This window comes from Bradyrhizobium sp. AZCC 1721 (assembly GCF_036924715.1).
Lineage (GTDB): Bacteria > Pseudomonadota > Alphaproteobacteria > Rhizobiales > Xanthobacteraceae > Bradyrhizobium.
On record NZ_JAZHSB010000001.1, the window covers coordinates 3,537,990 to 3,762,453 of the forward strand.

A 224,464-nucleotide genomic window follows, 5' to 3' on the forward strand; every position below is an offset into this window, starting at 1 on the left:
GGAGGTCGATCTTGTCATCCTTTGCCTGCCTGACGATGCGGCGAAAGAGACGGTCGCCCTGATCGACAGCATGGGCGCTTCGGCGCCCAAGGTGCTCGACGCCTCGACGGCGTTCCGGGTCGCCGGCGACTGGACCTATGGCTTTCCGGAGCTCGCGCCTGACCAGGCCGACAAGATCCGCGCTGCTCGGAAGGTTTCCAATCCGGGCTGCTACCCGACCGGCGGCATTGCGCTACTGCGACCGCTGGTCGATGCCGGCCTGTTGGCGCCGGACTATCCCGTCACCATCAACGCGGTCAGCGGCTATTCGGGTGGCGGCAAGTCGATGATCGCAAGTTTTGAGGACGGCAGCGCGCCGTCGTTCGAACTCTACGGCCTCGGCTTTGAGCACAAGCATCTGCCGGAGACGCAGCTTTACTCAAAGCTGACGCGGCGGCCGATCTTCGTGCCGTCGGTCGGCAATTTCCGGCAGGGCATGCTGGTCTCGGTGCCGCTGCATCTCGACACACTGAATGGCAGACCCAGCGGCGCTGACCTGCACGCCGCGCTGGCGAAGCGCTATGCCGGCAGCACCTATGTCTCGGTCATGCCGCTGGAGAATGCGGCAACCAAGGCTGGGCGGCTGGAGCCGGAAGCGCTCAACGAAACCAACAAGCTCGAGCTTTACGTCTTTGCCAGCGACAAGCATCGGCAAGCCGTCTTGGTCGCGCGGCTCGACAATCTCGGCAAGGGCGCGTCGGGCGCAGCGGTGCAGAACCTGCGGCTGATGCTGGGCTTGGTGGACAAATAACAGGAACGCGTGATGAGCTCGAAAAAGAAGATCGGCATTCTCGGTGCCTCCGGTTACACCGGAGCCGACGCGGTGCGCCTGTTGGCGCGGCATCCGAACGCCGAGATCACCGCGCTCACCGCCAACACCCACGCCGGCAAGTCGATGGGCGACGTGTTCCCGCATTTCTTCATGCTCGATCTGCCGAAGCTGGTCGAGTGGGAGAAGGTCGACTGGACCAGCCTCGACGCGGTATTCTGCGGGCTGCCGCACGGCACCACGCAGGAGATCATCGCCGCCGTCCTCAGGGCCAACCCCAACATCAAGGTGCTCGACATGTCCGCCGATTTCCGGCTGCGCGACAAGGACGCCTATGCGCAATGGTACGGCCATGAGCACCGGGCGCTCGAACTGCAGGGCGAGGCCGTCTACGGTCTCACCGAATTCTACCGCGAGAAGATCGCGGCCGCGCGGCTGGTCGCATGTCCCGGCTGTTACCCGACCGCGGCGCTGCTCGCGCTGGTGCCGCTAGCCAAGGCAAAGCTGATCGACGTCGACGACATCGTCATCGACGCCAAGTCGGGCGTTACCGGCGCCGGGCGCGGCTTGAAGCAGAACACGCTGTTCAGCGAGGCGGGCGAGGGGCTGTCGCCCTATTCGGTCGGCACCCACCGGCACGCGCCGGAGATCGAGCAGGAGATCGGCGTTGCCGCGGGCGCTGCGGTGACGGTGAATTTCACGCCGCATCTGATCCCGATGGCGCGCGGCGAACTCTGCACGTCCTATGTCAGGCTGAGCGGCGGAGCGACGCCGGACGATTTGCGGGGTGCGCTGGAGAAGGCTTACGCCAAGGAGCCCTTCGTGCATGTCGCCAAGAAGGGCGTACTGCCGCAGACCCAGAACGTGCGCGGCTCCAACTATGTGCAGATCGGCGTCGTCGCCGACCGCATCAAAAACCGGGCGATCGTGATTTCCACGCTCGACAACCTGGTGAAGGGCTCGGCCGGGCAGGCGATCCAGAACATGAACCTGATGTTCGATCTGCCCGAAACGGCCGGGCTGGAGCAGATTGCGCTGTTTCCGTGATGTGAGGTGCTGCGGTGGACGAGCAAACCCTGCAATTCTACCGCGGCAACGCGGAAGCCTATGCCAAGCGCACGTTCACCTCGCGCCAGGCGCGGCTGATGGCGTTTCTGGCGCAGTTTCCGCCGGGTGCTTGCATCCTCGAACTCGGCTGCGGCGCCGGCGGCGACACAGCGGAAATGCTGGCGCGTGGGTTCGATGTCCGTCCGACCGACGGGTCGCCAGAAATGGCGGCCATCGCCTCAAAGCATCTCAACCGCAGCGTCGAGACGCTGCTGTTTCATGATCTCGACGCGGTCGAGGCGTACGATGGCGTCTGGGCCAATGCCTGCCTGCTACACGTTCCGCGCAACCAGCTTGCCGACGTTCTGAGATTGATCTGGCGCGCGCTGAAACCCGCCGGCTATTTCTTCGCGAGTTTCAAGGAAGGCGATGGCGACGGCCGCGACACGCTCGACCGCTACTACAACTATCCCTCGCCGGACTGGCTGCGCGCGGCTTACGCCGAGGCGGGCAAATGGGATTCGCTGTCGATCGAGAGCGGCGAAGTCAGAGGCTTTGACGACAAGATGGCGTCGATGCTGTTCGTTGTTGCCAAAAAAGCGACTTACGGCTCGCAAGGCATCGTAACGTAGTTCCACCAGTTGAGCGGGCAATTCGTGGAACCTGTGGCGGCCTAGCTACAGAATCGGGGACAAGAAACCAGTAAAGATGCGTTCGAAGCGCCGGCGGCACGCCTGCCGGGAATGCCGGACTGGGAATGCCGTAAATGAAAATGAAGAAGTACCTCTTGGCCACCGCTCTCGTTGGCCTGGGATGCGCTCCGACGTTCGCCGCAGACCTGGCCGCCCGGCGTTACACCAAAGCTCCCGCACTGGCAGCCGTCTACGATTGGACTGGCTTCTATGTCGGCGTCAACGCGGGTGGAGGGGTCGGGCGCGACCGCACCCGACATCAGCCGTTTCCGGGGCAAGACTATTCGCTTTACCTGCAGCCTCAAGGCGCGCTCGGTGGCGGGCAGATCGGATACAACTGGCAGACGAATTCCGTACTCGGGCCGATCGTCTTTGGTGTTGAAGCGGATATCCAGGGAGCTGGCCTCAGCGACGACCGCACCAATTTGAATTTCGGCGGCGGCTTGCTTACGAACTACAGCCAGAAGCTCGACTGGTTTGGAACCGTTCGCGGACGTGTCGGCCTGGCCAAGGGACCGGTGTTGAGCTACGTCACGGCCGGATTTGCCTATGGCGACGTCAACACCACGATAACTCAGTCGGGACCGGGTCCGGTTCCGGTGACGTTTTCAACCGATCGTACCCAGGGTGGATGGGTGGTGGGCAGTGGTGTGGAGGCTGCGCTGGGCGGCAATTGGACCGGAAAGATTGAACATCTCTATCTGAACCTCGGCAACCGGACCGACTTCGCCGCACCGTTGTTCTTCCCAAGCAACGTGAATACCGAGATCCGCCAAAATATTTTCCGCGCCGGCTTGAACTACCGGATCGGCGGCAACTCGAACTACCAGCCGGTGGCTGCGGCCAATTGGAGCGGTTTCTATCTCGGCGGCAATTTCGGGTCCGGATACGGCCGTGACCGGAGTTCGCTGAGCGTGCCGATTGGTCCGTTCGTGGACACCTTCAACCTGGCCCCCGATGGTTTCATTGGTGGCGTGCAGGCGGGCTACAACTGGCAGGCCGCTAACTGGGTGTTCGGCTTTGAGGCGGATATTCAGGGGGCGACCCTGCAAGACGACAAGACTTGCGTATTGAGCTGCGGGTTCGCCGGAGTGAGCGCGGCTTACGATGCCACCCTGCCATGGTTCGGCACGGTTCGCGGGCGGCTGGGTTATTCGGTCGGGTCGACGTTGTTCTATGCGACCGGCGGTCTTGCTTACGGCAGCATCAAGACGAAGATCAACACGACCTCCTTCGTCGGCCCGGTGACGCAATCGTTCTCGCATACCAATATCGGCTGGACCGCGGGTGCGGGCATCGAAACGCCGTTTACGCTGCTGGGATTGCTGGGTCCGAATTGGACGACCAAGACCGAGTATCTCTACGTCGACCTCGGTTCGACGTCGGACAGCTTTGTCTTCGGCGCTGTTCCGGCGACGACAACCCGTTCGGCTACCGAACACGTCTTCCGCACCGGCATCAACTACCACTTCAATTCGCCGGTCGTTGCGAAGTACTGAGCGCCATTTCAGGACGCACTAACGAAAACCCCCGGGGCGAAGCCTCGGGGGTTTTTCATTGACATTCGAGATGCGAAAGGGAGCCTCAAATCACCGCATGACCGCAGGCGGGATCACATACGGACTTTATGTGACGATCCATTCGAGCAGGGCGTTTTGCGCGTGTAGAAGATAAGCCTTTGCAGCGGCACTCTGGCAAGCTGGATGATGCATTGCATCAGCAGTGACTTCCTTTTCCCTGGAAACGGGTGGGCAGGGAAGGAAAATGACATCGGGTCGGCATTTCGCCAGAACAGACGCCGAAATCCGGTATTCCCGCATCTGTTCTTCATGTGCCTCACTTGGCCATGAGTCGGTAACGATCACGTCCGCATTCAACAGCTCTGCGAGATCGGTGCTCGCAGCGAGGTTTGGGCCCAATAGTGAGACGTCTTTGACGTGCCAGTTTTCCGGATAGACCTGTCTCACCTGGATGGGCATCGAGATGGAAGCTTCTACCCACGACCGAAAAACGTTGGCGTCCGGAGCAACGCCGACGACTTTCATCCCCTCAAGAGTTCCTCTCTTGCTGTAGATATAGGCGAGATCGCCAAGTGTTTCGCACGGATGATTGGACCTCGTTCTCGCATTTACCACGGCAGCTTTGGCAATTGATGCGAGTTCTTTCAGAGCAGATAGCTCTTTGGTGCGGATCACCAAAATGTCGAACCAGTTGTCGAGGTATCTCGCTAGATCCGCCGTGGCTTCACGGACATTGAACCTGATTTGCGATTGGACACAGATGCCACCCATGGCCTGTATGCCCAGATCAAACGCAGTCGTATTCCTCCATCCACTGTCGTCGGCAATGAGAGCAACACGCTTGCCGGACAAGCTCTGAGGCATGGTGCGATCGTTCCAGGCTGTCGCCAACGACTGAGCGCGATCGATGAGGGAAAAGATGATTTCTTTTGGCAACCCGTGAAATTCAAGAAAGTCCTTGCTGGATGCCATGCGCATTCTCGCCTCAAGTGGGCACTGTATCCAGACCCGGAAGCCCAAGATTCCGGATGCGCACTTCAGCGCCCCGGATGACGATGCAAGGAGATAGATGCCCGAGGGCTGGTCGCCTCAGACCACCCTGAAGATCGCCAGCGCCAGCACGGCTTGCGCCAAGAAGCCGACGGTGAAGGCCAGCGTGCGGAATACCGGCAGGCCCAGCGTGTAGACGATCAGATGGGCGACGCGGGCCCAGAAATACACGGCGCAGGCCAGTACGGTCCATCTGTCGGAATAGTCGATGGCGTTGAGGATCAGCACCAGCGGCGCGAAGATGATCAAATTCTCGACCGCATTGTCATGTGCGAACATCATCCGATTGGCCCAATCCGCATGCGGCTTGTCGTTGCGCGAAGGGTTGGCCATGGCGCCGGAGAGGCCGCGCACCTGACAGCGATTGATGAAGTAGGGGACGCACATGAGCCCGGTCAAAATCACGGTCAGAGTCAGCCAGAACAATTCACGCGTTATTGGTTGCGTCATTGGTTTCCCCTCAAACGATTTCGATTCCCGGCACGGGATGGCCAAATATACTCAACAACGCGCTTCCGTGCTACGCGCGCACCTTGACGTAGCTGCCGGGCGCGTCCTCGATCGGCGGCATCTCCTCGGACCCGACGGCGCGCGCGGGCACGCGTTCGGCGTCGAGGCCCTCGAGCCATTGCAGCCAGTCGGGCCACCACGATCCCTTGTGCTCGGTGGCGTTCTTCATCCAGTCGGCGAGCGTGACATCCTTGATGTTGTCGTTGGTCCAGTACTGGTACTTGCCCGCGTCCGGCGGGTTGACCACGCCTGCGATGTGGCCCGAGCCGGACAGCACATATTTGACCGGGCCACCGAAGAACTGCGAACCGTAGAGCACCGAGTCCGCCGGTGCGATGTGGTCCTCGCGCGTCGCCAGATTGTAGACGGGCACCTTGACCTTCGACAGGTCGAGCAGGGTGTTATCGAGCACCATGCTGCCGGAGGAGAGCCGGTTCTCCAGGTAGCAGTTGCGCAGGTAATAGGAATGGTTGGCCGCCGGCATCCGCGTGGCGTCGGAGTTCCAGTGCAGCAAGTCGAAGGAGGAGGGCGGCTGTCCTTTCAGGTAGTTGCTGACGACATAGGACCAGATCAGGTCGTTGGAGCGCAGCATGTTGAAGGCCATCGCCATCTTGCTGCCTTCGAGAACGCCCCGTGCTTCCATCTCGCGCTCCAGCGTCGCGATCTGGTCTTCGTCGACGAACACGAGCAGATCGCCGGCATGGGTGAAGTCGACCTGGGCCGCAAAGAACGTCGCAGAGGTGACGCGCTGGCGCCGCTTCTCGGCGAGCCAAGCCAGCGTCGACGCCAGCAGGGTACCGCCGACGCAGTATCCGGCGGTATGGACCTTCATCTCGCCCGTGACCTTTTCGATGACGTCCATCGCGGTCAGCGGGCCTTCCTTCATGTAGTCGTCGAAGGTTTTCTTGCCGAGCTCCTTGTCCGGATTGACCCAGGAAATCACGAACACGGTGATGCCCTGATCGACGCACCATTTGATATAGGATTTTTCCGGCTTGAGATCGAGTATGTAGAACTTGTTGATCCAGGGCGGCACGATCAGGAGCGGCGTGCGCAACACCGTCTCCGTGGTCGGCGTGTACTGGATGAGCTGCATCAGCTCGTTCTGGTAGATCACCTTGCCCGGCGTCGTCGCCATGTTGACGCCGACTTCGAGATTCGACGGATCGGACTGACGGATGCGCAGCATGCCGCGCCCGGCCTCGATGTCCTCGGCCAGCATCTTCATGCCGCGAACGAGGTTGTCGCCGTTCGAGGCCAGCGTCTCGCGCAGTACTTCCGGATTGGTAAGCACGAAATTCGACGGAGCGATCGCGTTGGTGATCTGCTGAACGTAGAACTCGGCCTTCTTGCGCGTGTGCGGATCGACGCCTTCGGCGTTCTTCACCAGTTCTTGCGCCCATTGCGCGGTGAGCAGATAGAGCTGCAGCACGAAATCGAAGAACAGATTCGATTTCCACTCCGGATCCTTGAAGCGCTTATCGCGCGGCGACGGCTCGATCGCAGGCTTGGCCTGTTCGCCGGCCATGCGGCGCGCCGCCGAGCCCCAGAGATCGAGATAGGCTTTGCCCATCCTGGCCTGCAGAGCTTCGGCGCGTTGCTGGTCGGTCAGCCAGTATTCAGCCACTTTGGTGAACGTCTTGATGACTTCACCGATTTCGCTGGGCGGCTTGTCCTTCGGTTCCCCGTCCTCGCGCGGTTTGAGATAGGCCGCGAGCGCTTGGCCGCTCGTCTCCATCGCCTTGGCGATGTTCATGGCGAAGGCTTCGGCGTTGAAGGTCTTCGGAGCCTGGGTTTCGGTGTTGACGTCGCTCATATCAAGCACACTATAGCTTCGTTTCGCGTTCGTCACCGCGTGGATTGATGGCGGCGGCGTTGGGGTTAACCCTGTTGCACTGCGATAAAGTTTGCGTGTTCAGACACAATGCACACATTGCAGCCGCACCTGTCACATTTGCTGTTTGGGCTTTAATCGTTTCGGGCGACAATGGTTTGAACGGTTCTAGCGAAATCAACGCCGCGGACGATTTGGCGATGCAAGGCTCGTACCAGCGCATAGATGTCGTCGCGATGTGCGTGCACTGCATCAGGTAGTGTTGGGGATTTCCGGACGGATGCCGGTAAGCCGAATGATAAGGCTGTGGTCGATTGCCGCGCTGTTCGCGTCAGCGTTCGCGCTCGGCGGCTGCTCGACCCAGATCGCGGATATGCCGGGCCTCGGCCTGCCGGCCGGCGCGCCCGAGCGTCCGAAGGAAGCCGGTGGCTATCTGCCGGTTCATGACCTGCCGCCGGACCGCAACGAGGAGGCGATGAAGCCGGCCGAGTTGGCTAAAATCCAGGCAGAATTGACCGCCGCTCGCGACCGTCAGGCGGCCGCCGCTACCCCGCCAAAACCGGCCAAGAAGTGAGATAGCCTTAGTCTGGACGCGTTTTCTTCACGCGAACCGGTCACCATTTCGCTTGAAAACGCTATAAAAACTGGCGCTGCCGGGCTCCCATGGTAAAAGAACCCAATTCAACCGCATTGCGGGTCCAGAGCCTAGAGACCTCGCGCCTGAATTCGCTCCAAATCCTTGATTGGACGCGATTTTTGGACGAAGCCGATCGGGTTTCGTAGCGCGCGCAGGTTCCGTCCGATTCTGTCCTGCCGGTTGCCGGAGCAAGGGTCCCATGGAAGATTTTTATCGCATTCGCCGTCTGCCGCCTTACGTGTTCGAGAAGGTCAACCAGGCCAAGGCGGCCGCGCGCAATGCCGGGGCCGACATCATCGACATGGGCATGGGCAATCCGGACCTGCCGACGCCGCCTCATGTGCTCGAGAAGTTGAAGGAGACGCTGGGCAAGCCGCGGACCGATCGCTACTCGGCCTCGCGCGGCATCAATGGCCTGCGCAAGGCGCAAGCCGCCTACTACGGACGGCGGTTCGGCGTAAAACTCAATCCGGACACCCAGGTTGTTGCGACGCTGGGTTCGAAGGAAGGCTTTGCCAATGTGGCGCAGGCGATTACCGCGCCCGGCGACGTGGTGCTGTGCCCCAATCCGAGCTACCCGATTCACGCCTTCGGCTTTCTGATGGCGGGCGGCGTGATTCGCTCGGTACCCTCGGAACCGACGCCGCAGTTTTTCGAGGCGGTGGAGCGCGCGATCATTCATTCGATCCCGAAGCCGATCGCGCTGATCGTCTGCTATCCCTCCAATCCGACCGCCTATGTCGCCGAGCTCGATTTCTATAAGGATCTGGTGGCGTTCGCGAAGAAGCACGAGATCTTCATCCTGTCGGATCTGGCCTACGCCGAGGTCTATTTCGACGACCGGAATCCGCCGCCCTCGGTGTTGCAGGTTCCCGGCGCAATCGACGTCACCGTCGAATTCACCTCGATGTCGAAGACGTTCTCGATGGCTGGCTGGCGCATGGGCTTTGCGGTCGGCAACGAGCGGATCATTGCCGCGCTGGCGCGGGTGAAATCCTACCTCGACTACGGCGCGTTCACGCCCATTCAAGTCGCGGCCACCGCCGCGCTGAACGGACCGGACGATTGCATCAAGGAGATGCGCGACACCTATCGCAGGCGCCGCGACGCGCTGGTCGAATCGTTCGGCCGGGCCGGCTGGGAGATTCCGCCGCCGCAGGCCTCGATGTTCGCCTGGGCGCCGCTGCCCAAGGCATTTGAAGGCGTCGGGAGCATGCAGTTCGCGACCCTGATGGTGGAGAAGTCAGGCGTGGTGGTTTCGCCCGGCGTCGCCTTCGGCGAGCATGGCGAAGGCTATGTCCGCATCGCCATGGTGGAAAACGAACAGCGCATCCGTCAGGCCGCGCGCGGGGTGCGCCGCTTCCTTGAAAGCGGCATTGAAACGTTGCACAACGTGGTTCCTCTCGCCAACCGGCGCTAATTCCTTTTATTGCAGGTTCTCTCATTCATGGTCGCACCCCTGAGAGTGGGTATCGCGGGGCTCGGCACTGTTGGCGCCGAAGTCGTCCGCCTCATCGAAGAGCAGTCGCGGATGCTTGCCGAGCGCAGCGGGCGCGGGGTGCGGGTCGTTGCCGTCACAGCGCGCTCGAAAACAAAGAAGCGTTCGCTCGATCTACGCGGCATCGACTGGGCGAAAAGCCCGCTTGATCTGGCAAGCGACGCCAACGTCGATTGCTTCGTCGAACTGATGGGCGGCTCCGGCGAGCCGGCGCTGTCGGCGATCGAGGCCGCGCTGAAGTCCGGTAAGTCGGTGGTAACCGCCAACAAGGCCCTGATTGCCAAGCACGGATTGCGGCTGGCGAAGGCCGCCGAGAAGCACGGCGGCGCCCTGAACTTCGAGGCGGCGGTCGGCGCCGCCATTCCCGTCATCAAAACCCTGCGCGAGGGGCTTTCCGGCACCGGCGTCAACCGCGTCTACGGCATCCTCAACGGCACCTGCAATTACATCCTGAGTCGGATGGAGCATGAGGGCCTGTCGTTTGCCGAATGCCTGAAGGATGCACAGCGGCTCGGCTATGCCGAAGCCAATCCGTCCTTCGATGTCGATGGCCATGATACCGCGCAGAAGCTTGCGATCCTGGCGAGCCTCGCCTTCGGCACCAAGGTGGCGCAGAGCGCGGTCTATGTTGAAGGCATCTCCTCGATCACGCCGGAAGATCTGCGCGCCGCCGAAGAGCTCGGTTATCGCGTCAAACTGCTCGGGGTTGCGGTGCGGACCGCCAAGGGCATCGAGCAGCGCGTGCACCCGACCATGGTGCCGAAATCGTCCTCGATCGCGCAGGTGATGGGCGTCACCAACGCGGTGACCATCGACGGCGAGGGCATTCCCGCGATCACGCTGGTAGGGCCCGGCGCCGGCGGTGCTGCGACGGCGTCCGCCGTCGTGGCCGATATCGCCGACGTGGCGCGCGGCATTCGCGCAAAACCGTTCGGCCGCCCGGTGGAGCGGCTGCGCGACACCACCAAGGCGCCGATGGAGCGGCATGAGGGCGGCTACTACATCCGCCTGATGGCGCGTGACCTCGCCGGCACCGCCGCCACCATCGCCACCCGCCTTGCCGAACAGAAGATTTCGCTGGAATCGATCGTGCAGCGCCATCCGGAAGGCGTGGATGCGAACGGTGCTGCGAAGAAGCCGTCACCGGTTCCGGTGATTCTGATTACCTACGCCACCTCCGAGGATGCGGTGTATCGTGCGCTCGAAGCCGTTCAGCGCGACAAGGTGATCAGCGGCCGGCCGCAGGTGATACGGATCGAGAAGAACTGACGTGGGATCGAAACGGATCGCGCGCCAAAAGGTTTGATTTGCGGGCCGAGCTGCCTGTGCAGGTTTAAAGGAGTGAGCCGATGACGACCCATATTTCCGTTCCGCCGCAATTGCTGCTTGAGCGCATCCTGACGCTCGAAATCGTGCGGGTGACGGAACGTGCCGCGGTTTCGGCCGCGCGTCTGCGCGGCCACGGCCAGGAGAAGGCGGCGGACCAGGCCGCAGTGGACGCGATGCGCCGCGAACTCAACAAGCTGCCGATCGAAGGCACCATCGTGATCGGCGAGGGCGAGCGCGACGAGGCGCCGATGCTGTTCATCGGCGAGAAGGTCGGGCTGAATGCCGGTCCGCAGGTCGATATTGCCGTCGATCCGCTGGAAGGCACCACGCTCTGCGCCAAGAACATGCCGGGCGCGATCGCGACCATGGCGATGGCCGATGGCGGCACGCTGCTACATGCGCCCGACGTCTACATGGAGAAGATTGCCATCGGCCCAGGCTACGCCAAGGGCGTGATCGAGCTCGATGCTTCGCCCGCCGACAATGTCCTGCGGCTCGCGAAGGCCAAGGGCGTCGAGCCTGGCGCAATCACGGTGCTGGTGCTCGATCGCCCGCGCCACGCCGATATCATCGCCAGCATCCGCTCAACCGGTGCGGCGGTGCGGCTGATCACCGACGGTGACGTGGCGGGCGTGATCCATTGCGCCGATCCCGATAACACCGGCGTCGACATGTATATCGGCACCGGCGGCGCGCCCGAGGGCGTGCTGGCGGCGGCGGCGCTGCGCTGCATCGGCGGCCAGATGCAGTGCCGGCTGATCCTCGACAGCGAGGAGAAGCGTGAGCGTGCGCACAAGATGGGCGTGACCGATCCAAAGATGATCTACGGCATCGAGGACATGGTGCGGGGCGACTGCCTGTTCGCGGCCACCGGCGTCACCACGGGCTCTCTGCTGACGGGCGTCAAATTCCGCAAGGATGGCGTGATCGAGACCGAAACGGTGGTGATGCGCTCGGTGACCGGCACGGTGCGCTACATCAAGGCGGAGCACCGGCAGTTGGACAAGTTTCATCTGGATTGAGGGATGTCATTCCGGGACGCGCCTCTTGGCGCGGGCCCGGAATCCATTCATCCGCGGAGCCAGAGGCCAAATGGATTCCGGGTTCGCGCTGCGCGCCCCGGAATGACAACAAGAAAACGGGAGGCTCGCATGTCCGACATTTCCGCGGTGAAGGCGCTGGTGTTCGACGTGTTCGGCACGGTGGTCGACTGGCGCACCAGCCTCATCAACGATTTCACCAAATGGTCGGAAACCTCAGGCATCGAGGCCGACTGGACCGCCTTGGTCGACGGCTGGCGCGGCGTTTACATGGCCTCGATGGACGAGGTGCGCAAACATCCCGAACGCGGCTACCAGATACTGGATACGCTGCACCGGCGGTCGCTGGAAAAACTGGTGGCGCAGTTTTCGATACAAGGCTTGAGCGAAGCCGACCTGCATTACCTGACGCTGGGCTGGCACCGGCTGCATCCGTGGCCCGACAGCGTGCCGGGCCTGACGCGGCTGAAGAAGAAATACATCATCTCGCCGCTCTCCAACGGCAACGTCGCGCTGCTGACCAACATGGCGAAGTTCGCCGGCCTGCCGTGGGACCTCATCATGTCGGCGGAATTGTTCGAGCACTACAAGCCCGATCCGGAAACCTATCTCGGCGCGGCGAAGCTGCTCTGCCTGCCGCCGGAGCAGGTCATGATGGTCGCCGCCCACAATGGCGATCTGAAAGCAGCACAGCAGAACGGCCTCAAGACCGCGTTCGTCGCGCGTCCCACCGAATACGGCCCGCACCAGAAACATGATTTCGAGGCCAAAGGCGATTGGGACATCGTCGCCAAGGATTTTGGCGGCATCGCCGACCGGCTGGGGTGCTAGCGGCGAAGCCGAGTCAGCACTTCGGTATCGTCTTCCTGGCACGTGGAGTGGATCTTGACTGCATTTCCAGTGCCCGCGCCAAACGCTCGACCGCCGGAACAATCGTCTGACGTGAGTGTCCGCTGAAGCCAAGCACAAGGGCAGAGCGAGGCGCCGCCGCAAGATACAGGCGGCTCATGGGCCGGACGATGACGCCGTGCTCGCGTCCGGTGCGTTCGATGGCGATGTCCGAGAGTCCTCGCCGCGCAAAGGCCACCAGATGCATCCCCTGATCGGGCGCATCGACCGTCAAGTCGGCGTCGAGCCGCCTTTTGAGAGCGGCAACCAGCTCGTCGCGCTGATCCCTGTACAGCACGCGCATTCGACGAATATGCGCCGCGAAGTGCCCTTCTTCCATGAAAGCCGCAACCACGGCCTGGCTTAAGGTCGAGGGCTGTCGATCCATCAGATAGCGCGCGGCAACGAACGATCGCAACAGCGCATGCGGGATGACGGCGTAACCGATCCGCAATCCTGGAAAGAGCGCCTTGTTAAGCGTGCCTATATAGATGACACGCTCACCTTCATCGAGACCCTGAAGGGAGGCGAGTGGCCGGCCGCCATATCGGAATTCGCTGGCATAGTCGTCCTCCACAATCCACGCATCCTTCTTCCGCGCCCAGGCGAGGAGTTCAAGGCGACGGGCCATCGAGAGCACAACGCCCATGGGGAATTGGTGGGAAGGCGTCACGAACACGGCGCAGGCGTTCGGCGCCGACTTGACGCCAGCACCGACGTCGATGCCCTGCCGATCGACGGGAATCGGATGGACCGTCGCGCCCGCAGCCAGTAGCGCCTGTCGCGTCAGCGGATAGCCGGGATCTTCAACCCAAACCTCCCTGTTCCGGTTTGGAAGGATGCGGATTATGATGTCGATTGCCTGCTGTGTTCCCGCCGTTACGACGATCTGTTCGGGACCGCATTTCACCGCCCGAGCCGCTTCCAGATAATCGCAGATCGCTTTTCGAAGTTCGACCGTTCCGCGCGGGTCGGAATATCCAAAATGGCTCGGAGCCAGCGAACGGAAGGTACGCGCACTCAGCTTGCGCCACAGTTCGAGCGTTCTGTCGTCTATGAGCGTACGCCCCAGGTTGAACGGTCGCTCATCGCTCTGCACCGTGACATCGATGAAATCGCCAAGGGGCTGCAGTTGCCTGGCCTTTAACGCGACCGTCGCGATGGGCTTCTTCCGTCCAGTTGCGTGTTCCGCGATCGGTTCGGGAAGATCGGGCGAGATATAGGTGCCGGAGCCGTGCCGGCCGGACGTATACCCTTCGGCGAGAAGCTGCTCATATGCCGCGACCGCGGCAGCGCGTGCAACGCCGAGCTGCGAAGCAAGTTGCCTTGTGGATGGCAGTTTCGTTCCCGGACGCAAGCGCCGTGACAGGATCGCCGCGCGAAGCTGAAGATAGAGCTGGCGGAATAGCGGCGTCTCGCTCCCGCGAACGATCTCGAACGCATAAAGGTCCGCCCAGCTTTGTCGGCTTTTCATGTCGCCATCCGGTCTTGTGTCTGTGCCGAAGTGGTATCGAAATTTGCGAGAAGTGGGCCTTTTCGACAAACCACTTGTCAGGCTATGCCGGCATCGAGAGCGGTTCAAGTCGACGCCATCGCCAGGTGCGCGCCTTCAACCCGATCTCATGGAGGTTAGGATGAGTTCGCCGCAACTACGTCGCACCGATCGCGCGATGTCCGAACAAGGGGCGCACGCCATGCTGAAGCGCAGCTTCAGCGGACAGCTCGCGACCATCGGCGCGGATGGTTATCCCTATTGTATCCCGCTGCTCTATGTCTGGATGGACGAGGAAATATACGTTCACACCGGCAGCGCGAGGGGCCATTTGCGGGCGAATGTCGAACGTGATCCGCGCATCTGCTTTGCGATCGACGAGCCGGATCAGGTGTTCGACTACGGCCGTTTCGAGTGCGATTCGGGTTTGGCGTACCAAAGCGTGGTGCTGTTCGGAAAAATTCGAATTGCCGAGGAGAGGGCGGTCAAGCAACGCTTCTGCGAGGCGCTGATGGCAAAATACGGCAAGCCAGATACCACGCGGCCCAAGGGATTCTTTCCGCGCATCGACATGATTACGGTCTACGCCATTTCGGTCGAGCGAATGACAGGCAAGGAAATGGCCCTGCCGCCGCTCTCCGAGCAGTGGCCGGCGCAAGACAGGACCAAAACACCGAACGCGCGTGCATAACGCATGGAGTGCGCTGTTGCCGCGCTTATTCGTCGCGCGCTTCAGCGTTACGTCGCGCCGGCCTGGATCACGCCGAACCAACCAAGGCCCTTATAGGTCTCGTAGCCGGGCGTGGCGTGGAACGCTACAAGTCCACCGGAGCGGTCCTGATGGAAGCCGGAGCGTCGCCCTTCCAATGGAAGCGAGATGCGTTCGGTGAGCAGGCCCTGGCCGTCGGACGCCGCGATCACCCGGAAATTCGAATCGACCAGCAGCACGCGCGCCTTGTCGGCCGCGCCGACGCGTACGCCCTGGACGATGGCGCGGGCTTGGGGTTCCCAGTCGAAATGAATGGCCAGCACGCCGGTCGGTCTGCCGTGCGCCTTGCCGCCTTCGCGGACGCTGGCGCAGTAGGTCACGACCTGAGCGTTGCCGAGCAGGGGCTGGCATTCGACGTCGCCGACGGCGTAATCGTCGCCGGAGCGCAAGGCGCGCGCGGCGCGAAACCACTTGGTCTGCGCCACGTTCTGGCCGATTACGTTGAAACGATCCGCGCGGCCATTGGCCAGCACATTGCCGTTGAGATCGCAGAGCCAGAGATCGAGATAGACGGTATAGGCGCCGAGGATCACCGCCATCCGTTCCGACACGTGGCTGACGGCGGCAGCCTGCGGCGCGGCCGCGCAATCGACCACGGCGGAATCGGTTGCCCACCAGCGCACGTCGCAGGTGCGCTCATAGAGGTTGCGGTCGATCAGCTCAATGGCGTTGAGCGACAAATCGACCATGCGCTCGCCGCGCGAGCGGTTGGCCATCTGCGCGATCGAATTCATCAGATTGCCGGTCCGGTTGGTGAGCTGGCTTTCGAGCTCGCGGGCAATCGTCTCGACCTGCTGGCCGACATTGCGGACTTCCTGCGCCACCACCGCAAAGCCCGCACCTTGCGCGCCGGCGCGCGAACTCTCGATCAGCGCGTTCAGCGCCAGCATCTTCATCTGGTTGGTGATCTTCTGGATCGACTTGGTCTTCTCGCAGGCGACCTGGTTGACCTCGGCGGTCAATCTCGCGATCAGCGCGGAAACGTCGGATTCGTCCTCGGCGCCCGCTGATTTTGCCGGCTGTTTTGCAGTCGTTGCGGTTTGGGAGCGAAGCGCGACGGACATTGGCGGGAATTCCTCAGTCTTTGTGCGGATGTCGATCTTCTGCGGATCGGCGGGACTCAAGCGAGAGCGTATTCGTCTCCTTTGTCGGGGATCATGGCTAACGATTGGTTTAAGTTCCGGCGGCTTGCGGGTAGTTTTACCTGATGAAGTTGCATCTTCTTTGTGCAAGTCGCATTTGTCGGCATAGCCCAGGGCCCGCGACGCCCCGAGGCTGTGCCGGCGTTGCCGCATACGATTCGTTTGCCTGCCATCGTCGCCGTTTGCGTTTGCCGACAGCCCGCTTAGCCCCTATCTCTCGAAGGCATCATGATCCTTCCCGCATCCGCACTTCCCGTTGAACTGCCGCCGGCGTTTCTCGGCGTGGCGCGTTCGGCGACGGGCAAATTGTGGCGCGACCGGCTCGACGTCAGGGGAGCTGCGCGGGCGCTGGCGATCACCCAGCGCTATCAGTTGCCCGAAATGCTGGCCCGCGTGCTGGCGGGCCGCGATGTCGGAATTGACGAGGTTCAGGATTTTCTCGATCCGACCATCCGCAAACTGATGCCCGATCCGCACACCGTGACGCAGATGGAACTGGCGGCCAAACGCATCGCCGATGCCGCGATGCGCGGGGAAAAGGTTGCGATCTTCGGCGACTACGACGTGGATGGTGCCACGTCCGCGGCGCTGCTGGCCTGGCACCTGCGCCATTGCGGGCTCGATCCGCTGATTCACATCCCGGACCGGATCTTTGAAGGTTATGGCCCTAATGTCGAGGCGGTGCGGGCGCTGGCCGCCAAGGGCGCAACGCTGCTGGTGACCGTCGATTGCGGCACTACCAGCATCGAGCCGCTGGCGGAAGCGCGAAAGCTCGGCCTATCCGTCGTCGTCATCGACCATCACCAGACCGGCGACGAATTGCCGGAGATCGACGCGCTGGTGAATCCGAACCGACCGGACGATCTCTCCGGCCTCGGCCATCTCGCCGCTGTCGGTCTCGTGCTGATCACGCTGGTCGCCGTGAACCGCGAATTGCGCGGCCGCAGCTTCTGGAGCGCGGAGCGGCCGGAGCCGGATCTTTTGGGCATGCTGCATCACGTGGCGCTCGGCACCGTGGCCGACGTCGCGCCGCTGATCGGGCTCAACCGCGCCTTTGTCGCCAAGGGCCTGATCGCGATGCGCCGCCGCGACCATGTCGGGCATACCGCGCTGATGGATGTGGCGCGGCTTAACGGCCCGCCGGAAGCCTGGCATCTCGGCTTCATGCTGGGGCCGCGCATCAATGCGGGCGGCCGGATCGGTCGCGCCGATCTCGGCGTGCGGCTCTTGCTGGAGGGCGATGTCTCGGAGGCCGCGCGGATCGCGGCCGAACTCGACCGTCTCAACAGCGAGCGCCGCGTCATCGAGCAGGCAGCCGAAGCGCAGGCCGAAGCCGAGGCGCTGGCCTCGCTCGGGCTCGAAGACAAGGGTGCGGTGATCGTGACCGCCGCCGAAGGCTGGCATCCCGGCATTGTCGGTCTCGTCGCCTCGCGGTTGAAAGAGAAGTTTGCGCGTCCCGCCTTTGCCATTGCGCTCGAGCCGGGCGGCATCGGCACCGGCTCGGGCCGCTCGATCTCGGGCGTCGATCTCGGGAGGGCGGTGCGGCAGGCGGTAAAGGAGCGGCTTTTGATGAAGGGCGGCGGCCATGCCATGGCTGCCGGCGTGACGCTGCGCAAAGAGAAGCTCGCGGAGTTTCGCGCCTTCATGGAAAGCGCGCTGGCCGAGGACGTCGCCAATTCCCGTCATGAGAACGAGCTGTTCATCGATGGCGCGGTTAGCGCGCGCAGCGTGACCGTGGAATTCGCCAATACGCTGAACCGCGCCGGGCCGTTCGGCGCGGCCAATCCGGAGCCGGTGATCGCGCTGCCGGCGCATCAGCTCGTCTATGCCGACGAAGTGGGGCAGGCGCATCTGCGCGTGCGCTTCAAGTCGGGCGACGGCGCCATTGTCAATGGCATTGCGTTCCGCGCGGTCGGACAGAAGCTCGGAGACGCGCTGACGCAGAACCGCGGCCAGCTCCTGCATGTCGCTGGCTCGCTCGCGGTCGATCGTTTTCAAGGATCGGAACGGGTGCAGTTTCGCGTGCTCGACGTCGCGGTGCCGGATCCGGGACCGGCGGTGATCAGGTAAGTGGAGGTTTTCGATGTCCGATCAAGAGGAACATCCGTGGGAAGGGCAATGCCTCAAGGCTGCCTATAACTTCGCGTCGAGATGTGCCGAACTATATTTCAAGCAATCCATAGTCCGAAGCTCCTCTCGAAAGCATCATCAACACTCTCATGACGGAGTTGCGGGCCAGGGGATTTAGTCAGTCAGAGATACGAAGTGCCTTTGAGAAGGCTATTTCTGACATGCCTCGTTATGCCGCGGGAGAAGAACGACGAGGCTAGCAAATCGAACGCATGCAGTTGCGAAGTCGCGGTCCCGGGTGCGGGCCGGCGGTGATCATCGTGAAGGTGAGCTTTTGACGAATTGCGCGCGCAACCAGGCTTGCGTTGCTTCGATCGGTTCGGTCAGGGGTCTGCGGGAGCCGCGCACAAGATGCAGGGTGAAGCCTTCGATTTCCGGGCCGAACGGCACGACCAGCGTTTTGGTCGCGAGCTCCTCCGACACCAGCAGCAGACTGTGCAACGCAACCCCGGTGCCGGCGACGGCGGCCTGGATCGCATGGGTCTCATCGCTGAAGCGGAGCCCGGCCCGAGCATCGATACCGTCGATACCTGCGATCTTCAGCCAGCGTCGCCAGGTCGGATTGCCGCTATCGCTGCGGCGCCAGTCGAAATGCAGCAAGGTCGCTGAGTGCAGATCGGCCGGCTTCTTCAGACCAAGACGCGGGCTTGCCACTGGCGCAAAACGATCGATGGCCAACGGTTCGGCGCTCAGATCGGGATAAGGGCCAGGGCCATAGCGCAATGCGAGGTCCGCGACACCCGAATTAAGGTCCACGACCTCCAGGGTCGCCAGCAGCGTGAGATCGATGTCAGGTCTTGCGTTGTGAAAGCCCGCGATGCGCGGCACCAGCCACTTGGCAGTGAACGCGGGAGTGGCCGACAGTGTCACCGTCGCGCGGCGCTGCCTGCGGCTCAATCCTTCGATGACACGTGCGAAGGAATCGAATCCATCGCGCAGAACTGGCAGCAAGACTTGCCCTTCCGCGGTCAGCAGGACCTGACGCGTCCGCCGCTCGAACAGGTTCACGCCAAGCACCTCTTCCAATTGCCGAACCTGGTGGCTGATGGCGGTCGGCGTCACGTGCAGCTCCTGCGCCGCACGCTTGAAACTCAGATGCCGCGCGGCGGCTTCGAACGCCCGCAGTCCGGACAGCGGTGGAAGACGTCTCATCGGCAGGCCCAACAGATGAATGTAGTTCATCCATGTGATGAGCAATTTGCTTTTGTCAATGCATCCTTCCCGATCCATCTAGTCGAACAAGGATGAAAGGAGATATGCCATGAACTTGCTACGGATTGACGCCAGTGCACGGCCTGACCGATCGGATCGGTTCCCTCGCGGGTCGCACACGCGCCGCCTCACGGAACGCTTCGTGCAGCGTTGGCTGCAATACCGGCCGAATGACCTCGTGACCGATCGGGATGTCGGCCAATCACCTCCGCATCACGTCACCGAGAAATGGATCGGTGCGGCCTTCACCAAACACGAGCTGCGCGAGCCGTGGATGAATGATGTGCTGGCGGAAAGCGACGCATTGGTCGATGAACTCATCGCCGCAGATTTGATCGTGGCCGGCGTGCCGATGTACAATTTTGGAATGCCGGCGCAGTTCAAGGCGTATGTCGACAATGTCGTGCGGGTCGGTCGCACTTTCGGCTTTGACCGTTCCCGGCCAGACGATCCTTATTCGCAGCTACTGGCTGGTAAGGGTAAACGTCTCATCATGCTCAGTTCGCGGGGTGATTACGGCTACGATCCGGGCGGACGGATCGCGCACATCAACCATGTCGAAGGGGCGGTGCGCGACGTGTTCGGCTTCCTCGGCGTCACCGACTTCCACAGCATCGCCATCGAATATGACGAGTTCGGGGGTGAACGCTTGAAGGCGTCGATCGCTGCGGCCGAACGCGCAGTGGATCATCTTGTGGATCGGCTGGCGAAGGAAGTCGAACCGCTGGAAGCGGCTTGACTGCAGGATCGATGGAGAGGACGTGGCCGAGCCGCGCGAGGTTGAAGCTGCGTCGCTATCCGCCCTGCCTCAACCGCGCCAGCACCTTCAGTCCGCCGTACCCATCGGCGGGCAGAAGCCCCATCTTGGTCTGATAATCCTTCACAGCCTTCATCGTGTCGTTGCCGACACGGCCGTCGGTGCCGCCGGTATCGAAGCCCGCTTTGGTCAGCCGGGTCTGCAGCTCCTGCACTTCGGCGAGCGTCAGGGCGCGCTCCGAGCCGGGAAAAGGTTGGATGAAGGGCGGCGCGCCCAAGATGCGATCGCCGAGATGGCAGATCGCGAGCGCGTAGTTCATCGACGGGTTGTAGCTTTTCACCGAATAAAAATTCGGACCCAGCAGGAACGAAGGTCCGCCGGCGACGGGCACCCACATCTGCGCCGACGCGTTCGGCTGCGGGAACGGCTTGCCATCGGCGCGCGTGACTCCGGCGCCGGCCCATGCCGCATAGGTCCGGCTGCCGCTCGAAGCCCCTCCTGTGCTACGGACCTCATAGCCCCAGTGCTCGCCGCGGTGATACTTGCCGCGGTTGAGCAAATAGCGCGCGCTGGAGCCGAGCGCGTCATCGGGCTTGCCGAACGGCGAGACGCGGCCGTCCTTGTCGTAGTCCATGCCGACATTGAGCCAGACTTCCGGCATCCACTGCGTGTGCCCCATCGCGCCGGCCCAGGATCCCCGCATTTCCTCCGGCGTGCCCCAGCCGCGATCGACGATCTTCAAGGCGTTGAGCAGCTCGGTTTCCCAATAGCTGCGGCGGCGCGGCTCGTTCCAGGCGAGTGCCGCGAGCGCGGGAAAGATCGGGCGGATATGATTCTGCTGCACCAAAGGGTCGCCATAGGCTGACTCGACGCCCCACAGTGCGAGCAGCGTGCCGCGCTCGACGCCAAAATCCTGCTCGATCCGCGCGAACAGCGGCTCGTGCTTCTTCAAGGCTTCGCGGCCGTTGATGATGCGCCAGTCCGAGACGCGGCGGTTGATGTATTGCCAGATCTGCTCGTGGAATTCCGGCTGTTTCTGCATCTGCCGGAACACGCTCATGTCGGGCTCGACGCGCCCCATGACCCGCGTCCAGGTCGCATCCGAAATGCCTTTTGCCAAGGCGCGTGCGCGAAAGTTATCGCGCCACTGGTCGAAGCCGGCCGGCGCGGCAAATGTAGGAAGCCCGGTCGCGAGCAAGGCGCCGGCGCCGAGGCTGCCTCGCAGCAGGGCGCGGCGGGTCGGCGCAGTCTTGGAATCAGGCTGTTTCATGCGCTCAGTCTAGCGGCGTTGCGTGCCTGCGCCAAAAGCAATGACGCCGCGGGAACCGGCTTTTTCCGGAGAATCCGCGGCAGTTTTGCCGGTGCGGTTAGCCATGGACGGGGTGCGGGGTCTCTTATAATCAAGCGGAGTACTGACAACAGAAGGCAGGAAGAATGTCGCACGCCCGCAAGGAATACAAAGACTTCATGTCGCTGACGCCGGACGCCTACGAGGCGGTGCTGGCGCTTGGCCAGGTCGCGGGCAAGGCGGGCATGGACAAGCAACTGCTCGAGCTGATCAAGCTGCGTGCCTCGCAGATCAACGGCTGTGCCTTCTGCGTGCAGTACCACATCCTGGAGGGCGAGAAGCTCGGTGTGCCCACCGACAAGCTCAACCTCGTGGTGGTCTGGCGCGAGGCGCCGCAGTTTTCCGCGCGCGAGCGTGCCGCGCTGGCTTGGACGGAGGCACTGACGCTGCTCGCAGACGGCGTCAATGACGAGGTCTACGCCCAGGCGAGCGCGGAATTCTCCGAGAAGGAGCTCGCCTATCTCACCTCCGCCGTCGCCTCGATCAATGTCTGGAACAGATTCGGCGCGGCGTTTCGCTGGACGCCGCCGGCGCGGAAGACGGCCGCCTGAGCGTCGAGGGCGCTAGATACCGGTTTAGGCGAGAGGATCGCGTCCGAACCGAACCGGTTTGCGATTAGTTAGCGCGACCTTCCGCTCGCCTCGCGACGTGCCGCAGCACGCCCTTCGACAACGCATGCGCGACGGCGGCTGGCGGCTCCGTCCCGATTTCGTGGCCGCGGCTGCGGATCAGCCGTTCGTAGGAGACGATCAGGGTGGTGTAGGGGTTGACCCAGATCCAGCCGTCGCGCGTGAAGACCTGCACGTCGAAGTGGAGGTGGTACGACGTGCCGTTCGGGAAATCGAGATAGTTGGAGACCACGCCGATCTTCTCGCCCTCGGCGACCCGGCGCCCGTTGAGGATGCCGTCCGCATCCATGGCTGACGGGTTCATGTGCATGTAACGGAAACGGATGTGCTCGTTGCCTGTGTTGATCTGCAGCGTTGCCGCCTGTTGTTTCAGCGAACGGATGACGACGCCGTCGCGGACCGCGACGACCGCCTGTTTCTTCGGATGGCAGGCGTTGTCGGCGCTGCTGTTCGGCGGGCAGGGCGCGGGGCGGATGTCCTGGCCCTGGTGACCGAAGCCGGCCGCACATTGGCCGACCTGGAAACTGCGGGCTTCGCAAAAATTGTCCCGCCACGGATAGACGCCGCCGGATTTGCGCTTGGTGAACTGCTGCGAGCTGACCCGGGCCGGAGCTTTCTCCAGCGGAAAGCGGATCTGCGAATAGGCGATCAGGTCGGCGCGGCCGCCGCGCCTGCGCGCGCCGCTGTTGGCAATGATGTCGCCGCTCGGGCGATAGGTGAAGTCGGACGAAAGGGTGACCGGCCGTTCAGCAACCTCGGAGGGCACGTCGAAGCGCGGTCGCGCCGGCTGGCCTCCGGAGATGCGCAGCGCCTTCAGGAAGCGCTCGGCAATCGGGTAAGCCTCGCGGCAGGCCAGCCGCCGCGCCCGCGGCGCCGAATCGAGGCACTGGATCGACACCACGTAGGGCACGCCGAAACGGGTGAAGGCGTAGCGCACGTAACCTTCGCGAATGAAACGGCGCATGTCCGGAAATTGCGACACCAGCGCCTTGACCGGCTCGCCCTTGCCGCTGAGCGGATCGGCGAGATCATAGACCAGGATTGAGCCCGTAATCTGCACCTCGACCGGACGGGCGAAAGTTCGAGACGGCAGGCCGTCACCGGCGCCGGGGTCCAGCGAAAACACCGCGTCGTAGCCGGAGGGGCCGGCGTGAAACAGATCGACGGGGCGGAAGCCGGCCTGGTGGCGTGACACCGCCGGGTGGCGCGTGCCACCGGCCTCGGCCTCGAGATAGGCCGCGGTATCAAAGGGCAGCAGCACCGGCACCGGACTGCGGCCGATTCCGGCGAACATCGCCGAATTGATCGCGTTCAACTGCACCAGCGCGGGCGTCGCGCGCGGATCCCATGCCGGCACCCGCCGCTGGCCTGCGAAGGTGAAGCGCTGTGCGATCGCCGGCCGGGAATTGATCTCGCTGCGAAGCTGATCCAGAACGGCGCGCCATTCGACGCGAACGGCCGACATCGACGGCGTTCTGAACTCATTGGCGGAAGCGCCTGATATCCCGGCGGGGAGCAAACAAAAGGCTGCCCGCCAACGCGAGAGCAAGCGGACAGCCTTTGTACCCAATGCATCGCCCCCCGGCGTATGCTCCGTAGCCTATGGCGCGGTCTTAGTCCTTTGCGCGCTCGACGTAGGAGCCGTCCTCGGTCATGACCACGATCCGTGTTCCCGTTCCAATGTGCGGCGGCACAGAGGTGCGTACGCCGTTAGAGAGGATAGCAGGCTTGTAGGAGGAAGACGCGGTCTGCCCCTTGGTGACCGGCTCGGTCTCCACAACTTCGAGGGTTGCGCGCTGCGGCAACTGGATGGCGACCGGATTCAGGTCGTGCATCGACAGCTTCACGGTCATGTTCTCCTGCAGGTAGGGCGCGGCCGAGCCCACGATCTCCTTCGAGACCTGGACCTGGTCATAGGTCTCGGCGTTCATGAAGTGGAAGCCGTCTCCATCCTCGTAGAGGTAGTTGAAATTGCGGTCCTCGACGGTGGCCTTCTCGACCTGGTCAGTGGTCTTGTAGCGTTCCGACACCTTCACGCCGTCGCCAATGCGGCGCATTTCGATCTGGCTGACCGGGGTTCCCTTGCCGGGATGGATGTTTTCGGCCGACAGGACGACATAGAGCTTGCCGTCTTGCTCGATGACGTTGCCCTTGCGAATAGAACTGGCGATGACTTTCAAAGCTATTTTCCCGAATTTCTGGCCTTCGGCCGAACCGGACATTTGTGTCCGCAGGGCCAATCAGGCGGTTTCGGGCTGCAACATACTGATTTTGCCCGTCGATGCCAGCGTTTTACGGCCAGCCCGGCAAGCTGCTTGAAGCCGCAAATGGCTGGATTTTGCCGTGTTATGTGACGCGTCTGGCAAGCAATTGAACGATGGGCCGACCGTTGCTGATGGGCTTGAAAGCAATGGTTTAAGCGGTTCGCGAAGATTTGCAGCTTTGGCTGATAGCGGCGACATCGATCGGGCGAATGGACAAGGAGGGCGTCTTTCGACATGAAATGACGGAGCTGGAGCTGGATCTTGCCGCTTCCTCCGGCTCGCCCTGTCGAACGCAAAGAAAGTCGAATAATATCAATGATGTTTGCCGATCCCCTGATCGCCTTGATTGGTTCCGCGGAGGATGCTCGGTGGATTCGGAACCGCCTGTGATGGTTGATATCGACCAGCCCTCGCCTTGGTGGTCGGCTACCCGGCATGCCGATCGAAAGCCGTTCCTGATGGCGCGTGCCGCGATCACGAGGGCAGTGCGAGGCTGGTTCGACGAGCAGGGTTTTACAGAGGTGGAAACCGGCGTCCTGCAGGTCTCGCCGGGCAACGAGACGCATCTGCATGCCCCACGCACCGAAATCATCAGCCACGATGGCACGCGCGCGACGCGCTATTTGCGAACATCGCCGGAGTTTGCCGCCAAGAAATTGCTCGCCGCCGGCGAAGCCAAAATCTTCGAATTGGCGCGCGTGTTCCGCGACCGCGAGCGCGGCGATCTGCATCTGCCCGAATTCACGATGCTGGAATGGTATCGTGCCAACGCAGGCTATGATGCCGTTATGGCCGACACCATCGCCGTGATCGCACATGCGGCGCAGGCGACCGCGATCGGGCAGTTTTCGTTCCGGGGCAGAACGGCCGATCCCTTCGTCGAGCCGGAACTGCTGACGGTGGCATCCGCGTTCGACCGCTTTGCCGGGATCGATCTGTTGGCCACAATCAGCAATGGAGAGGGCGATTGCGCGGCGCTTGCGGCGGCAGCAAGGCCGCGGGTGCGGATCACCGATGACGACACCTGGTCGGATATTTTCAGCAAAGTGCTGGTCGAGCATGTCGAACCGAATCTGGGGCAGGGGCGTTTGACTGTCTTATTCGAATATCCGGCGCGGGAGGCAGCCCTTGCTCGGGCGAAAGCGTCCGATCCGCGCGTCGCCGAACGTTTTGAGGTCTATGCCTGCGGCGTCGAACTCGCCAACGGATTTGGCGAATTGACCGATGCCGGCGAGCAGCGCCGCCGTTTCGCCGCTGCTATGGACGAGAAGGAGCGGCGCTACAGCGAGCGCTATCCGCTGGATGAGGATTTTCTCGCAGCGGTTGCCGCGATGCCGCCGTCGAGCGGCGTCGCGCTCGGTTTCGACCGGCTGGTGATGCTGGCAAGCGGCGCGCTGCGGGTGGACCAGGTGGTGTGGACGCCACCGGCAGGAGAGACATGAACAAGATCGACCCGAAACTTTTGGCAACGCTGCGGCAGCCCGCCGATCTCATCGAGCGGGGGTTGGCGAAGACGGCCGATCTCGCCGACCTTGAGCGGGTCGCCGCGCGCTACGCCATTGCGGTGACGCCTGATATCGCGAACCTGATCGACACGGAAAATCCTGACGATCCGATCGCGCGGCAATTCATTCCGAGCGCGCTCGAACTAATGAATGCGCCCGGTGAAAATGCCGACCCGATCGGCGACGACGCGCATTCGCCGGTCGCCGGCATCGTCCATCGCTATCCCGATCGCGTGCTGCTCAAGCTGGTGCATGTCTGCGCGGTGTATTGCCGCTTCTGCTTCCGCCGCGAGATGGTCGGGCCCGGCAAGGCAACGGCGCTGTCCGAGGCCGCCTATCGCGACGCGCTGGACTATATCCGCAACAACAACGAAATCTGGGAAGTCATCCTGACCGGTGGTGATCCGCTGATGCTGTCGCCACGGCGGCTGGCTGAGATCATGACGGACCTCGCCGCCATCGATCACGTCAGGATCGTTCGCATCCACACCCGCGTGCCGGTGGCTGCGCCTGCGCGCATCGATGGCGACATGATCAGGGCGCTGAAAGCTGACGGCGCAACGACCTGGATCGCCGTTCACGCCAATCATCCGCGCGAATTGTCGGGCGAGGCCCGCGCCGCCTGCGCGCGGCTGGCCGACGCCGGTGTTCCGCTGGTGAGCCAGACGGTGCTGCTTCGCGGCGTCAATGACGATGCCGCGACGCTGGAAGCGTTGATGCGGGCCTTTGTTGAAAACCGAATCAAGCCCTATTACCTGCATCATGGCGATCTGGCGCCGGGGACCGGGCATCTGCGCACTACCATAGCAGAGGGACGGGAACTGATGCGCAACTTGCGCGGCCGCGTTTCGGGCCTGTGCCAGCCGGATTACGTGCTCGACATTCCCGGCGGCCATGGAAAGGCGCCGATTGGGCCGAATTATTTGTCGCATGCAAGTTCCGGGGAATGTGAACTATCCTCGGAAGCGCAGTATCGTATCGTCGACTATTGCGGAGACGTTCACCTCTATCCGCCAAAGCCGTGATCGGGCGATGACGGAGGACGGCGAGGAGAAACAGGAGCCGCCGGAAGACGAGGGCCATCGCAGAATCGAAAATGCCGTTCTGCTCGGCTTCTTCGTCCTGCTGGTGGCCGCCGGAATCTGGTTGCTAGGCACCATGGCCGATGTACGAAAGGCGCAGGACTGTGCTGCCCAGGGACGGCGAAACTGCGCAACGATCGACGTGCCCGAACGGACACGATAAAGGAATCTAAAAGGCGGAGAATCAGGATGCAGAGAACAATCTTGTCAGTCGCGCTGATGGTCCTGATCGGCATGCCTGCTGCGTTCGCGCAGGGCGGGACGTCGACAATGCCAAAGAGCAACCCGAGTGCCGGAGGGATTCCGGAGGCGCCGATCGGACACCGGCAGCCCCGCCGCAGCGACGTGCCCAGCGAAAAGAACCTGAACGATCCGAACGATCCGCTGAGCAAGGAAAACGCAGCGCTCGACCGCAAGATCAAGAGCATCTGCCGCGGCTGCTAGGCATGATGAAGCAAGCCTGACACAATGGATCCGTCACCTCTGAGGCGGCCGTGCGTAGCGCGGCCCTCGAAGGGCGACGGCCACCAGCCGGGTCATTGATCCTTCAAGGCTCGCTTCGCTCGCTAGTTCACGGACCGGCTCACAGGTCGGAAGTCCGCGAAGATGACTGAACCGGCTATCGCCGGGAGAAAACCGGCCGTCCGGCTTTTCGCCTCGCCTTTGGCGAGCTTACCACCGACGAGGAAAACCGCTTCCAGCCGCGCTGGAGGTAGCGTACCGGCATCGCTACTGTCGTTCGGCCAGTTGTTCGGCCAATTCCTCGACCATGTTTTGACGTTCGGGCGGACCAGGCTGCGACGCGTCCGGCTTTTTATTCGAGTCGATGTCAGGCATTCGTATGCGAATGTTGCGCGGCAGATTAAGCGCAAGATCTCAGGTAAATAACCCAAACAAGCTCGTGCTAAATTTCGGGCTTGACTTGCCCTAGATCGCACTTGCCCTAGATCGCGCATGTGGAGCCACTGCCCGCACGCCCGGGAATTTCATGTGGTGGTCGGCCTTTGTCCTAGCGATGCCGTTGACGTCCCGACCCGGTTTCGTCATCTGCAACGCCTATGACCTCGTACTCGAAGACGATGCCTTCTGGATCGTTCACCACGAACCACTCATCGGCGAGGTCCGAGTTTGCAAACACCTTGAGATGGTCACGGTCGCCGACCTTTTTCTTTGTATCGACGTAAATCCAGACCGTTTTCATCGATCTCGCGCCAGCTTGCGGCGTCCCCAGTGAGGGTCCTTGCGAGATAGGTTAAACTCCCGAACGTGGCTCCGGTTCAATGCTTTCATGACACCGACGCGCGAACATCGTCGGGCCGCCGAGTCCGCCAACAGCATTAGCGCCTCGATCGCGGCCTGCCATTCCGAGAACGGCCACGGCCACGGCTATCACCCGTTGATGGGAACTAATCGATCATTGTCGGCTTAATAGCCAAATGGTGAGTGACTTCACGCCCAAGAATCGCATCAACAGCGAGCCAGGACGACCGCGCCGCATACTACCGTGGGTTTTACTTATTCTCCTCGCGGTTGCCATTGCGGCAGTGCTTTGGGCCAGCAATCGAATCGGATCCGAGTCCTCGCCATTAGCGGCTGTTCACCCCAATGTTGAGCCGTCTCTGGCTGCCGAAATCGCTGACAAGACGGCTAGACATGCTGTGGCCAATCTCCAGCAAACGATCCAAGAGCTCCAGGCAGCACAGGAACGTGCCGCGGAGCAGATCAGCGGTCTACAGCGGCAGATATCGGCTGAGCAGGGCCAACGTAAGTTGCTTTCGGAACAGTTGGGTGGGCTTTCCGCTCGCGTGGATAGTCTCCAAGGATCGAATGCAGCAGCGCCACCCGGCCCGCCGCCACCTGCCAAGAAAGGGCGCGGGCAATGAGTGAGGGCTCAGCTTCCCCGCGGCTGCTGGACCTTCGGCAGGTTACGGCCGGTCAGGATCGTCATGAAGCTGCGCGGCATACCTAGTAAGTCAAGACCAGCAGTCGTTGCACAATCGCGCCTAAGCAGACGAGCACAACCAGTAATTTTAGAAGGTTTGCTAGTTTCCTATCGGGGGCAAACTTTTCGATAGCCCAAAAACAAATTGCCCCCACGACAACAATGACCAGAACCCCAATCAGAACTGAAATGATCGCCATGTCGGCATCCCCCGAGCACTGCCTCTAGCGGGGCGAGCATCCTAGTGCTGTGGTCCCACGTCAAGAGCTGGCTGGCTCATGCCATCGATTAGGGAGCCGATAAGCTTCAGCAGCGCTTGGTGTTCTGGGCCGTTGGCACCGTCTCGGAGAAATTTACCAATGTCCGTGTGGGAGATTTGTCCACCGGAACTCACGTTCGGCTGATGTTTCACGGCGGGCATCCTCGACACCGGGTCGCGCGTCAACAACCAAAATCGCCGTTGCTGCTCTCGTAGAGAACTCGTTCAATCATAGGCATCTAATCGAGCCCGCGATGTTCGGTTCTGACTGATTTCCGGGGGAGTGCGCGCCTTGAGCAGTTCGGCCGCGACTTGGAACCCGACCGAGCGTCAGTGGCTGTACAGCTAATCCCCGCGCCTTGCTGCCGACTTCCACAAGGTCTAGAGACAACAGCCACCAAGTATGAGCATGAATCGTCAGCCGCAGATCACAAGCTGACACGAGGAACGACTGCGTCAGGTCGTTTATCTGCAACCCCGGTCGCGATCTTGTCATCCTGAATTGTCAGTAATCGAGATCTGACAGGAATGTAGTGTTCACGATTTCAAACTCGGACTCCAACCAACCTTTCATCAACTGCGCACGCGCCAGACGATGCGTTTCGGAATCTGAGGTAGTGCATTTCACCGCGTGATGATCGATGCCCGAAATCTCGAGCAGCGTGTCGAAGCTTGCCTGGCGATCTTCGCGATTCCCGACTTCGGCAAAGTAGATCGTATGGTCGAACTTTCCCATCGCCCAGCAAAATTGAACGGGGGTTTGCGCAACGTCGGCAACTGCCAAGTTCGGAACAATCAAAGCTGCAATCATGATCAATCGAATGACTAATCTAATCATCACACCATTCCAAAAAATGTCGTTTGAGTTGCTGGTCTGAGGCCGCTACCGCTTGGTGACAGGCTTGGCCGTTGTCGGAATATCGATTGATGCTGGCCCATCTTTCAGGCGTGCCATCTGAGTTTCGCTCGACGCTCTGAGGTCGCGCGCAGGTCCATTTGCAAGAACGAGACCGACCGCGACGATGATCGCGGCCAAATAGGTGAGGTACAAGCCGCCAGTCCACCGACGGTAGGTGCGCAGGTCGTCCGCACTCAGTTTGCTGGGAAATTGCTGGTTGTTCGGAAATTGCTTCATCGAAACCTCGTTCGAAATAGAAGTCCCGGCAAAGCAGTATTCCGAACTGCGATTTCGTAAGTGTGAAGTATGCCACAGGCCCGCCAATTTTTTGCTGCTAGCGCAGCTTTGACGGCGTCGCGCGGGTGCGTACGCTTCGTAGTGCAGCTTCAATAGAAGCTGGGCAGGGCGCACCGATCGCGCCCTACTTCGCCATCATTCGACCCGGGTGGCTACGCCGAGCGCTCCTCCCGGAAACTGCGCGATGGCACGTTCCGGCGTGTTACCACGGCATCAGCCAGCATGTTCAGCGCCGACACCGTCGTCTCCCAGTCGATGCAGCCGTCGGTGATGCTCTGCCCATAGGCGAGCTGTTTGCCCGGCACGACGTCCTGGCGGCCGGCGACCAGATTGCTCTCGATCATGACGCCGGTGATGCGCTGCTCGCCATCCGATATCTGGCGCGCGATGTCGGCGACCACCAGCGGCTGGTTCTCCGGCTTCTTGTTGCTGTTGGCGTGGCTGGTGTCGATCATGATCCGCGGGGCGACGCCGGCGCGGACAAGCTCGACGCAAGCGGCATCGACGCTTTCCCGGTCGTAGTTCGGCTTGTTGCCGCCGCGCAGGATGATGTGGCAGTCCTCGTTGCCCGTGGTTGCCGCAATCGCCGAGCGCCCGCCTTTGGTGACAGCCATGAAATGATGCGGATGCGAGGCCGACTTCACCGCATCGGCTGCAATGCGGATATTGCCGTCGGTACCGTTCTTGAAGCCGACCGGGCAGGATAGACCGGAAGCGAGCTCGCGATGGATCTGGCTCTCGGTCGTGCGAGCCCCGATCGCCGCCCATGCCATCAGGTCGGCAATGTATTGCGGCGTCGTCATGTCGAGGAATTCGGTCCCGGCCGGCAGGCCGAGATTGTTCACGGCGGAAAGCACGTTGCGGGCGAGCCGCAGGCCCCTGTTGATGTCGAAGGAGCCGTCGAGATTGGGGTCGTTGATCAGTCCCTTCCATCCGACCGTGGTGCGCGGCTTTTCGAAATAGACACGCATCACGATTTCGAGGCGGTCGGCGAGTTTTTCGCGCAAGGCGGCGAGCCGCTCGGCGTAATCAACGGCCGCGGCGGGATCGTGGACGGAGCAGGGGCCGACGACCACCAGCAGGCGGTCGTCGGTGCCGTGCAGGATGGCGTGGATGGCATTGCGCGCCGCCATCACGACGCGCGTCGCGGTCAAGGTGCGCGGTATCTCGCCCATCACCTCCTGCGGCGTACTCAGCTCTTTCAGTTCGCTAATTCGAAGGTCGTCGGTGGTGCTCAACACGGCTATGGCTCCTGTTTCTAGGAAACCTGCCGGCCAACAAAAAAAGCCGCCAGGTTTGGCGGCTGTTCGGACTTCTTGGCTTCAATTCGTCAGATTGAGCGCGATCCTCCCACCGCCAGCGAGCTGTCGTAGCTAAAATACCAAAAGTTGCTGGCGGCGATCATGATCATGGCGGGCTCTATAGCGCACCAAGGCGGGTCTTGTCATCCCATAATCGGCGGCATCAGGACTTGCGCGCGGCGAGCGCTATGCCGACCAGTGACGCGCCGCCGAGCACGAGATTGATCCCGACCAGGAGGCCGATCGCCCATTCCGCCGAACCCGGCAGGCCGGCGATGATGATGAATGCGATCAGGAGGTCCATCACGCCTGAAATCAGCAGCCAGGACCAGCGCTCCGACAATTCGCGGCGGTGGTTCAGTGCGTACATGATGCTGACGACGCCCTCGGCCAGAAAATACGCGCCGACCACGATGGTGAGCGTGAGAACGCCTTGCGCGGGCCGCGCCAGCAAAATCCCGCCGGCTAGAACGGCGAGCGCCGCCGAAAACAGCGACCACCAGAAGCCCGGCATCTGCCGCGCCCAGTAAGTGACGAACAGCCCGGCAATGCCGCTGATCAGAAACATCCAACCGAGGAAGATGGTGACGGCGAGGCTTGCCAGCGGCGGCACGATCATCGCAGCCAGGCCGAGCAGGGCGAGCACGATGCCTTCGAACAGGAAGGCCTTCCAGTGCGCTTTCACCGCGGCATTCATTTCGGACTGCAGCTTGCCGATGTCCGGGGGAATATCTTGGGTCATTGGAAACTCCCGATACCTGCCGCGCCGAATATCCAATACCCGGTACGCCGGCTGCGGGTAATATTGTTGGCTGGCTTTTTAAGCGAGATCAACGACTGAGGGATGACGTTCAGCCCGGCTCGGGCGCGGACGAAAATCCGTCCGAGGACTTTCTGATGCGATTGCGGCCAAACACATAGACAGCCGACGTGGCCAGCAACAACGCCAAGCCTACCAAGATGGAGGTCATGCCGAGCGGAATGAGAAGCAGCGACGCATTGCGCTCCGGATTGACGAACCAGTGATGAAGCGAGGTCAGGACGAAAGCCGCGCCGGCGAAGCCCGCACCGCTGCCCGCGAGCAGCAGGGCCCACATTCGCCGCAACTGGCTCAGCCGCTCACGCGCGATTTCGGTGCGCGGCGCATGATGGCGGCCGACGCGCCGTATCAGCCGTATGGCAAACCCGATCGAACTGAAACCGATGAGCAGGCTCGCCGCCCCCAGCAGCATTCGCGCGTCGGGGCCGAGATCTTGATGTTTCTGTAGCGTGAGCAGCGGAAAATCGAATGCCGCATGCAGCGCGACCGGCGCGAACAGCGCCAGCGCCCAGCTCGAGATCCGCGCCCAGTCGCGATGATGGCGATGCGCACCCAGCGCGGTGCCGGCGCGCGCGATCGCGATATACGCGCCTGCGATGATGCCGAGTGCGCCGTGAAACGGCACCGTCAATACGCTGCGCAAGGCGGCCAGCGACCGCCACATGTCGGCGTGCTGCACGAGATAGGCGAGATTTTCGTAGGCCGCGAAGCCGAGGCCCGCGGCCGCACCGTAGACCACCGTGTCCATTGGGTCGGCAAACGCGCGGCGGCGCACCGGCAATGACACTAGAATGATCACGAGGACCTTCACGATTTCTTCGGGCGCGGCCACCCCGAAGATCGAACGCAGGCCTTGTGTCATCCAGGGGTTTCCAGGCACCGCAAGGATCGCGGCAAACGGGGCGCGCGCGATTCCCAACAGCGAAATGCTGGCCGCGCCGAGGATGAAAGCGAGCCACACCCGCACCGGCGGGCCTGGGCGCTCATCGGCGGCGATAACAAGCCATAGCACCAGCAACGCCGGCGCGATCGCGGCAACGCCGATCGATGTGGGGAGGGCCTGAAGCAACAACATCTGCGGAAATTTACCTCATGTGAGCGTAAATGGCCGCAAATCCAGCCGTTTGCAAGAAAGTCAGACGCGACTCCTTGTCACCAAGGAACCTGGCCGAATCCGGCATCGCTCAGGCGGCGGCCTGTTGGCCGATCTTGCCCTGTACCACCAGCAATCCTGCCAGCGCGACCAGCGCGAAGCCGGCGCCGGCCAGGAACGTGCCCTGCGGCCCTGCGATATCCCAGAGTGCGCCGGCAATGACGCTGGCCGCGAGCATCGCTACGCCGCCGAGCAGGTTGAAGAATCCGTAAGCCGTGCCGCGCAACTCGGCCGGCGCGGTATCCGCAACGAGCGCGGCCAGCAGTCCCTGCGTCAGCCCCATGTGCAGGCCCCACAGAATGACGCCCAGCGCAACACCGCCCACCGACGGCAGCAACGCCAACACGATGTCGGCGGCAACCAGCACCAGTATGCCGCTCGCCAGCACGGCCGTGCGGTTCATGCGATCCGAGATGACGCCGGCGGGGTAGGCTGCGAGGGCATAGACGATATTCATGGCCACCAGCACGGCGGGCACGAGCGCGATCGGCACTCCGACATTCTGGGCGCGGAGAACGAGGAAGGCCTCGCTGAAGCGCGCCAGCGTAAACACACTCGCGACCGCCACCACCCACCAATAGGCCGACCCCAGGTTTTTGATCTCGGCCAGGCTGATCGGATTGCGCACGGTGCGCAGCGCCCGCGGCCGCTCCGGCTCACGCACGGCGAAGACGATCAGCGCCAGCGCCAGGAAGGCGGGAACTACGGCAACCCAGAACACCGCCTTGAAGTTGTCCGATGTCCACCACATCAGGGCGATGGCGAGCAGGGGACCGACGAAGGCGCCGACCGTGTCGAGCGATTGGCGCAGCCCAAAGCTCGCGCCGCGCAGATCGGCCGGCGAAAGATCGGCCACCAACGCATCACGCGGGGCGCCGCGAATGCCTTTGCCGATCCGGTCGACGAAACGCGCGGCCACCAGCCAGCCGACGGTTGGCGCCAGCGGAAACACCGGCTTGGTGAAGGCCGCGAGGCCGTAACCGATGGCAGCCAACCATTTGCGTTTGCCGAGCCAGTCCGAAAGCGCGCCGGAGAATATTTTTGTGATGGCGGCGGTCGCCTCGGCGATGCCTTCGATGACGCCGACCGTCACCATCGATGCGCCGAGGACCGAGACCAGGTAGATCGGCAGCAGGGCGTGGATCATCTCCGACGAGATGTCCATCAGCATCGAGACGAAGCCCAGCACCCATACGCTGGCCGGAATGTCCCTGATCGAATAGGCCGGCTTGGTTTCAGCAACCATGTCGCATCTCGCGTCGCCTCATTGCGCCAACAGCCGCCGGCAGGCGTCAACAAAGACCTCTGCTCCGGTGATGATGTCGGCGTCGGCGGTGTTCTCGGTCCAGTGATGCGAAATGCCGCCGATCGAGGGCACGAACAGCATGCCGGCCGGAACAACGGTTGAGAGAATCTGGGCGTCATGACCGGCGCCGCTCGGCATGCGGAGCGACTTGCCATCGGCAAAAGCTGAGCTGGCAGCCTCGATGGCCTGCTGGAACGAGCCATCCATCCGCGCGGGCGTCCCGGTGCGGATGCGCTCCACCGCGACGGCGCAGCGGCCTTGGGCGTTGACCTCTGCGGCCATGCTGTGGAGCAGCTCCTCCAGCCGCGCAATCACGGCAGGATCATCGTCGCGAATCTGGAACAGCATTTCCGCCGCTCCCGGGATGATGCTGGGCGCACCGGGGTCGAGCGCGATGCGGCCGGTGGTCCACACCGTGCGCGGGCCGCAGGCGGCGGGGAAACGATTGTCGATATCGACGCAAAATCTGGCGAGTGCGAGGCCGGCGTCCCGGCGAATGGCCATCCGCGTGGTGCCGGCGTGGTTTTGTTCGCCCGTAAAGGTGATGCGGTATTGCCATATCCCGACGATGGACGTGACGATACCGATCTTGAGGCCGCTGCTTTCCAGTGCTTCGCCCTGCTCGATATGGGCTTCCAGATAGCCGGTATGCCGCCCTTGTTCGCACCGCGCGCGGGCGCGGCCGGCAAGGCCCGCGTCGCGTAGCGCGTCACGCATGCTCCTGCCATTGTTGCGATCGCGCGCGGCGTCGATATCGGCTTCGGTGACGCCACCGACATAGGACCGGCTGCCGAGGAAGTGTCCGAAATGGCCTTCCTCGTCGCACCACGCCGCCACTTCGACGGCACCCTCTATATTCGGGTCGGGATTGATGACGCGCGCGGCTTCGAGCGCATAGACCACGCCGAGCGGTCCATCGAGCCAGCCCGCGTGGTTTTGGCTTTCCAGATGCGATCCCGCCAGCAGCTTCGGCCCGCTTTTCGTGCTGGTGCCGAGCACGTTGCCGATTCCGTCGATCTCGCCCGTGAGGCCGGCCTCAGGAAGCTGTTGCACCAGCCACGCCAGCGAGCGCAGATGGGGTTCAGAGAAAGTCGGCTTGTGAACGCCGGTCTTGTAGGCGCCGATGGCGCGCAGCGCGTTGAGATCGGCGAGGACGCGGTCGCCATCGACGCGCGCGAAAATGTCAGCCATGCTTCCCGTAGTTCTCCGGAGTAGAACAAAGTTCCGTTACCGTTCTCGGAGTAGAACAAAGTTCCGTGAACGCCGCCAGCAGCTCTACTTATCTTCCGGAAAGCAACGCCAATGCAATGATTGCTAGCCATGCCACGATCACGAGCGCCGTCACCTTCCGGTCTTCTCCTTAAGCGTGTAGTCACGCATTCTTTTCGCATAAGCTGTGGAGTGACCAGACGCTTTACGTCCGAGAGTCGCCGAATATGATTATCCGAATATGATTTATAATGGCTGTAGCAGTTATCGCGACGGCCGTTTCGACCTGTCCGGTCCGGGAAAACTTGACAGCCTGGTTCGAGGCGAATCGAAAGGCGTCAGGCGTCGAAAGTCGCGTCGGCGGGCTAGGAGAGACCAGCTGTCTGCCGAACATGGCGTGGTTTTCGCTCATGCGGTTTTATGGCGACGGCGACGATGCGTTTCGCGTTTTTTCCCCCACAGGATGATCCCAGAAACTCGCGCCGACCGTCCGTCAGGTATCCGGCGGAAAGTAGCACTGCAACGTAAAGCGGAGTGCGACGTAAGGCGCGACGCAAGTTGTGATTGCGATAGCGGCCGTATCCATTTCCCTGTCCCTCATTACATACGTGCCACGGTCCGTTTGCCGGAACCTGCGGACGACGGGGAACCTGAGCTCTGAAAATGGTTGCCTCAAGCCTTGAACGCGGTCGGCTTGGGCTTTGAAAGTGGTGGCAACGTGATGGGCGCCATTCAGAATAAAACTACGAACTCTTATGCTGTTGAAATCGCGATATGATTTTGAGCAAAGCTCAATCGTGGTGCCGCACCCATGTTCATAATTTCCACTTCTCCGGGTCGGAGGCAGCGCTGGACTGAAGGTTCGGGGCCTAGTGGCCGGTGGAGCGTCGGTTCATTTCCTCCAGAAGCTCGCGCATTGCATCGAACTGCGTGCCGAAACCTTTCCAATCTCCGGACTTCAATCGCTCCACTGCTTGATTGTAGCGATCAAGCGCCTCCCGTGCCCGACTTGCCGCCGGGCCTGTGACGGGCCTCTCCTCTGTCGTGGTTGAAACTGCCGGTGCAGCGCCGGACTCTATGAACAGCGCTGACAAGGCCTCGGCGAGCGTCTCTTTCATTACCACATGTTCGCCGTAGGCTGCGATCACGCGCTTCAGCTCCGGCAGGTGTCCGTGCTCCGCTCGCAAATAGAGCGGCGTTACATAAAGGATCGAGTTCTCGATCGGGATCACAAGCAAGTTCGCACCGCGTATCACCCGCGAGCCCATCTGATTCCATAGCGTGATTTGTTGCGATATCTCGGTACTCTGATTGATCCGCGCTTCGATCTGGAATGGTCCATAGACGAGCTTCTCCTTGGGAAACTCGTAGACGATCAGCTTGCCGTAGTCGGGCGCGTCGCAGCGCGCGGCGAGCCACGCGATCATGTTGTCGCGACGGCTAGGCACCATCGGAAGCATGAGGAAGAACTCGGCCTGCGGCTCGCCGGGCAGCCGCATGATGATGTAGTAAGGGGCCATCGTTGCAATGCCGCCACCGCCCGGCTGGCGCGGAAACTGCCAGAGATCCTCGCGGTTATAGAAAACGTCGGCCGCCTCCATGTGGTAGGTCTGATACAGCCGCGCCTGAATCAGGAACAGGTCCTCCGGATAGCGAATGTGTTTCTGCAGGTCCGGCGGCATAACCGAGAACGGCTTGAACAAGCCCGGAAAGATGCGCTGGAAGGTTGCGGCGACCGGGTCGCGGGTGTCGATCAGATAGAAGTCGACGGTTCCGTTATAGGCATCGACGATAACCTTCACTGAATTGCGGATGTAGTTGAGGTCCAGCTCTTGCGCCGGCTGTGCATAGGGGAAATAGGAACTCACCGTATAGGCGTCCTGCATCCAGAACATCCGCCCATCGCTGATGACCAGATAAGGATCGTGATCGAGCCTGAGGAACGGAGCGATCGTCCGTACCCGCTGCTGGATATTGCGGCGGATCATGATCCGGCTGTCGGCGGTGATGTAGCCTGAGAGCACCAGGTTAGGGTCGTTGAAGTAATAAGCAAACAGGCCTCTCCACACCATCGCTCCGATCGGAACGCCACCGGTGCCGTCATAGGCCGCATAGACATTGTCCTTTCCCTTCGGATAGTCGAACTCAGGAGTACTCCCCTTGACGATGACGTAGCTGTCGCGTTCTTCGCCGTAGTAGATGCGCGGTTCACGGATCTGGGGGCCTCCATCCGCAACAGGAGGTATGTCGCGCAAATAAAAGAATGGCAGCCCTTCGGTGCTCTTGCGAGTGACCGGGCTCATCACCGCGCCGGTGCCGTGGGTAAACAGCACGTGGCGGTTGACCCATGTCTGTGCATTCGGCGGCAGCAAGGAGGGCCGCAGTTCGCGGGCCGAGATCATTACGCTTTGGTACGAGCCATCGAGCCAGTAGCGATCAACGTCAAGATGGTGGAATTTGTAGTAAGTGCGGATCTCCTGCAACTGCGCGTAGGTGTCCGACAAGGGCTGCCAGTCCCACAGCCTGATATTCTCGATGGTCGCCTTATTGGCGTCGAGCGTCTTAAAGGTAAGCTCCTGTTCGGCAGTAAACGGCTTGGCTGCGATCTGATCGAGATTGTATGCCTGCCGGGTGAGTGCGATGTTGCGTTCGACGTAGGGCTTCTCCAGTTCCAACTCGCTTGGTTTGACGAAGAACTGCCGGAACAGCACGGGAGCGACGCCGGACAGGACGAAAGAGCCGATGACGACAAGCAGGACCGCGGCGGCAGGGAGCCGGTAGGTCCTCACCCGCAAGTTTGCCAACGCAGCAAACGCCGCAATGATCGACAGCCCGATCATTAGCCACAGGCCCGGTAGCCCCACATGCACATCGGTGTAGCTGGCGCCGACGACGACGCCGTTGTCGCCATACAGTAGAAGGTAACGGTCGAGAACGTACGACCAGGCCTTCACGACCAAGAGGAGAGCAAGCAACGCCGAGCCGTGAGCGATTGCTGTCGGCGACATCGATCGACGATGAATGCCGTACTCGATGTCGCCGTGCACCCAGTAGATCGCTGCAGCGAAGAGCGCGCTCAGAACGAGTGTGAGCAGCATCCAGTTTTTGACGAGGATATAGGCTGGTAGCACGAAGAGATAGAAACTGATGTCCTTGTTGAAGAGCGGATCGTCTGCGCCGTAGGGAACGTGATAGAAAAATGGCAGGATGATGCCCCAATTGCCGGCTTCTGCCGCGGCAACCAGCAGAGCGAGCAATCCTGCACCGCCCGCGATGACGCGAGGCCACGGCAGCCGATCGCGCATGACCGCGAACAGGTCGGGCGGCACATTGCCCGCGAGATTCTGCACGAAGGCCGCGACAGATTGCGTCGGCTGCCGTCGGGCAAAGTGCACCGCGAGCCATCCGTTCAACCAAAGGACGACCGCAGTTCCGGTCCAGACTGCAAAAAAGACGACGGCCTTGGCGCCGATTGTCGTCCAAAAAACCTGCGGATAACCGATCGCGGAAAACCACAGCCAGTCAACTAGGAAGTCGCTCGTGAGCCAGAGCAGGATCAGGCAAATCGCGACGAAGGCGGCCGCAATGATGGACCTGACCACGGCGCTTTGCCTTGGTACCTTCCGTTCGGGTCCGGTAATCCCGATCGTCATGGTTTTATTATAGCGGGAATGAGGGCCGCCGGCCGCTTGATTCGTGGTCGGGATTGCGGGTCTACTAGGCGGGGGACCCGGACGCTCGAACCTCTGTCGCCGGAACCGCGGAACGATCGAAGCTGTTTCGAACGTTTTGGGGGCCGGATCAGCCGATGGCTTTCCGCCAGCACGCGTTTCTATGCCAACTTCCGCACCGCCAGATACCGCGGCATTTAAGTTGATGCCTTGGGCCATGGCGAAACCCACCGGCATGGATGGCATCCGTGCCGTCATGGGTTCGCAATTTTGTTCGGAGTGGTGGCAATTTGGCGCTCCCTAGCGGAATCGAACCGCTCTCTCCACCGTGAAAGGGTGGCGTCCTAACCGATAGACGAAGGGAGCAAGAACAACAGGAAAATCAAGGTGTTAGCGCTTGATGGGCCGTGTTGGCCGCCGGCCGTCCATGTTTGATGGGGGCGGCGACGGGCGAACGTATAGTGGCGTTTGAGCGGGTGGGCAAGCCGCTCGGAAAGACGTTTCTGCGGCCGCTTTGCGTCTCTCCGTCAGCGTCCGGCCGAATGACGGAGGCATGCCCACGCGCTGAGCAACGGATTTTAAAGCCGCATCGTGTAGGGCTGTCTCGGGGGAGCTTTCGACATGGCTTTGCTATCAAGCAAGAAGCGCGACGCGCGCAAATCATTGAGTCAACCCGGGTGGATCACGCTCGAAGGCGGTTTTGCCGCGCGCCAATGCGTGGTCCAGGATATGTCCGCAACGGGGGCGAAGGTCACGATCGACGATCCCAACACGTTGCCGGCGAAATTGCGGTTGGCGTTTTCGCGCGACGCCAGGACCGGGCGCCGCTGCGAAGTGGTCTGGCGCCGCGGCAAATCGGTCGGCATCAAGTTCACCCGCTAATCTGGCACCGATCCGCGAGAGACGATAAAAGGCGGGATGCGAAAATCCCTCCTGGTAATGATCGCCATAATGATCGCCTTGGCGCTGTCTTCGGTTGCCTCGGTCGCGGAACAAACCCGTCCTCAGAAGCTCGACAAGGCTCCCGCGTCGGGCAAGTCGCTGCCACTCAAGCGCCCAAGTTCGGCCAATGCATGCGCGGAATACGGCGCGGGCTTCGTCAGAATCGAAGGCAGCAACACCTGCATGAAAATCGGCGGCGCGGTAAGCGTCGGAGCGGGGGTGTCCGGCGGCTCGCGTTGAGAAGATTCGCGCTTACGTCATCGGCGGCGCGACGAACTGTGTGAAGCCGGGGCGGACGGCGAGCTGCGAAAACCAGCGTTCGAGGTTTGGCAGTTTCGGTTTTGTCACGCCTTCGACGCCGAACCAGCGCCGCGCGAAGGCGCCGAGCGCGATGTCGGCGATGGTGAACTGATCGCCCTCGATAAAGCGCCGCGTCGCCAGGTGCGCCTCGACGATCCGCCACACCGCGGCTTCGGCATCGACATCCTTCTGGATCGCGATCATGTCGCGCTTTTCAATGGGCGTGCGCACCAACGCCCAGAACACCGGCCGGTCGACCGGCTGCAGCGTCGACAGCGTCCAGTCGAGCCAGCGATCGACGCCTGCGCGCGCCTTCGGCTGCGAGGGATAGATCGACGAACCTCGTTCAGATCCTTGTTCAGATCCTTGGCCATAGGCCATGCAGAGATAGCGCATCACGGAATTGGATTCCCACAGCACGTAGTCGCCGTCGACCAGCGTGGGTACGCGGCCGTTCGGATTCATCGCCAGATAGGCAGGCTCGCTGTTCTTTCCGAACTGCATGCCGGCATCGATACGCTCATAGGCGAGATCGAGTTCGGCGAGGCACCACAGCACTTTTTGCACGTTGACCGAATTGGCCCGGCCCCAGATGGTGAGTTGTTGTTTGTCGTTGTCGGCCACGCGCGTTGCTCCCGCTGATTTTCCGATTGGCCGTTAATAGCCGAAGATCGGCAAAAAAGCGCGCTCTTGCGTGGGCTCAAGCCCAACAAAAATCGGGGCTCCGCCGCAGTGCGACAGAGCCCCGATTTCCGCGTCATGCGCGGGCGAGAGCGTTTTCAGTGGCCGAAGAACAGCCACAACAGAATGATCACCGGAATAGGCACGCCCAGCAACCAAAGCAAAATTCCTCGTCCCATCATCTCCTCCTCAAAATGCACTGAGGAGAAAACGCGTCATGTCGTGGCCCGTTCCCATGCAGAAAAGAACCCGAGTGAAGGAACGTTTATGGTAGCTCGGACGACGGACGTGGACGGAGAAATTGTACAGGCCTACCAGTGACCGGTGTTCGGCATCGAGGTCCACGGTTCGGCCGGCGGCTTCGGTTCGCCCTTCTGCAACAGCTCGATCGAATGCAGATCCGGCGAGCGGACGAAAGCCATGTTGCCGTCGCGCGGCGGGCGGTTGATGGTGATGCCGGCCTTCATCAGGCGGTCGCAGGTCGCGTAGATGTCGTCGACCTCGTAGGCGAGGTGACCGAAATAGCGGTCCTCGCCGTATTTCTCCTCGTCCCAATTATAGGTGAGCTCGACCAGCGGCGCGCCGCGGTTCTGGGGAGCGGCCTTGAACAGGCCTTCGTCCTCCGGCGCGCACAGGAACACCAGTGTGAACCGGCCCTTGTCATTGTCGACCCGGCGTACTTCCTTCAGCCCCAGCGCGTCCCGGTAGAACTTCATCGCAGTATCGAGATTGCGGACGCGCAGCATGGTGTGGAGATAGCGCATGTTTGTTGTCCTCCTGAGAACGTTCAGAGATCTTGTTTGGGTTGGGCGGTTCGGGCGGAAAATAGCAGCAAAGTGCACCAGAGGTCACCGATAACGTGCGGATAAAGTGCGGGTCCGCACCGAGCGCTCTGTGGCCTCAGAAGGCCATCGATGCGGGCGAATGCGAAAGATCGGAAGCGCTCGTTGCTCAAGGTCAGGCCTGCGGAACGACGCCCCGCTTGGGCGATGCACTGGAGAGCTCGGCTTACCAGCGCGCTCGCGAAACCCGTTTCTCGTCCTCTTGTAGATATATTTCGAACCTTGGTTCCGAGGAACGAAACCGCTACGCCGGTTTTGAATGGAGGGAGGTGTGGCATGAAACAAGATCATCCGGCTGAAGAGAACGCGGCGCGGGAAGATTTGCCGACAAAGTCCGAGCGAAAGCTCGGGACTTTGACCGCCGGTGCCATTGCTCTCGTTGTCGTTGGAACAGCAATTTATTGGATCGCGTAGCCATCTGCGCGAAGGTCCCGCTCGCTGATGCGCGCTCTGGGTGCCGATAGGACGCGCGATCCTCACCCTTGCCGTGACATTTCAATCGCAACTTAAAGGCTCAATGCGGTAGCAAGACCCTCAAGTAGCGCGACGAGCCTTTCGCCGGTCATTCCGACGGCAGCGATGATGGCCAAGGCGATGAACCCGGCGATGAGGCTGTATTCGATTGCAGTGGCGCCGCCCTCGTCGCGCAGAAACTTCCTGAGCATTTCTTTTTCTCTCGAACTTTGATCAAGTCGGTGTGGCACGTGTGGCACGCTCAAGTTGTGATTGAGACAACGAAAAGCGTAAAATTGCAGGATTGTTGGCACCGCGTCACGGGCGTGACGTCCCACACATACGCGGTTGGCTCCTCCGTCCATTGTGGCGGCAACGGAGGGATCGACCATGTACCTGCTCTATGGCGTGCTCATAGTTGCGATGGTTTTCTTTCTCTTGCTCCCGATTACCGATGCCAGGACGGCCCGGATGAAATTGTCCGTGGTGAGCAGCCTCGGCGCATTGCTGGCGGTATCGGTTATCGTGCCGCGCCTGATGCATTAACGAAGGATATGCCTGCCTCGACGCGCAACGAACATGTTGAGCGCTGCCGCTTGCTCCGTTCCTCGCTTAAAAGGAAAGGCCGCAATGGGTCTGGTTCGCTGGCTTGGCCGTGCTCGCTGGCATCGGCGGTCTGCTGACGCTCGGCGTCGTGCACGCACGACAGCTCGCATGGCGAGCGTGAGGGGGCCGGACGCAGTCTGGCCTCGCGCGCAAGATTGATACTTCCCGTCAGGTCAGACTTTAACGTCCACCAGCGACGGCTCGTCGGTCTGTAGATCGGCCAGGGCCGCTTCTATGGCGGCTGCCTTGGCATGATCGACGGCCCTTAGATCCTGATTGATCGTATGCGGCGGTGCCTTGGCGGCCTGATCGACGACGAGCTGGATTCTGGCTTGTGTCACTTCAACCGGTATGGGGTAAATGACCATGGGTGCAACCCTCCTGATCGAAACTTGTCAGGCTCGTGTTTACGTCTTGTAAAGAGGTTGGGTTAACGGCTGGGTGCTACAGTGCAAAGGGGTAAATAGAAGCTTAAAGCTCTATGCCGTGCACGCCCCGCGCAATCGCGCTAATGCATCTGTTCCAGTCGTTCGGCGTAGAGGCGGAATTCCTCGGCCATCTCGATCAGTTTCTTCGAAGCTTCCGGATCCTTGACGGCTTCGGCAAGCCGTCGGGCTCTGTCGGATTGTTCTCGATAGTGGTCGGCCTGGGTCATCGCAGCACCTTTTTTAGATAGGTACGGGCTGCGCCAAAAAGGTTCGACGGTCGGGACGGCGAGGTAACGGCATCTTAAGAAAGCAATCGTGCCTGAAACGCGCCCCCTGTTCGTTCCGGGAGAACAAAAAGAGTCTGCGGCCGTAAACCGAAAGCGGCCACGCGCTGGTAGCGCCTGCCCAGTGGGCACTCAACGGTCCGGCAATTTTTCGTCTGGCGATTTGTGATAGGTCGCGATGGCGATGAAGCCGGCATAACCGATCAAATTGATCAGAATTTCCATCCACGCAGGCATGATGCACCTTCCGGTAGTGAAACACCGAACGGATCGAATTCGTTCCGCGCAATTCGACGGTCAGGTCCGCGGGATCGCATAGCTCGCAATGCCGCCCTCCAAAACGGCAAACGAAACCCCGCCTACATCCGAAGACCTAGACGGGGCTTTCGTGCTTTCACCTCTCACAAGGCTGCGGCATTTCTTAGCAAAGCATCGAGACATCGGCTTGGTTCCGGCCGCAGCAAATTCTATTGCGGGTTCCGCACGCGATATTTCTGTCGACGACAGCGCGGAGGTCGAACAGTGCCCTTGGCGGTGTTGCCTCAGCGCCAGAATGATGGCCGGCTGGATCCATTCAGCGCGTTGGCCAAGGTCGTTTCGTAATATTCTTCGCGCTCGCGTTCGAACTTCTGCTGGGTTTGCCTGAAGCTCGCGACGCGTGCTGCGATTTCTGCACGGTCGCGCGCGAGTCTTTCTTCCTTCTCCGTCATCGCCCATCCATTTTTTTGATTCGCGCCCGCCATCATTGGCGTGCGCGAATGGGGCGTGAATGGGGAGGCCTTGTGATCGCGCGCCGCCTGAAGCGAAGGCGGTGGATAAGGTGTGGCGCATTCTTGTCGCTCATGCGGGTTCCCGTTAGCGAAAGACAAACGGGAGGTTCCAATGGCAAAGATTGATCTGGATTCATTGAGCATCGAAGAACTCGCAGGCCTGCGCGAGCATGCTACCGACAAGTTGTTCGAGAAAGTCGCTGCGCGCCGCGCCGAGCTCGAGGCGGAACTGGAAAAGCTGGTGCAATACGTCAAGCCACCGGTGAAGAAGACGGAAAGCGCACCCGCACCCAAAACGAAGAAGTCGGAAGAAGCCAAGGAGCCGAAGGAATCCGTGGCCAAGGCAGCATAATGAGGCAGCATGACGCGTCGGTGTGACAAGGCGGCGCGGCATAAGGCGGCTTGATAAGGCCGCCTTGCCGGATGTGCGTGCGGCGTAGCTTGGCAGCGCGCATCGGTCTGGCAATCCGAACGACCGTGCTATAATCCGCGCGGCCCAACAATTCGGAAAATATCAGCGGTGATCGCCAAGGATTTGCGCAGCGGCGTCGAGCAACTCGGCAACATGATCGCCGAAGCCGCATGTATCGTTCCCTTCACCGGTGCCGGCATTTCCACGGAATGCGGCATTCCCGATTTCCGCTCCCCGGGCGGCCTCTGGACCCGCAACCGCCCGATCGCGTTCGACGAATTCGTTGCAAGCGCCGACGCGCGGGCCGAGGCCTGGCGGAGACGGTTTGCGATGGAGGCAACTTTTGCAGCGGCCAGGCCCGGTCGCGGGCATCGCGCGCTGGCCTCGCTCTACAAAGCCGGCAAGACGCCGGCGATCATCACCCAGAACATCGACAATTTGCATCAGGTGTCAGGCTTCAGGGCCGATGACGTGATTGAGCTGCACGGCAACACCACCTATGCCCGCTGCATCGGCTGCGGACATGCCTATGATCTTCGTTGGGTAAAGCAGCGTTTCGAGGAAACTGGTAGCGCACCCGACTGCACCATCTGCGACGAGCCGGTAAAGACGGCCACGATCTCGTTCGGACAAGCGATGCCGGAAGACGCGATGCGCCGCGCCACCGAACTGGCGCAGCATTGCGACCTGTTCCTGGCAGTCGGATCTTCGCTGGTTGTTTGGCCCGCCGCAGGTTTTCCGCTGATGGCCAAGAACTGCGGCGCGAAGCTCATCATCATCAACAATGAACCTACCGAGCAGGACGACGTTGCCGATCTGGTGATCCGTCACGACATCGGAGAAACGCTCGGACCGTTTGTAGGCAATTGATCTCCAACTGATTCGCGGCTGTGCAAGCCTGTTCATAGTTGCAGGCCAATTTGTTTTTTTAGCTATGCGCCACAATCGGGAGTGTTATCTTTGATTCGAGAGATTCGCGCTGCGTTATCATGATGGTCATGGTAGGGCGCGTGTTCCGGTCCGCTACGGCGACAGTGGACCGCTTTTTGAAGTGTGAGGTCCGGGGTCATGGGGTCGGACGAATTTGGGTCCAAGAAGCTCGGGGGGCCGCCGACAGGCGGGACAGGGCAGAACAGGCTTGGACCAGGTGAATACGCAGCCGGCGCACAGCGCGATCCGGCGGCGGACGCGCTGTCGGGGCTCGGCGATGCCGCAGCAAACCTTGTCGAAATATCGGGCATCATCAAATGGTTCGATGCTTCGAAGGGTTACGGTTTCATCGTGCCGGACAATGGCTGGCCCGATGTGCTGCTGCATGTCACCGTGCTCAGGCGCGACGGCTACCAGACCGCCTATGAAGGCGCGCGGGTGGTGGTCGAATGCGTGCAGCGCGCCAAGGGCTATCAGGCGTTCCGGATTGTCTCGATGGACGAGTCCACCGCGATCCATCCGGCGCAGATGCTGCCGCCTCGGACTCATGTCAGCGTTACGCCGACCAGCGGTCTGGAGCGGGCCCAGGTCAAATGGTTCAACCGGCTGCGCGGTTTCGGCTTCCTGACCTGCGGCGAGGGCACGCCGGACATCTTCGTCCACATGGAAACGCTGCGCCGCTTCGGCATGACCGAACTGCGGCCGGGCCAGTACGTGCTGGTGCGCTACGGACCCGGGTCCAAGGGCATGATGGCGGCGGAAATTCATCCGGAGACCGGCCCGTCGGCGCTGTCGTCGCATTGATCCCGCCGTACCACTGACGCAAACGTGAGCCGGCCGTCGCGCCCCAGCGCGGCGGCCTCTGGCATTTGCCGCAATCCTCAGGTTAGGGTTCCCGGCAATTTCTCCTGGGATATCCGGCGTGAGTGCTTTGATGAATTTCGCTTTGATGGTTGCGCGGCTTCGCATCCCGGACCGCCTCATGACGTCGCTGGCCGCTGCGTCTGCTGTGCTCTTTATTCTCTGCGCCGATCCTGCCGCGCAGGCCGCGAGCGTTCAGCCGCTCGAGATCGCCACCAAGTCAGGCGTACGCGTGTTCCTGGTCGAGATGGCGACGACGGAGGAGGAGAAGACTCAGGGGCTGATGCACCGAAAAGAACTCCCGGACGGCAAAGGCATGCTGTTCGATTTCTCGCCGGAGCAGCAGATATCGATGTGGATGAAGAACACCTACATTCCGCTCGACATGATCTTCATCCGCGCCGACGGCCGCATCCTGCGAATCGCTGAGAACACCGAGCCGCTCTCCACCAAGATCATCTCCTCGGGCGGGCTTGCCAGGGGGGTCCTGGAAGTGATTGCCGGCACGGCGCAAAAGTATGGAATTCAGCCAGGCGACAGGGTGGCGCATCCGCTGTTCAGCAAGCGCTGACCGGCTTCCATCGCCTTGATGGCTGCGGATTTAGCGTGTATCGAGCATTTCCAGCGTCGGATCGGGGTATAGCGCAGCCTGGTAGCGCGGCAGTTTTGGGTACTGCAGGTCGTTGGTTCGAATCCAGCTGCCCCGACCAATAAAATCAATGACTTGCGACGTCTTTTTCGGATTGAATCTTCCCAGCACAATTGGGGAGGGGCAGGGGAACAATTGTGGCTGGTAGGAAGACAGTCATTCTGGTGCGGCAGGCCCTTCTGCTGGGGCTGGTGATTTGTTTTGTCGCCGCAGGGAGCCGGCAGGCGGCGGCCAATCCCGCGCAGATGATTTCCGATTTTCGGCTAAAGCACGGGCAGAAGCGCGTAACCCTGGATGCGACTCTTACACGGATAGCACACGATCAAGCTCAGGCGATGGCCGCAAAGGACCAACTGGATCACGATGTCCTTGGCCGGTTCAATACGCGTGTCGGCCCGGCGGGCGCAGGTCGGGCCGCAGAGAACATTGCGTACGGCTACGACGGTTTTCCCAAGACCCTCGACCAGTGGATCAATTCGTCCGGGCACCGGAAGAACCTCCTGTTGCCCGGCGCGACGCGCGTAGGTGTTGCCAGCGTGAAAAGCGCGCGGACCGGTCGTACGTACTGGGCCATGGTGATCGCAGGCGACTATGAGCGTCCCAAGGCGCCGAAGAGTGCGCCAAAGAGTTCGCCGAAGGATTCAAAGCAGGCAAACGCTGCGAAGTCCAAATCGCGCGCGGCTGAGGCTTGTCGACTGAAGATTCTCGGCCTCTGCATTTAGAGTTGAAACCGAGATATCGGAGTGGCTGCTTTCGCGGCGCGCTCAGTGATGGCTTATCCGAGGCGTGACGGACGACGTTGTCGATAACGCCTACGCGTGCGCGCGACCTTTCGATACTGCAGTTTCGCTTTCATGACTTGTGACACCGCCACTTGTGACTCCGCAGCGAATTCGTGGCTTGCAATTTCGTTCCTGTTATGTTCTCGTTGGTCGTTGTTTGGAGGTGACCAATGGATGTCGAGAAGCAACGGGAAATCATCCGGCTCTGGAATCGCATGCGTCGGGTCGAAGGCCCGCTCGCGGAGGAAATCCGCATTCAGATCCTTGAGTGCTTTGCGCAGCCGGATTCGCCGAGCGAGCGCATGAACGAGCGGCGCGCGGTGCTGGGTCGCGTGCCGGTTCGGACCGCGCAACTGTATCGCATTGGCGAACGCAACAATAACGCAACGCTCTGACGGCTTTCGTGTCCTGGCGAGGTTGATTCGACGGCCGTCAAGATTGACGAAATCGATCCGCGGTGCATGTTGCGTGCATGTTGTCGCGTGTGCGCAATCATTTCCGAGATGCGAAGTTCGCCCGCATGAGCAGCGGGACGTACTGCATCATTCGCGATCTCGGGCTGGTCAAGGGCGGCAAAGGAATGCGGCACCATGAGGTGCTCGTCACCTTCAGTCTCCGGGCGTTGTGGCGCTGGGTCGGACGGGGTTGGCGGCGCCTTATGACGGCGTCGAAGAAGCCGGAGGTTTCGGCTCGGCCTGTCGCAGATACGTAGCCGCAACTGCTCGGCTGCCGGCGATCATCGCCGCGCTGCCTGCCACGCCAGCAGTCTGCGCTCCGCCAGCGACATCGCCACCGACGTCACGTAACCGGTGATGCCAAGCAGAATGACACCTGCGAACAGGTCAGCCGAGCGGAACGCGCGGGCTGACAGCAGAACCCAATGGCCGAGGCCGTCGAGGCCGGCCAGGATTTCGCAGACCACCGACAGGATCAGCGCCACCGTCAAGCTGAGGCGCATGCCGGCGAGGATGTCGGGGCTGGCGGAGGGCAGCGCAATCTTGAAGATCACCGCGAGCCGCGACATCTGCAGCGACCGGGCGACCTCATAGAGCCGCGGCTCGACCGCCGCAAAACCGTGGATGGTCGCCAACATGATCGGCCAGATTGCGCCGAAGGCGATCACGAACAGCGCCATCGCCTGGGTTAGCCCAAGCATCGCGATCGCCACCGGAATGATCGCCGAGACCGGCAGCGGCCGTAGAAACTCCAGCGACGGCGCGACATAGGTCCGCATCGGGCGCGACGATCCGATGATCGCGCCGATCGCGATGCCGGCAATGGAGGCGGCCAGCCAGCCATAGGCCATGTGTTCGAGCGTGCCGGCAAGCTTGCTCCAGAGATCACCGGAGGAAAACCCGCGCACCAGCGCAGCCCAGGCCCGGTCCGGTCCCGGCAGGAACACCGGCGAGACCAGTTTTAGATTGGCGATCAATTGCCAGAGCGCAATGAATCCGGCCGCGACCGCAAAGCTTGCCACACGCCAGAGGAGGGCCGCGCGGTTCATGCGCTGTCTCCGCTCAACGCGGCGCGTCCGAACAGGTGGTTCTGGGCGACCGTCAAGAGGACGTTCAGCGCGTAGCCGATCATGCCGATCCAGACCAGGTAGGCCAGCATGAGGTCGGGACGCAGCGCCTGCTGCGCCAGCATGATCCCGGCCCCGAGGCCGAGCGGGTTGATCGCGATTTCGACCGTCACGGCGACGATCAGCGCGATGCCGGCCGACAGGCGGAACGCGACGAAGATCCGCGGCAGCGCTGCCGGGATGATGATCTTCCAGACCCGCTGTGCCGGCGACAGCCGCAGAGCCCGCGCCACCTCCATCAACCGCGGCTCGATGCTGCGCACCGCCGCGCGCGACAAGATCAGAACCGGCCAGACGCAGGCGAACGCCACGATCACGATTTCCATGCGGTAGCCGAAGCCAAGCGCGATCAGCGCGATCGGCAGCAGCGCAATCGAGGGAATCGGCCTGATGGCCTCGACCGTTACTTCCATCAGTCGATCGAGCGTATCTGAAATCCCGAAGGCGATGCCGAACGCCAAGCCGATGGTGGTGCCGATCGCAAGGCCTGCGAAAGCTGAAAACAGCGTGTCGCGCGTCGCCGCCAGGATCGAGAGATCGGCGAAGGCGCCGAACAGCGCCATTACGATCTCGCTCGGCGGCGCAAGGCTGTCGCTCTGCAGATGGGTGGCGCGTGCCCAGACTTCGAACGCCACCAGCACGGCGAGCGGCAGCACGAGCGCCTTGGCGGAATTCGCCGTCACTGCTCGGTGGCCTTGATGAAATCGAACAATTGCCGCCGCAGCCGCAGGAATTCCGGATGCTCGCGGGTCGACAATTGATCGCGCGGGCGCGGCAGGTTGACCGAAAGCTCGATGCCGATCCGTCCCGGATGCGGCAGCAGGCCAATGACGCGGTCGCCAAGATAGATGGCTTCGTCGAGGTCGTGGGTCACGAAGATCACGGTAGCGCCGCTGGCTGCCACCAGCGATAACACCTCGTCCTGCAATCCCTGGCGCGTCATCGCATCCAGCGCGCCAAACGGCTCGTCCATCAGAAGCGTCTTCGGCTCCTGCGCCAGGCAGCGGGCGATCTGCAGGCGCTGCTGCATTCCGCCTGACATTTCTGACGGGTATTTGCCGGCATGGCCGGGCAGGCCGACCGTGCGCAAAAGTTCCTCGATGCGGGCAGGGCGCTCGGCTGACGGCATGCCGCCCGCTTCCAGCGCCAGTGAGACATTGCCCGCTGCGGTGCGCCACGGCAGCAGCGCCTTGCCATAATCCTGGAACACGATCGCGATCTCGCGACGCGGCTCGCGCATCGGCTGGCCGTCGAAATTCACCTTGCCGCTGGTCGGTTGGTACAGACCGGCCGCCAGCCGCAGCGCCGTGGTCTTGCCGCAACCGGAGGCGCCGACGATGCAGAGGAATTCGCCGGGCTGTACGCCCAGGCTCAGATTCTCGATGATGGTCTTGCCGCCGAGGACGAGTGTGACGCCGTCAAATGTGATCTGGGGCGTGGCAGTGCCGGATACGGCTTCGAGGCGTTTTGCGGCGCTTGCCATGATGTCAGCTCTCGTTGCCTGGGGGATAGACGAAATCCATGGTCGAACGCAGATGCGCCGATAGCATCGCTTGAGACCCCTGAATGTCGCGGCCGATCACGCGGTCGGCGAGCAATTGATGCGCGCGCACGAATTTCTTGCCGCTATCGACGGAGCGCATCATCACGCGACGGTAGCGATAGGCCTGGTCGTAGAGATCGGAATGGGCCGTCAGCAAACGCTTCGAGCCGCACGCCGCCAGCAAGGCGGTGTGAAAGCCCTTGTGCAGCCGGTCGAAATCCTCTGCGCCCTCGCGGAATTCATCGCCGGTCCGCTCGATGTGGCGGCGCATCTGGTGCAGCGCGCTGACGATGCCAGCCTCCCAGGCATCGTCGCCATGGGTGATCGCCAGCCTGATGGCCTCGATCTCGATCGCCGTGCGCATCGTGGTGATGTCGAGCAGATCTTCGCGACTGACGTCGGCGACGCGGAAAACCGCGCTGCCCGGTGCCCACGATCAGCCCCCGCGACATCAGCCGTGACAGGCCCTCGCGCAAGGGGGTGGCGCCGATCTCGTAGCGCTGCACGAGGTCGACGATGCCGAGCCGCGATCCCGGCGGCAGATGACCGGCAAGAATGTCCTGCTCGACCAGCGTGGCCGCGCGCTCGCTCAAGGTAGCGGCCTCAGTCACCGGTCGGCTCGATTGGCGCTCAGAGGCCGGCATCGCGAAATCCTTTACTTCAGGACCAGCTTTGAGGTGTCGAGCTTGGATTGCAGCATCTTCTGTGACGACATCACCTCGATCCACCAAGAGAGCTGCTCCGGCTTCAGTACCGGTTCGGAGCGGTTCGGCGGCGTCGCCTTGACCAGTTCGATCGGCTGCTTGGTGAACTTGGCAATCGAGTTCGACGCCTTTTCGCGGTCATTGTTGACGATCTCGGCGGATTCGGCGAGCGCATCGCGAAATTTCTTGACTGCCGCGGCGTTCTTTTCCGCCCATTCGCGCGAGGCCGCGTAGAAGATGATCGGATCGGTGCGCGCCAGTTCGACCGCATAGCGCGCCCCGACCGAACCAAGGCCGGCATTGGTCATCCGCGTCACCAGCGGCTCAGCGGTCAGCACGGCGTCGACGCCGCCGGACTTGATGATATCGGCCATCGTCGGAAAGGTGACCTCGACGAAATTGACACTCTTGGGATCGACGCCTTTCTCCACCAGCCATTTCACGAACAGCACATGCAGGAAGGCGTTTAGCCCCGGCGCACCGACTTTTTTGCCGATGAAATCCTTCGGCTCCTTGATGGTGATGCCGTTGCGGACGAAGGCGGTGATGTTGCCGTTCGACACCGGGCTCATGATGGTAGCACCCGCAATAGCGACGAGATCGAGCCCACCGTCGACGGCCTGCAAAAACACCGTCGAGGTCGGCCCGCCAATCTGGATCGAATTCGACAGGATCGCCGCTGGGATGTTCGAGTTGATGCCGATCGGCGTCATCTCGACCTCGAGCCCGTGTTTTCTAAAAATGCCCTCGTCGATCGCGATCATTGCCGAGGCGCAATCCGAGGTCGCCGTGCAGCCGACCTGGATCTTGGCTTGCGCAAAGGCGGTACCGGTCAGCGCCACGCTGACGGCAAGGGCGGCTAGCGCCTTTTTCACAGTGTTCTCCCCACTACACATTTTTCTGTCTTGTTTATCGATATTTTTTTTGATCATATATTTCACCGAAAAACAAGAGGGCGTCAGGTGAAACTCGCAACAATAAAGTCGGGCGGTCAGGAAAAGGTCGCCATCGTGCATAGCGGCGACAGGCTGCTCTTTGATCTCGCAGCGGCGGCCAGCCGCAACGGAGGTGCCAATCCTGCCTTCGCTTCGATGCTGGCGCTGATCGATGCCGGTGACGCCGCGATCGAACAGGCGGCAAAGGTGTTCGACAAGCACGGCAAGGACGAGAGCTTGTCCATGAAGATCGAGGCGGCCGAAATTCTCGCGCCGGTCCCCGAGCCGCGGCAGATGCGGGACGGCATGTCGTTCCCGCTGCATATCCTGCAGGCGCCGCGCGGGCAGCTCAAGCTGGCCGCACGCGCCAAGGGCGACATGGCCGAGCTGGCGCAGATCGAGGCCGAGCCGCTCGGCGAACTGCCAGAGGTCTATCGCAAGCAGCCGATCTACTACTTCACCAACCGCTTCAGCGTGCGCGGCACCAACACCACCGTGAAATGGCCGCGCTACAGCCAGGTAATGGACTATGAGCTCGAATTCGGCATCATCACCAGGAACAAGGGCGCCAACATCTCCGCCGCCAAGGCCCAAGACCACATCTTTGGCTATACGATCTTCAACGACTTTTCCGCGCGCGATGCCCAGCGCATTGAAATGGAGGGACGGCTAGGCCCGGCAAAGGGCAAGAGTTTCGACGGCGGCAACGTGATGGGCCCGTGGATCGTGACGCCAGACGAGATCGGCGATCCCTACAAGTTGAAGATGGAAGCGCGCGTCAACGGCGAGACGCGCTCGCAAGGGGTGACCGAGGGCATGCTATTCTCGTTCGAGGAGATCATCGCCCATGTCAGCAAGGACGAGACCCTGATGCCCGGCGAATTCATCGGATCCGGCACCGTCGGCAATGGATGCGGGCTCGAACTCGGCTGGTATCTCGAACATGGCGATACGATCGAACTCGAAGTCGAAAAGATCGGCATATTGAAGAACCGGGTCGAGCGGCAATAGCCGTTTGCGACCACGCTCCACAAAAAGAACATCCAGCGAGGAACCGCCATGGCGCGCAGATTGATCGACATTTCCGTCCCCCTGCAAAACGACGTGCCGGCCGATCCGCCCGGCAACCACCCGACCATCCAGTACATTGATCACCAGCAGGGGCTGCCGCGCATGCTGCAGTTCTTCGAAGGGTTGAAGGCGGAAGATCTGCCGGACGGCCAAGGCTGGGCCGTGGAGCAGGTATCGCTCTCCACCCACAACGGCACGCATCTGGATGCGCCCTGGCATTTCCATCCCACCATGAACCGCGGCGAGCGTTCATGGACCATCGACGAGGTGCCGCTGGAATGGTGCTTCCAGCCGGGTGTGAAGCTCGACTTCCGGCATTTGCCGGATGGCTACGTCGCGACCGCCAAGGATGTCGAAGCGGAATTGAAGCGCATCGGCCATACGCTGTCGCCCCTTGAGATCGTCGTGGTCAATACCAGCGCCGGCGCCAAATACGGGCAGCAGGACTACGTCACCTCCGGCTGCGGCATGGGCTACGAGGCGACGATGTATCTGTTGGAGCGCGGCGTGCGCCTGACCGGCATCGACGGCTGGAGCTGGGATGCGCCGTTCGTCTACACCGCGAAGAAATATGCCGAGACGAAGGACGCCAGCCTGATCTGGGAAGGCCACAAGGCCGGCCGCCACATCGGCTATTGCCACCTCGAGAAGCTGCACAATCTCGAGCAATTGCCGTCGACCGGATTCATGGTGTCGTGCTTCCCGGTGAAGATCGAGCGCGCATCTGCAGGCTGGACCCGGGCGGTCGCCATTCTCGACGGTTGAAGGCTGCACGCAACAACAACAAGATCGGGGAGAGAACGAATGACGGATTTGCGCACGGCCCCGCTGCGGGGATGCTTCTGCTGTGGTCACTTAAATCAGTCATTCGCCGCACCAAGCCGGCGTGGCTTTATGCTCGGTGCCGGCGCGCTGGCGATGACGACGGCGGTCGGTGGTGGCCGGGTGGGGGCACAAACCGCCGACGCAAAGCCGTTCCGGATCGACGTTCACCATCATCTCTCGCCGCCAACCTACGTGACCGCGTCGAACGACAGCGGCTTCGGCGATCCCTTGATGAAGAACTGGACGATCGAGAAATCGCTCGCCGATATGGACAAGGCCGGCATCGCCACTGCGATGCTGTCCGTGACTACGCCCGCGGTCAATTTCACCAAGGGCGATACGGCACGAAGGCTCTGCCGCGAGTCGAACGAATATGCCGCTAAGCTGGTCGCGGATTATCCCGGGCGGTTCGGCAATTTCGCAATGCTGCCGCTCGCCGACGCCGAAGGCAGCCTGCGCGAACTCACTTATGCGCTCGACACGCTCAAGGCCGACGGCATTGCCTTGATGACGAGCTACGGCGACAAATGGCTCGGAGATCCGTTGTTCTTGCCGGTCATGGAGGAGCTCAATCGCCGCAAGGCGCTGGTCTACACCCATCCCACCGCGGCCAATTGTTGCGTGAACCTGGCGCCGACGCAGCCGCCCGTCATGATCGAGTTCGGCACCGACACGACGCGCACGATCGCCGACATCGTCTTCTCCGGCAACGCGCGGCGGTTTCCCGAAATCCGATGGATATTCTCCCACGCCGGCGGAACGATGCCGTTCCTGATCGAGCGCTTCGTCCGGCATCCGCTGCTGGCGCCGAAGGCGAAGGAGACGGTGCCCGACGGCACGCTCACCGAGCTCAAGCGCTTCTTCTACGACACCGCGCAAACATCCAACCGTGGTGCGATGTCGGCGCTGGCGGCGATCATTCCTCCGTCGCAGATCGTGTTCGGGACCGATTTCCCGTACCGGACCGGCATCGATCATGTGAAGGGGCTGCGCGAGGCGGGTGTGTTCACGGAGGAGCAGATGGCGGCGATCGAGCGGGGGAATGCGCTCAAGCTGCTTCCCCGGCTTGCAAGTTAAGCCGGGCGCGGACGGCGCTCTCTGTGCGCGGAAGCAATCGGCCAAAGAAAAAGGCGTGCCGTTTGGCACGCCTGATTCCGTTAACGATCCCGTCTGACGCGACGGCGATCGGCCTATCACCACCTGCAGACGCGGGCGCCGTAGGCGTTCCACCAGCATCGCGGGCCAGGGCGTACAACAACGGGCCCACCATAGAAGCCTCGGCCGCGATAGAAGCCACGACCGCCGCGATAGAAGCCACGGCCGCCATAATAGCCTCTGCCTCTGCCGCGGTACGCCTGTGCGGACGTGGTTGTTCCGCCCACCAGAATCGCAGACGTGCTGGCCACGTAGACGAACAACAAAGCCAGCGCTGCAAGACAGCGGGTCAGGATATTGTAGCGTTTAGCCATTCGAGAATCTCCCGGTCACTTCCGAAACACCTGCACTTCGGCACTATCTCACGTAGACGCGCGAGAATGCTTTCAGTTCAGATGCACTAAGACAATATTTTTACTAAGGTTCTTGCGGGCTTTCCGGACTTTATTGAGAAGGGAAGGTAAGGTCAAGTTACGGTGGTTTTGCTGCGGATTCCTGCGGCGCGCATTCATCTTCCTGAATGTTGGATGAACACTTAGGATTGTGCGCTGCAGAACTTCGATTGAAAAAATCTGCAAGGCCACGCCAAGAACTTGATGTCGACACGATCTCCATTTTTCAGCGCAAGACGATCCTCTCCTGACGAGTACCCATGCCAAAAAAACACACTTATGTCCTTGGTCTGAACACCTATGACCATGATGTCAGCGCCTGCCTGTTGCGCGACGGCGCCATTGCGTTTGCGATCGCCAAGGAGCGGATCACGCGGGCCAAGCACGCATCGGGCTTCTACAAAGAAGTGATCGATTATTGTCTCGAAGCCGAAGGCATTGCGCTCGACGACGTCGATCTGGTGGTGCGCAATTGCTACATCCTGCCGGTCCCGGAAATGGAAGAGCGGCTGGTCTATTTCGACGCGCCGGGCTTCCTGCCGGAATTCGAGCGCGACGAGGCAGCCAAGCATCCGCTGTATCTGAAACATTCGGACAAGGTGGTCACGATCTCTCATCATCTCGCGCACGCCTACAGCGCGTTCGCGGTGTCGCCGTTCGAGGATGGCGTCGTGATGATCGTCGATGGCGTCGGCAGCTATCGCTCCGACGTCATGGAATCATTTCCCGCCAGCGACCCGGCAACAGCGCTGGCACGAGAATCCGAAAGTTATTACAGGTTCAATGGGACGACCCTCGAGTGCCTGAAGAAGGTCTGGATGGAGCCGGATCGCGGCTTCCTCAGCGACGAATTCTACACCATGCCCGGGCTCGGCGCGCTCTACAGCCGCGCCTCGACCTACATCTTTGGCGACTGGAACAAGTGCGGCGAGCTGATGGGACTGGCGCCCTATGGCCGCCGCGACCAGGTCAAGCATCTGCTCGAACTGCACGACGGCAAGCTGCACGTGCCGCACTGGACCGCCGACTTCAAGCAGCCTTACGTGTTCGAACCCGGCAGCAACTGGGAGAAACACCCTGCGATGCGGCACTGGGAAGACCTGGCCTGGCGCACGCAGGACGATACCGAGAACGTGCTGCTGGCCCGCGCCCGCTGGTTGCGCGAAACCACCGGCGCGAAGAACCTCTGTATGGCCGGCGGCGTTGCACTGAATTGCGTGGCGAATGGGCGCGTCGCCCGCGAAGCCGGTTTCGAGAACGTCTGGATTCAGCCTGCCGCGGGCGATGACGGGATTGCGATCGGCTGCGCCTATTACGGCTGGCTCGAAATCCTGAAGCAGCGCCGCGCCTTCGTGATGGATCACGCCTATGTCGGCAGGCGCTACAGCGACCAGGATGCCGCCAAGGAGTTACAGAAGTTTCTGGTGCGGATCCAGGTCGACGCCGTCAGGAGCGACAATGTCTGCCGCGACACCGCCAAACTGCTCGCCGATCAGAAGGTGATCGGCTGGTTTCAGGACCGCTCGGAATTCGGGCCGCGCGCGCTCGGCAACCGCAGCCTGCTGGCCGATCCACGCAAGCCCGAGATGAAGGACATCCTCAACAGCCGCGTGAAGCACCGGCAGGCGTTCCGGCCGTTCGCGCCGATCGTGCTGTCCGAGCGCATGAAGGATATTTTTGAAGGCAAGGAAGACTCGCCCTTCATGCTGATCGCCAAGCCGGTTCGCCCTGAATGGCGCGACAAGATCCCGGCGATCGTGCATGTCGATGGCACTGCACGCGTCCAGACCGTGCGCGAAGAAACCAATCCGATGCTCTACCGCCTGCTGAAGGAATTCGAGGCCTTGACCGGCGTTCCCGTGCTGATCAACACCTCATTCAACATCAAGGGCGAGCCCATCGTGGAAGCGCCGCAGGACGCCGTGAACTGCTTTCTGACTACGGGCGTCGATCATCTGGTGATCCACGACACGATCGTATCGAAGAACGCGATGCACAAGGTGGTGGCGCCGCTAGTCAATATCTACACCGACGTGCGGACGTTGGTGGCATCGACCGCGCAGCCGGCCTGAACCCGCCTGCCGGAGACCAGCCGAGAGCCGCTCAGGCGGCCTTCGGCGCCGCCGGCTTCAGCGGCTTGTCCTGCCGCTTTGACCAGGAAATGTAGTAGGCGACGATGGTCATGATCGCGATGCCGGTCACGCTGACGAAGATCTGCGCGAACAGCGAGCCCGAGCTCATCGACAGTTCGAAATGCCCGACGAACGACAGGAACACGCCGACGCAGAATACGGCGAGCGACTGCTGGCCGCAGACCACCAGCGGATCGAAAATCCTCCACTCCAGCCCCGGCCATTCCTTCGGCACGAAGCGGATGATCAGGATCACGATCGCCACGAAGTGCAGGAAGCGATACGGCGCGAGGTTGGTCTTGTCGTTAGGATTGAACGTCGAATACAGCCACTGCGGGAACATTTCGCCGAAAGTCGGGAATCGGCCGGCCATGGTCATGATCAGGGCGAAGATCAGATAGCCGATGCACAGATACAGCGTGATAGGCGCGTTGATGATCGCGAGGTTGTTGCGGGCGCCGCCTAGCGCGCACCATGCGCCGAATACGAACAGCACCTGCCAGGCGAACGGATTGAAGTACCAGGTACCCTGCGGGTAGGCGGGCAGGTTCCAGCCGGTCTGCCGCGACACCAGCCACAGCACGATTGCCGCCACCATGGTCCAGTTGGGCTGGCGCAGCATGATCCATAGCACCGGCGGGAACAGACCCATTAGCACGATGTAGAGCGGCAGCACGTCGAGATTGACCGGCTTGAACTTCAGGAACAGTCCCTGCCGTAGGGTTTCGGTGGCGTTGTCGATCAGGCCGACCACATTGAAGTCGTTGACCAGTTGGGAATCGCCGAAGCGCAGGGCGAGATAGCTGATCGAGGCGATATAGATCACGAACAGGATGATGTGGGCGACATAAAGCTGCCAGACACGTTTGGTCAGCCGGGTGGCGCCGACAATGAAGCCGCGCTCGAGCATCATCCGGGCATAGACGAATGAGGCGGTATAGCCGGAAATGAAGACGAACAGGTCGGCGGCGTCGCTAAACCCGTAATTGCGGGTGGTGATCCAGTTCACGACATTGTCTGGAATATGGTCCAGATAGATCGCCCAGTTCGCGACTCCGCGAAACAGGTCGAGCCGGAGGTCGCGTCCTTTTTCTGGCAGGGTGGCGTTGATTTTCATGGGTGCCGCTTCGTGATGCTTTCGGGAAGATCGTGCCGCAAGACCGGGTCCTGGGCGCCGGATAGCCCTGGATTGTCACATTACGGCATAATGACTATACCGGCACGGAAATGGTACATCCGGGTTTCCGGAATCACCGATCAAATTCATGAAAGGTGTCTCTATACTATCCCGGCCGTTTCCACCAAACGCTTCCATATCGCTTGAGGACCCGACCATCCAATGACCGCCCGCATTTTCAAGCCTGCCAAGAACGCGATGCAATCGGGAAGGGCCCAGACCCAGGAATGGCAGCTCGATTACGAGCCCGAGCAGCCGCAGGCGATCGAGCCGCTGATGGGCTGGACCTCATCCTCTGACATGAAGCAGCAGCTCACCTTGCGCTTCGACACCAAGGAAGACGCGATCGCCTATTGCGAGCGCAAGGGCATCGCCTACCAGGTGATCGAGCCCAAGGATTCGGTGCGCCGGCCGGCCGCTTACGCCGACAATTTCGCCTTCAAGCGCGTCGAGCCCTGGACCCACTGAGAGAGCCCGGCCGGCACGCTTTCCGGTCGCGCGACGCGAGGGCGTTATGGACAGGACTACTGTGCCGGGTTAGATGCCGCCGGACTTGGGGATATCGGCAGCGGCGCATCCTTGGCGACGCCAAGCACCGGGAAGGTCCTAATGTTGCGGACCTCGGGCATCGCTGAAAATTGCAGAAGCTGCTGGTGCATGCCCTCGACGTTTCGCGCCACGCATTTGAGCAGATAATCGGCGTCGCCCGAAATGCGCCAGCTCTGCTGGACCAGCGGTATTGCCGCGATCGATTTTTCGAACGCCTGCAACGTCGCCTGAGCCTGGCTCTGCAACTGAATCAATACGTAGGAAATAACCTCATAACCAAGGAGCTTTTCGTCGAGCGTGGCTCGGATAGCACTGACATAGCCGCGCTCGCGCAAGGACCGAACGCGCCGCCGGCACGGAGGCTCCGACAGGCCGACTCTATCAGCCAGCTCATTGTTGCGGATGCGTCCGTCCTTCTGCAACTCGGACAGGATTTTTAGGTCGAATTCGTCGAGGGGTTGACGTTCCGTCATCGGCACCTCATCCGCCCTCCGGCCTGCCGCGAGCCGTGACATCAGGGGAGGGCGCGCGCTTGGTTTGCGCCCGGTCAACCGTCGCGCCAGGAGCGACGCCGGATAGTACCAGCTTCTCATGGGCGGCGACGATCGCCTCCTTGGTGAGCCGCCCGCCGGGCCGGTACCAGGCAGTGAGGCCGGTCAGGAGCGACAGGATCGCAAACGTCGCCACCTGGATGTCAACGACCTCGAACTCGCCTTCCGCGACACCCTCGGTGAGAATTTCCGCAAGCCGCCGCTCATAGGCGCCGCGCAGCGCCACGATCTCCTCGTAGTTCTTCTGCTCCAGGCTTCGCAGCTCGGAATTGGCGATGAAGACCTCGCGCTTCTTGGTCATGTGGTAGCTGACGTGAAAGGCGACGAAGGCGCGGAGCTTGTCGGCCGGCCCCTGTTTCCCCTGCAGGGCGCGATCGAGCTGGCGCAGCAGCTCGTTGATGTGGTCCCGTACCAGCACGAACAGCAATTCCTGCTTGGTCGAGATGTGATTGTAGAGCGAGCCCGACTGGATCCCGACTTCGGCCGCAAGCTGGCGCAGGCTCATCGCCGCGTAGCCGTGCTCGAAGATCAGGCGCAGCCCGGCTTTGCGGATCGCCTCCATCGTCTTGGGGCCGTGTGAGCCGATCGTCCGCGCCATTTGGCCTCTGAGAGTGGAGGGCGTTCGCCGCCCTTGAAACGAGCAAGCGGCCGTATAATTCTGGCACGAAAAGATAGTAATTTCAATTTTCTGCGGCGTTCATTTGAGCCTCAATATGTCCCACTTGCGAGGATAGTAAAAAAACGTATGATCGTTTAATTCGAAGATATGCAAGGGTGGAACGATGGCCTCAAACAGGGCGCTGCTTCTCAACTTCGACCTCGGCGAGACTGCGGACGCAATTCGCGAGACCGTGCATGCGTTTTCGCAAAACGAAATCGCCCCGCGCGCCGCCGAGATCGACCGCAGCAATCAGTTCCCACGCGATCTCTGGCCCAGGATCGGCGCGCTCGGCCTGCACGGCATCACGGTGGAAGAGGAATATGGCGGCGCGGGTCTCGGTTATCTTGAGCACTGCATCGCACTGGAAGAAATGTCGCGGGCATCAGCCTCCGTCGGCCTGTCCTACGGCGCCCATTCCAACCTCTGCGTCAACCAGATCCGCCGCAACGGCAGTGATGCACAGAAGCGCAAATACCTGCCGAAGCTCATCTCGGGCGAGCATGTCGGCTCGCTCGCGATGTCGGAGCCGGGTGCTGGCTCGGACGTGGTCTCGATGAAGACCCGCGCCGAAAAGAAGGGCGACCGCTTCGTGCTGAACGGCAACAAGATGTGGATCACCAACGGCCCTGAGGCGGACACGCTGGTGGTCTACGCCAAGACTGATCCTAACGCCGGCCCGCGCGGCATCACCGCCTTCCTCATCGAAAAGGGCATGAAGGGCTTTTCCACGGCGCAGAAACTCGACAAGCTCGGCATGCGCGGCTCCGACACCTGCGAACTGCTGTTTGAGGATTGCGAGGTGCCGGAAGAGAATGTGCTCAGCGAGGTCGGCCGTGGCGCCAATGTGTTGATGAGCGGCCTCGACTATGAGCGCGCGGTGCTGGCGGCGGGGCCGATCGGCATCATGCAGGCCTGCATGGACGTGGTGCTGCCCTACGTGCACGAGCGCAAGCAGTTCGGTGAGCCGATCGGCAGCTTCCAGCTGGTGCAGGGCAAGATAGCCGACATGTACACCACGATGAACGCCTCGCGCGCCTACGTGTACGCCGTGGCAAAAGCCTGCGACCGCGGCGAGACCACGCGCGAGGACGCCGCCGGTGCGATCCTCTACGCCGCGGAGAAGGCGACGCAATGCGCGCTCGACGCCATCCAGCTCCTCGGCGGCAACGGCTATATCAACGACTACCCGACCGGGCGGCTGTTGCGCGACGCCAAACTCTACGAGATTGGCGCCGGCACCAGCGAAATCCGCCGCATGCTGATCGGCCGGGAGCTGTTCGAAAAGACGGCTTGAACTTCACATCGAGGCAAAGATGATACAGGCTGTCATATCTTCCTCGAACGTTACGTTCCGGCCGTCCTGAAGCCGTTCCAACGGCTCCCTCGCATCCAAAGAAAACGCCGATCATGCCGCTTCATTCCACCATCGATCCTGCATCCTCCGAGTTTGCCCGCAATGCCGATGTGATGCGGGGTCTCGTGGCCGAACTGCGCGAGAAGCTCAAGGTGGTCGCCGGCGGTGGCGGCGAGGTGTCGCGTAAGCGGCATACATCGAGGGGCAAGATGCTGGCGCGCGAACGCGTCGACCTGCTGGTCGATCCCGGCACGGCGTTTCTCGAACTATCGCCGCTCGCAGCCCACGGGCTCTATGGCGGCGACGTCCATTCTGCGAGCGTCATTACCGGGGTGGGACGTATTTCGGGCCGTGAATGCGTGATCGTCGCCAACGACGCCACCATCAAGGGCGGCACCTACTATCCGATGACGGTGAAGAAGCATCTGCGCGCGCAGGATATCGCGCGCCAGAACAATTTGCCCTGCGTCTACATGGTCGATTCCGGCGGCGCCTTCCTGCCGATGCAAGACGAGATCTTTCCGGACGAGCGGCATTTCGGCCGCATCTTCTACAACCAGGCGCAGATGTCCTCGCAGGGCATCCCGCAGATCGCGATCGTGATGGGCTCGTGCACCGCGGGCGGCGCCTATGTGCCGGCGATGTCGGACGAGAGCATCATCGTGCGCAATCAGGGCACCATCTTCCTCGGCGGTCCGCCGTTGGTGAAGGCCGCGACCGGCGAGGTGGTATCCGCCGAAGAGCTCGGCGGCGCCGACGTGCATTCCCGCCACTCCGGCGTCACCGATCACTATGCGCAGAATGATGCACATGCGATCGGAATCGCCCGGCGCATCGTCGCCATGCTGAAGCCGCCGACGCGCGCGGTGCTGAACATGCGCGAGCCGCGGGAGCCGCTGTTTCCCGCCGAGGAAATCTACGGCGTCGTCCCCGCCGACGGCAGAAAACCGTTCGACGTGCACGATATCATCGCGCGGATCGTCGACGGCTCGGAGTTCGACGAGTTCAAGAAGCTCTACGGCGCGACGCTGATTTGCGGCTTCGCCCATATCTGGGGTTATCCGGTCGGCATCATCGCCAACAATGGCATCCTGTTCAGCGAGAGTTCGCTGAAGGGCGCGCACTTCATCGAGCTGTGCTGCCAGCGCAATATTCCACTGGTGTTTTTGCAGAACATCACCGGCTTCATGGTGGGCAAGAAATACGAGGCCGGTGGCATCGCGCGCGATGGCGCCAAGCTGGTGACGGCGGTCGCGACCGCCGGCGTGCCGAAATTCACTGTCGTGATCGGCGGCTCCTATGGCGCCGGAAATTACGGCATGTCTGGCCGCGCCTATTCTCCGCGTTTCCTCTGGATGTGGCCAAACGCGCGTATTTCGGTAATGGGCGGTGAACAGGCCTCCATGGTGCTGAGCCAGGTCCGCCGCGACAATATCGAGGCGAAGGGCGAAAGCTGGTCGGCCGAGGAAGAGGACAAGTTCCGCGCACCGATCCGTGCCCAGTATGAAAGCCAGGGCAATCCCTATTACGCCACCGCGCGGCTGTGGGATGATGGCGTGATCGATCCCGCCGACACCCGCCTGGTGCTGGGCCTTGGGCTGTCCGCCGCGGCCAACGCGCCGATTGAACCCACGAAATTCGGCCTGTTCAGGATGTGATGATGGACCGCTCGAAACTTTACCGGCGTTTTCGCACCCTCCTGATCGCCAACCGCGGCGAGATTGCCTGCCGTGTGATCCGTTCCGCCCGCGCCATGGGCCTGCGCACTGTCGCCGTCTACTCCGAGGCCGACCGCGACGCCATGCACGTCGCCATGGCCGACGAGGCCGTGCTGCTTGGACCGGCCCGGGCGCGAGACAGCTATCTCAACGTCGAGCGCGTGATCGAAGCGGCGCGCCAGACCGGCGCCGAGGCGGTGCATCCCGGCTACGGTTTTCTGTCTGAAAATGCCGAATTCGCGCAGGCCTGCCTGAATGCCGGGCTGGTGTTCGTGGGCCCCACGGCCGAGATGATGACGGCGATGGGCTCGAAGTCCGGCTCGAAAGCGCTGATGGAAAAGGCTGGCGTGCCATTGGTGCCCGGCTATCACGGCGAGGCCCAGGACGAGGCGACGCTTGCGAAGGCCGCCGAGAAGATCGGATTCCCCGTGCTGGTCAAGGCTTCCGCCGGCGGCGGTGGGCGGGGCATGCGCGTGGTCAATTCGGCCGGCGAGCTTGCGGCGGCGATCGTCAGCGCCAAACGCGAAGCGAAGGCTGCGTTCGGCGACGATCGCATGCTGATCGAGAAATTCGTGCAAAACCCCCGGCACATCGAGGTGCAGATCATCGGCGACAGCCACGGCAATCTGCTCTCGCTCTGGGAGCGCGAATGCACGCTGCAGCGGCGGCACCAGAAGGTGATCGAGGAGGCGCCGTCGCCGACGCTGGACGCCAAGCAACGCGAAACAGTCTGCGCGGCTGCGCGCAAGGCGGCTGCCGCGGTCAATTATGTCGGCGCCGGCACCATCGAATTCGTCTCCGACGGCAAGGAGGTGTTCTTCATCGAAATGAACACCCGCCTGCAGGTCGAGCATCCCGTGACCGAACTCATCACCGGCGTCGACCTCGTCGAATGGCAGTTGCGGGTGGCGTTCGGCGAAACGCTGCCGTTGGCGCAGAACGAGATCAAGCTGAACGGACACGCCATCGAGGCGCGGGTCTATGCCGAGAATCCGCAGAAGAATTTTATGCCGTCGGTCGGTCGGATCAGGACCTGGCGCACGCCTGAGGCGGTCGACGGCCTGCGGATCGATGCAGGCTACCGCAGCGGCGATGCGGTGTCGCCATACTACGATGCCATGCTTGCCAAGGTCATCGCATGGGCGCCGACCCGGCAGGCGGCGATCGAGCGGCTGAACCGTGGGCTGGAAGAGACCGACGTCCGCGGCATCGTCACCAACATTGCGTTCCTGTCCGCGCTGGTGACGCACCCGCAGGTGCGCGCCAATACCATCGACACCGGCTTCATCGAGCGCGAACTGAAGAAGCTGACGGAATCGTCGGGAACGGCAGGGGACCTCGAGCTTTGTGCCGCGGTAGCGGCAATTGTTGTCGATGAGCAGAACGCCGCGCGAAAGCAAGCGCATTCACCCTGGCAGACGTTTGGCTGGATGCCGGTCGGCCAGCGAAAGCGGGTGTTCTCCTTCCGTCAGGGGCAGGGCACCGAACACGGGGTGACGCTGCACTATGGCAATGGTGCATCGAAACTGACCATCGGCAAGCATGAGTTCGTTTTCGCGACGTCGCCCGCGGAAGAAGGCAGCTTCGATCTGACGATCGAGGGCATAAAATCGCGCGTCACGGCCGTGATCGAAGGCCACGAGCTTTACCTCCGCACCCGGAACGGCCGCTTCGATCTGCATTGGGTCGATCCGTTCGGCGGCGAGACGGAGGAACTGGTCGGCGAGGACAAGATCGTGGCGCCGCTGCCGGGGACCGTGGTGGCACTGCTGGCCGAGGAAGGCGCGACGCTCGAGAAGGGCGCGGCGATCCTGACGCTGGAAGTCATGAAGATGGAGCAGACCCTGCGTGCGCCGTTTGCGGGCGTGTTGAAGAAAATCAGGTGCAAGGTCGGCGATATCGTCGGCGAAGGCGTCGAGCTCGCCGAAATCGAACCGGCGGCTGTGTCATGAGCGAAGGCGTTCACATTGTCGAGGTCGGCCCGCGCGACGGGCTGCAGAACGAGAAGACGCCGATCAGCGTCGCCGACCGGATCGCGTTCATTGAGGCATTGATCGGCGCGGGCCTCCACACCGTCGAGGTCGGCGCCTTCGTCTCTCCAAAGGCGATCCCGCAGATGGTCGGATCGGCCGAGGTGTTGCGGGGCGTCAACCACCATACGAATTGCGAACTGCCGGTATTGGTGCCGAACGAGAAGGGCTACGAGGCTTCTCAGGCCGCCGGCGCCAAACTGATCGCGGTATTCGCTGCGGCGTCGGAAAGCTTTTCCCGCGCCAACATCAATTGTTCGATCGCGGAATCGATCGAACGCTTCAAGCCGGTGCTCGCCCGCGCGAGGGCCGATGGCGTCCGGGTGCGCGGCTACATCTCCACTGTGCTCGGCTGTCCCTATGAGGGCGAGATCAAGCCGCAGGCGGTGGTCGATGTCGCAAAGGTGTTGTGGGATCTCGGCTGTTACGAAATCTCGCTCGGCGACACCATCGGCGTCGGCACGCCCTCGAAGGCGCGGCAGCTATTGCGCGCGGTCGCCGGCCATGTGCCGATGGCCAATCTGGCGATGCATTTCCACGATACCTATGGCCAGGCACTCGCCAATCTCTACGCCGGGATGGAAGAGGGCTGCCGCGTGATCGACTCCGCCGCCGGCGGTCTTGGCGGATGTCCCTACGCCCCCGGCGCGACGGGAAATGTCGCAACCGAGGATGTGGTCTACATGCTCGAAGGCATAGGCATTGCGACCGGCGTCGATATGGCAAAGCTGGTCGCTGCAACCAATGTCGTCAGTGGGCTGATCGGCCGCCCGCCGGTCAGCCGCGTTGCTGCGGCGCTGAACGCGAAGGCGCGGGCCGCCAAGTAGGCCGCTTACGCGGCCTTTAGGCCGACGTTCGGCAGCACCGGCCGGTTCTTGAGCGCTTTCGCCATCATCGCTTCGACCTCTGCTTTCTCGTGCGGCAGCAGCGCCAGCCGCGGCGGACGGGTCAGCGCGGTGCCGCGGCCCATGATGTGCTCGCAAAGCTTGATGCACTGGACGAGGTCCGGACGGGCATCGAGGTGCAATAGCGGCATGAACCATTCGTACAGCGGCATCGCCTCGGCATAGCGCCCCGCCTTGGCGAGGCGGAACAAGGTCTCGCCCTCGCGCGGGAAAGCGTTCGACATGCCGGAGACCCAGCCGACCGCGCCCATGGCGACGCTCTCGACGATGACGTCGTCGAGGCCAGCAAACAGGACGAAACGGTCACCAACCATGTTGCGGGTGTCGATGAAGCGCCGTGTGTCGCCGGAGGAGTCCTTGAAGCAGACGACGGTCTCGACGTCGGCGAGCGAGGCCAGAATGTCCGGCGTGACGTCGTTCTTGTAGATCGGCGGATTGTTGTAGAGCATCACCGGCAGGTCGGTCGCCGTGGCGACCGCGCGGAAATGTGCGGCAGTCTCGTGCGGTTTGGACGAATAGACCAGCGCCGGCATCACCATCACGCCGTCGATGCCGACGCGCGCCGCTTCCTTGGCGGTTTCGACGGCGAAGGCGGTCGTGAACTCGGCGATGCCGCACAGCACGGGCACGCGACCCGCTGCGACGGATTTCGCGGCTTCCATGATCGCGACCTTCTCCTTGCGCTCCAGCGAAGTGTTCTCGCCGACGGATCCGCAGACGATCAATCCGGAAACGCCGTCGCGGATCAGGCCGTCCATGACCTTGGCGGTCGCATCGATATTGAGCGACAGGTCGTCATTGAATTGCGTGGTGACCGCCGGGAAGACGCCTTCCCAGGAAATGCGTGGGCTCATTTGTTTAGCTCCATTGGAATTGTTGCGGCGGACTGATGAATCCGCCGGGCTTTGGCTTGAAAACGATGGGATGGGATCAGAGCGTCGCGCCGACTTTGCGCAACTCGGCAAGGACCGGGGCCTTGGGCAGCCAGACCTTGTCGAATTCGGCAATGACCGCTTCGGTATCCCCGGCCGGGACCTGACGGATCGGGATCGGCGCGTTCTTAAAGTTCTCGATCAGCTTGGGCTCATTGCCGGCCAATTCATCGATCTGCGCATCGAGCGTCGATTTGACGGTCTTGGTGATCAGCTCGCGGTCGGCCGCCGGCAGCGATTGCCAGACGCGGCCGGAGACGATCGCTGCCATCGGCATGAAGACGGCATTCATCTGCAGGATGACTTTCGACACCTTGTCGAAGCGCTGGTTCCAGGAGAACTCCAAGTCCGCCTCGAGGCCGTCGACCTGGCCGTTCGCCATGGCGTCAAACACCTGCGGCGTCGGGATCGGCGTCGGCGCCGCGCCCAGAGACGAATAGAAATCGCGATAGACCGGCGTCGGGTTGATGCGCAGCTTCATGCCCTTGATATCGGCCAAGGTCGTCAGGTCCTTCGACGAGAAGATGGCGCGCATGCCGGTGATGCCCCAGCCGAGGCCAATCGTGCCGGTTTCCTGCGGCAGCACCTCGAACAGCTTGATCGCGGCCGGATGGCGAACGAATTTGGCGACCGACGGCGTCGAGCGCACGATGTAGGGCGCGTTGATCGCAGCGATATGCGGCACGCGCGAGCCGAGCTCGGCGGCCTGGATGAAGCCCATATCGAGCGCGCCGGACTGCAATTGCTGCATCATCGCCGGTTCATTGCCGAGTTGGCCGGAGTGAAACACCGTCATGGTCAGGCGGCCGTTGGTAGCAGCCTTGAGGTCGTCGCCGAGTTTCAGCGCCGCCTTGTTCCAGGAATGACCATTGGGCGTGATCAGGCCGAGGCGGAATTCCTTGGCTTGCGCTAGCGCCAACGACGGCGCGAACAGTGGCACGGCCGCGCTGGCGGCAAGGAAGCGGCGACGTGAAAGCGACATGACAATGCTCCTTGAGGGGTTTGGACCTACTTGATGAGGACGAGGGAGAGGGAGGGATAGAGCGAGAGCAGCACCAGCAGGATGCAGGAGATGCCGAACAGCGGCAGCGTCACCATGAACATCTTGCCGGGCTTGGCGCCGGTTACGGCTGCCGCCACGAAGAAGCAAAGACCGACCGGGGGCGACAGCAATCCAAGCACCAGGTTGATCACCACGACGACGCCGAACTGGCGTGGGTCGATGTGATAGATCTCGGTCGCGACCGGCAGCAGAATCGGCACCGTCATGATCAGGCCGGGAATGCCGTCGATCACCGTTCCGATCACCAGCAGGATCACGTTGCAAAGCAGCATGAAGCTGACGGGATCCTTGGCGACCGACTGGATCCATGCGGCGGTCTCCTGCGGCACCTTGCCGAACACCAGCACCCAGGAGAACACGGCGGCCGCCGCGACCAGGAACAGTACGATGGCCGAGTAGACGCCTGCGCGCAGCATCATCTGTGGGAGCTGCGAAAACCTGAACTCCTTGGTCCAGAATTTTCCGACGAGAGCGGCGGCTACCGCGCCGACGGCCGCGGACTCCGTCGCGTTGGCGAGCCCGCCGAGAATGCTGCCGACGATCACGATCGGAATCAGCAGCGTCGGCGATGTCCGCAGGATCGTCGCCAGCCGCTGCCGCGGTGTCTGATAATCGGCCTTGGGATAGTTGTAGACGTATCCCATCAGTGCGATGGCGATGCAGAACATCGCGGTCAGGATCACGCCGGGCACGATGCCGGCAATCAGCATGTCGCTGACCGATACCTGCGCCAGCACGCTGTAGACGACGAACATCACCGAGGGTGGAATGATCGGCCCGAGCATGCCGCCATAGGCGGTCAAGCCGGCCGCGAAGGTCTTGTCGTAGCCCTTCTTTTCCATCTCCGGCACCATGATCTGCGCCATGATCGCGACCTGTGCGGTCGCAGATCCCAGGATGGAGGAGATGAACATGTTGGCGAGAATGTTGACGTAGGCGAGCCCGCCCTTCAGCGAGCCGACAAAGGCCATCGCCATGTCGACGATGCGCCGGGTAATGCCGCCGCCGTTCATGATTTCGCCGATCAGGATGAACAGCGGGATGGCGATCAGGCCGTAGCTGTCGACCCCGCCGAAGAGCTGCAGCGGGTAGGATTGAAACAGCACCGGATTGCCTGACGCGATGATGAAGACGAGCCCGGCCAGGCAGAGGCAAAGGCCGATCGGTACCCCGACCAACATGATCGCGATGAAGGCGGCTGACGTGATCACTAGTTGACCCCGTCGAGTTCTGAGAGTTGAAAACCCTTCGGCGGCGTCCGTGGCACCAGTTCGAGATCTTCGAGCAGGTTTGCCACGCCGTGAATGGTCATGGAGACTGCGAAGATCGGCAGCGTCAAATAGAGCACCCAGGTCGGCCAGTTCAGCGTTTGGGTGCGCTCGGTGTAGAGGAAGTTGAATGTCTCGGCGGCGAGCTTGCGCGCGTCGAAGCCGGCGCGGGCAAGCCCGATCGGATCCATCCAGAGGAAGCAGGTGATGATCAGCGCCACGCCGAACACGACGACCATGCCGGTCGCGATGACCTTCGCGAACTTCTGATGCCGCGCCGAGAGGCGCTCGGTCATCATGGTGACGGCGAAGTCGAGCCTGAGCCGCGTCATCGCGGAGGCGCCGATGAAGGTCAGCCAGACCACGCAATAGACCGCGGATTCATCGATCCAGTAGATCGGGAAGTGCGAATAGCGGGTGACGACATTCACCAGGATCAGCGCCGTCAGCAGATACATCAGCCCCATCAGGGCGATGCGCTCGAAAGCGAGCAGCAGACTCGAAGCCCTGACGACGATTCCCCGGGTGCTGAACGCTGGCATGTCCGCAATTGCCTGCTCGATCATAAAGAGCCCCGCTGCCCGTCAAGATTTCTCGTGCCATCCGAAATTGTATAATTTATACAATGTTGTCAAATGGAGATTATGGACGCCTCGGCTTTCGCTGCGGCGGACCAATTCAATGCGAAATGGGGCCGCCTCGATCGGAAAGGCCGGCGATGACGACGGAAGATCAAATGAAAGTCCCTCTGAAGCACCGGACGCTGTCGGCTGCGATCGTCGATCAGCTCAGGCAGTCCATTCTCGACGGGACTTATCCAGCCGGCTCACAACTTCGGCAGGATGCGTTGGGCGAGGCATACGGCGTCAGCCGCATTCCAGTGCGCGAAGCGCTGTTTCAGCTCGAGGCGGAGGGGCTGGTGCGCATCGTCCCGCAAAAAGGCGCGATCGTATCGGAACTGTCGCTGGACGAAATCAACGACGTGTTCGATCTTCGCGGAATCATGGAGCCGCGGCTCTTGGCGCAGTCGGCGCCGCACTTTGCGGAACAAGACTTTGCCGCGCTGGACGACATCCAGAAGCGCTTCGAGAAAGCGATCAAGGCGCGCAACGTCAGCGAATGGGGGCAGCTCAACGCTGACTTCCACATGGCACTATATGTTCACGCCCGGCAGCCGCGTACCAAGGCGATCGTCGTGGCGCTCTTGCAGACCAGCGACCGCTACACGCGTCTGCAACTCTCCAATACCAAGGCGATGGGCACGGCCGAAAAGGAGCACGCTCACCTGATCGAGCTGTGCCGGGCGAAAGAGATCGACCAGGCCTGCCGGTTTCTGCAGCAGCATATCGAGGCTGTCAGAACCGACCTGTTGCAGGTGGTGGGCGGCGGCTCAATCGTGGCGCGCGCGGGGCGTTGATCCGGAAGCGGACCATGCATCATGCGGGGACGTCGCTGGCGAGCTTCAGCAGATTGGCCGACATCGCCGACTTGGCGCTGTAGTCCTTCCACGCGGTGTCGCGCGCGATGTCGCGCCACTTGCTGACGGTCGCGACATCGAGCGTGCTGACCTTGGCGCCGGACTTCTCATAAACCTTGGCGACCTCGATATCGTCGTCCTGCGCGCCCTTGCGGCCGAACGCTTCCAGTTCGCTGCCGACCGTCAGGATGATGTCCTGTTGCTTCTTGGGTAGCTTGTCGAAGATTGCCTTCGACATCATCAATGGCTCCAGCATGAACCAATAGGAGGCGCCGGCGCCCGAGGTCAGCGATTTGGCGACCTCCGCGAGGCGGAACGAGATCAGGCTGGTGGAGGAGGTGATTCCGGCATCGCAGGCGCCGCTCTGCATTGCGGCGTAGATTTCGTTCGATGGCATCGACAGGACCGAGGCACCCGCGGTCTTCAGCACCACATCCATTTCACGCGAGCCGCCGCGCACTTTCAGCCCCTTGGCGTCGTCAGGTGCGACGATCGGTCGAGAGCGGCTGGCGACGCCGCCGGCCTGCCAGACCCATGTGAGAAGGATAATGCCCTTGTCGGCGAGGAAGTCGGTCAGCGCCTTGCCGACCGGCGCGTTCTTCCAGCGCAGACCCTGGTCGTAGGTTGCGACCAGGCCCGGCATCAGGCCGATATTGGTTTCCGGCAGCTCGCCTCCGGCATACGGCATCGGGTAGAGGCTGATATCGAGAGCGCCCTTGCGCATTGCCGAGAACTGCGCGTTGGTCTTGACCAGCGAGGAGTTCGGATAGACATCGGCTGCGATCTCGCCGCCGCTGCGCTTGGCGACTTCGGCGGCGAAGGTGCGGCACAGCCGGTCGCGGAAGTCGCCCTTGTCGATGGTGCCGCCCGGAAACTGATGCGAGATCTTCAGCGTGGTGGCCGCACGGGCCGTGCCGGTGCCGAAACGAAGCACGGCGGGCGCGGCGAGTGCAGATGCCATGACATGGCGGCGCGTGAGCATGGTTTGTTTCCTGCAAACGGTTCTTGGATCGGCAATCCGGACCGGCTTCAGCCCCATATTAACTGAATGTGTTCGCTTCAACTAACCGTGAGAATTGCGGAACTTTGGGACGTGGCCGGTAACAAAACCGGTCGCGCCATCGTCGTTGGAGAAGCGGCAGACGTCGCTTTCGAGAAGCCAACCCAAACCAAGGACCACCATCCCATGACTACCACCACGACCCGTATCGGCCTCGGCCTTTCTGCCGCGCTTGTTTCGCTCGGCCTCGCGTTCGCGCCAGCCGCCTTCGCTCAGGACAAGATGGGCAAGGGCGACGGCATGAAGAAGGAGTCCATGTCCAAGGACGGCATGAAGAAAGAGGACGGTATGATGAAGAAGGAAGGCATGAAGCACGACGGCATGAAAAAAGAAGACGGCATGAAGAAGAACTGAGCCGCACTATCATTCCGGGGCGATGCGCGGCATCGAACTATGATGCGCGATTGCGCATCTGAGAATCTCGAGATGCCCAGGTGCGCAATTCCGCACCTGGGATCTGGTGCTTGCGCACGATCCCGGAATGACGGGGCTGCATCTGTCGCCGGCAAGAAACGGCGATCAGCATCGTGCCTATTTCTTCTTGCCCTTGGTCTTGCGCGCGGCGTAACGCGCGTCGCGCTTGGCCTTTTGCTCAGCCTCCAGCGCCGCCAGCCTGGCGGCCTCTTCTTCCTTCTCGCGGGCTAATCTGGCGGCCTCCGCCGCGGCGGCCTCGGCCTCGCGACGTTTCTGTTCGGCCTTTTCGGCTTCCTTGGCCTCTCTCGCCTTGGCGCGGGCGGCGGCGACGGCCTCGCGCTCGGCCTGGCGGCGCTTCACCTCGGGATCGTCGGGTCCCGGCTGGGTGCGAAACTTGTTCAGGATGTTCTGCCGCGCCTGCTGGGCGGCCTTCTGGCGGTCCGCGAAGCTCGGTTCCTTGAATCCACTCATAAAAGAGGCCTTGTCGCTTTCACTCTTGGGGTTGGACGCGCCACGCGCGCGGAATGGGGACTAGGTAAGTGAACCCGAGGCAAAATACCAGCGTCGAAAAGGGTCGGGTAAAGCAGGGGAGGCTTGCGTGAGCAGCAAATGGTCCAAACTGATCCTGATAAGCGGGATTACGTCAGCTTGGCTCTCTACGAGATGGCAACGGCGACCGAAGCCCCAAGGCAGGCGCTGGCGATCCTTCAATATGGCCTTCTCGCCTGTGCGCTGATCGGGGTGGTCGGCTCGCTGGTGATGCTCGCTTCGGAGAAGTGATCGCTCTTCTAGATATTATCGCGACGACCCCCAGGTCCAAGGACGCGCGCAACCGTCATAGCGGTCATCGCTACGCGGTCCGCGATCCGCTGCGCCTCGAGCCTGTCGCGGGCCTTTTCCCTGATCATGATTTCGATCAGCTCGAGCCGTTTGGTCTCGTCGACCGCTTCCGCCAGCAATTGCTTGTAGCGATGGTAGTCGTAGCTCGCTTCCTGCTCGTCCATCGCACGCCCCGCACACGCGCTCGCCCCGAGGGCAATGTCGATCAAGCGTTGTGCGCGCGCAACGGATTTGCGCCAGTTATACCCATTTCTATACCCGTTTCCGCGTCCATCGGGGCTCGCGCACAAATCCGTGTAGTGTGAAGCCGTTCACAGGCACCGCGGTGGAGCGATCTTATGCTCCGCGCTTTCGAAACAGGAGCGACCGCCATGCCGCACAATTGGTGGACCCGCAAGAACCTCGTTCTCGCCGCCGCCATCGTCTCACTGGCCTGCGCCATCGTTTTCTTTGCGCCCGGCCTGTCCAAACCGGAGCCGGTCTTGAGCGCAGCGCTTGGTCCGGACTGGCAGTGCAGCCGGCTCGCGTTCGTTTTTACGACCTGCAGCCGGGTCAAGCATAGCCGGTCCATGCCCGTCCGCCTCGCCAAAATCCCGGTGTGCGGACGTGTGCGGACGTAATAGGATCAGCCTGGAAACGGAGCGGGCCCGAACTGGAGCTTTCGATGCAAAAGCCATGTCGTCTTGTGCTGGCCGCGTCGGCGGCGGCACTCGTACTCCTGCCGGCCGTCGCGCTGGCGCAGGGCGCGCCGGATGGCGGCACTGCGGCAACGGCAACGCCGTCCCCCGCCGCGCCGGAAGCCGCCGCGGCCGAAAAGGAGAAGGCGGCGCCGAAGAAAAAGAAACCGGCCAAGATGACCCGGCAGCAGGAGATCGACCGTTCGATCGACCGCGGCACGGTGCCCGCTCGTTACCGGAGCTCGGTGCCGAAAGAGTATCATCAGTATATTCCGTTCGATAAGCGGTAGAGGCGGGCGAATGGCTGCGCCTGGCGTAGCTCGCTTAGAGCGGGACGGAATGCAGTGTCGGCAGCCCGGATATTGCATGCGATCCGCGCTACCGCGTTTTGCTGATCAATTTGTCACACAGAACCGTGCGGCGCCCGCTCACCGTACTCGTACGGATTGGCTGTGCACGTAACGCCGATCTATAACGCCCTCGCTTGCAGCGGGGGGCAGGGCGCTCGTTCATCACGACGCGCGCTACCACTGGAGGCCACGAGGCCCGGACTCCTAGGCACTCCGGGCCTCGTCTACTCCCGACCGCGAGCCGCCGCTTACCTCGCTTCATCGGCGCCATCACATCGCAAAACCAAAAGCGCGCCGCGCGCTCGTCGGCATGCGCACAGTGGCTCACTGATCCGTCCGGACCCCCTCAACCCAGCAGCCGGTAGATGATGCTGGTCGATGCACCGGCCAGGCAGAACGCCAGCGCCATACACACGAGCGCCTCGTCGCGATCGAATTCGGGTGGTGGCGGACTCAAGGGGGCCTCGCGCTCGGCCGTTCATTCATGAGACCGGGGAAACGTGTCGAGAGCGTTGCGTTTCCTCACGCCAGGCTATTTCGTGGTCGTTTGCGGCCGGTTCGGTTCCGCGGCAAAAGCTCAGTGCCTGATCGGCGATTTGCGTTCCGATAAAATCGTTATGATTCAATGGCTTTTTAAAGTTCCCTTAAATCATAAATGAGTTCCTGTTCAGGCCGCACCGCCGCGCGGCCCGAATAGCCGGGTGCCGCTCCTATCACCTACCCCAGGGAGACGCGCGCTCGGCTATTATGGGCGATGGTCGCCGCCGGCGCTTCCTTAATAATTGCGGGCGAAGAAAATTTGGCGCAGCTTCTTGGTGCATCTTCGAGCGGATTCCGTTATGGTTGTGTGTCACGATGCCAAGGGATGGAACTTTTCTGCCCGAAGGAGGTTCTAAATCAGCCCTATTCTACTCATGTTTTGCAACCAACGATGATAGTCATCGAATCATGATTGGGGACGGTCGTGAACCGGAAAGCCTTAAAATCAATGTCCACGGATGAGCTGTGGGCACTCCACGAAGAAGTAACCGCCAGGCTTGCAACGACTCTGCTTGCAGAGAAGCGCCTCCTTGAAGATCGCCTGAAGCAGCTCAAGGGCGTGGTCGAAGCTGAGCGCACGAAATCATCGACAGGGCGGCGTCCATATCCGACGGTCGTTCCGAAATTCCGGAATCCCGATCGGCCGTCCGAGACGTGGGCAGGCCGAGGGAAGACGCCTCGCTGGCTCGCTGCAAAACTGAAATCCGGCAAGCGGATCGATGATTTCCGAATTAGGAATGTAGCCTAGCTAGGCAGGTCTACGGTCGTTCGGCGGCGGCGTGGCTTGCACTTCGCCTGCGAGCGCGAGCTCTCGTTCGATTTGGAAATGCCGGGCTTGAAGCGTCTTCATGCTCTCCGGCACCATCTGCGTGACGTCGACCTGGGTTCAGATGCCGGCGTCACGGTCTCCCTTCAGCTTTGCTTTCTTTCAGCTTGCTTGGCGGGGATCTTGGCGGGGATCCTGGGGGCTCCGCATCGAGCGTCGTTTCAATACTCGTCTCGAAGGCTCTGACAATTCCCATGCGCGCGAACAGCATGGGTCCACGATCTTCGGCGGCATCAATAAGCATCTGGATGGCAAGCCGCCATTCCTGACGTTCGCGTTCGGGCTGAGGAAGGGTCCTGATGTAGTCGGCGGCGTCTCGCAGGGTTTGCGCTGGCGGCCCTTTCGGGAGCGGCACAGGCTGAGCGAACGGACGATCCCAGGACATGTTCGACCTCCCGTCACAAACTCGAAACGACCGACCGCAAACGATACGCGAAGGCGGCTCGCCCGTCATTAGCTTGCGTGCCGGTGGAACCGAAGCAGGGATTCGACGCGGAGCCCCGCTGTTAGTTCCATTCTCCAAGGCTGTTTTGTCTCCAAGCCTGCTGCGGTCCTGATGGCGCCTGGTCGCAGATCGATCAGTTTTGAAACGCAACACCGACGAAATCGCCTTGCCGCCAGATTACGCGGCATTCGCGAATGTTGTGAAAATTGTCGAAGGTCAATTCGAAATTTAGGGGCAGCAGGTTGAGGTCGTGGAGTTCAATTCCAGCCCCGGAATTCGTGACATCCTGAACGCGGCAGGTGAAGACACCGCGCCGAGCGTCGAAGAACAGCAACGCGCTTTTCGAAATCGTCGTCCTTGCGACAGATCGGCGGTCGAATTCCATCTCGGCTACCAACGGTTCACGCAGCCCTGGCAAGCAGGCTAACGGATTGTCCCAGGGCGGCAATCAGGTTCGGCCTTTTTCGTAAACAATCAATTTTAATGATTGTAGAAAGTCGCGTTTATCGGGCGGAGCGGCGCCGTCACGACGGTAATAGTTGCGGCTTAAGCACAGCTCCGACCGTTCCGTTGGCGGAACTCACAATCGGGCTTGATGCGTCGCTGAGAGCCATGGCCCTCTGACATAGAGAGGGGAATCACATGGCCTTACGTTGGATGTGTGTGCTGGCGCTGTGTCTGGGTACATCAAGCGCCGCATTTGCGAGTGACCAGTCCGGTGTCTTGCGTCGAATTTCGTGTCCGGTCGTGCGTTACTACGTGGCGAAATACAGCGCGCCCGCCGCAGAGCACTGGGCACGGAGCAAGGGCGCGAGCGACGCCGAGATCGAAGCGGCCCGGCGCTGCCTGCAGTCCGACACGACGCGAACGGCTAGGGCACCACGAAGGCCGCTGGCGCTAGGCAGCTACGGCTGGTGAACAGCGGGCGGGAACGGCGAGGTGCGAGCCACGCCCCATCGAAGCGAACCGATTCTCAATAGGACTGATACCGCTTCGGGCGCTTGCCGCGCCCGGCATAGTACGGGTTAACGACGCATTGCGCGGAGCGGCCCGATGCCGACGCCTGACACTGCGCCATCGTTCGATAGTGGCACTCGAAATAGTAGTCCACGAAGCCTTGGTAGACCTGCAGGCAAACGGGGTAGCTCGGATCGTAGGTCTGGGCTCGGGCGGGTGCGGGCAGGGCGATCGCCGCGGCCAAAATCGTCAGAGCCGCCGTGGCGGGTACGTGCGGTAGTTTCATCCTAATGCCCTCCCAGCCTTCCGCACAGAATTGTCGCCGTCTTCTCCCTACGACAGAACACCAGCGCTCCGAGCTTATTCCAGCAGCTAGCACACTCGCCATTCAGACTTCCCAGTCCTGAAATCCGTACTCGCGATAGATGACGGCGCGATCGGCATGGGGGTTCAGCCGGCACTTGGCCTGGGCGAGATGCAGGTTGATGGTCCCGGGCTGACAATTGGCCGCCAAGAGCTTCCGGATATCGTCCATCTGCTGGCGTGACTGCTGGGTCGGCTCGAGCTGCTCAAGTGCGACCAGCGCCGTCGCCAGCGCTTCCGTGACGACCCATTCGTCGTGGCCGGTGATTCCCTTTTTTGGCATGACGTCCGCATCCTTTGTCAGGGCAACGGAAGCAATCGCTGGCCGGCATCATAAGCCGAGAATCCAACCGAGACGAGAATGAAGTCGAAATTGCGGAAAAGCGCGAAATGGTATGGCGATCCCAGCAGGATTCGAACCTGCAACCCACGGAGTAGAAATCCGTTACTCTATCCAGTTGAGCTATGGGACCGTCGGGGCGGTCTCGCCGCCTTGAGCCTTTCTACCACTGCCAATATGAAAAATCCGCCTTCCCGCCAAGACGGTCGAACCGATTTCCTCAAGGGTGCGACAAAGCCAGACGGCGGGCCGTAGCCTCGGGCCTGCCCCAATATACATGCCTCCCCGCTGACCGTCTGCTACGGGACGGCCGCGACCGTTTGGACTGCCTAAGCCATGCATGCGACCCTTCCGCAAGCCTTCACCACCGCCATCAGTCCGTCACCTTTTCGCGCCTTTTTTGGTCGTTACGCGGCATCTGTCCGCGGCAAGGAGCCCATCATGATCGGTTTGGTTCGCGCCACAGTGATTTGCGCCACGCTGGCGCTTGGCCTGACGGCGGCGGGGGCCGCGGACAAGGCATTCAAGCGCGACGAGCTGGCCGATTCGGCCGTGAAGCTGGAGGCCCAGATCAAGAGCGAGGCGGGGCCGGTGGCGAAATCCTCCGCGACGCTGCGCAACGACGCCGACGCCGCCTTCAAGCGCGCCGACTTCCGGGTGGGCCTGCAGATCCTCGGCCAGATCGCGGCGACCACGCCAGAAGACAGCGCCAACTGGCTGCGGCTCGCCAAGACCATCTTCCAGATCCGCTCCGTCAGTTCCAGCGAACAGACCTTCCTCTATGAGCGCGCCTCGACCGCGGCCTACATCGCCTATCAGCGCGCCGGCAACCAGGCCGAGGAGGCTGATGCGCTGGCCGTGCTGGGCCGGGCGATGTCCGAGCGCAAGCTGTGGCGCCCGGCACTGGATGCGTTGCGGCTATCGCTCGACATGCGCGAGGTCGCCGAGGTCCGCGGCCAGTACGAGAAGATGCGCGACCAGCACGGCTTCCGGCTGCTCGACTATACCGTCGATTCCGACGGCGCCTCGCCGCGCGCCTGTTTCCAGTTCTCCGAAGACCTCGCCAAGCGGGTCGATTTTGCGCCGTTCGTGGCGCTTGCCGGCACCGACAAGCCGGCGCTGACGAGCGAAGGCAAGCAGCTCTGCATCGACGGGCTGAAGCATGGCGAGCGCTACAACATCAACCTGCGCGCCGGCCTGCCGTCCACGGTGAAGGAGAGTCTGCCGAAATCGGCCGAGTTCAACGTCTATGTCCGCGACCGCAAGCCGTTCGTGCGCTTCACCGGCCGCGCCTATGTGCTGCCGCGCACCGGCCAGCGCGGCATTCCGCTGGTCAGCGTCAATACGCCCTCGGTGAACGTCAACGTGTTCCGGATCGGCGACCGGAACCTGATCAACACGGTGGTCGACAGCGATTTTCAGAAGACGCTCTCCAGCTATCAGCTCTCCGATCTCGGCAACGAGCGCGGCGCCAAGGTCTGGTCCGGCGAGCTCGCCACCGCCTCGACGCTGAACCAGGACGTTGTGACGGCTTTCCCGGTCGACCAGGTGCTCGGAGATCTGCAGCCGGGCGTCTACGTGATGACGGCCGCCGCCAAGGGCCCGGGCAGCAGCAGCGACGATGACGGCACACTGGCGACGCAATGGTTCATCGTCTCCGACATGGGGCTAACGGCGTTTTCCGGCAATGACGGCATCCAGGTTGTTTTTGTCAATTCGCTGGCTTCGACCGACCCGGTCGCCAAGGCCGAAGTGCGGCTGGTCGCGCGCAACAACGAGATCCTGGCCACGCGCAAGACCGACGATGCCGGTCACGTGCTGTTCGAGGCGGGGCTTGCGCGCGGCGAGGGCGGGCTCTCGCCGGCGTTGCTGACGGTGATGAGCGAGAAGGCGGACTACGCCTTCCTCAGCCTGAAGACCAATGCCTTCGACCTCACCGACCGCGGCGTGTCAGGACGGATCGTGCCGCCTGGTGCCGACGCCTTCGTCTATGCCGAGCGCGGGGTCTACCGGTCGAACGAGACCGTCTACCTGACCGCGCTGCTGCGCGACGGGCAGGGCAACGCCTTGGCCGGCGGGCCGCTGACGCTGGTGATCGAGCGGCCGGACGGCGTCGAATTCCGCCGCGCCCAGCTCCCCGACCAGGGCGCGGGTGGCCGCTCCATGGCCGTGCCGCTCAATTCGGCGGTCCCGACCGGGACCTGGCGGGTGCGCGCCTTTACCGACCCCAAGGGCTCGTCCGTCGGCGAGACCACCTTCATGGTCGAGGACTACATCCCCGAACGGATCGAATTCGACGTCTCGGCCAAGGAAAAGGTGATCAAGGCTGAGACCCCGGTTGAACTGAAGGTCGCTGGCAAGTTCCTTTATGGTGCGCCGGCGTCGGGCCTGCAGCTCGAAGGCGACATGCTGGTCGCCCCCGCAGCCTCCGGGCGGCCCGGCTATCCCGGCTATCAGTTCGGTGTGGAGGACGAGGAAACCGCTTCCAACGAGCGCACCCCGATCGAGAACCTGCCGGAGGCCGACGCCAATGGTGTTGCGACCTTCCCGGTGTCGCTGGCGAAGGCGCCGACCTCGACCCAGCCGCAGGAGGCGCAGATCTTCATCCGGATGGTGGAGACCGGCGGCCGCGCGGTCGAGCGCAAGCTGGTGCTCCCCGTGGCGCCGACCGCGGCCCTGATCGGCATCAAGCCGCTGTTCGGCGACAAGAGCGTCGCTGAAGGCGACAAGGCCGAGTTCGACGTGGTCTTCGTCAGCCCTGACGGCAAGCAACTGTCGCGCGACGGCCTGCGCTACGAACTCTTGAAGATGGAGTCGCGCTATCAGTGGTATCGTCAGAATTCGTCCTGGGAATATGAGCCGGTCAAATCCACCAAACGCGTTGCCGATGGCGACCTGACGCTGACATCAGACAAGGCGGCGCGGGTGTCGGTCGCGCCGGAGCCCGGCCGCTATCGCCTGGACGTCAAATCGATTGAGGCGGATGGCCCGATCACCTCGGTGCAGTTCGACGTCGGCTGGTATTCCGACGGCAGCGCCGATACGCCGGACCTGTTGGAGACCTCGATCGACAAGCCGGAATACGCCTCCGGCGACACCATGGTGGTGTCGGTCAATGCCCGCACCGCCGGGAAGCTCACCATCAACGTGCTCGGCGACCGCCTGCTGACGACCCAGACCGTCGACGTCAAGGAAGGCACCCAGCAGGTCAAACTGACCGTCGGCAAGGATTGGGGCACAGGCGCCTATGTGCTGGCGACGCTGCGGCGACCGCTGGACGCGGCGGCGTTGCGGATGCCCGGACGGGCGATCGGGCTAAAATGGTTCGGGATCGACAAGAAGGCGCGCACGCTCCAAGTCGCGCTGTCGCCGCCACCGCTGGTTCGGCCCGGCACCAGCTTAAAGATCCCGGTCAAGCTGGGTGGGCTCAATCCCGGCGAGGACGCCAAGGTCGTGGTCGCCGCGGTCGATGTCGGCATTCTCAACCTGACCAACTACAAGCCGCCGGCACCCGATGACTATTATCTCGGCCAGCGCCGCCTGACGGCCGAAATCCGCGACCTCTACGGCCAGTTGATCGACGGTATGCAGGGTACCCGCGGCCAGATCAGGACCGGCGGCGATTCCGCCGGCGCCGAGCTGCAGGGCTCACCGCCCACGCAGAAGCCGCTCGCGCTCTATTCCGGCATCGTCACGGTTGGCGCCGACGGCACCGCCGAGATCAGTTTCGACATTCCGGAGTTCGCCGGTACTGCACGCGTGATGGCGGTGGCGTGGAACGCGACCAAGCTTGGCCGCGCCACCATCGATGTCACGGTGCGTGACCCCGTCGTGCTGACGGCGACGCTGCCGCGCTTCCTGCTCAATGGCGATAAGGGCACCATGAGTTTCGACCTCGACAATGTCGAGGGCGCCCCTGGCGACTACAGCATCAGCGTGAAGACCTCGGGACCCGTGAAGGTGACGGGCAATCCGACCACGACGGTCAAACTCGCGGCCAAGCAGCGGACCTCGATGTCGCTGGCGCTCGATGCCGGCGGCGCCGGCACCGCCAATCTCGACGTCGACATCAAGGGCCCGAACGGGCTGACGCTGGCGCGGCATTATGCGCTCGACGTCAAGGCGGCGACGCAGGTGCTGGCGCGGCGCTCGATCCGGACATTGGCGAAAGGCGAGAGCCTGACGCTGACTCCTGACATGTTCTCCGACCTCGTGTCGGGCACCGGCAGCGTCTCGCTGTCGGTCAGCCTATCCACCGCACTCGATGCGGCGACCATTTTGAAGGCGCTGGATCGCTATCCGCACGGATGCTCCGAGCAGATCACGAGCCGCGCAATGCCGTTGCTCTATGTCAATGATCTGGCGGCCGGCGCGCACCTGGCGATGGATACCGCCGTCGACCAGCGCATCAAGGACGCGATCGAACGGCTGCTGGCGCGGCAGGGCTCGAACGGCTCGTTCGGGCTGTGGTCGGCGGGCGGCGAAGACGCCTGGCTCGACGCCTATGTGACGGACTTCCTGACGCGGGCCCGCGAAAAGGGCTTTGCGGTGCCGGACGTGCTGTTCAAGAACGCGCTGGATCGTATCCGCAACTCCGTGGTCAATGCCAACGAGCCGGAAAAGGACGGCGGCCGTGATCTGGCCTACGGCCTCTATGTGCTTGCCCGCAATGGTGCAGCGCCGATCGGCGATCTCCGCTATCTCGCCGACACCAAGCTGAGCAATCTCGCAACGCCGATTGCGAAATCGCAGCTCGCCGCGGCGCTGGCGTTGGTCGGCGACAAGACGCGGGCGGAACGGGTCTATGCGGCGGCACTCGATGCGCTGGCGCCAAAACCGGTAATCGAGTTCGGCCGCGTCGATTACGGCTCGGCGCTGCGCGACGCGGCGGCGCTGGTCTCGCTCGCCAGCGAAGGCAACGCGCCGCGGGCGACACTGACACAGGCCGTTCAGCGGGTCGAAGCGGCGCGGGGGCTTACGCCCTACACCTCCACGCAGGAGAATGCTTGGATGGTGCTGGCCGCGCGAGCGCTGTCAAAGGAAACGCTGGCGCTCGATATCGATGGATCGCCGGTCAAGGCCGCCGTCTATCGCAGCTACAAGGCCGAGGCGGTGGCCGGCAAGCCGGTCAAGATCACCAATACCGGCGATGCGCCGGTGCAGGCGGTGGTCTCGGTCTCGGGCTCGCCGGTTACGCCGGAGCCCGCGGCTTCCAACGGCTTCAAGATCGAGCGCAGCTATTTCTCGCTCGACGGCAAGCCCGCCGACGTCACCAAGGCCAAGCAGAACGATCGCTTCGCGGTGGTGCTGAAGATCACCGAGGCCAAGCCGGAACGCGGGCACATCATGGTGGCCGACTATCTGCCGGCCGGTCTCGAGATCGACAACCCGCGCCTGGTGTCGTCCGGTGACTCCGGCACGCTGGACTGGATCGAGGACGGCGAGGAGCCGGAGCATACCGAGTTCCGCGACGACCGCTTCACCGCGGCGATCGAGCGCGCCAGCGACGACCAGTCGGTGTTCACGGTGGCTTACATCGTGCGCGCGGTCTCGCCCGGCAAATACGTGCTGCCGCAGGCCTATGTCGAGGACATGTACAACCCCTCGCGCTACGGCCGTACCGGCACCGGCTCGGTCGAGGTGCGTCCGGCGAAATGAGCGATGGTGGGATGAGCGACGCGGTGTCACCACAATCTCAATCGTCATGCCCGGGCAAGCCCGGCCATGGCGGTGGTATTGAGCCTCGCCGCTTTTTCCGGATCGCCGTAACGCTGGCCTTTGTCCTCGTCGTCATCACGACCGCCTTCGCGGGTTGGGTCTACGCGCTGGGCCCATTGCCGCTGGAAGAGGCGCGCAAAGTCTCCACCACCATCGTCGATCGCAACGGCAAGCTGCTGCGCGCCTATGCGATGGCCGACGGACGGTGGCGATTGCCGGTGGAGGCAAAGACCGCGGTCGATCCCGGGTATCTCAAGGTGCTACTTGCTTACGAGGACCGCCGGTTCTGGTCGCATGGCGGCGTCGATCCGCTGGCGCTGGGACGGGCGGCGCTGCAACTGGCGAGCCGCGGCCACATCGTCTCCGGCGGCTCGACGATTACGATGCAACTGGCGCGGCTGATGGAGCCGCGGCGCGAGCGCTCGGTCTACGCAAAGCTGCGCCAGATGGTGCGCGCGGTCCAGCTCGAGCGGCAACTGAGCAAGGACGAAATCCTCGATCTCTATCTGGCGCTGGCGCCGTTCGGCGGCAATCTCGAAGGCATCCGCGTCGCATCCATTGCCTATTTCGGCAAGGAGCCGAAGCGGCTTTCGCTCGCTGAAGCCGCATTGCTGGTCGCGCTGCCGCAATCGCCGGAACGCCGCCGGCTCGACCGTCATCCGGAAGCCGCCCACGCCGCACGGGACCGCGTGCTGGCACGGATGGTCGAGGATGGCGTGGTGTCGCAAGAGGACGCGGCGCAGGCCAAGGCGGTGGCGGTGCCGCGGCTGCGCAAGCCGATGCCGATCCTGGCGCCGCATTCCTCCGATTCCGCGATGGCGACGGTGAAAGGTACGCCGCTGATCAAGCTCACGCTGGATTCCGGCTTGCAGAAGACGCTGGAAGCCTTGGCGCGCGACCGTGCCGTGGCGCAGGGACCGAATATTTCAGTCGCCATCATCGCGGTCGACAACGAAACGGGCGACGTGCTGGCGCGCGTGGGCTCGGCGGATTATTTCGACGAGCGCCGCGCCGGGCAGGTCGACATGACCCGCGCCGTGCGCTCGCCTGGATCGACGCTAAAACCGTTCATCTACGGGCTCGCGTTCGAGGATGGCTTTGTGCACCCCGAAAGCCTGATCGATGACCGCCCGATCCGCTTCGGCTCCTATGCGCCGGAAAATTTCGACATGACGTTCCAGGGCACCGTGCCGGTGCGTAAGGCGTTGCAACTCTCGCTGAACGTGCCGGCGATCGCGCTGCTCGACCGTGTCGGCTCCAGCCGGCTGTCGTCGCGGCTGAAGCAGGCCGGCGGCAATCTCGTGCTGCCGAAGGACGAAGCGCCGGGTCTGGCGATGGGCCTTGGCGGCGTCGGCGTTACTTTGCAGGACCTGGCGCAGCTCTATGCCGGGCTGGCGCGGCTGGGTGCGGCGCGGCCGTTGCGCGAGATCGTGCTCACCAAGGACGAGCGTGAGCCGCTCCGGCTAATGGACCACGCCGCCGCCTGGCAGGTCGGTAACGTATTGCTTGGCACGCCGCCGCCGGAAAACGGCGTGCACAACAAAATTGCGTTCAAGACCGGCACCAGCTACGGCTATCGCGACGCGTGGTCGGTCGGTTTCGATGGCCGCATCACGATCGGCGTGTGGGTCGGGCGTCCCGACGGCGCGCCGGTGCCGGGCCTGGTCGGCCGCACCGCCGCCGCGCCGATCCTGTTCGACGCCTTTGCGCGCACCGGGAAAATCCCTGCGGCGCTGCCGAAGCCGCCGAAAGGTGCGCTGATCGCCAGCAACGCCAAACTGCCATTGCCGCTGCGGCGGTTCCGTCCGGTCGGCGAACTGATCCGGACCGGCAGCGATTCTGCGCCGCGCATCCAGTTTCCCCTGAACGGGTCGCGCATCGACGTCGACCGTTCAAGCGACGGGCAGGCCGCCGCGATGCCGGTCAAGGTTGCCGGCGGCGTGCTGCCGCTGACCATCATGATGAACGGCACTTCAGTCGGCGAGATCGACAGCCGTCGCCAGCGCCTGGTCGATCCGCCCGGACCGGGCTTTGCCCGGCTGACCGTGATCGATGCGACCGGCGCGGCCGATACCGTGGTCATCCGGGTACAGTAAGGAAAAACGCTCTGTTGACCACGACTTAGGGGTTTTGCGGTGTTGTTTGCACTGCGGTTTCATCGTATGCGAACAGCATGGTGGAAACCTTGCACCCCCCACGCTTTGGAGCGGGCCAACAGCCTGTAAAACCTGCGCATTCCGGCCGCAGGTTGGCCGTTGTGTTCGACTATGCCACCGCGAACCATTTTCGCGCGATCGTGTTTCTGGTGCTCTGCGGTATCGTGCTTTTCCTGCCCGGATTCTTCAACATTCCGGCAATCGACCGCGACGAGGCGCGCTTTGCGCAGGCGACCAAGCAGATGGTCGAAAGCGGCGATTTCGTCGACATCCGCTTCCAGGACGACGTCCGCTACAAGAAGCCGGTCGGAATCTACTGGCTGCAGGCCGCCGTGGTCGAAACCGCCTCGTCGCTCGGTCTGCCGCGCGCGCAGTTGCGCATCTGGCTTTACCGGATTCCCTCCCTGATCGGGGCCATCGGCGCGGTTCTCCTGACCTACTGGGCGGCGCTCGCCTTTGTCACGCGGCGCGGGGCCGCGCTGGCAGCACTGATGATGTGCAGTTCCGTCCTGCTCGGCGCCGAAGCGAGGCTAGCCAAAACCGATGCGATGCTGCTCTTGACCGTTGTCGCCGCAATGGGGGCAATGGCGCGGGTGTATCTGTCCTGGCAGCGTGGCGAGGATCCGGCGCGTCCGCCCTGGGCCCCGCCGGCGATCTTCTGGACGGCGCTGGCCGGCGGCATCCTGCTCAAGGGACCGCTGATCCTGATGTTCGTCGGGCTGACCATCCTGGCGCTCGCGATCCTCGACCGCTCGGCGGCATGGCTTTGGCGGCTGCGCCCGGTCTGGGGCCTGATGTGGACGCTGGTGCTGGTGCTGCCCTGGTTCGTTGCGATCTTCTGGCGCGCGGGCGAGGCATTCTTCTCCAATTCGCTCGGCGGCGACATGCTGAGCAAGCTCGGCGCGCAGGAATCCCACGGCGCGCCGCCCGGCCTCTATCTGCTGCTGTTCTGGGTCACGTTCTGGCCGGGTGCGGCGCTGGCGGGAATGGCGGCGCCGGCGGTGTGGCGCGCGCGGCGCGAGCCCGGCGCGCAATATCTTCTGGCGTGGCTGGTTCCGTCATGGATCGTGTTCGAACTGGTGCTGACCAAGCTGCCGCATTACGTGCTGCCGCTCTACCCGGCGATTGCGATCCTCACCGCCGGCGCGCTGGAGCGCCGCGTGCTGTCGCGCTCCTGGCTGATGCGCGGTGCAGCCTGGTGGTTTGTCATTCCGGCCGGGGCATCCGTGATCGCCGTCATCGGCGCCATCAAGCTGACGCATTACCCGGCATTTCCGGCCTGGCCCTTCCTGGCGGCGGCGATGATTTTCGGCCTGATCGCGTGGTGGATGTTCGAGGACAGCCGCGCCGAGCGCTCGCTGCTGAATGCCGTGGTCGCGGCGATGTTTCTGGCGGTCGGAATCTACGGCATTGTCATGCCGTCGCTGACTGCCATGTTTCCAAGCGCCGAGATCGCGCGTGCGCTTCGCAACGTGGTCTGCGTCGGGCCAAAGGCGGCCGCCGCGGGCTTCCACGAGCCGAGCCTTGTCTTCATGACCGGTACCGGCACGCTGCTCACCGACGGATCCGGCGCGGCCGATTTCCTCGGGCAGGGCAGTTGCCGGTTCGCGCTGGTTGAATCGCGCACGGAGCGGGCCTTCGTTCAGCGCGCCGAAGCGATCGGGCTGCGCTACAATGTAGCGAAGCGGATCGAGGGCTATAACATTTCGCAGGGCAAGGCGATCTCGATCGCCATCTTCCGCTCGGAAGGCACGGAGTAAGATGGCTGCGAGCCCTGCTGTCGACGATTCCAAAAACTATCTTGCGCGTTTCTCCACGCTGACGTGGCTGTCATTGGCGCAGCTCGTGCGGTCGCCGTCGCATTCGCGGCGGGCCGAAGCCGCTCGCCGCGCGGCGCGTCACGCCTTGTGGATTTCGGCCGGTCTCGGCGCAGCGATCGTGGTGCTGATGTATGCGATCGACGCGTGGGAAATCGCCCAGATGCCAAAGCGTGGCACGCCCTCACTGTGGTGGGTCCGCATTCTCACCGATTTCGGCAAGGACGAATATGTGTTGGCGGGGCTGGGAGGATTGCTGATCGCGGTCGCGATCGCCGCACCGGCCTTGCATGGCATCAGGCGCTCATTGCTGCTCGGTCTCGGAACACGGCTGCAGTTCATCTTCTGCGCCGTCGCTGTATCCAGTCTGGTCACCGAGGTGCTGAAATACAGCATCGGCCGCGGCCGGCCATTTGTCGGTGGCGAGGCCAACGCTTTCCACTTCTCGCACTTCGCGGGCAACCCCGCTTATTTCAGCTTTCCTTCCGGCCACGCCACGACCGCCTTTGCGCTCGCGTTCGCCGTGTCGGTCATCTGGCCGAAGGCTCGCTTTGCGATGGCCGTCTATGCCCTGATCATTGCGGCGACCCGTCTGGTGCTGGTCGCCCATCATCCCAGTGACGTGGTTGCCGGGGCCCTGATCGGCATCGTCGGTGCGATGTTCGTACGATACTGGTTTGCGGCCCGCCGGCTCGGATTTGCGATCCAGCGCGACGGCAGCATCGTGTCCCTTGCCGGGCCCTCGTCCGGGCGCCTCAAAAGGGTTGCCCGGGGCTCTTTCGCCCCATAAAAGCGGACGCCGCCAGACGGCCCGATACGCCGCGGTTCCGGGTCCTTCCAAACCAACCAGACGAGTACCGATTTGACACCTGCCGACAGAGATGCGGTCGCCGTTTCAATCGTTGTGCCGGTCCGCAACGAGGCGGACAACGTCGCGCCGCTGATTGCGGAAATCGTCAGCGCGCTCGGCAGCCGCTGGGCCTACGAGATCATCTATGTCAACGACGGTTCGACGGATGCGACCGCCGAGCGGCTGGCGGCGATGATGAAGCAGTATCCGCAACTTCGGCAACTGAAGCACGCCGCCTCGACCGGGCAATCGGCAGCGGTGCGCAGCGGCGTACGGGCCGCGCGCGGCGCCATCGTGGCGACGCTCGACGGCGACGGGCAAAACAATCCGGCGTTCCTGCCGGACCTGATCGCGGCAGTTGAAAAAGGCGACGGCCGCGTCGGTCTTGTGGCAGGCCAACGCGTCGGGCGCAAGGATACCGGCTTCAAGAAACTGCAGTCGCGGATCGCCAACGGCGTGCGCAATGCCATCCTGCGCGACGGTACCCGCGACACCGGTTGCGGGCTGAAGGCGTTCCCGCGCGAGGTGTTCCTCTCGATGCCCTATTTCGACGGCCTGCATCGGTTCCTGCCGGCGCTGGTACGCCGCGAAGGCTTCGACATCGCTTACGTCGACGTGATCGACCGCCCGCGCCATTCCGGCGTGTCCAATTACGGCTTCTTTGACCGGTTATGGATCGGGATCATGGATCTCGCCGGCGTGTGGTGGCTGATCCGGCGCAAGAAGTCGACTCCCGTTGCGATCGAGGTTCGCTGATGCTGATTCAATACGGCCAGGCGCTCGGCGACTATCTCTACGACGTGTTCGTCGCCAAGTTCGATTTCTGGCTGGCGTTCGGGCTGATCGCGCAATTGCTGTTCACCGCGCGGTTCCTGGTGCAGTGGATATCGAGCGAGCGGGCCGGACAGAGCGTGGTGCCGATGGCGTTCTGGTTCTTCTCGATGGGAGGCGGCATGATGACGCTGATCTACGGCATCGCCAAGCGCGAGCCCGTGATCATCATCGGCCAGTCGCTGGCCACGATCATCTATATCAGAAACATCATGCTGATCGTGAAGAACCGTGCCACCGCCTCGAAGACGCTCGATCGCTGACCGTCAGCGGCTCGGTGCCGCCGTGGGCAGCGCGAGCAATTCGCTTTCGGCACTGCGATGGGCGGCGAGTTCGCCGGCGGCATCGAGCACGGGGTAGGCGACCGAGCAGATGTGCGAGTGGATGCGCCGGAGGTCGCGCAACACGTCGAGATGAAGCGACGTGGTCTCGATGGTTTCGGGCCGGCCTTCACGCAAGCGGTCGAGGTGCCGCTCGGTGGCGGCGAGCTCGGCATTGCGCAGCGCGGCCTTTTCGGCCAGCAGTTTTCGCGCTTCGTTGAGGTCACCCGACATGAAGACCCCGAACGCGATCCGCAGAGAATCCATCGTGCGCTTGTGGAAGGCGGAAAGCTCCTCGGCGCCCTCGGCCGAGAACTGGAAGCGGCGCTTGATCTTCTTGGTGGCCAGTTCGCTCAAATTCTTGTCGATGATGTCGCCGATATGTTCGAGGTTGATGGCGAAGGAGACGATCTCCATCGCCCGGTGTCCCTCGCGCTCGTCGAGACTGCCGCGGGTGAGCTTCGTGACATAGAGCTTGATCGCCTCGTCGAGGCTGTCGACGATGTTGTCCATCCGCGAGACCTCGTCGACCAGCGCGCGGTCGTTGGTCATCATCGCCGCCATCACCTTGCGCAGCATGATCTCGACGTGATCGCCCATATGCAGGGTTTCGCGGGCGGCATCCGCCAGCGCGAGGGAGGGGGTCTCGAGTGCGCTCTCGTCGAGATAGCGCGGACCTGTCGGGTCGGCTTCCTTGACGCGCTCGGGCAGCAACCTCTTCAACAGCCGCGCCATGCCGTCGAGCAGGCCAATGAAGAGAGCTGCGGTCGCAACGTTGAAGGCGATGTGGAACAGGGCGGTTGCCTTGGCTACATCCGGTTGCCACGCGATCAGAAGCTCCGCGATCGGCTGCAGGAACGGCGCCACCAGCAGGACGCCGACAAGCCGGTTGACGAGATTGCCGAGCGGAAGCCGATAGCTGGCGGGATTGTCGCGGCGCGCGCCCTCGACGATCGGATTGATGGCGCTGCCGAGATTGGCGCCGAGTACGAGCGCCAGCGCCGCAAAGGGGGTGATGAAATGCGCATAGGCCAGCGACATCACCAGCAGCACGCTGGCAACAGAGGAATGCACGAGCCAGGTCACGATCGCAGCGAACAGGATGCAGAGCACGGGATCGCCGGTGATGGCGTTCATGAATACGCGTACACCCGGCGCGTTCTCCGCCGGCGCCAGCGTGTTGAGCAGGATGTGCAGCGCCAGCAGCATCAGGCCGAGCCCGATAAAGACGCGGCCGATGTCCTTGATGCGCGAGCGCGGCCCGGTGCGGAAGGCGACCAGACCAATGATGAACAGCACCGGCGCGACGGCGGCGATGTTGAACGACAGGATCTGCACGATCAGCGTGGTGCCGACATTGGCACCGAGCATGATGGCGAGCGCAGGCACCAGGCTGACGAGCCCGTCCGACGTAAACGAACTCGTGATCAGCGCCGTCGCGGTGCTGCTCTGGAGCAGCGCGGTCAAGCCGAGGCCGGCGGCGAGGGCGGAGAAGCGGTTGCTCAGGGCCTTTGCCAATAACAGACGCAAGTTCGGCCCGAACGCGCGCAGGATCCCGCTGTGGACCATGTGCAAGCCCCACAGCAGCAATGCTACGCCGCCCATCAGGTCGAGAAGGACGAGGCTTCCCATGCGCGTCAGTTTCCGCCAAATCGAGTCGAGGGGTCAGGCTATCGCCTGACGAGGGGCGATCAACCCTTTAATTTGCCGAAAATTGCCGTGCACGGGCGCTGCTCGATCGTGGCTTGCCGGTGTTCGAAGGTCTTCGGCTCCTGATTCGGTAAACGGAATTCAAACGTATCAGTTACATTGCGAGCCGTCGCGCTAGGTCAATTCCAACAATTCTTCGGTAAAGCTGAGGGCACCTCCGGGTGAATCACTCCAGCAAGGCCAGGGTAGACATGTTAGCGAATCGCCGCAGAAGCGAACGACGTGCGTGCAGAAACTTTGCGAAAATACAGTTTGCGACCGGCGGATTGCCGCGCGACTGCATGATTACAGACATGTCGGATGGCGGCGTGAAGATCATCGCCGAATATCCCGAAATTCCTCCCGAATTCACGGTGATCTTTTCGGAGGGAAGGCCGCGTCAGTGCAAGCTGGCTTGGCGGATCGGTTGCGAACTCGGCGCGCAATTCCTCGACTAGGCCGCTCGGTCGCCCCGCTGGTGCGGTCGGCCCGGAACGGGCCAGCAAGCGCATGCCCGGCGCGAGGCGCCCGCAAAGGTCGCCAATTACCGCAAAAGCGGGCCAGCTTAACCGGAACTTAGGGTTAAGCTGTGAACACTTCTGGACAGTCGCCGCCGTGAGTCCCGCTACATGTTCCAGAAGTTGCCTCATCCGCTCCGTGTCACGCGGCTCCTTGCGTGCGCATCGACCCTGATCCTGGCGTTGGGGATTGGCGGCTGCCAGACCTCGGGACTGTCAGACATTACCGGTTCGATCGGCGAGAAGGCCGACACCGACCACGCCGCCGATCCGCGCCGCGATATCCAGCTTTACCAGGAACGCTATCGCGCCAATCCGAAGGATGCCGACGCGGCCCTGAAATACGGTAAGGCGCTTCGCGCGACAGGGCAGCGGTCGCAGGCGGTTGCGGTGCTCGAACAGGCCTCCATCGCCCATCCGGGCAATAAGCCGCTGCTCGCAACCTATGGCCGCGCGCTGGCGGATAACGGCAATTTCCAGCAGGCCTTCGACGTGCTCGGCCGCGCCCACAGCCCCGACGATCCCGATTGGCGGCTGCTGTCGGCGCAGGGAGCAACACTGGATCAACTCGGCCGATACGAGGAGGCGCGGCAATACTATGCGAGCGCGCTGAAAATCGTGCCCGACCATCCGTCGGTGCTGTCCAATCTCGGACTGTCCTACGTGCTTTCGAAGGATCTGCCCAGGGCCGAGGAGACGCTGCGCCGCGCCCACAGCCTGGCCGGGACCGATCCGCGGGTGCGCGCCAATCTTGCACTGGCGGTCGGCCTGCAGGGGCATTTTGCCGAGGCAGAAAAGATTGTGAAGGCCGACCTGCCGCCCGCCGAGGCGGCAGCCAACGTCGCGCAATTGAAGAGGATGCTGGCGCGAAAGGACAAGGAGAACGCGCGGGCCGAGGCCGACAAGATGCCGATCGCCGCGGCCCGACGCCTCGACTAGGCTGGAGCCTTTTCGGTTCTGATCGATTCAGAGCCAGCAGAGCCTGAATTCACCCCGGATCAAGTCCGGGGCAGGCTCCCGGATCAAGTCCGGGGCAGGCTCCCGGATCAAGTCCGGGGCAGGCTTTCGCCCGAAAACGCGATGAGCGTCGCCGTCCGACGCCGCTGCGCCGTCATCCTTTGCTCACGCCCTGCGGGCCGTCGCGCCCTGCAGTTTCTTGATGATCGGTGCGAGAAACGAAATCCGCGACCGCTTGGTCACGGCATGACCCGTCATGCGCTGCGCGATCTGCAGGAACATCTGGGTGGTGCGATGCTTGGCGGCGATCTGCGCGATCATCTGGCCGTTGTTGGCGGCGGTGCCGAACATCTTCGAATCGAACGGAATGGCCGCAATCGGCTGGCTCTCGATTGCCTTGGCGAATTCGCGCGTGGATATCTCCGGACGCTTGTGCATGCCAACCTGGTTCAGGCAATAGAGCGGCGGGCGGTCGTTGGGCCGCGCCGCCTTCAGCACGTTCAGCATGTTCTTGGTGTTGCGCATATTGGCGAGGTCAGGCTCGGCGACGATCAGAATGTCGTCTGCGCCGACCAGCGTGCGCTTGGTCCATGCCGACCATTGGTGGGGAACGTCGAGCACGATGCAGGGGGTCGTCATGCGCATCGTATCGAAGATCGCATCGAACGCGTCGGCGCCGAAATCGTAGACCTGGTCCAAGGTCGCCGGCGCCGCCAACAGGTTGAGGCGGTCGGTGCATTTCGCCAGCAGACGCTCCATGAAGGCGGAGTCCGGCCGTTCCTGCTGGAAGACGGCATTGGCAATGCCCTGAACCGGATCCTGATTGTAATCGAGGCCGGCGGTGCCGAAGGCAAGGTCGAGATCGATCACGACGGAATCGAGCGCGAGATCGCGCGCAATCGTCCAGGCCACGTTATGCGCGACGGTGGATGCACCGACGCCGCCCTTGGCGCCGACGACGGCGACGATGCGGCCGACGGCCACGGCCTCGGAGGCCGCGTACAGGCCGCATATTGCGCGCACGACATCGATGGGTTCGATCGGTCCGGTAACGTAGTCGCTGACGCCGCGCCGCACCAGTTCGCGATAGGGCGTGACATCGCTGGCGCTGCCGATCACGACGACGCGCGTTCCCGCGTCGCAGACGGTCGCGAGTTCATCGAGCCCTTCGAGGATATCGCTGCCGGGTTCGGTCTCCAGCAAGATCACGTTCGGCGTCGGCGCCGTGTGGTAAGCCTCGATGGCGGCGGCAATGCCGCCCATGTGAACCGAGAGGTGCGCCTTGCCGAGACGGCGGTCTTCGCTCGCCGCGCGCACCGCGGTTGCGATCGCCACACTGGCGCAAAAGGCCTGTACCGATACGCGCGGCGCCGGCGAGATGTATTCCTCGGGCTGCGCCGGCGTGTCGTCCAGTTGTTCGTCGGAGTTTTGAAAGACGCGGCTGATCATTTGCCTGTATCGCTGAGTTTGGCCTTGTCGGCTTCGGGATAGCTGGTCGCGGTCGATGCACCCTTGCGATATTTGTCAAAGGCGATATCGCGCCGCGGCGTGTAGGCGGCGGTCTCTGGACGCGGCTGCTCGAGGTCCGCCGGATTGTCGACCATCGCCGCGAGGTTGCGCTGGGTGGCGCAGCCGAAATTGTGGTAGGAGCGGTTTTCGTTATAGGCGACATTGTCGATGTTCGGCCCGAGGTCTTGCGGCCACAGCCCGCAAGGACCGGCCACCGCCTTGATCTTCGGATAGCTCAGCCTGATCGTCGGCAAGGCCCTGATATCGTCGGGGTGGTAGTGACGCCGTGTGATGGCGCGCGAGGGCACGCCGCCCGCCAACAGCACCGATCGGATTTCCTGATACGACGACGCGGCCGCGCGCGCGTTCGCCGTGTCGATCGGGACATCGGCGATGATTACGCCGGTGCCTTCGCGCATCCAGGCCTGCGCCAGGCCCATGACGTCGGCGCGCTGCGGCCCCGAGAGGCCGCCGCGGCCTCGGCCGACGAACACGACGATCGAGTGGTCGGCTTCGGTTACGGCAATCGGATGACGGTGGCGGTAATCGTCAGATACGCTTGCGGTTGTCACGATTTCCGTGGACTGCCACGTGCAAGCGCCGAGTGTCGCCGAAAGGCCCAGAAGGGCGCCGAGCAGCCCCCCGGCCTTGACGCGATGGAGCGGTGTTCTGGTTATCATCGTTCTGTCCTCGTCCCCACGCGGTGAACAGTTCTGAAACTCAATCAATGATGAAGCCAAAGTTGCCCTGGACGCCGGCGACCGGATCGACGCGGGCGGCGAGGCCGTAGATGCGGTTGATGCGTCCGAGCAGCGTGGACTGGGAATCGGCAGCCGGCGCGAAGCCGTCATCGGGCCGCGACAGCTCTTTCTGCGCGACCGCGCGCACAACATACGGCGTCACGAGAACCATCAGTTCGGTCTGGTTGTTGACGAAGTCCTGGCTGCGGAACAGCGCGCCCAGAACCGGCAATTGATCAAGCCCGGGCAGGCCGTTGATGGCCTGCTTGGTCTGCTCCTGGATGAGGCCGGCCATCGCCACCGAGCCGCCGGACGGTACTTCCAGCGTGGTCTCTGCACGCCGGGTCTTGATCGAGGGAATGGTCGTTCCACCGGCACCGCCCGTCAGGGAGTTTTCGGTCGAGACTTCCGACACTTCCGTCATCACCCGCAGGCTGATCCGCCCCTCACTCAGGACTACCGGCGTGAAGTTGAGCGAGATGCCGAATTTCTTGAAGCTGACGGTCTGGACGCATTGTCCGATGGTGCCGCCCGTGGTCGTTTGGCAGGTCACGCCGGTCGGAATGGGAAATTCGCCGCCCGAGATAAACGTTGCGGATTCGCCGGAGATCGCTGTGAGATTGGGTTCGGCGAGCGTCCGCACGACACCGGCGCTTTCCATCGCGCGAAGCGTCGCCCTGACCGACGGCGCCGAGCCAAATTGCCCGATAAGGCTATTGCCAGGGACGAGGGGCTGGTTGTTTGCCGTGAAGGGATTGTTATTGTTGAAGAGCACCGACGTGTTGCCAACATTCATGCTGGCGCTGAGATCGATGCCCATCTGTTTGATGATATCGCGCCGCACTTCCGCGACAGTGACCTTCAACATCACCTGGTCGCGGCCGCGAACGACGATCGAGTTGACGACCTTCTCGGATCCGCCGACCAGCCGTGCAGCGATCTCGCCGGCCTGTTGGGCTTCGACCGGGCTCGATACCGAGCCAGTCAGCAGTACGCTGTCGCCGACGCCCTCGATCTGAATCCCCGGCAACGACTGCCGCAGCGCGGCGCGCACGCCGTTGAGATCGCGTTTAACTGCGATGTCGTAGGACGCGATCTGCTGGCCATCGCCGTCGAAAAACACCACGTTGGTCTGGCCGACGGCGCCGCCGATGATGTAGGCGCGTTGCGGGGAGCGAATGACGGCATTGGCGATCTTCGGATCGGCCACCAGCACGTCCTTTACGTCGCGTGGCAGGTCGACGACCACCGACTTGCCGATGCCGAGCGAGAGGAAGCGCATCTTGACCGGGCCGATTGCGGAGGTCGTGACCGGATCCTTCTCAGACTCGGCTGCGACCACGGGCAGCAGCGGCCCGAATGTCAGCGAGGCGACAGCCGACAATAACAGGGTGCGCACCGCCACGGTTCGCATCGCTGACTGATTTTCCCCAAACTTCATATCGGGCGTCCTTTCGGTCACTTCTGTGCCGTCGTTTGATTGGCGACTCCGTAGCGAACCACGTTGACGCTCTCGTTTCGTTTTTGAGCCTCGGAACGGCCTTCGGCCGCGTTGACATCGGTGATACTGCGCAGCGCGAGCGACAGCGTGCCGCTCTGGCGCGCGCGCGCCAGAGTCTCGGCCTGCTCGGGCTTCAGTTCGAGTGTGGCGGTGCGGCCGACGAGGGAGTTGCTGCCCTCTTTTTCCTTTGGCGCCTGATCGATCGCCAGCACGCGGATGTTGGAGAGAATGATTTCCGATTGGGCGACGTCGGGTCCCTTGCTGTCCGGATTCTTTTCACGCTTGGAGAGGATGACGTCGACACGGTCGTTGGGCAGGATGAAGCCGCCGGCACCGGTTTCCGGCGAGATCTCGGTCGAGATCGCCCGCATGCCGGTCGGCAGGATGGCTGCCATGAAGCCGGAGCCGTTGGCTTTGACCAACTTCTGCTCGCGGATCGGCTCGCCCGCGAAGAATGGGCTGCGCGCGATCGAGCCTGCGATTTCCTTGATGGCTTCGGCCTTGCTGACTCGGTTGATCAGATTGCTGCCGGCGGCCGCGGCAGGCCAGGCCTGCCATTGCAGGTCCTCGGGCTTGACCTGCTGGCCGAGCCCGATGTCGGACTTCGCGACCAGAATTTCCACCGTCTGCAACGGTGCGACAGGTTCGGCTACTGGTCGAGATGTTTCTTCCGTGCCACGGGCGAGATAGGCGGCAACACCGCCGGCACTCAATGCGATGGTCAGAACGACGACACGTGCGATGTTCATACGCTTTGCTACTCTTACGCAGGGACGTCCCAACTACACGGCAGATGACGGCCATCCCCGGAGGTATGACTAGGCATCAAAGGTATAAGGGAACTTGAGGGTTGAATTATTTGGTCGATCGCACGGCGAGATTCGCCGTCATGGTGAACGGGTGGTTATCGTTTTGGGAAAACCGCTCCGCAAAACCGCGGGGTCGTCTCGGCGTGGGCGTAGCGACGGTCGAATGCGGGTAGAGATGGACGGGCGCTTCGGATGAGAATCAGCGTCAGGCTAGACGCTGCTATGATGCGTGAGCCTGATCTTGCGGCTCGGTCTCCGCGAAGCCAGCCTGCAAGACCTCCTCGCGCTTGTGGCGCAGATGCGCGCGCAGGATATGCGACAACCCCACGCCGTCGCGGCGTTGCAGTGCATTGAGGATCGCTTCGTGCTCCTGCACCGCCAGCGCCCAGCGGCGTGGTGTCATCGGCGTGACGTAGCGCGCACGCCGAATGCGGGCCGTGACGGATTCATATAGGCCTGACAGCACCGGGTTGCCGGCCGCGGCGATGATCGCCTCGTGGATGGTGCGGTTGCAGCGGTAGTATTGGAGAAGGTCGCGATCGCCGTAGTGCCGCACCATCGTGGCGTGGACGGCGGCGACCTCGGCGATATCGGCATCGGTGATGCGCTCGCAGGCGAGCTCGCCAGCCAGGGCTTCGAGCCCCTGGCACACCTCGAACAGGTCGCGCATATCCTTGTCGGTCAACCTGGCCGCGCGCGAGCCGCGGTTCGGCAGCAATTGAACCAGGCCCTCGGCGGCGAGCACCTTGAGGGCTTCGCGCAGCGGTGTGCGCGAGATCTGCAGCTTTTCACAGAGGTCGCGCTCGGGAATCCGCGCGCCCGGCGGGATCTCGCCATCGAGCAACATGGCGCGGACGCGGCCTACGACTTCCTCATGAAGCATCCCTAAAGATCCAATTTGAATGCAAAAATCGTTATATCACCGGAATATTGCTAGTTCCAGCTTGATAAGTCGCATTTTTGCATTCAGAATTGGTTAAGGTCGATTAAGAAAAGGGCCGGCGGCATGGATCAGGACGCGACTGTGGGGGAGGATGACCTCCTGTTTGCCCTCGATGACGGTATCGGCCGGATAACCTTCAACAGACCGCAGGCGCGCAACGCCTTCACCTTCGCGATGTACGAGCGGTTGGCTGCGATCTGCGAGCGCGCCAACCGCGACCATGGGATCAAGGTGCTGCTGCTGCGGGGTGCCGGCGACAAAGCGTTTGCCGCGGGCACCGACATCAACCAGTTCCGGGCCTTCAAGGCGCCGCAGGACGGGCTCGACTACGAGAACCGCATCGACCGCGTGCTCGGCATCCTCGAAACCTGCCGGGTGCCGACGATTGCCGCCATCAACGGCGCCTGCACCGGCGGCGGCGCGGGAATCGCGGCCTGCTGTGACCTCCGCATCGGCACCAGAAGCACGCGGATGGGGTTTCCGATCGCGCGCACGCTCGGCAACTGCCTGTCGATGTCGAATGTCGGCCGCATCACCGCGTTGATCGGCCCGGCGCGCGTCAAGGATCTGATCTTCACGGCACGGCTTGTCGAAGCCGAGGAGGCGGCCTCGGTGGGCCTGCTCAACGAGGTCGTCGATGATCTGGCCGCGCTCGACAGGCGCGCCGACAAGATCGCAAGGCTCGTTGCCGGCAACGCGCCGCTGACGCTGAGCGCGACCAAGCAGGCAGTCGCCCGGCTGCAGAAACGGCTGACGCACGAGGAGGGCGAGGACCTCATCCTGATGTGCTACACCAGCCAGGATTTCCGCGAAGGGCTCGACGCGTTTCTCACCAAGCGCGCGCCGCAATGGCGCGGCCAATAGGAGCCCTTAATGTCCCTTCAAAACGACACGACGCCGCGTTCGGGGCCGCTTGCCGGCCTCAAGGTCATCGATCTCACCCATGTGATGGCGGGACCGACCTGCACGCTGATGCTCGCCGACATGGGCGCCGATGTCATCAAGATCGAGAAATGGCCAAATGGCGACGACACGCGGCACTCGGTGCCACCGAAGATCGGCGACGAGGCAGCCTCCTTCCTGATGATGAACCGCAACAAGCGCGGTATCGTGCTCGACCTGAAGACCGCAGGCGGCAAGGAAGTGCTGCGGCGGCTGATCGCTGACGCCGACGTGCTGGTCGAGAATTTCGCGCCGGGCGCGATGGAGCGGTTAGGCTTCGGCTATGAGGAACTGCATCGGGATTTTCCGGCGCTGATCTATTGCTCGCTCTCTGGTTTTGGCCGAACCGGCCCGTACAAGCATCGCCGGGGCTTCGATCTGGTCGCCCAGGCGATGAGCGGCATCATGAGTTTCACGGGCGAACGGCGGGATGGTCCGCCGGTCAAATGCGGCCCGCCGCTGTCCGATATCACGGCCGGACTCCTCGCCAGCATGGGGATCCTGGCCGCCTATTCGCATCGGCTCAAGACCGGTGAAGGGCAGTGGGTGGAGACCTCGCTCTACGAGGCGGCGCTGGTTCAGACCTATTGGCAGTCGACGATTGCGCTCGCCAGCAACGTGGCGCCGCGCGCCATGGGCTCGGCCCATCCGCTCAACGCACCGTATCAGGCGTTCGAGGCATCCGATGGCTGGCTCGTGGTAGGCGGCGCCAACAAGAAGCACTGGCTATTGATGCTGGAAGCGCTTGGCGCGCTGGAACTGGCTTCCGACCCGCGCTTCGTCAACGGCTCCGACCGCATGGCGAATCTGAAGGAGCTCGAAGCCGAATTGAGCGGGCGTTTCCGCAAACAGACGCGGGCGCATTGGCTGGCGGCACTTGACGAGAAAGGCGTGCCCTGCGGCCCCGTGCACGACATGCTGGAAGCGTTGAGCGATCCGCAGACGCTCGCGCGCGAGATGGTGGTTGAGGTCGAACATTCGACCCTCGGACCGGTGAAGACGATCGGGCTGCCGGTCAAATTCTCGGCGACGCCCGGGAAGGTGCGTTCGGGCGCGCCTGTTTATGGCGAGCATACGCGCGAGGTGCTGCGCGAACATGGTTTTGATCCGGCGCAGATCGATGCGTTCGAGCGGGAGGGGGCGATCGTTGCCGCCTCGGCCGGCCGCAAGGAGCCGGTCGCCTGACGAGAAGACGAGAATACGAACGACAACAAGAAACGCCTACCCGGAGGAAACCATGAAGATCACGTCAAAACTGCTGCTGTCCACGACGGCTTTCATGCTCGCGGGCGCGCTTCCGGCCATCGCGGCCTGGCAGCCGCAGAAGCCGATCGAGTTCGTCGCTACCGCGGGGCCGGGCGGCGGCACTGACAATCTTGCGCGCGCCGTCCAGAGCATCGTCACCAAATACAAACTGACCGACCAGCCGGTCGTGGTCGTCAACAAGGGCGGCGGCAGCGGGGCGGAAGGCTATGTCTACGGCAAGGCGTCCGCCGGCGATCCCTACAAGGTGATCTTCGGTACCTCGAACGCGTGGCAGCAACCGCTCGTCTCCAAGGTTGCCTTCAACTACACCGATCTCACCCCGATTGCCGCGATGGCGCAGGACGAGTTCCTGCTGTGGGTGAAACAGGACGCGCCCTACAAGACGGCGGGCGACTTTCTCAAGGCGGCGGCCGCGACCGAGTTCAAGATGGGCGGCGCGCAGTCCAAGGACACCGACGAGGTGCTGACGCGGATGATCGAGAAGGCGGCCCGCGTCAAATTCACCTACATCCCCTTCAAGAGCGGTGCTGAGGCTGCCGTGCAACTGGCCGGCGGCCATATCGATGCCCACGTCAACAATCCCTCCGAGAGCCTTGGGCAATGGCGCGGTAGCACCCAGCGCCCGCTCTGCGCGTTCAGCCCGAAGCGGTTGCCGCAGGGACCGAAGGTCACGACGTCAGAAGGCTGGAGCGACGTGCCGACCTGCGTCGAGCAGGGGCTTGCGATTTCGCAATATGAGCAGCCGCGCACGGTGTGGCTGCCCGGCAAGGTCAGCCCGGAGCAGGCGGCGTTCTACGTCGACCTATTGAAGAAGGTGCAGGCGACGCCCGAGTGGAAGGAATACATCGAAAGGACCTCGCAGGTTGATACCTTCCTGACCGGCGCTGCGTTCGACAGTTTCATCAAGCAGGACCTCGAACATGTAAAGCAGGTCGCGGGCGAACAGGGCTGGCTGGTGAAGTAGGGCCGGACCGATGATATCACGACGCGCGCTCGAGATAGCCGCCGCGGCGCTGACCGGAATCTTTGGCGTCGTTGTCGTTGTTTCCAGCATCGACAACGGCATCGGCTGGTCGAGCGCCGGCGTCGACGCCGGTACGTTTCCGTTCCTGACCGGCATCATCATCGTGCTCGGCAGCCTTTACAACATGGGGCAGGGCGCCATGGGGCGCGGCACCCTCGCAGTGGTCAGGACAGCCATCACGCCATCCGAGTTGCGCCGCCTCGCGGGCTTGTTCGTTCCAGCCGCGATTTTCGTCGCCGTCATTCCAATGGTTGGAATGTATCTCGCCTCGGCGGGCTACGTTTTTGCGGTCCTGGCGTTGCCGAAACGGCAATCGGTCTTGCGCGCGCTTGTCATCGCCGCGGCAACGCCGCTTGCGCTTTACGTCGTGTTCGAGCGCATGTTCCAGGTGTCGCTGCCGCACGGCGCGGTCGCCACAGCGTTCGGTTTCTGAAGGGCGGGGCGATGGAAAACCTTCAATCGCTGCTGCACGGTTTCACCATCGCGGTCACCGTTCCGCACCTGACGCTGATGGTGATCGGCGTTCTGCTCGGCATTCTCGTCGGCGTTCTGCCCGGTCTTGGTGCGCCAAACGGAGTGTCGCTATTGCTGCCGCTGACCTTCGGCATGCAGCCGGTGTCGGCGATCATCCTGCTTTCGAGCATGTATTGGGGCGCGCTGTTCGGCGGCTCGGTGACGTCGATCCTGTTCAACATCCCGGGCGAACCTTCGTCGGTCGCCACCACATTCGACGGCTATCCGATGGCGCGCGACGGCAGGCCGACGACGGCGCTGGCCACCGCTTTCGGCTCGGCGGCGTTCGGCGCGCTTGTCGGCGTGGTCCTGATTACGTTTCTGGCGTCGTGGGTGGCGCAGGTGGCGCTCGCCTTCGGACCGCCCGAATACTTCGCGGTCTATTTCCTCGCCTTCGCCAGTTTCGTCGGCATGGGCGGTGCGGCGCCGATCAAGACGGTGGTGGCGCTCGCGATCGGCTTTGCCATCGCCGCGATCGGTATCGATACGGTCTCGGGCAGCGTGCGGCTCACCATGGGTATCGACGAGCTGGTGAAGGGCGTCAGCTTCGTCGTTGCCGTGATGGGGCTGTTTGGTATCGGCGAGTTGCTGATTGCGGTGGAGGAGGAGTTTCAGGCCCGCGCGGTATCGTCGAGGGTGGATTGGAAGGAAGTCTTCCGGGCGCTCGGCCGTCTGCCGCAGCACGGCATTGCGTTGCTGCGCAGCGCCGCCATCGGCTGCTGGATGGGCATTACACCGGGTGGTCCAACCGCGGCTTCCTTCATGAGCTATGGTATCGCCAAGCGCTTCTCGCGCAATGGCGCGCGTTTCGGCACCGGCGAGGCCGAGGGCATCGTCGCGCCGGAGACCGCCGACCACGCCGCCGGCACCAGCGCGCTATTGCCGATGCTTTCGCTCGGCATTCCCGGCTCGGCTACGGCCGCTGTCATGATGGGCGGGCTGATGATCTGGGGATTGAATCCCGGACCGATGCTATTCGTCGACCAGAAGGATTTCGTCTGGGGACTGATCGCCTCAATGTATGTCGGCAACATCGTTGCGGTTGCGCTCGTGCTGCTCACCGTTCCCGTGTTCGCCGCCCTGATGCGCATTCCCTTCGCCGTCATCGCTCCCCTGATCGTCATCATCTGCGTGGTGGGCGCCTATTCGGTCTCGAACTCCTATCTCGACGTCGTCCTGATGCTCGGCTTCGGTGTCGTCGGCTATCTCTTCAAGAAGCTGCACTATCCGTTGGCGCCGTTGGTGCTTGCGATCGTGATCGGCGACAAGGCTGAGGACGCGTTCCGGCAGGCCATGCTGATGTCGAAGGGATCGCTCGGGATATTCTTTGCAAACCGGCTGGTGACGACTCTCGTTCTGGCCGGGATGGCGTTGCTACTGCTTCCGCTCGCCCTGCAGATTGTGCGTCTGCTGCGAAAGCCGGACGAAGCCGCTGATGAAAAGGTGAGGACCATATGAAGCTGCATAGCCCCGGCAAGCCGGTGATCGCGCTGGCGATGGGAGATCCCGCCGGTATCAGCCCGGAGCTGACCGCAAAACTCGCCTGCCTCGATGAAATCCTCTCCCGCGCACGCCTGATCGTGATCGGAGACCGCCGCGTTTTCGACGAAGGCGCGCGCGTGGCCGGCGTCAGGACGGACCTGCCAAATGTAGCGCCATCGGCGGACCCGCGATCAATCGGCAGTGACGCCGCTTTTATGGACCTTGGGCATCTCGATTCCGCGACCGTCGAGCGTGGTGTCGCGAGCCAGGCCGGTGGCGCGTTCGCGCTGGAGAATTATCGTCGCGCGCTCACGCTGGCGCGTGACGGGCAGGCCGACGCCGTCTGCTTCACGCCGTTCAACAAGAAGGCGATGCGGCTCGCGCGCGCGGAGTATGACGACGAGATCGCGTTCTCCGCCGAGGTCGCCGGCCTGAAAACGCCAGCCAGCGAATTCAACGTGCTCGACAGGCTCTGGAATGCCCGCGTCACCTCGCACATCGCGCTCAAGGATGTGGCCTCGCGCCTCTCCGTCGAACGTATTCATCGCGCGCTGAAACTGACCGATGCCTGCATGCGACAGGCCGGCTTTGCCGAGCCCCGTATCGCGGTGGCTGGTCTCAACCCGCATGCCGGTGACGGCGGCAATTTCGGCCGCGAGGAGATCGATGTGATCGAACCTGCTGTCATGGCCGGCCGGGCCGAAGGAATAGCGGCGGAAGGGCCGTTTCCGGCCGATACGGTTTTCCTGCGCGCCAAGAACGGGGCCTTCGATGCGGTGCTGACGATGTACCACGACCAGGGCCAGATCGCGATGAAGCTGATGGGCTTCGATCGCGGAGTGACAATTCTCGGCGGCTTCCCGTTTCCGATCTGCACGCCGGCGCATGGCACGGCCTATGACATCGCCGGCCAAGGCGTCGCCTCGGTTGGCGCCAGCCGCGCGGCTTTGTTGCTCGCGGCTGAGATGGCTGATACGGCCGGGTTGCGAAATCGGGCGGCGTGAAGCGCCGGCCTAGCCCCGTGGACTCATTAGCACACAGCCAGGTGCGAATGGATGCGAGCTTGACGAACGCTAGGCGGCTGGCGTTGACGCCTGAGCGTTTTACCGCCATATACAGCGCATGAAGAAGCTTCAGTCAGCCGCATTGACCACCACCGCGACCGCTTACGGCGGATCGCCTGCTGGTTGCGCGCGCTAGAGACAAGCGTACTTCACCCAGAAAAGGCCCCGCCGGCGACGGACGGGGCCTTTTCTGGTTTTTGATGGTCCCCGTCCGCGCTTTTTCCGATCACAGGGAATACAGCCATGGACGATCTCGACCACAGAAATCTCGGCGTGAAGCTCAAACTCTGGCACCTTCAGGAAGATGCGCCGGGCATGGTGTTCTGGCATCCGCGCGGCTACGCGGTCTACCGGGTGCTGGAGGATTATGTCCGGCGCAAGATGCGCCAGGCCGGCTATGCCGAGGTCCGGACACCGCAGCTTCTGCCAAAGGAGTTCTGGGGCCGCAGCGGGCACTGGGACAAGTTCGGCGAGCACATGTTTCGGGTCGACGACGGCGAGCAGGCGATGGCGCTGAAACCAATGTCGTGCCCGTGCCACGTGCAGATCTTCAACAAGGGGCTGCGCTCGTGGCGGGAGCTTCCGATCCGCTATGCCGAGTTCGGCGCCTGCCACCGCAATGAGCCTTCCGGTTCGCTCCACGGCATCATGCGGACGCGCGCCTTCGATCAAGACGACGCGCATGTGTTCTGCCGCGAGCAGGACGTGGAGGGCGAAGTCGCGTGCTTCATCGCCCTGCTGGACGAGGTCTACCGGGAACTCGGTTTTCCCGACTACGAGGTGGCGCTGGCGACGCGGCCGGCGGTGCGTGCCGGCGACGACGCGACCTGGGACTGGTCGGAAGCGAAGCTCGGCGATGCCGCGCGGCGCTGCGGCCTCGTGCCTCAAATCAACCCCGGCGAAGGTGCGTTCTACGGACCGAAGCTGGAATTCGCGCTGCGCGATCGGCTGGGACGATCCTGGCAGTGCGGCACCGTGCAGGTCGACGGCGTGCTGCCGCAGCGGCTCGAGGCGTCCTACGTCGCCCCCGACGGCAGCCGCGCGAGGCCCCTGATGATCCACCACGCCATCTTCGGATCGCTCGGCCGCATGATCGCGATCCTGCTCGAGCACCACGGCGGCGTGCTTCCCTTCTGGCTGTCGCCAGACCAGGTCGCGGTCGCGCCGATCTCGAAAGACCAGGCCGGATACGGCGCGGACGTTCTGGCGGCGTTCGAGGATGCCGGAATCCGGGCCGTTGCCTGTGACGGCGCCGATACCCTTTCGCGGCGCATCGTGGCGGCCCATGAAATGGCAGTGCCGGTGATGGCTATCGTCGGCGGGCGCGAGATGAGGGACGGCCGGGTGAGCCTGCGCGAGCGCGACGGCTCACAGGCCGACGTTCCGCTGGCCGAGGCGGTGTCCCGCCTGCAGGCGAGGGCGCGACCGGGCGCCCTTGTGGCTGAAGCCTTGTACGCTCGAGCTTATGGCTTCACGCCCTAGGTGGCCGCCTTCAATGCCGCAAAACCGCGATCGAGATCGGCCTTGAGGTCGTCGACATTCTCCAGGCCGATGTGGAGCCGCAACGTCGGCCCGCCGGGGGACCATTTGGTCGCCGTGCGGTAGGGATCGCAGTCGAACGGGATGATGAGGCTTTCGAAGCCGCCCCACGAATAGCCCATGCCGAACAGCCTGACGGCGTCGAGCAGGGCATCGACCGCCTTCTGCGGTACCGGCTTCAGCACGATGCTGAACAGGCCGGAGGCGCCGGTGAAGTCGCGCTTCCAGATCGCGTGGCCGGGATGGCTTTCGAGCGCCGGATGCAAGACCTGCAGGACCTCGGGGCGGCCGGCGAGCCAGCGCGCCATTTCCAGGCCCGAGCGGTAATGTTGCGCGAGCCGCACCGAAAGCGTGCGGGTGCCGCGCAGCGCCAGGAATACGTCGTCCGGTCCGGCGCAGACGCCGAGCAGGCGGATACCCTCGGTGAGCAGCGGCCAGGCTTTTGCATTCGCCGAAATCGTGCCGAACATGATGTCGGAATGGCCGCCGACATATTTGGTGGCGGCCTGCATGCTGATATCGACGCCCTGGTCGAGCGAGCGGTGAAACAGTGGCGTCGCCCAGGTGTTGTCGTCGATGACGAGCGCGCCCTTGGCATGCGCGACTTCGGCGATGGCGGGAATGTCGCTCATTTCAAACGACTGCGAGCCGGGCGCCTCGACCAGCACCGCCCTGGTGTTCGGTTTGAACAGTTTCTCGATCCCGGCGCCGACCAGCGGATCGAAATAGCCGACCTCGACGCCGTAACGGGCCAGCATGCCGTTGCAGAAGTTGCGCGACGGCCGGTAGACATTATCGGTCACCAGCAGATGATCGCCGGCCTTCAAGACCGACAGGAGTGCGGTGGTGATTGCGGCAAGTCCTGATGGCGCGAGGCCCACGCCCGCGCACTGCGGGCCCTCCAGTGACATCAGCACGTCCTGCAGCGCCAGTGTGGTCGGGGTGCCGTGACGTCCGTAGGAGAATTCGGCGCGGTGGGCGTGCAGGTCCTCGGCGGTCGGGTAGAGCACGGTCGATCCGCGGTATACCGCTGGATTGACGAAACCCCTTTGTCCTTTGGTGTCGCGGCCGGCGGTGACCAGTCTGGTTTCGGGTTTTTGCGGGTTGGACGGACCGTCGTGCGAAAAGCTCATGCGTTTGCATTATCCAAGACGTTATGCCGCAGCCACAACTTGATCGCGAAAACACCGGCGAGCGGCGGGTCGAGGCCGGGTGCGTTAATAACAAGACACAGAAGAGGGCAGTCAACCCCTTGACCCGGCACGCCAGTCGTTCTGAGATGCGCGCCAACGAACAGTCGCTGCAAGTTGAGGGGCCTGCCGCGATATCAGATCCACCGCCTGACCGGACTGGCACGCTAAATGCACGGTCGGGACGACGCTTTTCAGCGAGGGATCAGCGGGTTGGCCCCACAACGTCAGGCGTTGCCTAAAACGATCTCCGGACGTCCCCTTGAAAGGCCTAACCCATGAAACGCGTATCTCTGGTTGTTACCCTTGCCCTTGCCGCCGGCCTCTCGGCCCAGGCCGCCTCGGCGCAAACCCTCAAGACGGTCAAGGACCGGGGCATGCTGTCCTGTGGGGTCAGCCAGGGCCTGCCGGGCTTCTCGACGCCGGACGACAAGGGTAACTGGACCGGGCTCGACGTCGACATCTGCCGGGCGATAGCGGCTGCCATTTTCAACGACGCGACCAAGATCAAGTTCGTCCCGCTCTCGGCCAAGGACCGTTTCACCGCGCTGCAGTCGGGCGAGATCGACGTGCTGTCCCGCAACACCACCTGGACGCTGTCGCGCGATACTTCGCTGGGCGCCAACTTCACCGGTGTTACCTATTATGACGGCCAAGGCTTCCTGGTGAAGAAGTCGCTGAAGGTGAATTCGGCGCTGGAGCTCAACAGTGCGTCGGTTTGCGTGCAGACCGGCACCACGACCGAGCAGAACCTCGCCGACTACTTCAAGGGCAACAACATGAAGTACGAGGTGATCGCGTTCGCGACCGCCGACGAAACTATCAAGGCCTATGAGTCCGGCCGCTGCGACGTGTTCACCTCCGACGTCTCCCAGCTCTATGCCGAACGCCTGAAGGTCGCCAACCCGGCCGAGCACGTCGTACTGCCCGAGGTGATCTCAAAAGAACCGCTCGGGCCGATGGTGCGCCATGGCGACGATCAGTGGTTCGATATCGTGAAATGGACGCTTTATGCGATGGTCGGCGCCGAAGAGCTCGGCTTGACGCAGAAGAATGTGGACGAGATGGCCAAGTCCGACAAGCCTGAGGTCAAGCGCGCCGTCGGCACTGACGGCAATCTGGGCGAGCAACTCGGCCTGACCAAGGACTGGATGGTGCGGGTCGTGAAGGCGGTCGGCAATTACGGCGAGTCCTTCGAGCGCAATGTCGGTTCCGGCTCCAAGCTCGGCATCGCCCGCGGCCTCAACAACCTATGGAGCAAGGGCGGTATCCAGTACGCCCCGCCGATCCGCTAAGCGCCAGCGAGAGGGGCTGCGGCGATGGCCATCGAACCCCGAAAACCTCCGTCGCAGCTACTTCCCAGGCTGCAGCGCGCGCTCGGCGGCCGGGCTGGCTGGAGCGGCTTCGTCCTCCAACTGCTGTTCGTCGCCGCGCTCGCATGGATCTCCTACGAGATCGTCGCCAATGCCCGTGCCAATTTGCAGGCGCAGCGGATCACCGCGGGCTTCGGCTTCCTTGCCAACAATGCCGGCTTTGACGTCAGCCAGAGCCTGATCCCCTATTCGGGGTCCGATCCCTACACGCGGGTCTTTGTGGTTGGCCTGCTGAACACGTTGCTGGTCTCGGTGATCGGCATCTTCTTCGCCACCCTGATCGGCTTCCTGGTTGCTCTCGGCCGGCTGTCGCCGAACTGGCTACTGGCGCGAATCTCGGGCGGCTATGTCGAACTGATCCGCAACCTGCCGCTGCTGTTCCAGATCCTGTTCTGGTATCTCGCGGTGCTCGCCGCTTTGCCCAATCCGCGGCAGAGCATCTCGATCTTCGACAGCTTCTTTCTCAGCAATCGCGGCCTGATCATTCCGAAGCCGATCGGGGAGCCTGGCTTCGAGCCGTTCGTCGTCGCCTTGCTGGTCGCGATCGTCGCCGCGATCATGTTGTGGCGCTACGCGCGCCGTCAGCTCTTCCAAAGCGGCAAGGTGATCAAGGTCTGGCCCTACGCGCTCGGCATGGTTGTCGGCCTGCCGTTGCTCAGCGTGCTGATTTTCGGCCTACCTGTCACGTTTGAGGTGCCCGTGCTCAGGGGCTTCAACTTCGCCGGCGGCTCACGCCTGATACCGGAATTCGTTGCGCTGACGCTGGCGCTGTCGACCTACACGGCGGCCTTCATCGCCGAGATCGTGCGTGCGGGCATTCTTTCGGTGCACAAGGGCCAGATGGAAGCCGGTTCCTCGCTCGGACTGCAGCGCGGTTCGGTGTTGCGGCTGATCGTGATCCCGCAGGCGATGCGCGTGATCCTGCCCCCGCTCACCAACCAGTATCTCAACCTGACCAAGAACTCCTCGCTGGCGGTTGCGATCGGCTATCCCGATCTGGTCTCGGTGTTCGCCGGAACCACGCTGAGCCAGACCGGGCAGGCGATCGAAATCATCGGTATCACCATGGGCGTCTATCTCCTGATCTCGCTGGTCACCAGCGCAATCATGAGTTTCTATGGATGGCGGATCAGCCGGAGCATGGGCGGATGAGCGACACGACCGCATCCAATTTCGTCCGTCAGGACCTCGTGCCGGAGCGGGCCGCGCCCGTGAAGACCACCGGGTTCATCGGCTTCCTGCGCACGCGGCTGTTCAATTCTCCGACCAATATCCTGATCACGATTGTCAGCCTGTTGCTGCTTTGGGTCACTGTCGTTCCGGCCGTGAAGTTCGCGCTGGTCGATGCGGTCTGGACCGGCACGGATCGGACGGCCTGTCTCGCTGAAAATGTTGGACGCCCGGTCGGCGCCTGTTGGCCGTTCATTCAAGCGAAGATTTACCAGTTCATCTATGGCTTCTACCCGGAGCCGGAGCGCTGGCGCGTCAACCTGACCTTCATTCTTGCCGCCATCCTGCTGGTTCCGCTGCTGATTCCGCGGCTGCCGGCCAAGGGTCCGAACGCCATTCTGTTCTTCGTGGCGTTACCTGTCGTCGCCTTCTTCCTGCTGCGCGGCGGTGGACTGGGGGGCTTCGGCGTGAGCTGGACCGCCGGGCTGCTGTCTGGCTTCAACGATAGCATCGGCGACGGCGGCAGGAAGCTCGTGGCCGCGGGCGAGGCGACGGCCGTTATCGGATCGCTGCTATGGGTCCTCGGCAAGCTGATCGTACTGGTGAGCACGGTGATTGGCTGGGTACTGCTGCCGCTAACCTGGCTGCGCGATCAGATCCAGGCCTTCGGCCGGCCGGTCTGGACCGACCTCGCCGCGACCGCGTTGATCGTGTCGGCGCTGCTGTTCTGGCTCGGTGGCGGCTTGCGGTCCGGCTGGCGTCCGCTCATCACCTGCCTTGGGGTCTTTGTCGCCATCGCCTTCGTGATCGCGGTGATGGGTCTCGACAGCGGTGGACTTCCGGAGGTCGACACGCGGTTGTGGGGCGGCCTGCTGGTGACGCTGGTGGTGTCCGTTGTCGGCATCGTCGCCTCGATGCCGGTCGGCATCGCGCTCGCGCTGGGGCGGCGCTCGACCATTCCGCTGATCCGAATCTTCTCGATTGCCTTCATCGAGTTCTGGCGCGGCGTTCCGCTGATTACCGTGCTGTTCTTTGCAACCTACATGCTGCCGCTGTTCGTGCCTGCCGGCTTCACCATCGACGGGCTGATGCGCGCCCTGATCGGCATCGCGCTGTTTGCCGGTGCGTACCAGGCCGAAGTCATCCGCGGGGGTCTGGCGGCGATTCCGCGCGGACAAGGGGAGGCGGCGAGCGCGCTCGGCCTGTCCTGGGCCAAGACCACGGCGCTGATCGTGATGCCGCAGGCGCTGCGCCATGTCATCCCCGGTCTCGTCAACAGCTTCATCGCGCTGTTCAAGGATACCTCGCTGGTCTCGATCGTTGCGCTGTTCGACCTGCTTGGCAGTCTGCGCGCCTCGTTCTCCGATCCGGTCTGGTCGACACCGACGACGCTGTTTACCGGCTTTGCCTTTGTCGGCATCATCTATTTCGTCTTCTGCTTCGGGATGTCGCGTTACTCGCTGTTCGTCGAGAACCGGCTGAACGCCCATCGTCGCAACTGAGTACATCACCATGACCGCAAACTCGATCGTTGGCATCAACGCACTCAACAAATGGTACGGCGATTTTCACGTCCTGCGCGACATCAACCTCGATGTCGCCAAGGGCGAGCGGATCGTGATCTGCGGCCCCTCAGGTTCGGGCAAGTCGACGCTGATCCGCTGCATCAACGCGCTGGAGGAATTCCAGGAAGGACAGATCGTCGTCGAGGGCATCGAGCTCGGTCCGAACCTGCGGCGGGTGGATGAAGTTCGCCGCGAGGTCGGCATGGTGTTCCAGAGCTTCAACCTGTTTCCGCACCTGACCGTGCTGGAGAACTGCACGCTGGCGCCGATCTGGGTACGCAACATTCCGAAAAAGGACGCGGAGGCGACCGCGATGAAATTCCTGGAGCGGGTCAAGATCCCGCATCAGGCCAACAAATATCCCGGCCAAATGTCGGGCGGTCAGCAGCAGCGCGTTGCCATTGCCCGCGCGCTGACCATGAATCCGAAGGTGATGCTGTTCGACGAGCCGACCTCGGCGCTCGACCCGGAAATGGTCAAGGAAGTGCTCGACACCATGGTCGACCTCGCCAAGGAAGGCATGACCATGCTGGTGGTCACCCACGAAATGGGATTTGCCCGCGAAGTCGCCAACCGCGTCGTCTTCATGGACGCTGGCCAGGTCATCGAGTCAAACACGCCGCATGAATTCTTCGCCAACCCGCAGCACGCGCGGACGAAGCTGTTCCTGAGTCAGATCTTGCGGCATTGAAGATGGGGAGTGGCGAATGGCGAATAGGGAAACGCCATTCGCTATTCGCCACTCGCCTCTTAAACCTTCTCGAACGGCACGTCGATCTTGGTACGCTTTTCCAGCCATGCCGGCACCGGCAGGTTCTTCGAGCGCATGAATGCCGGATTGAACAGCTTTGACTGATAGCGGCCGCCGGAATCGGCCAGCACGGTGACGATGGTCTTGCCGGGTCCGAGCTGCTTTGCCAATCGGATCGCGCCAGCGACGTTGATACCGGTGGAGCCGCCGAGGCACAGGCCTTCCTGCTCGAGCAGTTCGTAGATCACCGTTACGGCTTCCTCGTCGGAAACCAGGAAAGCGTCATCGACAACAGCGGTCTCGATGATGGGCGTGACGCGGCCGAGCCCGATTCCTTCGGTGATCGAGTCCCCTGGCGTCGATTTGGCCTGACCATGCTTGAACAGCTCGTACATCGCAAAGCCGTGCGGATCGGCACAGGCGGTCACGATGTCCTTGTTCTTTTCCTTCAGAAAGCGGCTGGCGCCCGCGAGCGTGCCGCCGGTGCCGACCGAGCAGATAAAGCCGTCGACCTTGCCGCCGGTCTGCTCCCAGATCTCAGGACCCGTGGATTCGTAATGCGCCTTGGCGTTGTCGAGATTGTTCCACTGGTCGGCGAACAAAACGCCGTTCGGCTCGGTCTTGCGAAGCTGGTCAGCGAGCCGCCGCCCGACGTGCTGATAATTGTTCGGATTGGAATAGGGCAGTTGCGGCACTTCGATGAGCTCGGCGCCGCACAGCCGCAGCATGTCCTTCTTTTCCTGGCTCTGCGTTTCCGGGATCAGGATCAGCGTGCGGTAACCGCGGGCGCTGGCGACCACGGCGAGCCCGATGCCGGTATTGCCGGCGGTTGATTCCACCACGAGCCCGCCCGGTTTGAGATCGCCGCGCTTTTCGGCCTCGAGGATCATCCATTTGCCGGCGCGGTCCTTGACCGACTGGCCGGGATTCATGAATTCGGCCTTGCCGAGAATGGTGCAGCCGGTCGCTTCCGAAGCGTGCTTTAGCTTGATGAGGGGCGTGTTGCCGATCGCTTCGATGACGTCTTTGTTGAAGGCCATGTTTTTGAAATCGCCGGTTCGTTTGCCTAATCGTTAGGCGACCCTAAAGGAGGGCCGCCAGCCATACAAGCCAGCGTTGGGGCAGGGCGATCAGTCCGATTTCGCAAACACCACCTGGCGCACGTCGATATTTCCGGACAGGAAACCGGCCTCGCAATAGGCGAGGTAATATTCCCACAGCCGCCGGAAGCGATCGTCGAAACCCGACGGCGTCAGGTTCGGCCAGGCCGCGCGGAAATTGCTTCGCCAGATCGCGAGCGTCTTGGCATAATCTTGCCCAAAGATGCGTTCGCGGATGACGGGAACGCCGAAGCGTTCGCCGAGCGTTTTCAGGATCTGCGGCGACGGCAGCATGCCGCCCGGAAAGACGTAGCGCTGGATGAAGTCGACTTCGCGGCGATAGGCCTGGAACAGGCTGTCCTGGATGGTGATGGCCTGGATACCGGCGAGGCCACCCGGCAGCAGGCGGTCGCGCAACTGTGAAAAATATTTCGGCCAGAATTGCTCGCCAACCGCCTCGATCATCTCGATCGAGACGATCCGGTCATAGCGGTCGCGCTCGTCGCGGTAGTCCTGCAGCTTGATCTCGACCCTATCGCCGAGTCCGGCGTTCTGAATGCGCGCCTGTGCGAAATCGCGCTGTTCCTTGCTGATGGTGAGGCCTACGACCTTGGCGCCGAACGTCTTGGCGGCGTATTCGGCAAAGCCGCCCCAGCCGCAGCCGATCTCCAATAGCTTCTGGCCCGGCCGCAGATCGATGGCCTCGGCGAGCCGTCGGTATTTGTTGTGCTGCGCAGCCGTCAGGTCGGGCGTGTCGTCCTCGAACAGCGCCGACGAATAGGTCATGCTGGGATCGAGCCAGGCCGAATAGAAGGCGTTGCCGATGTCGTAATGCGCATAGATGTTGCGGCGAGCCTGCCGCTTTGTGTTGCGGTTGAGCCAATGCCTGACGGCCTGGAAGGTGCGCGTCAGCGGGTTGCCGATCAGCATGGTCTGCATCCAGTCCTGGTTGACGCAGAACAAATAGAGGAATTGCGTGAGGTCGGGCGTGTCCCATTCGCCGCGCAGATAGGCTTCCGCAATGCCGATGTCGCCGCCGCGCACGAGCCGCGAGGCAAACCCGTAATCGTAAATCTTCATCACGGCGGCAGGACCCGGCCCGTTGCCGCCCAACCGGACCACGCGGCCGTCGGCCAGTGTCACGTCGAGCGTGCCGTGTTGCAGCTTTGAACCAAAGCCCAGCGCCAGCCGGACCAGGCGGGGCAATTCCGGAAACGTCGCGTCTACAGTTTCCGATGTGACCGAAATCAACTCGGGCATGTGCGATCCATCGAATTGCGGTTTACCCGGGCTTCGCATGGCCGATCGACCCTGCTTCAATGCTTGGCACGGGGTGGACAACGCCGGCGAAGTATAGACGTTGATTTTTCCACTCGCCAAGCCGGTATTGAAGGCCGCGCCCTCCGGTGGGACCGGCCGCATGCCTCGTGGAAGCTGTAGAGCGCCGCGCGGTTGACGCAGAGCAGCAGCGATTGCCGGTTTGAGTCGGCCACATCCAGATCGATCAGCAGGCTCGTCACGCGATAGCTGAGCGATGGCCGATCGGCTGCAGCCGCGCATGCATGCTCGTGGAATCCCTATCCGGTCCATGCGCCGCAGAATCAGGGCCCTCCATTGCATGGTGCGAAATACGGCTGTTCCCGGAGTTTCAAATCGGCCACAGGCCGGACTCCACTGTGCGAGGACCCGGTGTTGGACGTCAGAACGGGGGAAAAACCCCATGAAATCTTCGTAAGAATTCGGCGGTCCTGCGGCAGCCCTACATCGTTCCAAACCCTATAAAACAAGGGGAAGTGAGCTCTTTGTCGCCCGTTTTGCGCACCTGAACGTACGATCGGCGAGAGGCTGCGCGGGGCTGTCCGCGTGCTGATCGCAAGGCTAATATCGCGGTTCGGTTCCAACGGAAGCATCACCCCCGTGAACGTATCGCAGCCCAACAGGAGAAGCGCTCATATTGCGCCGGGCCGGGATTTGCCCGGTGGAGAACGGGTGTGACCCAGCGAATTGCAACTGCTGCGATCGAAGGTTGGCCTGTTCTCATTCCGGGCGGCAAGCGGCTGGCGCGATCGCTTGCCGTGCTTGGCCTCGTCGCCAGCTCCGCGGGCTGCATCCTGACCAAGGACCTTCCCGACCCTGCGCTCGACATCCCCGAAGGCTACAAGGCGGCGCGGCTTTCGAAGGCCGCGGACGCACCGCCGACGCTCGACTGGTGGCGCGGATTTCGCTCGCGGGAGCTGACGGGCCTGATGGAGGAGGCGCAGACCGTCAATCTGGATATTGCGGCCGCCACCGCGCGGTTCAGGCAGGCCGATGCGCAGGCACGAATCGCGGGCGCGGCGCTGCTGCCAACTCTCAGCGGTACCGGTTCGGAGAGCTATTCCCGCACCTCCCGTTCGAGCGCCAGCGGCCTGTCCATTGGCGGCCGTGAGGTGGTCAACTATTCGGCATCGCTTAGCGCCAGCTACGAATTGGATTTCTGGGGCAAGAACCGCGACGCCGCCCAGGCGGCGGAGGAGACCGCGGTCGCCAGCCGCTTTGACCGCGACGTCATCGCGCTGACCACGCTGACGACGGTTGCCAATGCCTATTTCCAGGTGCTCGCCGCGCAGGATCGGATTCGTACCGCACAGCGAAACATCGCGAGCGCCGAGCGCATCCTGAACGCCATCAAGGAGCGCTTCAGAGCCGGCACCGGTACCGACCTCGACGTCGCGCAACAGGAAAGCGTGGTGGCCAATCAGCGCGCGCTGGTGCCGCCGCTGCGGCAGACGCTCGACCAGAACATCAACGCGCTGGCAATCCTGGTGTCGCGTCCGCCGGAATCCGTGCGCGTCACCGGTGGAACCCTCAATCGGATTGCCGCGCCACGCGTCACGCCGGGCCTGCCTTCCGAGCTGTTGACGCAGCGCCCTGACATCCGCCGGCAGGAAGCGCAGCTTGCCTCGGCCACCGCCAATGTCGGCAGCGCCCGCGCGCAGTTCTTTCCGAGCATTCAACTGACGGGGCAGGGCGGTTATCAAAGCTCGGCGTTGACGGCGCTGTTTCAGCCGCAAGCCGCGTTCTTCAGCATGGTCGGCAGCCTGACCCAACCGATCTTCGACGGCGGCAGGATCCTCGGCAATTTCGAGCTCACCAAGGCGCTGCAGGATGAACTGCTGCAGACCTACCGCAAGACGGTGGTGCAGGCCTTTGCCGATGTCGATAACGCCCTGATGTCGATCCGCCAGACCACCGAGAGGCTGCGGCTGCAGCGCGAGGTCGTGGCGTCGTCGCGGCGGGCGTTTGAATTGTCCGAGCAGCAGTTGCGGGCCGGGACCGCCGACATCGTCGTTGTGCTAAATACGCAGCAAACATTATTCCAGGCCGAGGATGCGCTGTCGCAGGCTCAACTGGCCCGGCTGCTGGCAATCGTCAGCCTCTATCAGGCGCTGGGGGGCGGCTGGGAGCCCAGGATGGAAAGGCCGGTCGATGCTCTTTAAGCCGGAAGTGAAAGACGACCCGAAGACGGCGGGCAAGCGCGTCGTGCGCGGCATTGGCCGGCGGATGGTGTCACTTTCGATCACGCTGTTGATCCTCGGCGGGCTCGGCTACCTCGGCTGGAACGCCTTTCAGCAGAAGCAGACCGGCCGTGGCGGGCTTGGCGCACGTCCCGATCTCCCGGTGCCGGTGCTGGCGGCTATGCCCCGCACGCAGGATGTGCCGGTCTATCTCGATGCCGTGGGCTCGGTCCGCGCGCTGAACACGGTGACGGTGCGCGCCCAGGTCGACGGCAAGCTGATCAAGGTGAACTTCGTCGAAGGTCAGGACGTCAAGCAGGGCGACGTGCTGGCCGAAATCGATCCCGTGATCTACCAGGCGCAGTACGATCAGGCGGTGGCGAAGAAGGCGCAGGACGAGGCGCTGCTGGCCAACCAGAAGCTCGATCTGGCGCGCTATCAGCAACTCGCCGCGTCGAATGCCGGCTCCAAGCAGCAGGCCGATACGCAGCGCGCCGTGGTCGCCCAGCAGGAAGCGCTGGTGCAGGCCGATCAGGCCGCGATCGACAATGCCAAGGCGATGCTCGGCTATACCAAGGTCATCGCCCCGTTGTCTGGGCGCGCCGGCCTGCGCCAGGTCGATCAGGGCAACATCATCCGCGCCTCCGACGTCACCGGCCTCGTCATCATCACCCAACTGCAGCCGATCGCCGTGCAGTTCAGCCTGCCGCAGCAGCAGATCGTGCGGGTCAACGCTGCCGCCGCCAGAGGCGTGCTGGCGGTGGACGTGTTCGGCAATGACGGCGTGAGCGTCATCGACACCGGTACGCTCAAAGGCATCGACAACCAGGTCGATCCGACCACCGGCACGCTGAAGCTCAAGGCGGAGTTTCCCAACGCCAAATTCCAGCTCTGGCCCGGACAGTTCGTCAATGTGCGGCTGAAGGTCGAAACGCTGGAGAAGGCGATCGTGGTGCCGAGCTCGGCGGTGCAACGTGGTCCGATTGGGACATTCAGCTATGTGATCGGCCCCAACAATGTCGCGACCGCAAAGCCGGTCGTGGTGACGCAGCAGAACGAAAACGATGCCGTCATCGCGAGCGGCCTTTCGATTTCCGATCGCGTGGTGACCACCGGCTTTGCCAATCTGTCCGACGGCGCCAATGTCTTGATTGGCACCGACGACAGGGCGCCAACAGCCGACCTCGCGCCGCGCAAGCGCAGCCGCAGCCCCGATGCCAAGGGAGACTCCAAGGCAGGTCCGGGCAAGGAGGGTCAAGCCAACGATGGCGAGCGCCGCGGCAAGCGCGGCGAGGGCGATCAAAAGGGACAAACCGGCCCGGCGCCGGCCGAGCCAGCGCGCGGCGGCGCTGCGAAGTCGCAGCCATGATCGATGCGCCGCACGCCTGAAATGAATTCGTAAAGTGAGCACGCAACCATGAGCGTCTCCGAACCGTTCATCCGCCGGCCGATCGCGACCTCGCTACTCGGGATCGCGCTGATGATCGGCGGTGCGCTCGGCTACTGGGCGCTACCGGTATCGGCGCTGCCGCAGGTCGATTTCCCGACCGTGCAGGTGACGACGCACCTGCCGGGTGCCAGCCCCGACGTGGTCGCCTCGCTCATCACGGCGCCGCTGGAGCGCCAGCTCGGGCAGATTCCCTCGCTGTCCTCGATGCAGTCGACCAGTTCGTTCGGCGTCAGCCAGATCTCGCTGCAGTTCGACCTCAACCGCGACATCGACGGCGCCACCCAGGACGTCCAGGCGGCCATCAACGCAGCGGCGGGTATCCTGCCAAGGAATCTGCCGTATCCGCCGACCTACGCCAAGGTAAACCCGGCAGATGCGCCGGTCCTGACGCTGGCGCTGACGTCGGAGACGATTTCGCTGCGCGCCATGAGCGATATCGCCGACACCATCCTCGGCCAGCGGCTCAGCCAGATTTCCGGCGTCGGGCGCGTTGCGATCCTCGGCGGGCTCAAGCCTGCGGTGCGGGTGCAGGCCGATCTGGCGCGGCTCGCCGCTTACGGCATCTCGATGGAAGATTTGCGCAGCGCCATCGCCGGCGCCAACGTCTCAGGGCCGAAGGGATCGCTCGACGGTGCGCAGCAGGCCTACACCATTGCCGCCAACGACCAGATCGCGGCAGCGGAGGCCTACAAGCCCATCATCATCGCCTATCGTAACGGCTCACCTGTCACGATCGGCGACGTCGCCACCATCATCGATGGGCTGGAGAACGATCGCACCGGCGGCTGGTATCAGGGCACGCCGGCCGTCATCATCGACATCCAGCGCCAGCCCGGCGCCAACGTCATCGAGGTCGTCAGGCAGATCCGCGACGAAATACCCAAGGTGCAGCGCGCGATTCCGGCCGGCGTCAATCTGACCATCGTCTCCGACCGCACCGTCACCATCCGCGCCTCGGTGCGGGATGTCCAGTTCACGCTGATCCTTTCCGTGGTGCTGGTGACGCTGGTGGTATTGCTGTTCCTGCGGTCGCTGCGCGCGACCCTGATCGCGGGCGTGGCGCTGCCGCTATCGCTGATCACGAGCTTCGGCATCATGTATTTTTCGGGCTTCAGCCTCGACAACCTGTCGCTGATGGCGCTGACGATCGGCACCGGATTCGTGGTCGACGACGCCATCGTGATGATCGAGAACATCGTCCGTCACATGGAGAACGGCGAGTCGGTGATGGAGGCGTCGCTGAAGGGCGCCAGCGAAATCGGCTTTACCGTGATCTCGCTGACGGTGTCGCTGATCGCGGTCTTCATCCCGCTGCTGTTCATGTCTGGGCTGGTCGGGCGCATGTTCCGCGAATTTGCGCTGACGCTGACGATTGCGGTCGTGACCTCGGCGATCGTGTCGCTGACGCTGACGCCGATGATGTGTTCGCGGCTATTGAAGCATGTCGGGGACGAGATGACGGTCCCGGGGCTTGCCGCCGTCAGCCGCTTTATCGACCGCATGGTCGCCTTCTACCATCGCACGCTGCTGTGGGTGCTGCAGCGCCAGCGCGCGACGCTTGTGGTGACGTTCGCCACCATCGCCGCGACGCTCTTTATGTACGTGATCGCGCCGAAGGGCTTTCTACCGCTCCAGGATACCGCCTCGATCACCGCAGTGACCGAGGCCGGTCCCGACGTCTCCTTTGCCGAGATGCAAAGCCGGCAGGCGACGGCGGCGGCCGCGATCCAGGCCGATCCGGACGTGGTCGGCGTCGTCTCCGTGATCGGGGCCGGATCGGTCAATGCGACCACCAATGTCGGACGTCTGGTGATGACGCTTAGACCGCGCGGCGAGCGGCACGATGATATTTCCGTGGTGGTCGACCGGCTGAAGCAGCGCACAGCGAAAATTCCCGGCATGACCATCTATTTCCAGCCGGTGCAGGACGTGCAGATATCGACCCAGTCGAGCCGCTCGCAGTACCAGTATACGCTGACCGGCACCGATGCCGCGCAGGTGGCGCTGTGGTCGCAGAAGCTCGTTGCGGAGATGCGCCGGGAGCCGCTGTTCCGCGATGTCTCGTCGGAAGCTCAGGAGGGCGGTTTGCGCGCCGCGCTCGACATCAACCGCCAGCGCGCCGGCCAGCTCGGCGTCAGCCTCCAGGCGGTCAACGACACCCTCAACGACGCCTTTGCTCAGCGGCAGATTTCGACGATCTACGGCCAGGCCAACCAGTATCGCGTGGTGCTGGAGGCGATGCCGATGTACCAGCGCGATCCGTCGATCCTGTCGAAACTCTATCTCCCGGGGGCCGCGAGCACGACCGCCGGCGCGCCCGGCGCCCAGGTGCCGCTATCGGCGGTGGCGACGCTGACCCGCACTACCGCGCCGCTGGCGATCTCGCACCTCGCGCAGTTTCCGGCGGTGTCGCTCAGTTTCAACCTCGCCCCCGGCGAGGCGTTGGGCGATGCCGTCGAGGCGGTCAAGCGGATCGAGACCAGAATTGGCATGCCCGGCAGCATCGTCGGCGTCTACTCGGGCGATGCGGCCGAATTCTCCAAGTCGCTGGCCGGCCAGCCATGGCTCATTCTGGCGGCGATCGTTACCATCTACATCGTGCTTGGCGTGCTCTATGAGAGCTACATTCACCCGATCACCATTCTCTCGACGCTGCCGTCCGCCGGCGTCGGCGCCATTCTGGCGCTGATGCTATTCGGGCAGGATCTGTCGGTGATCGGCCTGATCGGCATCATCCTGTTGATGGGCATCGTCAAGAAGAACGCGATCATGATGATCGACTTTGCGCTTGAAGCCGAGCGGCATCAGGGCATGTCGCCTTCCGAGGCTATCGTGCAGGCCTGCCTGTTGCGCTTCCGCCCCATTATGATGACGACGCTGGCGGCGCTGTTCGGCGCGCTGCCGCTGGCGATCGAAACCGGTACCGGCGCAGAATTGCGCTTTCCGCTCGGCATTTCCATCATCGGCGGCTTGCTGCTGAGCCAGTTGCTGACGCTTTATACGACACCGGTGATTTACCTGGCGCTCGATCGGCTCAACCGGAAAATTCAGAAGGCCGTGCCGGAGCCGGGGCCCACCGGGCCGCCGGTCGCCGGCGCCACCGAGGGGATGCAGTAGATGGCATCGATCTCGGAGCCCTTCATCCGCCGGCCGGTTGGCACCACGCTGCTGGCGATCGGGCTCTTCCTGGTCGGCATGGTCGCCTATGTTTTTCTGCCGGTCTCATCGGTGCCCAATGTCGACTTCCCGATGATCCGGGTGTCCGCCACGCGTCCCGGTGCCGATCCTTCCGTGATGGCCTCGACGGTTGCCGCGCCGCTGGAACGCCGGCTCGGCCAGATTGCGGGCCTTGACCGGATCACCTCGACCAGTTCGCTCGGGTCCACCAGCATCCAGTTGCAGTTCTCGATCGGCCGCAACATCGACCGTGCCGCGCGTGACGTGCAGGCGGCGATCAACGCCTCGCTGGCGGACCTGCCGACCGACCTGCCGTCGTTGCCACGATTCCGCAAAGCCAATCCCGCGGCCGCCCCGGTGTTCGTGCTGGCACTGACGTCGAAGACGCTGACGACGAGTGCGATGTACGACGTCGCCGATACCGTGATTGCGCAGCGCATCTCGCAGGTTCCGGGGGTCGGCGAAGTCAACGTCACCGGCGCCGACCAGCCGGCGGTGCGGATCGCGCTCAATCCGGTGGCGCTGTCGAATGCCGGGATCGCGACCGACGACGTGCGGCTCGCGATCATCAACGCCAATCCGCTGGGACCGGTCGGGATTTTCAACGGCGGCCGCCAGAGCGAGACGATCTCGACCAACAAGCAGATGCGTACCGCGGCCGAATTCCGCGACATCATCATCAAGAGCTCCGCCGGCAACTTCGTCCGCCTCGCCGATGTCGCCGAGGTCGAGGATTCCGTCCGCAACAGCCGCTCGATCGCCTGGTTCAACAAGCAGCCGGCGGTCCTGATCCAGATCACCAAGCAGGGCGATGCCAACGTGATCGATACTGTCGATCGGGTGCGGGCGCTGCTGCCGGACCTGAAGCAGTGGCTGCCCGGCGGCGTGGAAATTTCGACGCTCGTCGACCGCACCGGCACCATCCGCGCCAGCGTGCTCGACATGCAGTACACACTGCTGGCGACGGCATTTCTCGTCATGGTGGTGGTGTTCGCGTTCCTGCGGCGGCTGACGCCGACCATTGCGGCCGGCGTTTCGGTGCCGCTGGCGCTGGCCGGCACCTGCGCCGGGATGTGGCTCGCCGGCTTCTCGATCGACAATCTGTCGCTGATGGCGCTGGCGATTTCCGTCGGCTTCGTGGTCGACGACGCCATCGTCATGATCGAGAACATGTACCGCAACCTCGAACATGGCATGGCGCCGTATCCGGCGGCGCTCGAAGGCGCCAAGCAGATCGGCTTTACCGTGCTGTCGATCAGCCTGTCGCTGATCGCGGCCTTCACGCCGCTGATTTTCATGGACGGGATCGTCGGCCGGCTGCTGCGCGAATTCTCGCTGACGCTGACCTTTGCCATCGTGGTGTCGACTGTCGTGTCGCTCACGATCACGCCGATGATTTGCGCGCATTATATCAAGGAAGCGACCTCCGATCGCGCGACCTGGTTCGACCGGCTGGTCGAGGGCACGCTGTCGCGCATCGTTTCCTTCTACACCTGGACGCTGCGGGCGGTGCTCGGCTTCCCGTTCCTGACCCTGCTCGTGTTCTTTGCCACCATTGCTCTGACGGTGGTGCTCTATATCAAGACGCCGAAAGGCTATTTCCCGACCGACGACAGCGGTCTTGTGATTGGCGCGACACGCGCATCTCCCGATACCTCGTTCCAGGCGATGCTCGGGCTGCAGCAGCAACTGGCCGACATCGTGATGGCCGATCCTGCGGTCGCCGCCATCGGCTCTTCGCTCGGCGGCACCGCCGGTCCGGGCGGCGGCGGCTCCAACCGCGGCACCATGTTCATCAGCCTGAAGCCGCCGGAGGAGCGGGCCGGCATGTCGACAGAGCAGGTGATCGATCGCCTGCGCAAGAATCTCTACCGGGTCGCCGGCATCCGCCTGTTCATGTTCGCGGCGCAGGACCTCCGCACCGGCGGCCGGCAAAGCGACTCCGATTACCAGTACACGCTGTCGAGCACGAATCTCGAGCTCCTGCAGAAATGGGCGCCGCTGGTCGCCAAGCGCATGGAGACGGTGGAGGGCATCACCGACATCTCCAGCGACCGCGACCCCGGCGGGCTGCAATTGTCGCTGGTGATCGACCGCAAGACGGCCTCGAGCCTCGGCGTTAGCGTCCAGGACATCGACAACGCCCTGAACAACGCCTTCGCGCAGCGCCAGATTTCGATCATCTATACCCAGCGCAACCAGTACATGGTGGTGCTGGAGATCGACCCGAAATTCCAGAGCGATCCTTCCAATCTGGAGCGGATTTATGTGGCAGGCGCCAACGACGCCCAGGTGCCGCTATCGGCCGTAGTGCGCTACCAGCGCGGCCTGTCGCCGCTTGCGGTGTACCACTCGCAATCGTTCCCCTCGACGACGGTCTCGTTCAATCTGCTGCCCGATGTGCCGCTGGAGGTCGCGACCTCCAATATCCAGCGCGCGGTCGAGGAATTGCACATGCCGGAGGGCATCCGCGGCAGTTTCGACGGCAGTGCCGGCGATTTCAACAAGACCAGCGGGCGGCAGCCGCTTCTGATCCTCGGCGCATTGGTGGCGATGTATATCGTGCTCGGTGTGCTCTATGAGAGCTTGGCCCACCCGATCACGATCATCTCGACCCTGCCGTCCGCGGGCCTCGGCGCGCTGCTGGCGCTGCAGGTGACGAATACGCCGCTCACCGTGATCGCCTTTGTCGGCATCATCCTGTTGATCGGCATCGTCAAGAAGAACGGCATCATGATGGTCGATTTCGCGCTCGATGCCGAGCGCCACCGCGGCCTGTCGTCGGCTGACGCGATCTTCGAGGCCTGCCGCGCCCGCTTCCGGCCGATCCTGATGACGACGATGGCAGCGCTGTTCGCCGGCATTCCGCTGGTCATCGCCACCGGCCCCGGCACCGAGCTGCGCCGGCCGCTCGGCATCACCATCATCGGCGGATTGGTCGTGTCGCAGATCCTGACGCTGTACACCACGCCGGTGATCTACCTTCTGATCGACCGGCTGCGGCAGCGATCCCGGCCGGCGGCGATCGCCGCGCCTGCCGAATAGTTGGATTACTGCCTCCGGAAAGCGTATAGCGGGCGGATGTCAGACCAATCCAGTTCCGAGGCCGGAACCGCGGTGGAGGCCGTTCCGGAGTGTCCGCGTTGCGGCAAGCCGCTGCCGCTCTGCATCTGCGACAGCGTCAGGCCGATCGAGAGCAAGATCTCGCTCCTGATCCTGCAGCACCCGCAGGAGCAGGACAGGGCGCTCGGTACCGCGCGGCTGACGGCGATGCACTTCAAGGACGCGGTCGTCAAAATCGGCCTGTCCTGGCCGAGCCTCTCCAAGGCGCTGGGACGGAAGATCGACGATCCCTCCCGCTGGGCGGTGCTCTATCTCGGCTCGGCCAAGGTCAGCGATCTCGACACCGATGCCGAGATCGTGGCGATCAACCGCAAGGGCGAGGTCGAGCCGCACCAGCGCGCCATCCTGTCCGACATCGAAGGCGTCGTGCTGCTGGACGGCACATGGAGTCAGGCCAAGGCGCTGTGGTGGCGTAACGCGTGGATGCTGAAATGCCAGCGGATCATTCTGGGTCCGAAGCGCCCGTCGCGTTACGGCAAACTCCGCAAGGAACCACGCCGCGACGGCCTCTCCACCATCGAGGCCGCCGGCCTGCTGCTCGCCGGGGTCGAGAAGCGGCCCGAGATCGCGCAGACACTCAACGCCAGCTTCGATCGCATGCTGGCACGGTATCGGGAAGTTCAGGCGGAGATGCCGGAACTGGCGCCAAAGCCGAAGAAGCGGGACTATCGACGGCGCAAGCGCGCCTAACTCCGGACTCTCAAGCAAGAGCTGCGTCGACGAGGTCGGTGGATCCCAAAATGTGCAGTTGGCCCCGCAAAAACGTCATGACCATGATACCACCGCGTCGGTTCCAATGTCTGCAAGGATACATAGCGATCTGTGGACAAGGATGACATTCCCATTGACGATGATAAATTCTCGGCTCTCCGCGTAACAATTTGGAGCAAAGTCGATGTCTTTAACCACCGAAATTCTCACTCGTTCTCCATTGCTTGACGCTGATGAAATCGAAGGGGAAATCGGCACTCTCATCTACAACGCCCGGCGAGCGCCCGCTATCCGAGAACTACCCCACAGCGATGACCACCCGTTGCCGAAAGGCCCGATGCCCGACTATGTCGAGCACAAGGAAGGGGTCAATCAGGTCGGCAAACTCTCGGCCGAAGCTGTGGTCCGAGAATATGATGCGGCAGTGAAAGAGATTGAAGCACTCGGTGTGGAACTAACCGACGCCGCCAAACGATGTGAGGCGATGGTGGCTGGCGTTCACGCCATGGTGTCCGAGATCAAGGAACTGGCTGCGAACTATCGCGAAGAAGGCAAGCGCTACTTCCTGCAGATCGAGGATTGTTCCCTGATGACGTCCGAAGTCCGCACCGTCTGCGAGACGCTCAAGAAGAAGATTGCAGGTAGTAGTCTCGTCGCCTGATGTTCCGGCTGTGGCCGGTCTTGCTGGTGGCCGCGCCGTTCATCGTCGTGGCCATCAGCATGCTGTTGTAATCGCGCAACCGGGGCGCGGCGGCTTCAGGCTGTTTTTTACTGGCTGGCCGCTAATCCGGATCGCGGCCTATTGCGAGACCCGTCCAAGCCCCTGTGTCATTGTGGCGATATGTCGCCAACGCCGCGGCGGGCAACGGGGATCCATTTGCAGGCTTCATGGATTATCTGCGTCGACTGTATCCGAAGTCGAGCGCCTCGGCGCGGCTCGTCTTCAGGTACATACGCGCAAGGCTCGAGATGACAAAAGCGTCGGGGGATCACCGCCCTCGAAGTCATCGGAATTCGAGCCGCAAATTCTGCAATTGAACGGATGGAACTTGTCTCCTGTACGTTCTCCAGGAAAGGATACTCGCGCATTGTCGTCTTCGATCAGCTCGCATCTCCCTTTCGGCGGCGCCGAAATCAGCCTGCGAAAGAAATTCCGCCTGTTCTTCACGGTCGGCATCATCGTCCTGTTACTCGGCGGCGCCAAGGCAATCGTTCACTATTTCGGATTCGAGTTCCTCGAGCTCAACGGGCTGGTGACCAGCGGCATTGGTGGCGCCATATTCATTATCGGCTTCCTGCTGTCGAGCATTCTCAAGGATTACAAGGAAGCCGAACAAATTCCGACGGCACTGCGCACCGCGGTCGAAGCCATCGACGGCGATCTGGAATGCTTCGCACTGACCAACGAGCGCTTCAATCTCAGGGAAGCGCGGCTGATCCTGATCGGGATCATTGCAAAGCTGCGCGAAGGCCTGGACCGTGCCTACGACCACAAGAACATTGCCCCCGTGCTCGACGAGCTCAGCAAGCTGACGCCCATCCTCGGTCGACTGGAGGGCATGGGCATGGCTGCGAATTTCGTCGTACGTCTTCGCACCAATCAGGATGCGATCCGCAGGGTGCTGCTTCGCATCTACACCATCCAGCGCGTCGAATTCGTCCCATCGGTGCATGTGCTCGTACAAACACTGGTGTTCTCGATCATCGTCCTGTTGCTCCTGCTGAAGACGGAGGGTGATCCGGCAGCGGCCCTGCTGTTTGGATTCATCACCTACATGTTCGTCTACGTCCTGTATCTGATCCGGCTGCTCGAACAGCCCTTCGCCAAGGGCCAGGGCTCCGTCGATGACGTCAGCTTCTTCCTGCTTGATGAACTGGAGGAGCAATTGCGGCGCTCGCTCGACCCCGCCGTTGCACGGCGGCGGCTTCAGGCAGTGGAGCGGGGCTGAGCAGTGCACGATGTCTGGATGGCGCGGCGACGGTGGTGCGCCGTCCGCGTCCGCTATTTGTTTGCGCGGCCTGACCGCGCCAGGTAGGTTGGATGTTGCGGACACACGTTGCTCCATTCCGTCGCTCGCACTATGACTGACGCGTCGGATGCAAGCGGAGCAACGCGATGGAACTTGTGGCGCATTGGCGCCTGTCGAAGCAGGCTTTGATCGATCTCGTTTTCTTCTGCGGCGTTCCGATCGTGTTGGCAATGCTTTCGGTCGTTCTCGGACCGCATGCGGCCACCATGGGAGGCGCCGGCGCGACGCTCTATGTTCTCTCGCTCGCCATTGTGCCCTGGTGCCTGACCGGCCTCGCCACTCAATTGGTGAGCAAAACAGCCGGGCGAAGACTGCCGCTTTGGCTGATCGCAGCGATCGGCGCTATGGCCGCCGGCCCCTTCGTGTCGCTGCACGTCTATTTCGTCAATTCGATCGCTTCAGAGATCTGGCCTGCGCTGGACGCTTTGCGGCCCGCGACGTTCAGCGCGGAACACCTCAAATCCGCCGCCCTGTCCGAAGGGCGGGCTATCGTTCTCTGGATCGCCTTTGTCGTCATTTTCCATGAGACGCTGGGCTGGGAACGGTTTGCGGTACCGGCCAAGGAAACGGGCTGCGAAGATCGCTTTCAACTGAGCGGCGCCGAATGGACTGCGGAAGACGATGCGCTGCTGCGCTCGCTGATCGGGAGCGGCAAGCCCCCGAGGGCGATCGCGCTGGAAATGAAGCGGACGGTAGGGGGCATCCGCGCAAGGACCGCCAAGCTGGGTCTGCGGAATAATCGTCTTGGCGATCCGTCTGGAGGTTGAGGAGGCGGCCCTTTTCGAACGGTGTCGGTTTGCTAACCAGCGCAGGCAGGAATTGCGCTGCTTGGTTGCCTATCCGGGGCGGGGCGTATATGAGTGCGCCCGATGGGGCCACGTGGCGGAGTGGTTACGCAACGGTCTGCAAAACCGTGTACACCAGTTCAATTCTGGTCGTGGCCTCCATTCATATAATCAATGACTTAGACCGATTATATGAGAGGCCGCACAAGCCGGCCGCGATCAGCAGGCCGCGTGCCAGCCCTCGGGAAACGGAACCAGCGGCCAAGAGACTCCATTGTCGTTGGCGGCGCGCGGCGACGGATAAAGGCGCTGAGTCTGGACCACGAAATCATCCTCCGGGGCTGGCGCAATGGCCGTCTGCACGGTTTCCAGCAGCAGATCGTATTCAACTTCGCTCATCGCGCTCTCCGGGTTCCAGAGGCGATGATCTCAAAAGTATTTTGTTCCCAGATTGAGCGGATCGTTCGAATTTTATCGATCCGGCGGCCGCGGCAAAGCTGGTTACTAAAGTGTTGAACTCTCCACGCAAACACTAGGTCCGCCCACGCGCGGCGCGTGTGAGAAAAATCACATTTTGCAGAATTCAACTCGCGTATTCGGCTTGGATGACGCCCGCCTGGTCAAGGCGGGGCCTGGTCCAGGGAGACGCGGGTCATGAAGGCAAGGTTTGCGCGAGGTGCGGCTATTCTCTGTCGTTCCCGCCGGGCTTCGACGCTCGGCTTCCTGCTAACGCTGATGGCGAGCGGTGCGGCCAATGCCCAGCAAGGCACGCCCGAACAGCGCCGGGCCTGCACGCCCGACGTCTACCGGCTCTGTGCCGGCGAGATCCCGAACGCGCGTCCGATCACCGCATGCCTGCGCCGGCAGAAGGCGAGCCTGAGCCCGGCTTGCGCTGCGGTGTTCGAGCGGTAAGGGCAGGGCGGTACGGCATCCGCCGACGTTCTCACATCTCCAGCGCCGCCAGATTCTTCGGCAGCATCCGCTTGAACAAGATGAGGATGCGGGCGGCTTCCTTTGTGTCCTGCGTGATGGCATGGCGGACGGTCGCCGCGATCAGCGTCATCATCAGTTGGGAAAACGAGGCCAGCGCAGTTGCTGATACATCGGGTGCGATCCGCCGCAGGGTGTCGCCGAGCAACCCGGCGAGATAGACGCCGTCCTCCTCGTCAAGCTTTTGCAGCGCCCGGTCGGCCTGCGTCGCTTGCCAGATGTCGCGCATGACCGGCACTTCCATGAACATCCGATAGTAGCTGTCGGTAATGCGGCACAGGGCCGGGTGCAGATCCCGGGCAGCCCTGACCACGGCGAGATCGCGCCGCACGCAATCGCGGCCGATCGCGTTGTAGCGTTCCGCGAGCGTGCCGATGATCGCGGTCTTGTCCGGAAAGTACTGATAGAGCGAGCCGAACGGCACGCCGCTGCGTTCGACGACGTCGCTCATGCGGAAGGCTTCGCTGCCTTTCTCGGCCATCAGCTCTGCCGCGCATTGCAGGATTTTCTCGAACCGCTCGCGGCTGCGCTGTTGGGTCGGGACCAGCCGCGCCAACACGGGCGCAGCCGTTGCGGCCACCTTCTGTCCGGCTTTTCGGCCGGTATCACGTTCGACACCTGTCCCGTTCGGACCCGGCCCGAGACGTGGCCGGCCGCGTTGGCCGGCGTCTCGATGGCCTATGTCACCTACCAGCCGGACCTTGCCGTCGAAGGTGCCGCTGATGCGATCGCGGAAGTGGGCCGGCGGGCGCGCAACAATGGGCTCGAGCACGTCGTATTGCTGTCGGGGCGCGGCGAGCCGGGCGCGCAGCGGGCGGAGGCAGCGCTGCAGCAATCCGGCGTTCCCTGGACCATCGTGCGCGCAAGCTGGTTCGATCAGAATTTTTCCGAGGGCTATCTGCTCGAAGGCGTGCTCGCCGGCGAAATCGCGTTGCCGGCCGGCGCCGTGCCCGAACCGTTTGTCGATGCCGAGGATATCGCCGAAGTCGTGGTCGCGGCGCTGACGGATCGGCGTCATGCCGGCAAGGTCTACGAGGTGACGGGACCACGCGCGCTGACGTTCGCGCAAGCGGTCGCCGAGATCGCCGGTGCCGTCGGCCGCCCGGTCCGATACCGGCAGATCGCGGCGAAAGATTTTGCGGCCGGCATGCGGCCCCATATGCCGGACGACGTCATCGAACTGATGTTGGAACTGTTCACCGTCGTGCTCGACGGGCGCAATTCGGGCGTCGCACACGGCGTCGAGGAGGCGCTCGGGCGTCCGGCGCGGGACTTTTCCGATTATGCCCGCCGAACCGCCGCAACCGGTGTCTGGAGGGCATGATCATGCTGCAGATGTTAATCGCCGGTCTGCTGTGGTTTTGCGCCATCGGCTGCGGTCTGCTCGCCGGCCTCTACTTCGCATTCTCGACCTTCATCATGACGGCGTTCGGCCGGATCGGACAGGCCTCCGGCATCGCGGCGATGAACGCAATCAACGTCACGATCGTGCAGTCGCTGTTCATGCCGATTTTCCTGGGAACGACGGCGGCGAGTGCGGCGCTGGCGGTGACCGCGCTGTTGCGCTGGAGCGAGCCCGGAGCGATGGCGATGCTGGCTGGCGGCATGCTCTATGTGCTCGGCATGTTCGTGGTGACGATGGTCTTCAACGTGCCCCTGAACAACGCGCTTGCCGCGGCCGATCCTGGAAGCCAGGAGGCCGCCTCGCTGTGGGCGCGCTACCTGACGGACTGGACGTGGTGGAACCACGTGCGGACGGTCGCATCGACAGCGGCTTGCGCGCTGTTCATTGCCGCGATTGCGGCGAGGTAGGGCGCCGGGCGATACCGGCAAACAAAAGCCGCCCGGATCACGGGCGGCTTCGCGTTGGGTAGTCGAGTGTGGTGTAATTAATTTCCGAAATTAAATATGGGGCCGCCATTCCAATGCGCCAAGCCGGGAAGCTGACCGGGCGCCAAGCAGGAACGGCCCTTGTGACTCTCCGTTCTTAAATGCGCCGGTTTACGCCGGTGGATTCTGACGAATGTGCAGTTTGTGCCAAGCGTTAGCTCCGTAGTTCTGCGGTGTGCATAATCTCTCGTTCACCCCTGTATTGCCAAAACTCCCATACATCCATCGACACTGCTTTTCATGATCGCGGGGACGACTTGGTGAGTGATTGGAAGTCTCAGTGGGATTCTATGACGATCGATGAGCTGTTTGAACTCCGCGAACTAATGCAAGATGTCCTCAGCGAAAAACTGAAGGCCAAGAAGGCCGAGATCGAGCGTAGACTGCAGACACTCAATCGACCGTCGGGCGAAGGGACGAAGTCTCGCAACCCCAAGACCGATCAGTGAGAAACCCAGCTCATTGCCGAAGGGCTATCTGACGACGCCAAATGGGGCAGCTCTTGACCGCGTGTTGCAGCCTCCGCTGATCTTACCGTTTCCCTGAGCTTCTGAATTTCGGCCATTCGGTTCTTAAGATCGTTGGAGACTTGCTCAAGGCGGTGCATATGTACCCCGATTGACTGTTCCATGTTTGCACCTTGCACGCCACAAACGTCGGTTACGCCCCGTACAACACCGAACCTATCAAGCCTATTCCATCTGCTTCGTGACAGTCCGATAGATGAGGTCACATGTGTTATTTCTCCGGCGGACCGGCCGGACCGTGCTGGGAATCCGAAGCTATTTGGTCAGGTGCGCCAGCATGGCCTCACAGGCCTTCTCGGCTTCGGCAAACGTCTTAAAGGGTGATCCGCCTACCTTGATTGCAGGCCGGTTGAGATTGATGGGGCGCCAGGAAGCGACAAAGCCAGGCCGCCCGTGAAGTCCAGGACCAGTGGTACTCTCGTGACTAATCACAAATGAGAAGCCGCGCTCGCTCGCGCTCCATATCTCCAGCTCCTCTTTCGCGGGAGCAACGCGCCTGAAGTGCAGGGCCATCGCCACGATCCAGCGAGTCGCTAAACGGCCCAAGGGCTTGGGCGGAATCTCGCCCGAGACACACCATGCGGATTGGCATGTGTCTCGCCAAGATGGGGCTCTTTAGGCCATGAGGACTGAGGCCGCCCGCTTACTCACGCTAGGCGGGCCTCTTTTTTCTTTCGATCGAGCGCAGCCGCTACCTGCGCTTGCCTGACCAACTCGCGCAACAACTCCAATTCGGCGCGCTGCGTCAGAAGGATGGAGTAGGCGTCAATTCGTTGCTGAATATCAATGCGCGGCTGAAGAGAAGGCATTTAGAAAACCCCTCACTAACCAATACTAATACTTCATTGTGAAGAGGGGAGACGGCAGCTTCAACAGGATTCGTCTAATTTGAGAGCCACATCCGGAGTCTTACGGACGCTTCGATTTGTGCGCAGAGCCTTCGCGAAGAGGCCTCGAACTCAGGCAGCCTCTTTCATTCGCGGCGCAGGCAGGTGGTTCACGCGGACGGCCCTTTGTCACCGGCCGTACAGACGATCGGTCCGATTGAGGTCTAGTCTGCACACCCCCGGCAACATCCCCAAGCCGGGGGTTTCTCCAAGGTGCGGCGGCCCCGGAGCGTTGCGTATTGCCGGGGCCGCTCGCGTCACCCATGCGCTGGTACTGTCCGTATTCAGGCCCCGGTATCCTGATTTTGCTAGTGTCCTAGATCGACTGTTAACAAATGCGCGATTGCTGCCATTATGGCCCGTGCTCGCAATGAGCTTTTTTGGAGGAAAGAATGAAAATTTTTATCGTGGCATTATCGCTGGTATTGTTAAGTTCTGTGGTTCCAATGACTACAGCTTCAGCAGGTCGGATGGACGGCAAGGGCAACTGTTCGGGAGGAGTATGCACCGACAAGGGAGTGCTGTGTCCAGCGGGGACCTGTTCTAGGGCCGGAACACCACGTGCCAAGGACGCCAAATATTGTTCTGCTGCGAATTGTAAAAAGTAATGGACCATAACTTCGATTGTGATGAGGCCGCCTCAGTTGGCGGCCTCTTTCATTCGAGGAGCTCATACTCGAACGCCACGTCTTCCGGATCGTTCTCCTTAAACCAGGCTTCGGCAACATCTTGGCTCGCAAAGACCTTGACGTGATCAACGTCGCCAACTTCCTTGCTGGTATCGACGTATATCCAGACATTCGTCATTGATCCCTCTTCAGCTTGCGCTTTCCCCAATGATGACTCTTGCGATCGGGATCAAAGACCCGTTCGACGTGACGGTTCAACGCCCGCATGACGCCGATCCGGGCCAACATCGTTGGACCGCGTTTCTCCGCAACGAGGATCAGCGCTCGCGCGCGCAGCGGAATTGCCGAATGACAGGGTTAAAGCTAACTTTTGCGGTCCGGTAAGATCGCGGCCCCGAAAAAGGTGCGGCCATGCTAAAGCGCTGGCATCTCTGGAATTTCTTCGGTTCCGCTTACTTGACACGGCTGTACTGGCTGGTGCGGAATCTCTTGCCGTGGGGCAACACCGTACAATTTGCCCTCATCTTTCCAGCCAGGATGGATCACAATTCCGTATTGCCCCCAACGGAGGAGACCATTACCAAGGCGGCGGAATCGCGAACGTGGGCACCGTGCCATTCAACCCATTACTGCTGCAGGTTTCGGCTGTAATCGGAAATAACAACTTGCCCGGTCCCGGCCCCGCTACGGTGAGGGTAGGTCTTAAAATCTATGGTCCAACAGATCTGTTGTACCCCGGCGAAGTAACAGGCACTTCATTCGGCCTGAGTCTGGCCGCTATTCAGTCAGCTATCCCCGAAGTCACTGCCCGGACTTCCTACAACTACTTCGGCTTGGACACGATCTTGCGCTTTCACAATGGAGTCGCCGGCGTGAACACCTCAGTTGATATAAACTACACCGCGACACTGGGCCGAGCTTCGGCGACTTTCACAACTGTCTACACCAACGGCCAACAACCAAATTACGAAACGCCCACTGTTACTCCTGGCTTTAGGTACTCTGAAGTACGGCTCGAGCCAGTAGGGCCACCATAATCGAATTGAGCGAGGGCGGCCGTTTGTAGTCGTGCCGAACCAAGGCACCGAAGCCGAAATCAAGTAAGCGGGCATGCGCCGTGCGAAGGCGATTAGGCCCGCCGGCATCGCGGCCGCCTAGGCGCGCTCTGAATTAGCCATTCGGGGGGACCGGCGGTGGCAAGGCCCGGCGTGTGTCGTCCGGAAGCGTCGGGCGCCGGGCCGCCTACCTGACGCCCGGACCTGAGGCAGTGGGGGTCACGTTATGTCGCTCTCCGTGCCCTCGCTGGCGATCCTGGACGGCATCGATGTGCCGGCGCCGGGGCGCTCGTGTTCGGGGCAGGAAGGCCGGGCTACTCGGGTGAAGTCCCAAGCGGGGAGATGGACAAGGCGGGGGAGCCACTTCAAGAACCCCAGGACCCTGCACGGACCTCCGGGACCGGCCGAACCGGGCTGGGACTCCCTTGGCGTGGCACCTTAGCCGGTGCACCGTTGCCGTGGCGTCGCGCGGGCCAGGTGCGATGTATTCCCCGAGGATGCGCCTGGCATCCTCCATAGCCCGCAGTACGATGTCTTGATCCGGGGTATTCATGGTACGCGCCTTAACTAAGCGCGATTCAATCACATCCCCCTGGCGATGGCTCCTAAAGCGATCCTAGGATTTGCCAGACGATCGCCCGCACCAAAGTCACCAGCATCGCATAAGCGGTCCTGCGGCCAATGCGGTTCACTTTAGTAGACCCGGCGATGCCGCCGATAGCCCACGGGCTCTTGCGAACTCGCGAAATATGGATTGATGACGCACTGTGCCGATCGGCCCGATGCCGACGCGTTGCATTGGGGCAGCGACGTGTAGCTGCATTCGTAATAGATGGTCCGGTCGTACAGGCGCAGGCAAACTGGATAAGCCGGATCGTACATCTGGGCAGTCGCCGGAGAGACCATCCCGATCGTTAAAATCGCCAAGGCCAGAATGCGCATCAGAGCCTCCTTCTGCATTCAGCCCAAGGAGTGCCAGCCTCACTCTTTAGCTGATAATCTCCTTGACCTTGATGCCCCGCAAGGCCTCGATGCAGTCAGCTACCAAATGCAAGAACTCATGCCGCTTTATGCTTTTCACCTGACGCCCTTCCATATTGATGAGAATGAACCTCGCCATTTCGTGGGCGACTTCAAACTGCGATTTGCCGGTAACCTCAACATCGATCCTTTCAGCCATTTCGCTCTCCGCTAGTTGGAATTGGAAAGCAGCAGCCTGTGGCGAACACCTTGATGTGCTCGGGATCGCCAACCTGCTTGCTGGTGTCGATGTAGACAAAGACGGTCATTGGTCTCTCTTCAGTTTGCGCCTGCCCCAGTGATGACTTTTGCGATCGGCGTTGAAGACCCGCTCGACGTGACGATTTAACGCCCGCATGACGCCGATACGGGCCAGCATCGTCGGCCCGCCGCTCTCCGCAACCAAGATTAGCGCCTCCATCGCCGCCTGCCATTCCGGCGCTGAGTGCTCGGCCTTCGGCAGATTCATGATGTAGGTAGCGGCATGTAGGTAGCGGCATCCTTCAACGTGAGGAGCCGCCGACCATCGGGAAGCGGTATTGGATCCTCAAACGAGGCGGACAAAGGCAATAAATCTACTCGGGCAATGATCTTGGGTGTTCCATCTTATCCAAGACTATCGGTAGCGGCTTGTCATCTTGTTCTTGTTTTGTACTATCGCCAAATGACGACCGATCGTGAAATCGAGACCCTGTTCAGGCGGCTCCGGCTCTACGACCAGCTCGGGCGCCGGGCCGAAGGTCTTTTTCGAACAATCCAGAGAGTATCGAAGGAGAGCTATGGGCCTAGATCACGTCCGTTCCGAAATAGCGCGCATGCGCGTTCAGGTCGGAAGGCAGCGTAAGGAGATCCTCCAGCTTCAGCGTGCCGGCATATCGACTGCGCGCTTGCCGGTCGGCCACAGTAATTTGAGTCGGGCCACGTCGGTGGTCTCCCAAGCGACCGGTGGCGCTCGAAAGCCCGACAACAGATAGCGCTTTTTTTCACAGCAGACCAGGTGCGGTCTTTAAACCTGCGCGCAACGATCGACACTGGTTCATGAGCGTATTTTAGAAGCTTTCGATCGTCACTCTTGGACCAAGGTCGGCGCGGTGCACCGGCTCCTGCATTTCTTCGAGCAGTTCTGATCGCGGCTTCCGTGCGGTGAGGTAAGAGCTTGATCGCCTCCGCCACGGAATAGCGGCGTACGATTTCGTATTCATCAGACGTCCATCGATTGGTACCGTGGCTCATCGCTGTGCACTCCGGAGGGAGCATCCGGCGGCCACTATAGGTTGAGCGGGACTATGTCCGAAATGTGCAGGAGGACATCTCCCCGCTATCCACGCGCCGAAGCGCCCCGAAAGGGGATGGATTTTAGGTTGGGCCGAAAGCACTGATGAGCCCGATCACTATGGGGATGAGACCAGCGCAAATCCACAATGCGGGTGCACTGGAGCTTAGGCCGGCAATAAGGATCCAAAGACCGAAGCCGACGATGAAGGCCGAGATCGCATAGGCGGCCGCTTTTTCCATGTTCGATCCAACAGCAAAAGCGGGATCGACGCCTCTACGACTCTCTGCGAGCTCAAACGTTCCGGCGTGCGCGGGCCGTAATACGCTACGCCGGCTCGACAGCAAGAAATTCTCCTACTGGATGCGCACAATGTCTCTGAACCGGCTCGAAAACGGCCGGAATTTCATACCTCTCTCGCAAAGCCAGCGGCGCGCAAATAGCTCTTGGCATCCTCCTGATAGGACTTTTCGTTGATAGAATTTACCCGTTGAGCTGTTGTCGCAATTGCGCGAAAATTGCGAATTGCAATCCTGCAGTTGTCAACTTCGTTGAACGGTTTCCCCGCTTCGATGAGCCTCGTCGACACGGGCGGCTCCGGCTCCAAATCCTGCTGTAGGTTGCGCGTTAGAGAGCTACGCTCTTGGCTCGGATCGACCTTCTTTGGCTTTAGCAAGAGTTCATCCTCAAGTGATCTGTACAGCGTGTAGTCCTCTCGAACCGGGGTTCGTTAACTTCGCGGGAATAGCATCTGATTAATCGCGGCGAGACATCCTCGCGGGTAGTAATGCGTAGAGCCGTCGCTGTCCTCCAGCGGCGGCTTTTTCGCGCCGGTCTGTTTAGGCTGGCTTGCCACCTATCGGCGTTCAGCTAACTTCGGTGCAGCGGAGTGTCCGATGAATTGGCGATCTGGGGCAAGGAAGGCAAGCCTATGGATCCTGGGGTCTCTTGGCGTCGGTATATTGGTTGCCAAAGCCATTGAAAAATGGGGAGACCGAATTGGATATCTCGATGACCCCACAAAGGGTCTCCAGTGGGCGCTCGCCAAAGCTGCTGCAGTCACGGAACACTGGTTCTTCTATCCAGCTTTGACTTTCCTGATCGGATTGGCGATCGGCCTTTGGGCTGATGCGTTATTTCGCAGCAGAAGTGCCGAAAGGGAAGCGGAGCTTGCACTGCTGGGATACGATCTGAGGGAATTTTCAGACTTCATTGTTGAGCGCGCTGGCCAGATTAACCAACGGTGGCCGACGTGCATAAGTGACCGCATGCCGGACCTGCAAGCCTTATTAAATCGGGCGCGTGGCGCTGGGCTACCCGCTCCACCGCCAGAGGTCATGCAGCTAAGCGACGATGGCGAGCACTTTGCCGGTTACCTCCACGAGGTGGGCACGTTTCTAATCAACAATCAGTTTGCGGAAGCGAAGAACGCCGCCATTCATTGGAATGCAGAGATCGAAAAATACGCCAGCCGTTGAGGCCCGATAGAACCGTAGGGCGCGGCAGAGCCCCGAACCGCAAGGGTTCCATTGCCGCTTGGAACCCCGCGCAAGGTTGGCAATTAAGCTTTTGTGAAGATGACCAAAGCAATCCGTCAGCTGGCGGTCACCGGAGAACGCGCAGCGGCGAACGCGGCTGACGAGTTTGTGGCTGATCAAATGAAATCTTTGGCCCAGGCCTTCAGAGCTCAGGCCGAAGTTATGAAGAAGAACAAAAAGAACAAGAAAAAGAAGAAATGAGTTTCTCGATAAAGGCAAGGTGCAAGGAGGGTGAAATCCTGCATCGCAGGAAGACCCCTGAGGCTGCGCTGAAGAAGGCTCGCGAAATGTCGCAAACTGGGTGCTACGACATTCACATCACCACGCCGGAAGAAAGAGACTACCATTCGTCAGAGTTTCCAGACCTACCTCGCACGCCCGTTGCGCGGCGATCATCTCAGCCGTCCCGGATCGGAGGGCATCGAAGCCGATAGGCTTTGATTGCCACTAGACTTTGGCCCGGCGTCATCGCCGGCTTCTTGTCGGGCGCTCTCGACTGGCCCCGAGCCCGGCATGCGGACTAGTGATAGATATTCGTCTAGCCGCGCCGTTCTGAGCGCGTGGCACGGGCCAGATGCGCGCGGCGAGGTTGTTCTCGCACTATCTCGATTATTCACACCATGCCTAAGTGGCCCCCAGTGTGGCCCCGATACTAAAAGAGCGCCTTTCGGCGCCATTTACATCTGGACTAACTATCTGAATTCATTTGGCTCCCCGGGCTGGATTCGAACCAGCGACCATTCGATTAACAGTCGAATGCTCTACCGCTGAGCTACCGAGGAATAGGCGAAACAAAGGTTCGCGAGCGGGCAGCGTATAACAAAGCCTCTCGGGCTTGCAAAGGACCAAATCACAGGCTGCGCATTTGCTTGATGCCGGACCGGAAAGTCACCGCACTACAACGGTTTGTCACCGCTTTCGTCCTCCGGGTAGACGGCTGGCGGAACCGGGCGCAGGGCAATTGCGTCATCTATAGGGGCCCTGGATCGGGGCCGCCAATTCGACTCAATCGGCCCAGAGCCTCTGTGGTGCCGGGTTTCACGGGAGCTGATTCGATGCCAGCCAAAGTGACCGAACTGACACGTGCGGCACCTCCGATCGTTCCGAGCGACATTCCCACCATGAGCGACGACGAATGCCTGGTTCGGCTCGCGCAAGCCGTTGAAGAACATGATGACGGGCATCTGGATGAGGTGGCGCGGCTGATCGCCCGATTAGCCGTCCCGATAGAGTAGGCGACAGCAGCGGCTTTTCCCGGCGGCGGTGGCTCGCAACAGGCGCCCGCATGTTGCGTTTTGCCGGAGCTTGTACCAAAGATGGCCCGGTTTCAGCTCCCCCGGCGGCAACGCCGCATGCTTTCAGGGTCTTCGCCTATGTCCGGTTTTGCGACCGCGCGCCAGAAAATGGTCGATGGTCAGGTGCGTCCGAGCGACGTGACCGATATCCGAATTCTCGATGCCATGCTGGCGGTGCCGCGCGAGGCCTTCGTTCCCGAAAACAAGCAGGCGCTGGCCTACCTGGATCTCGATCTCGACGTCAGCGAAGGGGGCTCGGCCAAGCGCTTCCTGATCAAGCCGGCAGTGCTGGCCAAGATGCTGCAGGCGGCCGAGATCAGGGCGACCGATCGCGTCCTCGTGGTCGGCTGCGCCACTGGCTACGCCGCAGCCGTGATCGCTCGATTCGCGGCCCAAGTGACCGCGACGGAGAGCGATTCGGCGCTGGCGGCGAGGGCACAGGCGATTCTGGCCGCCAATGGCTGTGGAAACGTGACCGTTCGGGCCGCGGCGCCGGCCGATGGAGACCCGGCGAACGCACCTTATGATGTCATCGTGCTGAACGGCGCAACCGAGATCGTACCGGAGCGGCTCTACGGGCAATTGCAGAATGGTGGCCGATTGGTGGGTGTTTTTGCGAAGTCGCTGCCCGCGCGGGCCACCATGGTGACCTGTTCGCACGGCGATTTCGGTCACCGGACGCTGTTCGATGCCGTTGCCCCGGTGCTGCCCGGCATGGAACTAGTTCCGGCCTTCGTTTTCTAGCCTTTCAGCCCTTTCCACGCCCAATAATCGCCCGTTGCGGCCAGCTAAATCCTGTTCGAAATCAGAAGTGTGGCCCGATTGCCCCACGTGAAGAGTTTCGTCGGCGGTTTGCTTGCGGGGGTGTTCCGTCCAGGCTACCTGCGGAATAAGGTGAGCCGGGACTCACTTCAAGTGAAGCGACGTTCGGTTAATGATCGTGTGCGATCATGTTCATGGGCCGGGCGTTCAAAAATGATTGGAATGCTTGGGATGCGTGGGGTGAAGGCATTTGCCGGGGCCGCGGCTTCGGCCCTTCTATTAGTGTGCATGGGCCCGACGCCCGTCTTGGCCGACACGATCGAGGCAGCGCTGGTGCGCGCCTATCAGAACAATCCGCAGCTCAACGCGCAGCGCGCGCAGGTGCGCATCACCGACGAGAACGTGCCGCAAGCGCTGTCGGGCTATCGTCCCAGGGTTTCGGTCACCGCGAGCGCGGGCTACCAATATACGGATACGCTCAGTACGCAGGGCGGCACCCCCACCCAGATCGTGAGAACCCCTATTGTCGGCGCCAATCCGCCGCGCAGCATCGGCGGGACCGTCACGCAGACGCTCTTCAACGGCCAGCAGACCGCGAACAGGACCAGAGCGGCGGAAGGCCAGGTTTCCGGCGCGCGCGAAGCGCTGCGGGCACTCGAATCAGCGGTCCTGCTCAGCGGCGCCACGATCTACATGGACTATCTGCGCGATTCGGCGATCGTCGAGGTGCAGAAGAGCAACGTTCGCGTGTTGGAGCAGACGCTGAAACAGACGCGCGACCGCTTCAATGTCGGCGAAGTCACGCGCACCGACGTGGCGCAGTCGGAGGCGCAGCTCGCCGCCGGTAAGACGCAACTCCTGACCGCCGAAGCCAATCTGACGACGACGCGCTCGAACTTCCGCCGCATCATCGGCAACGAGCCGCAAGCGCTGGCGCCGGGCTCGCCGGTCGACCGCTTCCTGCCGTCGACGCTGCCGGCGGCCGTCGAGCTCGGGCTGACGCAGAACCCGAACGTCACCGCGGCGATGTTCGGCATCGATGTCAGCTACCTCCAGGTCAAGGTGGCCGAAGGCGCGCTGTTGCCGACGGTCACACTGCAGGCCGCGGTGCAGCAGTCCTGGGAGCAGAGCCTGATCCAGTACCGCTCGTTCGGCGCATCGGTCACCACGCAGCTCTCGGTCCCGATCTATCAGGGCGGCGGTGAATATTCGCTGATCCGCCAGTCCAAGGAAACGGCGGCGCAACAGCGTCTCGTGCTCGATCAGACTCGCGACCAGACCCGCGCCAACGTGGTCACGGCATGGGGGCAGCTCGTCGCCGGCAAGGCGCAGGTCGCCTCCGCCCAGGCGCAGGTGCAGGCGTCGGAAATCGCGCTGAACGGCGTGCGCGAGGAAGCCAAGGCCGGACAGCGCACCACGCTCGACGTGCTTAACGCGCAGCAGGCGCTGGTGAATGCGCGCGTCGCGCTCGTCACCGCGCAACACGATCGCGTGGTTGCGTCATACTCGGTGCTGGACAAGATCGGACGGCTGACGCCGCAGGTGCTGAACCTGCCCACCACGATCTACGATCCGAGCGTGCACTATCATCAGGTGCGCGATAGCTGGGCCGGCGTGCGCACACCCGACGGCCGCTGATCTCCGAGTACATTTCCGCACAGTCGGGATGAAATCGTCGCCCGGCGCCTGATGCGCCGGGCGCTTTGCTTGCAATCAATTGTGGCCATGACGTACCGTTTCCGGGGCGAGCTGAGCGATTCGTGGCCCGCGTCTTTGCATCTCATGGACGCGCGTCGGGTTGCGTTTTTGAGGGGAGCAGACCTCCCGCAGCGATGCTGCGGGCGGGCTTGATCTGGGGACAAGTCAGGCTTGTGCGGTGAAAATCCCGGCCTGCATTTCCGGAACCGGCAATTCCCTCTTGGCTTTGGTGTAAAATGGTTTCGATGTGGAGTCGGAGATGACGCAACCTGCAAAGGTCCAAGAGCCCTCGATGGAGGAGATTCTGGCGTCGATCCGTCGCATCATTGCCGACGACGAGGCAAAGCCTGCCGCTGCCAAGCCGGAGGCCGCTGCGGCGCCGCCACCGAAACCGGTGATGAAGGACATCCCGCCGTCGGCCATTGCCCCCAAGCCGGCTGCTCCGAAGCCTGCGCCGGCCCCGCCGCCTGCACCCGCGCCTGAACCGGTCGCCAGCAACAGCCAGGACGACATCGACGCGATGCTGGCGAGCCTCGATGCGGCAACGCCCGAGGCCGATATCAGGCCGGCGCCGCAGCCGGAAGCCGACGTGTTCGAGCTCACCGACGAGATGGCGCTGCCGGATCCGGCGCCACCGAAAGCCTCCTTCAACAAGATCGAGTCGGAGGACGACATCGAGTTCAGCGAGTCCCACAGGGGGCGGCAGCCAGGCCACGAGCCGCCGCCGTTCGAAGCACCGCAGCAGCCGATCTTGTCGCGCTCGACCGTCTCCGCGGTCGAATCCGCCTTCAATTCGCTGGCCAATACCGTGCTGAGCAATAACGCGCGGACGCTGGAAGATCTGGTCAAGGAAATGCTGCGGCCGATGCTAAAGTCCTGGCTCGATGACAATCTGCCGGGATTGGTGGAGCGGATCGTCAAGGCCGAAATCGAGCGGGTTTCGCGCGGGCGCTAGTCCCAAGATTGCATCAAGACTACATCGAGGCAGCCTCGGCGGCGTCGATCGCGGACCCCATCCGCACCTTCAAACCGGCGTTACCGCGGCTCCCCGCTGCCGCCGGACTTGAGTTGTCAGGTTGACTTGAGGCGCTGTGGCGGCTTTCTAGGGGCGGCCCGGCGCCTATCACATCAGAACCGGGCGCTACCACGTTGATTTGATTCACATTCTATGAGCGGACCGGCGACGGATTTGCTCAAGAACGCCCTCTACATCCCCAATTGCAGTGCCATGATCGAGAAAAACTACCAGCCCGCCGATATCGAAAGCCGCATGTCCCGGATCTGGGAGGAAAGCGGCGCGTTCAAGGCCGGCCGCCCGGAACGGAAAGATGCCGCGCCGTTCACCATCGTGATCCCGCCGCCCAACGTGACGGGCTCGCTGCATATGGGCCACGCGCTGAACAATACGCTGCAGGACATTCTCTGCCGCTTCGAGCGCATGCGCGGCCGCGACGTGCTGTGGCAGCCGGGCACCGACCATGCCGGCATCGCGACCCAGATGGTGGTCGAGCGGCAATTGATGGAACGGCAGGAGCCGGGCCGCCGCGACCTCGGCCGCGCCAAATTCCTCGAGCGGGTCTGGCAGTGGAAGGCGGAGAGCGGCGACACCATCGTCAACCAGTTGAAGCGCCTCGGCGCCTCCTGCGACTGGTCGCGCGAACGTTTTACGATGGACGAGGGGCTGTCGCGCGCGGTCGTGAAGGTGTTCGTCGAGTTGTACCGCGACGGCCTGATCTACAAAGACAAGCGGCTGGTGAACTGGGACCCGAAACTGCTCACCGCGATCTCCGATCTCGAGGTGCAGCAGGTCGAGGTCAAGGGAAGTCTCTGGTATCTGCGCTATCCGATCGGGGGCAAGACATTTAGTCCCGACGATCCCACGACCTTTATCGTGGTCGCGACCACGCGTCCCGAAACGATGCTGGGCGACACCGCGGTTGCCGTGCATCCGGAGAACGAGCGGATCGGGCATCTGATCGGGCAGCATGTGATTCTGCCGCTGGTCGGCCGCCGCATCCCCATCATCGGCGACCACTACGCCGATCCCGAAAAGGGCTCAGGCGCGGTCAAGATCACGCCGGCGCACGATTTCAACGACTTCGAGGTCGGCAAGCGTCACGGCCTGCCGCAGATCAACGTGTTCGATCGCGAGGGCTGCTTGGCCCTCGTCGACAATGAGGATTATCTGCGAAGCTTGCCGGAAGGCGCGCTGATGCTCGCGGAAGAGCTGCACAATGTCGATCGCTTTGCCGCGCGCAAGAAGATCGTGGCGCGGCTGGAAGATTTCGGCTTCCTGGAAAAGATCGAACCGAACACGCACATGGTGCCGCATGGCGACCGCTCCGGCGTGGTGATCGAGCCCTATCTGACCGACCAGTGGTATGTCGACGCCAAGACAATGGCGCAGCCGGCGATCGCGGCCGTGCGCTCGGGCGCGACCAGCTTCGTGCCGAAGAACTGGGAAAAGACCTATTTCGAATGGATGGAAAACATCCAGCCCTGGTGCATCTCGCGCCAGCTTTGGTGGGGCCACCAGATCCCGGCATGGTACGGGCCCGACGGCAAGGTGTTTGTCGCCGAGACCGAAGACGAAGCCGTTGGCAACGCACTCGGCTACTACGTCGAGCAGGAAGTCATCACGCCGGAGCAGGGCCGCGAGATGGCGCTGGATCCCGCCAAGCGAGAGGGCTTCATCACGCGTGACGAGGACGTGCTCGACACCTGGTTCTCATCAGGGCTATGGCCGTTCTCGACGCTCGGCTGGCCCGACGAAACGGCGGCAGTGAAGCGCTATTACCCGACCAACGTGCTCGTTACCGGATGGGACATCATCTTCTTCTGGGTCGCCCGGATGATGATGATGGGCCTGCACTTCATGAAGGACGCGCCGTTCTCGACCGTCTACATCCACCGCCTGGTTCGCGACGAAAAGGGCGCGAAGATGTCGAAGTCGAAAGGCAACGTCATCGACCCCTTAGGCGTGATCGACGATTTTGGCGCGGACGCGCTGCGCTTTGCGCTGGCGCGCGGGGCGGCTCACAACCACGACATCAAGCTGTCGCCGCAACTGGTCGAAACCAATCGCAATTTCGCGACCAAGCTCTGGAACGCCTGCCGCTTTGCCGAAATGAACGGCTGCGAGAAGCCGGACGGCTTCGATCCTGTGAATGCCAGGGAGACGCTGAACCGCTGGATCGCGCATGAAACCTCGCGCGCCACGCGTGAGGTGACCGAGGCGATCGAGGGCTATCGCTTTAACGATGCGGCGAATGCGATCTATCGTTTCGTCTGGAACGTCTATTGCGACTGGTATCTCGAACTCGCAAAACCGGTGCTGATGGGCGAGGAGGGCGCGGCGAAAACCGAGACCCGCGCCATGATCGCCTGGGCGCGCGACGAGATTCTCAAATTGCTGCACCCGTTCATGCCCTTCATCACCGAGGAGCTCTGGGCGGTTACGGCCAAGCGCGACGGCCTGCTGGTGTTGGCGGAATGGCCGCGCAAGGTCAGTTCGGTTACTGCCGAGCAGATCGCCGCGATGGCGATGGCAGGGCCCGGCGATCCAGTGATTGCGCCGGCCATGGTCGCGCTCGATGCCGGCGATTTCAGCGATCCGGCCGCCGAGGCCGAAATCGGCTGGGTGGTCGATCTCGTCACCGCCATCCGTTCGGTACGTTCGGAAATGAACATCCCGCCGGCCACGTTGATCCCGTTGGTGCTGTCGGGGGCGTCCGAGGAGACAAAGGAGCGGGCGCAGCGCTGGAACGACATCGTCAAGCGGCTGGCGCGGCTGGCCGAGATCACGTTTGCCGACCGCCCACCGGAAGGCGCCGTTCAGTTGCTCGTGCGTGGCGAGGTTGTCGCTCTGCCGCTCAAGGGCGTGATCGATCTGTCGGCCGAAAAGGCCCGGCTCGACAAGGAAATCGTCAAGGCCGACGCCGACATCAAGCGCGTCGACGCCAAGCTCGGCAACGAGAAATTCGTGGCCAATGCGCCCGAGGAGATCGTCGAAGAGGAAAAGGAAAAGCGCGAGGCGGCGGTCGCGCGCAAGGCAAAGCTGCAGGAAGCGCTGGAGCGCTTGAAGCTGGCGTCGTAGCGCGCCAACCGCACGTCATTGCGAGGAGCAAAGCGACGAAGCAATCCATCTATCCGTTATGCCGCGATATGGATTGCTTCGCTTCGCTCGCAATGACGACGGAGGGTTCTCCGTCATCGTCGAGCACTCCATCGATGCTGGACCGGCGTCAGGACCATCCCGATAAGCCTCACACGAACAGAAAATCGCCGGCGTGGAGTTGGCTCATTGTCTTGTCCTGAATCTCGATCGCATTGTTGGCGTCGACCGTGATCACGACGCTGGTGCCGACCTCGGCCATGTGCGATTGGAGCGCGCTGAAGTCGGCAAACACGGTTTTGCTGAACTGAATGATATCCTGCACGCCATCGGTGTTCTGGAAATCGGCGACGGTGTCCTTGCCGAGGCCGGGGGCGAACACGAACGTATCGTTGCCGGTGCCGCCGGCCAGATAATCGTTTCCGCCAGCGCCGATCAGCCGGTCATTGCCGCTGCCACCGTACAGGAACTCGCTGCCCGTACCGCCCTGCAAGCTGTCGTTGCCGTCGTCTCCAAACATTTGGGTTGCCGCCGGGCCGCCTTTGAGCTGGTCGTCGCCAGCGTTGCCGTGCATCGTATCCAGTCCGCCGCCGCCGGAGAGATAATCATTGCCGTCACCGCCATTCAGGACATTGGCTACCCAGCCGCCATAGAGCTGGTCTCCGCCGCTGCCGCCGTCGAGCAGGGCGCCAGTATCGCCGGTGCTGGCCTTGATGACGTCGTTGCCGTCGTCGCCATAGAGCTGATCGGTCGCCGTGGTGATGCCGGCGCCGCTGTTGATGGTGTCGTCGTCTGCCCCGCCGCGGATCACATCCGCACCGGGACCACCATTGATGGTGTCGTTGCCCGCGCCGCCCTGGATCGTGTCCGTCCCGGCGCCGCCGTTGATCACGTCCTTACCTATTCCTCCGTCGAGGCTGTCATTGTCCGTCGACGAACCGAAGAACAGGTCCTGATGGCCGGTCATGTCATAGTGGATGGACTTGTTCTGATAGAGGTTCCATGTTCCCGGCGAACTTGGATTGACGCCTTCCGACACGGCAAGATGCTCGCCGTTGACGGTGATGTCCTTGATATAAAGGTTGCGGTCGCCATTGGCGTTGGCGATATCGTTGATGAAAGCGAGATCGAGGCTGGAGACGGTAGCCGGGTTGGCGAATGTGAATGTAAAAGTCTGGAAACCCGAAGGATCGGTCGCGCCGCGGAATTCGACCGTGCTGCCGATCTGCTGCCCGTTGATCAGGAGCTGCATTTTGGCGCCGACGCCGTCGACGACGGAGCTGTAGCCCGTCACCGTGACTGATGTCTCCGTGAGTTTCGGAATTGTATCGGGGCCGCCGGTAATGGTGTCGTCGCCCCCGTCTGATTTGATCGTGTCGTTACCGACCCCGCCCGACAGCACGTCATTGCCGCCGCCGATATCTATCAAATCGGCGGAGGGAGAGCCCGTTAGGGTTTGGCCGGGCGGCTGGTGCTGACCTCCGTACCATTCGGTAATCAACCCCTGTGCAGGCTTGCCTGAGGGTGAATAGCCGATCGGGGAATACTTGTTGTTCGTATCCCAGTTCCAGATCGACGCGCCCCTGAACCAGCTTCCGCCTTCCGATCCCCACACCTGAAAGAAGGCATTGAAGGCATCGTATTGCTCCTGGACATCCTGCGTCGTGCTCTCGGCCCAGCCGCCCGGACTGATATTGGTTCCGTCGACACTGCGGTAGCCCGTTTCGGTGAAGAACACCTGCTTGCCGTACTGCAAGGCAAGGGAATGGAAGAAATCGACCGGCGACATGTGGTTCATCACCTTCGCCCAGTAGTCGTCGGTGGACATGGTGTTCCACGCATTGACCATCTCCTCGACGGTCGGGTCCGTTTTCGTCGTCAGCGGCGGATAAGCATTGATTCCGATGACATCGACCTTGTCCCAAAAGCTGACGCTGATGGCTTCGTCGGTCGCGGCCGCATAGGTGATCTCGCCCTGGAACACGGCGCGTACGGAATCGATGAGGTCGACCCAGTAGCTTCGATATTGGGGTCCGGATAGTTTGCCCAGCTCATTGCCGATCACAAACATGCCGACGCCTGCTTGTTCGGCGAGCTCCGCCATGTGAACCATTTGGTTCTTGTAGGAAGCAAAGAAAGCGGCGGGATCGCTCGGATTGAGCACGTATGCAAGCGAGCCATCGAGAGCCGAGACCATGGGCTTCAGCGTGACCGAAAGGCCGAGCGCCTGTGCATTTGCAATGGCCTGCAGAATATTGGCGTCGCTCTCGGTCTTGTTGGGATCAGCGACGACGTCATTCGACGTCCTGGTTTGCATAAAGAGCCGCGGAGCGAGCTCGATCGAATTTGCATTCGTACCCGCGATCGCCTGCATGGCGGCGAGCGCGGAACCGGCGACGAATGCACCATTGTAGTTGGAGAGAAATCCAAATCCTTGAACAGGAAACACGCCGGCCATCTACAGCTCCTTTTCTTTTGAAGTTTTCTGTTGCTGGTTGGAGGCGCGCCGCCATTTGCGCAAATTCACCACTCTGCGTGTTCCGCGCGTTCGACGCAGCACAATTTGTGAGCACTTCACTGCGCAAAGCGAAACACACTTACGTACTCAACGTGGGCGTGTCGTGACGGGAATAAGTCGATGTTGCGATTGTTGATGAAGCGATGCGAGTCGTTACGGCGATGTTACCATTTCAACTCAATTCGAAACGGCCTGCTCAGGAACTTCGATTCATTCAACTGACAACGCCATCGGCAGTTCCGCTGTCTTGGTGTGTGCCCATCCCACGCTTGCGATGATGTCGCGTTTTGCTCGAGCATGCATACGGACGTCCGCCGGAGCGGACTCTGGCAGTTGGCAAACCTGTCAAGTTGAGGAAGTCTTGGTCTGGCGCATATAGCTTAGAGACGTGCAGCTATTCCGTCCCGCGCAGCAAGCGTTGACCAGCGTCACGACGTTGGGCCGGGTTGCGGTGGACGGGCGTCTTGCGTGTCATGGCTATCACACTATCGATACGAGCGCCGCCACTCGCCTGGAGCTACACCCAGTGCTCTCGAGAAGGTGCGAGTGAAGTGACTTTGGTCTGTGAAGCCACAGCGTTCGGCAATTGTCTCAAGTGAGAGGGTCGAATTTCGGAGCAAATCTTGCGCGAGTTCGATCCGCCGTGCCAGTAGCCACTTATGTGGCGGCACCCCAGTCGTTATACGGAAGGCCCGGGCGAAGTGGCTGCGCGACAAACCACACTCGCGCGCGAGGTCGACGACACCAATCTTTCCATCGATGTGCGCCAGCAACATTTCCTTGGTCCGCCGCTCCTGCCATGGAGCAAGCCCGCCCCGGATCGGGTGAAAGACCATAGGGTTTTCGCCATAGAACGCCGTCAAATGCGCGAGAAGCGCCAGCGCGACATAGTCGACAAATAGCTGGCTCGCAGCATCGGGCCGCTCGAGAGCCGGGAGCAATCCTTCTCCCAGGTTCTTGATGACGTGGTCCTCGAAAGCCAGCCCTCTGCGAGCCCGAAGCGACCCGACCGGACGGAGTTCGTGCTCCTCCTGGAATCGATCGAGAGCTTCGCGCGAAGTGTACATCGAAATGCAATCCGCTGCCCCCCCATACGTCAGAGCCTCGTGCTGCTCATTGCGATCGAGAAGGAGAAATTGTCCGCTGTCGATTGGCATCCGGGGCACCGGCCGGCCATCGATCCAGTATGGGCAGGGGGGCAGAGGTTGCCGGTGCAAACAGATCATGTAACCGGCCTTGCGCTCGAACCGGAACGGTGTCCCGGCCTCGGATTCGCGCCAGAACATCCGTGTGGCCGTGACTTCCGCCATTTTGCAAGGCGCGCATGACAAGCGCGGGTGATTGATTGAGCTCGACGGGACTAGCAGGACGCCGCCCGAACGTCCCAGTCATCGGAGTGCTCCACAATGATTGAGGGCAATGAAAGTCTCAGCTTCGCTGAAAGGTATGACACTTCCGTACAAAATGCAGCACTCCAGTCACTAGCGCATGAACGGCCACGCCGATATCTGCTCCATCTCCTCGGTCGCACCGACTCTCGCTGAACCAATACCGCCCGCGAGTGCACCGCTGACACCGCCAACCGCGGCGTGACGTAGGAGACTGTATGAATACATATGAGCAGGCGAGCTTAACACCTGACCCGGAAGCCGGCCATGATGACGGCCGGCGCGAATTGTCGCGCCGTTCGGTCCTGATTATTGCAGGGGGAGCCGCCTCCCTCGCCGCTCCGGGAGTTGCCGCACAATCGACACCGCCCGGAAGGTCTCGAAACGTGTCGACGGCATCGGTCCAATTAATAGTCAACGGCAAACCGCATCAGCTCGAAGTCGATCCCCGCCGCTCGCTGCTCGATGTGCTGCGCGAGACGCTCGATCTCACCGGCACGAAGAAAGGGTGCAATCAGGGCGCCTGCGGTGCTTGCACCGTCCTTCTCAACGGCAGGCGTATCGTCTCCTGCCTGACGCTGGCTGCGATGCATGAGGGGGCTGAGATCAAGACGATCGAGGGCCTTGAAACGAATGGCGAGCTTCATCCGCTCCAGGCTGCGTTCGTCGAGCGCGACGGTTTGCAGTGCGGCTTCTGCACCCCCGGACAGATCATGTTGGGAATAGGCTGCATCGCAGAAGGCCATGCAGGTTCGCCGGATGAAATCAGGTTTTGGATGAGCGGCAATATCTGCCGTTGCGGTGCCTATCCGGGCATCGTCGCTGCGGTCGCCGACGCTGCCAAGAGGGCCTGACCATGCTTCCATTCACGCTCGAGAAGGTGACCTCCGTCCAGGCCGCCATCGCCGCCGCATCGTCCGGCCGACGTTTCATCGCCGGCGGCACCACGTTGATCGACCTGATGCGGGAGGAGGTGGAGCAGCCGGAACACCTCGTCGACATCAACACGCTCCCGCTCTCCGAAATCCGCATCGAGGGCTCCGATCTCGTGATCGGCGCGCTCGCCCGCATGGCCGATATTGCCGCCCACCCCGACGTACAACGCCTGCACCCGCTCGTCGCCGAAAGCCTGATCGAGGGCGCCTCGCCGCAGTTGCGCAACATGGCTTCCATCGGCGGCAACCTGCTCCAGCGCGTGCGCTGCCCATACTTCCGGATGCACGACGCGTCCTGCAACAAGCGCACCCCGAACTCCGGCTGCGCCGCGATCGATGGCCTCAATGCCGGCCACGCCATTCTCGGCACGAGCAATCATTGCGCGGCAACGCATCCTTCGGACGTTGCCGTCGCGCTGGTCGCGCTCGATGCCACGATGCAGGTGAGGGGGCCACAGGGCGAGCGCAGCTTTCCGGTTGAGGAGCTGTTTCGCTTGCCGGGCGATACGCCGCATCTCGAACACACGCTGCTGCCTGGCGAGCTCATCCTCGCGGTGCGGGTCCCCGGCGGTCCGTTCAGCCGGCGGGCGCGCTATCTCAAGGTGCGCGACCGCGCTTCTTACGAGTTCGCGCTCGTATCCGCCGCCGCCGCACTCGATGTCGGGGACGGCTTGATCCGTCAGGCGCGGCTCGCTGTCGGCGGCGTGGGCACTCGGCCGTGGCGCCTGCGCACGGTGGAGAAAGCGCTGATCGGCAAGGCTCCGGATCGCAAAATCTTCGAAGCCGCCGCCCGGCTGGCGCTCGAAGGAGCCCGTCCGTTGTCGGGCAATCATTACAAGCTCGAACTGCTGCCCCGGACGATCGTCCGCGCTCTTGAAATGTCGGGAGAAGCCGCATGACGACGAACGTGATCGGAAAGCCGCTGCCGCGCGTGGATGGTCGCGCCAAGGTCACGGGCGCGGCGCGCTATGCGGCCGATTTCAACCAGGGCGGCCAGGCCTATGCGGTGATCGTCGGTGCCACGGTGGGGCTCGGCCGCGTGACCGGTATCGAGACCGCGCCGGTTGAGAAGATGCCGGGCGTCGTTGCCGTCATCACGCATCGCAATGCGCCACGCCTGCCATACGCACCGCACAAGAGCTATATCGATCCGGCGACAGGCGAGCGGCTGCATGTGCTGCAAGACGACCAGGTGCGCTTCTACGGGCAACCGGTAGCGATCGTCGTCGCCGATACCCTCGACCAGGCGGAGCGCGCGGCTGCGGGGCTGCGCATCTCCTACACGGCCGAGCGGCCGCTCGTTGATCCTGCCGACCCAAAAGCCCGACCTGTCGTTCCGGAAGCTGGGAAGCAGCCGGATGCGAGGCTGCCGGCCGACACCGCGCGCGGCAATGCCGACAGCGCGCTCGGGGACGCGCCGGTGAAGGTCGACGAGGTCTATGAAATCGCGCGCGAGAACCATAATCCAATGGAGCCGCACGCCACCGTCGCGGCCTGGAATGGCAATCGGCTGACGCTGTGGAGCAAGAGCCAGTTCGTCGTCAACGAACAGGCCGAGATCGCAGCCGTGTTCGGCCTGCCGCCCGAGAATGTACAGGTGATCTGTCCGTTTATCGGCGGTGCCTTCGGCACGTCGCTCAGGACGTGGCCGCATGTCACGCTTGCGGCCATGGCGGCACGACAGGTGGGACGTCCCGTCAAGCTCGTACTCACGCGCAAGCAGATGTTCTTCATGACGGGCCATCGGCCCCGCACCCTGCAGCGGATGGCTCTAGGCGCCACGGCGGATGGCAAGCTCACCAGCATTGTGCACGAAGGCACCGGCGAGACGAGCCGCTATGAAGAGTTCATGGAGGCCCTGACTTCGGTCACGAGCTTCCTGTACTCCACGCCGAACGTGCGGACCCGCTACCGGCTGCTGCCACTCGATATCGGCACCCCGAACCATATGCGTGGCCCCGGCGAGGCAAGCGGTGTCTTTGCGCTCGAATGTGCCGTGGATGAACTGTCGTACAAGCTCGGAATCGATCCGATCGATCTGCGGCGTCGCAACGAGCCGGCAATCGATGAGGGCGAGAACAAGCCGTTCTCCAGCCGGTCGCTGATGAAATGCCATGATCTCGCCGCCGAACGTTTCGGCTGGTCGCGGCGGTTACCCGAACCGCGTTCGATGCGCGATGGCCGGCTGCTGGTCGGCATGGGCGTGGCATCGGCGAGCTATCCGGCCTTCCATGCGCCCGCGAATGCGCGAGCGCGGCTGCTCCCGGACGGCACCGCCGAAGTTGAGGTCGCAGCAAGCGACATGGGCCCCGGCACCTACACGTCGATGACGCAGGTTGCCGCCGAGACGCTGGGGCTGCCTGTTGAACGGGTGCGTCTGAGCCTTGGCCGCTCTGACTATCCGCCGGCTCCATCCCATGGTGGCTCATGGACGATGGCCTCGGTCGGCTCTGCGATCCGCGCCGCCTGCATGGCCGTGCAGGAGGAAGCCGCAAAGCGCCCTCAGGACGGCCGACCCATCGAGGCTACGGCTTCGGCTCAGCGCGATCCCGATGTTGCGGCCCGATTTTCGATGCACTCCTTTGGAGCCGTATTTGCGGAGGTGGCCGTCGATCCCGATGTCGGCACGATCCGGCTGCGCCGCGCCGTGGGCGCCTATGGCATCGGCCGCGTCGTCAATCCGCGACTTGCGAGGAGCCAATGCATAGGCGGCATGATCGGCGGGATGGGCATGGCGCTGATGGAACGCACAGTCCTCGATCCGCGCGACGGCCGCCCGGTCAATGCCCATATGGCCGATTACCTGCTGCCCGTGAATCTCGACATTCCCCAACTTGAAGCGCACTTCGTCGAGGAGATCGATCCACACGTCAACGCCCTCGGCGTCAAAGGCCTCGGCGAGATCGCGCTCGTCGGCATGGCCCCCGCCATCGCCAACGCCGTGTTTCACGCCACCGGCAAGCGCGTGCGGACCTTACCGATCCGGATTGAAGATGTGCTGACGGTGTAGCTCCGTCCTGAGTGGCCGGGTCCGCTGGTGCAACTACGGTGATAGCACACAATCTTGCATCGAAGGTCCGGCAGATCATCCGATGGGGCAAATCACTTCTGATTTTCAGAAATCAGGTCAAGCCCTGGAATCAAAAATATTCCGCTTCGCGCCAGACCCAAATCACCGGTAAAACTCCCGCCATCCCGTCCCGAGAGAGGGGCGTTGGCCATCGTCACGAACGTTGGGACGGGTTGCGGTGGACGCGGCAGCGTCGGGCGCGTGGATGTGGTCGCAGGGCGGTTTTGCCGTGAGCGGACACAGCGCGCAGGACGTACGGCGCTTAAACGCCTCCGTCCGAATTTTGGCAGGCACGCACTTGGCCGGTCGGAATCTCTGGCAGAGGAAGCTGCGTACGGCAAAACCGTGTGGTCCTGGCACCCGTGGCTGGTGTCAAGCTGGCGGAGGTTTGCAGCGCTCAACCGAGTCATGCGAGCCGTCAATTCGTCAGTGATGGAGGCAAAAGGAATTCGTCTCCAGGGAGAGCGCGGCATAAGACGTAAACCCATCGCGCAGGGAATGCCGGGATGCTCCGGCTGTACCTGTATGCTCGTGTGCGCATTCTTGAAGTGCACCTTGCACACGAGACCGCGGGTGCAGCAAAGCACCCGGCATTCCCTGCGCCCTCTCACTCTTTGGGGGGCGAACGATTTGCAAAAGCTCGGGCGCATCGTGTCGCGAGAACGCCGACACGCATTCGCTGTCATCGCCCGGCTTGACCGGGCGCCCAGTATTCCAGAGACAGCGATGATTGAACCGATAGGCCGCGGCGTACTGGATCCCTGCCTTCGCAGGGATGACGATGGTGTTTTGTGTTGCTATCTCCACGTCATTGCGAGCCACCCGGTCGGCGCGAAGCGCCGCCGGATGACAGGCTCCGCGAAGCAATCCATTTTCACCTCATGCTCAGCGCGATGGATTGCTTCGCTGGCGCTCGCAATGACGGCCGAAGGAGAATCCGTTGTCAAAACGGTTTGCTCAAAAACCTCGACCCCTTCAATCCGTAGCGCCATGGCAGATCGACCGCTTTGGTGATGCCGATCCGCACGCCTGCGGCAATGTCGAGTCTGCCCATGCGTGCATGCAACGCAAATGGCGGCACGTCGAGTGGCAGTTCGTTATGCTTGATCGTAATCCCGAGCGCTTCGCAGAGCTTGCCCGGCCCCGAACACAACGCGCGCTCATCCTGCTGGCCGCGGCGGCGGCGCATCGCGGCAATGCCGTGGGTCGGCTGCAGCGCGCGTATCAGGACGGCGCTGGCCGAACCTTCCTCTTCGCAGACGAAATTTACGCACCAGTGGATGCCATAGGAGCGGTAGACATAGGCAAAACCCGGCGGGCCGAACATCACCCGGTTGCGCGGCGTCGGCCCGCGAAACGAATGCGCGGCCGGGTCCAGATGGTGATAGGCCTCGACCTCGACGATGGTGCCGCCGACGCCGTCGACCAAGAGCGTCGCGCCGATCAGGTCGGGCGCGACCTCATGCACGCTGCGGTCGAAAAACGAGCGTTTCAGCGGCTTGCCGAGCCGGAGGGCGGCGCCGCTGGCAGGCTTGGAGTTTTGAACCATTTTCAGGTGAGAATCGTTCGCGGAACAGGTGAAATTCGTCATTATCTTGCACGATCTGCTAGGTTTCGCGAGCTAGCTTGTGGTTTTCCGCAACAGAGTTGCAGCCGTCGGCGACACGGATTAGCTAGGTATTCTCGTAACATCCGGACTTAACATGGTCGTTCTCGTCGATACCGTCTCCCTGAACCAGGTTCGCCCGCGTCACCCCGAAAAGGTGAACCGGCCGGATGCGCTGTCGCCGCCGAAGCCGGACTGGATCCGGGTGCGCGCGCCGAACACTCGCGGCTATGCCGACACGCGAAAGATCGTCAAGGAAAACGGCCTCGTCACGGTGTGCGAGGAGGCCGGCTGCCCGAATATCGGCGAGTGCTGGGACAAGAAGCACGCCACCTTCATGATCATGGGGGACACCTGCACGCGGGCCTGCGCGTTCTGCAACGTCAAGACCGGCATGCCCGGCGCGCTCGACGCCAATGAGCCGGAACATGTCGCGGAGGCGACCTTCAAGCTCGGGCTGACCCACGTCGTGGTGACCTCGGTCGATCGCGACGACCTCGCCGACGGCGGCGCCGAGCACTTTGCGCAGACGATTCGCGCCATTCGCGCACGCTGCCCGACCACGACCATCGAAATTCTGACCCCCGACTTCCTGCGCAAGGAAGGCGCGCTGGAGGTGGTCGCGGCAGCGAAGCCCGACGTATTCAACCACAATCTGGAAACCGTACCGGCGCGTTATCTCACGGTACGCCCGGGCGCGCGCTACTTCCATTCGATCCGGCTGTTGCAGCGGGTCAAGGAGATTGATCCCACGATCTTCACCAAATCAGGCATCATGGTTGGCCTCGGAGAGGAGCGCCACGAGGTGCTGCAGGTGATGGACGATCTGCGCTCCGCGGACGTCGATTTCCTGACCATCGGGCAGTATCTGCAGCCGACCCGCAAGCACCACGCCGTCATGCGCTACGTGACGCCGGACGAATTCGCGGGCTACGAGAAGGTCGCTTATACCAAGGGTTTTCTGATGGTGTCGGCCAGTCCGCTGACCCGCTCGTCGCATCATGCGGGTGAGAATTTCGCCAAGCTCAGGGCGGCGCGGGCTGCGCTACACGGTTGAGCGCGTCCAATGCCTCGCTTTTCCAGCAAGCGCCGGGTTCATCATACCGCGTCGCATATGTTCGATCTGGTCGCCGATGTCGAGCGCTATCCGGAGTTCGTGCCGCTGTGCCAATCGCTGAGGATACGGCAGCGGACGCAGAAAGCTGACGGCACTGAAGTCGTCGTCGCCGACATGACGGTATCATTCAAGCTGGTACGGGAGTCCTTCACCAGCCGGGTGACGCTGGACCGGCCGAACCTGAAAATCATGGTCGAGTATTTGAAGGGCCCTTTCAGCAATCTGGAAAACCGCTGGACGTTCGAACCGAAATCCGAAACCGACTGTGACGTCGGATTCTTCCTGTCCTATGAATTCAAGAGCCGGATGCTGGCGATGCTGATGGGGACGATGTTCGATACGGCCTTCCAGCGTTTTGCCGCCGCGTTCGAAAAGCGGGCGGACGTGATTTACGGGAAGCCCGCCACCGGGACCCGAAGCTAGTCTCCGCAACTCGGCGCGATCGGCTTTCGGAAAAATTCCAGGAAACAACAACGGAACGGTTGAAATGACGACATTCGAGCGCGTTGGCTTTATCGGCCTCGGTGGAATGGGACGGGGCTTGGTCAAGAACCTCGTTGCCAAGGGCGTGGCGGTCGCCGCCTATGATCTCAACCCGGCGGCTGTGGCCGTTGCCAAATCGTTTGGCGCGACCGCTGCCAGCGGTCTTCAGGAAATTCGCGACAACTGCCGCATCGTCATGATTTGCGTCAACGAGGCCGAGGATGTCGAGGCGTTGATGACTCGCAGCGATGGGCTGCTTGCCAGTCCGGCGCCGGGATTCATCATCGTGGATCACACCACCGGCAGCCCGCAGATGGTCGCAAAGCTCGACCGCATGGTGCGGGCAGCCGGCGGTCGGTATGCCGAAGCACCGATGACGCGAACCCCGAAACACGCCGACATCGGCAAGGTCAACGTACTGTTCGGCGGCGAGCGCGACCTGCTCGACGACCTCAGGCCCTATTTTGAGCTCTATGCCGAAAACATCTTCCACATCGGCCCATTGGGACACGCGATCCGCCTCAAGCTCATTCACAACTATATCGCCTTCGCCAATGTGGCGGCGTGGTGCGAGGGGTTTGCGCTCGCGGCCAAGGACGGGCTCGACCTCTCGCAACTCATCCGCATCATCTCGGCAGCCGGCGGCAAGAGCGGCATGCTCGATCTTTACGGCCAGGCCACGCTCGATGGCGACTTCACCCCGCTGATGTCACTGGCGAACGCCCGCAAGGACGTCCGCTATTATGCGCGCTGGCTGGAGGAGGCGGGTCTGCCCGGGTTCATGGCTGAGGCCGTGCACCAGACCTACCGGCAGGCGGCACTGCTCGGGCACGACGGCGAGTCCTGCACAGCCGTCATCAAGGCTTACGAGGCCGTGACTGGCGTGGACGCACGGGTGCGGCCGAAAGACCAACAATAGGGAAGATGCCGAGCCGCATATCTGATTTCGCAGGAAACCGGTTGCTGGTGCCGACGCCATTCATTAAGCCGGGTCCAAATCCGTGATCCCGCAACAGAGGGACGAGACGATGGACGTAAATCTTCGAACCGGTGGCCACATTCTCATCGAGCAACTGGCCTTGCACGGTGCCGACACCGTGTTCGGCGTGCCCGGTGAAAGCTTCCTGGCTGCCCTCGACGGCATATACCAGAGCCAACGCGTGCGGTTCATCAACGCGCGGCAGGAGGGCGGTGCGGCCATGATGGCAGAGGCCTATGGCAAGCTGACGGGACGGCCCGGCATCGTGTTCGCCACCCGCGGCCCCGGCGCCACCAATGCGTCCTCCGGCGTCCATGTCGCGTTCCAGGACTCGACGCCGCTGATCCTGCTGCTTGGCCAGGTCGGACGCGACATGATGGAACGCGAGGCGTTCCAGGAAATCGATTATCGCCAGATGTTCGGGCCGATGGCGAAATGGGTCGCCCAGATCGATGATGCGCGGCGGATTCCCGAGTTCATCTCGCGCGCCTTCTTCACCGCGACCTCGGGCCGTCCCGGCCCGGTCGTGCTGGCGCTGCCCGAGGACATGCTCACCGACACCGCGGAGGTGGCGGATGCGCCACCTTACAATCCGATTCCGGTCGCGCCCGATGACGGCGCCTTGCGGCAATTCCATGCGCTGCTGTCGGAGGCGAAGAGGCCATTCCTGATCGTCGGCGGCGGCGGATGGAGCGATCAGGCTCGCCGCGATCTCGAAACGTTTGCCGCTGCGCACGAGGTTCCGGTCGGCGTCTCGTTCCGATGCCAGGACTATTTCGACAATCTGCATCCGGCCTATGGCGGCCATGTCGGCATCGGTCTGGACGCAAAAATTGCCGACCGGATCCGAACCAGCGATCTGGTGATCGCGCTTGGCGCGAGGCTGGGGGAGGCCACCACATCCGGCTACACGCTGTTCGATATTCCGAAACCGAAGCAGCCGCTGGTTCACATCTATCCCGACCCGGAAGAGATCGGCCGCGTCTATTCGCCGACGCTCGGCGTGGTCGCGAGCAGCGCGGCCTTTGCAGCCGCCATCAAGCGGCTGGAGCCGAAGCATCAATCGCGCGCCCACTATGTCAAGGCGGCGCATGCCGACTACCTCGCCTTTACCGAGCCGACCCGCTCGCCCGGCGACGTGCAGCTCTCGCAGGTCGTGCGCGGTTTGAGCGATCGCTTGCCCCATGACACCATCATCTGCAACGGCGCCGGCAATTATGCCGTCTGGGTGCACCGTTTCTGGCGTTATCGGCAATTTCGTACCGAACTGGCGCCGACCTCGGGATCGATGGGCTATGGCTTGCCCGCGGCCGTTGCCGCCAAGCTGCTGCATCCGGAGCGAACCGTGATCGCGTTCGCCGGTGATGGCTGCTTCCAGATGACCGGGCTGGAGTTCATGACCGCAGTCGAAAACCGGCTGCCGCTGATCGTGATCGTCTGCAACAACGGCATGTACGGTACCATCCGGATGCACCAGGAGCGGACCTATCCGGGCCGTGTCTCCGGCACCGATCTGGCCAACCCCGACTTTGCCGCACTGGCACGCGCCTGTGGCGGCTTCGGCGCATATGTCGAGCGTACGGAGGATTTCGCGCGCGCGTTCGACGAGGCTGTCGGCAGCGGACTTCCGGCCATCATCGAGCTTTCGATCAGCCCAGAGGCGTTGACGCCGGTGAGCTCGCTGAGCGAAACGCACGCCAAGGCTTTGGCCGCGGCGGTTTGATACTGGTTTATGGCCGCGTCGGCCGGCGCCGTTTAACGGCGCTGCGCCGCGGCGTACGGGCCACCCGTGGGCGTAGCCGGCTCATCGTTTCGCGTCGCGGTTTGGCGGAAGCTTGCGGTCCGCGGGCGAGCTCCATCAGCATGCGCAGCGCTTCCACCACCGAACGCTGGCGGACGGTGGTGCGGCCAATGGCGCCAAAGCGGAATTCGCGGTGCAGGATCTTGCCGTCGCGCGATGCGACCGCGAAATGCACGAGGCCGACCGGCTTGCCCGGCGTGGCCCCGCCCGGACCCGCAATGCCGGTGATGGATACCGCGAGATCGACGCCGGCCTTTTCCAGCGCGCCGACTGCCATTGCAGTCGCGGTTTCCTTGCTGACTGCGCCGAAGGTTGTCAGCGTCAAGGCTTTGACGCCGAGCATCGCGCGCTTGGCTTCATTGGAGTAAGTAATGAAACCGCGGTCGATGACATCAGAAGAGCCGGGAATGTCGGTGAGCGCGCCGGCCACTAGGCCTCCTGTGCAGGACTCCGCGGTGGCGATCGTCAGCTTGCGCATCCGGCACAAATCAAGCAGCGAGCGGGCGAGGGCGCGGGCGTCGCTGCCGCTCATCTTACTCGCTCCAACCTTTATCGTTCCAAGGCAGGCGGATGGTAGCGCTCGCGGTTGCGGCGATGCCTTCCTCGCGGCCGGTAAAGCCGAGCCGTTCGCTGGTCGTCGCCTTCACCGCAACGCGGGAGATGTTGAGCCCGGTGATCTCGGCGATGCGGGCGCGCATGACATCGCGCAGCGGCCCGATCTTCGGGCGCTCGCAGATCATCGTGACTTCGAGATTGGCGATTCGTCCGCCCCGCGCGGTGACGCGATCGACGGCGTATTTGAGGAATTTGTCGGACGCTGCACCCTTCCACTGCGGATCACTCGGCGGAAAGTGCGAGCCGATATCGCCATCTGCCAGCGCACCGAGGATGGCGTCGACCAGGGCGTGCAGGCCGACGTCGCCATCGGAATGGGCGAGAAAGCCTCTGACGTGCGGCACCCGTACGCCGCAGAGCATCAGATGATCACCGTCGCCGAAGGCGTGCACGTCGTAGCCGGTGCCGGTCCTGATGTCGCCGAGCTGGGCGGCGAGCCGAGCTTCTTCACGAATGAAATCTTCAGGCGTCGTCAGTTTCATGTTCGCAGGATCGCCTTCAAAGGTCGCCACCGTCAATCCCGCCCATTCCGCGAGCGCCGCATCGTCGGTGAAATCGCTGCGGCCGTCGCGCGCGGCGCGGCGATGGGCATCGAGAATGACATCGAAGCGAAACGCCTGCGGCGTTTGCGCGATTCGCAACCATGCGCGTTCGGGCGTCGCCTCGACGTGACCGGCATCACCGACCTGCTTGATCGTATCGGTGACGGGAATTGTCGGAATAGCAGCGCCCGTCCGACCGGCGGCATCGATCGCACGCGAAATTACCGCGGAGGTCACAAAGGGACGCGCGGCATCGTGGATCAGGACGATATCGGGCTTCTCCGCAGCCAGCGCCTCGAGTCCAGCATGCACCGAGGCCTGACGGGTGGCTCCGCCACTTGTGGGAGGTTGATGGCGCAGTCCTGCGACGGCTTCGTTGAAGATGGCGGCGTCATCGGGATTCACCACCGGTTGCACGGCGAAGATGTCTGGATGCCGGCTGAACGCTTGCATGGCGCGGAAGATCACCGTCTGCCCACCGATCTCGCGATATTGCTTGGGTCCCCCGGCGCCGGCGCGAAGCCCGCGTCCGGCTGCGACGAGAATGGCTGCGGTACGCTCAGGTCTGGGCATCTGGACTCAAATACGAACGAATTAGGGGTGGTGAGGAGGGCGGGTGTGCCGGCGCACAGCCCTTACCATGCCGACTGAGGAAAAACAGAGCGATTCCCACGAGCTGTGGGAAAAGCGGTTTTTGTTGCAGTGCACTTGCGCAAATGATAGATCTGTCTAAAGTGTAGGCAAGAAGCTTGACTGCCCAAGATTTGTGCTCACAATATGCGCCGACGGTTGCAATGACGCCGCCGCCCCAACCAAGAGAACGCCGTGACCGGCCCGGAAAGTTCACGCTCTAAGCCGTTGAAAATAGGCGAGATTGCTGTCGCCAACCGGGTCCTTCTGGCGCCGATGTCCGGCGTCACCGATGCCCCCTTTCGACGCCTTGCCGCCACGCTCGGCGCCGGACTGGTCGTCTCCGAGATGACCGCCAGCGACGAACTGGTGCACGGCAGGCCGATGTCGATTCTGCGCTGCGAGACGGCCGGTGTCGGACCGCATGTCGTTCAGCTCGCGGGCTGCGAGGCGCATTGGATGGCGGAGGGGGCGAGGGTTGCGGAGGCTGCCGGCGCCGACATCATCGACATCAACATGGGCTGTCCGGCGCGTCATGTCACCGGCGGCCAGTCCGGCTCGGCGCTGATGCGCGATCTCGATCATGCGCTCAAGCTGATCGAAGCCACGATCGCGGCGGTCAAGGTGCCGGTGACGCTGAAGATGCGGCTCGGCTGGGACGATCGCTCGCTCAACGCGCCCGAGCTGGCGCGCCGCGCCGAAGCCGCCGGGGTGCAGATGATCACCGTGCACGGGCGCACGCGCTGCCAGTTTTACAAGGGCGTCGCCGATTGGGTCGCCGTGCGCGCGGTCAGGCACGCGGTTTCCGTGCCGCTCGTCGTCAACGGCGACATCACCTCATTCGAGCAGGCGGTCCGCGCGCTGGAAGTGTCGGGCGCGGACGCCGTGATGATCGGGCGCGGTGCGCAGGGCCAGCCCTGGCTGCCGGGCCAGATCGGCCGTCGGCTTGAGACCGGACAGGCTGAGACTGCGCCGTCGCTGGCCGAACAACTCGCGCATGTGCGCGCACTCTACGACGAAATCTGCAGCCATTACGGGCTGCGCATCGGGCTCAAGCATGCGCGCAAGCATCTCGGCTGGGCGCTGGAGGTGGCGGCGCAATGCAGCCGCGCACCGGTGGAGACGCTGAAGGGCTGGCGGCAAAAGATTCTGACGTCGGAGGATCCGCACCGCGTCCACCGCTCGCTGCAGGACGCGTTTGACGATTTCTCATGGAGTGCTGCTGCATGAATTCAGCCGCAGAATATCGCCGCGCCGTGCCCTCCGAAAGCGAGGCCATTCTCAACGCGCTGCCCAACCCGGTACTGCTGGTGGCGCCGGACGGCCGCATCGTCGACGCCAACATCGCTGCCGAATCCTTCTTCGAGATTTCGACGCAGTTCCTGCGGCGGCAGTCGCTGAAAGAATTGGTGCCGTTCGGGAGTCCACTGCTGGCGCTTATCGACCAGGTGCGATCGAGCAGCTCGCCCGTGAACGAATACAAGGTCGATCTCGGCACGCCCCGCATCGGCGGCGACCGCCAGGTCGATCTGCACGTGGCCCCGCTCACCGAACGGCCCGGCCACATCGTCGTGATGCTGCAGGAGCGCACCATCGCCGACAAGATGGACCGTCAGTTGACGCATCGGAGCGCGGCGCGCTCGGTAATCGCGTTGGCCGCGATGCTGGCGCACGAGATCAAGAACCCGTTGTCGGGCATCCGCGGCGCGGCGCAATTGCTGGAGCAGGCGGCCTCGTCCGAAGACCGCATGCTGACGCGGCTGATCTGCGATGAGGCCGACCGCATCGTCACCCTGGTCGACCGCATGGAAGTGTTCGGCGACGACCGCCCGGTGGCGCGGGGGGCAGTCAACATCCATTCCGTGCTCGACCACGTCAAACGGCTGGCGCAGTCCGGCTTCGCCCGCAACATCCGTTTCATCGAGGAATATGACCCGTCGTTGCCGCCGGTGTTGGCCAATCAGGACCAGCTCATTCAGGTCTTCCTCAATCTCGTGAAGAACGCCGCGGAAGCGGTCGCCGATCTCGGCAGCGATGCGGAAATCCAGCTCACCACCGCCTTTCGTCCCGGCGTCCGCCTATCGGTGCCGGGCAAGAAATCGCGGGTATCGTTGCCGCTGGAGTTCTGCGTCAAGGACAATGGATCCGGCGTGCCGGAAGACCTGCTGCCGAACCTGTTCGATCCCTTCGTGACGACGAAGCAAACCGGGAGCGGGCTCGGTCTCGCGCTGGTTGCCAAAATCGTCGGCGATCACGGCGGCATCATCGAATGCGAATCCCAGCCGCGGAAGACGACGTTCCGGGTGCTGATGCCGATGTTCAATCCCGCCAAACAGTTCGACCAAAGCAACCGCGACGGCGTTCCGGGTACGCTGCCGCCTGCCTCACAGGACGCAAGATGAGGAATAGCAATGCCCGCAGCAGGTAGCATACTCGTTGCCGATGACGACACCGCCATCCGCACCGTTCTGAACCAGGCTCTTTCGCGCGCCGGATATGAAGTGCGCCTGACCGGGAACGCCGCGACGCTGTGGCGCTGGGTGAGCCAGGGGGAGGGCGATCTCGTCATCACCGACGTGGTGATGCCAGACGAGAACGCGTTCGATCTCTTGCCCCGCATCAAGAAGATGCGGCCGAACCTTCCTGTCATCGTCATGAGTGCCCAAAACACCTTCATGACGGCAATCCGGGCGTCGGAACGCGGCGCCTATGAATATCTGCCGAAGCCCTTCGACCTCAAGGAACTCATCACCATCGTTGGCCGCGCATTGGCCGAGCCGAAGGAGCGGGTGACGAGCGCCGCGGACGAGGGTGAATTCGATTCGATTCCCCTGGTCGGCCGCTCGCCGGCGATGCAAGAGATCTACCGGGTGCTGGCGCGGCTGATGCAGACCGACCTCACGGTGATGATCTCCGGCGAGTCCGGCACCGGCAAGGAACTGGTTGCCCGCGCGCTGCACGACTACGGCAAGCGCCGCAACGGCCCGTTTGTCGCCGTCAACATGGCGGCGATCCCGCGCGATCTGATCGAATCGGAGTTGTTCGGCCACGAGCGCGGCGCGTTCACCGGCGCCAACACTCGCGCCTCGGGCCGGTTTGAACAGGCCGAGGGCGGTACGCTGTTTCTCGACGAAATCGGCGACATGCCGATGGAGGCGCAGACGCGGCTGCTGCGGGTGCTGCAGCAGGGCGAATACACCACCGTCGGCGGCCGTACCCCGATCAAGACCGACGTACGGATCGTGGCGGCAAGCAACAAGGATTTGCGCATCCTGATCCAGCAGGGTCTGTTCCGGGAAGACTTGTTCTTCCGCCTGAACGTGGTGCCTCTGCGCCTGCCGCCGCTGCGTGAGCGGATCGAGGATCTGCCCGATCTTATCAGGCATTTCTTTTCGCTCGCCGAAAAGGACGGTTTGCCGCCGAAGAAGCTCGACACGCTGGCGCTGGAACGGCTCAAGCAGCACCGTTGGCCTGGCAACGTGCGCGAGCTCGAAAACCTCGCGCGCCGGCTGGCCGCGCTTTATCCGCAGGACGTCATTACGGCCTCGGTAATTGATGGCGAACTGGCGCCGCCGGCCGTCACCTCGGGCGCCAACGCCCCGATGGGCGTCGAAAACCTCGGGGGCGCGGTCGAGGCCTACCTGTCCTCGCATTTCTCGGGCTTTCCGAACGGTGTGCCGCCGCCGGGCCTCTACCACCGCATCCTCAAGGAAATCGAGGTACCGCTGCTCACCGCGGCGCTGGCGGCCACGCGCGGCAACCAGATTCGCGCGGCCGATCTGCTCGGCCTCAACCGCAATACGCTGCGCAAGAAGATCAGGGATCTCGATATTCAGGTCTACCGGAGTGGCGGTTAGGGATTGCTAAGCCCATCCGCCGGCCAATGCTTGTTCACCCGCGATCATTGCGCGCCCAACCGGGAGGCGCGCACTCATTAACGCTATGAGTACGCGCCCTGGTTCGGCCCTAACCCAACAAGCGATCAGTAGTCCCAGATGGCCGGTACCCAACGAAAGGCGTCGCCGTCGACCGCCACATGGCCGATGGATGGGAACGGCAGGTGAGTGGCCACCAGGAGGCCGCCGGTCGCCGCCAGCTCCCGCAAAAGACTGATACGAACGCGTGCCGACTCCTCGGGGTCATGTTCGAAGCCGTTGTACCACTCGGGGTGTTCGAACCCGACCGCGAACACGAGGTCGCCGGCGAACGTCAGCCGGTCGCCGCCGGACGCCAGGCGGACCACGCTGTGCCCGGGGGTGTGGCCGCCGGTGCGATGGACGACCACCCCCGGCGCCACCTCGTACTCCTCCTCAAACGGCCGCAACTGGCTGCGGTACTCTTTCACGAACCGCTTGGCGGCCGATCGAAGCGCGTCCGGGAATCCCGGCGGCATGGAGACGTGGGAGAAATCGGGCGCTTCCCAGAACTTGACCTCGGCGGCCGCCACGTGGATCCGCAGGTCCGGACGCAGCCGTTCCTTGACCCCGTCGACGAGCAGCCCGCCAATGTGGTCCATGTGCATGTGGGTGAGCACCACGTCGGTCACGGACGCAAGATCGATGCCGGCGGCCTCCAGTCGCTTGATCAACTGCCCGGCCCGCGGCAAGTGCAAGTCCGGGTCGAACCCTAGACCAGCGTCGACGAGTATGGTCCGGCCGCCGCTACGCACCACGACCACGTTCAGCGCCCAATCGAACGCGTCCGGCGGCAGGAACATCTCGTCCAGCCAAGCCGCCCGGACGGCCGGGTCGACGTTGTGGGCCAACATTGCGGTTGGGAGCGGTAGCACGCCATCGCTGACCACCAGCACATCAATCTCGCCGACCTTCAGCGCGTAGCGCGACGGAACCAACTCTTCAGGCCCCGGCCTACTGGGTTGTGAGGTGTTGTCTAAGCTCATGTCTGTTAGGCTCATGTTTGTCTCCTGCTTCATGGTAAGGGCTGCTGGCTGGTCTCGGTTGAGCAGGCTGCGCAGCCAGCAGCGAGCGCAAGCCCGTTTCGCGTGAAGGGTCTAGAGGAAGCCAGTCACATCGGTCACACGCTCCGGATCGGCCGATGCCAACGCCGCCGCGCGCTCGGCCTGCGGCGGATAGATCCAGACGGTGTTGATCTCCTGCTTGGTCTTCTTGGCGACGTCGCCGACCATCTTGACGTTGCGTTCCCAGCCGCTCGTGAAAAGTGCGCCGGCCTCTCCGAGGTCGAGACAAGTGACATAGCCCTTCTGGTGATATGGCTTGGTCGGGACTCCCAGGAGCTCCGCGGCGGCATTATTGCCGGCAAAGGCACCCATCCGCGTGGCGTGCTGGCACGACATCAGCGCGTAGTTGCCGACATCGTCACACGCCGCGCGAGCGGCGTCGCCGGTGGCAAAGACGCCATCCACCGACGGCACGCGCAAATCCCGGTCGACAAGCAGCCGGCCGAAATTGTCGCGCTCGGCGGGGATCTGCGCGGTCAACGGTGCGGCGCGAATGCCGGCGGCCCAGATCACGGTCTCGGCTTCAATGCGCTCGCCACCGGAAAGCGTGACGCCGGATTTGTCGAGCGACGCGACGCCGGCACCGAGCCGCGTCTCAACGCCAAGCTTGCGCAGGGCGTCCTCAATGACGGGGCGGGGACCCGCGCCCATATCGGGAGCGATCGCGCTGTTCCGGTCGACGATGATGACGCGCGGGTTGGCATCCTTGCCAAGGATCGCACGGAGCCGCGCCGGTATCTCGGTTGCCGCTTCGATGCCGGTGAAACCACCGCCGGCGACGACGACCGTGTCGCGCCCGTTCATTGCCGGACGATTGGGCAGGCTATGCAGATGCCGGTCGAGGGCAATCGCGTCGTCGAGTTGGTCGACGCTGAAGCCGTGTTCGGCAAGACCGGGAATGTTCGGGCGGAACAGGCGGCTGCCCGTAGCCACGACCAGGCGATCGTAGGAGAGAGACTTTCGGGTGCCTTTGGCGGTAGCGACTTGCACCATGCGAGCCTTGGTGTCGATCGTTTCGGCGCTGCCTTGCACGTAGACAACGTCGATTGCCTTGAGGACATCAAGCAGAGGCGCCGTCAGGGTCTCCGGCTTCGATTCGTAGAGCCGGGGACGGACCACCAGCGTCGGCTCGGGTGCGATCAGTGCGATCTCGAGCTCCTCGGGCGAAACGCCCTGGATGTCGCGCAGGCGGGCTGCGGAAAGTGCGGCGTACATGCCGGCGAAGCCGGCTCCTATGATAACAAGTCGCATGGTTTGCTCCTGTGGTTAGATTCTCTCGGACGTGCGCGCGTCATCGCCGCCGCCCTGCATTGGCGGCAAACCTCTTCCGATCGATGACGCAAAGATGATGTGAAACGAGTCCCGGCTGTTACGGTGCGGAGCAGTCCAGCATTAGCGGCATTGGCATGGGACGTTCACATGCCGTTCGGCAGCCCCCGGATCCCGGGAGCGAGCCGCGTTGAAAGGCCATCAACGGAGCGGGCTTCGCGGGCCAGTCCTTGTAAAAGATGATGGAACTGACGGGGCTGGCGGTTTGGACGGCATGTGCCGGAACTTCCGTTTCTTCGCCCGCTGCCGAGGTGAAGCGAACACTCAACGAAAGTCCGTACATGAGTGCGGTCGCGACGACTCTCCGCCGCGGTGCGATTGCAAACGGGTTAGCGACGTTCATCCAGGCCATCGTTTATCTCCATCCGTTGTTGGCGTTGTGCCACGCTGATCTAGCGAATTGGATTTGCGACTGCCCCAGAGCGATTGCCGTACCTGTAGAGCGATTGCGGTTACCGAATGCGTCGCCGCCAATCGCTCGGGGTTTCGCCCGTCAGCTTTCTGAACGCGGCGGCAAAAGCGGTCTGCGACGAGTAGCCAAGCGCGGCTGCGATCGACACGATCGAATCGTTAGTGTCGCGCAGCATGTTCATGGCCTGCTCGAGTTGGTACTGCCGTAGCCAGGCATGCGGCGAAAGCCCGGTACTTTCCTTGAAGGCACGGCAGAAATGGAAGCGCGACAGGCCGGCATCGGAAGCCAGCGCCGCGAGCGAGACGTCCGCATCGGCATCCGAACGCAAGCGCTCGATGGCGCGGCCGAGCACCTTCGGCGACAACCCGCCCATGACCGGCTGGATCGTGGTTGGCGAGCCGGTGTGCGCAGCCAGCAGACGCGTGGCCAGGAGGTCCGTCAGTTGCTGCCTGAAGAGCGTATCCAGCGCCTCATTGCCCTCCAGGACATCCGAGGCGCTCAGGAGCAATCGGGACGTAATGGGGTCGGGATGCGCCGTTCGCTCCAAGAGATTGGTCGATGTGGCAATGTCGGCTTCGTCGGCAACCCGCTTGAGCGTTGTGTGAGGAAGATAGAGCTGTACGACATCAACAGGTTTCGGAATATCCCATCGGGAGCTCGATCCTTCCGGAATGATTATCACAACCCCGGGACGAAACGTTCCGATCGCAACCGATCTTCCTGATCGCCGCTCCATGCGCTGCACTGAGCCGTTGTAAGCCATGATGACGTGATGGGTCATGGGTTCGACAACGTCGTGCAATGGGTCGTGCTTCCAGTGGGCGATCCCGGCCCCGGAAGTGTCCAAAGCCATGCGGAGTGGTTTGGTGTGAAGCACGCGTGCCATCTCCGCATCGGCAGTACGGGAGTCGGCGATCTGCGAAGGATCCGCGTCTGACGCGGTGTGGGAATTCACTTGCGAAGAATTGCGCAGGATTGGCTTGCTCATGGCAGTTGCTCGCTTGAAGGGGGCCTTTCGCTCGCGCCGGCGGGCCTGACTTGCGGTGCTGACGCGAAGCTATTGCTTCCTGTCTGCCCGTATTGATGCGCCAAGCGTCGAGAGCTTTCGGTGCGTGTTCTAGGCGCGTAGAACTACCGGGTCTTTCCCAAAGCGGCGGTGCTTTGCCTGATCTTGCTGCAAGCGGCCATCAAGCGTTTGTGACCGAAGTCGCTCAACAGTTGAGCGGGGTCGGCCTCTGCCGTCGAATGAGGCAAGGGCCGCTACCATTGCGTGTGCTTGCGTTGAAAACGGACAACAGCGCTGCCATTCCAAAAGCAAGCTGCTGCGCTTGTGTCACAAAACTGATGAGATAGGGCCTCGGCCAAACATGGTAGACGGCCGCGCTCCGAAAGCAGATAATATGCATTCATTTCGCTGACGGCGCGATGCCAGTCCTTCCAACTTCAAAAGCAGGATAATGCATATGGCACAGGCGGGCGCCTTCGGCGCGAGGCTCGGGCGATTCCTGCACTTGAAAGATGCGCCGCCGTCGCTGGTCACGCGTTCACTGCGCGGCGTTGAACTTGCGGTCACCGAAACGCGCGATGATAACCCGGTACCCGGCCTTTCCGGCTCGCTGACACCGGAGGACGCCTTTCTCGTCAGCCTGAAGCTTCACGATTATCCGGACTGCGAGCTTTGGGAGCGCGGCAAGTGCATCATGAAGAGGGATGTCCAGGCCGGTGGGACCTATCTGTACGATCTCAAGTGCGATCCGCGCTATGTGATCGACAAGCCGTTTCATTCCCTGTTTTTCCATCTTCCGCGCTCGGCGCTCGACGGCATCGCTGAACAGTCCGGCGCGCCGCGCATTGGCGATCTTGCCTGTGAGCTCGGCGTCGGCCACGACGACACGGTCGTCCGTCATATCGGCGCCTCGTTCCTGGAAGGATTGCGGCGGCCATCCGAGGCCAACCAGCTTTTCATCGATCACATGATGCTCGCGCTCACCGCGCACGTTGCCCAGACCTATGGCGGACTGCGGCGCGATACCGAGCTGGCCCGCGGCGGCCTTGCGCCGTGGCAGGTCAAGCGCGCCTGTGAAAGACTGGAGGCCGACCTCGGCGGGACACTTTCGTTGAAGCAGATCGCGGCAGAATTCGATCTCTCGGTCAGCCACTTCTCGCGCGCCTTTCGCATCTCCACCGGCCTGCCGCCACACCAGTGGCTGCTTCGCCAGCGTGTGAAGGCGGCCAGGCAGCTTATGACCGTTCGCGACCTGCCTCTGTCGGAAATTGCGGTGTCGGCGGGGTTCGCCAATCAGAGCCACTTTACGCGGGTGTTTACCTCCGTGATCGGCGTCAGCCCTGGAGTGTGGCGTCGCGAAATGCTGGGCGCACCGGAAAGCGAAACGTGATCGGAGCCACGGGAGCGGCCTCGTCCGCTCAGCGACGCCTTGTCTGCGAGATAGTGTAGGCGGCGCGGCGGGCCGCAAACATCTCGTCCAGCGGATGACCGATGCCTTCGGCCAGAGTTGCCGGATTGAAGACGGGCTCGTCGCACGCATCATTTGCTTCAACACCGGTGATCACGATCGTTCCCAGCCGCACCGCTTCGCGTCCGTCCTCATCGGGCCATCGGACGGTCACGTCCATGACGGGGTCACCGGGACGATCCAGCAGCGCCACTACGCTGAACCTGATATCGCGAGCCGCGATCCGGGTTTCGAGGTCGTCGTGCAGCAGCCCGGCAGGCTTAACCCTGACCTTGGGCCCGGTCGCCTGTTCGCCAACCGGCGCGACCTTGAACTTGATGAACCTGGTTTCGCCCTTTGAATTCGTCGCGGGAAAAGCGTGCACTCCCCAATAGGTTGTGCAGGCAAAGCTTGCGGGTGGCGGATGCGCGGCCATGTAGCGTGCCTGATGCAGCGTCTCGGGATTGGCAACTGAGAATGCCTCGACCTTTTCCATGTCCGGCCTGCCGTCGGGTCCTGGAATGCGCGCTCGGAGGAAAGCCAACATCTGGTCAAGCGTCCTCGCGAAATGAACCGGGGCGCTCTGTGTGAATATTTCCGAGCGCTGGCCATCGCTGCCAAGCCGGAAGCTGAAACCGCGCAGCAACGTGTCGTTGGTGTCGAGGCCTCCTTCCACCGAGAAGCGCGCCAGCACGCGCGATGGCTTGGTGAAGCTACAGGATTTCGTGATCTCCTTGGCCTGATCGGATGGCGCATAGGTGCCACGAACGCATCGACCCCTGGCAAAGCTAGCACGTGCCTTTGGCGGAAGACTGGCTACCCACTTCATAGCAACGACGATGGATGCGGGGCTGGCAGGGCCGCGCGGGAACTTGGGCAGGACGGGACCTCGGGTTCGAATGTTGGTGCACGGTTCTGGCCCAGGACGGCTTGGGCGTCTTTCCCGAATCCCCCATGCCTTGTCCGATTCTGCGACAAACCTTGCCGATGGCATCTTCCCCGATGGGTTGCCGTTACCTTGCGGATAATTGCCTGGTGAGGATGATTCGACGCTTGGCAATTTTACCACTCGCGCGAAAAGAATGTCAGTAAGCTATTGATAAATCAAACATCTTACTGATGCCGCAATTCGGCAACATTGTGATATGAATGCATCAGTCCGCAATTGGCGGGCCATAGCCTTTCAGCTCACCGAATTGCCGGAATGACCACCGCAGAGACGAACTCGGCACCATCGTTCGACCCATCGCTTACCGAATCCGGAGGGGGGATCCTGCGGAAGTGGGTGGCGCCGTTTGCGGTCGCCGTCGCGCTGCTGTCGGCATTTCTGACCTTCATCGTCCTGGCCGGCCTGACGCCGATCGAGCCTACTCGCCAGGTTGTCTATTCGTTCCTGCTGATCAATGCAGCGACCACACTTCTGCTGGTCGCAATCATCAGCCGCGAAGTCTGGCTGGTGATCCAGGCGCGGCGGCGTGGCCGGGCCGCGGCACGGCTGCACGTTCAGATCGTCAGCCTGTTCTCCATCATCGCCGTGCTGCCGGCCGTACTCGTCGCGATCGTCGCCAACGTGACCATCGACCGCGGCCTCGACCGGCTGTTCTCGGGTCCGACGCGCGAGGTCATAGAGAACTCGCTGACCGTTGCCCGCGCCTACATGCAGGAGCACGCAAGGCTTATCCGTGGCGACATCCTGGGTATGACGGAAGATATTGCCCGCGCGCGACCGTTGTATGATCAGGACCGGCGGTCGTTTCAGGAACTGCTGACCGCAAATGCGGCCGCGCGAAACCTGCCAGCCGCGATGCTGGTTGACAAGGATGGCAACATCCTGGTCACGGCGAAGACCGGAATCCAGCAGGAATTCACGACACCGCCTCGGGAATTTCTCAGCAACGTCAATGAAGATGAGCCGCCGATCGCGGTCTTTCCCGAAGCCAATTATGTGGCCGCGGTGATCCGGTTGCGCGCCTTTGACGATACCTTCCTTTACGTGGCACGCCTGCTCGATCCGCGTGTGATCAGCCAGCTCAAGCAGACCGAGGCCAGCGTCGCCGAATATGCCCAGATCGAAGCCCGTCGGCTCGGGATTCAGGTCGCCTTCGCGCTGATGTTTGCGGTGATTGCGCTGACCATTCTGATGGCGTCGGTGCTGATCGGGCTGAACTTCGCCAACTGGCTGGTGGCGCCGATCCGAAATCTAATGAGCGCGGCCAACATCGTTTCGACCGGCGATCTGCATGTCCAGGTGCCGGTCCATAAATCTGAGGGTGATCTCGCCCAACTCGGCGAGACCTTCAACAAGATGACGGCCGAATTGCGCACCCAGCGCGACGAGCTGGTCAGCGCCTCGGAGCTGATCGACAGCCGACGCCGCTTCATCGAGGCGGTGCTGTCCTCGGCCAGCGCCGGTATCATCGGCGTCGACGCTTCGGGTAGCGTCGGCATCCTGAATCGCTCGGCCGAGAAACTGATCGGCCACGCGGAATCGGAGACGCTGGACCATCCGCTATCGGACGTCCTGCCCGAGCTCGACGACATGATGAAGACCGCGCGTGAGGGGACGCAGCGCCTGGTGCAAGGCCAGATCACGATCACCCGCGACGGCCACGAGCGCAACCTGTCGGTCCGCGTCAGCGCCGAGCAGACCAGCCACTCGCGCGACAGCTACATCATCACGCTCGATGACATCACGGAGCTCGTCTCCGCGCAACGTACCTCGGCATGGGGCGACGTGGCGCGCCGCATCGCCCATGAGATCAAGAATCCGCTGACGCCGATCCAGCTTTCGGCCGAACGCATCCGCCGCAAATTCGGCAAGGTCATCACCGAAGACAAGAACATCTTCGAACAATGTACCGAAACCATCGTGCGACAGGTCGACGACATCAGGCGGATGGTTGATGAATTCTCCCGCTTCGCGCGGATGCCAAAGCCGGTCATGGAAGGCGAGGACGTCGCCGACACCGTGCGGCAGGCGGTATTCCTGATGAAGGTCGGGCATCCCGATCTCGATATCGAGGCCGATATCAAGCAGGACCCGATGCGCGCGCAGTTCGACCGCCGGCTGATCTCCCAGGCGCTGACCAACATCATCAAGAACGCGACGGAGGCGATCGAGCAGGTGCCGCCGGAAGAACTCGGCAAGGGACGCATCGACGTCATCGCCGCGCGCGAAAAAGACGACATCGTGATCGACGTGATCGACAACGGTATCGGCCTGCCGAAAGTGAGCCGCGCGCGGTTGCTGGAGCCCTATGTGACGACGCGCCAGAAGGGCACCGGTCTCGGGCTCGCCATCGTCGGCCGCGTCTTGGAAGACCATGGCGGCCGCATCGAGCTCAAGGACGCCTCCGATTTCCGCCCCGGTCAGCGCGGCGCCTGGATGCGGCTGCGGTTCGCCGTATCCGGCCATGCGCCGAAGCAACCGGCTCCGGAGGCAAAACCACAGATTGACGAAACCAATGAGGCGGCATCCGCGACCAATGATGAACAAAAACCGAAGCCGCAACGGGCAACTGACAAGGCAGGTGTAACCCATGGCCAGTGACATTCTGATTGTCGACGACGAAGCCGATATTCGTGACCTCGTTGCAGGCATCCTGGAAGACGAAGGCTTCAATACCCGTACCGCGCGCGACAGCGATTCGGCGTTGGCCGAGGTTGCCAACCGCCGCCCGCATCTGGTGTTTCTCGATATCTGGCTGCAGGGCTCCAAGCTCGACGGCCTGCAACTGCTCGAGCAAATCAAGAAGGAGCACGCCGACGTTCCGGTGGTGATGATCTCAGGCCACGGCAACATCGAGACGGCGGTGGCGGCGATCAAGCGGGGCGCCTATGACTTCATCGAAAAGCCGTTCAAGTCCGACCGGCTGATCCTTGTGGCGACGCGGGCGCTGGAGACCTCGCGCCTCAAGCGCGAGGTGAAGGAACTCAAGCAACTGGCTCCTACCGCGAGCGTCCTCACCGGACGCTCCGCCTGCATGAACCAGTTGCGCCAGACCATCGACCGCGCGGCCAAGGCCAACAGCCGTATCCTGATCGTCGGCCCCTCCGGCTCGGGCAAGGAATTGGCGGCGCGCATGCTGCACAATGCATCGAGCCGTGCAGAAGGCCCGTTCGTCGTCATCAACGCCGCGGCGATCACCCCGGAACGGATGGAAGTCGAGCTGTTCGGCATCGAGCAGACGAACGGCGAGCAGCCGCGCAAGCCTGGCGCGTTGGAAGAGGCTCACGGCGGCACGCTGTTCATCGACGAAATCGCCGACATGCCGCGCGAAACCCAGAACAAGATCCTGCGCGTGCTGGTCGATCAGACCTTTCAACGCTCGGGAGGCGCCGCCAAGATTCATGTCGACGTCCGAATCATCTCCTCGACCGCGCGCAATCTGGAGGAGGAGATCGCGGAAGGGCGATTCCGGGAGGATCTCTACCATCGACTGTCAGTAGTGCCGATTCGTGTTCCCCCGCTGTCGGAACGCCGCGAGGATATCCCCGAACTGATCGATTATTTCATGGACCAGATATCGGCGGCGACGGGCTTGCCGAAGCGGCAGATCGGGCAAGATGCAATGGCGGTATTGCAGTCCCATGTCTGGCCCGGCAACGTCCGCCAGCTCCGGAACAATGTCGAGCGCGTCATGATTCTGGCCGGCGGCGGTCCGGAAGCGATCATCACAGCCGATATGCTGCCTCAGGATGTCGGCTCGATGGTGCCGGCGATGCCGACCAGCAACAATGGCGAGCACATCATGGGGTTGCCGCTGCGCGAGGCGCGGGAAGTGTTCGAGCGTGACTACCTGATCGCGCAGATCAGCCGGTTCTCGGGCAACATTTCGCGTACGGCCGAATTCGTCGGCATGGAGCGTTCAGCGCTGCACCGCAAGCTCAAGGCGCTGGGGGTTGGCTGAGGCTGATTGTATCGCTTATGCGATACGAATCGAACGCACCCCCCAACCCAATGGCATCTCTCCGATCCATGCATCTGCTTGGGAATATTTATCTCTTTCCGGACACTTGCGGAGAATGGCCACTGGGTTCCGCGCCGCTGGCGCCCGAACCGGCTTGCCTAATATCCGCGCGTACCCTCTAATCGTGCGGTCGAGCCGACCGGAGGGGGATCTCAGGGTGGGCCGGCAGGTCGGGGCAGGCTCCGTGAGAGGGCAACAACGGCTTAATAAAAAGAAGCACAAGACGGCGGGACAAAAACAATGGCGGCAGACCGCGCACAAAATCTACAAGACACCTTCCTAAATCACGTTCGTAAAACAAAAACGCCACTGACGATCTTTCTGGTCAACGGAGTAAAGCTGCAGGGGATAGTCACCTGGTTCGACAATTTCTGCTTGCTGCTTCGGCGCGACGGCCACTCGCAGCTAGTCTACAAGCATGCGATCTCGACCATCATGCCCGGCGCTCCGATCCAGTTGTTCGAGGGCGGTGAGGATGCTCCGGCTTGAGAGTGAACTGATTGGAACCCTTCGACCGTGAAGGGAGCGCCGACCGTCCGCGGTCGGCGGGGGCCAAACAAAGCGGGCGGGTGATCGTCATCGGCCCATATTTGCGAATGCGCCGCGGCGATGCCGATGCGCAGGCGAACGAGGCTGCGCGCGATTTCGAGGGCCGGCTCGAGGAAGCCACGGGTCTGGCGCGCGCCATCGACCTCACGATCGCCGACGCGCTGATTGCGCCAGTGACCCAGATCCGTCCAGCGACTTACCTCGGCAAGGGAAAGGTTGAGGAGATCACGGGCCTGATCGCAGGCCATGACATCGAGCTGGTGGTGATGGATTGCGCGTTGGCGCCGATCCAGCAGCGCAACCTCGAGAAGGCTTGGAACACCAAGGTGCTCGACCGCACCGGGCTGATTTTGGAAATTTTCGGCCGCCGCGCCAAGACCAAAGAAGGTGCGCTGCAGGTCGAACTCGCGCACCTGAACTATCAGCGCAGCCGTCTGGTGCGGTCCTGGACCCATCTGGAGCGCCAGCGCGGCGGTTTCGGCTTCATGGGCGGTCCCGGCGAGACCCAGATCGAGGCCGACCGCCGCCTGATCGGCGACCGCATCACGCGGCTGGAAAATGAACTGAAGAAGGTGCAGGCGACGCGGCGGCTACACCGCGCCGGCCGGCAGCGGGTGCCGTATCGCGTGGTTGCGCTGGTCGGCTACACCAATGCCGGCAAATCGACCCTGTTCAACCGGCTCACCCGTGCCGACGTGCAGGCGGCCGACATGCTGTTTGCGACGCTGGACCCGACCTTGCGCGCGCTGAGCCTGCCGCATGGCGGCAAGGCGATGCTCTCGGACACCGTCGGATTCATCTCCAACCTGCCGACGCAGCTCGTCGCCGCCTTCCGCGCCACGCTGGAAGAGGTGCTGGAGGCCGATATCATCCTCCACGTGCGCGACATCTCGCATGAAGACGCGGAGGCGCAGGAGCGCGACGTTGATGCCGTGCTGCGTCAGCTCGGCATCGATCCGGATGCCGGCGCACGTATCCTCGAGGTCTGGAATAAGATTGATCGCTTCGATCCCGAGGAACGCGAGAACCTGCGCAACATCGCCGCGCGCCGCCCGCCGGAACGGCCGTGCTTCCTGGTCTCCGCTGCGTCGGGCGAGGGGATCGATGCGTTGCTGACCGCGATCGAGGATCGCCTGGCGGCGACGCGCACAACACTCGACCTCTCCATCGACGCTTCCGATGGCGCCGGCATAAGTTGGCTGCATCGAAATGCCGAAGTGCTCAACAAGGAGCTCCGCGACGGACGCTTCGACATGACGGTGCGCGTCGACGAGACCAAGCGCGATATCGTGGTGTCGCGGTTCGACGCCGTTCCGCGGGTGGCGTAATTGTCGCGCGAACGCGCGTCCTATCTCCGATCACTCCGCGCTGAGGCTGCGGCCGGCTGTTCCGCATCCTTGGCTTCATTCCACAATGCATCCATTTCGGCGAGTGTTGCGTCCTCGAGCGAACGGCTTTTGGCCGCCAGCACGCGCTCGATATAGGCAAAACGGCGCTCGAACTTGGCGTTGGTGCCGCGCAGCGCGGTTTCGGGATCGGCGCCGACATGCCGCGCCAGATTGACCAGCGCGAACAGGAGATCGCCGGTTTCGGCCGCGAGTTCGTCAGGCTTGCCGTGGTCCAGGGCTGCTTCGATCTCGTCAGCCTCCTCGCGAATCTTATGCAGGACTGCGCGGGGATCGTTCCAGTCGAAGCCGACGGTTGAGGCCTTGCGCTGCAATTCCATCGCGCGCGTCAGCGCCGGCTGGCCGGCCTTGACGGTTGCGAGCAGCGATCTGTGCGCGGTCTCCTCCGGCGGCCGCCGCACCGCGCGCTCGGCCTTTTCCTCGGCCTTTATGCGTTCCCACGCGCTCTTGACGCCCGCGGGGGCGATGTTGCCGTCCTTGTCGGCGAACACATGCGGATGACGGCGTATCAGCTTGCCTGTGATCGCCTCGACCACGTCGCCGAAGGCAAAGGCGTTTTGCTCTTCCGCCATGCGGGCGTGATAGACGACCTGCAGCAGGAGATCGCCGAGTTCCTCGCGGAGATCATCGAGATCGCCGCGTGTGATCGCGTCGGCCACCTCATAGGCTTCTTCGATGGTGTAGGGCGCGATCGTCGCGAAGTTCTGTTCGAGGTCCCACGGACAGCCCGTGACCGGCGTGCGCAACGCCGCCATGATCTCGATGAGGCGGGAAATATCGCGGGAAGGGGTCATGGGAATTTCCGTCGCTTGGAGGGCAGGCCGCTTTATGCCGCAAGCGGTCGACCGATCCCAGCGGAACAGGCTAAAATCGAGACAATTTCCACCGGTTGGCCTTGGGGCGCGGGAGTGCTAATTGCCCGTCATGAGCGACCAATCACCGTCCGAAACCGCGCTGGTGCTGTTTTCCGGCGGGCAGGATTCCACGACCTGCCTGGCTTGGGCCTTGCGGCGCTTTGCACGCGTCGAAATGCTCGGCTTCAGCTACGGCCAGCGCCACGCCATCGAGCTGGAATGCCGCGACTGGCTGCTGTCGGGCTTAAGGTCGTTGCGGCCGGATTGGGCGGCAAAACTCGGCGAGAGCCACACGCTGGAGATCCCGACGCTGGCAGAGATTTCCGATACCGCGCTGACCCGCGATGTCGCGATCGAAATGGGCGCTGACGGCTTACCCAACACCTTCGTGCCAGGCCGCAACCTGGTGTTTCTCACCTTCGCCGCGGCGCTGGCGTACCGGCGTGGCATCCGCCACATCGTCGGCGGCATGTGCGAGACCGACTACTCCGGCTATCCGGACTGCCGCGACGAGACCATCAAGGCGCTACAATCGGCGCTGAATCTCGGCATGGCAAAGAATTTTGAGCTGTATACGCCGCTGATGTGGCTCGACAAGGCATCCACCTGGAAACTCGCGCACGAACTCGGCGGAGCAGGGTTGGTCGATCTGATCCGCGAGCACTCCCACACCTGCTATCTCGGCGAGCGCGGCGCGCAGCACGATTGGGGTTATGGCTGCGGTGAATGCCCGGCCTGCGCGCTGCGGGCGAAGGGCTGGCGGGAGTATGTAGGGGCGTAGTCGGCGGGACTTGCGCCGTGCGTTCGCTTGTCGTCGCCTGCGAAGGCGGGCGGTGGCTACTTCCCGAAATCCTCCGCCCTCAGCTCGATCGGCGCGCCGTGGGGCGTGCGGTCGGCGGCGTGGTCCCAGGCGTCACGGTAGCGATGCAGGACATCTGACGTTGTGACGCCCTTGGCGGCGACGAGGGTTTCCAGCGTCGCGAGCCAGTGCCGGTAGTAGGTCTCGCCCGTATCTGGATCGCCTTCGGCCTGCGCGCGCTTGATTTGCGCACCCAGCGTCTCCGCCCATTCCTTCCAGGTGAAGACGCCGGCCTCATGCAACGCCAGCGCCATCGCAAAGGCGCGCGCTTCCCATGGCTCGCGAAACACCGGGCCGTCTTCATCGCGCGGCACGCCGGGAACGGCGACCGCGGCGCGCATCGCCTGCTGCGGAGTCAAATCCATCACGCGCGCTCCAGATAGGATTCCCAGGCGTCGACGGAGACGCTGAGCGTCGGATCGCCGTCCTTGCCCCACAATTCCGGCCCGTCGAAACGCACGGTGTAGAGCCATTGCGGGTCTTCGCCCTGGCCAAGCGAATTGGTGTCAGGAAACACGTGGCAGCCGTGATTGAGTTCGATGGTGCCGAGATGGCCACGGACATATTGCGGCAGCCGTGTATGCGTCACCGGGTGGATGTCTTTCATCCGCACGGTGTCGCCGACCGCAAACATCGCAGGCTCTTTCGCCTCGCGTTCGGTCGGGCCGCCGCGGCGGATCGCCGGCGTGACTTCATTTGGAGCGATCGGCTTGACGCCAGGCTTAGGCGGCGCCAGCACTTTGCCGGCCTCGATTTCCTCGCGCGTCACCAGCCCGCGCTCGATCATCAGCGTTTCCAGCCCGGCCAGCCATAGTTCGAAATAGCTCTTGCTGAGGTAATCCTCAGGCGGGCGGTTCTCGCGCGCAAACCGCGACATATCGATGTTCCAGCCGCCCGGGCGTGCCATGGCAACCGTCAGCGCAAAGGCCCGGCGCTCCCAGTCAGCATGAAACACCGGCTCGTTCGGCTCGGGCACGACAGGCCCAAAACCCTTGGCGCCGCCCATGTCATGCGCGCCGTCCATCAGGCAGCCTCGCCAGGCTGTTTGGGCAGGCCGGTGCCGATCATGCTGTCGCGGGTGACGAGTTCGGCGAGTTGTTGTTCACTCCAGCCCTCGGTACCCGCAGGGCGCATCGGCAGTACGAGGTAGCGGATTTCGGCGGTGGAATCCCAGACCCGGATTTTGGTGGTGTCCGGCAGCGTCACGCCGAAATCCCTGAGCACGCCGCGCGGATCGGACACGGCGCGGGAGCGATAGGGCGCGGACTTGTACCAGACTGGCGGAAGCCCCAGCACGGGGTGCGGGTAGCAGGAGCACAGCGTGCACACGACCATGTTGTGCTGGTCGGGCGTGTTTTCTACGACGACCATGTGCTCGCCCTGGCGGCCCGAATAGTCGAGCTCGGCAATCGCTGCCGTTGCGTCCTTCATCAGCCGTTCGCGGTAGGCGGGATCGCTCCATGCCTTGGCGACCACGCGAACGCCGTTGCGCGGTCCGATTTTCTTTTCATAGAGATCGATCAGGAGGTCGAGCGCAGCCGGATCGACATAGCCCTTTTCGGTGAGGATCGATTCCAGCGCGCGCACGCGCAGCTCGGTCTCCGAGAGTTCGGAGTGGTCGTGGTGGTGATGGCCGTGGTGATCGTGATCATGGTCGCTCATGCCGTGAGGATAGGCGCAAAATCCGGGCTATGTCGAGGCAGGGAAGCCGCCCTTTAAGCTGGCTGCAGCCGCTCGCGTGATCGCGACGGCAGTGGCGGGAACGTCAACGCAATCGCCATTGCGGCGAGGCCTACGCTGAGTGCGCCGATGTAAAGCCAGCGGTAATCTTGGAAGGTGTCGAAGATCATGCCGCCGGCCCACGGCCCGAACGCCATGCCAAGGCTCGATACCATTGTCGCCGCGCCGAACACCGTTCCCATGATCCGCGGGCCGAAATATTCGCGCGCCAGCACGGCATAGAGCGGCATCACGCCGCCATAAGCCGTTCCGAACACGATCGCGAGCGCGTAGAACTCGCCGAGTTTGCTGACGTAGAGATAGGTCCCAATCGCCAGCGCCTGCACCAGCAGGCCGCAGACCAGCACCCGCTTGGCGCCCAGCCGATCGGCGAGGATGCCGAGGAGGAGACGCCCGCCGAGCCCCGACAGGCCTTCCACGCTATAGATGCTGACTGCGGCCATCGCCGGGATGCCGCAGAGCATCGCGTAGCTGACCATGTGGAAGATCGGCCCGGAATGCGCGGCGCAACAGGCGAAGAAGGTCAGCGCCAGCACCAGGAATTGGGGCGAGCGAAGCGCACCTGCAACAGACCATCCCGCTCCCGGATCGTTGTCAGCGCCCGACGCTGGCGTGGCGGATGGCCTTACCACCAGCGGCTGCCGGACCAGCAGCGCGGCCGGTATCAGCAAGGCCCACGCCATCAAGCCCACGATCATCATCGCGGTACGCCAATCATAGGTCGAGATCAGCCAGCGCGCGAATGGCGAGATCGTCATCGGCGCCACGCCCATGCCTGCGGACACCAGCGAGACGGCAAGGCTGCGGTTGTTGTCGAACCACTGTGTCGCCGCCGCAATCATCGGCGCGAAGAAGGCGCCTGCGGCGAGGCCGACGAGAATGCCGTAAGCGAGCTGGAATTCGAGCAGGGAGGTGGCGCGGCTGGCTAGCAACAGGCCCGAACCCAGGAGCAGGGCGCCGCAGAGGACGACCGGACGCGTGCCAAACCTGTCGCTGGCCGCGCCCCAGGCAAACCCGGCAATTCCCATGGTCAGGAAATCGATGGTCATCGCACCCGAAATTCCGGCACGCGACCATCCCGTTTCCGTCGACATCGGTTCCAGATAGACGGCCAGCGAGAACATGGCGCCGATGCCGACGCATGTCATCAATGCGCCCGTGCCGACGATCACCCAACGATATGATGGTCCCATCTGCAAAATGCTCCTTGTTCGCCCCGATCCGCGCCACGCGGATGCGATGGTTTCGCGAACAAGACGAAGCGGAATGGACGAAGGATTCAGGTTCGCCGGAATTATTTCTGGTCTAAGCTTTTGGAAAAGACTGATAGGGAGCGATGGGTTGACCGGATTTGTGACGATTGAAAAAGGCCTCGGGCCCGATGGCCGTATCGCTGTGGTGCGTTTCGACCGCGGCGACGGCATCAACGCGTTGTCGCCGGAAGCGCTGCGCCAGCTCACTGACGCCGCCCGCAGTTTTGAAGACGACGGCGCAACCTCAGTCGTGGTGCTGACCGGCGGCGCAAAGTCGTTCAGCGCCGGCTTTGATCTCAAGGACCCCGAGGGTCGTTCGCGCAAGACCATGGACCTCGGAGCCTTGCGCCGGCACTTGAAGCTTGGGCCGCGGCTGACCCGGGCCTGGCAGGACATGGAGCAGATCACGATCGGCGCCATCGAGGGTTTTTGCGTCGGCGGCGGCGTGGCGCTGGCGGTCGCGCTGGATTTCCGGGTGATGGCCCGCGACGCCCATATGCGCGTGCCCGAGATCGGTCTCGGCATGAATATGAGCTGGCAGAGCGTGCCGCGCATGCTGCATCTGATGGGACCGGCCCGCACCAAGCAGGCCGTAATCCTGGCCGACCAGCGCATCACCGCGGCCGAGGCCTACGAATGGCGCCTGGTGGAGGAGGTCGCTGATCCCGGCAAGGCCTTCGACGCAGCGATGGCGCTCGCCGCCAAAATCGCCGCTCAGCCGCCGCTATCCGTTGCCATGACCAAGCTGACGGTCAATCGCCTCGCACACGCGCTCGACGATCTCGCCAGCCACATGGATGTCGACCAGTTCGCGCTGGCGAGCATGACCGAGGATCACAAGGAAGGCGTCGCCGCGTTTCTGGAGCGACGCAAGCCGAAGTTCAGGGGGAAATAGCGCGGTATGGCCGCGTTGGCCAGATTTGCCGCGACAACCAGTGGGATTGCCACGCCCAAAAATATGGCGCAGCATCCTTCAATTGCATGATCGAAATCAAAACAGGATGGGCTATTTGCCCCTTGCAACCTGCAAGCATTGCGTGCCTTGCGGGAGCTTAGATTGTACACCAGCCGTTGCTGGCGAGCCCACATATGGAGAAGGCCCCCAATGAAAACCGTGCAAGCGATGCTCGCCGAAGCCGATGCTGAAGTCCCGCGTATCAGTCCCGATGAAGCCAAGGAATTGCTGGGAAGGGCCGATGTGCTTTTCCTCGATGTTCGGGAGCCAGCGGAAGTTACTGCCTCTGGAAAAGTTCCGGGTGCCGTCGCCATACCGCGCGGCCTCGTGGAGTTCAAGGCGGATCCTGCCTCAGCGATGCATGATAAGGCCTTCGACCGGACCAAGACGGTTATTGCTTACTGCGCATCCGGCGGGCGTTCCGCGCTGGTGGGAAAGACGCTGAAGGATATGGGTTACGGCAACGTACGCAATCTCGGCGGCTTCAAAGGCTGGTTGGACGCAGGCGGAGACGTCGAAAAGGGCTGAGGCTTAAAGTCAACGTTCGCGCACGACCGCGCATCGCGCGACGGTCGTCGCAAGCTGACTTCAAAAGCACCTCACCGCGCCACTGCGCTGCCGCCAATATTCCAGCCGCGGCTGCCTTCGCCGAAGATCTCGTAGCCGGTTGCGGTCACTGCAACCGTGTCCTCCAGCTTAATGAAGCCACGGCGCGGGTGCTTCATCGTCGTTTCGATCGACACCACCATGCCGGGCTCCAAGGGCCGGCGCGCGTCCGGGTCATCGTAGGGAATAGGGCCCTTGGCCGTCAGGCGAGGGGCCTCGTGGCTGACTAGCCCCATGCCGTGCGCCAGGAAGTCGGTGCAGTCGCGCTGGTTCGACTGCGCGAGCCGCTTTTCCGCCGCGGCATAGATTTCGCCGCCCATCGCGCCCGGCCGCACTGCGGCGAATGCCGCCCGCTGGATGGCTTCGATGTCCGTCAGAAGATCCTTCAATTCGCTGTCCGGTTCGCCCAGCACAGCCATCCGCGCGAGGTCGCCAATATAGCCGTGATAGTTGCCGCCGGAATCCAGCGAGAGCACGTCGCCGGTTTCCCAGCGCTGGGCGGAAGGCGCGCGGTTGTGGCTGGCGCCGCAGGCCAGCAGGCAATACTCGAAAGTCAATCCGCGCTTGACCTCTGCGATCCTCAGTGCGTCGAAAAGCTGCTGCTTGGTGGTGCCCGGGCCGTGGTTTGCGATCACCTCGTCCATGGATTCGATCACCAATTCCGAAGCCTTTTTCAGCTTGGTCAGCTCCGCCGGCGACTTCACGGCACGCAGGCGCTCGAGCACCAACAGCGCATCCTTGATCTCGCTATCGGGCAGGGCGTCCGAAAGAGCCCTGCCGGCATCCATCGGCAGGAACGGCATCTCGACGCCGATGCGCTTCATCGGTACGCCCGCGTTCTTGATCACGCGTGCCCCCAGCGAAACGGCATCCAACGAGCCGTTGCCCTCGGTGCGGACTTGCGGAACCCAAAGTGGCGCCACGGCCCGCTGGTGCGTTTCCAGCCGGTGTCCAATATAGGCCGCCTTGTCGGGCGCGCCCTTCGGGTAGATCAGGACGGGCAAGTACCGGCTGACGCCGAGCGCGTCCATGTAGTCGAAGAAGATCGCGCGCTCCGCGTCGAGCAGGTATTGGACGTTATGCTTGGAGGTCGCGACCAGGATATCAAGACCGGCCGCTTCCATAAGGGAATCGAGCTTGGCGGCGTCAAATGGAATGGCGCGAGGTTCGGTCGGACGACTGACGCGTTCTTGCATGATGAGACCTCCGTTGCGGCCGGCATGAACCAACTGGCCTCGGGGCTTTGTGTTTCGCCTAGAGCCGCATTGTGAGTGGGAAGCGGGAGGCGTACCAGCGATGAAATCGGCGAGCTCCAATGCAGATTGACGAACGCTGTGCACTCCAAAGCGAATTGAAAATTTGATCGGATAAAAAATCAATACTTTCAATGCGGTTCCTAAAACGAACTCGGAGTCCAATTTAAGTCAATCACGAGTCAGTGCGTCTGACGCGGTCGAATTGCCGGGTCCCGTCGGACCCAGCGCAAGCTCTGAAGGCTCTGGAACAAATGATGGCCTGTCACCATGCTTGAACACTGGTGATGGCCGCGCCCGCAAGGTGAGCCAGCCTCGCGATATGGCCGGTTTTGGCGCAAAGCCCGGCCCTTCCGAACATCGGCGGCGTCCGGTGCGGGAGGGTGCTACGAGATCGAAATGATCTCAAGTTTCTGACCTGATGCGTCGACCTCATCACCAGCGGCTTTGCCCATCAGCAGCCTTGCCACTGGTGAAACAAAGGAGATGGATCCTGCCTTAGGATCTGCCTCGTCCTCACCCACGATACGATATTTTTGTACGCGTCCATCGTCGCGCCTGAAGGTCACCGTGCTCCCGAAGGCGACAGTGTCAGTCGACGCCGGATTAGGGATGACCTGAGCCGTCCGAACTCTCGCCGCAAAGTAGCGCATATCGCGCAGCGGGATTGCCGCTTGCCGGCGTCGTTCATTAACGTCCTCGATCTTCTGCGCCGTCTCATAAGCCTCGCGGGCCTGGTGGAGTTCAGATTCCAGAGCCTGCAATCCCGCTTCCGTAACAAGATTCGGATGAGGTGAAACGGGGCGGTCGGGAAGCAAAGTCTCCGACGCAGTTTCGGCACTGTCTTCCTTGGTGAAGGCAACGCTCAAGCTCAGGACTCCTTTCAGGCGTAGTAATGTCTGAGTGCGCGCTCGACCGTCGCATCATGGAGCCGAATTGCTGCAGCCTTGCTCGGCCGGCAGTTCCTCGGCATTGGGGTCGCCCGGTGCCGTCGCCCAGGCCAGTTCGACGAGCGTGACGATCCGCCGACCGGCACCGTCAAGCTGGCAAACAATGAGGCCCTGCTCCTCGATGTAGGTCAGCAGACGCCGTGCACGGCGCAACGAATGTGAGCCATAGGCGCGTGCAATCGCTGCATCGCCCGGGCAGGGCCACCCTTCCTTCGCGGCGCGGGCGATCATCATGAAGACGCCCTGCATATCCTCCGGCAGAAGTGAGGCGCGGACCGAGACATCCTGCCACCCGTCATCCTCTGCCATATCGGAGCTGAGCCCGGCGCGGGCGCGTGTCAGCATGCGACGGAAGTCACCTAGGTCCGGCACGGCCGAACCGAGGCCCTCTATTCGGCAGCGGACCACGAACTCCTGATAGAGTACGCCGATGGCACGGAATCCGGCCTCGGGTTCCGCCATGATGGCGCGCAGAATACGGTCCACTCGTTCACGCCGCTCCGCCAGCTCCTCAGCGCTGAGTGGCTGGTCCACCGCTTCGGGATGGATCTCCAGCGCCGCTGATTTCGCCGCCATGAGCTGGACGAGGAGGTCTGGCGCCGACCGACGCTGGGGCCGATTGTTCTCGGGCGGCGGCGCTGCCAGGATGATGGCGCGTGCGTCAAGTGTCGCTTCCGGCAGAGGCGTCAGGCGCGGGGTTGCGTTGCGCGGCGCGGTATCGGTTGGACCAATACGCAGCCCTAGCGGACGACGGGAGAGGGCCGGTCCCAGCGCCATGAATTGTCCGCGCTCCAGATCCCGGAAGGCCTCTGCCTGTCGCCGTTCCATGCCCAGAAGCTCGGCAGCGCGGGCCATGTCGATATCCAGAAAAGTTCGGCCCATGAGGAAATTGGACGCCTCGGCCGCGACGTTCTTGGCGAGCTTCGCCAGTCGCTGGGTGGCGATGACCCCCGCAAGCCCTCGTTTGCGGCCGCGGCACATCAGGTTCGTCATGGCGCCGAGCGAGAGTTTGCGCGCCTCGTCCGAAACCTCGCCGGCGACTGCCGGTGCAAAGAGCTGCGCCTCATCCACCACCACCAGCATAGGATACCAGTGGTCGCGGACGACTTCGAAAAGCCCGCTGAGGAAGGCGGCGGCGCGCCGCATCTGGTTCTCGGCGTCGAGCCCCTCGAGATTGAGCACCGTGGAGACGCGATGGATGCGCGCTCGTTCGCCGGCGACCTGCAGACCCCGCTCGGTATGGTCCTCGGCATCGATCAGGAGGTGGCCGAAACGGTCGGAAAGCGCGACGAAGTCGCCTTCGGGATCGATGATGGTCTGTTGCACCCAGGGGGCACTCTGTTCCAGCAGCCGGCGCAGCAGATGGGATTTGCCGGAGCCCGAATTACCTTGGACCAGCAGGCGAGTCGCAAGCAGTTCCTCAAGGTCCAGAGTCGCCGGGGCGCCTGCGGTCGTGTGTCCCATCTCGATCGCAACGGTCATGTCTCGACTCAAAGTCTCTCCAGGGAGGCGGGGCTTAACAACCTGATCGCAGCCCGTCGAGCAGCCCATGGCCGATCACTCTGCGTTCTCCACGGTTTGTCGTTTCTGATCGGATCTGAGTCTCGGCAGCAAAAAACGGAGATGTTCGCCGGCTGTTTCACCGCTGCATTCGAGTCCACTCTGGTTCCATTCGAGTCAAACCGCCGATTTTCCTAGTTGCATCGGAGTCCCCTAAGAGCACCAAGGCGCGACGCCCGATTGGAAGTTTGGCTGCGACATGATCTTTGAACTTACGATTAAAAACCGTACGCGACCGATTACGGTAGTTAGCGATGGGCGAGGGAACAGTGAGGCCCTACGGAAACCCTTTGCGCTGACAGTGAAAATTGGCGGCGAGCGCATGCGGCAGCGCGAGGCGACGCGGCTTACGTCCTCGTTTTGAAACCAGTGCGAAGCCATGCGCGTATCAGTTTCCGGAAGGACAAATCGTGTTTTCCGGAAGGAGCAAACCGTATGACTGGAATAGCAATGACTCAAACGCCTCAAGCAAACGGCAGATTGTCGGGCGAGCTGTACAAAGTCGTTGAGTTGATCCTGGACCGCGGGCTGGTCATCGACGTGTTCGTGCGTGTGTCGGTGATCGGCCTCGAGGTGGTCACCATCGATGCGCGGGTCGTCGTGGCCGGCGTCGATGCTTACCTGCGCTTCGCCGAGATGTGTGGCCGCCTCGATCTCACCGGCAGCAGCCCCCGGATCGGCCGCTCGCTGCCCGACGGCGCGCTGCCGCTCGAGCTCCCCGGCCGGGCGCGCACGGAAATCGGCTGACCCAACGGAAAGGATGACTGATGAGCAGCTATGTCTACTGTGTCACGCGTGCCTCGCACCCACTACCGCTCGAAGGCGCGGTGGGGGTGGGGGAGCGAGCTCCCGCCCTCCGGCTCGTGCGCGAGCAGGATCTCGTCGCGGTGGTTAGCGACGCGCCGGAGAACTTGCGCGCGAAGCGGCGCGATCTGGTGAAGCACGATGCGGTCATCGGACGGATCTACGCAGCCGGCACCGTGCTGCCGATGCGGTTCGGGATGGTCGCGCCCGACGACGAGGCCGTGCAGACGGAGCTTCGATCGAGGGCGCGTCGCTATGGCGAACTGCTGTGCCGGATCGATGGCCATGTCGAGCTCAACGTCAAAGGCTTTCATGCGGAGGAAGCTCTTCTCCGCGACCTCTTGCTTCAGAACGACGAGTTACGCGCGCGAAATCACGCACTTCGCGCCGCAGATGGCGGCAGCCATCAGGACAAGGTGGCGTTCGGCGAGCGCGTGGCCGCCGCCGTTGCGGAGCGGCGCGCGCGTGACGCGGACCAGGTCATCGCCCGCCTGCAACCACATGCCGCGCAGATACGTCGGGGCCCGCCGGTCGACGGTTGCTTCGTCAACGTATCGTTCCTGGTGGCGTCGGGCGCCCGGGCGGACTTCGATGGTGCCCTGTCGCCGCTGCGCCGCGAGCTGCCCGGCTACGCAAGCGTCGAGCTGTACGGGCCCTTGCCGCCTTACAGCTTCGTCGGCAACGAAGCGGACGTGTGAGGGCCGTGGCGGTGGGACTCCTGTCGCATGTCTTGTTGCTGCCGCTCGCGCCGGCCCGCTTCGCGCTGTGGACCATCGACCGGGTCGTCGACGCCGCTGCCGAACAGCATTGCGGCCCGGCAGCCATCCGGCGCGAGCTGGCCGAGCTTTCGCGGCAACTGGATGAAGGGTTGATCGATGCCGAGGAATTCGATCGACGTGAGGACGAGATCCTCGACCGGCTGGACGAGGGACGAAAGCGAGGAATGATCGCATGATGGAATCTGATCGCATGATGGAGTGGCACGGACGCCAGGGTGCTTCGCCGAACCTGGCTGACATTCTGGAGCGGGTTCTGGACAAAGGGCTGATCATCGCCGGCGACATCAAGATCAACCTGCTCGACATCGAGCTTCTAACCATCAAGCTCCGGCTGTTGGTCGCGTCGGTGGACAAGGCCAAGGCGATGGGGATCAACTGGTGGGAGCATGATCCGGCGCTTTCCCAGACGCGGCCGCGGCAGCTCGCGGCCGAGAACGCGCGGTTGCGCAAGAAGATCAGGGCGCTGGAAACCGCCACTCTGGAGGCACGGCGATGAGCACGGCGAGCTATACTTACGCGGTCGCGCGCCCGTTCAATCCAACCCAGGCGGCCGGTCTCGTCGGCGTCGACGGCGCCGCGATCCATCTGGTCCGCCACCAAGACCTGGTCGCCGTGGTCAGTCCGCTTGCACCTGCCGACGCCGACGAGACCGCGCTGCGAGCCAGGCTGGAGACGCTGGCCGAGCTAGAGGTGATCGTACGCGCGCACCACAGGGTCGTGGCGGCGGTTGCCGCGTGCACACCAACGCTGCCGTTCCGCCTCGCGACCGTTCACCGCACCGACGACCGCGTTGCGCAGTTGCTACGCCGGGAGTACCGGCGCTTCCGCGAGACGCTGGATCGATTCGCGGGCCGCGTGGAGGTGGGGGTGAAGGTCTACGTGCAGCACGCGGGTGCATCTGCCGGCGCCATGTCCGTGGCCGAGAAAACCGACGGGTCCGGATCGGCGGGCGCGGGCAGGGACTACCTGCGCAACCGCCGCGAGCAGCGCGATCGGCGCCAGCACGCGTGGCGGCGCGCAACCACTGCGGCCGAGCAGATGGACGCCGTTCTCGCCGGGCTTGCCGTCGATCGCCGCCAACACCGAACGCAGAGCGCCGAGCTGTCCGCTGCTCCAGGCGAAAATATATTCAACGCAGCCTACCTGGTGGATGCCGGGCGCGCCGAAGAACTCGCCGCCCGTGTACAGCGGCTGGGCGCCGAAAACCCGCACGTGACGCTCGAGATCACGGGCCCCTGGCCGCCCTATTCGTTCGCCGACAGCGAGGAGCGCACGTGAGCCCCGCCGCGTTCCCGGACCGAGAGGTCGCACTAGTCGACCTGCTCGACCGGCTCCTGGCGGGTGGCATCGTGCTGGCCGGAGACATCACGCTGGCGATCGCCGACATCGACATGGTGCAGATCTCGCTTCGCGCTCTGATCACGTCGCTCGGCCGGACCACGCGATCTGGCGCAGCGGAGCGAGACCAGTGAGCGCCGGCGTCGCTGGACATGAGCCGGGACCGCGCCAGCGAATTTCGATGGCGCCTGACACGGTCGAACGAGATCTGGCCCGCCTGGTGCTCACCGTCGTGGAGTTGCTGCGTCAGCTCGTGGAGCGACAGGCGCTTCGTCGTGTCGACGAGGGCGGCTTGACCGAAGCGGAGGAGGAGCGCGTCGGCATGACGCTGATGCTTCTAGACAACCGCATATCGCGCCTGCGGGAGCACTTCGGGCTCGCCGCCGAGGACCTGAATATCGACCTGGGACCTCTCGGTCCGCTGCTTCCGCGTTGAGTTCCCTCGGTCTAACGTCGAGCACATTCTGGCTGCGAAATTCCTAGACCTGAAATTCCTAGACCTGAAGTGCACAGGGCGCCGTAAATCCAGGCAGACTCAAATAGAGCACGAATGACTCGGATCGAACCCGAAACGACGAGGCGCGAGTGCCGGATACACCCTAAATTCGCATAAGGTATATTATGGAATATCACATCTACAATTAGATCAGATATTTAGGCGAATATGCTGGCAAATCTAGTCAGCTCTGGCGCCGAAGCTGCTCGTCTTTGTCGGCCATGACAGTCCTGATCTGCTGCGTCCCGGCCATTCCTATTGCCGACACTTGCTGACGCTGCAATAAGCGCGCGAGCGCGGTGATCGCTGATGATGCCGTGGACCGCAGGTCCGTGTCGCGGACCTCAAGAACAATAACTCTCAAGGGAGACTGGAATGAGCTTTTCACGACGCACGCTTCTCAAGGCATCCGCTGCGTCAGCGGTTTTGGGCGGCATCGGCGCACCGTTGGTGGCGCGGGCCCAGAGCGCGGAATTCACCTACAAGTACGCCAATAATCTTCCGGACGGCCATCCCATGAACGCCCGCGCCAAGGAAATGGCCGCGGCGATCAAGGCCGAGACCAACGGCCGGTTCGATCTGCAGATTTTTCCGAATAACCAGCTCGGTTCCGATACGGACATGCTGAGCCAGATCAGGTCTGGCGGCGTCGAGTTTTTCACGCTCTCGGGGCTCATTTTGGCGACGCTGGTGCCGCCGGCGTCCATCAGCGGCATCGGTTTTGCGTTCCCGGATTACGACACGGTCTGGAAGGCCATGGACGGCGGCCTGGGTGCCTATATCCGCGGCGAGATCACCAAGGCGAACCTCGTGGTGATGGACAAGATCTGGGACAACGGCTTCCGCCAGACCACATCCTCGACCAAGCCGATCAACGGCCCGGAGGATCTCAAGGGCTTCAAGATCCGGGTGCCGGTGTCGCCGCTCTGGACCTCAATGTTCAAGGCGTTCGATGCAGCGCCCGCCTCGATCAATTTCAGCGAGGTTTACTCGGCGCTACAGACCAAGATCGTCGAGGGCCAGGAAAACCCGCTGGCGATCATCTCGACTGCCAAACTATACGAAGTGCAGAAGTTCTGTTCGCTGACGAATCATATGTGGGACGGCTTCTGGTTCCTGGCGAACCGCCGCGCCTGGGAAAAGCTGCCTGAGGATGTCAGGACGATTGTCGCCAAGAATATCAACGCGGCGGCCATCAAGGAGCGCGAGGACGTCGCCAAGCTGAACGCCGGGCTGCAGCAGGAACTGGCCGGCAAGGGCCTGACCTTCAACCAGCCCAACGTGACGCCGTTCCGCGACAAGCTGCGCTCGGCCGGCTTCTACGCGGAATGGAAAGGTAAATACGGCGAGCAAGCTTGGGAGCTGCTCGAGAAATCCGTGGGCAAGCTGTCCTAAGCGCATGTGAGGGGCCGTCGTGGCTCATGCCGAACTGAGTGAAGTGGTTGGCGGTGAGGTGGCTCAGCCCCCTCGCCGCCGTTCGTTGCTGGCGTCGATCGAGCACGCCCTTGGAATGCTGGTCGAGCTTCCCGCAGCGCTGCTGGTCGTCGCCGAAATCGTCATCCTGTTTGCCGGCGTAGTGGCGCGCTACGCGCTGCACCGGCCGCTGGTCTGGTCTGACGAACTGGCCTCAATCCTGTTCCTGTGGCTCGCCATGCTCGGCGCCGCCGTCGCATTCCGACGCGCCGAGCATATGCGGATGACGGCGGTCGTCGCCAACGCGAAGCCTGCGATGCGCGCCTATCTCGATCTGGTGGCGACAGCAGCCGCCCTGGCGTTCCTCATCCTGATCGCCTGGCCGGCTTATGAATACGCCTACGAGGAAAGCTACATCACCACGCCGGCCCTGCAGATCCTCAATAGTTGGCGTGCCGCGGCGCTGCCGGTCGGCATTGCCCTGATGGCGCTGTTTGCTTTCCTGCGTCTGGCCCGCGTCGGCAACATTCGCACGGTGCTGGGCGCGATCCTGTCGGTCGCACTTGTCATCGCGATATTCTGGCTGCTCAGGGGCTCGCTCAAACCGCTCGGCAACCTCAATCTGATCATCTTCTTTGTCGGCGTGGCCGGCTTCTGCGTGTTTGCCGGCGTACCGATTGCGTTCGGCTTTGGCTTGGCGACCTACGGTTATCTGGCACTGACCACGGGCACGCCGCTGATGGTGCTGGTCGGGCGCATGGACGAGGGCATGAGCCACCTCATCCTCTTGTCGGTGCCGCTGTTCGTGTTCCTGGGCCTGCTGATCGAAATGACCGGCATGGCGCGCGCCATGGTGGCGTTCCTCGCAAGCTTGCTCGGCCATGTCCGCGGCGGGTTACATTACGTGCTGGTCGGCGCGATGTATCTGGTATCGGGTATCTCGGGCTCCAAGGCCGCTGACATGGCCGCCGTGGCGCCGGTGCTGTTTCCCGAGATGAAGGCGCGCGGCGCCAAGCCGGGCGATCTGGTCGCCCTCCTCTCCGCCACGGGCGCGCAGACTGAAACCATTCCGCCGAGCCTCGTGCTGATCACCATCGGCTCGGTCACCGGCGTCTCCATCGCGGCGCTGTTCACCGGCGGCCTGTTGCCGGGCCTCGTGCTGGCGATCACGCTGTCGGCGCTGGTGTGGTGGCGTTACCGGAACGAGGATCTGCGCCACGTCACGCGGGCGAGCGCCGCCGAGATCGCCCGCGCGTTTGCCATCGCCCTGCCGGCGATCGCGCTGCCCTTCGTGATCCGCTACGCCGTGGTCGAAGGCATCGCGACCGCAACCGAGGTTTCCACCATCGGCATCGTTTATGCCTTTGTCGTCGGCTACCTGATTTACGGTCTCTTGATCTACCGCAATTTCGACTGGCGGCGGATCGTGCCAATGTTGGTCGAGACCGCGTGCCTGTCGGGCGCGATCTTGCTGATCATCGGCTGCGCCACCGGCATGGCCTGGGGCCTCACGCAGTCCGGCTTTTCGCGGACGCTGGCGGCCGCCATGACCGGCCTGCCCGGTGGCTCGGCGACGTTCATCGCCGTCTCGATCGTGGCCTTTGTGATCCTGGGCAGCGTGCTCGAGGGGATTCCTGCGATCGTGCTGTTCGGGCCGTTATTGTTTCCGATCGCCCGTGCGGTCGGCGTCCACGAGGTCCATTACGCGATGATCGTTATTCTCGCGATGGGTATCGGGCTATTCGCGCCGCCCTTCGGAGTGGGCTATTATGCGGCCTGCGCCATCGGTCGCGTCGATCCAGCCGAGGGTATCCGGCCTATCTGGGGTTACCTGCTGGCGCTGATGGTCGGCCTGATTATCGTGGCGATCTTCCCGTGGATTTCCATCGGGTTCCTGTAAGGTCAAATTTTTGTAGATGGGACACAGCCAATGAGCGCAGCCCAGAACCAGTATTCGATCGGATTAGACAAGACTCCCGCGAATTACGTGCCGCTGACGCCGCTGAGTTTTCTTGCCCGCAGCGCCGCCGTCTATCCCGATCACATCAGCACGGTGTATGAAGGCCGCAGTTTTACCTGGGTCGAGACTCATGAACGCTGCCGGCGCTTTGCGTCGTGGCTCGCCGGGCGCGATATTGGCATCGGCGACACCGTCGCGGCGATGTTGCCCAACGTTCCCGCGATGAACGAGGTGCATTTCGCCGTGCCGATGGCGGGTGCGGTGCTGAACGCACTGAACATCCGGCTCGACGCGCCCTCGATTGCCTTCCAGCTCGACCATGGCGGCGCGAAAATCATCCTGGTCGATCCCGAATTTGCCGGCGTGATTACGGAAGCGCTGACGCTGATGAACGGGCCAAAGCCCTTCGTCGTCGATGTCGATGATGTGGCGTTTGCAGGCGGCAAGCGGATTGGTGAGATCGAGTACGAGGCGGCGGTCGCGGCGGGCGATCCTGGCTTCGTCGCACGGCTTCCGGGCGATGAATGGGACGCGATTGCGCTCAGCTATACCTCGGGCACGACGGGCAACCCGAAAGGTGTCGTTACTCATCACCGCGGCGCTTATCTCAATGCTGTCAGCAATATTCTGGCCGGCAATCTCGGCCAGCATCCCGTGTATCTCTGGACGCTGCCGATGTTTCATTGCAACGGCTGGTGCTTCCCGTGGACGGTCGCGGCCGCCGCCGGCACCAATGTCTGCCTGCGTAAGGTCGATCCGGCAAAAATCTTCGAGTTGATCGCCAAGCACGGCGTCACCCACATGTGCGGTGCACCGATCGTCTACAACACGCTGATCAACGCGCCCGGTGCGCCCAAGGGTGACAAGGCTCGCCGCGTGGTCGGGTTGATCGCGGGTGCCGCACCTCCGGTCGCCGTGCTCGAGGGCGCCGAAAGTATCGGCATCAAGCTGACGCACGTTTATGGCCTGACCGAAGTCTACGGCCCCGCCTCCGTCTGTGCCGAGCAGCCGGGCTGGGACGAACTGCCGGCCGACCAACGCGCGCAGCTCAAGCGCCGGCAGGGCGTGCCCTACCCGCTGGAGGAAGCCGTCACCGTGCTCGACCCGCAAACCATGCAGGAGGTCCCGCGCGATGGCGAAACCATCGGCGAGGTGATGTTCCGCGGCAATATCGTGATGAAGGGCTATCTCAAGAACGAGAAGGCGACGCAGGAAGCCTTCGCCGGTGGCTGGTTTCACACTGGCGATCTCGGCGTGCTTGACGAGCATGGCTACGTTATCATCAAGGACCGCTCCAAGGACATCATCATCTCCGGCGGCGAGAATATTTCCTCCGTCGAGGTCGAGGACGTCCTCTACAAGCACCCGGCCGTGCTGTTCGCCGCCGTCGTCGCAAAACCCGACCCCAAATGGGGCGAAGTGCCCTGTGCCTTTGTCGAGCTGAAGGATGGCGCCAAGGCCACGGAGGCCGAGATCATCGCCTTCTGCCGCAGCCATATGTCTGGCTTCAAGACGCCCAAGGCCGTCGTGTTTGGCGTCATCCCGAAGACATCCACCGGCAAGATCCAGAAATTTATGCTGCGCAATCAGGTGGACTCGGCGAAGGCGATTTCGGCGTAATCCGCTCGCCGCCGTCATTGCGAGCGTAGCGAAGCAATCCATATCGCCGATGGCGCAAGAGGAGAGATGGATTGCTTCGTCGCTTGCGCTCCTCGCAATGACGACCTGACAGACTTTGCCTCTGCAGTCGCTACGCGTGTTCCCTCCTGATCGGCGGGTAATATTGCGGCGCCTCAGTGCGCTCGTACATCCCGTAGTCGCGCATGACCTCGAAAACGCGGAAATACTCGGTTGTCGGATCGGCAAACAGCCTGGTGCCGAATTCGATACCGGCTTGATCGTTTGGTAGATCGATCAGGTGCGCGAAGCGCCCGTCACGATAGACGCTTGCGAAAGCGTCACGGCGCCATCCGGTCTCTGCCGGAAGCGTGGCGTTCTTCGATTCAGCCACCAGCACATAAGTCGGCTTGCGCCTTGCGGGATCGTTGTAAGGCGTGCGCCGCTCGGGCTGCCAGATCGGCTGGCCGGGCTTTGCTTCGTGGATCACCTGGGCGACCCGGATGCGATAGTCCGAAAAGACCTTCTCGCGGCCGATCGTCTGGACATCGTGATGGTGAGCATGGGCTCGCCACGCCGTCAGGGTCCCCTCGTCCTGCCATATCTGATACGACAGCAGCAGGTTCTCTCGCGTCAAACTCCTGAAGCGATCGATGAAGAGACAGCCGCCCATCGCTTCAAGCTCGGGCTTCAGCGAGGCCGCAAGATCGAGATATTGATCGCGGTGCCCGGGCCTTGTCTGGACTTCAAAGAACAGACCAATCATCGACGTCCCTCCGCTTCCGGCGCGCAGACTTGCCGCGGCAGACTCAGCCTGCGCTGTTCAACATCAGCCGCAAGCCATCATAGGCCGGGATCACGCCCGGCGGCAGGCTCTGGCGCAATACCTCGTAGTCGAGGTCGGAATGCATGTTGGTGATGACAGCCTGCTTTGGTTTGAAGCGCTCGATCCAGGACAGCGCGTCGTTGACGCTGAAATGGCTGGGATGCCCGGCATAGCGCAGCCCGTCGACGATCCAGAGATCGAGGTTTCGCAACGCAGGCCAGCTCTCCTCGGGAATGTCGTGGAGATCGGGCGTGTAGGCGGCGTTGCCGATGCGGAAGCCGAGCGCGGGAATTCTGCCGTGGTGAACCAGGAAAGCGGAAAGCTTCACCGGCCCGCCCTTCCCTTCGGTCTCATGACTCTCGCCGGCCTCGATCGCGTGGCGCGTCAGGATCGGCGGATATTCGCTCCCCTCCGGCGAGATGAAGCAATAGGAGAACCGCGCCATGATGTCTTTGGCGGTCGACTGGTTGAAGTAGACGGGAATGCGGCGGCGCTGGTGCAGCACGACCGATCGGAGGTCGTCTATGCCGTGGGTCTGGTCGGCGTGTTCATGGGTCAGGAACACCGCGTCGATGTGATCGACCTCCGCATCGATCAACTGCTCGCGCAGATCGGGCGAGGTGTCGATCACGATCCGCGTGGTGCCGTGGGCACCCGTCCGCTCGACCAGCAGCGAGCAACGGCGGCGACGGTTCTTGGGATTGTTGGGATCGCAGGCGCCCCAGCCGAGTGCTGGCCGCGGTACACCGGCGGAAGAACCACAGCCGAGGATCGTCAGCGTCAGCGTCATGCCGCAACCTTCGGCACCGGCACTTTGGAGAATAGGCGGAAGAAGTTTTCGGTCGTCTGCCGCGAAATCTCTTCCAGCGAGACGCCGCGCGTTTCCGCCAGCACTTTGGCGACTTCGACCACGTAAGACGGCTCGTTGCGCTTGCCGCGAAACTTGCCGGGCGCCAGATAGGGCGAGTCGGTTTCGACCATGATGCGGTCGGCCGGAAGTTCGGCCGCGAGCTCGCGCAAGGCTTCCGATTTCTTGAACGTCAAAATGCCCGTGAACGAGATCGACAGGCCCAACGCAATTGCCTTCATCGCCAGTTCGCGCCCGCCGGTGTAGCAATGGAGGACGGCTTTAAAAGGTCCCTTTGCCACTTCGTCTTCGAGAATGCGGCCGCAATCCTCGTCGGCTTCGCGGGTGTGAACGACCAGCGGCAGGCCCGTGGCGCGCGCGGCCGCGATATGTGCGCGAAAGCCGCGCTCCTGCGCCTCTCGCGAACCGTGCTGGTAGAAGTAATCCAGCCCCGCCTCACCGAGCGCCACGATCTTCGGATGCCTCGTCAGCTCGATCAGCTCACTGGCCGGAATGCCGTCTTCCTCATCGGCTTGATGCGGATGGGTGCCGACCGAGCAATAGACGTTGGGGAACCGCTCGGCGATCGCGAGCAGTCCGCCGAGTCGCTTCACCCGGGTCGAAATCGTGACGATACGACCGATCCCGGCGGCCTCGGCGCGCGCGACGATGGCGTCGAGATCCTCGGCAAAATCCGGGAAGTCGAGATGGCAGTGGCTATCGACGAGCATGGCTTGCAAACGGCTCAATCCACCTTTGGTTCGACGTAGCGTGGAAATACGCCGACCGGCGGCGGCAGCGTCGTTCCCGGCTTAATCCGCGTGGCAAGCGCCGCGAAATCGCGCGCTTGTTTCTCGTTGGGAATGCCGAGGCTATCCAGCAACTTGGCCGACGCATCCGGCATCACCGGCTGGGTCAGAATCGCGACCTGACGCACCACCTCCGCCGTCACGTACAGCACGGTTTTCTGTCTGTCAGGATCGGTCTTGGCCAGCGCCCAGGGCGCCTCGCCCGCGAAATAGCGGTTGGCCTCTGCCACCACGGCCCACACCGCGTTCAGCCATTGATGGATCTGCTGGGTCGCCATCGCAGTGCGCGAGGTTTCCAGCATGGCGTCGGCCTGCGCCAGGATCGCCTTGTCGTTGTCGGTGAACTCGCCGGGCTCCGGCAGCACGCCGCCGAGCTGCTTTGCGATCATCGACAGCGAGCGTTGCGCCAGATTGCCGAGATCGTTGGCGAGGTCGGCGTTGATGCGCGCGACGATGGCTTCATGGCTGTAGTTGCCGTCCTGTCCGAACGGCACCTCGCGCAGGAAGAAATAGCGCATCTGGTCGACGCCATACTGATCGGCCAGATTGAAGGGATCGACGACGTTGCCGACGGACTTCGACATCTTCTCGCCCCTGCTAAACAGGAAGCCGTGCGCGTAGACCCGCTTCTGCACCGGAATGCCGGCCGACATCAGGAACGCCGGCCAGTACACTGCGTGGAAGCGAATAATGTCCTTGCCGATGACGTGGACGTCCGCCGGCCAGTAGCGCCAATTCGGATCGTTTTCATCGGGAAAGCCGACGCCTGTGATGTAGTTGGTCAGCGCATCGACCCAGACATACATCACATGCTCGGGATCGTTCGGCACCTTGACGCCCCAGTCGAACGTCGTGCGCGAAATCGACAGATCCTTCAGACCGCTCTTTACGAAACTGACGACCTCGTTGCGGCGCGAATCCGGGCCGATGAAATCCGGCTGGGTTTCGTAGAGCTGCAGCAAGCGGTCCTGATAGGCGGATAGCTTGAAGAAGTAGCTCTTCTCCTCGACCCACTCGACCGGCGAGCCCTGCGGGCCAAGGCGCACATTGTCCTCGCCGAGGACGGTTTCCTCCTCGGCGTAATAGGCTTCGTCGCGCACCGAATACCAGCCGGAATAGGTATCGATATAGATATCGCCATTCTGCTGCATCCGGTCCCAGACCACCTGAACCGAGCGATGATGGTCAGGCTCCGTGGTGCGGATGAAGCGGTCGAACGAGACGTTGAGGCGCTCGTCCATCTCCTTGAACCGGCCGGCATTGCGCGCGGCAAGCTCGGCAACGCCCATTCCTTCGGCTTCAGCGGTTTGGACCATCTTGAGGCCGTGCTCGTCGGTGCCGGTAAGGAAAAAGACGTCCTTGCCGTTGAGCCGCTGAAACCGCGCGAGCGCATCGGTCGCAATCGCCTCGTAGGCGTGGCCGATATGCGGAAGGCCGTTCGGATAGGCGATCGCGGTCGTGATGAAGTAGGTGTCGCGCTCGGCGGCTGCTGCCGGCTTGGCGGCGGGAGCCGGCTTCGCACGTGGCGCTGCGGGCTTCGGAATTTCTGCGACCGGCGCCGCTTGAAAGGCAGGGCTCGCTTCCTTCGGCGTTACCGCGCGCTTCTTCGACGGAGTTTTCGTAACGGATTTCTTCGCCGACTTTTTGACAGCTTTCTTGACAGCTTTTTTGGTCGACTTCTTCGCCGACTTCTTCGAAGCCTTCTTTGCGGCCGTTTTCGAAGCCTTGCCGTCCTTCTTCACGACGCGCTTGCTCTTGGTCGCACCTTTCCTGGCCGCACGCTTCTTCGCCGCCTTCTTGCTGGCACTAGCGGGCGGCGATTTGCGAGCCTTCTTCGCCTTGCGCTTTTTCGAAGCTTTCTTTGCAGCCGTCGCCACCACGAATTCCTTTATTGCTCATAGATTGTCGGGATTGATATCCGGCGGAGGATTACCGCGTCGCGTCCGCGAGCATCCCGAACACCGAGAAAACCAGCGGTTTTCGCTCCAAATTATACGCTTCGGTGTCGCGCGCGGCGCGGATGATCTTTTCCCATACCTCCGCCAGCCGTGCAAGGCGGGGCAGATTTGCATTGGCATCGTCGACGCGCAGCTTTTCGCCGATCCAGCGATCGATGCCGTCGATGAAAGCAGCCAGCGCAACCCGGTCGCTGGTGCCCAGCGCATCGCCAAGTGCATGCAGCTCGCGCGGGTCGACCTGCGGCAGCGTCGCCAGCAGCGCCGCTGTCCGCTGCTGCAACTTCAGCGCGTCGCCGCCGAGCAGCGTCAGTGCGCGGGACACGCTCCCCTCCGAGGCATCGGCAGCTTCCGACAGCGCGGCATCATCGGGTGCGATGTCGGCGGCTCGCGCAGCCGCGCGCACGACGTCGCCGGTCGCAAGCGGCCGCAGCGGCAGCTTTCGGCAGCGGGACAGAATCGTGGGCAGAGCCCGCGCCGGCGAATGGCTGACGAGCAGAAACAGCGATCGGTGCGGCGGCTCCTCGAGGATCTTGAGCAGCGCGTTGGCGGCGTTTGGATTGAGCTCGTCGACGGTGTCGACAATACATACGCGCCAGCCGTCGACCGCCGCGGTCGAGCCGAAAAACGAAATCGTCTCCCGCGTATCATCCACGGTGATGACTGTCCGCATCACGCCGCGATCGTTGAGACCTCGTTCCAGCACCAACAGGCCACCATGGGAACCGGCGGTGATCTGACGCGCGACCGGATCACCCGGATCGAGTGCCAGCGTCTCGGCGCGCTGCACCGAAGGCTGCAATGGATTGGGATTGGCAAGCACGAAACGGGCCATGCGATAGGCCAGCGTCGCCTTGCCGATGCCCTGCGGGCCGCCGATCAGCCAGGCATGCGGAATGCGCCCACTGCGATAGGCATTCAGCAGGGCCGTCTCCGCCTCGCGGTGACCGAACAGATCTGCCGTCTCGCGAGGATGTGTGACTGCCGTTTCCTGCTCGACCTTGCGCGCGCTCATGCCGTTCCCGCCGGGCTCGGGACCGCGAACACGTGGTCGCGCAGCGCCGTCCAGACGCGGGCAGCGACCGCGTCGGCATCGGCATTGGCGTCGATCAGCACGCAGCGCTGCGGGTCTTCGGCGGCGATTTGCTTGTAGGCGTCGCGTAGGTGCTGATGGAATTGCAGGTCTTCCGACTCGAACCGGTCAGGCACGCCGCTGCCGCGGCGAGCCGCCGCGCGCTGCAAACCAACTTCAACCGGGATGTCCAGAATGATGGTGAGGTCCGGCTTCAGATCACCGATGGTGACGCGCTGCATGGCGTTGAGCACGAGCGGAGAGACCTGCCCCAGGCTGCCCTGGTAGGCGCGGGTCGAATCCGAGAAGCGGTCGCACAGCACCCATGTTCCCTGGCTGAGCGCGGGCTGAATGACGGAACGAACGTGATCGTCGCGGGCCGCCGCAAACAGCAACGTCTCGGCGTCCGGTCCGAGCAGCTTGCCCATTCCCGACAGCACAAGATGCCGCATGATTTCCGCCCCCGGCGAGCCGCCCGGCTCGCGGGTGACGATGGTACGCAGCTTTGCCGCGGCAAGGCGCTCGGCGAGTTTCTTGATCTGCGTGGACTTGCCCGAGCCCTCGCCGCCTTCAAAGGTAATGAACTTCCCGCGTCCGGAAGGTCGCTGCAGCGTTGCCTGGGTCATGCTCAGAGCTTCTCTGCGCCCGCGCGGAACATGCCGATGACGAGCTCGCTGACCCCGTCGATTGCGCGACGCACGGTCGAACCGGTTCCGATCGCTTCAGCGGCATAGACCGGTGCCTCCACGGCGATATTGGCGCCGCGCCACACCTTGACGACGCCGACCGGCTGGCCGGATTGGATCGGCGCCTGGACCGGGCCCTTGTAAACGATCCGCGCGATCAATTTCTCACTGCCGTTCTTCGGCACCATCACCTTGATCGGCTCGGGGCTGGCAAGCTTCACCGAGCGGCTTTCGCCGCCAAACACCTTGGCGTAGCCGACCTGCTGGTTGGCCGCGAACAGCGTGCGCGTCTCGAAATTGCGAAAACCCCACTCCAGCATCTTCTTGGCCTCTGAGGCACGGTCGTCGGGATCCTCCAGTCCGTTAATCGCAACAATCAGCCTCGTGTCGTTCTGCACGGCCGAGCCGACCATGCCGTAGCCGCCCTCCTTGGTGTAGCCAGTCTTCAGCCCGTCGGCGCCATTTAGCGTGTTCAGCAGCGGATTGCGGTTCTGCTGCCGGATCTTGTTCCAGGTGAATTCTCTCTCGCCGAACAATTTGTACGTGTCGGGATAGGCCAGGATCAGGTGGCGGGCGAGTTTGGCTAGTTCGCGAACCGTCATCTTGTTGGCAGGGTCCGGCAGCCCGCTGGAGTTTCCGAAGGTCGATTTCGTCAGGCCGAGTTCGCGCGCCCGTTTGGTCATGAAGTCGGCGGCAAAAATCCGCTCGTTGCCGGCCATGCCTTCGGCAAGCGCAATGCAGGAATCGTTGCCGCTCTGGATGATCGCGCCCTTCAGCAGGTCGTCCACCGACACCTTGCTGTTGAGAATGGCAAACATGGTCGAGCCGCCGGCCGGCGCGCCGCCCTTGCGCCAGGCGTTTTCGCTGATCCGATATTCGTCTGTCGGTTTGACCTTGCCCTGCTTGATGGCGTCGAACACAACCTCGACCGTCATCAGCTTCATCATGCTGGACGGCGCCCGCAATTCGTCGGCGTTCTTCTCGAACAGCACGCTGCCGCTGGAAGCCTCGACCAGGATCGCGGTCGGCGCATCGCCGTCAAAGCCGCCGTCGTCCTTCTTCGGAGCGCCCTGCACGCTGTTGTTGGCGGCATACACGATGCCGCCCCAGCCGACCGAGAGCGCGACGACCGCGGCCATCAGGCCACGCCACGGGATGATGGTCGCCGTGTCGGATTTACGGGAAACGGAAGTCTCTGCTGCCATCGGCGATGTCCTGAATCCGTGCGTTCTAACAGTTGGAAGTATCGCAAACAACACAGGTTTTTGGACTTGTGGCCGTGTCGATCTGATTGCGGTGCCGAACGAAGAAACGTATCGTTGCGATGCTGCAATTTCCGGACAAGATACGAAAAACGGGGCGGAAACGCGATGCCAACCTCTCGCACTATTTCCGTCAGCGGGCTCGACTTCTTTGTCTTCGAACAGGGCCAGGGGCCGCTGGTGCTGCTCTGCCATGGCTGGCCCGAGTTATCCTACTCCTGGCGGCACCAGGTCGGAGCCATCGCGGAAGCCGGTTTCCACGTCGTAGCCCCCGACATGCGCGGGTTCGGCCGGACCAGCGCGCCGGCGGACGTCGGCGCCTACACCATCTTCCACAATGTCGGCGACATGGTCGCGCTGGTGGCGGCACTTGGCGAAAAGCAGGCCGTCATTGTCGGCCATGACTGGGGCGCGCCGGTCGCCTGGCACGCGGCGATGTTCCGGCCCGATATCTTTACCAAGGTGGCGGGCCTCAGTGTTCCTCCCCCTTCCCGCGGACGCGGCCTGCCGCTGGAGACCTTGCGAAACAACGGCATCACCAATTTCTACTGGCAGTATTTTCAGGCGCCGGGCGTGGCAGAGGCCGAATTCGAGCGCGATGTCGCAGCGACCATGCGAATCGTGCTGGCCGGGCGCGGGTTCTCCGATCCGGCGGCCCACCAATTTGTTCAGGAGGGCAAGGGATTTCTCGCTGGCGCCGATCCGAATCGGCCATTGCCGGACTGGCTGACCGAGGCCGACCTCGCCTATTTCGCGGCCGTCTTCCAGGAGTCCGGCTTTCGCGGCGGACTGAATTGGTACCGCAATATCGACCGCAATTGGGAACTGACCGCACCCTGGCAGGGCGCGCAAATCCACCAGCCGTCGCTGTTCATCGCGGGATCGAAGGATGGCGTCATCACCGGGCTGATCGGCGCCAAGCTGGTCAACGAGATGGAGCGGGTGCTGCCGAACTTGCGGCAAAAACTCATACTCGACGGGGCCGGTCACTGGATTCAGCAGGAGCGGCCTGATGAGGTCAACGCCGCCCTGATCGCCTTCCTGAAGGAGTAGCTATATTTGGCCCGTTGCGAACCGGGCGCCACCCACGGATCATGTCCGAGGGCATGCTTCGCTTGAAACGCTATCTAGTACAGCCCTCGCCCGCTGAGGACTTCGCTCGGGCCACGTGGATCGATCGGCAGGTAAGCCTGGCGTGGTGCCACATAGCTGGCCTCGTTCTCGTAGGACACGGCGCGCGGATTTTCCGTGGCACGGCCACGCGTGCGACTGGAAGCCGACATTTCCGAGGTTGCGTTGATCGAGGCATGGTCCGCTGAGGTATTGCCGAGGCTATAGGGCCGTCCCTCCGGCATCGGCACCTCGCCCCGGATTCGGCCGGCGGACGACGGCATCTCGGGAACAAACGGACGAGCCGAGGCGACCCGGACCGTCGCCGGGGACGGCGCGGGCTCGCCGGTCCGCAGCGTCGCCAGGAGCTGGCGGTCGTCGGAACCCTCAAGCGGGGCCCGGCCGACATATTCAACCCGCACCCGAGCGACGCCATTTGCTTTGAAATCAAGCAGTTCGGCGGCCTTGTTCGAGACGTCAATGAGGCGGTTGCCGTGGTAAGGGCCACGGTCGTTGACCCGGACGATCAGCGACTTGCCGTTCCGAACATTGGTGACGCGGGCGTAGCTCGGGATCGGCAGGGTCGGATGGGCCGCCGTCAATGAGGTCATATCGAAAACCTCGCCATTGGCGGTCAACCGGCCGTGGAAATCGTCGCCATACCAGGAAGCCATTCCCTCAGCGCGATAGTTCGGATCCTCTTCCGGCACGTAGACCCGGCCCGCGACGGTGTAGGGCTTGCCGATACGGTAAGTTCCCCCGCCCTTCGGCACGGCCTCTCCGAACGCCACCACACGGGGGCTCGAGGAGACGCCGTATTTGGGATCGATCCGCCTGGCGAATTTGTCCGACGAGGCGCAATTGGCAAGGACAAGGCATGTTGCCACGGCAACAGTACCACGAATTGCCAGAACGATTGTTGTTGGCCGTCGAATCCCCATCACCCCAACTACCATTTCCAGCGGCCGACTGCCTATGTCGAAGCGTTGCGGCCTTACCCCACGATGCGGCCCACCTCCGCATCACGTGGTGAAGATATCGCAACCGGAACACGGCGGAAATGGGGTGTGGTCCCACGTGGTGAATGAATGGTTGCTTCGCGCGCCGCCCGTCGAACTGGGCGAAACGCTTCGATTCACACTGTATGCGCCCTTCGTCATGGCCTCCCTGTGCCGCTTTCAGACAATCTGTTGCACCAAATCATCACTCACGACCGATATGCGATTCCAGCCCGTGAATCTTTTTGACTGTGCAACGATGCAGTCGTTCTGTGCGTTGCAGGGGCGCAAAGGATTTGTGCGATGATCGAGACAGTAACAGCGTTGATGGGCCTGGTGAGCGCAGGCATTTTTCTTGCCCATGCATTTGAAGGCTATCGTTCCAGAGCGTGAGTTTTGACGGCCGGCGGCGTCAGCCGCCCGGGCTTCAGAGAGAAATGGCTCGGTCGTTCCGATCGGGGATTCGGAAAAGGTCTAATAAATTCGGACGAGCATCGGATGTGGTAGGTGTCTCATGCGCAACCACGACATCGTCTCCAACGGATTTCTTGTGCTGACGACTGCCAGCTTCGTGCTGCTGTGCTCCAGCCTGCTGGCCGTTGTGTTCGGTTAACAAACGTCCGAACCAATTCAGGCAACGGTACCGGGACGATGTCATCCCGGCAGAATCAGCATCCGCCCGGCGAACGCATTTCGGCCGATGTCGCCACCCATGATTTCCCGACGCGTATGAAGTGCACCACGCAACGTGCACGCGGCTAGCCAAAGGCAACGCCCTCACCGCTGGGTTTCTTCCAAAATAAAGGGATGGGATGCACATCGGGGCCATGTTCGCATTGCGTTCGAGCCAGCCCTACGCTAAGCGACTGAAATTCCAGAGCTGGAAGGGTGGCCGAGTGGTTTAAGGCACCGGTCTTGAAATGCGAACGGGGCTGTTTAGCCCCGTGGCCTCCTGTACCGTCCTGTCAGCAATTTCAATGGGTTCGGCGGAATGCATTACCGTCATTGTGCCCTTCCGTTCCTGCTCGTACTATCTAGTTCTTCAGACTTTTGGTACGCGAATTGGTACGCCCATAAAGGCCGGTCCGCTTGGACGTCTCACGAGCATGCCCTGGGGCATGGGCGCCTGGTGAAACGGCTCTGGCGCGGGGCTGGGGGCTAAAATGCGCCAGAGCCGTCCCACAAGATGCGCCCTTTCGAGCGCCGAATCATCATGCCGGGATAAAGCGGCAAAACCGTGTGGAACGGTCCAGACCTGACGGCGTAGGAATTAGGCGGCGTCCGCACAAAGAGCTGGAGCCGCGGCGGCGTCTATCGTCATCTCGACTCCCGGGGGCTGGAGCCCGCCGCAAATGATCTGGCCGACGCCGTACTCCTCCTGATCGGGACGCAAAAACTCGATAAGAAAAAGCCCGGCGCGAGGCCGGGCTTGGCAGTCTTGCGCTGGCTCGCGGTCTAGACGTCGCCTCCAACGTAGGCCGCGTCGCTAGTCTGCTGCTCCCAGTTCTTGTAGAAACGCCCCTTGAGGTCTTCCAGCAGTTTCTGGCTATGGTTCACGGCGAACAAAAGTTGTTCGTCAATGTCCGCCACATCATTCGCCAGTTCAGCCGCAATATCGATCATGTGAACCGCGTCGCAGATAGGGCCTTCGATGTCCGAGTAGGCGCTCCTCCAATTGCGGTCGGGCTTGTCTGTCGGGCCAGATCGTTCGCCGTCCGATCCCGCGTCCGGAGCGGCGTTGTCACGCTGCTCGATCGCCAAATCATCCTTGAGCGCGGTCACCTTATCCAGAATGTCGCCGAGGCTGAACTCCAGCGACTTATGCTCCCCGACTGGCATGAGGAGATCAGACCCTCCCTTCCTGCCAGAGTTGCGGGAGCGCCTCGGCGATGTTCTCGAGCAAGCCGACTTGCCAACCCTCCGGCCACTGGTCGCCGCGGAATTGAGCGTACTCGATCAACGTCGATAGGCCCTCTCTGGTACTGGGGAGCGCTTCGAGAAGCGCCCACGCGGCGCTGTCCTCGGCATCCCAGGCTAGGTCAAGCTGTCGTTCTGCTTCGATCCATCTGGGGTCGTCGGTCTCGACGATGCTGTCGGTGTCGGAGCGGCGTTTTTCCGCCGGTATCTCACTCTCGAGCTTGCCATAGCGATCGACCCACGAGACCACTTTGGCATGAGCTGCCTTGTGCTCCTCAATGGCCGCAAAGACTGGATCAGGGGCTTGCCCAGCGGCCGCGGCGGTGGCGGACACCGACAGCGCTGTTGCGAGGGCGCCCCCTCCAGCGGTCACCGCGGCGGCTTGAGACAGGAATCGGCGCCGGGAGGTATCCACGGCTTCGGTGGCAGTCGTCTCGCGATGTTGTTTAGGGACGAATTCAGTCGTGGCGTGCTATGCACGCTGTCAGCCTTGAGCATGGTGTCGCGTCCTTGCTTTGGGTTAGAGCCGGGGCGGAAGTTGGCGCTTCCCCTCGGCTTGCTTTTACGTTAAACGTAATTATGGCGAAGTCAATATCCGTTAAACGTAAAAAGCCGGGCCGACCTGCAACCGGTACCGACCCCCTAATGGGCTTCCGGGCTTCGCCCGTGATGCGCGCAGCCGTCGTGAGATGGGCGGAGAACCAACCGGATAAGCCAACACTTTCCGAAGCCATCCGCCGGCTTGTAGAGCTGGGGCTGAAGGCGAAGACGAGATGAAGGCATTCTCTGAGCGGCGACGGTCGGCTTAGCTATGGCTCAGCTGACAAAACTCGATGTTGCTCGACATCAACTCGGAACAGCGCTGGATCTGTTCATTCGCGATCGCGACCCGATCGCGGTTCAGTGTCTAGCCTGTGGCGGCGCAGAACTCATCGATGCGATCGCCGACGTTAACAAAATACGCACCTTCTCAACCCATATGCTGGAAACGGTGCCGGACCTCGATATTATTAAGCTGCGAAACTTGCAGCGCAAATACTGGAATGCCTTCAAACATATGACTACGCGGGCTGGAAAGCCCCGAGATGATGCTGAGACGCTCGTAGCATTTGATGACACCAAAAACGATGCTGCGCTATTTGTCGGGTGGTGGGATTACTTCGCCGTCACAGGGCGCATCCCCCTTCCGGTCCAGGTCTTCCAGCTTTGGTGGTACGCGCTGAATGAGGGGAAGCTTGCGCCGGGCGCAGACCTACCCACGATCAGGAGCGTCTTCCCTGAAATAGTTTCTTGCTCGCGCCTGGAGCAAAAGCGGCGACTCCGACGCGCCGTTGAGAAATATCGCGACAACGCCGAAGTGCTTAAAGATTCTCGGACAGAGAAGAACCCGCTCTGTTTTCCAGCAACGGTCTTCATCGCCAAGTCCGAAACTGAGGCTAGTTGACACGCAGGAAAGTCACGTTGCCGCCCTCAGCCCTCGCCAGCCCTCGTCCGAACGTGAGTGGCCCAGAGATTGAGCGCAGCGCGCTCCTCAGCAACGTAGGTTGACCGCTGTAGAAGCCGGCGGTCACCGCGCCGAGGCCGCGATCAGTTCGTTTACTTAGTCCCACAGGCCCCGTGTGACGGTGTCGATCCTAGCGCCGCCGCCGTCCTCGTAGAGCGCCTCGTCCAGCGAGACCAAGGGGCTGTCGCCAAACTTTGCGAACTTCGTTGGAAACATTCGGCCCTGCGCCGAAATATAATCCCCCATCCGTGACCGAACATCCTCACGCCGCAACGAGCCTGCTAGCAGGTCAATGAATATCGCCTGCACCACATCGTCGCGAACATGGCTAGGCAGATAGCGGGGCACCATTTCAACTATGCGGTAATAGTCGTTGTTCTGCTCACGGGCGACGCCATTTTTGATCCGCTGCCAACGCCGCTGCTGCGCCCGGCTGTTGCTGCCCTTAATAACGTCTATCACCAATCGATCAAAATCGGGGTGCTCTCTCCGATAGCGCGCCAACGTATCGGGTCGAACCAAGTATCCGGAGCCTGGTTTGGTGAAGCTGCTCAAGGACGCTTTCGCCTTGAGACGATCCGCAACTTTTTTCAAGACTTCCGGCTTGATCACTCCGCCGCGGTGATACCTCATCACTTCACAAGCTCTGCACTGGCGGGTCATCCACCCCTTGTGCATGACGACGCGCCCGTGCTCTGCGAACGAGTGCCCGTTGACGCAGTGTGTCTTTTCGCGAATGTAAGCGCCCTTGCGGAGAAATGCGGCTTTGGCATTCGCTGCCATCAACGGCCGCGCTTCACACTCGTAGTCCGGGTGTGCTTTGAAATAGGCTTCAAGCCGTGGCGCCTTAACGGCAAATTTCCGAAGGGTCTTTCCCTCGCGTAGCGCGGCCATCATCCGCGCCGCTTTCTCGTCCGACAACCCCCTCCGAGAAACCTGCATTTCCGTCTCCCATCTGCATCGCGTGATTGCGCCGGCAGATGCAGAGCCTGAGTCGCGGCGGGGCGGTGGCGCCTGCTGTCACCGAGTTTCCACAGTCGAGGCGAATTGCTTTTGAGTCGCGCGAAACCGACCTTGCCCTCCCCCAACAGTTGCGCTTGTATGCCGGGCTGGGACTGGGGAGTTTTCATTATGCGTATTTTACCGATTGCGGCGCTTTGCGCTGTGCTGGCCGGCTGTGTGTCGAATGGCGAAACCGTTTCTTTCAAGGCTTCCAACCCGCAGCAGCAGGCCCTGATGCGCGACGGGCAACCTGCCCTCGTATCACGGCAGAAGACGTCACTCGTGCTGGTGAAGCCCGCCGCGCGGCAGCTTCAGGCCAATGGACGCCTGGTGTTTGTGGTCGGCATTAACAACCTTGGCCGCCAGCCCGTAGAATTCCGGGTCGGTCAGGTCGAGGCCATCCAGCATGTCGGAGGAAGCGACTTCAGCATGCAGGTAGTGAGCTATGAGATGCTGGTCCAGGAGGAGAAGAACCGGCAGGTGGCGGCGGCCATCTTGACGGGCATCGCCGTTGCCGGAAACTCCTATAGCGCCGCAAATGCGGGCCGCGGGACCTACACCACGCCCAGCGGTCGGACAGGCACATTCTATAGCCCAACGGCAGCAGCCATAGCGCAGGGAAACGCTGCGGCTCAGAACGAGGCTATGGTCGCTGCAACCGTCGAAACTGGCCAACGCAACATGGCCATGCTCGAGCAGGCCGTGATCAAAGATAACACGCTCATGCCGGGCGAGTGGTACGGCGGCCAACTGCATCTAGCGCCACCAACGGACCAAGCTGGCGGACAAAAGAGCTACACTATCGTAATAACCGTCGGGACCGAGCGGCACGTGATCGACGTTTCACAGGGGCCGGCTGGCGTATGAAGTGAGAAGGGCCGGCAGCTTTTTCGGAGTGCAGCCCGCGGTTCGGGCAACCATCACTGCCGCCCTGCTCCTCATCTTTTTTTGCCAGCCCGCGCTCGCAGCATGTGGCGACAACGGTGGCCCAGGCTACCGCAACAGCTCGGGAAAATGCGTAGGCTGGGAAGCGCTCGCCCGTCAGTGCGGGAATCCGCCGACGACAAAATGCACGGCTGAGCGCGTGACTTCTGGCACCGATGACGCTGTGGCGAAAGGTGCGGCGATCCGCTCACTAATGGAGCGGTCGCACGAGATGGCCAAACAACGTTCAGCAAATCCTGTACGCCCATGACTAGCGGCTCCGCCGCAATAGCCGGTTCGCGAATAACCACGTCAAGATTGGTGAGATGAAAATGGCAGGCCCGGTCGACGCCTTCTTGAAGATCAGCCTTGCGGTGTCGCTCCTCGGAGCCGCGGGGAGCGTCGGCTATTACTATTCAGTCTATCTTCCGGCGAGAGACGTCCAGATGGACAACGAGCGTCGCCTTGAAGAGGCGCGCGCTGACATTGCGCGCAAAGCAGCAGAGGAACGTGCCCAACAGGAGCGGGACGCAGCAGAGCAAAGGCGCGCATTAGAACGAGGCGCAGCTCAAGTTAACTATGAAGCCTGCATATCCCGTGTAGAAAATACCTATCACGCGACCTGGGCATCCAACTGCAAGGGCGTCGCAGAAAAGGTTCGCAAGGCGCGCGCTAATTGCACGTTAGGCCCAACGACATGCGATTCAATCCACGCCGCGCCGGATCCGGGCCCAAACTGCTCTTTGCCAACCACGATCGCTTCATCGATTAACGCCAGCATGCAGCAAGGCAAAGATCGCTGCCTTCAAGAGAGTAAGGCGGGTCTGCAATGATGGCACCCACCACAGCTTCATTCGGCGACTTCCCCCTTGCCCTCGCCCTCCGGTTGCCCCTGTGAATAGCCGGGAAAATCGAGAATCCAGCGCGCACCACACGTGTTGCGTGTCATGCTCCGGATTTGCGCGATTCGCTATAGGAGAAAGCATGTGAATTGGGAAGAATCGATCAATGTGGTTCGCCAGCACGTAGTTCGCATAGAGACCCCCAACGGATACGGCACGGGCTTTTTGGCGTTCTACAATCACGACGCATCATGGTGCGGCATCGCTACGGCGGCGCACGTGGTAAGTCATGCCGATGAATGGCAACAACCTATCCGAATTCGAAATGAAATGTCAGCGGATGCAATGTTCTTAAGTGCTGGCGATCGGATCGTGTTTCTTGATCATTCAAACGATTCGGCGGTCGTGCTCTTTGTCAAAGGCGACTTTAAGCTGCCGGAGGTCCCCATAGGCCTTATGCCACCGGGCAAGCCCGACACCATCGGTATCGACGTCGGCTGGCTGGGATTTCCGAACATAGAGCCGAACACGCTCTGCTTCTTCGCCGGCACGCTCAGCGCCCGTCAGGAGGCCCGAAAGGGGTATCTGATCGACGGTGTTGCCATCAACGGCGTTAGCGGAGGGCCAGTATTTCATTGTCCATCTCCCGAAGCTGTTCAGATCATCGGTTGCGTATCTGCTTATCATGCCAACCGGGCGACTGGCGAGGCCCTTCCCGGGCTCCTGCGAGCCCAAGATGTCTCACATTTTAGAGGTATAGCTGAAAGAATTCGCAATATCGATGAAGCCAAGGCGCAGAAGAAAGAATTTGAGGAATCGCAGCCATCGACCAAGGCGGCTGATGCCGCGGCCGCAATCTTCGAGGATTCACCATTAAAGCAGACAGACCGGTTAGATGGGTGATCTGCTCGCCGCGCCGGCGACAAGCCGCATCAGTGCACGGTCCCCGCGTCCGGCTTGGGCGACAGGTGGCTCAGCACCGCCTCAGGATCGCCAGCGAGGGCGCGGGGAGCGCGACAACGTGATCCCGGCTGTCTAGGGGTCCGGGCGCCAGGTAGGCGGCCCGGCGCGCGATGCTTCCGGACCACACACGCCGGGCCACCTCGCCACCGCCGGTCACCCCCGGAATGGCCAATTTAAGCTGCGGCCGATTCTTGGCAGAATTGCGCGTGCTTCAGCCATATGTACCTTCCAGTGCAGACGGTCAGGACCGGAAAGAACTAGGCTAAAAGGTCCGGGTGTTGAGTGGGTCTGAGGTGCAGCATGGAACCGACGGTTGAAGCACGGACGCAACGTCTTGTAGAAATCTCCATCGATCTTCACCGCCAAATGTCTGAACTTCAAAAACTTAGAGATGCGGTTCGAACGGCCGAGACAACACAACATGGCCAAGAGCGAATTCGTCCTGTAGTTAGCGCGCCACTCGCTGCTTAGCTGCGCGTCTAGCCACCGGACTTAGGACCGCGAGTCGGCCCGCCATGGCTCGACGGCTGATTGAGCATTTTCAATCTCTGCTCGATCTCGGCCTTCTTGGCTTTCAGTTTCTCGCTAAGGACATCCTGCATCATTTCGCGGAGCTCAAACAGCTCATCGATCGTCATGGAGTCCCACTGAGATTCCCATTCGCTCTTCATGATGTGCTGCCACGATCATGAATCTTATCGGATCAAGAATGTCATCGAAGAACAAGCAAATCAAAGTGCCAACGCACGGAATCAGACAAATCCACGAAAAATTCTTGACCGCCTTGCCGGAAAACCGGAACCGAAACGGATGCGAGCAGTTCCGCGTCTAATTGCGAATGCAATGCGGGCGAACAGAGATCACCTTCGGCGAGATGCGAGAGCCCGGCGTGCTTGGAGTCGTCGTCTTCTGCAGCGATTATCACTGCAGCCACTCGGTCGTTCCGGAATTAACCTGCGCGGCGGCTATCAAGCTTAACAAGCGAGTTTAGTTGCGGCCGATCCGAACAGGTCTAGCGTGGCTGTAGGTCGCGCAGAGATGGCCATAGCCCCCGCTGCGTACTGCGCGATTTAGGGGCCGCTCCGTGCCCTCGTGGCGGCCCCGCCCCCATTTCTGAAAAGCCCTTTCCCGTGCCCTGGTCCACCTCGTTTGAGGATCCAATTCCGCTTCCGGATGGCCGCCGGCTTCTCACGTTGAGAGATGCCGCGAGCTACATCACGAAGCTGTCGAAGGCCGAACAGAACCGGCGCGAATGGCAGACGGCGATCCATTGCCTCATCGAGACGGCGGAAGGCCGAGACTTCCTGATGCATGGTCGGATCGGCGTGCTGCGGGCGTTGAACGCCGGCAAGCCGAACCCAGATGTCACGCCAAGGGTGAAGAGAGCCAAGGCGTACAGGATTGCCTGATGAAATGCTTGCTCTGCGAGGGTAGCGGCTGGGTCTGCGAGAACCATCCGGACCAACCGTGGGAAGGTGAGCACGCCTGCGGCTGCGGCCGTGCTGGTGCCCCCTGCCCGACCTGCAATTCGCCGGCCGTGGGCGAGCGGCCTCGGCTGCCGCCCGGCTTCAAGACGGCGCTCGACGACGAGGACGGCTACCGGCACTGAGTCGGAGGGCGTAGCCTTTGAGTATGAGATCTGCCGAAGGAGGCTCTGATGCGCATTCTGGCCTTGGCGATTTTGATAATCGGGATGGTTCTCCGGCGACTGCCCAGATGTACGATCCGGCTTATCCGGTTTGCCTGCGCCTGTACGACCGGACCACCTATTACGAATGCAGCTACACGTCGCTGCCTCAATGCAACGCGTCGGCATCGGGCCGCGCGGCACAGTGCGTGATCAATCCATATTTCGCGAGCGCGCAAGAGCCCCCTGGCTATCGGCGGCATGGCCGGGCCTACTAGATTGAACCGCATTGGCCGCAGGACCGCTTATGCAATGCTGGTGATCTTGGTGCTGGCGATCGTGTGGCAGGTGCTTGGCTTCGCCGCCAAGTGAGGCGGCGTACTAGGCGTGGTCGCTGCCGTTTTGTTGGCCATTGGCGTAGGCGGCATTGCCGCCTCTGATTTTGGCTTCATCTTTTCGGCTTTTTCAAAATGCTCGAGCGCGAGTAGGTGCAGTCGCGCGGCGCTCGCCCTGTCAGACTCGGCGAGAGCAAGACGCCCAGCGATCTGGGCCTGTTTCAGGTGGTATTCGAAACTCGCCATCATTTTCCCCCGTGACCCCCCATAACAGCAGCCCTCACGCGTAGCCCGCTGGCGCACTTCAGCGAGCGCCCTGAGCCATGGCGAGCTAGCGGCAAGGAAGTCGGCGATGTTGATCACCTCAAGGCCTTTGCGAGCCAAGATGTTGCCGAGGCCTGGTTTAAGGAAAACGATCCGGAAGGCGTGGCGTTCGAATACGAGGTTCTGGAGTGAAAGAGGCCGCCAACCGGGGCGGCCTTAGCTCTAAATAGGCGGCCTCAGCCCGGGGGATGAGAGCCACTCGTTGATGTGATTTGCTGTATCCATCAGACGCGCCCGGCGAATTAGGTCATCACGTTCTCGACCTGGTGGCAGCTTGCTCGCTCGTTCCTCTAGATCTTTCGCGACTTGCAAGACCCGCTCTTCAAGAGCGGGACGATTCGCGCGCTCTTCCTCCGAAAACCGGTTCCTGCGTTTGATAGGGGTCGATTGGCCCATTCTGGTTCCTCCCGTTGATGGAGGGGTAACGACCGGGAACGATCTTTGATCCTAAATCCATCCGGGTACTGGGCGAAATAGGCCACCGGAACAAATCCGGGTCGGGAAAATTAGGCAATAATTAGGAGTGGGACTTTACGGCCCCAGTGTGCACATTCCCCGAAGCACTGGGGCCGTTTTTAGTGACTGTGCGCGCCTCTATCTGTTGCCCGTGGCGCGTATTCAGCGGCCCCAGTGTTGCCCTCCCCGAAGCGCTGGGGCCGATCTGTTCGGCGCTCGCGGCCAGAGGATCGTCTACTGGTGACGGTGATCGTCTGGCAGGTGCTCGGGGCGCTGTAGCGGCCCCCGTCTCACTGCTTGTGCCGATCAATTTCAAAGGTGAACTTCACCTGCAGAACCGGGCCGTCGTCGTCACGAACTTCGATTGCCATCTGGCGCCCCGCCCGGTCATGGTTCATTCTGACCGCGTCACGCGCCATGTCGGCCAGTGAGCGAGCGGCCTCTTCCTGCACCCGCTCAATATTAGGAAGCTCCAATCCTTCTTCGTCAGGGGCGAGATCGTCACCGTCTCTCAAATCGAAATAGTAGCGTCGCATAGGAACCACCTTCCCCCGAAGGTAGAACCATGAAACCCGAAAGTTGTTCGCTCACGTAAGCAGGCGGCCTAAAAGAACGAGGCCCGGCGTGCCTAGGTTGGCGCTCGCAGGCCCGGGGAGGTAAGCCACTGCTGAATGTTTACGGCTGTTTCGGCTTGCCGGGCTCGCCTGATAAGTCGCTCACGCGCGATACCTGGCGGAGTGCCGCGCGCTTCTTTTCGAAGGCGTTCCGCCTCCTCCATCAATCGCTGGTCTATTGAGGTCGTTTGTTTGAAACGGCGACGCTTCTGCATGCGCTGTTCCTTTCAGGGAAGGCGGGAGCGCAACTGGCGTTCTCGTCACCGATAATTGCCGGAGTACCTTGCGGTGATGTTCAAGAGCTTACGCTCTCTTTAACGCCGCTGTCGGTTCACTAGTGGCCAGATGGCAAAATAGGAACAGGACACAAACCAGTTAGGAACGAAGTCCGTTTTCCTGAATTTGAGTCCGCGCTCAATAAGGCGCGTACCATGAACACCCCGGATCAGGACATCGTATTGCAGGCTATGGAGGATGCCAGGCGCATCCTCGGCGAATACATCGCGCCCGGCCCGAGCGATGCCACGAGAACGGTGCACCGGCTAATTGCTGTTCTCGATCGAGACGAAGTTGTCCACGCTCTGGATCGCATGAAACGGCGCCGGACCATGCGGCTCGTGGAATGAAGCGGCCCCGGCAATACGCAACGCACCGGGGCCGCCGACCACTGGAGATTACCCCCGGCTAAGCTCTGGGGGACATGTAGCCAGGGGGTTACAGAATAGGCCGCCATTGGGGGCGCGGTCTGTACGGCCGCTGACAAAAGGCAAGCCCGCCAGCGTGAACCGGCGGCCCTTGCACCGAAGCCGGTTCGAGGATTGGATGACCTCCGAGCAGACCGATCGGGAGTAAAGCCCATGGTCAATGCGCTCGTCATCCGTCGCAATACCCAACTCGCAAAGGCCCAGAAGGCGCTCCGTGCCGCCCAGTACGTTCGAATGTCGACCGACTTTCAGCGATACTCGATCGAGAACCAGGCCGCCGCAATTGCCGCGTACGCTCAGCAACGCAAACTTAATATCGTTCGGACTTACGTCGACGAAGGGCGCAGTGGTCTGAGGATCAAAGGACGTCCGGGCCTGACCGAACTGATCGAGGATGTTCAATCAGGAAATGCGGAATTCGACCACATCTTGGTCTACGACGTCAGCCGTTGGGGACGCTTCCAGGATGTCGACGAGAGCGCGCATTACGAGTTTGTCTGCAAGCGAAACGGCATCAAGGTCGCCTATTGCGCTGAGCAGTTCGACAACGACGGAAGCCTTCTGTCAAGCATCTTCAAGAACATCAAACGTGTGATGGCGGCTGAGTATAGCCGAGAGCTTGGTGTGAAAGTGCACACTGGTCAGAGTCGAGTCGCAGGCCTCGGATATCGCGTTGGTGGCCCTCTTACGTTCGGGCTCCGCAGGGAGCTAGTAGATGAGCGCGCGTGTTCGAAAGGCAGGCTTACGAAAGGAGAGCGCAAGGCCTTGCATACGGATCGCGTGCGGCTTCAGCCCGGACCCGATGAGGAAACCGTCGTCGTCAGGCGGATATTTCATCAGTTTGTAGTCGAGCGAAAATCGTACAGCCAAATCACCCGGGAGCTCAATCGGGCGAAGATCACCAATCAGGGGCGACCCTGGACCGGCGCCATGATCCGCATCCTTCTCATGAATGAAAACTATATCGGCAATATCGTTTACAACCGCACCACGCGACCCATTGGGCAGAAGCTGATGAGCAATCCTCAAGATCGGTGGGTTCGAGGCCTGGCAGTTATCGATCCGATCGTCGATCCCAATCTTTTTGCACGCGCACAAAAAATCATGGCCGAGCGGCGCATCCAGATCCCAGAAGATCAGATGTTGCTGAGGCTCCGAACGACTCTCCATCGCAAGGGAAAACTGAGTTGGACCATCATCAACAACACGCCCGGGCTTCCCTCTGCCGGGACATACGCCGAGCATTTCGGATCGTTGCGAAAAGTCTACGCTCTGCTCGGGTATGATCCCTCGCGCGGCTGCGACTGGATAGATCCTCGCGTTTTTTGGGCCGACGTTTTGACAAAGCATGCCACGCAAGCGGCCGACGCACTAAGGACCGAACAGAGAGTTAAGGCGGTCGTCGAGCAGAGTCGCGCCGGCTTAAAGGTGAACAGGAAGCTCAAGATCACCTTCCTGGTGGCGCGACGACTGCCAAAGAGAGGCCCAAACGAATTGCCGCACTGGAGAGCCTTCCGCGGGAAAACATCCGCCGGGATTCTGGTCGTACTTCGACTAAACGAACTCAACAAGGCCGTTAAGGATTATCTGGTGATACCTGCTTCATGGGGAACGGGAACCGGGGCTTGGGTAACGCTTTCGGATTTGGCTTTGGCCCGTGAAAAGGCCGTGCGCATCGATAGCTTGGATGAGGTGATCCGAGATATCAAAACCCGACTGACAGCGTCCAACCACGTCGCGCCAACCAGGCCAACGCTAAAGAACAAACGAAGGAAGCGAGGCCGAACCAAAACCAGGAGCGGCCGCGCGCGGCGCTGACAGATCGCAGATAGAGATAAGCGCCGATCAGCCTGCCGTAATTTCTTCTGAAATCGCCGTTGAGCTTCGAGATCTCTATAAGCTCGGAAGATTGATCGGACATAAAGAAGCCTCCTGAAAATAGCAGGCTCCCTATAAACAACTGATTTGCCCGACAAGTCAATTGTCATTTCTGATTTTCAGAAGCCGAAAAGCTTCTGGCGTGCAGCACTTCTCAAGTTGCGACACTCTGTTTAGGCCCGACATTCAAGGGCAGCTTGATGGTTTTGGCTTGCTGGCTGCCATCACGCTTGTATTCTGTTTGTTTCAATCCGCGCGTATGGCATTGCCAACAGGAATCGCGCTTTCGACTCCGAACGATGGTGGTTCCCGATCTACAAAGCCTTCGCGATGTAGGCTGCCGCGCGTGCCGATCTCATAGCCGCGCGGGAGGCAGAGGACCATGAGATCGCGGCGGCCGTTCAGGGAGAAGCCGTCGGCCGCCAACTAAGCGATACGCCGTAGACGCTCATGTCTTGTCCCGCGAAGAGGCCGGATTTCACCATAATTCGCACGTAGTAGAAATTTTTATCAATATTCGGTATCGATCCGGTTTCGCTGCATTTCCCTGCATCGGTCGCGATCTGAAACGAACCGTTGGACTGGACTGCGCACTTTGATGTTTCAGCTCCTGTCTCCTTCGATACTTCGATGAACTCAGCTGTCGCAATCCCCCTGAAAAATTGATCCAGACGCGCCGCCGCCTGTGTGTCTCGGGCTTCCGTAGGTTCGGGGGTCCCGCCGCCCTTATAGGTTATTTCGATATGGGTAACGGGACGACCTATCGAGGTGGGCCCCGCGCAATAGAGCGTGACAGTATTGCCAGCCGTGGCGGTAACAGCACCAGCGGTGACAACAAGACCTGACGCGCTCACTGGTACGCAGCCTACGGCGCTTGTAGACCAGAGTGAATAGGCGTGCGCATAGGGATGAAAGCACATGCACGTTGCAGCAATGACAGCCACTCCCATCAAACGCCTCGACTGCATAATTCCCACCCTTGAGAACAAAGCCATAAGGCTCGTTAGGGATACTATCCGTGTCATGAGGACCTCCCGGTTGGATCATCTCACCAGCGTCCTTTGTAAGTCACTCCTCGAATGAAGACGGTGAACAAGGTCACACTCATCAAAAAAGAGCCCCGCCTAAAACTATGGAACACGACAAGATCATTTGTTTAGATATCGAGACTGTTCCGGACCGCACGCTTATTCCCGAATGGGAGCGAGGGAAAGTTCCTGCCCAGCCTATCTGGCATCGGATCGAAATCGACGACGTGCGCGCTTACTTTTTGACCAGCACGATGGTCCAGTCGTCGATCGTGCCGGAGCCATCGGCCGCGACGGAGGTGGTGACGAGCGCGCCGGGCGAATAGCTGTCAATCCGAAGAAGCATCGCATTGGCTGGATCGGACGTCTGGTAGCCCAGCACGTACTGGTCAGCCTCGAATGCCTTGCCGGCCTCGACCGCAAAGGTCCTGGCGCCGGTGCCGATCGCAACGTTCGACGTCGACGTCGCCGTTTGCTGATCGCTGATGACATCGCCCTGACGGCGGAACGCCTTCAGGCTAATCGTAATGGACGCACATCAGGCCGAAACCGTCCGCGCCTTGTGAATTTTGGTGCGCGCGCGGATTATCTCGATGCCGTTGACGCGCTCGCCGGTCAAGATCCTGGCCTCGAATCCCCGGCGCTCTTCCTCTGACGTTGCAGAAGAAGCCAACTCCGTAAGGACACGCCAGCCGACATTGCGGAAAATCTCGGGTCGCTTGCCGTATCGCCGAGCCACCCGCATCATCTCGGTGACGTCGCTTGAGTCGTCAATGTCGAACTGCTTGCGAACGGCCCACCCGAATTGCTTATTGCCCGGAATGGCGTCGCGTAGCGCCGCAAGCTTGCGGCCGAGATCAATCTTCTTTTCGACGACACGCGAGATGAGCGCCCGACGCTCACGCTTTGCTTCCTCTGTCAGCTCTTGCCTCCCCTTCTTCGAAGCTGCTGGCAGAGACGGCGGGGAGAGAAGCCTTCGCACCTTATTACGGACCACGGCACTGACGATGCTCTCGACTGCGGTCAGCCTGAAGTACTCCAGCGCCCGCATCGTCTCTAAAATTCCGACGAGATTTATCCGATCGAAGGCCTCAATCAGTTCAAGCTCGCGGCCCGCAAACTCATCCCCACAAACGTCCGCGACCGCACTAACGAACGGTTCGCGAAATGCAGCCTCATTGCCCTCGATTCCAGGATGCAGCGACAGGTGAGCACGACTCGGCCGCGGCCATCCACACCAAACTGCCGGCCGCGGTAGATTGTGCGTTGGGATGTGTCCATGACCTCGCCATCGGCTGGTGGTGCCTCGATTGCGACGAGGGCAATGTGCAGAGGGCGCCTAGACTGGTCGGTCCAGTGTTGTGATGCTTTGAGGTGCCAACATGGAACAGTCGCTTGAAGTCCGCACGCAGCGCCTTTTGCAGATCTCGATCGATCTTCACAACCAAATGGCGGAAACTCAGAAACTGAGAGAGATGGTGCGATCAGCCGAGGCTGCAGAGCGCCGCCAAGAGCCGGCCCATCCTGTCATCATCGCGCAGCCCGTCGGCAATGAGTTGCACGTCTAAGTAAGCGGACTAGCGATTGCGAGCCTTCGTCGGCCCGACATCGCTCGACGGCTGATCGAGCATTTGCAATATATGCTCGATCTCGGCCTTCTTGGCCTTCAGTCTCTCGCTAAGGACATCCTGCATCGTTTCGCGGAGCTCAAACACTCATCGATCGTCATGGATTCCCACTGAGATTCCCATTCGCTCTTCATGATGCGCTGCCACGATCATGAATCTTATCGGATCAAGGATGTATCGAAGAACAAGCAATTCAAAGAGCCAACGCACGGAATCCGGCAAATCCCCGAGAGATTCTTGAACTGTATTTGCCGAAAACACTTGAACCGTGTTCGATGAGAGCAGTTCCGCGGCTAATGTGACTTTCTCAGCAGAATTGCGGATGCGATGAAGTGCGAACAGAAAGATCACCTTCGGCGAAGTGCGTAGTTGTACCCGAGGCGATATCAAAACTGACGAGCGTCTCTAGCCGCCTCAAAGGCCGCGTTGATCCTTCGTGTCTCTTGATTTGCAAGGTCTTTTATTTTCTGCCCACGCCCCTCGAAGTTATCGGGGTGATATTGCTTCATTGCCTCGCGATACGCTGCTTTGATTTGATCTACAGTCGCATCCACACCAATATTCAAAACGGTATGCCAATCCTCTGCCGGTTCAGCCTGCCCCCCAACATCCCACTCAGTCGCCTCCTCGTTGACCGTTTCCCGCGCATCGGCGTCCAGTTTCGCGAGAAATGCGGCACGCTCCTCATATTTTGCCGAATAATTTGATTCAGCCATTTTCGTTCGCATCGTAACGAAGTAGGCTATTCCGTACCCTAGAGCGCCCACGATGAAGCCAGCGATTAGCCCAGGCTTTGCGTTGTAAGGATTCGCGACGACCACATTTGATGCCAAGTCACCAATTCCAGTTGTCAAAGAAGCAAATAGAGCTAAGCACAAACCGATTGCGCCTACCCAATTGGATACATTCGCCGCCTTGGGCCTCGCCCACTTTTTCACCTGATTATAATATTTTCTCTTAAGAGCTTGCCTTCTTTCTTCGTAGGTGATTCTAAGAGATTGGTATTCGAAGATCTTGCTAGCAGCATCATCCAGGGCCGCATTGAGTGCTCGCCCAAGCGATTTGCGCTTGTCGAAGCGCGTTCCATTGCTTTTACTGGTTAGCGAAAGCCCGTTGCTCGCGCCAGTTCTGTAAAAATTGGTGACTTCTTCCGAAAGCACGGCCAGCACATCGTCGATCTGCTTAAGGAGATTTTCGAGATTTGGATCTACAAGCTCGTCAGGATCTGGGAAATCGTCGCGACCCGTCGAGCTGATCGCTGTGCTCGCCAAAACCAAGGCCGGTGCAGCGACGAAGGCTAAAGTCAGAAGCAGACGGATCGCGAAATAAAGC

217 protein-coding genes, 5 tRNA genes and 2 pseudogenes (2 of these 224 only partly in view) are annotated in these 224,464 nt (G+C 62.3%); 122 read left to right on the forward strand and 102 right to left on the reverse strand.

What is annotated here, in order from left to right:
- From argC (V1273_RS16815) to V1273_RS16830, 4 genes are all read left to right on the forward strand, one after another.
- On the forward strand, window positions 1-790 hold the 3' portion of the coding sequence (argC, locus tag V1273_RS16815; RefSeq protein WP_334368779.1) for an N-acetyl-gamma-glutamyl-phosphate reductase. The gene continues 191 nt to the left of window position 1, outside the view; the window shows 790 of its 981 coding nt (coding positions 192-981); the start codon falls outside the window, past its left edge; it ends in the stop codon at window positions 788-790.
- A 12-nt stretch (window positions 791-802) separates the two neighbouring features.
- Complete coding sequence (gene argC, locus V1273_RS16820; RefSeq protein ID WP_334410284.1) at window positions 803-1,855, forward strand: N-acetyl-gamma-glutamyl-phosphate reductase; 1,053 nt, start codon at window positions 803-805, stop codon at window positions 1,853-1,855.
- A 14-nt stretch (window positions 1,856-1,869) separates the two neighbouring features.
- Window positions 1,870-2,487: a class I SAM-dependent methyltransferase gene (locus V1273_RS16825; RefSeq protein WP_334410285.1), complete on the forward strand. Its 618-nt coding sequence runs from the start codon at window positions 1,870-1,872 to the stop codon at window positions 2,485-2,487.
- 140 nt (window positions 2,488-2,627) lie between these two features.
- Window positions 2,628-4,046, forward strand: a complete 1,419-nt coding sequence (locus tag V1273_RS16830; protein WP_334412224.1) for an outer membrane protein — start codon at window positions 2,628-2,630, stop codon at window positions 4,044-4,046.
- Between the two features lie 126 nt (window positions 4,047-4,172).
- On the opposite strand, the gene V1273_RS16835 is transcribed toward V1273_RS16830, so the two are convergent.
- The 3 genes from V1273_RS16835 to V1273_RS16845 all read right to left on the reverse strand — a co-directional run bounded on the left by V1273_RS16835 (window position 4,173) and on the right by V1273_RS16845 (window position 7,443).
- Complete coding sequence (locus tag V1273_RS16835; RefSeq protein WP_334410286.1) at window positions 4,173-5,045, reverse strand: ornithine carbamoyltransferase; 873 nt, start codon at window positions 5,043-5,045, stop codon at window positions 4,173-4,175.
- A 111-nt stretch (window positions 5,046-5,156) separates the two neighbouring features.
- A complete protein-coding gene (locus V1273_RS16840) occupies window positions 5,157-5,555 on the reverse strand; it encodes an MAPEG family protein (protein ID WP_334369280.1) in 399 nt (132 codons plus the stop codon).
- An 82-nt stretch (window positions 5,556-5,637) separates the two neighbouring features.
- Window positions 5,638-7,443: a PHA/PHB synthase family protein gene (locus tag V1273_RS16845; RefSeq protein WP_334384239.1), complete on the reverse strand. Its 1,806-nt coding sequence runs from the start codon at window positions 7,441-7,443 to the stop codon at window positions 5,638-5,640.
- Window positions 7,444-7,756: 313 nt separating this feature from the next.
- On the opposite strand from V1273_RS16845, the gene V1273_RS16850 reads away from it, so the two are divergent.
- The 5 genes from V1273_RS16850 (at window position 7,757) to V1273_RS16870 (ending at window position 12,796) form a co-directional block, all read left to right on the forward strand.
- Entirely contained in the window at window positions 7,757-8,035 is a 279-nt protein-coding gene (locus tag V1273_RS16850) for a hypothetical protein (protein WP_334382310.1), read from the forward strand.
- Between the two features lie 262 nt (window positions 8,036-8,297).
- A complete protein-coding gene (locus V1273_RS16855) occupies window positions 8,298-9,518 on the forward strand; it encodes an LL-diaminopimelate aminotransferase (RefSeq protein ID WP_028346243.1) in 1,221 nt (406 codons plus the stop codon).
- Window positions 9,519-9,545: 27 nt separating this feature from the next.
- Entirely contained in the window at window positions 9,546-10,865 is a 1,320-nt protein-coding gene (locus V1273_RS16860; protein WP_334368783.1) for a homoserine dehydrogenase, read from the forward strand.
- An 80-nt stretch (window positions 10,866-10,945) separates the two neighbouring features.
- A complete protein-coding gene (glpX, locus tag V1273_RS16865) occupies window positions 10,946-11,947 on the forward strand; it encodes a class II fructose-bisphosphatase (protein WP_334368784.1) in 1,002 nt (333 codons plus the stop codon).
- Between the two features lie 129 nt (window positions 11,948-12,076).
- Window positions 12,077-12,796, forward strand: coding sequence for a haloacid dehalogenase type II (locus V1273_RS16870; protein WP_334410287.1), 720 nt, complete (start codon window positions 12,077-12,079; stop codon window positions 12,794-12,796).
- 13 nt (window positions 12,797-12,809) lie between these two features.
- Here the strand turns inward: V1273_RS16870 and pdxR are convergent, their stop codons facing one another.
- Window positions 12,810-14,327, reverse strand: a complete 1,518-nt coding sequence (gene pdxR, locus V1273_RS16875) for a MocR-like pyridoxine biosynthesis transcription factor PdxR (RefSeq protein ID WP_334410289.1) — start codon at window positions 14,325-14,327, stop codon at window positions 12,810-12,812.
- Between the two features lie 160 nt (window positions 14,328-14,487).
- On the opposite strand from pdxR, the gene V1273_RS16880 reads away from it, so the two are divergent.
- Window positions 14,488-15,036, forward strand: a complete 549-nt coding sequence (locus V1273_RS16880; RefSeq protein WP_334410290.1) for a pyridoxamine 5'-phosphate oxidase family protein — start codon at window positions 14,488-14,490, stop codon at window positions 15,034-15,036.
- Between the two features lie 47 nt (window positions 15,037-15,083).
- Here the strand turns inward: V1273_RS16880 and V1273_RS16885 are convergent, their stop codons facing one another.
- A complete protein-coding gene (locus V1273_RS16885; protein WP_334410291.1) occupies window positions 15,084-16,178 on the reverse strand; it encodes a methyl-accepting chemotaxis protein in 1,095 nt (364 codons plus the stop codon).
- A 306-nt stretch (window positions 16,179-16,484) separates the two neighbouring features.
- On the opposite strand from V1273_RS16885, the gene recJ reads away from it, so the two are divergent.
- Window positions 16,485-18,326 (forward strand): single-stranded-DNA-specific exonuclease RecJ, encoded by a 1,842-nt coding sequence (gene recJ, locus V1273_RS16890; protein ID WP_334410294.1) that lies wholly within the window; start codon window positions 16,485-16,487, stop codon window positions 18,324-18,326.
- A 315-nt stretch (window positions 18,327-18,641) separates the two neighbouring features.
- Here recJ and V1273_RS16895 read toward each other — a convergent pair whose 3' ends face one another.
- Window positions 18,642-19,553 carry a LysR substrate-binding domain-containing protein gene (locus V1273_RS16895; protein WP_442893830.1) on the reverse strand — a complete coding sequence of 304 codons (912 nt, stop codon included), beginning with the start codon at window positions 19,551-19,553 and terminating at the stop codon, window positions 18,642-18,644.
- Between the two features lie 94 nt (window positions 19,554-19,647).
- Here V1273_RS16895 and V1273_RS16900 point away from each other — a divergent pair, with 94 nt between their 5' ends.
- Complete coding sequence (locus V1273_RS16900) at window positions 19,648-20,337, forward strand: FMN-dependent NADH-azoreductase (RefSeq protein ID WP_334368790.1); 690 nt, start codon at window positions 19,648-19,650, stop codon at window positions 20,335-20,337.
- A 55-nt stretch (window positions 20,338-20,392) separates the two neighbouring features.
- Here V1273_RS16900 and V1273_RS16905 read toward each other — a convergent pair whose 3' ends face one another.
- Window positions 20,393-21,625 carry a lytic murein transglycosylase gene (locus V1273_RS16905; RefSeq protein ID WP_334410296.1) on the reverse strand — a complete coding sequence of 411 codons (1,233 nt, stop codon included), beginning with the start codon at window positions 21,623-21,625 and terminating at the stop codon, window positions 20,393-20,395.
- Window positions 21,626-21,789: 164 nt separating this feature from the next.
- On the opposite strand from V1273_RS16905, the gene V1273_RS16910 reads away from it, so the two are divergent.
- Window positions 21,790-22,254 carry a carboxymuconolactone decarboxylase family protein gene (locus V1273_RS16910; protein WP_334368793.1) on the forward strand — a complete coding sequence of 155 codons (465 nt, stop codon included), beginning with the start codon at window positions 21,790-21,792 and terminating at the stop codon, window positions 22,252-22,254.
- Window positions 22,255-22,318: 64 nt separating this feature from the next.
- Here the strand turns inward: V1273_RS16910 and V1273_RS16915 are convergent, their stop codons facing one another.
- Together V1273_RS16915 and efp are read right to left on the reverse strand one after the other, a co-directional pair.
- Window positions 22,319-23,797 carry a M23 family metallopeptidase gene (locus V1273_RS16915; RefSeq protein ID WP_442893743.1) on the reverse strand — a complete coding sequence of 493 codons (1,479 nt, stop codon included), beginning with the start codon at window positions 23,795-23,797 and terminating at the stop codon, window positions 22,319-22,321.
- 148 nt (window positions 23,798-23,945) lie between these two features.
- On the reverse strand, window positions 23,946-24,512 hold the full coding sequence (gene efp, locus V1273_RS16920) for an elongation factor P (protein ID WP_028346230.1): 567 nt from the start codon (window positions 24,510-24,512) through the stop codon (window positions 23,946-23,948).
- A gap of 473 nt (window positions 24,513-24,985) precedes the next feature.
- On the opposite strand from efp, the gene epmA reads away from it, so the two are divergent.
- From epmA to V1273_RS16940, 4 genes are read left to right on the forward strand one after another with little or no spacing between them, the layout of a single operon-like run.
- A complete protein-coding gene (epmA, locus tag V1273_RS16925) occupies window positions 24,986-26,038 on the forward strand; it encodes an EF-P lysine aminoacylase EpmA (RefSeq protein ID WP_334410297.1) in 1,053 nt (350 codons plus the stop codon).
- Complete coding sequence (locus V1273_RS16930) at window positions 26,035-27,126, forward strand: lysine-2,3-aminomutase-like protein (protein WP_334410298.1); 1,092 nt, start codon at window positions 26,035-26,037, stop codon at window positions 27,124-27,126. The genes epmA and V1273_RS16930 overlap by 4 nt, the downstream gene beginning before the upstream one ends.
- A 7-nt stretch (window positions 27,127-27,133) precedes the next feature.
- A complete protein-coding gene (locus tag V1273_RS16935; protein WP_334368797.1) occupies window positions 27,134-27,346 on the forward strand; it encodes a hypothetical protein in 213 nt (70 codons plus the stop codon).
- A gap of 26 nt (window positions 27,347-27,372) precedes the next feature.
- The gene (locus V1273_RS16940) at window positions 27,373-27,627 is read left to right on the forward strand and encodes a hypothetical protein (protein WP_334368798.1); all 255 of its coding nucleotides are present in this window, start codon (window positions 27,373-27,375) and stop codon (window positions 27,625-27,627) included.
- A 565-nt stretch (window positions 27,628-28,192) separates the two neighbouring features.
- Here the strand turns inward: V1273_RS16940 and V1273_RS16945 are convergent.
- The 11 genes from V1273_RS16945 to V1273_RS16995 form a co-directional block, all read right to left on the reverse strand.
- The gene (locus V1273_RS16945; RefSeq protein WP_035725866.1) at window positions 28,193-28,384 is read right to left on the reverse strand and encodes a hypothetical protein; all 192 of its coding nucleotides are present in this window, start codon (window positions 28,382-28,384) and stop codon (window positions 28,193-28,195) included.
- Between the two features lie 764 nt (window positions 28,385-29,148).
- On the reverse strand, window positions 29,149-29,325 hold the full coding sequence (locus tag V1273_RS16950; protein WP_156908475.1) for a hypothetical protein: 177 nt from the start codon (window positions 29,323-29,325) through the stop codon (window positions 29,149-29,151).
- Between the two features lie 564 nt (window positions 29,326-29,889).
- Window positions 29,890-30,222: a hypothetical protein gene (locus V1273_RS16955; protein ID WP_334410299.1), complete on the reverse strand. Its 333-nt coding sequence runs from the start codon at window positions 30,220-30,222 to the stop codon at window positions 29,890-29,892.
- A gap of 45 nt (window positions 30,223-30,267) precedes the next feature.
- A complete protein-coding gene (locus V1273_RS16960; RefSeq protein WP_334410300.1) occupies window positions 30,268-30,519 on the reverse strand; it encodes a hypothetical protein in 252 nt (83 codons plus the stop codon).
- A 212-nt stretch (window positions 30,520-30,731) separates the two neighbouring features.
- Complete coding sequence (locus V1273_RS16965; RefSeq protein WP_334368803.1) at window positions 30,732-31,820, reverse strand: 3-deoxy-7-phosphoheptulonate synthase; 1,089 nt, start codon at window positions 31,818-31,820, stop codon at window positions 30,732-30,734.
- 223 nt (window positions 31,821-32,043) lie between these two features.
- The gene (locus V1273_RS16970; RefSeq protein ID WP_334368804.1) at window positions 32,044-32,622 is read right to left on the reverse strand and encodes an HdeD family acid-resistance protein; all 579 of its coding nucleotides are present in this window, start codon (window positions 32,620-32,622) and stop codon (window positions 32,044-32,046) included.
- Window positions 32,623-32,731: 109 nt separating this feature from the next.
- Entirely contained in the window at window positions 32,732-33,775 is a 1,044-nt protein-coding gene (locus V1273_RS16975) for a PrsW family glutamic-type intramembrane protease (RefSeq protein WP_334368805.1), read from the reverse strand.
- 109 nt (window positions 33,776-33,884) lie between these two features.
- Window positions 33,885-35,099 (reverse strand): MFS transporter, encoded by a 1,215-nt coding sequence (locus V1273_RS16980; protein ID WP_334410301.1) that lies wholly within the window; start codon window positions 35,097-35,099, stop codon window positions 33,885-33,887.
- Window positions 35,100-35,117: 18 nt separating this feature from the next.
- Window positions 35,118-36,350, reverse strand: a complete 1,233-nt coding sequence (locus V1273_RS16985; protein ID WP_334410302.1) for a Zn-dependent hydrolase — start codon at window positions 36,348-36,350, stop codon at window positions 35,118-35,120.
- Between the two features lie 887 nt (window positions 36,351-37,237).
- Entirely contained in the window at window positions 37,238-40,021 is a 2,784-nt protein-coding gene (locus V1273_RS16990; protein WP_334412225.1) for a UPF0182 family membrane protein, read from the reverse strand.
- Between the two features lie 309 nt (window positions 40,022-40,330).
- Window positions 40,331-40,405: transfer RNA gene (locus V1273_RS16995), tRNA-Glu, on the reverse strand.
- 255 nt (window positions 40,406-40,660) lie between these two features.
- On the opposite strand from V1273_RS16995, the gene V1273_RS17000 reads away from it, so the two are divergent.
- Together V1273_RS17000 and V1273_RS17005 are read left to right on the forward strand one after the other, a co-directional pair.
- On the forward strand, window positions 40,661-40,921 hold the full coding sequence (locus tag V1273_RS17000) for a PilZ domain-containing protein (RefSeq protein ID WP_442894095.1): 261 nt from the start codon (window positions 40,661-40,663) through the stop codon (window positions 40,919-40,921).
- 69 nt (window positions 40,922-40,990) lie between these two features.
- Complete coding sequence (locus tag V1273_RS17005) at window positions 40,991-41,221, forward strand: hypothetical protein (protein ID WP_334410303.1); 231 nt, start codon at window positions 40,991-40,993, stop codon at window positions 41,219-41,221.
- Window positions 41,222-41,233: 12 nt separating this feature from the next.
- Here the strand turns inward: V1273_RS17005 and V1273_RS17010 are convergent, their stop codons facing one another.
- Together V1273_RS17010 and V1273_RS17015 are read right to left on the reverse strand one after the other, a co-directional pair.
- Complete coding sequence (locus V1273_RS17010; RefSeq protein WP_334410304.1) at window positions 41,234-41,905, reverse strand: glutathione S-transferase family protein; 672 nt, start codon at window positions 41,903-41,905, stop codon at window positions 41,234-41,236.
- A 368-nt stretch (window positions 41,906-42,273) separates the two neighbouring features.
- On the reverse strand, window positions 42,274-42,726 hold the full coding sequence (locus tag V1273_RS17015; protein WP_028346213.1) for a VOC family protein: 453 nt from the start codon (window positions 42,724-42,726) through the stop codon (window positions 42,274-42,276).
- Window positions 42,727-43,080: 354 nt separating this feature from the next.
- Between V1273_RS17015 and V1273_RS17020 the strand changes: the two genes are divergently transcribed.
- Window positions 43,081-43,218, forward strand: a complete 138-nt coding sequence (locus tag V1273_RS17020; protein ID WP_334368843.1) for a hypothetical protein — start codon at window positions 43,081-43,083, stop codon at window positions 43,216-43,218.
- A gap of 92 nt (window positions 43,219-43,310) precedes the next feature.
- Here V1273_RS17020 and V1273_RS17025 read toward each other — a convergent pair whose 3' ends face one another.
- Window positions 43,311-43,649, reverse strand: a complete 339-nt coding sequence (locus V1273_RS17025) for a Flp family type IVb pilin (RefSeq protein ID WP_334410305.1) — start codon at window positions 43,647-43,649, stop codon at window positions 43,311-43,313.
- On the opposite strand from V1273_RS17025, the gene V1273_RS17030 reads away from it, so the two are divergent.
- Complete coding sequence (locus tag V1273_RS17030; RefSeq protein WP_334368845.1) at window positions 43,648-43,803, forward strand: hypothetical protein; 156 nt, start codon at window positions 43,648-43,650, stop codon at window positions 43,801-43,803. The two genes, V1273_RS17025 and V1273_RS17030, sit on opposite strands and share 2 nt — an antisense overlap.
- Before the next feature lie 233 nt (window positions 43,804-44,036).
- Here the strand turns inward: V1273_RS17030 and V1273_RS17035 are convergent, their stop codons facing one another.
- The 3 genes from V1273_RS17035 to V1273_RS17045 all read right to left on the reverse strand — a co-directional run bounded on the left by V1273_RS17035 (window position 44,037) and on the right by V1273_RS17045 (window position 45,321).
- On the reverse strand, window positions 44,037-44,231 hold the full coding sequence (locus V1273_RS17035) for a hypothetical protein (protein WP_028346212.1): 195 nt from the start codon (window positions 44,229-44,231) through the stop codon (window positions 44,037-44,039).
- Between the two features lie 140 nt (window positions 44,232-44,371).
- Entirely contained in the window at window positions 44,372-44,518 is a 147-nt protein-coding gene (locus tag V1273_RS17040; RefSeq protein WP_198027963.1) for a hypothetical protein, read from the reverse strand.
- 599 nt (window positions 44,519-45,117) lie between these two features.
- Window positions 45,118-45,321, reverse strand: coding sequence for a hypothetical protein (locus tag V1273_RS17045; protein ID WP_334368847.1), 204 nt, complete (start codon window positions 45,319-45,321; stop codon window positions 45,118-45,120).
- 136 nt (window positions 45,322-45,457) lie between these two features.
- Here V1273_RS17045 and V1273_RS17050 point away from each other — a divergent pair, with 136 nt between their 5' ends.
- The 8 genes from V1273_RS17050 to V1273_RS17085 all read left to right on the forward strand — a co-directional run bounded on the left by V1273_RS17050 (window position 45,458) and on the right by V1273_RS17085 (window position 49,691).
- Window positions 45,458-45,697 carry a hypothetical protein gene (locus tag V1273_RS17050; protein WP_334410306.1) on the forward strand — a complete coding sequence of 80 codons (240 nt, stop codon included), beginning with the start codon at window positions 45,458-45,460 and terminating at the stop codon, window positions 45,695-45,697.
- Between the two features lie 168 nt (window positions 45,698-45,865).
- The gene (locus V1273_RS17055) at window positions 45,866-46,627 is read left to right on the forward strand and encodes an SIR2 family NAD-dependent protein deacylase (protein ID WP_334410307.1); all 762 of its coding nucleotides are present in this window, start codon (window positions 45,866-45,868) and stop codon (window positions 46,625-46,627) included.
- 198 nt (window positions 46,628-46,825) lie between these two features.
- Window positions 46,826-47,491: a cold-shock protein gene (locus V1273_RS17060; protein WP_057845021.1), complete on the forward strand. Its 666-nt coding sequence runs from the start codon at window positions 46,826-46,828 to the stop codon at window positions 47,489-47,491.
- Between the two features lie 178 nt (window positions 47,492-47,669).
- Window positions 47,670-48,119, forward strand: a complete 450-nt coding sequence (locus tag V1273_RS17065) for a DUF192 domain-containing protein (protein ID WP_334384237.1) — start codon at window positions 47,670-47,672, stop codon at window positions 48,117-48,119.
- A gap of 62 nt (window positions 48,120-48,181) precedes the next feature.
- Window positions 48,182-48,258, forward strand: a tRNA-Pro gene (locus V1273_RS17070).
- Window positions 48,259-48,376: 118 nt separating this feature from the next.
- Window positions 48,377-48,919, forward strand: coding sequence for a CAP domain-containing protein (locus tag V1273_RS17075; protein ID WP_334412227.1), 543 nt, complete (start codon window positions 48,377-48,379; stop codon window positions 48,917-48,919).
- 230 nt (window positions 48,920-49,149) lie between these two features.
- The gene (locus tag V1273_RS17080; protein ID WP_334368857.1) at window positions 49,150-49,374 is read left to right on the forward strand and encodes a hypothetical protein; all 225 of its coding nucleotides are present in this window, start codon (window positions 49,150-49,152) and stop codon (window positions 49,372-49,374) included.
- A gap of 125 nt (window positions 49,375-49,499) precedes the next feature.
- Window positions 49,500-49,691, forward strand: a complete 192-nt coding sequence (locus V1273_RS17085; RefSeq protein ID WP_156433808.1) for a hypothetical protein — start codon at window positions 49,500-49,502, stop codon at window positions 49,689-49,691.
- Window positions 49,692-49,715: 24 nt separating this feature from the next.
- Here the strand turns inward: V1273_RS17085 and V1273_RS17090 are convergent, their stop codons facing one another.
- The 6 genes and pseudogenes from V1273_RS17090 to V1273_RS17115 all read right to left on the reverse strand — a co-directional run bounded on the left by V1273_RS17090 (window position 49,716) and on the right by V1273_RS17115 (window position 53,683).
- The gene (locus V1273_RS17090) at window positions 49,716-50,483 is read right to left on the reverse strand and encodes an ABC transporter permease (protein ID WP_334410308.1); all 768 of its coding nucleotides are present in this window, start codon (window positions 50,481-50,483) and stop codon (window positions 49,716-49,718) included.
- Window positions 50,480-51,244, reverse strand: coding sequence for an ABC transporter permease (locus V1273_RS17095; RefSeq protein ID WP_334382293.1), 765 nt, complete (start codon window positions 51,242-51,244; stop codon window positions 50,480-50,482). The genes V1273_RS17090 and V1273_RS17095 overlap by 4 nt, the downstream gene beginning before the upstream one ends.
- Window positions 51,241-52,044, reverse strand: coding sequence for an ABC transporter ATP-binding protein (locus V1273_RS17100; protein WP_334368862.1), 804 nt, complete (start codon window positions 52,042-52,044; stop codon window positions 51,241-51,243). Before V1273_RS17100 ends, V1273_RS17095 begins: the two co-directional genes overlap by 4 nt.
- A gap of 4 nt (window positions 52,045-52,048) precedes the next feature.
- Window positions 52,049-52,468: an FCD domain-containing protein gene (locus V1273_RS17105; protein ID WP_334410309.1), complete on the reverse strand. Its 420-nt coding sequence runs from the start codon at window positions 52,466-52,468 to the stop codon at window positions 52,049-52,051.
- Window positions 52,469-52,574: 106 nt separating this feature from the next.
- Window positions 52,575-52,748, reverse strand: a pseudogene (locus tag V1273_RS17110) (GntR family transcriptional regulator); the annotation flags it as partial.
- Between the two features lie 11 nt (window positions 52,749-52,759).
- Window positions 52,760-53,683, reverse strand: coding sequence for an ABC transporter substrate-binding protein (locus V1273_RS17115; RefSeq protein ID WP_334368865.1), 924 nt, complete (start codon window positions 53,681-53,683; stop codon window positions 52,760-52,762).
- Between the two features lie 87 nt (window positions 53,684-53,770).
- Between V1273_RS17115 and V1273_RS17120 the strand changes: the two genes are divergently transcribed.
- From V1273_RS17120 to V1273_RS17135, 4 genes are all read left to right on the forward strand, one after another.
- Complete coding sequence (locus V1273_RS17120; RefSeq protein WP_334410310.1) at window positions 53,771-54,754, forward strand: fumarylacetoacetate hydrolase family protein; 984 nt, start codon at window positions 53,771-53,773, stop codon at window positions 54,752-54,754.
- 48 nt (window positions 54,755-54,802) lie between these two features.
- The gene (locus V1273_RS17125) at window positions 54,803-55,579 is read left to right on the forward strand and encodes a cyclase family protein (RefSeq protein ID WP_334410311.1); all 777 of its coding nucleotides are present in this window, start codon (window positions 54,803-54,805) and stop codon (window positions 55,577-55,579) included.
- Window positions 55,580-55,708: 129 nt separating this feature from the next.
- Complete coding sequence (locus V1273_RS17130; RefSeq protein ID WP_334410312.1) at window positions 55,709-56,716, forward strand: amidohydrolase family protein; 1,008 nt, start codon at window positions 55,709-55,711, stop codon at window positions 56,714-56,716.
- 730 nt (window positions 56,717-57,446) lie between these two features.
- Window positions 57,447-59,258 carry a carbamoyltransferase family protein gene (locus V1273_RS17135; protein WP_334410313.1) on the forward strand — a complete coding sequence of 604 codons (1,812 nt, stop codon included), beginning with the start codon at window positions 57,447-57,449 and terminating at the stop codon, window positions 59,256-59,258.
- Window positions 59,259-59,289: 31 nt separating this feature from the next.
- Here V1273_RS17135 and V1273_RS17140 read toward each other — a convergent pair whose 3' ends face one another.
- Complete coding sequence (locus V1273_RS17140) at window positions 59,290-60,435, reverse strand: OpgC domain-containing protein (protein ID WP_334368872.1); 1,146 nt, start codon at window positions 60,433-60,435, stop codon at window positions 59,290-59,292.
- Between the two features lie 222 nt (window positions 60,436-60,657).
- Between V1273_RS17140 and V1273_RS17145 the strand changes: the two genes are divergently transcribed.
- The gene (locus tag V1273_RS17145; protein WP_334410314.1) at window positions 60,658-60,963 is read left to right on the forward strand and encodes an ETC complex I subunit; all 306 of its coding nucleotides are present in this window, start codon (window positions 60,658-60,660) and stop codon (window positions 60,961-60,963) included.
- 56 nt (window positions 60,964-61,019) lie between these two features.
- Here the strand turns inward: V1273_RS17145 and V1273_RS17150 are convergent, their stop codons facing one another.
- Window positions 61,020-61,517, reverse strand: a complete 498-nt coding sequence (locus V1273_RS17150; RefSeq protein WP_334410315.1) for an Lrp/AsnC family transcriptional regulator — start codon at window positions 61,515-61,517, stop codon at window positions 61,020-61,022.
- Between the two features lie 7 nt (window positions 61,518-61,524).
- The gene (locus V1273_RS17155; RefSeq protein ID WP_334382287.1) at window positions 61,525-62,193 is read right to left on the reverse strand and encodes a TetR/AcrR family transcriptional regulator; all 669 of its coding nucleotides are present in this window, start codon (window positions 62,191-62,193) and stop codon (window positions 61,525-61,527) included.
- A gap of 184 nt (window positions 62,194-62,377) precedes the next feature.
- Between V1273_RS17155 and V1273_RS17160 the strand changes: the two genes are divergently transcribed.
- From V1273_RS17160 to V1273_RS17175, 4 genes are all read left to right on the forward strand, one after another.
- Window positions 62,378-63,550 carry an isovaleryl-CoA dehydrogenase gene (locus V1273_RS17160; protein ID WP_334382286.1) on the forward strand — a complete coding sequence of 391 codons (1,173 nt, stop codon included), beginning with the start codon at window positions 62,378-62,380 and terminating at the stop codon, window positions 63,548-63,550.
- 113 nt (window positions 63,551-63,663) lie between these two features.
- Complete coding sequence (locus V1273_RS17165) at window positions 63,664-65,268, forward strand: carboxyl transferase domain-containing protein (protein WP_334382285.1); 1,605 nt, start codon at window positions 63,664-63,666, stop codon at window positions 65,266-65,268.
- A 2-nt stretch (window positions 65,269-65,270) separates the two neighbouring features.
- On the forward strand, window positions 65,271-67,280 hold the full coding sequence (locus tag V1273_RS17170; RefSeq protein ID WP_334382284.1) for an acetyl/propionyl/methylcrotonyl-CoA carboxylase subunit alpha: 2,010 nt from the start codon (window positions 65,271-65,273) through the stop codon (window positions 67,278-67,280).
- On the forward strand, window positions 67,277-68,185 hold the full coding sequence (locus V1273_RS17175; RefSeq protein ID WP_334382283.1) for a hydroxymethylglutaryl-CoA lyase: 909 nt from the start codon (window positions 67,277-67,279) through the stop codon (window positions 68,183-68,185). The genes V1273_RS17170 and V1273_RS17175 overlap by 4 nt, the downstream gene beginning before the upstream one ends.
- A 5-nt stretch (window positions 68,186-68,190) precedes the next feature.
- Here the strand turns inward: V1273_RS17175 and V1273_RS17180 are convergent, their stop codons facing one another.
- The 4 genes from V1273_RS17180 to V1273_RS17195 all read right to left on the reverse strand — a co-directional run bounded on the left by V1273_RS17180 (window position 68,191) and on the right by V1273_RS17195 (window position 72,068).
- On the reverse strand, window positions 68,191-69,117 hold the full coding sequence (locus V1273_RS17180; RefSeq protein ID WP_334382282.1) for a dihydrodipicolinate synthase family protein: 927 nt from the start codon (window positions 69,115-69,117) through the stop codon (window positions 68,191-68,193).
- Window positions 69,118-69,193: 76 nt separating this feature from the next.
- A complete protein-coding gene (locus tag V1273_RS17185; protein WP_334382281.1) occupies window positions 69,194-70,177 on the reverse strand; it encodes a TRAP transporter substrate-binding protein in 984 nt (327 codons plus the stop codon).
- A 26-nt stretch (window positions 70,178-70,203) separates the two neighbouring features.
- Window positions 70,204-71,469, reverse strand: coding sequence for a TRAP transporter large permease (locus tag V1273_RS17190; protein ID WP_334368886.1), 1,266 nt, complete (start codon window positions 71,467-71,469; stop codon window positions 70,204-70,206).
- Entirely contained in the window at window positions 71,469-72,068 is a 600-nt protein-coding gene (locus V1273_RS17195) for a TRAP transporter small permease (protein ID WP_334410316.1), read from the reverse strand. The genes V1273_RS17190 and V1273_RS17195 overlap by 1 nt, the downstream gene beginning before the upstream one ends.
- A gap of 194 nt (window positions 72,069-72,262) precedes the next feature.
- Here V1273_RS17195 and V1273_RS17200 point away from each other — a divergent pair, with 194 nt between their 5' ends.
- Entirely contained in the window at window positions 72,263-72,943 is a 681-nt protein-coding gene (locus tag V1273_RS17200) for a GntR family transcriptional regulator (RefSeq protein WP_334368887.1), read from the forward strand.
- 19 nt (window positions 72,944-72,962) lie between these two features.
- Here V1273_RS17200 and dctP read toward each other — a convergent pair whose 3' ends face one another.
- Window positions 72,963-73,985 (reverse strand): TRAP transporter substrate-binding protein DctP, encoded by a 1,023-nt coding sequence (dctP, locus tag V1273_RS17205; protein WP_334410318.1) that lies wholly within the window; start codon window positions 73,983-73,985, stop codon window positions 72,963-72,965.
- Between the two features lie 204 nt (window positions 73,986-74,189).
- Here dctP and V1273_RS17210 point away from each other — a divergent pair, with 204 nt between their 5' ends.
- Complete coding sequence (locus tag V1273_RS17210; protein ID WP_057844241.1) at window positions 74,190-74,417, forward strand: pentapeptide MXKDX repeat protein; 228 nt, start codon at window positions 74,190-74,192, stop codon at window positions 74,415-74,417.
- A 177-nt stretch (window positions 74,418-74,594) separates the two neighbouring features.
- Here the strand turns inward: V1273_RS17210 and V1273_RS17215 are convergent, their stop codons facing one another.
- Complete coding sequence (locus V1273_RS17215) at window positions 74,595-74,948, reverse strand: DUF6481 family protein (RefSeq protein WP_334368889.1); 354 nt, start codon at window positions 74,946-74,948, stop codon at window positions 74,595-74,597.
- A gap of 138 nt (window positions 74,949-75,086) precedes the next feature.
- On the opposite strand from V1273_RS17215, the gene V1273_RS17220 reads away from it, so the two are divergent.
- Complete coding sequence (locus V1273_RS17220) at window positions 75,087-75,257, forward strand: hypothetical protein (RefSeq protein WP_334410320.1); 171 nt, start codon at window positions 75,087-75,089, stop codon at window positions 75,255-75,257.
- An 8-nt stretch (window positions 75,258-75,265) separates the two neighbouring features.
- Here the strand turns inward: V1273_RS17220 and V1273_RS17225 are convergent, their stop codons facing one another.
- On the reverse strand, window positions 75,266-75,481 hold the full coding sequence (locus tag V1273_RS17225; RefSeq protein ID WP_334368892.1) for a hypothetical protein: 216 nt from the start codon (window positions 75,479-75,481) through the stop codon (window positions 75,266-75,268).
- A 207-nt stretch (window positions 75,482-75,688) separates the two neighbouring features.
- Here V1273_RS17225 and V1273_RS17230 point away from each other — a divergent pair, with 207 nt between their 5' ends.
- The 3 genes from V1273_RS17230 (at window position 75,689) to V1273_RS17240 (ending at window position 77,632) form a co-directional block, all read left to right on the forward strand.
- Window positions 75,689-75,937 (forward strand): hypothetical protein, encoded by a 249-nt coding sequence (locus tag V1273_RS17230; protein WP_334410321.1) that lies wholly within the window; start codon window positions 75,689-75,691, stop codon window positions 75,935-75,937.
- A 44-nt stretch (window positions 75,938-75,981) separates the two neighbouring features.
- Complete coding sequence (locus V1273_RS17235) at window positions 75,982-76,284, forward strand: hypothetical protein (RefSeq protein ID WP_334382276.1); 303 nt, start codon at window positions 75,982-75,984, stop codon at window positions 76,282-76,284.
- 1,024 nt (window positions 76,285-77,308) lie between these two features.
- Window positions 77,309-77,632 carry an H-NS histone family protein gene (locus V1273_RS17240; protein WP_334362449.1) on the forward strand — a complete coding sequence of 108 codons (324 nt, stop codon included), beginning with the start codon at window positions 77,309-77,311 and terminating at the stop codon, window positions 77,630-77,632.
- A gap of 151 nt (window positions 77,633-77,783) precedes the next feature.
- Here V1273_RS17240 and V1273_RS17245 read toward each other — a convergent pair whose 3' ends face one another.
- The 5 genes from V1273_RS17245 to V1273_RS17270 all read right to left on the reverse strand — a co-directional run bounded on the left by V1273_RS17245 (window position 77,784) and on the right by V1273_RS17270 (window position 79,948).
- Complete coding sequence (locus tag V1273_RS17245) at window positions 77,784-78,095, reverse strand: hypothetical protein (RefSeq protein ID WP_334410323.1); 312 nt, start codon at window positions 78,093-78,095, stop codon at window positions 77,784-77,786.
- A 193-nt stretch (window positions 78,096-78,288) separates the two neighbouring features.
- Complete coding sequence (locus V1273_RS17250; protein ID WP_334362450.1) at window positions 78,289-78,540, reverse strand: PilZ domain-containing protein; 252 nt, start codon at window positions 78,538-78,540, stop codon at window positions 78,289-78,291.
- A gap of 588 nt (window positions 78,541-79,128) precedes the next feature.
- Window positions 79,129-79,398: a DUF3551 domain-containing protein gene (locus tag V1273_RS17260; protein WP_334410324.1), complete on the reverse strand. Its 270-nt coding sequence runs from the start codon at window positions 79,396-79,398 to the stop codon at window positions 79,129-79,131.
- A gap of 102 nt (window positions 79,399-79,500) precedes the next feature.
- Entirely contained in the window at window positions 79,501-79,758 is a 258-nt protein-coding gene (locus V1273_RS17265; protein WP_028346177.1) for a hypothetical protein, read from the reverse strand.
- 113 nt (window positions 79,759-79,871) lie between these two features.
- Window positions 79,872-79,948: transfer RNA gene (locus V1273_RS17270), tRNA-Arg, on the reverse strand.
- Between the two features lie 308 nt (window positions 79,949-80,256).
- Between V1273_RS17270 and V1273_RS17275 the strand changes: the two genes are divergently transcribed.
- From V1273_RS17275 to V1273_RS17300, 6 genes are all read left to right on the forward strand, one after another.
- Window positions 80,257-85,473 (forward strand): alpha-2-macroglobulin family protein, encoded by a 5,217-nt coding sequence (locus tag V1273_RS17275; RefSeq protein WP_334410325.1) that lies wholly within the window; start codon window positions 80,257-80,259, stop codon window positions 85,471-85,473.
- An 11-nt stretch (window positions 85,474-85,484) separates the two neighbouring features.
- Window positions 85,485-87,629 carry a penicillin-binding protein 1C gene (gene pbpC, locus V1273_RS17280; RefSeq protein ID WP_334410326.1) on the forward strand — a complete coding sequence of 715 codons (2,145 nt, stop codon included), beginning with the start codon at window positions 85,485-85,487 and terminating at the stop codon, window positions 87,627-87,629.
- A gap of 77 nt (window positions 87,630-87,706) precedes the next feature.
- Complete coding sequence (locus V1273_RS17285; RefSeq protein WP_334410327.1) at window positions 87,707-89,449, forward strand: ArnT family glycosyltransferase; 1,743 nt, start codon at window positions 87,707-87,709, stop codon at window positions 89,447-89,449.
- 1 nt (window position 89,450) lies between these two features.
- Window positions 89,451-90,296, forward strand: a complete 846-nt coding sequence (locus V1273_RS17290) for a phosphatase PAP2 family protein (protein ID WP_334410328.1) — start codon at window positions 89,451-89,453, stop codon at window positions 90,294-90,296.
- Between the two features lie 72 nt (window positions 90,297-90,368).
- Window positions 90,369-91,112 (forward strand): glycosyltransferase family 2 protein, encoded by a 744-nt coding sequence (locus V1273_RS17295; protein ID WP_334410329.1) that lies wholly within the window; start codon window positions 90,369-90,371, stop codon window positions 91,110-91,112.
- Entirely contained in the window at window positions 91,112-91,450 is a 339-nt protein-coding gene (locus V1273_RS17300) for a lipid-A-disaccharide synthase N-terminal domain-containing protein (RefSeq protein WP_213247201.1), read from the forward strand. Before V1273_RS17295 ends, V1273_RS17300 begins: the two co-directional genes overlap by 1 nt.
- Window positions 91,451-91,453: 3 nt before the next feature.
- Here V1273_RS17300 and V1273_RS17305 read toward each other — a convergent pair whose 3' ends face one another.
- Entirely contained in the window at window positions 91,454-93,139 is a 1,686-nt protein-coding gene (locus V1273_RS17305; protein ID WP_334410331.1) for a Na/Pi cotransporter family protein, read from the reverse strand.
- Between the two features lie 269 nt (window positions 93,140-93,408).
- Here V1273_RS17305 and V1273_RS17310 point away from each other — a divergent pair, with 269 nt between their 5' ends.
- Together V1273_RS17310 and V1273_RS17315 are read left to right on the forward strand one after the other, a co-directional pair.
- Window positions 93,409-93,654 carry a PilZ domain-containing protein gene (locus tag V1273_RS17310; protein WP_028346170.1) on the forward strand — a complete coding sequence of 82 codons (246 nt, stop codon included), beginning with the start codon at window positions 93,409-93,411 and terminating at the stop codon, window positions 93,652-93,654.
- 171 nt (window positions 93,655-93,825) lie between these two features.
- Window positions 93,826-94,653 (forward strand): tetratricopeptide repeat protein, encoded by an 828-nt coding sequence (locus V1273_RS17315; RefSeq protein ID WP_334362461.1) that lies wholly within the window; start codon window positions 93,826-93,828, stop codon window positions 94,651-94,653.
- 183 nt (window positions 94,654-94,836) lie between these two features.
- On the opposite strand, the gene V1273_RS17320 is transcribed toward V1273_RS17315, so the two are convergent.
- The 5 genes from V1273_RS17320 to V1273_RS17340 all read right to left on the reverse strand — a co-directional run bounded on the left by V1273_RS17320 (window position 94,837) and on the right by V1273_RS17340 (window position 100,113).
- Complete coding sequence (locus tag V1273_RS17320; RefSeq protein ID WP_334362462.1) at window positions 94,837-96,120, reverse strand: AAA family ATPase; 1,284 nt, start codon at window positions 96,118-96,120, stop codon at window positions 94,837-94,839.
- A complete protein-coding gene (locus V1273_RS17325) occupies window positions 96,117-96,857 on the reverse strand; it encodes a CpaD family pilus assembly protein (RefSeq protein WP_442894159.1) in 741 nt (246 codons plus the stop codon). Before V1273_RS17325 ends, V1273_RS17320 begins: the two co-directional genes overlap by 4 nt.
- A gap of 43 nt (window positions 96,858-96,900) precedes the next feature.
- Window positions 96,901-98,361 carry a type II and III secretion system protein family protein gene (locus V1273_RS17330; protein ID WP_334410334.1) on the reverse strand — a complete coding sequence of 487 codons (1,461 nt, stop codon included), beginning with the start codon at window positions 98,359-98,361 and terminating at the stop codon, window positions 96,901-96,903.
- Between the two features lie 17 nt (window positions 98,362-98,378).
- Window positions 98,379-99,170 (reverse strand): Flp pilus assembly protein CpaB, encoded by a 792-nt coding sequence (cpaB, locus tag V1273_RS17335; RefSeq protein ID WP_334410335.1) that lies wholly within the window; start codon window positions 99,168-99,170, stop codon window positions 98,379-98,381.
- 280 nt (window positions 99,171-99,450) lie between these two features.
- Complete coding sequence (locus V1273_RS17340; protein WP_334410336.1) at window positions 99,451-100,113, reverse strand: GntR family transcriptional regulator; 663 nt, start codon at window positions 100,111-100,113, stop codon at window positions 99,451-99,453.
- Between the two features lie 123 nt (window positions 100,114-100,236).
- On the opposite strand from V1273_RS17340, the gene V1273_RS17345 reads away from it, so the two are divergent.
- The 7 genes from V1273_RS17345 (at window position 100,237) to thrS (ending at window position 107,946) form a co-directional block, all read left to right on the forward strand.
- Window positions 100,237-101,037, forward strand: coding sequence for an enoyl-CoA hydratase/isomerase family protein (locus V1273_RS17345; protein WP_334410337.1), 801 nt, complete (start codon window positions 100,237-100,239; stop codon window positions 101,035-101,037).
- Window positions 101,038-101,046: 9 nt separating this feature from the next.
- A complete protein-coding gene (locus V1273_RS17350) occupies window positions 101,047-102,300 on the forward strand; it encodes a CaiB/BaiF CoA transferase family protein (RefSeq protein ID WP_334410338.1) in 1,254 nt (417 codons plus the stop codon).
- 52 nt (window positions 102,301-102,352) lie between these two features.
- Complete coding sequence (locus V1273_RS17355) at window positions 102,353-103,345, forward strand: Bug family tripartite tricarboxylate transporter substrate binding protein (RefSeq protein ID WP_334410339.1); 993 nt, start codon at window positions 102,353-102,355, stop codon at window positions 103,343-103,345.
- A 10-nt stretch (window positions 103,346-103,355) separates the two neighbouring features.
- Window positions 103,356-103,838 carry a tripartite tricarboxylate transporter TctB family protein gene (locus tag V1273_RS17360; protein ID WP_334410340.1) on the forward strand — a complete coding sequence of 161 codons (483 nt, stop codon included), beginning with the start codon at window positions 103,356-103,358 and terminating at the stop codon, window positions 103,836-103,838.
- Window positions 103,839-103,849: 11 nt separating this feature from the next.
- Window positions 103,850-105,376, forward strand: a complete 1,527-nt coding sequence (locus V1273_RS17365) for a tripartite tricarboxylate transporter permease (protein WP_334382261.1) — start codon at window positions 103,850-103,852, stop codon at window positions 105,374-105,376.
- Entirely contained in the window at window positions 105,373-106,404 is a 1,032-nt protein-coding gene (locus V1273_RS17370) for a 4-hydroxythreonine-4-phosphate dehydrogenase PdxA (RefSeq protein WP_334410341.1), read from the forward strand. Before V1273_RS17365 ends, V1273_RS17370 begins: the two co-directional genes overlap by 4 nt.
- A 303-nt stretch (window positions 106,405-106,707) precedes the next feature.
- Window positions 106,708-107,946 carry a threonine--tRNA ligase gene (thrS, locus tag V1273_RS17375; RefSeq protein ID WP_334410342.1) on the forward strand — a complete coding sequence of 413 codons (1,239 nt, stop codon included), beginning with the start codon at window positions 106,708-106,710 and terminating at the stop codon, window positions 107,944-107,946.
- On the opposite strand, the gene metC is transcribed toward thrS, so the two are convergent.
- Window positions 107,943-109,136, reverse strand: coding sequence for a cystathionine beta-lyase (gene metC, locus V1273_RS17380; RefSeq protein WP_334410343.1), 1,194 nt, complete (start codon window positions 109,134-109,136; stop codon window positions 107,943-107,945). The genes thrS and metC overlap by 4 nt on opposite strands.
- Before the next feature lie 335 nt (window positions 109,137-109,471).
- On the opposite strand from metC, the gene V1273_RS17385 reads away from it, so the two are divergent.
- From V1273_RS17385 to V1273_RS17400, 4 genes are read left to right on the forward strand one after another with little or no spacing between them, the layout of a single operon-like run.
- Window positions 109,472-110,488, forward strand: coding sequence for an amino acid ABC transporter substrate-binding protein (locus V1273_RS17385; protein WP_334382257.1), 1,017 nt, complete (start codon window positions 109,472-109,474; stop codon window positions 110,486-110,488).
- A gap of 24 nt (window positions 110,489-110,512) precedes the next feature.
- A complete protein-coding gene (locus V1273_RS17390; RefSeq protein ID WP_334410344.1) occupies window positions 110,513-111,718 on the forward strand; it encodes an amino acid ABC transporter permease in 1,206 nt (401 codons plus the stop codon).
- Window positions 111,715-113,238, forward strand: coding sequence for an amino acid ABC transporter permease (locus V1273_RS17395; protein WP_334410346.1), 1,524 nt, complete (start codon window positions 111,715-111,717; stop codon window positions 113,236-113,238). The genes V1273_RS17390 and V1273_RS17395 overlap by 4 nt, the downstream gene beginning before the upstream one ends.
- Window positions 113,239-113,248: 10 nt before the next feature.
- The gene (locus V1273_RS17400; protein WP_057844192.1) at window positions 113,249-113,992 is read left to right on the forward strand and encodes an amino acid ABC transporter ATP-binding protein; all 744 of its coding nucleotides are present in this window, start codon (window positions 113,249-113,251) and stop codon (window positions 113,990-113,992) included.
- A gap of 59 nt (window positions 113,993-114,051) precedes the next feature.
- Here the strand turns inward: V1273_RS17400 and V1273_RS17405 are convergent, their stop codons facing one another.
- Together V1273_RS17405 and V1273_RS17410 are read right to left on the reverse strand one after the other, a co-directional pair.
- Complete coding sequence (locus tag V1273_RS17405; protein WP_334362481.1) at window positions 114,052-115,092, reverse strand: cysteine synthase A; 1,041 nt, start codon at window positions 115,090-115,092, stop codon at window positions 114,052-114,054.
- 90 nt (window positions 115,093-115,182) lie between these two features.
- A complete protein-coding gene (locus tag V1273_RS17410; protein WP_334382253.1) occupies window positions 115,183-116,412 on the reverse strand; it encodes a cyclopropane-fatty-acyl-phospholipid synthase family protein in 1,230 nt (409 codons plus the stop codon).
- 758 nt (window positions 116,413-117,170) lie between these two features.
- Here V1273_RS17410 and V1273_RS17420 point away from each other — a divergent pair.
- The 9 genes from V1273_RS17420 to V1273_RS17460 all read left to right on the forward strand — a co-directional run bounded on the left by V1273_RS17420 (window position 117,171) and on the right by V1273_RS17460 (window position 130,087).
- Window positions 117,171-118,631 (forward strand): efflux transporter outer membrane subunit, encoded by a 1,461-nt coding sequence (locus V1273_RS17420; RefSeq protein ID WP_334412229.1) that lies wholly within the window; start codon window positions 117,171-117,173, stop codon window positions 118,629-118,631.
- Window positions 118,621-120,018, forward strand: a complete 1,398-nt coding sequence (locus tag V1273_RS17425; protein ID WP_334410348.1) for an efflux RND transporter periplasmic adaptor subunit — start codon at window positions 118,621-118,623, stop codon at window positions 120,016-120,018. The genes V1273_RS17420 and V1273_RS17425 overlap by 11 nt, the downstream gene beginning before the upstream one ends.
- A 48-nt stretch (window positions 120,019-120,066) precedes the next feature.
- Window positions 120,067-123,216, forward strand: coding sequence for an efflux RND transporter permease subunit (locus V1273_RS17430; RefSeq protein WP_334410350.1), 3,150 nt, complete (start codon window positions 120,067-120,069; stop codon window positions 123,214-123,216).
- Window positions 123,217-126,321: an efflux RND transporter permease subunit gene (locus V1273_RS17435; protein WP_334410351.1), complete on the forward strand. Its 3,105-nt coding sequence runs from the start codon at window positions 123,217-123,219 to the stop codon at window positions 126,319-126,321.
- 36 nt (window positions 126,322-126,357) lie between these two features.
- Window positions 126,358-127,089 carry a tRNA-uridine aminocarboxypropyltransferase gene (locus V1273_RS17440; RefSeq protein ID WP_334410352.1) on the forward strand — a complete coding sequence of 244 codons (732 nt, stop codon included), beginning with the start codon at window positions 126,358-126,360 and terminating at the stop codon, window positions 127,087-127,089.
- Window positions 127,090-127,294: 205 nt separating this feature from the next.
- Window positions 127,295-127,771, forward strand: a complete 477-nt coding sequence (locus V1273_RS17445; protein WP_334362488.1) for a hypothetical protein — start codon at window positions 127,295-127,297, stop codon at window positions 127,769-127,771.
- Window positions 127,772-128,198: 427 nt separating this feature from the next.
- Window positions 128,199-129,059: a hypothetical protein gene (locus V1273_RS17450; RefSeq protein WP_334412230.1), complete on the forward strand. Its 861-nt coding sequence runs from the start codon at window positions 128,199-128,201 to the stop codon at window positions 129,057-129,059.
- 167 nt (window positions 129,060-129,226) lie between these two features.
- The gene (locus V1273_RS17455; protein WP_334410354.1) at window positions 129,227-129,907 is read left to right on the forward strand and encodes a hypothetical protein; all 681 of its coding nucleotides are present in this window, start codon (window positions 129,227-129,229) and stop codon (window positions 129,905-129,907) included.
- A 106-nt stretch (window positions 129,908-130,013) separates the two neighbouring features.
- Window positions 130,014-130,087: transfer RNA gene (locus V1273_RS17460), tRNA-Cys, on the forward strand.
- A gap of 57 nt (window positions 130,088-130,144) precedes the next feature.
- Here V1273_RS17460 and V1273_RS17465 read toward each other — a convergent pair.
- On the reverse strand, window positions 130,145-130,324 hold the full coding sequence (locus V1273_RS17465; RefSeq protein WP_334410356.1) for a hypothetical protein: 180 nt from the start codon (window positions 130,322-130,324) through the stop codon (window positions 130,145-130,147).
- Window positions 130,325-130,579: 255 nt separating this feature from the next.
- Between V1273_RS17465 and V1273_RS17470 the strand changes: the two genes are divergently transcribed.
- On the forward strand, window positions 130,580-130,837 hold the full coding sequence (locus V1273_RS17470) for a hypothetical protein (RefSeq protein WP_334410358.1): 258 nt from the start codon (window positions 130,580-130,582) through the stop codon (window positions 130,835-130,837).
- 31 nt (window positions 130,838-130,868) lie between these two features.
- Here the strand turns inward: V1273_RS17470 and V1273_RS17475 are convergent, their stop codons facing one another.
- Window positions 130,869-131,495, reverse strand: coding sequence for a TetR/AcrR family transcriptional regulator (locus V1273_RS17475; protein WP_334410360.1), 627 nt, complete (start codon window positions 131,493-131,495; stop codon window positions 130,869-130,871).
- Between the two features lie 63 nt (window positions 131,496-131,558).
- On the opposite strand from V1273_RS17475, the pseudogene V1273_RS17480 reads away from it, so the two are divergent.
- The 3 genes and pseudogenes from V1273_RS17480 to V1273_RS17490 form a co-directional block, all read left to right on the forward strand.
- Window positions 131,559-132,239, forward strand: a pseudogene (locus tag V1273_RS17480) (NmrA family NAD(P)-binding protein); the annotation flags it as partial.
- A 2-nt stretch (window positions 132,240-132,241) separates the two neighbouring features.
- Window positions 132,242-132,727 carry an anthrone oxygenase family protein gene (locus V1273_RS17485; protein WP_334362496.1) on the forward strand — a complete coding sequence of 162 codons (486 nt, stop codon included), beginning with the start codon at window positions 132,242-132,244 and terminating at the stop codon, window positions 132,725-132,727.
- Window positions 132,728-133,095: 368 nt separating this feature from the next.
- Complete coding sequence (locus tag V1273_RS17490) at window positions 133,096-133,254, forward strand: hypothetical protein (RefSeq protein WP_334362497.1); 159 nt, start codon at window positions 133,096-133,098, stop codon at window positions 133,252-133,254.
- Between the two features lie 725 nt (window positions 133,255-133,979).
- On the opposite strand, the gene V1273_RS17495 is transcribed toward V1273_RS17490, so the two are convergent.
- The 7 genes from V1273_RS17495 to V1273_RS17525 all read right to left on the reverse strand — a co-directional run bounded on the left by V1273_RS17495 (window position 133,980) and on the right by V1273_RS17525 (window position 138,872).
- Window positions 133,980-134,141: a hypothetical protein gene (locus tag V1273_RS17495; protein ID WP_334410362.1), complete on the reverse strand. Its 162-nt coding sequence runs from the start codon at window positions 134,139-134,141 to the stop codon at window positions 133,980-133,982.
- Between the two features lie 735 nt (window positions 134,142-134,876).
- Complete coding sequence (locus V1273_RS17500) at window positions 134,877-135,026, reverse strand: hypothetical protein (protein ID WP_334410364.1); 150 nt, start codon at window positions 135,024-135,026, stop codon at window positions 134,877-134,879.
- 1,570 nt (window positions 135,027-136,596) lie between these two features.
- Window positions 136,597-136,845, reverse strand: a complete 249-nt coding sequence (locus V1273_RS17505) for a DUF3551 domain-containing protein (RefSeq protein ID WP_334382240.1) — start codon at window positions 136,843-136,845, stop codon at window positions 136,597-136,599.
- Window positions 136,846-136,891: 46 nt separating this feature from the next.
- Window positions 136,892-137,083: a hypothetical protein gene (locus V1273_RS17510; protein WP_334362505.1), complete on the reverse strand. Its 192-nt coding sequence runs from the start codon at window positions 137,081-137,083 to the stop codon at window positions 136,892-136,894.
- A gap of 105 nt (window positions 137,084-137,188) precedes the next feature.
- Entirely contained in the window at window positions 137,189-137,392 is a 204-nt protein-coding gene (locus tag V1273_RS17515) for a hypothetical protein (RefSeq protein WP_334362506.1), read from the reverse strand.
- Window positions 137,393-138,279: 887 nt separating this feature from the next.
- Window positions 138,280-138,438 (reverse strand): hypothetical protein, encoded by a 159-nt coding sequence (locus V1273_RS17520; protein ID WP_334382237.1) that lies wholly within the window; start codon window positions 138,436-138,438, stop codon window positions 138,280-138,282.
- A gap of 164 nt (window positions 138,439-138,602) precedes the next feature.
- Entirely contained in the window at window positions 138,603-138,872 is a 270-nt protein-coding gene (locus tag V1273_RS17525; protein WP_334382236.1) for a hypothetical protein, read from the reverse strand.
- A gap of 220 nt (window positions 138,873-139,092) precedes the next feature.
- Here V1273_RS17525 and V1273_RS17530 point away from each other — a divergent pair, with 220 nt between their 5' ends.
- Together V1273_RS17530 and V1273_RS17535 are read left to right on the forward strand one after the other, a co-directional pair.
- Complete coding sequence (locus tag V1273_RS17530; protein WP_334410366.1) at window positions 139,093-139,674, forward strand: hypothetical protein; 582 nt, start codon at window positions 139,093-139,095, stop codon at window positions 139,672-139,674.
- Window positions 139,675-139,773: 99 nt separating this feature from the next.
- Window positions 139,774-139,935, forward strand: a complete 162-nt coding sequence (locus V1273_RS17535) for a hypothetical protein (RefSeq protein ID WP_334410368.1) — start codon at window positions 139,774-139,776, stop codon at window positions 139,933-139,935.
- 506 nt (window positions 139,936-140,441) lie between these two features.
- Here the strand turns inward: V1273_RS17535 and V1273_RS17540 are convergent.
- Window positions 140,442-140,516: transfer RNA gene (locus V1273_RS17540), tRNA-Asn, on the reverse strand.
- A 273-nt stretch (window positions 140,517-140,789) separates the two neighbouring features.
- Here V1273_RS17540 and V1273_RS17545 point away from each other — a divergent pair.
- The 5 genes from V1273_RS17545 (at window position 140,790) to V1273_RS17565 (ending at window position 147,585) form a co-directional block, all read left to right on the forward strand.
- The gene (locus V1273_RS17545; protein ID WP_334362509.1) at window positions 140,790-140,969 is read left to right on the forward strand and encodes a hypothetical protein; all 180 of its coding nucleotides are present in this window, start codon (window positions 140,790-140,792) and stop codon (window positions 140,967-140,969) included.
- Between the two features lie 138 nt (window positions 140,970-141,107).
- Window positions 141,108-141,773 carry a protein-L-isoaspartate O-methyltransferase family protein gene (locus V1273_RS17550; protein ID WP_334362510.1) on the forward strand — a complete coding sequence of 222 codons (666 nt, stop codon included), beginning with the start codon at window positions 141,108-141,110 and terminating at the stop codon, window positions 141,771-141,773.
- Window positions 141,774-142,022: 249 nt separating this feature from the next.
- The gene (locus V1273_RS17555; RefSeq protein WP_334362511.1) at window positions 142,023-143,429 is read left to right on the forward strand and encodes a TolC family outer membrane protein; all 1,407 of its coding nucleotides are present in this window, start codon (window positions 142,023-142,025) and stop codon (window positions 143,427-143,429) included.
- A 319-nt stretch (window positions 143,430-143,748) separates the two neighbouring features.
- On the forward strand, window positions 143,749-144,444 hold the full coding sequence (locus V1273_RS17560) for a PopZ family protein (RefSeq protein WP_334410370.1): 696 nt from the start codon (window positions 143,749-143,751) through the stop codon (window positions 144,442-144,444).
- 273 nt (window positions 144,445-144,717) lie between these two features.
- On the forward strand, window positions 144,718-147,585 hold the full coding sequence (locus V1273_RS17565) for a valine--tRNA ligase (RefSeq protein ID WP_334384234.1): 2,868 nt from the start codon (window positions 144,718-144,720) through the stop codon (window positions 147,583-147,585).
- A 169-nt stretch (window positions 147,586-147,754) separates the two neighbouring features.
- Here the strand turns inward: V1273_RS17565 and V1273_RS17570 are convergent, their stop codons facing one another.
- Together V1273_RS17570 and V1273_RS17575 are read right to left on the reverse strand one after the other, a co-directional pair.
- Window positions 147,755-150,061: a glycoside hydrolase family 113 gene (locus tag V1273_RS17570; RefSeq protein WP_334382234.1), complete on the reverse strand. Its 2,307-nt coding sequence runs from the start codon at window positions 150,059-150,061 to the stop codon at window positions 147,755-147,757.
- A gap of 545 nt (window positions 150,062-150,606) precedes the next feature.
- A complete protein-coding gene (locus V1273_RS17575; RefSeq protein ID WP_334410372.1) occupies window positions 150,607-151,407 on the reverse strand; it encodes an AraC family transcriptional regulator in 801 nt (266 codons plus the stop codon).
- Between the two features lie 320 nt (window positions 151,408-151,727).
- Between V1273_RS17575 and V1273_RS17580 the strand changes: the two genes are divergently transcribed.
- The 3 genes from V1273_RS17580 to V1273_RS17590 are packed head-to-tail and all read left to right on the forward strand — an operon-like array spanning window position 151,728 to window position 155,454.
- Window positions 151,728-152,363, forward strand: a complete 636-nt coding sequence (locus V1273_RS17580; RefSeq protein WP_334410374.1) for a (2Fe-2S)-binding protein — start codon at window positions 151,728-151,730, stop codon at window positions 152,361-152,363.
- 2 nt (window positions 152,364-152,365) lie between these two features.
- The gene (locus V1273_RS17585) at window positions 152,366-153,343 is read left to right on the forward strand and encodes an FAD binding domain-containing protein (RefSeq protein WP_334410376.1); all 978 of its coding nucleotides are present in this window, start codon (window positions 152,366-152,368) and stop codon (window positions 153,341-153,343) included.
- Window positions 153,340-155,454 carry a xanthine dehydrogenase family protein molybdopterin-binding subunit gene (locus V1273_RS17590; protein ID WP_334410378.1) on the forward strand — a complete coding sequence of 705 codons (2,115 nt, stop codon included), beginning with the start codon at window positions 153,340-153,342 and terminating at the stop codon, window positions 155,452-155,454. The genes V1273_RS17585 and V1273_RS17590 overlap by 4 nt, the downstream gene beginning before the upstream one ends.
- 1,003 nt (window positions 155,455-156,457) lie before the next feature.
- Here the strand turns inward: V1273_RS17590 and V1273_RS17595 are convergent.
- On the reverse strand, window positions 156,458-157,063 hold the full coding sequence (locus V1273_RS17595) for a DNA-3-methyladenine glycosylase (RefSeq protein WP_334362518.1): 606 nt from the start codon (window positions 157,061-157,063) through the stop codon (window positions 156,458-156,460).
- Between the two features lie 154 nt (window positions 157,064-157,217).
- Between V1273_RS17595 and lipA the strand changes: the two genes are divergently transcribed.
- From lipA to V1273_RS17615, 4 genes are all read left to right on the forward strand, one after another.
- Window positions 157,218-158,177, forward strand: coding sequence for a lipoyl synthase (lipA, locus tag V1273_RS17600; protein WP_334382231.1), 960 nt, complete (start codon window positions 157,218-157,220; stop codon window positions 158,175-158,177).
- 9 nt (window positions 158,178-158,186) lie between these two features.
- Window positions 158,187-158,660 (forward strand): type II toxin-antitoxin system RatA family toxin, encoded by a 474-nt coding sequence (locus V1273_RS17605; protein ID WP_065744589.1) that lies wholly within the window; start codon window positions 158,187-158,189, stop codon window positions 158,658-158,660.
- Between the two features lie 64 nt (window positions 158,661-158,724).
- The gene (locus V1273_RS17610) at window positions 158,725-159,639 is read left to right on the forward strand and encodes an NAD(P)-dependent oxidoreductase (RefSeq protein WP_334410380.1); all 915 of its coding nucleotides are present in this window, start codon (window positions 158,725-158,727) and stop codon (window positions 159,637-159,639) included.
- 109 nt (window positions 159,640-159,748) lie between these two features.
- Window positions 159,749-161,422, forward strand: coding sequence for a thiamine pyrophosphate-binding protein (locus tag V1273_RS17615; protein ID WP_334410382.1), 1,674 nt, complete (start codon window positions 159,749-159,751; stop codon window positions 161,420-161,422).
- 7 nt (window positions 161,423-161,429) lie between these two features.
- Here the strand turns inward: V1273_RS17615 and V1273_RS17620 are convergent, their stop codons facing one another.
- Both V1273_RS17620 and V1273_RS17625 read right to left on the reverse strand, forming a co-directional pair.
- Window positions 161,430-162,032 carry a CinA family protein gene (locus tag V1273_RS17620; RefSeq protein ID WP_334410384.1) on the reverse strand — a complete coding sequence of 201 codons (603 nt, stop codon included), beginning with the start codon at window positions 162,030-162,032 and terminating at the stop codon, window positions 161,430-161,432.
- Window position 162,033: 1 nt separating this feature from the next.
- Window positions 162,034-163,230, reverse strand: coding sequence for a bifunctional 2-C-methyl-D-erythritol 4-phosphate cytidylyltransferase/2-C-methyl-D-erythritol 2,4-cyclodiphosphate synthase (locus tag V1273_RS17625; RefSeq protein WP_334410385.1), 1,197 nt, complete (start codon window positions 163,228-163,230; stop codon window positions 162,034-162,036).
- 285 nt (window positions 163,231-163,515) lie between these two features.
- Here V1273_RS17625 and dusB point away from each other — a divergent pair, with 285 nt between their 5' ends.
- Genes dusB through ntrC form a run of 3 tightly spaced genes read left to right on the forward strand, consistent with a single transcriptional unit; the run spans window position 163,516 to window position 167,144 of the window.
- A complete protein-coding gene (dusB, locus tag V1273_RS17630) occupies window positions 163,516-164,517 on the forward strand; it encodes a tRNA dihydrouridine synthase DusB (protein ID WP_334412231.1) in 1,002 nt (333 codons plus the stop codon).
- Complete coding sequence (locus V1273_RS17635; protein ID WP_334362524.1) at window positions 164,514-165,689, forward strand: two-component system sensor histidine kinase NtrB; 1,176 nt, start codon at window positions 164,514-164,516, stop codon at window positions 165,687-165,689. The genes dusB and V1273_RS17635 overlap by 4 nt, the downstream gene beginning before the upstream one ends.
- A 9-nt stretch (window positions 165,690-165,698) precedes the next feature.
- The gene (ntrC, locus tag V1273_RS17640) at window positions 165,699-167,144 is read left to right on the forward strand and encodes a nitrogen regulation protein NR(I) (protein ID WP_334362525.1); all 1,446 of its coding nucleotides are present in this window, start codon (window positions 165,699-165,701) and stop codon (window positions 167,142-167,144) included.
- A 125-nt stretch (window positions 167,145-167,269) separates the two neighbouring features.
- On the opposite strand, the gene V1273_RS17645 is transcribed toward ntrC, so the two are convergent.
- The 3 genes from V1273_RS17645 to V1273_RS17655 form a co-directional block, all read right to left on the reverse strand.
- On the reverse strand, window positions 167,270-168,202 hold the full coding sequence (locus V1273_RS17645; protein ID WP_334362526.1) for an MBL fold metallo-hydrolase: 933 nt from the start codon (window positions 168,200-168,202) through the stop codon (window positions 167,270-167,272).
- A gap of 96 nt (window positions 168,203-168,298) precedes the next feature.
- Window positions 168,299-169,516 carry an NAD(P)/FAD-dependent oxidoreductase gene (locus V1273_RS17650; protein WP_334362527.1) on the reverse strand — a complete coding sequence of 406 codons (1,218 nt, stop codon included), beginning with the start codon at window positions 169,514-169,516 and terminating at the stop codon, window positions 168,299-168,301.
- A gap of 530 nt (window positions 169,517-170,046) precedes the next feature.
- Window positions 170,047-170,994 (reverse strand): helix-turn-helix transcriptional regulator, encoded by a 948-nt coding sequence (locus V1273_RS17655; RefSeq protein WP_334368898.1) that lies wholly within the window; start codon window positions 170,992-170,994, stop codon window positions 170,047-170,049.
- 475 nt (window positions 170,995-171,469) lie between these two features.
- Between V1273_RS17655 and V1273_RS17660 the strand changes: the two genes are divergently transcribed.
- Window positions 171,470-172,402, forward strand: a complete 933-nt coding sequence (locus V1273_RS17660) for a helix-turn-helix domain-containing protein (protein WP_334410386.1) — start codon at window positions 171,470-171,472, stop codon at window positions 172,400-172,402.
- Between the two features lie 28 nt (window positions 172,403-172,430).
- Here V1273_RS17660 and V1273_RS17665 read toward each other — a convergent pair whose 3' ends face one another.
- Window positions 172,431-173,288, reverse strand: a complete 858-nt coding sequence (locus tag V1273_RS17665) for a catalase (RefSeq protein ID WP_334412232.1) — start codon at window positions 173,286-173,288, stop codon at window positions 172,431-172,433.
- Window positions 173,289-173,663: 375 nt separating this feature from the next.
- Here V1273_RS17665 and V1273_RS17670 point away from each other — a divergent pair, with 375 nt between their 5' ends.
- The 4 genes from V1273_RS17670 (at window position 173,664) to hflX (ending at window position 179,306) form a co-directional block, all read left to right on the forward strand.
- Window positions 173,664-176,009, forward strand: a complete 2,346-nt coding sequence (locus tag V1273_RS17670; RefSeq protein WP_334410387.1) for a sensor histidine kinase NtrY-like — start codon at window positions 173,664-173,666, stop codon at window positions 176,007-176,009.
- Window positions 175,999-177,369: a nitrogen assimilation response regulator NtrX gene (gene ntrX, locus V1273_RS17675; RefSeq protein ID WP_334362530.1), complete on the forward strand. Its 1,371-nt coding sequence runs from the start codon at window positions 175,999-176,001 to the stop codon at window positions 177,367-177,369. Before V1273_RS17670 ends, ntrX begins: the two co-directional genes overlap by 11 nt.
- 300 nt (window positions 177,370-177,669) lie before the next feature.
- Entirely contained in the window at window positions 177,670-177,918 is a 249-nt protein-coding gene (gene hfq / locus V1273_RS17680) for an RNA chaperone Hfq (RefSeq protein ID WP_006020546.1), read from the forward strand.
- Between the two features lie 11 nt (window positions 177,919-177,929).
- A complete protein-coding gene (gene hflX, locus V1273_RS17685; protein ID WP_334362531.1) occupies window positions 177,930-179,306 on the forward strand; it encodes a GTPase HflX in 1,377 nt (458 codons plus the stop codon).
- A 20-nt stretch (window positions 179,307-179,326) separates the two neighbouring features.
- Here the strand turns inward: hflX and mazG are convergent, their stop codons facing one another.
- The gene (gene mazG, locus V1273_RS17690) at window positions 179,327-180,178 is read right to left on the reverse strand and encodes a nucleoside triphosphate pyrophosphohydrolase (RefSeq protein WP_334410389.1); all 852 of its coding nucleotides are present in this window, start codon (window positions 180,176-180,178) and stop codon (window positions 179,327-179,329) included.
- Window positions 180,179-180,308: 130 nt separating this feature from the next.
- On the opposite strand from mazG, the gene queC reads away from it, so the two are divergent.
- A complete protein-coding gene (queC, locus tag V1273_RS17695; protein ID WP_334410390.1) occupies window positions 180,309-181,019 on the forward strand; it encodes a 7-cyano-7-deazaguanine synthase QueC in 711 nt (236 codons plus the stop codon).
- Between the two features lie 56 nt (window positions 181,020-181,075).
- On the opposite strand, the gene V1273_RS17700 is transcribed toward queC, so the two are convergent.
- Genes V1273_RS17700 through V1273_RS17715 form a run of 4 tightly spaced genes read right to left on the reverse strand, consistent with a single transcriptional unit; the run spans window position 181,076 to window position 184,030 of the window.
- The gene (locus tag V1273_RS17700) at window positions 181,076-181,462 is read right to left on the reverse strand and encodes a nitrile hydratase accessory protein (protein WP_334368900.1); all 387 of its coding nucleotides are present in this window, start codon (window positions 181,460-181,462) and stop codon (window positions 181,076-181,078) included.
- Entirely contained in the window at window positions 181,462-182,121 is a 660-nt protein-coding gene (gene nthB, locus V1273_RS17705; protein ID WP_334410391.1) for a nitrile hydratase subunit beta, read from the reverse strand. Before nthB ends, V1273_RS17700 begins: the two co-directional genes overlap by 1 nt.
- Window positions 182,121-182,759, reverse strand: a complete 639-nt coding sequence (gene nthA, locus V1273_RS17710; protein WP_334410392.1) for a nitrile hydratase subunit alpha — start codon at window positions 182,757-182,759, stop codon at window positions 182,121-182,123. Before nthA ends, nthB begins: the two co-directional genes overlap by 1 nt.
- A gap of 53 nt (window positions 182,760-182,812) precedes the next feature.
- Window positions 182,813-184,030, reverse strand: a complete 1,218-nt coding sequence (locus tag V1273_RS17715; RefSeq protein WP_334410393.1) for an MFS transporter — start codon at window positions 184,028-184,030, stop codon at window positions 182,813-182,815.
- Window positions 184,031-184,178: 148 nt separating this feature from the next.
- On the opposite strand from V1273_RS17715, the gene V1273_RS17720 reads away from it, so the two are divergent.
- Window positions 184,179-184,985 (forward strand): enoyl-CoA hydratase/isomerase family protein, encoded by an 807-nt coding sequence (locus V1273_RS17720; protein WP_334362537.1) that lies wholly within the window; start codon window positions 184,179-184,181, stop codon window positions 184,983-184,985.
- A gap of 210 nt (window positions 184,986-185,195) precedes the next feature.
- On the forward strand, window positions 185,196-185,573 hold the full coding sequence (locus V1273_RS17725; protein WP_334410394.1) for a rhodanese-like domain-containing protein: 378 nt from the start codon (window positions 185,196-185,198) through the stop codon (window positions 185,571-185,573).
- Window positions 185,574-185,644: 71 nt separating this feature from the next.
- Here V1273_RS17725 and V1273_RS17730 read toward each other — a convergent pair whose 3' ends face one another.
- From V1273_RS17730 to V1273_RS17740, 3 genes are all read right to left on the reverse strand, one after another.
- Window positions 185,645-186,847 (reverse strand): Xaa-Pro peptidase family protein, encoded by a 1,203-nt coding sequence (locus V1273_RS17730; RefSeq protein ID WP_334410395.1) that lies wholly within the window; start codon window positions 186,845-186,847, stop codon window positions 185,645-185,647.
- 443 nt (window positions 186,848-187,290) lie between these two features.
- A complete protein-coding gene (gene greA, locus V1273_RS17735) occupies window positions 187,291-187,773 on the reverse strand; it encodes a transcription elongation factor GreA (protein ID WP_334410396.1) in 483 nt (160 codons plus the stop codon).
- A 54-nt stretch (window positions 187,774-187,827) separates the two neighbouring features.
- The gene (locus V1273_RS17740; protein WP_334410397.1) at window positions 187,828-189,336 is read right to left on the reverse strand and encodes an ATP-binding protein; all 1,509 of its coding nucleotides are present in this window, start codon (window positions 189,334-189,336) and stop codon (window positions 187,828-187,830) included.
- A 528-nt stretch (window positions 189,337-189,864) separates the two neighbouring features.
- On the opposite strand from V1273_RS17740, the gene gvpJ reads away from it, so the two are divergent.
- From gvpJ to V1273_RS17790, 10 genes are all read left to right on the forward strand, one after another.
- On the forward strand, window positions 189,865-190,161 hold the full coding sequence (gene gvpJ, locus V1273_RS34055; protein WP_141686522.1) for a gas vesicle protein GvpJ: 297 nt from the start codon (window positions 189,865-189,867) through the stop codon (window positions 190,159-190,161).
- A gap of 20 nt (window positions 190,162-190,181) precedes the next feature.
- Entirely contained in the window at window positions 190,182-190,916 is a 735-nt protein-coding gene (locus V1273_RS17750; protein ID WP_334410398.1) for a GvpL/GvpF family gas vesicle protein, read from the forward strand.
- A 32-nt stretch (window positions 190,917-190,948) separates the two neighbouring features.
- Window positions 190,949-191,173, forward strand: a complete 225-nt coding sequence (locus V1273_RS17755; RefSeq protein WP_334360057.1) for a gas vesicle protein GvpG — start codon at window positions 190,949-190,951, stop codon at window positions 191,171-191,173.
- Window positions 191,170-191,493: a gas vesicle protein gene (locus V1273_RS17760; protein ID WP_334410399.1), complete on the forward strand. Its 324-nt coding sequence runs from the start codon at window positions 191,170-191,172 to the stop codon at window positions 191,491-191,493. Before V1273_RS17755 ends, V1273_RS17760 begins: the two co-directional genes overlap by 4 nt.
- A complete protein-coding gene (locus tag V1273_RS17765; RefSeq protein ID WP_334410400.1) occupies window positions 191,490-192,275 on the forward strand; it encodes a GvpL/GvpF family gas vesicle protein in 786 nt (261 codons plus the stop codon). Before V1273_RS17760 ends, V1273_RS17765 begins: the two co-directional genes overlap by 4 nt.
- Entirely contained in the window at window positions 192,272-192,469 is a 198-nt protein-coding gene (locus V1273_RS17770) for a gas vesicle protein (RefSeq protein WP_334360054.1), read from the forward strand. Before V1273_RS17765 ends, V1273_RS17770 begins: the two co-directional genes overlap by 4 nt.
- 47 nt (window positions 192,470-192,516) lie before the next feature.
- Window positions 192,517-192,771 carry a gas vesicle protein K gene (locus tag V1273_RS17775; RefSeq protein ID WP_334362544.1) on the forward strand — a complete coding sequence of 85 codons (255 nt, stop codon included), beginning with the start codon at window positions 192,517-192,519 and terminating at the stop codon, window positions 192,769-192,771.
- A gap of 435 nt (window positions 192,772-193,206) precedes the next feature.
- Window positions 193,207-194,226, forward strand: a complete 1,020-nt coding sequence (locus V1273_RS17780; protein ID WP_334410401.1) for a TRAP transporter substrate-binding protein — start codon at window positions 193,207-193,209, stop codon at window positions 194,224-194,226.
- A 19-nt stretch (window positions 194,227-194,245) separates the two neighbouring features.
- Window positions 194,246-196,144: a TRAP transporter large permease gene (locus tag V1273_RS17785; protein ID WP_334362546.1), complete on the forward strand. Its 1,899-nt coding sequence runs from the start codon at window positions 194,246-194,248 to the stop codon at window positions 196,142-196,144.
- Between the two features lie 30 nt (window positions 196,145-196,174).
- Window positions 196,175-197,824 carry an acyl-CoA synthetase gene (locus V1273_RS17790; protein ID WP_334410402.1) on the forward strand — a complete coding sequence of 550 codons (1,650 nt, stop codon included), beginning with the start codon at window positions 196,175-196,177 and terminating at the stop codon, window positions 197,822-197,824.
- A gap of 130 nt (window positions 197,825-197,954) precedes the next feature.
- On the opposite strand, the gene V1273_RS17795 is transcribed toward V1273_RS17790, so the two are convergent.
- The 7 genes from V1273_RS17795 to V1273_RS17825 are packed head-to-tail and all read right to left on the reverse strand — an operon-like array spanning window position 197,955 to window position 205,221.
- A complete protein-coding gene (locus V1273_RS17795) occupies window positions 197,955-198,587 on the reverse strand; it encodes an antibiotic biosynthesis monooxygenase family protein (RefSeq protein ID WP_334410403.1) in 633 nt (210 codons plus the stop codon).
- 43 nt (window positions 198,588-198,630) lie between these two features.
- Entirely contained in the window at window positions 198,631-199,437 is an 807-nt protein-coding gene (locus tag V1273_RS17800; RefSeq protein ID WP_334382212.1) for an MBL fold metallo-hydrolase, read from the reverse strand.
- The gene (locus tag V1273_RS17805) at window positions 199,434-200,225 is read right to left on the reverse strand and encodes a TatD family hydrolase (RefSeq protein WP_334412233.1); all 792 of its coding nucleotides are present in this window, start codon (window positions 200,223-200,225) and stop codon (window positions 199,434-199,436) included. The genes V1273_RS17800 and V1273_RS17805 overlap by 4 nt, the downstream gene beginning before the upstream one ends.
- A gap of 14 nt (window positions 200,226-200,239) precedes the next feature.
- Complete coding sequence (metG, locus tag V1273_RS17810) at window positions 200,240-202,180, reverse strand: methionine--tRNA ligase (RefSeq protein WP_334382211.1); 1,941 nt, start codon at window positions 202,178-202,180, stop codon at window positions 200,240-200,242.
- A gap of 52 nt (window positions 202,181-202,232) precedes the next feature.
- The gene (locus V1273_RS17815) at window positions 202,233-203,273 is read right to left on the reverse strand and encodes a DNA polymerase III subunit delta' (protein ID WP_334382210.1); all 1,041 of its coding nucleotides are present in this window, start codon (window positions 203,271-203,273) and stop codon (window positions 202,233-202,235) included.
- Window positions 203,270-203,956: a dTMP kinase gene (gene tmk / locus V1273_RS17820; protein WP_334382209.1), complete on the reverse strand. Its 687-nt coding sequence runs from the start codon at window positions 203,954-203,956 to the stop codon at window positions 203,270-203,272. The genes V1273_RS17815 and tmk overlap by 4 nt, the downstream gene beginning before the upstream one ends.
- Before the next feature lie 2 nt (window positions 203,957-203,958).
- On the reverse strand, window positions 203,959-205,221 hold the full coding sequence (locus V1273_RS17825) for a D-alanyl-D-alanine carboxypeptidase family protein (RefSeq protein ID WP_334410405.1): 1,263 nt from the start codon (window positions 205,219-205,221) through the stop codon (window positions 203,959-203,961).
- 165 nt (window positions 205,222-205,386) lie between these two features.
- Between V1273_RS17825 and V1273_RS17830 the strand changes: the two genes are divergently transcribed.
- The gene (locus V1273_RS17830) at window positions 205,387-206,331 is read left to right on the forward strand and encodes an alpha/beta fold hydrolase (RefSeq protein ID WP_334410407.1); all 945 of its coding nucleotides are present in this window, start codon (window positions 205,387-205,389) and stop codon (window positions 206,329-206,331) included.
- Window positions 206,332-206,405: 74 nt separating this feature from the next.
- Here V1273_RS17830 and V1273_RS17835 read toward each other — a convergent pair whose 3' ends face one another.
- From V1273_RS17835 to V1273_RS17845, 3 genes are all read right to left on the reverse strand, one after another.
- Window positions 206,406-207,329, reverse strand: a complete 924-nt coding sequence (locus V1273_RS17835) for a septal ring lytic transglycosylase RlpA family protein (RefSeq protein ID WP_334362554.1) — start codon at window positions 207,327-207,329, stop codon at window positions 206,406-206,408.
- Window positions 207,330-208,841: 1,512 nt separating this feature from the next.
- Window positions 208,842-209,225: a hypothetical protein gene (locus tag V1273_RS17840; protein WP_334410409.1), complete on the reverse strand. Its 384-nt coding sequence runs from the start codon at window positions 209,223-209,225 to the stop codon at window positions 208,842-208,844.
- A gap of 7 nt (window positions 209,226-209,232) precedes the next feature.
- Complete coding sequence (locus V1273_RS17845) at window positions 209,233-209,637, reverse strand: hypothetical protein (RefSeq protein ID WP_334410411.1); 405 nt, start codon at window positions 209,635-209,637, stop codon at window positions 209,233-209,235.
- A gap of 477 nt (window positions 209,638-210,114) precedes the next feature.
- On the opposite strand from V1273_RS17845, the gene V1273_RS17850 reads away from it, so the two are divergent.
- Complete coding sequence (locus V1273_RS17850) at window positions 210,115-210,747, forward strand: hypothetical protein (RefSeq protein ID WP_334410413.1); 633 nt, start codon at window positions 210,115-210,117, stop codon at window positions 210,745-210,747.
- 156 nt (window positions 210,748-210,903) lie between these two features.
- Here the strand turns inward: V1273_RS17850 and V1273_RS17855 are convergent, their stop codons facing one another.
- On the reverse strand, window positions 210,904-211,749 hold the full coding sequence (locus V1273_RS17855; RefSeq protein WP_334410414.1) for a hypothetical protein: 846 nt from the start codon (window positions 211,747-211,749) through the stop codon (window positions 210,904-210,906).
- A 189-nt stretch (window positions 211,750-211,938) separates the two neighbouring features.
- Between V1273_RS17855 and V1273_RS17860 the strand changes: the two genes are divergently transcribed.
- The 3 genes from V1273_RS17860 to V1273_RS17870 all read left to right on the forward strand — a co-directional run bounded on the left by V1273_RS17860 (window position 211,939) and on the right by V1273_RS17870 (window position 214,478).
- Window positions 211,939-212,676, forward strand: coding sequence for a hypothetical protein (locus V1273_RS17860; protein WP_334410415.1), 738 nt, complete (start codon window positions 211,939-211,941; stop codon window positions 212,674-212,676).
- 389 nt (window positions 212,677-213,065) lie between these two features.
- Window positions 213,066-213,566 carry a hypothetical protein gene (locus V1273_RS17865; protein WP_334410417.1) on the forward strand — a complete coding sequence of 167 codons (501 nt, stop codon included), beginning with the start codon at window positions 213,066-213,068 and terminating at the stop codon, window positions 213,564-213,566.
- A 153-nt stretch (window positions 213,567-213,719) separates the two neighbouring features.
- On the forward strand, window positions 213,720-214,478 hold the full coding sequence (locus tag V1273_RS17870; RefSeq protein WP_334410418.1) for a S1 family peptidase: 759 nt from the start codon (window positions 213,720-213,722) through the stop codon (window positions 214,476-214,478).
- Window positions 214,479-215,017: 539 nt separating this feature from the next.
- Here the strand turns inward: V1273_RS17870 and V1273_RS17875 are convergent.
- Together V1273_RS17875 and V1273_RS17880 are read right to left on the reverse strand one after the other, a co-directional pair.
- Window positions 215,018-215,209 carry a hypothetical protein gene (locus V1273_RS17875; protein WP_334410419.1) on the reverse strand — a complete coding sequence of 64 codons (192 nt, stop codon included), beginning with the start codon at window positions 215,207-215,209 and terminating at the stop codon, window positions 215,018-215,020.
- A gap of 41 nt (window positions 215,210-215,250) precedes the next feature.
- The gene (locus V1273_RS17880; protein ID WP_334410420.1) at window positions 215,251-215,472 is read right to left on the reverse strand and encodes a hypothetical protein; all 222 of its coding nucleotides are present in this window, start codon (window positions 215,470-215,472) and stop codon (window positions 215,251-215,253) included.
- Between the two features lie 259 nt (window positions 215,473-215,731).
- Here V1273_RS17880 and V1273_RS17885 point away from each other — a divergent pair, with 259 nt between their 5' ends.
- The 3 genes from V1273_RS17885 to V1273_RS17895 all read left to right on the forward strand — a co-directional run bounded on the left by V1273_RS17885 (window position 215,732) and on the right by V1273_RS17895 (window position 216,443).
- Entirely contained in the window at window positions 215,732-215,947 is a 216-nt protein-coding gene (locus V1273_RS17885; RefSeq protein ID WP_334410421.1) for a hypothetical protein, read from the forward strand.
- Window positions 215,947-216,147 carry a hypothetical protein gene (locus tag V1273_RS17890; protein ID WP_334410422.1) on the forward strand — a complete coding sequence of 67 codons (201 nt, stop codon included), beginning with the start codon at window positions 215,947-215,949 and terminating at the stop codon, window positions 216,145-216,147. Before V1273_RS17885 ends, V1273_RS17890 begins: the two co-directional genes overlap by 1 nt.
- Before the next feature lie 107 nt (window positions 216,148-216,254).
- Window positions 216,255-216,443: a DUF3551 domain-containing protein gene (locus V1273_RS17895; RefSeq protein ID WP_334410423.1), complete on the forward strand. Its 189-nt coding sequence runs from the start codon at window positions 216,255-216,257 to the stop codon at window positions 216,441-216,443.
- Between the two features lie 27 nt (window positions 216,444-216,470).
- On the opposite strand, the gene V1273_RS17900 is transcribed toward V1273_RS17895, so the two are convergent.
- Complete coding sequence (locus tag V1273_RS17900) at window positions 216,471-216,746, reverse strand: hypothetical protein (RefSeq protein WP_334410425.1); 276 nt, start codon at window positions 216,744-216,746, stop codon at window positions 216,471-216,473.
- 824 nt (window positions 216,747-217,570) lie between these two features.
- Window positions 217,571-217,816, reverse strand: a complete 246-nt coding sequence (locus V1273_RS17905; protein ID WP_334410426.1) for a DUF6894 family protein — start codon at window positions 217,814-217,816, stop codon at window positions 217,571-217,573.
- Between the two features lie 509 nt (window positions 217,817-218,325).
- Between V1273_RS17905 and V1273_RS17910 the strand changes: the two genes are divergently transcribed.
- Both V1273_RS17910 and V1273_RS17915 read left to right on the forward strand, forming a co-directional pair.
- Window positions 218,326-218,520 (forward strand): hypothetical protein, encoded by a 195-nt coding sequence (locus V1273_RS17910; RefSeq protein ID WP_334410427.1) that lies wholly within the window; start codon window positions 218,326-218,328, stop codon window positions 218,518-218,520.
- A gap of 231 nt (window positions 218,521-218,751) precedes the next feature.
- Window positions 218,752-220,416 (forward strand): recombinase family protein, encoded by a 1,665-nt coding sequence (locus tag V1273_RS17915; RefSeq protein ID WP_334410428.1) that lies wholly within the window; start codon window positions 218,752-218,754, stop codon window positions 220,414-220,416.
- A 461-nt stretch (window positions 220,417-220,877) separates the two neighbouring features.
- Here the strand turns inward: V1273_RS17915 and V1273_RS17920 are convergent, their stop codons facing one another.
- The 3 genes from V1273_RS17920 to V1273_RS17930 form a co-directional block, all read right to left on the reverse strand.
- The gene (locus V1273_RS17920; RefSeq protein WP_334410429.1) at window positions 220,878-221,426 is read right to left on the reverse strand and encodes a hypothetical protein; all 549 of its coding nucleotides are present in this window, start codon (window positions 221,424-221,426) and stop codon (window positions 220,878-220,880) included.
- 313 nt (window positions 221,427-221,739) lie between these two features.
- Complete coding sequence (locus tag V1273_RS17925; RefSeq protein WP_334410430.1) at window positions 221,740-221,886, reverse strand: hypothetical protein; 147 nt, start codon at window positions 221,884-221,886, stop codon at window positions 221,740-221,742.
- A 156-nt stretch (window positions 221,887-222,042) separates the two neighbouring features.
- Window positions 222,043-222,555: a hypothetical protein gene (locus tag V1273_RS17930; protein WP_334410431.1), complete on the reverse strand. Its 513-nt coding sequence runs from the start codon at window positions 222,553-222,555 to the stop codon at window positions 222,043-222,045.
- A gap of 331 nt (window positions 222,556-222,886) precedes the next feature.
- On the opposite strand from V1273_RS17930, the gene V1273_RS17935 reads away from it, so the two are divergent.
- Window positions 222,887-223,072 carry a hypothetical protein gene (locus V1273_RS17935; RefSeq protein WP_334410432.1) on the forward strand — a complete coding sequence of 62 codons (186 nt, stop codon included), beginning with the start codon at window positions 222,887-222,889 and terminating at the stop codon, window positions 223,070-223,072.
- Between the two features lie 446 nt (window positions 223,073-223,518).
- Here the strand turns inward: V1273_RS17935 and V1273_RS17940 are convergent, their stop codons facing one another.
- Window positions 223,519-224,464, reverse strand: the 3' portion of a protein-coding gene (locus tag V1273_RS17940; RefSeq protein ID WP_334410433.1) for a J domain-containing protein. The gene runs 29 nt beyond the window's last position; only the last 946 of its 975 coding nucleotides appear in the window; its start codon lies beyond the right edge, outside the window; it ends in the stop codon at window positions 223,519-223,521.

What these genes read in the sequence shown, in the direction of transcription:
- argC (WP_334410284.1), top strand. Translation starts at nt 803, where the DNA reads ATGAGCTCGAAAAAGAAGATCGGCATTCTCGGTGCCTCCGGTTACACC.
- V1273_RS16830 (WP_334412224.1), top strand. Translation starts at nt 2,628, where the DNA reads ATGAAGAAGTACCTCTTGGCCACCGCTCTCGTTGGCCTGGGATGCGCT.
- V1273_RS16835 (WP_334410286.1), bottom strand. Translation starts at nt 5,045, where the DNA reads ATGCGCATGGCATCCAGCAAGGACTTTCTTGAATTTCACGGGTTGCCA.
- V1273_RS16845 (WP_334384239.1), bottom strand. Translation starts at nt 7,443, where the DNA reads ATGAGCGACGTCAACACCGAAACCCAGGCTCCGAAGACCTTCAACGCC.
- V1273_RS16850 (WP_334382310.1), top strand. Translation starts at nt 7,757, where the DNA reads ATGATAAGGCTGTGGTCGATTGCCGCGCTGTTCGCGTCAGCGTTCGCG.
- V1273_RS16855 (WP_028346243.1), top strand. Translation starts at nt 8,298, where the DNA reads ATGGAAGATTTTTATCGCATTCGCCGTCTGCCGCCTTACGTGTTCGAG.
- V1273_RS16860 (WP_334368783.1), top strand. Translation starts at nt 9,546, where the DNA reads ATGGTCGCACCCCTGAGAGTGGGTATCGCGGGGCTCGGCACTGTTGGC.
- glpX (WP_334368784.1), top strand. Translation starts at nt 10,946, where the DNA reads ATGACGACCCATATTTCCGTTCCGCCGCAATTGCTGCTTGAGCGCATC.
- V1273_RS16870 (WP_334410287.1), top strand. Translation starts at nt 12,077, where the DNA reads ATGTCCGACATTTCCGCGGTGAAGGCGCTGGTGTTCGACGTGTTCGGC.
- pdxR (WP_334410289.1), bottom strand. Translation starts at nt 14,327, where the DNA reads ATGAAAAGCCGACAAAGCTGGGCGGACCTTTATGCGTTCGAGATCGTT.
- V1273_RS16880 (WP_334410290.1), top strand. Translation starts at nt 14,488, where the DNA reads ATGAGTTCGCCGCAACTACGTCGCACCGATCGCGCGATGTCCGAACAA.
- V1273_RS16885 (WP_334410291.1), bottom strand. Translation starts at nt 16,178, where the DNA reads ATGTCCGTCGCGCTTCGCTCCCAAACCGCAACGACTGCAAAACAGCCG.
- recJ (WP_334410294.1), top strand. Translation starts at nt 16,485, where the DNA reads ATGATCCTTCCCGCATCCGCACTTCCCGTTGAACTGCCGCCGGCGTTT.
- V1273_RS16900 (WP_334368790.1), top strand. Translation starts at nt 19,648, where the DNA reads ATGAACTTGCTACGGATTGACGCCAGTGCACGGCCTGACCGATCGGAT.
- V1273_RS16905 (WP_334410296.1), bottom strand. Translation starts at nt 21,625, where the DNA reads ATGAAACAGCCTGATTCCAAGACTGCGCCGACCCGCCGCGCCCTGCTG.
- V1273_RS16910 (WP_334368793.1), top strand. Translation starts at nt 21,790, where the DNA reads ATGTCGCACGCCCGCAAGGAATACAAAGACTTCATGTCGCTGACGCCG.
- V1273_RS16915 (WP_442893743.1), bottom strand. Translation starts at nt 23,797, where the DNA reads ATGTCGGCCGTTCGCGTCGAATGGCGCGCCGTTCTGGATCAGCTTCGC.
- epmA (WP_334410297.1), top strand. Translation starts at nt 24,986, where the DNA reads ATGGTTGATATCGACCAGCCCTCGCCTTGGTGGTCGGCTACCCGGCAT.
- V1273_RS16930 (WP_334410298.1), top strand. Translation starts at nt 26,035, where the DNA reads ATGAACAAGATCGACCCGAAACTTTTGGCAACGCTGCGGCAGCCCGCC.
- V1273_RS16935 (WP_334368797.1), top strand. Translation starts at nt 27,134, where the DNA reads ATGACGGAGGACGGCGAGGAGAAACAGGAGCCGCCGGAAGACGAGGGC.
- V1273_RS16940 (WP_334368798.1), top strand. Translation starts at nt 27,373, where the DNA reads ATGCAGAGAACAATCTTGTCAGTCGCGCTGATGGTCCTGATCGGCATG.
- V1273_RS16945 (WP_035725866.1), bottom strand. Translation starts at nt 28,384, where the DNA reads ATGAAAACGGTCTGGATTTACGTCGATACAAAGAAAAAGGTCGGCGAC.
- V1273_RS16950 (WP_156908475.1), bottom strand. Translation starts at nt 29,325, where the DNA reads ATGGCGATCATTTCAGTTCTGATTGGGGTTCTGGTCATTGTTGTCGTG.
- V1273_RS16955 (WP_334410299.1), bottom strand. Translation starts at nt 30,222, where the DNA reads ATGATTAGATTAGTCATTCGATTGATCATGATTGCAGCTTTGATTGTT.
- V1273_RS16960 (WP_334410300.1), bottom strand. Translation starts at nt 30,519, where the DNA reads ATGAAGCAATTTCCGAACAACCAGCAATTTCCCAGCAAACTGAGTGCG.
- V1273_RS16970 (WP_334368804.1), bottom strand. Translation starts at nt 32,622, where the DNA reads ATGACCCAAGATATTCCCCCGGACATCGGCAAGCTGCAGTCCGAAATG.
- V1273_RS16975 (WP_334368805.1), bottom strand. Translation starts at nt 33,775, where the DNA reads ATGTTGTTGCTTCAGGCCCTCCCCACATCGATCGGCGTTGCCGCGATC.
- V1273_RS16980 (WP_334410301.1), bottom strand. Translation starts at nt 35,099, where the DNA reads ATGGTTGCTGAAACCAAGCCGGCCTATTCGATCAGGGACATTCCGGCC.
- V1273_RS16985 (WP_334410302.1), bottom strand. Translation starts at nt 36,350, where the DNA reads ATGGCTGACATTTTCGCGCGCGTCGATGGCGACCGCGTCCTCGCCGAT.
- V1273_RS16990 (WP_334412225.1), bottom strand. Translation starts at nt 40,021, where the DNA reads ATGACGATCGGGATTACCGGACCCGAACGGAAGGTACCAAGGCAAAGC.
- V1273_RS17000 (WP_442894095.1), top strand. Translation starts at nt 40,661, where the DNA reads ATGGCTTTGCTATCAAGCAAGAAGCGCGACGCGCGCAAATCATTGAGT.
- V1273_RS17005 (WP_334410303.1), top strand. Translation starts at nt 40,991, where the DNA reads ATGATCGCCTTGGCGCTGTCTTCGGTTGCCTCGGTCGCGGAACAAACC.
- V1273_RS17015 (WP_028346213.1), bottom strand. Translation starts at nt 42,726, where the DNA reads ATGCGCTATCTCCACACCATGCTGCGCGTCCGCAATCTCGATACTGCG.
- V1273_RS17020 (WP_334368843.1), top strand. Translation starts at nt 43,081, where the DNA reads ATGAAACAAGATCATCCGGCTGAAGAGAACGCGGCGCGGGAAGATTTG.
- V1273_RS17030 (WP_334368845.1), top strand. Translation starts at nt 43,648, where the DNA reads ATGTACCTGCTCTATGGCGTGCTCATAGTTGCGATGGTTTTCTTTCTC.
- V1273_RS17025 (WP_334410305.1), bottom strand. Translation starts at nt 43,649, where the DNA reads ATGGTCGATCCCTCCGTTGCCGCCACAATGGACGGAGGAGCCAACCGC.
- V1273_RS17035 (WP_028346212.1), bottom strand. Translation starts at nt 44,231, where the DNA reads ATGGTCATTTACCCCATACCGGTTGAAGTGACACAAGCCAGAATCCAG.
- V1273_RS17040 (WP_198027963.1), bottom strand. Translation starts at nt 44,518, where the DNA reads ATGACCCAGGCCGACCACTATCGAGAACAATCCGACAGAGCCCGACGG.
- V1273_RS17045 (WP_334368847.1), bottom strand. Translation starts at nt 45,321, where the DNA reads ATGATGGCGGGCGCGAATCAAAAAAATGGATGGGCGATGACGGAGAAG.
- V1273_RS17050 (WP_334410306.1), top strand. Translation starts at nt 45,458, where the DNA reads ATGGCAAAGATTGATCTGGATTCATTGAGCATCGAAGAACTCGCAGGC.
- V1273_RS17060 (WP_057845021.1), top strand. Translation starts at nt 46,826, where the DNA reads ATGGGGTCGGACGAATTTGGGTCCAAGAAGCTCGGGGGGCCGCCGACA.
- V1273_RS17065 (WP_334384237.1), top strand. Translation starts at nt 47,670, where the DNA reads ATGACGTCGCTGGCCGCTGCGTCTGCTGTGCTCTTTATTCTCTGCGCC.
- V1273_RS17080 (WP_334368857.1), top strand. Translation starts at nt 49,150, where the DNA reads ATGGATGTCGAGAAGCAACGGGAAATCATCCGGCTCTGGAATCGCATG.
- V1273_RS17085 (WP_156433808.1), top strand. Translation starts at nt 49,500, where the DNA reads ATGAGCAGCGGGACGTACTGCATCATTCGCGATCTCGGGCTGGTCAAG.
- V1273_RS17090 (WP_334410308.1), bottom strand. Translation starts at nt 50,483, where the DNA reads ATGAACCGCGCGGCCCTCCTCTGGCGTGTGGCAAGCTTTGCGGTCGCG.
- V1273_RS17100 (WP_334368862.1), bottom strand. Translation starts at nt 52,044, where the DNA reads ATGGCAAGCGCCGCAAAACGCCTCGAAGCCGTATCCGGCACTGCCACG.
- V1273_RS17105 (WP_334410309.1), bottom strand. Translation starts at nt 52,468, where the DNA reads ATGCGCACGGCGATCGAGATCGAGGCCATCAGGCTGGCGATCACCCAT.
- V1273_RS17125 (WP_334410311.1), top strand. Translation starts at nt 54,803, where the DNA reads ATGGCGCGCAGATTGATCGACATTTCCGTCCCCCTGCAAAACGACGTG.
- V1273_RS17130 (WP_334410312.1), top strand. Translation starts at nt 55,709, where the DNA reads ATGCTCGGTGCCGGCGCGCTGGCGATGACGACGGCGGTCGGTGGTGGC.
- V1273_RS17135 (WP_334410313.1), top strand. Translation starts at nt 57,447, where the DNA reads ATGCCAAAAAAACACACTTATGTCCTTGGTCTGAACACCTATGACCAT.
- V1273_RS17140 (WP_334368872.1), bottom strand. Translation starts at nt 60,435, where the DNA reads ATGAAAATCAACGCCACCCTGCCAGAAAAAGGACGCGACCTCCGGCTC.
- V1273_RS17145 (WP_334410314.1), top strand. Translation starts at nt 60,658, where the DNA reads ATGACCGCCCGCATTTTCAAGCCTGCCAAGAACGCGATGCAATCGGGA.
- V1273_RS17150 (WP_334410315.1), bottom strand. Translation starts at nt 61,517, where the DNA reads ATGACGGAACGTCAACCCCTCGACGAATTCGACCTAAAAATCCTGTCC.
- V1273_RS17155 (WP_334382287.1), bottom strand. Translation starts at nt 62,193, where the DNA reads ATGGCGCGGACGATCGGCTCACACGGCCCCAAGACGATGGAGGCGATC.
- V1273_RS17160 (WP_334382286.1), top strand. Translation starts at nt 62,378, where the DNA reads ATGGCCTCAAACAGGGCGCTGCTTCTCAACTTCGACCTCGGCGAGACT.
- V1273_RS17165 (WP_334382285.1), top strand. Translation starts at nt 63,664, where the DNA reads ATGCCGCTTCATTCCACCATCGATCCTGCATCCTCCGAGTTTGCCCGC.
- V1273_RS17170 (WP_334382284.1), top strand. Translation starts at nt 65,271, where the DNA reads ATGGACCGCTCGAAACTTTACCGGCGTTTTCGCACCCTCCTGATCGCC.
- V1273_RS17175 (WP_334382283.1), top strand. Translation starts at nt 67,277, where the DNA reads ATGAGCGAAGGCGTTCACATTGTCGAGGTCGGCCCGCGCGACGGGCTG.
- V1273_RS17180 (WP_334382282.1), bottom strand. Translation starts at nt 69,117, where the DNA reads ATGAGCCCACGCATTTCCTGGGAAGGCGTCTTCCCGGCGGTCACCACG.
- V1273_RS17185 (WP_334382281.1), bottom strand. Translation starts at nt 70,177, where the DNA reads ATGTCGCTTTCACGTCGCCGCTTCCTTGCCGCCAGCGCGGCCGTGCCA.
- V1273_RS17195 (WP_334410316.1), bottom strand. Translation starts at nt 72,068, where the DNA reads ATGCCAGCGTTCAGCACCCGGGGAATCGTCGTCAGGGCTTCGAGTCTG.
- V1273_RS17200 (WP_334368887.1), top strand. Translation starts at nt 72,263, where the DNA reads ATGAAAGTCCCTCTGAAGCACCGGACGCTGTCGGCTGCGATCGTCGAT.
- dctP (WP_334410318.1), bottom strand. Translation starts at nt 73,985, where the DNA reads ATGCTCACGCGCCGCCATGTCATGGCATCTGCACTCGCCGCGCCCGCC.
- V1273_RS17210 (WP_057844241.1), top strand. Translation starts at nt 74,190, where the DNA reads ATGACTACCACCACGACCCGTATCGGCCTCGGCCTTTCTGCCGCGCTT.
- V1273_RS17215 (WP_334368889.1), bottom strand. Translation starts at nt 74,948, where the DNA reads ATGAGTGGATTCAAGGAACCGAGCTTCGCGGACCGCCAGAAGGCCGCC.
- V1273_RS17220 (WP_334410320.1), top strand. Translation starts at nt 75,087, where the DNA reads ATGGTCCAAACTGATCCTGATAAGCGGGATTACGTCAGCTTGGCTCTC.
- V1273_RS17225 (WP_334368892.1), bottom strand. Translation starts at nt 75,481, where the DNA reads ATGGACGAGCAGGAAGCGAGCTACGACTACCATCGCTACAAGCAATTG.
- V1273_RS17230 (WP_334410321.1), top strand. Translation starts at nt 75,689, where the DNA reads ATGCCGCACAATTGGTGGACCCGCAAGAACCTCGTTCTCGCCGCCGCC.
- V1273_RS17235 (WP_334382276.1), top strand. Translation starts at nt 75,982, where the DNA reads ATGCAAAAGCCATGTCGTCTTGTGCTGGCCGCGTCGGCGGCGGCACTC.
- V1273_RS17245 (WP_334410323.1), bottom strand. Translation starts at nt 78,095, where the DNA reads ATGTCCTGGGATCGTCCGTTCGCTCAGCCTGTGCCGCTCCCGAAAGGG.
- V1273_RS17250 (WP_334362450.1), bottom strand. Translation starts at nt 78,540, where the DNA reads ATGGAATTCGACCGCCGATCTGTCGCAAGGACGACGATTTCGAAAAGC.
- V1273_RS17260 (WP_334410324.1), bottom strand. Translation starts at nt 79,398, where the DNA reads ATGAAACTACCGCACGTACCCGCCACGGCGGCTCTGACGATTTTGGCC.
- V1273_RS17265 (WP_028346177.1), bottom strand. Translation starts at nt 79,758, where the DNA reads ATGCCAAAAAAGGGAATCACCGGCCACGACGAATGGGTCGTCACGGAA.
- V1273_RS17275 (WP_334410325.1), top strand. Translation starts at nt 80,257, where the DNA reads ATGATCGGTTTGGTTCGCGCCACAGTGATTTGCGCCACGCTGGCGCTT.
- pbpC (WP_334410326.1), top strand. Translation starts at nt 85,485, where the DNA reads ATGAGCGACGCGGTGTCACCACAATCTCAATCGTCATGCCCGGGCAAG.
- V1273_RS17285 (WP_334410327.1), top strand. Translation starts at nt 87,707, where the DNA reads ATGGTGGAAACCTTGCACCCCCCACGCTTTGGAGCGGGCCAACAGCCT.
- V1273_RS17290 (WP_334410328.1), top strand. Translation starts at nt 89,451, where the DNA reads ATGGCTGCGAGCCCTGCTGTCGACGATTCCAAAAACTATCTTGCGCGT.
- V1273_RS17300 (WP_213247201.1), top strand. Translation starts at nt 91,112, where the DNA reads ATGCTGATTCAATACGGCCAGGCGCTCGGCGACTATCTCTACGACGTG.
- V1273_RS17305 (WP_334410331.1), bottom strand. Translation starts at nt 93,139, where the DNA reads ATGGGAAGCCTCGTCCTTCTCGACCTGATGGGCGGCGTAGCATTGCTG.
- V1273_RS17310 (WP_028346170.1), top strand. Translation starts at nt 93,409, where the DNA reads ATGTTAGCGAATCGCCGCAGAAGCGAACGACGTGCGTGCAGAAACTTT.
- V1273_RS17315 (WP_334362461.1), top strand. Translation starts at nt 93,826, where the DNA reads ATGTTCCAGAAGTTGCCTCATCCGCTCCGTGTCACGCGGCTCCTTGCG.
- V1273_RS17320 (WP_334362462.1), bottom strand. Translation starts at nt 96,120, where the DNA reads ATGATCAGCCGCGTCTTTCAAAACTCCGACGAACAACTGGACGACACG.
- V1273_RS17330 (WP_334410334.1), bottom strand. Translation starts at nt 98,361, where the DNA reads ATGAAGTTTGGGGAAAATCAGTCAGCGATGCGAACCGTGGCGGTGCGC.
- cpaB (WP_334410335.1), bottom strand. Translation starts at nt 99,170, where the DNA reads ATGAACATCGCACGTGTCGTCGTTCTGACCATCGCATTGAGTGCCGGC.
- V1273_RS17340 (WP_334410336.1), bottom strand. Translation starts at nt 100,113, where the DNA reads ATGCTTCATGAGGAAGTCGTAGGCCGCGTCCGCGCCATGTTGCTCGAT.
- V1273_RS17345 (WP_334410337.1), top strand. Translation starts at nt 100,237, where the DNA reads ATGGATCAGGACGCGACTGTGGGGGAGGATGACCTCCTGTTTGCCCTC.
- V1273_RS17350 (WP_334410338.1), top strand. Translation starts at nt 101,047, where the DNA reads ATGTCCCTTCAAAACGACACGACGCCGCGTTCGGGGCCGCTTGCCGGC.
- V1273_RS17355 (WP_334410339.1), top strand. Translation starts at nt 102,353, where the DNA reads ATGAAGATCACGTCAAAACTGCTGCTGTCCACGACGGCTTTCATGCTC.
- V1273_RS17360 (WP_334410340.1), top strand. Translation starts at nt 103,356, where the DNA reads ATGATATCACGACGCGCGCTCGAGATAGCCGCCGCGGCGCTGACCGGA.
- V1273_RS17365 (WP_334382261.1), top strand. Translation starts at nt 103,850, where the DNA reads ATGGAAAACCTTCAATCGCTGCTGCACGGTTTCACCATCGCGGTCACC.
- V1273_RS17370 (WP_334410341.1), top strand. Translation starts at nt 105,373, where the DNA reads ATGAAGCTGCATAGCCCCGGCAAGCCGGTGATCGCGCTGGCGATGGGA.
- thrS (WP_334410342.1), top strand. Translation starts at nt 106,708, where the DNA reads ATGGACGATCTCGACCACAGAAATCTCGGCGTGAAGCTCAAACTCTGG.
- metC (WP_334410343.1), bottom strand. Translation starts at nt 109,136, where the DNA reads ATGAGCTTTTCGCACGACGGTCCGTCCAACCCGCAAAAACCCGAAACC.
- V1273_RS17385 (WP_334382257.1), top strand. Translation starts at nt 109,472, where the DNA reads ATGAAACGCGTATCTCTGGTTGTTACCCTTGCCCTTGCCGCCGGCCTC.
- V1273_RS17390 (WP_334410344.1), top strand. Translation starts at nt 110,513, where the DNA reads ATGGCCATCGAACCCCGAAAACCTCCGTCGCAGCTACTTCCCAGGCTG.
- V1273_RS17395 (WP_334410346.1), top strand. Translation starts at nt 111,715, where the DNA reads ATGAGCGACACGACCGCATCCAATTTCGTCCGTCAGGACCTCGTGCCG.
- V1273_RS17400 (WP_057844192.1), top strand. Translation starts at nt 113,249, where the DNA reads ATGACCGCAAACTCGATCGTTGGCATCAACGCACTCAACAAATGGTAC.
- V1273_RS17405 (WP_334362481.1), bottom strand. Translation starts at nt 115,092, where the DNA reads ATGGCCTTCAACAAAGACGTCATCGAAGCGATCGGCAACACGCCCCTC.
- V1273_RS17410 (WP_334382253.1), bottom strand. Translation starts at nt 116,412, where the DNA reads ATGCCCGAGTTGATTTCGGTCACATCGGAAACTGTAGACGCGACGTTT.
- V1273_RS17425 (WP_334410348.1), top strand. Translation starts at nt 118,621, where the DNA reads ATGCTCTTTAAGCCGGAAGTGAAAGACGACCCGAAGACGGCGGGCAAG.
- V1273_RS17430 (WP_334410350.1), top strand. Translation starts at nt 120,067, where the DNA reads ATGAGCGTCTCCGAACCGTTCATCCGCCGGCCGATCGCGACCTCGCTA.
- V1273_RS17435 (WP_334410351.1), top strand. Translation starts at nt 123,217, where the DNA reads ATGGCATCGATCTCGGAGCCCTTCATCCGCCGGCCGGTTGGCACCACG.
- V1273_RS17440 (WP_334410352.1), top strand. Translation starts at nt 126,358, where the DNA reads ATGTCAGACCAATCCAGTTCCGAGGCCGGAACCGCGGTGGAGGCCGTT.
- V1273_RS17445 (WP_334362488.1), top strand. Translation starts at nt 127,295, where the DNA reads ATGTCTTTAACCACCGAAATTCTCACTCGTTCTCCATTGCTTGACGCT.
- V1273_RS17455 (WP_334410354.1), top strand. Translation starts at nt 129,227, where the DNA reads ATGGAACTTGTGGCGCATTGGCGCCTGTCGAAGCAGGCTTTGATCGAT.
- V1273_RS17465 (WP_334410356.1), bottom strand. Translation starts at nt 130,324, where the DNA reads ATGAGCGAAGTTGAATACGATCTGCTGCTGGAAACCGTGCAGACGGCC.
- V1273_RS17470 (WP_334410358.1), top strand. Translation starts at nt 130,580, where the DNA reads ATGAAGGCAAGGTTTGCGCGAGGTGCGGCTATTCTCTGTCGTTCCCGC.
- V1273_RS17485 (WP_334362496.1), top strand. Translation starts at nt 132,242, where the DNA reads ATGCTGCAGATGTTAATCGCCGGTCTGCTGTGGTTTTGCGCCATCGGC.
- V1273_RS17490 (WP_334362497.1), top strand. Translation starts at nt 133,096, where the DNA reads ATGACGATCGATGAGCTGTTTGAACTCCGCGAACTAATGCAAGATGTC.
- V1273_RS17495 (WP_334410362.1), bottom strand. Translation starts at nt 134,141, where the DNA reads ATGCCTTCTCTTCAGCCGCGCATTGATATTCAGCAACGAATTGACGCC.
- V1273_RS17500 (WP_334410364.1), bottom strand. Translation starts at nt 135,026, where the DNA reads ATGACGAATGTCTGGATATACGTCGATACCAGCAAGGAAGTTGGCGAC.
- V1273_RS17505 (WP_334382240.1), bottom strand. Translation starts at nt 136,845, where the DNA reads ATGCGCATTCTGGCCTTGGCGATTTTAACGATCGGGATGGTCTCTCCG.
- V1273_RS17510 (WP_334362505.1), bottom strand. Translation starts at nt 137,083, where the DNA reads ATGGCTGAAAGGATCGATGTTGAGGTTACCGGCAAATCGCAGTTTGAA.
- V1273_RS17515 (WP_334362506.1), bottom strand. Translation starts at nt 137,392, where the DNA reads ATGAATCTGCCGAAGGCCGAGCACTCAGCGCCGGAATGGCAGGCGGCG.
- V1273_RS17520 (WP_334382237.1), bottom strand. Translation starts at nt 138,438, where the DNA reads ATGGAAAAAGCGGCCGCCTATGCGATCTCGGCCTTCATCGTCGGCTTC.
- V1273_RS17530 (WP_334410366.1), top strand. Translation starts at nt 139,093, where the DNA reads ATGAATTGGCGATCTGGGGCAAGGAAGGCAAGCCTATGGATCCTGGGG.
- V1273_RS17535 (WP_334410368.1), top strand. Translation starts at nt 139,774, where the DNA reads ATGACCAAAGCAATCCGTCAGCTGGCGGTCACCGGAGAACGCGCAGCG.
- V1273_RS17545 (WP_334362509.1), top strand. Translation starts at nt 140,790, where the DNA reads ATGCCAGCCAAAGTGACCGAACTGACACGTGCGGCACCTCCGATCGTT.
- V1273_RS17550 (WP_334362510.1), top strand. Translation starts at nt 141,108, where the DNA reads ATGTCCGGTTTTGCGACCGCGCGCCAGAAAATGGTCGATGGTCAGGTG.
- V1273_RS17555 (WP_334362511.1), top strand. Translation starts at nt 142,023, where the DNA reads ATGCGTGGGGTGAAGGCATTTGCCGGGGCCGCGGCTTCGGCCCTTCTA.
- V1273_RS17560 (WP_334410370.1), top strand. Translation starts at nt 143,749, where the DNA reads ATGACGCAACCTGCAAAGGTCCAAGAGCCCTCGATGGAGGAGATTCTG.
- V1273_RS17565 (WP_334384234.1), top strand. Translation starts at nt 144,718, where the DNA reads ATGATCGAGAAAAACTACCAGCCCGCCGATATCGAAAGCCGCATGTCC.
- V1273_RS17570 (WP_334382234.1), bottom strand. Translation starts at nt 150,061, where the DNA reads ATGGCCGGCGTGTTTCCTGTTCAAGGATTTGGATTTCTCTCCAACTAC.
- V1273_RS17575 (WP_334410372.1), bottom strand. Translation starts at nt 151,407, where the DNA reads ATGTTCTGGCGCGAATCCGAGGCCGGGACACCGTTCCGGTTCGAGCGC.
- V1273_RS17580 (WP_334410374.1), top strand. Translation starts at nt 151,728, where the DNA reads ATGAATACATATGAGCAGGCGAGCTTAACACCTGACCCGGAAGCCGGC.
- V1273_RS17585 (WP_334410376.1), top strand. Translation starts at nt 152,366, where the DNA reads ATGCTTCCATTCACGCTCGAGAAGGTGACCTCCGTCCAGGCCGCCATC.
- V1273_RS17590 (WP_334410378.1), top strand. Translation starts at nt 153,340, where the DNA reads ATGACGACGAACGTGATCGGAAAGCCGCTGCCGCGCGTGGATGGTCGC.
- V1273_RS17595 (WP_334362518.1), bottom strand. Translation starts at nt 157,063, where the DNA reads ATGGTTCAAAACTCCAAGCCTGCCAGCGGCGCCGCCCTCCGGCTCGGC.
- lipA (WP_334382231.1), top strand. Translation starts at nt 157,218, where the DNA reads ATGGTCGTTCTCGTCGATACCGTCTCCCTGAACCAGGTTCGCCCGCGT.
- V1273_RS17605 (WP_065744589.1), top strand. Translation starts at nt 158,187, where the DNA reads ATGCCTCGCTTTTCCAGCAAGCGCCGGGTTCATCATACCGCGTCGCAT.
- V1273_RS17610 (WP_334410380.1), top strand. Translation starts at nt 158,725, where the DNA reads ATGACGACATTCGAGCGCGTTGGCTTTATCGGCCTCGGTGGAATGGGA.
- V1273_RS17615 (WP_334410382.1), top strand. Translation starts at nt 159,749, where the DNA reads ATGGACGTAAATCTTCGAACCGGTGGCCACATTCTCATCGAGCAACTG.
- V1273_RS17620 (WP_334410384.1), bottom strand. Translation starts at nt 162,032, where the DNA reads ATGAGCGGCAGCGACGCCCGCGCCCTCGCCCGCTCGCTGCTTGATTTG.
- V1273_RS17625 (WP_334410385.1), bottom strand. Translation starts at nt 163,230, where the DNA reads ATGCCCAGACCTGAGCGTACCGCAGCCATTCTCGTCGCAGCCGGACGC.
- V1273_RS17635 (WP_334362524.1), top strand. Translation starts at nt 164,514, where the DNA reads ATGAATTCAGCCGCAGAATATCGCCGCGCCGTGCCCTCCGAAAGCGAG.
- ntrC (WP_334362525.1), top strand. Translation starts at nt 165,699, where the DNA reads ATGCCCGCAGCAGGTAGCATACTCGTTGCCGATGACGACACCGCCATC.
- V1273_RS17645 (WP_334362526.1), bottom strand. Translation starts at nt 168,202, where the DNA reads ATGAGCCTAACAGACATGAGCTTAGACAACACCTCACAACCCAGTAGG.
- V1273_RS17650 (WP_334362527.1), bottom strand. Translation starts at nt 169,516, where the DNA reads ATGCGACTTGTTATCATAGGAGCCGGCTTCGCCGGCATGTACGCCGCA.
- V1273_RS17655 (WP_334368898.1), bottom strand. Translation starts at nt 170,994, where the DNA reads ATGAGCAAGCCAATCCTGCGCAATTCTTCGCAAGTGAATTCCCACACC.
- V1273_RS17660 (WP_334410386.1), top strand. Translation starts at nt 171,470, where the DNA reads ATGGCACAGGCGGGCGCCTTCGGCGCGAGGCTCGGGCGATTCCTGCAC.
- V1273_RS17665 (WP_334412232.1), bottom strand. Translation starts at nt 173,288, where the DNA reads ATGAAGTGGGTAGCCAGTCTTCCGCCAAAGGCACGTGCTAGCTTTGCC.
- V1273_RS17670 (WP_334410387.1), top strand. Translation starts at nt 173,664, where the DNA reads ATGACCACCGCAGAGACGAACTCGGCACCATCGTTCGACCCATCGCTT.
- ntrX (WP_334362530.1), top strand. Translation starts at nt 175,999, where the DNA reads ATGGCCAGTGACATTCTGATTGTCGACGACGAAGCCGATATTCGTGAC.
- hfq (WP_006020546.1), top strand. Translation starts at nt 177,670, where the DNA reads ATGGCGGCAGACCGCGCACAAAATCTACAAGACACCTTCCTAAATCAC.
- mazG (WP_334410389.1), bottom strand. Translation starts at nt 180,178, where the DNA reads ATGACCCCTTCCCGCGATATTTCCCGCCTCATCGAGATCATGGCGGCG.
- queC (WP_334410390.1), top strand. Translation starts at nt 180,309, where the DNA reads ATGAGCGACCAATCACCGTCCGAAACCGCGCTGGTGCTGTTTTCCGGC.
- V1273_RS17700 (WP_334368900.1), bottom strand. Translation starts at nt 181,462, where the DNA reads ATGGATTTGACTCCGCAGCAGGCGATGCGCGCCGCGGTCGCCGTTCCC.
- nthB (WP_334410391.1), bottom strand. Translation starts at nt 182,121, where the DNA reads ATGGACGGCGCGCATGACATGGGCGGCGCCAAGGGTTTTGGGCCTGTC.
- nthA (WP_334410392.1), bottom strand. Translation starts at nt 182,759, where the DNA reads ATGAGCGACCATGATCACGATCACCACGGCCATCACCACCACGACCAC.
- V1273_RS17715 (WP_334410393.1), bottom strand. Translation starts at nt 184,030, where the DNA reads ATGGGACCATCATATCGTTGGGTGATCGTCGGCACGGGCGCATTGATG.
- V1273_RS17725 (WP_334410394.1), top strand. Translation starts at nt 185,196, where the DNA reads ATGAAAACCGTGCAAGCGATGCTCGCCGAAGCCGATGCTGAAGTCCCG.
- V1273_RS17730 (WP_334410395.1), bottom strand. Translation starts at nt 186,847, where the DNA reads ATGCAAGAACGCGTCAGTCGTCCGACCGAACCTCGCGCCATTCCATTT.
- V1273_RS17740 (WP_334410397.1), bottom strand. Translation starts at nt 189,336, where the DNA reads ATGACCGTTGCGATCGAGATGGGACACACGACCGCAGGCGCCCCGGCG.
- gvpJ (WP_141686522.1), top strand. Translation starts at nt 189,865, where the DNA reads ATGACTCAAACGCCTCAAGCAAACGGCAGATTGTCGGGCGAGCTGTAC.
- V1273_RS17750 (WP_334410398.1), top strand. Translation starts at nt 190,182, where the DNA reads ATGAGCAGCTATGTCTACTGTGTCACGCGTGCCTCGCACCCACTACCG.
- V1273_RS17760 (WP_334410399.1), top strand. Translation starts at nt 191,170, where the DNA reads ATGATGGAATCTGATCGCATGATGGAGTGGCACGGACGCCAGGGTGCT.
- V1273_RS17765 (WP_334410400.1), top strand. Translation starts at nt 191,490, where the DNA reads ATGAGCACGGCGAGCTATACTTACGCGGTCGCGCGCCCGTTCAATCCA.
- V1273_RS17775 (WP_334362544.1), top strand. Translation starts at nt 192,517, where the DNA reads ATGGCGCCTGACACGGTCGAACGAGATCTGGCCCGCCTGGTGCTCACC.
- V1273_RS17780 (WP_334410401.1), top strand. Translation starts at nt 193,207, where the DNA reads ATGAGCTTTTCACGACGCACGCTTCTCAAGGCATCCGCTGCGTCAGCG.
- V1273_RS17790 (WP_334410402.1), top strand. Translation starts at nt 196,175, where the DNA reads ATGAGCGCAGCCCAGAACCAGTATTCGATCGGATTAGACAAGACTCCC.
- V1273_RS17795 (WP_334410403.1), bottom strand. Translation starts at nt 198,587, where the DNA reads ATGATTGGTCTGTTCTTTGAAGTCCAGACAAGGCCCGGGCACCGCGAT.
- V1273_RS17800 (WP_334382212.1), bottom strand. Translation starts at nt 199,437, where the DNA reads ATGACGCTGACGCTGACGATCCTCGGCTGTGGTTCTTCCGCCGGTGTA.
- V1273_RS17805 (WP_334412233.1), bottom strand. Translation starts at nt 200,225, where the DNA reads ATGCTCGTCGATAGCCACTGCCATCTCGACTTCCCGGATTTTGCCGAG.
- V1273_RS17815 (WP_334382210.1), bottom strand. Translation starts at nt 203,273, where the DNA reads ATGAGCGCGCGCAAGGTCGAGCAGGAAACGGCAGTCACACATCCTCGC.
- tmk (WP_334382209.1), bottom strand. Translation starts at nt 203,956, where the DNA reads ATGACCCAGGCAACGCTGCAGCGACCTTCCGGACGCGGGAAGTTCATT.
- V1273_RS17825 (WP_334410405.1), bottom strand. Translation starts at nt 205,221, where the DNA reads ATGGCAGCAGAGACTTCCGTTTCCCGTAAATCCGACACGGCGACCATC.
- V1273_RS17830 (WP_334410407.1), top strand. Translation starts at nt 205,387, where the DNA reads ATGCCAACCTCTCGCACTATTTCCGTCAGCGGGCTCGACTTCTTTGTC.
- V1273_RS17835 (WP_334362554.1), bottom strand. Translation starts at nt 207,329, where the DNA reads ATGGGGATTCGACGGCCAACAACAATCGTTCTGGCAATTCGTGGTACT.
- V1273_RS17840 (WP_334410409.1), bottom strand. Translation starts at nt 209,225, where the DNA reads ATGCCAGTCGGGGAGCATAAGTCGCTGGAGTTCAGCCTCGGCGACATT.
- V1273_RS17850 (WP_334410413.1), top strand. Translation starts at nt 210,115, where the DNA reads ATGGCTCAGCTGACAAAACTCGATGTTGCTCGACATCAACTCGGAACA.
- V1273_RS17855 (WP_334410414.1), bottom strand. Translation starts at nt 211,749, where the DNA reads ATGCAGGTTTCTCGGAGGGGGTTGTCGGACGAGAAAGCGGCGCGGATG.
- V1273_RS17860 (WP_334410415.1), top strand. Translation starts at nt 211,939, where the DNA reads ATGCGTATTTTACCGATTGCGGCGCTTTGCGCTGTGCTGGCCGGCTGT.
- V1273_RS17865 (WP_334410417.1), top strand. Translation starts at nt 213,066, where the DNA reads ATGGCAGGCCCGGTCGACGCCTTCTTGAAGATCAGCCTTGCGGTGTCG.
- V1273_RS17875 (WP_334410419.1), bottom strand. Translation starts at nt 215,209, where the DNA reads ATGAAGAGCGAATGGGAATCTCAGTGGGACTCCATGACGATCGATGAG.
- V1273_RS17890 (WP_334410422.1), top strand. Translation starts at nt 215,947, where the DNA reads ATGAAATGCTTGCTCTGCGAGGGTAGCGGCTGGGTCTGCGAGAACCAT.
- V1273_RS17895 (WP_334410423.1), top strand. Translation starts at nt 216,255, where the DNA reads ATGTACGATCCGGCTTATCCGGTTTGCCTGCGCCTGTACGACCGGACC.
- V1273_RS17900 (WP_334410425.1), bottom strand. Translation starts at nt 216,746, where the DNA reads ATGGCGAGTTTCGAATACCACCTGAAACAGGCCCAGATCGCTGGGCGT.
- V1273_RS17905 (WP_334410426.1), bottom strand. Translation starts at nt 217,816, where the DNA reads ATGCGACGCTACTATTTCGATTTGAGAGACGGTGACGATCTCGCCCCT.
- V1273_RS17910 (WP_334410427.1), top strand. Translation starts at nt 218,326, where the DNA reads ATGAACACCCCGGATCAGGACATCGTATTGCAGGCTATGGAGGATGCC.
- V1273_RS17915 (WP_334410428.1), top strand. Translation starts at nt 218,752, where the DNA reads ATGGTCAATGCGCTCGTCATCCGTCGCAATACCCAACTCGCAAAGGCC.
- V1273_RS17920 (WP_334410429.1), bottom strand. Translation starts at nt 221,426, where the DNA reads ATGGGAGTGGCTGTCATTGCTGCAACGTGCATGTGCTTTCATCCCTAT.
- V1273_RS17930 (WP_334410431.1), bottom strand. Translation starts at nt 222,555, where the DNA reads ATGCGGGCGCTGGAGTACTTCAGGCTGACCGCAGTCGAGAGCATCGTC.
- V1273_RS17935 (WP_334410432.1), top strand. Translation starts at nt 222,887, where the DNA reads ATGGAACAGTCGCTTGAAGTCCGCACGCAGCGCCTTTTGCAGATCTCG.